The following is a 224,804-nucleotide window of genomic DNA, read 5'->3' as shown; positions in this document are numbered from 1 at the left end:
GTCGCTAGAACCTTGGTGAAGGAAAAATTCCGTCAGCTGCCAGGGTCAAACTTGCCCATAGCCGGCTCGGACTTGCGAATCCCGCCAAGCATCGAGTGCACTTCACGGGTTGGGGCACCGTGATTCGGATCAGGTTCGGCGGCCGTGGTGCTGGGTTGAGCGGCCGCTTCAACGACTGCCTTCTCGACCTTGGCGCCACTAGTTTTGCGCAGGTGCAGGTAGGTTTTGATGCCAAAACTGATCAGGACAGTCAGGAGAATGACTACACAGATCAAGGAAGAGGACAAGACTTCGCCCAAGGACAGATCACTGATTTCTTTGGTCACCAGCGAGGGGGCAGAGTTCGCGTCCATACCTGTTCCTGTCATCGAAAGTAACTGCAGCGCTATCCCCATAGGCTTCCACCCTAAGCCGTGATTGACGGGCGATTCATGGTTCTCAGCTAATTGATATGGGTTCGTTACGCAAAGCCCATGTGCCAAGTGCTGGATATGGCAAAGCTCCTCCCGATTCACGGCGTTATTCGTGAATCGGAAGGAGCATTGAACAGCAGAAGGCTAGTTCTCCTTGCGGATCGGCGCACCGCGCGGAGTCTGGAATTCAGCGGGATATCCGCCATCGACGGCCATCAATTGCGTGCCGGGCGGCACGAGATCAAAAAGTGCTGTCGCAGTTGGTGCCTCTGGTTGAAAGTACTATGCATCCGGCAGCTTGATGCCAGATGGCATGGTTATGGCGCGGGGCACACCCGAAATATGGTGAACCGGTGCCCCGCGCCAAAACAGTTGTGCGTGTCCAGGTAGTGACGACTAACCTTTAGGCACTCACGGTGACATTTGCGCCGAGCGGCACCAACGCGGTTGGTGCATCTTCGGCGGTCAATGCCAGATCTTCAAACTCGTTCACAGCATCCAGGGCTGCGCCCATGGCGATGTTGGTGACCTTCTCCAGGATGACCTCGACCACCACTGGCACCTGGAACTCTTCGGCCAGGCGCTGCGCCTCGGCGAAGCCATCGGCCAGCTTGGCAGGATCCTCGACGCGCACCGCCTTGCAGCCCAGGCCTTCGGCGACCTTGACGTGGTCCACGCCGTAGCCGTTGGTTTCCGGGGAGTTGATGTTATCGAAGCCCAGCTGCACGTGGTAATCCATCTCGAAGCCACGCTGCGACTGGCGGATCAGGCCCAGGTACGAGTTGTTCACCACGACGTGCACATAAGGCAGCTTGAACTGCGCGCCCACGGCCAGCTCTTCGATCATGAACTGGAAGTCGTAGTCTCCGGAGAGGGCGACAACCTTCTTCCCTGGCTTGCCGCGAACCACGCCCAGCGCAGCCGGACCGGTCCAGCCCAGCGGGCCGGCCTGTCCCGCGTTGATCCAGCGGCGCGGGCCGAAGACATGCAGCATCTGCGCGCCGGCAATCTGCGACAGGCCGATGGTGGACACGTAGGTGGTGTCGCGGTCGAAGGCCGCGTTCATTTCCTGGTACACGCGCTGCGGCTTGATCGGGATGTTATCGAAGTTGGTCTTGCGGTGCTCGGTGCCCTTGCGTGCGGCGGCCGAGTCGGCCCACGCGCTGTAGTCAGGCAGGGTGCCTGCGGCCTTGCGCTCGCGCACCACCTCCAGGATGGCGTCGATCGCGGCGGCCGCATCCGAGGTAATCCCCAGATCCGGCGAGAAGACGCGGCCGATCTGGGTCGGCTCGATGTCCACGTGGATGAACTTGCGTCCCGCGCGGTACACGTCCAGGGCGCCGGTGTGGCGGTTGGCCCAGCGGTTGCCCAGTCCCAGCACCACGTCGGATTCCAGGAAGGTGGCGTTGCCGTACTTGGTGTGGGTCTGGATGCCAACCATGCCGGCCTGCAGTCGGTGGTCATCGGGGATGACGCCCCAGCCCATCAGGGTCGGGGAAACCGGGATGTTCAGCTCTTCGGCCAGCTCAACGAGCTTGTCCGAGGCATTGGCGTTGATCACGCCGCCACCGGCGATGATCAGCGGCTTTGTGCCTGTCAGCAGCAGGTCGACGATCTTCTCCGCCTGGCCGCGGGTGGCCTTCGGCTTGTCCACCGGCAATGGCTCGTAGGCGTCGATGTCGAAGTCGATCTCTGCCATCTGCACGTTGATCGGCAAATCCAGCAGCACCGGGCCGGGACGCGAGGAGCGCATGATCTGGAAGGCCTTGGCGAAGGTGCCCGGCACCAGCCCTGGCTCCAGGATGGTCGAGGCGTACTTGGTGACCGGCTTGGCGATGGACTCGATGTCCACGGCCTGGAAGTCCTCCTTGTGCAGCACGCTGGTCGGTGCCTGCCCGGTGATGCACAGCATCGGGATGGAATCGGCGATCGCGGCATACAGGCCGGTGATCATGTCGGTGCCGGCCGGGCCCGAGGTGCCCAGGCACAAGCCGATCTTTCCGGTGGCCCGCGAGTAGCCGTCGGCCGCATGCGATGCCCCTTCGACGTGGCGGTGCAGGGTGTGGCGGATTCCGCCGTGGTCCTTCATCGCCGAGTACAGCGGATTGATGGCTGCTCCTGGCAGGCCGAAGGCCTCGGTGGCACCCTCTTTTTCCAGGATCTGTACGATGGCATCTACTGCGCGCATCTTTGGCATGGCAAACACGTCCTTTAGGAAGAACAATCAAGCTGTTCGTGGATAGCTGGGAAGAAAAGATAGAAACCTACGGCAGGCAGCGCGGCCCATGAGTCACCACAACGCCTGCTCCTTGAGCACCAGATCTCGGTAACGGACCGGAACGAAGTCCTCGCGCCCCACCTGCGGTGCCTGCTGCAGCGAACCGTGTACTGAAGCCGCAACGGGTATCCGCGCTCATGGTGGAACGTGCCGTGATCTGAGGTGCAGGCGCTACCAGCGCCGCCCGCCGTAGGAAGATGTGTGGGCCCTAGGCAGGGACCGGGGCTTCGACCTTGCCGGAAAGGCGCTGCACGCCGCGGAAGAGGCCCGAGTGGTCAAGCGCTCCGTCGCCGGAGGCCACGGTGGAGGTGACCAGCTGGGCTACGAGTGCGCCCAGCGGCAGGACCACTCCGGCTTCGCGGGCGGCCGAGGTCACGATGCCCATGTCCTTGTTGTGCAAGGCCAGGCGGAAGCCCGGGGCGAATTCTCGGTCCAGGATCTTCTGGGCCTTCTGGTCAAGGACCTTGGAGCCGGCCAGGCCGCCGCCGAGGACCTTGATGGCTGCATCGGTATCAACGCCATAGGCTTCCAGGAAGACGACGGCTTCGCTCAGCGCCTGGATGTTGGCGGCAACGATCAGCTGGTTGGCGGCCTTTACGGTCTGGCCCGAGCCCGATGGGCCCACCAGCACGATGGTCTTGCCCACGGCGTTGAGCACGCCCTGCGCGGCCTCGAAGTCTGCTGGCTCGCCGCCGACCATGATGGACAGCACGCCGTCGATGGCTCCTGCTTCGCCGCCGGAAACCGGGGCATCGAGCGGGCGCAGCCCGGCGGCGCGGGCCGCCTCGGCTAGATGCACCGAGACATCCGGGCGGATCGAGGAGTTGTCGACCCACAGGGCGCCGGCCTTCGCGTTGGCGAAGACGCCTTCCTCGCCGGTGACCACGGCTTCGACATCCGGGGAGTCCGGAACCATGGTGATCACGATGTCGGCGTCCTTGACGGCGTCGGCGACCGAGCTGGCGCCCTGCCCGCCGGCGGCGACCAGGTCGTCGATGGCCTTCTGGCTGCGGTTGAAACCGGTGACGGTGAAGCCGGCGTTGACCAGGTTCTTCGCCATCGGCAGGCCCATGATGCCAAGGCCGATGAATGCAACGTTCTGCGACATGTCTTTCTCCAAAATCTTAGGTATGAGGGTGCTTTAGGCGTTGGCGGAGGCGGTCTTGAGCCACTCGAAGGCGGTGGCCTGATCCTGCTTGTACTCCAGGGCGACCTTGCCGGTATAGCCCAGCTCGCGTGAGCGGTTGATCCAGTCGAATAGCGGCAGGTCCCCGGTGCCCGGGGCTCCGCGGCCCGGTGCATCGGCGATCTGGATGTGGCCGAAGTCCTTGGCGTGGGCCTCGATCATGGCGGCGACATCGTCGCCATTGACGGCCATGTGGTAGAAATCGGCCAGCAAGGCGATATTGCTCTTGCCTTCTGCCTTGACGGCGTCGACGATCTTCAGCGCATCGGCGGCGGTCTTCAGCGGGTAGGCCTCGGTGCCGGAGACCGGCTCGATCAGCACGGTGCCGCCGATCTTGGCGATGCCTTCGGTGGCCACGAGCAGGTTCTTCAGGCCCAGCTCATCCTGTTCCTCGGGGGTGTAGTCCGCAAGGCGGTTGCCGTACAGGGCGTTGAAGGAGGTGCAGCCGGTGGCTTCGCCGATGGCGGCTACGACGGCGACATTGTCCTTGAACTCGCCGCAGCGTCCCTTCCAGGACACCAGGCCGCGGTCGCCGGCGGGCATATTGCCTGCGAAGAAGTTCAGTCCGTCGAGCTGGACGCCTGCGTTCTTGATCGAGGCGATAAATTTGTCGACTTCCTGATCCGCTGGCACCGCTTCGGCAAATGGCCACCAGAATTCGACACTGTCGAACCCTGCCTGGCGTGCTGCTTCAGCGCGCTCCAGCAGTGGCAATTCAGTAAGAAGAATCGAGCAATTCAGAGTGTAGGACACCGGATTTCCCTCCAAGACCAAGTTCTAAGTTTCCGCTTTATGGAAATTAGGTTTTGCTTTATGAAAACACTAAGTCCCCGAGCGAAGGGCTGTCAACCCTTGCGGGCGACTTCTTGGCCCGCCCGGCGCATCGCACCAATGCCCGCATGGTTCCGCTGTCGATCGAGTAACTTTTGCTTAATATGCGAAACGCAATCGTCAGAAACGGATCCATGGGGAATCTGGCAAGGCCTTGACGTGGCAAATGGGTTTCACCGGCATTTCCGCTATATGAAATCAGGATTTTCTATTGCGGTAGACGCTCTGGAGACTTACAGTTGTTGTGCAGGTGATGTGGCACACATCTCGGAGTGAATTTTTCTAGCTCAGGAGCAGCCATGAGCGCACGACACATAGGCAGTCCAGCAGGACGCCCAAACTGGCAACAGCCGTTTGCCATTCAGCCAGTTGTTGGCACCCCTTCGGAGTTCTACCGGAACTTCGGCCAGCCGATCTATCCGTAGCGCGTGCTCCGGTCCCCTTGAAGCGGACCCACGCATTCCACCGACTACGAATAGACCAGCATGCCGCGAGCATGCGCGCTGACGGCGCACGATACCCCGCCAAATAACACCGGGCCGCATCGTCCTGCCCTCAGCATGCTTCTGAGAAGAGGACCTCACCATGAGGCAAGAAATTTCGGAGCCCAGCTCCGCCGAACCAATCATCGTTTCATCTGCCAGCCAGGGCATTGACCGCTCGAACCCCCACGAGCTCAGCCCCAGCCTGTACAACCAGGACCTGGCGCCCACCACCCGCAAGGGCCGTTCGTGGAACGCCTACAGCATCTTCACGCTGTGGGCCAACGACGTGCACTCGCTGGGCAATTACGCTTTCGCCATCGGGCTCTTCGCCTTGGGCATGAGCGCCGGGCAAATCCTCGGCGCGCTGGCCATCGGCGCCATCCTGCTCTTCGCCCTGCTGAATTTCTCGGGGTTCATGGGCGAAAAGACCGGAGTCCCCTTCCCTGTAATGAGCCGCATTGCCTTCGGCATCAACGGCGCCCAAATCCCGGCCCTCATACGTGGCGCAGTGGCCATCGCCTGGTTCGGAATCCAGACGTACCTGGCCTCGCAGGTGCTCTCGGTCATGGTGATCGCCGTGGCCCCGGGCGCTGCCGGCCTGCAAGATTCCAGCTTCCTGGGGCTGAACACCCTGGGCTGGATCTGTTTCGTGGCGCTTTGGGCCATCCAGCTGGTCATCGTCAGCTACGGCATGGAGATGATCCGCAAATACGAGGCCTTCGCCGGCCCGGTGATTCTGGCGACCTTCTTGGCCCTGGCCATTTGGATGCTCATCGAATCGGGATTCAGCATCTCGCTGAGCACCGGTGAAACCAAGACCGGCGGCGCCATGTGGGCCGCGATGTTCGGCGCCGCCGCGCTGTGGGTCTCCATCTATGGCACCTTCGTCTTGAACTTCTGCGATTTCACCCGCGGGGCCGTCTCCAAGAAATCCATCGTCAAGGGCAATTTCTTCGGCATCCCGTTGAACATGCTGTTCTTCGGCGCCATCGTCGTGGTCCTGACCGGGACCCAGTTCTCCATCAACGGCAAGGTCATCACCTCGCCATCGGATGTTGTCGGAGCAATCCCCAACACCTTCCTGCTGCTGCTGGCCTCGGCCGCGCTGCTGGTGCTGACCATTGCCGTGAACCTGATGGCCAACTTCGTGGCTCCCACCTACGCGCTGACCAACCTGCTCCCGAAGAAGCTGAACTTCCGCAGCGCCGCCATGATCTCCGGCGTCATCGGACTGGTGATCCTGCCGTGGAACCTCTACAACTCCCCGGAAATCATCAACTACTTCCTCGGGGGCCTGGGCGCCTTGCTCGGCCCGCTCTTCGGCATCATCATGGCCGACTACTGGTTGATCCGCAAAGCCCGGATCAACGTCATGGATCTCTACCGGGAGAACCCCGAAGGCACCTACTACTTCACCCGCGGCGTGAACTTCCGTGCCGTTGGCGCGTTGGTGATCAGCTCGGTGATCGCCCTGGTGCTGGCCTTCGTCCCCGCATTGAGCGGCGTCGGCCCGTTTGCCTGGTTCCTTGGATCCGGCGCCGGCGCCCTCGCGTACCTGGCCCTGGCCAAGCGCCAGCACGACCTGGCAGACATCGACGGCGAGCCGATCGCCGTGACCCCAACCCACTAGGAGCGTCATGCGAATCCTTGTTTTGAATGTGAATACCACTGCTTCCATGACCCAGGCCATCGGCGATTCGGCACGGCAGGTCGCGTCGCCGGGCACGGAAATCGTCGAGCTCACCCCGGATTTCGGCGCCGACTCCTGCGAAGGCAACTTCGAGAGCTACCTCGCCGCCATTGCCGTTATGGACAAGGTGGTCCGCTACCCGGAGCCCTTCGACGCAGTGATCCAGGCCGGCTACGGCGAGCACGGGCGCGAAGGCCTGCAGGAACTGCTGGATGTTCCGGTCGTGGACATCACCGAAGCCGCTGCCTCCACCGCGCAATTCCTCGGGCACAAGTACTCCGTGGTGACCACCTTGGACCGTGCTGTGCCCCTGATTGAAGACCGCTTGAAACTCGCGGGCTTGACCGACCGCCTGGCTTCGGTACGGGCCAGCGGCCTGGGCGTCTTGGAATTGGAATCAGATCCCCAGCGTGCCGTGGCCGCCATCGTCGAGCAGTCGCGAATCGCCGTCGAGCAGGACAAGGCCGAAGTCATCTGCCTTGGCTGCGGCGGCATGGCCGAGCTGGAAGAACAGGTCCGCGAAGCCACCGGGGTGCCGATTGTCGATGGTGTCCGCGCGGCGGTGACCATCGCCGAATCGCTGGTGCGGATGGGTCTGAGCACCTCCAAGGTGCGCACCTACGCTCCCCCGCGGCCAAAGACCGTGACCGGCTGGCCGCTGGCCCAGGCAGCTAGCGCAATATAACGCTGTGCCGCCAACGCTGAAGGTCCGCTCCATCAATCAGCATCAAGATGGAGCGGACCTTCTTTCTGCTTGGCCTCGGACATCTCCCGGCGTTCGCCACGGTCGGTGAAGGGGTTCATTCCGTGGGATTGGTAATTGTCCACCAGAACCATGGCATTCCCAGCGGCCACCTCATCCAGAAATACCTGCAGGGCTTCGCTGGGCAGATCGTGAGCCTCACCGGGCTGGGCGGTCAGACGCACCCCATGCGGCAGGCAGCAAATCGCGTAAAAATTCCCTCGCCATCCGTTGGCTGGAGAGCATACTCGGAAATCACGCTGCCTCTGGAACCAAGTCGCCTGTGGTGTAACAAGTGCTGCGGGTGTACCAACGAGCTCCATGTCAGCCTCAAGCACGGTCAGCACCCTTGCCTGCACCAGACTGACGATGCCCCCGGTCGATCAGCACATGAGCATCTCGGTCTCCCCCCGTTGCGGGTACTGGAGAAAACAACCGTTCCCGGGCGCCTGGCCAAGATCGATGTCGCCGCACCTGTACGCGAGCCTGCGATGGGCCACGTCGCCAAGCCCAGGCAGGCCACCGGAATACCGAGGTAGTGGTAGCCCGCAACGACTTTGGCTTCGTCGTTGGGCAGTGGTTTGTTCCTGGTTTTGAACCATTCTTGGTAACTTCGCAGGCTCAGTGGATGGATTTCCCCGCGTCGGCTCCAAGAAACATATCGACACCTGCGCTGATCACGATAAGTGCTACTTAGAACGAAGTTCTGCTCAAGGTCAGCCAAACGCCGGTAGCGAAACTTTGCAACCACGTCATGGCAGGCATCCAGGTTCTTGGTGCCGGGCACCATCAGCAATCACCCCGCCTCTGTCCCTACCTCGGCGGCGAATAACGAATCGTCCAGGCAACTAACGAGTCCCCCGCAACCGCGGGCCTTGGAAGGCCGCCTGAGCCAGGGGCTGGTCTTCATCATCCAACGAGCGAAGCTCGAGCTGCGCGGCCAAGGCGTGGACTTTCTCGCTGATCAGCTTCCGATATCCCAGGGGCGTGTTTGCTCCGGTGCCAAAGAGTTTGCTGTAGCGCATTCCGAGCTCGGGACGGTTCTGTCGAACCCATGCCTGGAACGATTCGAGCGCGCCGGGACGAAGGTGCATGACCCCGTGCCGCACGGTCGATGCCCCGGCGTCCTTGATGCGTTGGAGCGCAGCGCCAAGTTGCTCGTCGGAATCTGTGAGAAACGGAATCACTGGCATGAGGAATACGGTGACGTCGAACCCTGCATCTGCGAGTTGGCGCACCGTTTCCAGGCGTGCGGTGGCGGCGGGCGCCCCCGGTTCGAGGAGCCGACGGAGCGGTTCGTCGAGGATCGCGATGGACATGCTTATTTCAACCTTGACGATCCGACGGGCTGCGACGAGCGCGGGGATGTCTCGGCGGATCAGAGTGCCTTTTGTCAGGATGGAGAACGGGGTGTGATGCGCGGCGAGTGCCTGGATGACGCCCGGCATGAGCTGGTATCTGCCTTCAGCGCGCTGGTATGGATCGGTATTGGTACCCAGGGCGACCAGTTCGCGCTGCCAATTCCGCTTCCGGGTGAGTTCGCGGTCGAGGACATCGACGATGTTCGTCTTGACGATGATCTGCTGGTCGAAGTCGGGGCCGCTGTTCAATCCGAGGTAGGTGTGCGACCCGCGGGCGAAGCAGTAGCGGCAACCCATCGTGCATCCGCGATACGGATTGATGGTCCAGCGGAACGGCATGCGCGAGGATTCCGGTACTTTCGTGAGCGCAGACTTGGCCTCGACCTCGTGGAAAACTATGCCGGCGAATTCCGGCGTGCGGACAGTGCGCGTCGCCCCGGCCAGCTTAAGGATCGGGGCTCCTGTGATTGCCTCCCGATTAACATCCCGCTTCTGGGCATCCCAGCGCGTTGGCTTGGGGATCAGTGCTTCGAGCTGCTCGCCGTTCATCGTTCGGTCACGACGACGAGCTTGCCGGCCGCAGCCCCGGATTCCATCTTGCGGTGGGCATCATGGATGCGCTCGAAGGAGAAGACCTCGTCGACGGGGATCGAGAGTAGACCGCGCTGCGCATCGTCGAGATACGCCTGCAAGACTCCAGCAGGAAGGTCCTCTGGCCCCCCGGAGTACGCGGTGAGGCGCACGCCCTTGGGCAGATAATCGATCGGATAGAAGTCTTTCACAGTCCACTGATTCGAGAGCATCCCGGAGAAGCACACGGTGCCGTGCACCCGCACCGCGCGGAGCGTGTCCTGCAGGGTCGGTGTCCCTACGAGCTCGAGGGCTGAATCCACCCCGCCGGGCAGGATCGCGCGGATCTGGGCGGCAATGCCACCGTCATCGATAAGTACGTGATCGGCGCCGAGGCGGCGCAGCGCATCTGCCTTTTCGGGGTTCCGCGTAGTGGCGAAGACGGCAGCGGCGCCCTGGCGTTTGGCCAGTGCTGCGGCAGCCATCCCGATCGAGGATGTGCCACCCCGGATGAGGATGCTCTGGCCGGCCTGGAGGTCCATGCCCACCGTGAGCGATCCGTAGGCGGTTTGGAGCATCTCGGGAACCGCGCCGAGCAAATCCCAGCTGAGTGCCGAGGTGAACGGGATGACCTGCCCGAGAGGCACGCAGGTGTATTCGGCATAGCCGCCGTCGAAGCTTCGCCCCATGCCTCCCATCATGGTCACGACCTGCTGCCCAGGGGCCATGGTGCCGCTGGGATCGAAATCGATGACACCGGTGGCCTCGATGCCAAGCACGCGTGGGTAGGTGACCGCGTCACCGGCGAAGCCGAGCCGCGTGTGCAGCTCCGAGCGGTTGATGCCGAACGCCTTCACCTTGATGCGCACCCATCCGGGCTTCGGCAACGGGAGCGGGAGGTCGCGGATCATGAGGGCTTCGACCGGGCCTGGGCCGTCGAGGACGATCGCGCGCATCGTGTGTTCCATCGTGGTCACTCCGATTCCGCCTCGAGCAGCTCACGCAACCAGGCGCGTTGCGCTTTGCTCGCGGCCTTGGCGGTCACGAAAATTCCCCGCCGGTAGGGGTCGGTGATCTCGGTGCTCTTCAGTGCCCGGCCGTCCGATGCGAAAAAGCTCGCAGGTTGTTCAAGGAAATCAAGGCGGCGTTGCAAGACGGCCCGGCGCCCTGCCGGATCGGGCAGGTGCGTGAGGAACGCAAGCACGACGAAGAAGCTGTTCAGGTCGGTGAGGTCCTGCCCCTCGACTTCACGCAACAGCGATTCCAGCCGCTCGCGACCGGTGGCCGTGAGGCTCAGGGTCTTCCGGGGAACGCTGCCCACGCCGGATTCGACCTGCTCACCCAGGTACCCGGCCTTCGCCAAGCGCTTGATCGCCGGATACAAGGTACCGTCGCTAATCTTGCGGGCATGGCCATGCAACTGTTCCATCTTGCGGCGCAACTCGTAGCCGTGCAGGGGCCCATCGGCGAGGAAGCCGAGAATCATCAACTCGATCATGGTTCAATAATACACAACGATTCGATGTACAACGTTTCGATGCATAGTATTCAGCATGATCGAGTTCGAATACGTCACCAAGGCCTACCCGGATGGCACCCTGGCGGTTGCCGGCTTCTCCTTGCGGAACGAACCCCACCGCACGATCGCCCTTCTCGGCTCATCGGGTAGGGGATAGGACAACGCTGCTGCGCATGGTGAACCGGATAGTGGAGCCTACCTCAGGCCGGATCCTCATCGACGGCGAAGATGCCACTATGGGCGGCCCGGTTCGCCTGCGGCGTTCAACCGCCTACGCACTGCAGTCCGGAGGGCTCATGCCGCATCGTATCGCTCTCGGCAACATTGCCGCAGCCCTGCGCCAGAACGGTGCCGGCAAGGCGCAGGCTCGCGAGCCGTCGCTGGAGCTGATGGATCGCGTTGGCCTCGACCGGATACTGGCCCAGCGGTACCCGGGGCAGCTCTCCGGTGGCCAGCAGCAGCGCGCAGACGTGGCCCGGGCGCTCGCGCCCAAGCCGGAGATTCTCATCATGGACGAGCCGTTCGGCGCTGTCGACCCTATCGTGCTCCGCGAACTCCAAGACGAACTTCGTGCCGAACTTTTGCCATTGGCAAGATCCATCACCATGCGCTCCATTTGAGCTTGGATCAGCAGAAAGAGGACTGCATATCTTCCGGGCTTCGTGGCGCGCTACATCTTTCCCTACCGAGCGCACTGAGACACGGTAGCTAGAGTGCATCGCTTCGGTCCGGGCAGCCCGCACCGTGCCGCCGTCGGGGAAGCACGCTCCCCGGCCATGGTTCAAGATCCAGACGCACCTACGGGCACCGCGCACTCCGGATTCCTCCAAGGCACGCGGCACCCGCAGGCACCCGATTCACATGCTTTTAGAACATTCAAGGACTCACGCCCCGGTTCAGCGCGCTGCGTTCTCCGGGTGGTGCTTTTCATGCCAGTGGCGGGCGATGTCCACGCGGCGGGTGACCCAAATGTCCTCGTGCGACTTCACGTACTCGAGGAAGCGGCGCAGCGCCGCGGCTCGGCCGGGACGGCCGACCAAGCGGCAATGCAGGCCGATGGACATCATTTTCGGAGCACCTTCCTGGCCCTCCCGGTACAGGGTGTCGAAGGTGTCCTTGAGGTAGGAGAAGAACTGGTCGCCGGAGTTGAAGCCCTGGGCGCTGGCGAACCGCATGTCGTTGGCTTCGAGGGTGTAGGGGATCATCAAGAAGGGCTTGCCCTCGTCGGTGGCGACCCAATACGGCAGGTCGTCAGCGTAGGTATCCGCCGAGTAGAGGAAGCCGCCCTCTTCCTGCACCAGGCGCAGGGTATTGTCCGAGGGCTTGCCCTGGTATATGCCATAAGGGCGTTCACCGGCGACTTCGGTGTGCAGGCGCACGGCCTCGCGGATGTGGGTGCGCTCGACTTCCTCGGGGACGTCCTTGTATTCCAGCCAGCGATAGCCGTGGCTGGCGATTTCCCAGCCGGCTTCATTCATCGCCGCAACGGCTTCGGGGTTGCGGGCCATGGCGGTGGTGACACCGTAGACGGTTACCGGCAACTGCATCTGCGTGAACATGCGGTGCAGGCGCCAGAAGCCGGCGCGTGAACCGTACTCGTAGATGGACTCGATGTTCAAGTTTCGCTGGCCCTGCCAGGGCGCAGCCCCGACGATTTCCGAGAGCAGGCATTCCGAGGCGTCATCGCCGTCGAGGATGTTGCTTTCGCCGCCTTCTTCGTAGTTCACCACGAACTGGACGGCGAGCTTTGCGCCGCCAGGCCACTGCGGATCCGGAGTATGGCGGCCGTAGCCGATGAGGTCACGGGGGCTGTCCAGGTCGATGACATCCTTCATGGGCATTAGATTCCTTTCAAACGATGAAACTTTAATTCCGCCAGTCGGAATAGTGCTCTACATCATAGGATATGCCTTCGCTGCCCGGGAGTCTACATTTTGCCCCGCGGAGTCGTATTGCGCTTCGGTCGATGGGCTGCTCCCGGCTTCAAGCCAGTGGCCGCACCAATGCGGGATGCAGACTTGCCGGGGATCCGGTCCGGTTGGCCGATGGGACCCTGGCCGCAGTGCCAAGTGAATGCGCAGGCTCATCCCAGTCGGCGCACAGGCTGTGCGATTAGAGTCGTTATTACCTCATGAAGGTGCGAGTGATGACAAAAGTTTGGTCCCGATGCTTCGGCATCGGGACCAAACTTTTTTGCGCAGCTTCTAGCTCGTCTCGACCAGCGTCCGCGCTGAGGCAATCTTCTTTCGCGAGCGTTCCCCGGCCACGGCAACACCTATGGCAAGCACACCGGTAAACAGAACGCCGACGCCGATATGCACCTGCAAGAAGGCGGCGCCGGCGGCAGCTCCGACCAGGATGAGCGCCACCGCAAGCAATCGCCGTTCCCAGTATTTGCCGCTGCCTCCGCCGAGTGGCGAGTCCGCGGCGAGGCCGGTCAGCGTCGACGTGACCACCACGGTGGTCACATCCTTAACGGCCAGATGACGGGCGGTTGCGGCCTGCAGGCCCATGGCCCCCGCGATGAATCCAGTCACAGAGAGGGCTGCGCCTGCAGAAACCTGATGGAGGTCGGCAAAGAGCGCTAGAGCGGTCAGAACCAGGAAGAAGCCAACCACTCCAATCAATACGGTAGTCCGCTGGCTCCATCCCGCATCTTCTTTTTTCAGCACCCTGCCGGCAATGGCCGCGCCCAATACGAAACCCACGAGCGCCACGGAAGGACCCAGCACAGGAAGTCCATCGGCGCCCATGAGCGCCATGCCGAGAATCACCACATTTCCGGTCATGTTTCCAGTGAAGACCCGGTCCAGGCCCAGATAGCCGACGGCGTCGATAATCCCTGTCGAAAAGGTCAGCACAAGCATCAGGACCAGGTGCATTCTCGCTGGGTCATGGGAGTTGGGAACGTTAGGCATAATTGGTTCATCTTTCACTACGGTCGGATCAGTGCCTAGCGTAGGTCACCGCCTGATGATCCCCTATGCATGTTGCGAACCCGCTTCACATCATCGCTTTCGTTACGAGCGGCGCATGCAACGCAGGCACAAAAAATCCCTGCAACCACAAGGATGCAGGGATCAATTGCAATTGAATTGTTTAGCGGATTGCTTCGGCAATCGGGGTCTGGCCGTCGTAGAAGTTCACCGTCGCGCGGACCGCAGCTCCGGCATCCACCACGTGCGCAATGACTTCTGCGACATTTTCCCGGGAAACTTTGCCGGTCTCCGGGCTGGGAGCTTCCCCATCGATGTTGCCGGCGCCGTCGGCAATCAAGATCTCCTTGGTGCCTGGCTCCAAGGTCAGCGCGCCCGGACCAAGAATGGTGTAGTCCAAGCCGGTGCCTCGCAGCACAGCGTCCGCATCGTGCTTTGCCTTCGCGTAGGTGTAGAAGGAATTCTCGGGGTCCAGGTTTTCGACATCCACCAGGGCACGCGAATAGGAGACCATCACATAACGGCTGACGCCGGCCCGCTCGGCGGCTTCCATGGAACGCGTGGCGGCCTCGAAGTCCACAGCGCGGGTGCGCTGCGGGTTTCCGCCTCCGGCACCTGCGGAAAAGACAATGGCATGGGCACCGCGGAAAGCCTCGGCAAGCTGATCGACATCGGCGCTTTCGATATCGAGTACTACCGGAGTGGCCCCGATCCCCGAGATTTCCCCGGAGTGTTCCGGGTTGCGGATCAAGGAGTCGACAGCGAAACCTCGCTCGGCCAATTTGGGTGCCGCCAGCAAGGCTATCTTCCCGTGGCCGCCTACGAGTACAACTCGACGATCTTCAGACATGCACTACTCCTTCTGATCATTGTTCACATCGCTACAGTCGGCATAACCGCCATCGCCAGCGGGATATTCCATGATCACCAATAAATAGGCTCAAGCTGGCAATCCGCTCCGAATCACTTTTCATTCCAGGCAACCCGGGCGTAATCTTTTGCGCATAGACCCACACCCGACACAGGACAAACGCTCATGAATCAGAAAACGTTGACCCTGGAATTGAGCAACGATCAATTTGCCGACCTTGCCAACGCTCTGGAAGACCACCGGGACTACTTCAAGAAACGTGCCGATGAAGCCATGCTCGGCTTCGGGCTGGATACCGGCTATTGGACTTCGCGCTCCCAAGACGTGCAAGAACTACTGGATTTAGTCCTGCACAATGCCCGGCAAGACCACTAGGGTTTTGCCACCCACTCGTCCCTGAGCATCGCGTAGGAATTGCTGTCCATCCATTCACCGCTGCGATGCAGGCTATTGGATTTCTCAAAGGCTTCCCTTCGCATGCCCACACGTTCCATCAGCCTGGCCGAGGGTTCGTTGGCCGCGAAACATCCCGCAACGATCCTGCGGAGACCTAATTCTTCAAAGCACAGCTTCATAGCCCGGCGTACCGCTTCAGTCGCATATCCCTGACCCGTGAATTGCGGGTCAAAGCTCCACCCGAGTTCCGCTTCCACCGCTTGGGTCCGATCCAGAATTTCGCGTTGGCCCCAGGCATCCTTGATGAAGACCATGATCGTTCCAATCAATTGGGATTCGCCACCCGGTCCACTGATCTCGACTGCGATATCGCGATTGATTTTCCCCGACTCGATAAATTGCGCGCGGTACGTTTCAAAGTCTTGGGGAGCCGAGGTGATCTATTGGGTCACTTCTGGCAATTTTCGGTATTTCCATGTCCTTGCCAAGTCGTCTTCGGTCAAGCGGCGCAGGGAAACCCTGTCAGCAGTGGCCGGCCAAGTGACTTGGCCCAGGGAAGCAGTCATAAGCGCATCCTACCGAATCTTCGACATGAACGTGGGCCAGGCTGGCGCCGCTCATGCACCGCCCGAAGCTCAAATAAAGAACTGTTTTGATTGCTAATTTTTTGCGATGATCGGCCAGTTCAAAGGCGAACTGTCGAAAAATTTGTATTATTCGCGAATATTTTGGTGTGGAAATACTACCTAAAGTGACATAGTCAACACCAATAAGATTTGGCTTAATTTGATCAGATAAGGCTAAGCTAATTACCAGAACATTCACACGCGCAACCAATGAAGGTTGCCATAAGAAAAGGACGTCATGGCCTCCATGAAGCTGCGTGCCGCTGCCCTTCTGAGCATTGCTGCACTGTCTCTCACCGCTTGCGGTTCCAATACCAGCACGGCCGCTGACGCAAACGCCGCCGACACCAAGACAGTGACTTTCACCGACAACGACGGCGAAAAGAGCGTAGCGGTACCGGCCAAGTCTGTTGTCGCCACCGACAACCGCACCTTCGAGACGCTCGAGGCCTGGGGCATCAAGCTCACCGCCGGCGCAGTCTCCCTGATGCCAGACACGATCTCCTACACCGAGGACGAGGAAATCCTCGACCTCGGCAGCCACAAGGAGCCAAACTTGGAATCCGTGGTCACGGTTGATCCGGACCTGATCATCAACGGGCAGCGCTACACGCAATATGCCGAGAAGTTCCAGGAGCTGGCTCCCGACGCCACCATCGTTTCGCTGGATCCGCGCGATGGCGAAGCCTTCGATTCCGAGCTGGAACGCCAGGTCACCACCCTGGGCGAAATCTTTGAAAAGCAGGACGAAGCCAAGAAACTGGTTGACGACTTCCAAGCTGCCGAGCAGCGGGTCAAGGATGCCTACAACACCGACGACACTGTCATGGGATTGATCGCCTCGGGCGGCGAGCTGGGCTACTCCGCTCCAACCACCGGCCGTACCGTGGGCCCGATGTTCGACTTCCTGGGCCTGACCCCGGCGCTGGAGCTGGACGAGTCCTCCACCGATCATGAAGGCGACGATGTCTCGGTTGAGGCCATCGCCAAGTCCAACCCGGACTGGATCATCGTCATGGACCGCGATGCCGCAGTGGGTGCCGACGGGGAGGATTACAAGCCCGCCAAGGATCTGCTGGAGAATTCCGAGGCATTGCAGAATGTGACCGCTGCCAAGGAAGGCCACGTCGTGGTCATGCCGGCGGACACCTACACCAACGAGAGCATCCAGACCTACACCGAATTCCTCAACGAATTCGCCGATGCCCTGGAAACTGCCAAGTAGCAGCCATGCATTTCCACCAGCTTTAGTGGCGACGCCGGATTCGGGCGCCGCCACTAAAGCTGTTTTCCCACCACACTTTTCCACGGCGGCAACATGACAAGCACCACTGCGCCCGCGCGGACCAAATCCAAGGTCTTCACCGGCAAACTCGCACTAGGAATTCTCGGGGTTCTCCTGCTCCTGGCCCTCTCGCTGTTCACCGGCGTCTACGACATCTTCGGCAAGGACGATGGCGCTCAGATGTTCGCCATCACCCGCATCCCCCGCACCATCGCGCTGGTGCTCGCCGGGGCAGCCATGGCCATGAGCGGATTGGTCATGCAGCTGCTGACCCAGAACCGCTTCGTGGAACCCACCACCACCGGCACCACAGAGTGGGCTGGCCTCGGCTTGTTGACCATGCTGGTGTTCTTCCCCACCGCGGGCCTGCTGGCCAAAATGGGCATAGCCATCGTCTTTGCCTTTATCGGCACCATGGTCTTTTTCCTGTTCCTGCAGCGCGTGTCCCTCAAGGCCTCGCTGACCGTCCCGATCGTGGGCATCATGCTCGGATCCGTTGTCGGCGCCTTTTCCACTTTCTTCGCGCTGTCTACCGACAAGCTCCAGTCGCTGGGCATCTGGATGGCCGGGTCCTTCACCTCGGTGATCCGCGGCCAATACGAAGTGCTGTGGATTGTCGCCCTGGTCGCCGTGGCCATCTACATCGTGGCCGACCGCTTCACCGTGGCAGGCCTGGGCGAAGAGATCGCCACCAACGTGGGCCTGAACTACCGCCGCGTGATGCTGCTTGGCACCGCGCTGATCGCCGTCGCCACCGGCGTGGTCACCGTGGTGATTGGCAACCTGCCGTTTTTGGGCCTGATCGTGCCAAATATCGTCTCGCTCATCCGCGGCGACGACTTGCGCAGCAACCTGCCCTGGGTGTGCCTGCTGGGCATCGCGATCACCACGCTGTGCGATTTGATCGGGCGCACCATCATCATGCCCTTCGAAGTGCCGGTCTCCCTGATCCTGGGCGTACTCGGCGCGATCGTCTTCATTTTCCTTCTGCTCAGGCAGCGCAAAGTTGGCTAATACCATGACTATTCCTGCCCTCGGAACACATCGTCCCAGCCGGTCCTCAGGACCGCTGCCCAGTGCCAAGGTCCGCAAGCGCTACTGGATTACCCTTGGTGTCCTGATCGCGATGGCCGTGCTCTTCGCTGCTGGGTTGCTGGCCTGGGACAACCCCATGCCGGTAGGCTCCACCGGCTTCTGGGTGATCGCGAAACTGCGTGCCAGCAACGTCTTGACCATGGTGATCGTGGCTCTGTGCCAGTCCATCGCCACCGTCGCCTTCCAAACCGTGACCAACAACCGCATCATCACCCCATCCATCATGGGCTTCGAGGCCCTGTACCGGGTGGTGCAAACCGGGGCGGTCTTCTTCTTGGGCGCCGCCGGCATCACCTTCTTCACCGGGCTCAGCCAGTTCCTCTTGCAGGTGGCCATCATGGTGGGCCTCTCGGTGGCGTTGTATGGCTGGCTGCTGTCGGGAAGGCTCGGCAATATCCAGATCATGTTGCTGGTGGGCATCATCATCGGCACAGGATTGGGGTCGATTTCCACCTTCATGCAAAGGCTGCTGACCCCGAGCGAGTTCGATGTGCTCACCGCCCGGCTTTTCGGCTCCATGGCCAATGCGGATATGGGCTACATGCCTGTGGCCATTCCGCTGGTGGTGATTGCCGGCGGCTATCTGGTGCTGGCTTCCAAGAAGATGAACGTCCTGGCCCTGGGCAAGGAAACCACCATCAACTTGGGGCTGAACCACCGCCGCGAGGTCATGAAGGTCCTGCTCTTCGTATCCATCCTGATGGCTGTGACCACGGCGCTGGTCGGCCCGCTGACCTTCTTGGGCTTCCTCGTGGCAACCTTGGCCTACCAATTGGCCGACACCTACGACCACCGCTACATCTACCCGATGTCATTCCTCATCGGCTTTGTGGTTCTGGCCGGCGCGTACTTCATCATGAAGAACCTGTTCTATGCCCAGGGCGTGGTGGGCATCATCATCGAAGCCGTCGGCGGCATCACCTTCTTGATTTTCATCCTGCGAAAGGGACGGCTGTGATAACGCTCAAAGACGTCAGCAAAAAGTACAGTTCCAGCGTGGCCATCGGCCCGGTCACCCTGGAAATCCCCACCGGCGGGCTGACCGCGCTGGTCGGCCCGAACGGCGCCGGCAAGTCCACCATGCTCACCATGGTGGGACGGCTGATGGGCATCGATGAAGGGAACATCGAGGTCTCGGGCTACGACGTCGCCACAACCAATTCGAAAGACCTGGCCAAGATCGTTTCGATCCTGCGCCAGGAAAACCACTTTGTCACCCGGCTGACCGTGCGCCAGCTGGTGGGCTTTGGACGCTACCCGCACTCCAAGGGCCGGCTGAACCACGCCGATGAGGAGATCATCTCGCGGTCCATCGATTTCCTGGATCTGGGCGAGCTGGAAGGCCGCTACCTTGATGAGCTCTCCGGCGGCCAGCGCCAGCGCGCGTATGTGGCCATGGTGCTGGCCCAGGACACCGATACCGTATTGCTCGATGAACCGCTGAACAATCTGGACATGAAGCATTCGGTGGTCATGATGCAGCATCTGCAGCGTGCTGCGGCGGAACTGAACCGCACCATCGTGATCGTGCTGCACGACATCAATTTCGCCGGCCACTATGCTGACTACATTTGCGCCATGAAGCACGGCAAGGTGGTGCAGTTCGGCACCCCGGAGCAGATCATGCAGGACGAGATCCTCACCGAAGTTTTCGAAACACCTGTGAGCGTGGTTCCTGGTCCCAATGGCCCGTTGGCTGTGTATTACTAAGCAATGACAAATTGCGCCCAAATAGATACCTGTTACAGTTTGTCTCTTCTCCAGCGCATACTCGGCAATGAGTACGCACTCGTGGTTAGTTGCAAGCTATCAGTGGCCCTAGCGACAGCTTAACAGCCCTTGCGTCAGCAAAATATTTGGGTTAGGCAATCACGTGCGTTGGCATCCTAATTACCTGACCTCGCAACGCCTATCGGTGCCGGCAGCTAACCGACAAGGCTCACCACCAAGTTGATGGTAGTGGCTAGCAGTCCTGTGCCAAAGACAAATGCGAGCAAGCTGTGGCGAAGGACTACAGAACGCATGGCATGTGTCGTGATGTTCGTGTCCGCAACTTGATAGGTCATTCCCACGCTGAAAGCCATGTACGCAATATCCGTGTACCGAGGTAGACCCACTTGGTTGAATTCAATACCGCCAGGTTCTCCATTGAAGTAGACCTTAGCGTAGCGCAAAGTAAATAAGGTGTGAACCAATAGCCACGACATAGCCGTGCAACTCAGAGCCAGAAAAGCCAAAAAGAATCGGCTCGCTCCTTCCACGTTGTTGCTGCCTACAATGACCAGCATGACAGCAGCCAGAGAACCGACCGCTGCCAGTAAAATTAATAGCTCAGACGCGCGAAGCCCCGGATCTTCTGCCCTTGCATGGGATGCTGTGCGTTTTGAATCCATGGGCGCGATAGCCAGCCAGATGGTGGCGATGTAAATGAACGCCGCAACCGTCCACCCAACGGCCGGGGCGTAGCTCCACGACCCCATCACCCCCGTTAGAACCGTGGCGAGCAAACCACAGACGATCATGCTCAAAGAGCGGAACTGACGATGCCTTCTACGAGTGCCTCCCAAATGATCCATGGTGCAAGTATGCCACCGGTTGGACTGCTTTGAGCGGTCCACCAACTATGCGATAGGCAACCCAGAATTTTTAGAGTCAAACGGTACCAAAGCGAGTCTAAATGACTATCAACCGGTCTGAACTGCCTGATCCTTCGACTTGTTAATCCAGATAGCTCCAGGCATCACCAAGATCTTCGCATCCCGTGTTGAGCCGTAACGTTCAGATGTTGCGCAGCCGTGCTGGCGTGGCGATAAGGTGATGGGTGGTCATGAAATCAGTGGGCAAAGAAAACTGGCCAGGTGCGGGCAATTCTGCTGTCCGTGAGTGGGAGGTTTTCACGTCCGCTTGCAACCTGGCAACCGGCTCCGCGCTCGCTCCGCGGGAATCCCGGGTTCACCACCTCGGACACAATCGTCAATCGCGCTAGGCATCAGCACGGAGTGGCAGTAGGGACTACGCTCTTCCGCATCTGACAGATCTGCCCGACCATCACCTGCAACCCAGCCGTGGGAATCAGCACCGACGGTACTCGCGTTGGACCCACCGACTCTTCATCAGGCCCTTCGACATAATCCGAGACGGGCATTCCATGATGGTCCGGAGCTGAACGCCTATTGACTGTCCATGTGGAAACACCCCAGTACAAGGCACCACCACATGCGCGTACGCTCCCTTCCTCAACAGACGATGTCGGGTTACCCAGATAAGTAGGAGACGCTTATCCGCCCATGTAAAGAGGGGCCCGTCAAAATCAATTTCTCAATACAGAAACTTGATATCGCATTATAAAAATAATGTGACCTGAATCGCAGTGGTGTTCGTTATCATTACCGGCACCTCTCTCAGAGAGATCCTCCTAAGGAGCAGCCATGAATATCAAGTCTGCCGACGACTTCAGAGTCGCCGACCCAGCACCCAAAAAACCTTTCGACAACTCCCTGTTCTTCCAACTGGGAGTGGCGATCGTAGCTGGTGTGTCAATTGGGCATTTCCTCCCAGACATGGGGTCGCAGCTTCGACCGCTCGGCGACGGCTTCATCATGTGGATCAAGATGATCATCGCTCCCCTGATCTTCTTGGTTATCGTCACGGGAATCTCTGCTGTCGGCGATGTCAAAGCTGTGGGCCGCGTGGGGGTCAAAACTCTTCTCTACTTCACTGGCGCTACCATCTTCGCCCTAGTCTTCGGGTTGATCGTCGCCAACGTTTTCCAACCAGGCGCGGGGCTCAACATTGATCCAGATACATTGGATGCCACCTCACTTGAGAAAAGACGGGTGAAGCCAAGGTAGCCGCAGACTTCATTCTAGGTATCATTCCCGTCAGCGTGATCGGAGCTTTTACTGATAACAATCTATTGCAGGTTCTGTTCTTCTCCGTCTTCTTCGGAGCCCCATCGTGGTCGTAGGACAAGAACGTTGCGCCCCGCTGCTGGCAGTCTTTGAAAACGTGTTGGAATCGATCTTCAAGGTCATGAGCTGGGTCATACGAGTGGCTCCCCTGGGTGCCTTTGGGGCCATGGTCTTTATCATCGGTCAATACGGAATCGATGCCCTCGCTATATACGCAAAACTTATTTTGGCTTGCTACGCCGCAGCGCTGTTCTTCGTATGCGTCCTCTTCATCATTGCCTGGAGCATCGCCCGCGAAGAGTTCCTATTGGCATTAGGCACGGCATCCACGGAATCAGTAATGCCTCGTATCATGACGAAGCTGACCAACGCAGGTTGTTCTAGGGCGACCACAGGTCTGGTCATTCCCACTGGTTATTCGTTCAACCTCGATGGTGCCGCGATCTACCTGTCAATCTCACTGCTGTTCCTTACCCAGGCTTTCGGGCATGACCTTAGATTTGGCCAGCAGCTTGCGGCGTTAGGCATCCTCTTGTTGACTTCTAAAGGCATGGCCGGTGTTCCAGGGTCGTCCTTCCTTGCTTTGTCGGCAACAGCTGCTGCGCTGGGGATCTTCCCGGCAGCCGGCGTGGCCTTGCTTCTGGGGGCAGACCACGTCATGGACTCGATGCGCGTAGTCGTGAACCTGCTGGGTAACTGCGTGGCCACATTCGTCGTCGCAAAGTCGTCGCAAAATGGGAAGGACAATTCGACCATAACGTCATAAAGCGAGCCTTCGCCAGAGAAACTACCAACGAAGATACCACTCGCATGTTGGGACGCGATGAGGAATGGGAAGCCCTGGAAGCGGAACGCCTTGCTAAAGGCTAGCCGCCGTCACCAAAGTTCGGAGGCGGTCCAACCCCGGATGCACTGCCTCAAATTGACATAAAGGCAACGGCTAGACAAGAAGCACCTGATATCCAATAGGTGATAGCCACGAGCCTAAGCCAGTGAAAATGCTCTGCAACAACCCACTCGCGATTAACTTCAGCACAGGATTCCGGTAGAGCATTTTCCTGACTCGCCGCCTGTTGAACGCCTGTTGAAACCGTGCAAGGCCGGCGTCATTAATACCCAACAACCAGTGAGCTGCGCCCCGACGAGCGCATAAAGCCACAACGACGCGAACATCGTTCGTTCAGCAGCAGTCGGACGTGATGTCTAGGCAGCGGCCACGGTGATACTCCGCGGGTGACGCGTAACTCCTGGAATCCTGGAAGCCTGGAAGCCTGGAACCGATGCTTCCGAACAACTCGCCGCAGTGGGATTCAACAATCGCATCCGCACTGTCGCGCCACTGCTCTCTCTTCTCCTCTCGATTCTGCTTCACGACGTCCACATCTGGAGCAAAAGGCTAAGACTCCCGTATTCCAGCCCGGACCACCTTGCGATCGGCCGCGGGAAACGGCGATACACTCTGACAAAGCCAATCACGCCGGATCCGGGTCCCTCACTTGGGACTCCCGATACTTATGAGGTTGCCCATAGCCAGGGAATCTTCGATTCCGGCACAACACTTCTCTTCTGCTCAAGAGATCAAAAACTACAATTGCCCCATCGGCAAGCATCTTGTCACTGGTTAGCACTAGGAAACTCAATATCCGCCTAGAGCCGATGGGACGGCTACGGGATGCGCGAGCAACTTATTGACCGGTTCCATCCAATCCGTCAAGCAAAGTCAAAGATGGTACAAAAAACACCGAACCTGTTCTAGGCGTTGAGAAGTCAAGCAAGCGGTCATGCATTCCAGGCGGATCTCCGATAAACATGCGTTCCAGCATTTTTTCGATAACCCACAGGTGTCTCGAATAACCAATGAAGTAGGTCCCGAATTCTTTGTTCCCCGGACGCCCGAACGGCATGTTGTCCCGCAGAATGTCGTGTTCGCCTTGTTCGTCCTCAATGGTCGCCAAGGTCTTGTGTGCTTTCTGCCCTCGAGGCACATCATCAAGCTCTACGCCTTCCGCTTTGGTACGACCGATAATCGCTTCTTGATCTTCTGTCGACAGCTCATGCCATGCGGATATTGAATGGAGGTATTTCTGGACCACAACATAAGAACCTCCGACGAACTGCGGATCTTCATCGCCGATAAATACGGTTTCCAGCAAATCAAGGCCGACTGGGTTCGCGGTTCCATCAACAAATCCGAGTAGATCTCTGGAGTCGAAATAGCGAAATCCGCAGACCTCATCCTCGACCGTGACAAGATCTCCCAGCGTATCCAAGATCAGGCGCTCCAGTTCGAAACATAGGTCCTGACGTTCCGAACGTATGTGGAAAAGCAGATCACCCGGTGTTGAAACTGCGGTATGAGTGGTACCTGAGATCTCTTGAAATGGATGAAGCTCTCTGGGCTGCTTCTCGCCCATGAGCTCAGTCCATCGTCGACTACCGATGCCTACTGTGCACGACAATCTGCTTTGGAGATCCCTGAAACCCACAGTCTTCACAACGTCCTGCACTCCTTTGAGTACGTCGCGAACTGCAGGTATTGGTGCAGAATCCTTGAGCGTGCAAACAAGGAATATCGCCGATCCAGTCAATGGGCCAACGAGATCTTGCGGCCGGGCTTGTCTGGATGCAGACCATTGAGGGATATATGGATCGCTTGGGTATGCTTGCATCGTTGAACCTCTCGGTAGTGGATCTCTATGGAGAGGCTTTCACCCTGAACGACCGGATGCAAGTACGTTTTGCAGTAACAAACGCTGGGATACCGCGAAGGAACCACTTTGAATCCTTGGTGGCCTAATATTTTCTCATCATGTTCCATCCAGTCCCAAAAGCCAGGACAGAAAGTCCCCAATGGTTCTACTAAGACAAGCCAGACGCTTAATTCTGCCCGACTTGCCTGGGCGTAATGACTACTGGGTGGCATGGCGCCTCACCCTAGGTGTCAGCATTCCAGCATTTCTACTGTTAAGTTGGGGGCATCCCAACTTGATTATCTATGCCGTTTTCGGAGCATTCCTCGGAATGTATGGACGTGATGACCCAGCTCAGCAACGGCTGCTTCACCAAGCGCAGGCTGCGGTACTCCTTCTTAGCGGGGCCATTCTCGGGATCAGCTTGTCCTATGGCAATCTCGGCCCATGGGAACTCATCGGCATTGAGTCATGCTTCGCAGCACTAGCTTCAATCTACTCGGACAGATACAACCTCAAACCCGCTGGCCCGTTCTTTTCGATCTTTGCCCTGGGAGCCTGCGCATCGCTGGCTCCGGCGGTGCCATGGATCACCGCAGTCGGAATATGCCTTGCTTCAGCAATTCTCTCGATGCTGATTGGGTTAACTGGCTGGGTGAATACCCGTGAATGGCAACCCAGTATCTTCCGCAATGTAGCGCATGCTCCTTTCAAAGCAACGTTCGTTCATGCCACGAGATACCTGCTCGCTATGGCAATTGCGGGTTCCGGAGGTCTGATATTAGGCATAGGACATCCATATTGGGCCATGGCCGCGGCAGCAGTCCCACTTGCTGCTGACACGCTTTCGGGAAGAATCCGACGCGGCATACACCGAATGCTCGGCACTCTCCTAGGCGTCGCAGTCACTGCCGTAGTTCTGTTGCCTCACCCTTCCACGGCCATACTGGTAGTAGTTGTTGTCATCGCGCAATACCCGAGCGAATTATTCATGACCCGTAATTACGCGCTCGCGCTCATGTTCTTCACACCAATGATCTTGCTGATGACGTTACTCGCAAGCCCTGCGAACATTGAAAAACTCATCGGAGATCGAGTGCTTGAAACGGTTATCGGCGCGGCCTCCGGCATTCTTGTGGCTGTTTTCATTCGGGAACCACGCTGGGCAATGCGCAATAAAGTGACCTAGTCGTCTTTGGGGACCATCCGTTTCGTCCTTGTGAGACGGCCCCGTAGCGAGGATAGTTGGAACTGACTGTGACGCTCCTTCGCAAAAGTGTTGCAGCTAAAGACAGCCAAGATCGGAGCATCTCGTGGAAAAGAACAATGACGCTGGTATCAGTACGCTTCTAGGACTGCTTTCCGACACTCCGCGCCAGGGCGGGTTCGGCCCGCTAAGCGATGGATCATGGTCGCAGAATGATTACCACCATCCGGCAGCAGGCTGGGGAGCCAGCAAATCTGTGCTTGAAGTACTCGTGAAAGAACGACAAGTAGTCAGCGGCACCAAAGCGATGCTGTCGATGAACCACGGCGTTAAAGGTTTTGACTGTCCCGGGTGCGCATGGCCAGATGACCAAAAAGGTTTGAAACTCGACATCTGCGAAAACGGCATCAAACACGTTACGTGGGAAATGACTGCCAAGCGAGTCCGGGCTGATTTCTTTGCCCAGCACACCGTAGCGGAATTGTCTCAATGGACCGATTATGAGCTGGAGGCTGCGGGGCGGCTGACAGAACCCATGGTCTACGATGCCTCAAGTGACAAATACGTTCCCATCTCCTGGCAGGAAGCTTTCGACCTAGTTGGCGAGCAGCTGCGCGCCCTGGCTTCTCCCAACGAAGCAAGCTTCTATACATCGGGCCGTCTGAGCAACGAAGCAACGTTCCTCTACCAGCTCATGGCCCGCGAACTGGGAACTAATAACCTGCCAGACTGCTCCAATATGTGCCACGAAGCCTCGGGACGAGCCTTGCAGGCATCCATCGGCACAGGCAAAGGTACTGCCGACCTTGAGGACTGGGAAAAATGCGATGCCCTGTTCATCTTCGGAGTCAACGCTGCCTCCAACGCACCGCGCATGCTCACCTCGCTGTCGGAAGCCACCAAACGCGGAGCGAAGGTAGTACATGTCAATCCACTGAACGAAGCCGGTTCCACCCGCACCATCGTGCCGCACGATTTCGTGGACATGGCATTGTTCAAAACGTCCTCCACCAGCGATGGCAATCTCCAAGTCCGTCCCGGCGGTGACCTGGCGCTGATACGGGGCATGGCTAAAGCTGTCTTCGAAGCAGCAGAAACTGACCCGAAGGTGCTGGATCTCGGCTTCCTAGAATCCCACACCAACGGCATGGAAGAATACCGAACCCTAGTCGAAGCTACTGAATGGGCCGAGCTGGTTGAACAGTCCGGTCTCTCAGAGGAAAAGATCCGCTGGGCCACCGATATTTACATCAAATCCGATCGCACCATTATCAGTTGGTGCCTTGGCGTAACCCAACACGAACATGGCGTAGACACCGTACGCGAAATCATGAACCTCCTGCTGTTGCGCGGTAATATCGGACGTCCCGGCACCGGTCCTTCACCGGTCCGCGGGCACAGCAATGTCCAGGGCAATCGTACCTGCGGGATCGACCACCGACCTAGCGAAGACTTCCTCAACCGGCTAGCTACGGAATGCAAGATCAACCCGCCATTTGAGCACGGGCTGGACACGGTAGAAACGATCAAAGCCATGCACGAAGGACGAGTCAAAGTCTTTGTCGGCATGGGAGGAAATTTCGTCCTAGCGGCTCCGGACACTCGGTTCACTGCTGAAGCGTTAAGCAGGACGGAACTCACTGTCCAGGTGAGCACTAAGCTCAACCGCAGCCACCTGGTGCACGGACAGCAAGCGCTCATCTTGCCATGTCTCGGCAGAACCGAGCGTGATCTTCAGGCGACGGGCGCCCAAGGTGTCACGGTCGAAGACGCCATGAGCATGGTCCACCTATCCAAAGGCGCCACGAAACCGGCTGATGATCAGCTCAAGAGCGAGCCAGCCATCATTGCAGGCATCGCGGCGGCAGCACTGCCAAAGAGCGAAACACCGTGGGCTTGGTACGTCGAAGATTACGACCGGATTCGCGACGTGATGGCTCGTGTCCTGCCTGGTTTCGAGAACTTCAACGAACTGATTCGAAACCCCCTAGGCTTCCGTATCCCTCAACCTGCCCGCCAACGTACTTTCAACACTATCTCGGAACGTGCCGAATTTTCCCAGGCCAGATTGCCTGATGTCTTACCGGCTGACGAACAGACACTAATCTTGCAGACCATGCGTTCGCACGACCAATGGAACACCACCATCTACTCGAGCAACGACCGCTACCGTGGAGTCAAGAACCTTCGTGAACTAGTTTTCCTGAACAGCCAAGATATGGAGGACCGCGACATCGCACAGGGTGACTTCGTCGATATCGTCGCGCTGTCCAAAGACGGATCGGAGCGCAGACTCAATCGCTACCGCGCCCTCGCCTACGATCTGCCCCGAGGAAGCGCAGCTGGCTACATGCCAGAAATGAACGCACTCATCGGCATCGCCGATTACAGTACTCAGAGCGATCAGCCACTCATGAAGAATATCCAAGTACGGATCTTCCCCTCGAAATAATCCGCGCTGACGTGAGAGATATCCGGAGAAAAGCCACTAGCATTCCAATAAAATTTCAGTTCAGAGCAGACTGCAGTCGTTGGGCTTTGGGGAAGTTAATGATCATCGTTCTGCCGCATGTAGCCCGGCGAATCACAATTGAGAAGCCCGCTAAGAGACCAATCCAGCTATGGCTTTGACGATTTAGGCCGTCAGATGATGAAGGAACGCTAAGAACACCTCGGGCGAAGTGCTGATTGCCAATCCGCGGTAACTGCAGATTGTCCAATGCTACTTTCCTAGGCCAGGCTACGAAGTTTGTGAGACTGTGCCCTGAGGAAAGAGCAGAGACCTCGTTCTCCTGTCTATTCTGGCCCAATCATCAACTTTCCGCTTGCCTTGGTTCGCGTTGCTTCATCAGGTCATACACCTCATCCACACGATGCTGGGTCGGTATAGAATTACGCAATTCAGATTGAAATGTGATAAAAATCAGCCTTTGGCCTCCACTGTTATTGAAGTAGGAACAACTCCGCCGTCCTCAGCCCTTTCGCTCCGCTAGGCAGCGGAAGGGTTCTTCGGACATGCACACCCAGCGGAATCTCAAAATTCTCCTTCAGCAGACTTTGCATATAGGTTAGGGCATCTTTAATCTGCCCCTCGAGAGTGGAGCGCAGCTCTTTCTCTCGTACCCCAATGATCCGTTCTTGACATCCCACGGAAACAGTTGCGAACCTTTGAACGTCAATCGGCATACACCGAACCACCATAATCGTTACTCATCTGAGCATTGGCGGTTCTGCAATCCACACTAGGCCGACTATTTCTTCCTTCGTGCGAGGAATGCTTACGCCGTCGTGGAATCCTAGCGGATTTCGCCATCTTCCCTGATCAACTGTTCCTCGGACCTGAACCGCCGCATCTCTTGCATTCTGAGGGAGTGCTGTGGTTGCAGGATCGTTAGGACACAGTTGAATGAGCAAATCACCGGTTGCGTATCGATCGTTTTGCAAAACATCACTGGAACAACGGGGATGGTCTAAGAGACCGCTTGCGTGCGGCCGGGTCCGCTGCAGCAAGCCTGTCTGACGGTATGTTCCCCACCGCCCCGCAACGCTCCAGGAGAGAAACGAGAAACTCACCGCATGCGCCGCTACCCTGCCTCCCGCGATCTTTTTCCAGGTCCGGTTTCTTCGGTTCCGCGACTCGTGCTTCCGCCAATGGAAGGTCACCCAGCTGCACCTCACCCACCATTTCGGGGCTCAAAGCCGAGAATGATTGCCATGGCATCGTTCCCAGCGGGACGGACGCTGCCATGGTGGTGGCCTCAACGTAGTGAGCCAGAGTTGTCGCCCATTGGAAAAACGTCCGCTGTTTGAATACTCGGTACAATTCCTGCCAAGAATATCGTTTTGCGAACCGATAGAGATTCCGAACTGAGCTTTGGCTTGAGATCCCTGCCGTACCCACATCACCCAGAGATTTATTCACCGATTTCAGCCCGATCAAAGCCGTCGCGTGCAAGCTCAATCTCCGGTAGATGACGTTCTGCCCATTGCAGCAAAACGTCGATAGGACCTCGCAGAGTTTTTCCCAGAACCGTGATGCTGTAGGTGACCGCTAGAGGGCGAGTCGCGGTCACGGTTCGAGAAACGATGCCGTTACGCTCAAGTCGTTTCAAAGTCCCTGTCAACGACTTCTGACTTACCACGGGGATCGCCCGGCGAAGCTCGTTAAAGCGACAAGGTCGCTCGCACAACTCGTTTAGTATGGCTAGCGACCATTTGTCCAGTACTTGGTCGAGCAACTCCCGATGAGTAGTGTCGAGGTGAAATTCAGCGGAGGTATCCATGGCGAAACCTAGTCTCATTGCGGTGCCTTTTGGCATGTACGTATCCTAAGGATACCTACCCTGGTTCAGAAAGGGATCGCCATGACTGTCCACTACATTTCTCCCAAGGGACTGCTGCAGCCAGCGCCCTACCACCATGTTGCCGTCGCAACCGGCACCCGGCAAGTCTTCGTTGCAGGACAGGTTGCGCACCAACCCGATGGGGATCCAGTCCCAGAGAACCTCGAGGCACAGGTCTCTCAGGCACTGCGTAATATTTCAATTGGGCTCGCCGGTGCCGGGGCCACATTTGCCAATGTGGTGAGGCTGACGGTTTATGTCACCGACTGGCATACGGAGAAAATTTCAGAGTTCATGGGCGGTGTAGAGTCCGTTGCCGAGGAAATCGGCTTGAGCCTCCCGATGCCGCCCGCAACGCTCATTGGCGTCCAAGCGCTCTATGACGATGAAGTGCTGGTGGAAATAGAAGCCACCGCCGTCATCGACTAGACGATTAGTTTTGCTTCCCGAGCAGGTCGTCTTCCCTTCGAGCTCCTCCCCTCCTAACGTTGTGCTACCGATCCCTCCCACTGAGACGCAAACTTTAGGGCTTATCAGTGGTTTGCCCCGTTGGATGGGTTCAGCCCCTTTCAGCCGCGCAGGACGCGGTACGCCCCACCAGGACTCAGCAAGAAAGCTAATGCAAGACCGAAACGCCGAGAACCGGAGGCAATGGATCCCCCTAGCCTCAGGAAAACGCTGCCCAGGCAGGCGAAGACATACCATCACGGGTCTGCGCGGTCCCCGGCAAGGATGCGAAGAAGCTCCGCATCGCAGGATTCTGTAAGGCAAGAAACAACTAAGCAGCTAAGTGATTTCCGCGACCAAACTATGAACGCACCCTGTCTGAGCCCTACACCTATGTAGGAAATTATCAGTACGGGACCGTTCATATTTATAGGGATCGGACAAGTTTACGGTACGCCCACCAGGAAACCCGTGCCGCAGCGTCAGCGGAGGCGGGCGTTGGCAAGGACAGGAACGCGTTCCCGGATCTTAACCACGTCATCGGGGTTGATCTCGACAATCCGCAGTGCAGGAGCCAGCTGCAAATCTTCCACCACGGATCCGTCCGGGGCAATCAGGGCGCTATGGCCTACTCCCAGCGGATCACCGGCGGGGACCTCATCCAATACCGTGTGCGGATCAGCCTGATCGACGGCGACCACGAACGTAGTGCTGTCCATCGCCCGGGCTCGTGTGGCAAGCTGCCATTGCTCCACCTTCCCCGGTCCCATGGCCCACGACGCGCAGACGATGTTGACCAGTGCCCCGGCAGCCGCGTTGGCGAAGAAGATCTCCGGGAATCGCACGTCGTAGCAAGTAGCCACGCCACAGGTCAAGCCATTGACGGCGAAGGTCACCGGATGCTCGCCAGGAGTCACCGACTCCGATTCCTGGTAGCCGAAGGCATCATAGAGATGGATCTTGTCATAGGAGGTATCTACCTCGGGCCCGGTGATCAGCAGGGTGTTGCGCACCCGGCTCCCCACCCCAGGGGTGAACATCCCGGCAACTATGGTGACGCCCAGTTCGCTGGCCAGCGTACGCACGTTCGCGGCCCATGGGCCGTCAAGGGATTCTGCGATGCGGGCCAGGTCGTTGCCGAAGGCACACATGGTGGCCTCGGGGAAGACCACCAGCTCGGCGCCCTGTCCGGCTGCTTCAGTCGCCCGGGCGCGGATAAGCTCCAGATTGGCTTGCGGATCGGCCGAGCTGAGGATCTGGGCCAGTGCGATTTTCATAGAATTCTCCTGAAATTGGGATTGGTGAGGCATGGAAAGTGGAAAGCAGCCCCCTGCAGTCGACCGGGATTCCCGGCCGGCCGCAGAGGGCTGCGATCAGCTCAGTGCCGGGCCGCTAGAACAGCCACGGAGCCCGTTCATGGTGGAAATCATCGAAGCTTCCGAACTTGCCGGCGTTGAAGGCTAGTCCGCTGCCGTCGCGGTCGCGGCTGGCCACAACCTGGCCGAAGAATACCTGGTGGTCTCCGATGTCGTACTGGTGCACGACCTTGCATTCCAGCTGGCTCAGCGCCTCGGCAACCACCGGCAGGCCGCCCGGGGTCGTGTCGAAGCTGCCGGCCTCGAAACGCGACCCGCCACGGGTGGCGAACTGGCGGGCCACCGCTTCCTGCTTGGCGCCGAGGATGGAGATCGCAAAGCGCCCACCGTCACGGATGGCGTCCCCAGTGCGGGTGTTGAAGTTCAGCGACACCATCAGGATCGGCGGCTCCAGCGAAATGGAGGTCAGTGAATTGATGGTCATGCCCGAACCCTCTCCCTCATGTTCGGTGGTCACCACGGCGACACCGGTCAGGAAGCGGCCCATCGCCTGGCGCATGGCCAGCGGGTCCGGTGTGGAGAAAGTCTGCGGCAGTGCCATGGCTCAGTCCTCCTTGGAGTAGTAGCGCACTTCGAACATCTTGGCGCCGTTTTCCGAGATCCATGGCCCGTGCTCCATTCCCGGCGGGCGGGTCGCCCAGTCGCCGGCCTTGAAGGTCTGGCCCAGGCGCTGGTCGACGAAGGAGCCTTCGAAGATGTAGACCTCTTCCCAGAAGTCGTGCTTGAGCGGACCGTTGGGGCTGGTATCGGTGCCTGGCTCGAACTTCAGGATGCGGGTCACCGCATCGGATGAGTCGTCGCGGGCCAGGATGGCCTCGGACAGGCCGTCGATATGGGGGTTGCAATCAGCGAATTCGACGCGGGAGACCGGACCGAATTCGTACTCTGGTTTCGCCATTGCGGATATTCCTTCTTGGGTCGTTCGTTTACTTGGCGGCCGCTACCGCGGCAGATGAGCTGTAGCTGGCCAGGAATTCATCCAGTTCGGCAACGTGCTTCTCGTAGCCGTAGTTGCGGAAGGTGTAGGCGCCCTTCACCACGAACGGTGCCCCGGCATAGAACATCTCGTACTGCTGGTGGCGTCCGGCGAACTCGGTGCCGATGATGTCCCAAGCCAGGCGGAAGAGCTTGATCCGTTCCTCGCTGTCCACGTTCGGGGAGGCGATGTAGCGTTCCACATCAGGTCCGGTGACAGGGCTGTGCATGTCCTTGACGCCCGATGGCATCTGCAGCACGCCGCCGCCGACCAGGTCGCGCAGGATCTCGATGACCTTCGGGTAGGTCTCGGACTGCAGGCCCATAGCGCCATACAGCGCGCGCTTGCCAGGGATCATCATGCCCTGGGCATCGGCCTCGGCGGTATATTCGGCAGCCAGCAGCGCCGATTCAACCGACGAGATCGTGGCTGCCAGCTCGCCGAGCTTTTCCTGCACCCCGGGGATGCGCTCGGTGCCGTTGACCTGGGTGATCTTGCGAGCGACGGCGCCGATGAACTGCAGCTTCGTGTTCAGTCGGGTCTGTGCTTGCCAGTTGCCCAGGGCGTGGGCGCCGGTGTCGAAGAACTGCCGGCGCAGCTTTTCCACCTCGCGGTCAATGAACACGCGGTCCCACGGAACCAGCACGTCATCGAAGATCACCAAGGAATCCGGCTCGTCATAGTGGCTCGTGAGCGGGTAGTCGTATTCGCTGGAGGCCTGCGGCGCGAAGGGACGGCGGCACAGCAGCTTCAGGCCCTCGGTGTCCACCGGCAAGGCAAAGGAGATGGCGAAGTCGACATCGTCCGGTCCCAGCGGCTTGATGCAGGTGATGAAGATTTCATCGGCGATGGCCGCACCGGTGGCGAGCATCTGCGAGCCGCGCACGATCAAGCCCTCTTCGGTTTCCTTGACCACACCGACCTGCAAGAAGTCGCCTTCCCAGCCAGAGGCAGTGGTGGCGCGGGAGTACTGCGGCGGGATGATGGCGTAGGAGAGGTACAGGTTCTCGCGCAGGATCCGTTCGTAGTAGCGGCGGATATTCCCCGCGAAGTCCCGCTCGGGGTGCTCGAAGACTTCCGAGTGGCTGCCGAAGGCGGCGAAGAAGGTGCCCACGTGGTCCGGGCTGCGGCCGACCCAGCCGTGGGTGTGCTTGGCCCAGCGCTCCACCGCGGCACGGCGGGCGCGCATTCCCTCGGTGGTGCGCGGGGCGCTGAACACGAGGTTGGCCGGGCCGTCGATTTCCTCGGCGTGATACTGCATGCCGTTGGCTGGATCTGCGGCGATGTCGAAGAGCTCCGCGACGGTCTTGGCCACATTGGCGAAAGCCGGATGGCTCGCCACATCGCTGACCACCTCTCCATCAAGCAGGATTCGGCGGTTGTCTTTCAGTGCATTCAGGTAGTCGTTTCCGGTGCGCATGTTCTTACTTTCCTTGCTGGATGGTATAGGTGTGGATCAGGGTTTCGCCATTTTCGAGCTCCAGGTCGAGCCGCCAGTGCGAACCGTAGGTGAAATTCCCGCCGATGACCGGAAGCGTGCCGCCTAGGCAGATGAAGTCCCCGTCACCGACGTCATGGCGTTCCAGGAACAGCTTGACCACATTGGCCGGGGTTCGCAGGTTATCCAGGGTTCCGTCCTGGTACAGCACGCCATCGACCCAGCTGCGGGCCCGGGCCTTGTCCAGGCTGAAGGCCGCAAGGTCATCGATGGCCACCACCTGGTGGGCTACCGGCTTGGAGCAAGCCCGCTTGGAGTCGGGGATGTCCACGGCTTCGAGCTCGCGATCGGTGTGATCTGAAGCCAAGCCAAGGTAGTAGCGTCCGCGGTGGCGGATATACAGCGGCTCAACTTCCCCGCTGGTGGCTTTCCCCGCAGTCTGCAGCGACTCGGCGCTGGTGAAGGTGTCCGCTTCGACCGGGTAGAACATCGGTACCGCAGGCGGCGGGGCGATGCCGATGGCGGCCAGCTCATCGATGTGCTCTTGCACCGCGTGTGCGTCGCGTCCGGTATAGCCGGCGACCATGCCGGTGAAGTTCGAGATCGTCAGGCGTTCGCCGCTGCCGAGGACCTCGAACTCCAGCAGGGATGGGGTATTGCTGCTCATGGGTTGCTCCTGGAAGTAGTTGGGGTGAGGGTGAGCGAGGGGTCCAAGCTGGCGAGCATCAGCAGGCCGAAGTCTGCGTACTGAACGGTGCTTTGCGGCTCGGATCCGCTGAGGTGGACAAGGTTGAAATCCATGGCTTTCTGCCTCCAATGGACGGTTTTTGGGTGCACGGGACCAAGGCCGGGCGCACTGGGCACCTGGCCGAAGCCGGTCAGGCTGGTTTTCTAGTGGACTTTCCGGGTGCTAATCGCATCCCGGGTCGAATGGATATGGCGCCGTGCCGCGAGTTGCGCCTGCTCTGCATCCCCGGCGCTGATCGCCTGGAGCATTGCTTCATGTTCGGCGAGCACCGAGGTATATCTGTCAGCCGTGGCGAGCACGGCCTGGATGCCCACGCGTTCCTGCTTGATGCGCTGGGAGTCATAGACTTGGGCCAGCGTGGCATTGCCCGCCGCTTCCACGATGGACTTGTGGAAGGCGATGTCGAGTTCGATGAACTTGACTGCATCGTCCAGGCATTGGCGCTGCTCGTCCAGCAGGCCCTGCAGCCGCAGGACGGTTTCGGGCCGGCGCTGGGCGACCTGATGGGTTGCCCATTCGCCGATCACCTGGCGGACCTCCATCATTTCCTGGATATCCGCTTCGGTCATCGCCGGGATATAGATGCCTTTATGCGGGATGCGGCGCACGAGCCCTTCGGCTTCGAGCCGTAGCAGCGCTTCACGGACCGGGGTCCGGGACACCTGCGCGGCGCCGGCGATGGAGTTCTCGCTCAAGAACATCTCTTGGTTCCATGGAAGCTCGGCAATTTGCTGGCGCAGCCACTGGTAGGCACGTTCGGGTGCGGTGGCTGGCGGTGTCTGAAATACGCTCATGGTCCATGTCCTGATGTAATGTTCTTGAGTCAACGATGCACGTCCTTGTCTAAGCTTAGGCGTCGAGGTCGGTGAGTTTGATATTTTTCGTCTCCTTGGCGAAAGCTACCGAGACGATCGATATCAAGCCCATGGCGGCCAAGTACAGTCCGATGGCCATGCCCGTGCCGAATGCGTGGTAGAGCGACAGGGCAATCAGCGGGGAGAGCGATCCGGCGATCAGCGAGGCGATGTTGTAGGCCACCGAGGTGCCGCTGTAGCGGACTTCGGTGGGGAACAGTTCCGAGAAGAATGCCCCGATGACCGAGCTGTAGGCCGCGAAGATCAGCAGCCCGCCGACGGCCGCGATGATGATCAGGTTGGTCGACTTGGTATCCAGCAGTGCGAAGAAGGCGAATCCCCAGAGGACGGTTGCCGCCGAGGCGGCAAACAATATGGGTTTGCGGCCCAGCTTGTCGGCGACGATCGCCATCAGCGGGATGGCGACAACCGCCACGCCCTGGCCGATCATCACCGCGGTCAGCCCGACGCCGCGTTCCAGCTTCAGGATCTCGGTGACGTAGGTGATGATGAACAGGGAGTAGATGTAGAATCCCGCATTTTCGCCCATGCGGCTTCCGGCGGCAATCAGGATTTGGCGCCAATTCCCGCGCAGCAGCCGTGCCAGCGGAAGCTTCTGCTTGGCGTGGCCGGTGGCGGCTTTCTTCTGCTGGGCCTTGAACAGCGGGGTTTCTTCCACGTAGAGGCGAAGCACCAGCCCGATGATCACCAGCAGGGCCGATAGCCCGAAGGCGATGCGCCAGCCCCAGGAAAGGAACGACTCGGGGGTCATGGTGGCGGAGAGCAGTGCGAGCACGCCGGCGGCCATCAGGTTGCCCAGTGGCGGGCCCACATTCGGCCATGAGGCCCAGAATGCGCGGCGGCGCGAGTCATTGCTGTACTCGGAGACCAGCAGGACGGCACCGCCCCATTCGCCGCCCAGCGCGAATCCCTGGATCAGGCGGAGAAGAAGCAGCAGGAGCGGCGCGGCGATGCCGATGGCCTCATAGGTGGGGATCAGTGCGATGAGCGTGGTGGATACGCCCATGAGCATCAGGCTGGCGACCAGCGTGGCTTTGCGCCCCTTGCGGTCGCCGAGATGGCCGAGGACGATGGCGCCCAGCGGGCGTGCCAAGAAGCCCGCGGCAAAAGTTCCCATGGCGAGCATAGTGCTCACGAAAGGGTCGTTGCTTGGAAAGAACAGCTTGTTGAAGACCAGTGCGGCGGCGGTGCCGTACAGGAAGAAGTCGTACCACTCCACCGCGGTGCCGGCGAGGCTCGATGCGGCGACGGTCGGAAGCGAAGTGTGCTTGCGGGTTTTTGGAGTAGATGCAGTCTTAGTCATCTAGCTCTCCTCTGTTTCACTGTGGGGGGGGACGGCTTCTAGGGCCGCAGTTTCGGGGTGATGTAATGCACATTAGGTACTGTAGACTAGTTGTATACAACTTGTCTACAGGCGCGGTTTCTTTGGCATCCACCATTGCTCGGGAGTCCGATCCGCCCGCAATGGGAGCGGATCAGGAACGCAACAGAGTCAAACCCAGAGGGGTGATGGGGAAAATTTTCCGCAATCACCCAACCCACGCCAGCTTTCGAGGGCGAAGGCCCCACTTCCATGGATTGTGAGGCTTGACACTGTCGGAGTCAGGGCGTTGTAATTGATCCTTGAAAGTTAATTGGTCATGGGACCAATAACCGCGAGCACTGAGGGTGATGCCTCAATGACGCGGCCACACCCAGCAGGAAGGATTGCGAGCCATGAGTAGCGCGCACCTTGATCCCGAAGTCACGGATTCCGCCAAGCATCCAGAAAAACGCGGGATCGAATTCATCGCCGCCGCAGAACGCCACGGCACGGCACGGGCCTTGTTCGCAGTATGGGCCGCACCCAATGTGAGCGTCCTGAGCTTCACCATGGGCGCCACGCTCACCCTCGTGCTGGGCCTCGAGCTCTGGCAGGCGATGCTCGTGATCATCGCCAGCAACCTGCTCTGGATCCTTCCGGGAATCGTCGCGGCCAGCGGCCCGTCGGCAGGCACTTCGGGTTCGGTGATCACCCGTGCCATCTACGGCATCCGCGGAAACCGCATCGTGATTGCCTTCTACGGCTGGTTCGTGTCGGGCATCTTCCTCGCCTTGAACTGGGTGGCTTCCACCTTCATGGGCGCAGAACTGCTGCGGCGCCTCGGCATGGGCAACGACACTCTGGCCAAGGCACTGGTGACCATTGCGGTGTCGGGAATCACCGTGCTGGTCGCCGTCTACGGCCACGGGCTGATCCTGCGCAGCTACTCGGTGGTCACCGCCGCTTTGCTCGCGATTTTCGTGGTAGTGACGGTGTTCATCCTGTCGAAGGCCGATTTCGGTTTCGTTCAGCCTGAGCCGCTGGGCGGCCTCGATCTGTGGATCTCCCTGAGCATCGGATTCGCCATCCTGGCATCCACCCCGTTGTCCTATTCCAACAGCGCGGATATGGCGCGCTACCTGCCCAGCGAAACCAGGACATCGCGCGTGATCGCAGCTACCGCGCTCGGCGGCGCGGTACCGGGCGTGATCTTCCTGAGCGTCGGCGCCCTGCTGGGAACCCTCGTTTCCTTCGATGCTCTGGAGATCGGCATCGACTTCGCGCTCATGGACATGCTGCCGGGCTGGCTCGGCGTGCTGCTGGTCGTGGGAGTGGTGCTGAACACTGTGGCGCTGAACGGCATGACCACCTACACGGCGAGCATGGTATTCCAATCCATCGGCGTGCCGATCAAGCGCATCCCCTCGGCCGTGCTGATCGGCGTGCTGGGCACAATCTTCACCTTTGTGCTTGCGGTCTCCACCTCGCTGATCGATGCAGTGAACCTGATGCTGCAGTTCCTGCTGATCATTTCGGTGCCGACGATCACCATCTACGCCACCGACATCCTGCTGCGCGGCAACCGCTACGATTCCCTGCAGCTGTTCGAGCAGTTCCCTTCGGGCAAGTACTGGTACCGCTCGGGCTACAGCGTCGCCGGGATCGTGGCGCTCGTGGCCGGCGGGCTGGCGTCGGCGCTGTTCCTCTCCACCGATGTCTGGGCTGGCCCCCTGGCGCTGCTGCTGGGCGGGATCGACCTTTCGGTGCCGGCAGGCATGGCCGTATCGGCCCTGGTCTACACGCTGCTGTTCAAGAAATCGGCGCGAAAGCAGGAGGTCGCCTGATGCCATCCTCGTCCCCGGCCCAGCGCGCCGCGGCGCATCCAGCGCGCTACCCGTTCGACGCCCCCGACAACCAACTGCTCGCCACCTGGCAGGAGGCCGGGCATAATCGCTGGGCTTTCACGCACATGGAGGAGGTAACCGCCCACGCGAGGATCACCAGGTCTGCACTGCCGGCAGTTCCCACGGTTCGCCTCGACGCCTTAGCGCAGTCCATGCCGGATCTGCAGCGCCGGCTCGAAGAAACCTGCACCGACTCCCTGGTGGTCCTGCGGGGCAATGACATCCTGGCCGAGTACTACCACGGCGGCAGCGATGCGGATCAGCCGCACCTGCTGATGAGCGTATCGAAATCCCTGTGCGCGCTCGTGGCCGGCGCCCTGGAAATGGAGGGGCTGCTGGACGTATCCCTTCCGGTGAGCCACTACGTCCCTGAATTGGCGCCATCGGCCTACGGCGATGCCAGCGTGCGCCAGGTGCTGGACATGCTGGTGGCAGTGGACTACGACGAAAACTACCAGGACCCGGCCTCCGAGGTGCAACGCCATGACCGTTCCTCCGGGTGGCGCCCGCGGCTGGACGGCGACCCGCGCAGTACCGGCGATTTCCTGGCCACGCTGCGCGGCAGCGGAAAGCACGGCGAGAAGTTCCAGTACTGTTCGGCGGGCACCGACGTGCTGGCCTGGGTGATCGAGCGCGCCAGCTCGCTGCGCTACGCGCAGGCGCTGGGCCGCTTCCTGTGGCAGAAGCTCGGTGCCGATCACGATGCCATGATCACCGTGGACGATCGCGGCTTCGGCTTCGCCAACGGCGGGATCAGCTGCACCGCCCGCGATCTGGCCAAGGTCGGCCGCCTCATGGTCGACGGCGGAATGGCCGCCGGAGGCCGCGTGGTCGAAGAAAGCTGGGTGGCCGAGGTCTTCGCCGGGGGCCTGCCAGAGCACATGGCCGGCGAGGGCTTCGCCCAGCTCTTCCCGCGGGGATCCTATGCCCGGCAATGGTGGTGCACCGGAAATGAGCGCGGCATCATCTCCGGCATCGGCATCCACGGGCAGAACCTCTGGATCGACCCCTCTCAGGACCTGGTGATCGTCAAGCTCTCAAGCTGGCCCGAGCCAGATACTGCCCAATGGCATGAGGTGCAGACCAACCTGCTGCTGGAGCTGAGCGAAGCGACCGCGCAGCTCGGCTAGATTCGGCGCCATCCCTTGCAAAACCCGTGCGGCCCATCGATCATTTCGATGAGCCGCACGGGTTTTCTGCCATCTGCGACACGCTCACTGGCCAGTGCCAATAATCAAGGCTGGCGAAGGGGGCAAAGAAATGGTTGGTGCGCCGAGGCATTCCCGGACCCCAAGGCGCTCGCTGCCTGGGTCAAGCATAGGAAGCCGATGCCAGCTTCTGCAGTGTCTTCTTCAGTAAAAGACGATGGCTCCCCGCTCTGTAGACGAACGCAGCCTGCCGCTGAGGGTGTGGTTGACCCGAATTGAGATCTGCAGTCATAGACGGCTCCGCGAGTGCGCTCACGGAGCTGGCCGTGGCCGGAGCATTTGGCTAAACCAGAGCATCTAGATACCGCTGTCCCGAAATGTCACGGAATACCCCTTGGCTGGTGATACGCCCCGGTGCTTCCCCATGCAAGGCTTCAGAGCAGATACTGGTCATTCGTTCGGGCTGCTTGCACCTCTCGATCTGGGACGCTCTATGCGCAGGCAGGCCTGCTGGGTTGCCGGAGAATCCGTGTGATCAGTGCGAACTGGTGGTCATTGCGGATACGGCACCAGCAGCTGTGGCTAGCGCGTCGGTGATGGGCCGGTCGAGTAGCTGTTCAAGATCAGGGCTGGCGTTGCTGAGGAGCCCGTGCCGAATGCTGCTGGCAATCGAAGTCAGCATCGGAGGTTGGAACGGGAGCAAAGTTCCATCGTGAAGGAGCTGCGCACGATATTCGCTAAGGCTGATCTTCTGGTGACGGGCGCCGAGACGATCCGCAACATCTTTGACCGTGATCGGTGCTCCCACCAAATCGTAGGTCTTACCTGCGTGTGAGGCAGGGTCGCTCGCGACTATTGCTGCCACGGTAGCTAAATCTGCCCTGGCAACGGCAGAAAGCGCCCCGTCGCCAAAGGCTGATTCCAAACCATCAGACGTCCAGGTCAGCAATGCTCCGAAAAGTTCGGCATACAAGCCATTGCGCAGAATCGTCCAGCCAAGGCCGCTTGCTTTGACCAGTTTTTCAGTGGCGCGGTGGGCCAGCGCAAAACCGAGATGATCACCTGCGCTGGTCAGGCTCGTGTAAATCACATGATGAACTCCGTCGCGAACGGCAGATTCGAGGACAGATTGATGACGTGCGATGACTTGATCGTCCTCGGCATACCCGGCCGAAACTAGGACAAGAATTGAAATACCCATGAAATCTAGACTCGTGGAATTGTCGAAATCAAGATAACGCTGGCCATCGCCGGCAGCGCGGCTGCCACCTATGGCTGGGATGTCCCGATCGGAGAGCTTCTGGAGTATGAGTGTTGCGAGCTGACCTTTTGCGCCTGTCACCATGATCATGTTGTTTGATTCTCCCAAGTGGTTCTTACCAGTAACTACAATCAGTCTCAACCGTTCCAAACAGCTCCACAAGAAGGCAGTTTGATGTCAGTGACGAACACCGAAGTAACCACTCAGCCAGCAGAGCTTGATCCCTGCGGGCAACAGAACCACCCTGATTGCGGGATTCGGGACGTACTAGATCGGGTGGGTGATAAGTGGTCAGTTCTCGTGATCGTAGAGCTTGCGAACGGTGTGAGGCGCTTTAGACAGCTGCAACTCGCCATCGATGGCATCTCCCAGCGGATGCTGACACTGACCGTACGGCGGCTGGAACGTGATGGTTTGGTTCTTCGTACGGCCTATCCGACAGTGCCTGCTCAAGTGGATTATCGGCTCACTGAGACAGGGGCGAGCTTGACCCACCTTGTAAAGGCGCTCGCTGATTGGTCGCTTGCGCATCAAGAAGAAATCAGTCATTCCCGTGAAATCTATGATGCCCAACATCCAGGGAACGAAATCCGGTAGCCGGCTCAGCGCAAGCCGCAGGTCTCAAGCCAGCGGCCCAAAGGCAAAGTAACCACACTCACCCCAAGCAGTAACCTCACCAGGCGTCCCTTGTTAAGTTGGCTGGCTTGCTTTCCTGACGATACCTAAACACCTAAACGCCAGTCGCGCATCTTGCTTCGATCCATACTGTCCACCTAGCCCGGTCGTCAGCTGCTCGCCCTCAAGGCCCTTAGCCCTCGGCAAGCGCACGAGGGAATGGGGGATCTGGCAAGAGGACGTGCAGGACGTACTTGCCCTGGGAAAAGTGACAGCGCTGAGAACCTGTTGCAGGCCCGCCTCCATGGCGGTACGTCCGCGGGTGGTCTGCAACGAAGCCGCGCCTTGCACTTGAGCCTTCTGGATTAGACAGCCTCGTCGATAGCCCCTCCGCCAGAAGTTCGGAGGCCGTGCGCCCATACATCCACGGCACGCGACAGTTCCGCCAAAAGCCGGTGCGGTTTTTCCTAGCTTCCGCTCCCCGGGGCGTCACACCGGTGGTCTTCCAGCTTGCCATCGACGATGGTGGCCAGCACCGGGTTCGCGGCTTGGGCCTGCGGTTCCAGACTGAGCGGGTCACGGGCGAAGATCGTCAGGTCGGCGCAGGCCCCGGGGGCAAGGATCCCCCCGCCTTCTTGGCCCGCAGCCAGGGCCGGGACGCTGGTCATCGCGTGATAGGCCTCGGCGGCGGTAAGCGCCTGCTCCAGGTGCAGCGGCATGGCCCATGGCTGTTCCACCGGACGGCGCAACTGCGCATCGGCCAGGGCGATCCGTGGATCGGCGGCACCGATGGGCCAGTCGGAGCCCAGCGCCAGCGGCGCCTTGGCCCGGAGCAGGTCGCGGGTGCGCCAGCCATGCGCGCTGCGCTCGCTTCCCAGCCGGACAGACCAGTTATCGCTGCCGTCGGGGCTGGTCAACCGGATTCCATGCACGGGTTGCACGCTGGCAATGACGCCGAGCTGCGCGAAGCGCGGCAGCAACTGGTCGCCGATGGATTCCAGGTGCTCGATCCGATGCGCCCCACCTGCGACGGGTCCGGCGGCCTCGATGGCGTCCAGCGCATAGGCCACGGCCGCATCGCCAATGGCATGCGTGGCGGTGGGGATGCCCCGGGCGCTGAAATAGGCGATGGCCCGGCGGTAGGCCTCGGGATTGCGCCAGAGGCTATCGGTGTTCTGGCCGTAGCAGTCCGGGTGGGCGAACCAAGCCGAGCCGTTATCCGCCGTCCCGTCCAGCATGAATTTCACCCCGGCGACTTGCCAGCGCCTCCCGCCCAGGGCCTGCTGTTCGACGGCGCGTTCCCAGGCCTCGGGCCCCGAATCGGCGGGGATCAGCGGGGAGCAGCGTACCTTCAGCGGCAACAGGCCGCGGTCGTCCAAATACTTATATACGGCCTCGGAGGGCTCTGCGAAGTCCAGAGCATGCACCCCGGTGAGCCCGCAGGCCGCCATCTGGCTCAGCTCGGCGAGCACATGGTCCGCTGCCTGCTCGATGGGCAGGTCCGGGTAGTGCGCCATCACCAGATCCATGGCCTGAAGCTCCACGATGTAGCCGGTAGGGGCGCCTTGAGCATCCGTGTGGATCCGGGAGGCATCGGCGAACTGCTCGCGGCCGGTGATGCCCAGGTGGGCAATGACCGCCGGGCTGACCACCAGGGCGTGGGCGTCCGCGGTCATGTAGCTGATCTTTACCCCGGGGAAGCGTTCGCCGAGGATCTGGCCGCTGGGCTGGCCATCGAAGAGGTTGACATCGAGGTTGAAGCCGGTGATCCAGTCCCGCGTACCGAGCTGATCAATGCGCTCGCCGGTTGCGGCCAGCAGTTCGCCCAGCGTGCCGATGCGGTCCAGGTCGAGGGAAGTGCCGCGTTCGATGGAGCCCCAGACCGGGTGAGTGTGGATATCCACCAGACCAGGGAGGATCACGCCGTCGATCATTTCGATGCGCGTGTGCGCTGCGGCGTGTTCGCGCAGGATCTCGTCTCCGCCCATGGCCACGATGCGATCGCCGCGGATGGCCAGCGTCGTCGCTGCCAGCGGATCTCCGCCCGGGTTCCGAAGTCCCCGCGCACGGACAATCAAGTCTGCGTTCACTAGCCCCACCATTCCGATTTATTGGTGCTTACACCAATAGACTGTAGGTTCCAAATCTATTAGGGTAAACGCATGACGTCAAGCACTCCCCGGCCGCGGATACGCAAGAATCCGGAAGACCGTCGCGCCCAGATCCTGGACACCTCCGCCGCACTGGCGTTGCAGCTCGGCCTGGAGAAGGTCACCATGCGGCTGGTCGCTGAGAAGCTGGATGTGCGTCCGGGGTTGATCAGCCACTACTTCAAGAGCATCGACGAACTGACCTGCGCCGCCTTCGAGCTGGCGGCCTCGCGGGAACGCGAAGCGATTTTCTCGCAGGGGATGCTGGAAGGCGATGAACTGGGGAACATCTCGCAGTTCCTGTCCAACGTGTCCGCTCCGGACTTTGAGAATCTCGGCAAGCTCTGGCTCAATGCCCGCCACCTCGCCCGCTATCGTCCCTCCTTGCGCAGCCTGGTCAGCACGCAGGAAGCCCTCTCGCTCGCGGAACTGACCAAGCTGGTCACCCGCGCTCAGGAAGCAGGACGGGTCACCGCGGCCGACGCCAAGCGGGCAGCCACTGGAATCTTCGTGATCATCGACGGAGCCGGCAGCTACGTCAACACCACCGATCCGCTGGCCTTGTCCGAGTTGACCCCGGTGATCCGCACCGCCGCAGAATTATTCCTGGAACTGCCCCCGGGCGGCCTGCCGCAGCGCTGAGCCGCGCCCGCCGGGCGCCGCGTATTCGGAGCATCCCGCGGGATAGAACTTCCCAATCCCCAGCCCGGCCTGCTCCATGGCCAGCAGGTTGCGGCATGCGGTGATCCCGGAACCACAGCAGGACACCGCGCCGGGGATATGGCCGCGTCGATAGCCCTGCTCGCCGGAGGCTCCGTCGAGGCACCAGCGGACGTCGGCAACCACCACCTCATCATGGTGGGCCAGCGGCCAGTCCCGGTCCACGAATGGCTCGATCGCCCCAGTCCCTGCAGATGCGTTCACCATGCTCCGAAGATAGCGCCATGTCCGCATTCCAAGAAAGTTCACCTCGAATAGCGGAAAGCTGCTGGCTGGCGGGCAGTGCGGCCAGCAGCCCATAGACCGCGCCCGCAGCGCCCGTTACTATAGGAATAATTAATGCCATTCATTTAGGAGTCCACGATGCCTACCCTCGACACGATCATCCTCGCTGACACTATCCACAGCCTTGGCGAAACCGAGAACCACTCGGCCATCGGCATTGCCGATGGCATCATCCAGAAGCTGGGCACCCGGGAAGAGGCGCAGCAGTGGATCAAGCCAGGCGTAGCGGTCATCGATCATGGCTCGGCGACGATCACTCCGGGGCTCGTTGACGCGCACGTCCACCCGATCTACGGGCAGAGCATCGCCCGCGGCATCTTCATGGGCGATGTGAAGGACGTCGACGAGGCAATCACGGTCTTCGGGGAGTACGCCGCGGCGCAGCCGGAAGATTCGCCAGTCCTCGGCTACGGGCTCAACGTGGCCATCTTCGGCACCGGAAAACCCAGCGGGTCTTTCCTGGATATCGCGGCGCCCGGACGCGAATCGTACATCACCTGCTTCGACGCGCATTCGGCCCTGGCCTCCCAGCCCATGCTGGAGGCTGCCGGGATCACCGGCACCGAAAAGTTCGCCGACGGCTCCAGCTTCGCCACCGACGAGCAGGGCAAGCCCAACGGCTTCATCCTGGAATTCGCCGCCATGGCCCTGGTGGAGAAGGCCTTGCCCACGCTCACCGCGCAGGACAAGGCCGAAGGCACCTATCAGCTGCTGCGCGACATGGCGGCCAAGGGCCTCACCGGCGCCGAAATGCTGGATCTGGGAGACCCGGATTCGCTCCAGGTGCTGCGCCTGATGGAGGAAATCGGGGACCTGCCGCTGAAATTGCGGGTTGCCCCCTGGGTCATGGCCAGCGACGGACCGCAGGCGGTGGACAAAGTCATCGAGCTGCAGGGAGTCCATGGGCGCCGCTGGAACATCCGCGGCGCCAAGCTGATGATCGATGGCACCATCGACAACGGCACGGCCTGGCTCTACGAGCCGGACGCCGAAGGCGAGTCGACCGAATCCCTGTACCTCGACCCGCAGCAGTACCTGGCCAATCTGGGCCGGCTGGCCCAGGCAGGAGTCACCACCACGACCCATGCCATCGGCGACCAGGGTATCGGCTATGTCATCAAGGCGATCAGCGGCCTGCCGGAGAACGGGGTGCAGCACCGCATCGAGCATCTGGAAGAGATGACCGATGAGGATTTCGAGGCCCTGAAGGCCAGCGGCGCGACGGTGAGCATGCAGCCGACCCACTGCACGCACTTCGTACGCGCGGACGGCTCGGATCCGTGGTCGCGCCGCCTCGGCGGAAACCGGGCGTCCTTCGCCTTCCGGCTGCGCGATGTCGCCGATGCGGGCATCACCCTCGCACTGGGTTCGGACTGGCCGGTGGCCCCCTACGATCCGCGCCTAATCATGGCCGATGCCCAGACCCGCCGGCGCACGGAAGTCGAAGGCAGCGATTCAACCGGCCCCCGGCATAAGCTCAGCGCACGCGAGGCCCTGGAAGGCTACACGGTCAACGTGCACGCCAGCACCGGTGCCACCGGCGGGCAGCTGGCCATGGGCGCCGCCGCGGACCTGACGGTATTCGGAGCCGACCCGCTGCTGATCACCCCGGAAGAGTTGTGCACCGTCGACATCGTGGCCACCTATGTCAATGGAAAGCGGACCAACGCCCGGTAGCACTTCCACGGGCCGACCGGCCGCCGGCGCTACGGCGCTGGCGGCATTTGCCCGTCCCAGTCCTGGGGCTGGCCGTTGAGATCCTGCCTGCTTTCGGGCACGTCCAGGCGCTGTGCCGTCAAGTCGCGCGGCACCAGATTGAACCCCTGCCAGTGCACCTCCATCGGAGACTGCTCCTCATCCCGGGGGACGTGGTGATAGCCCACGGCCACCCAGGAAATCAGGTCGTCGAGCTTCTCATCTTGCTGCTTCTGGACGTAATCCAGCACTCCGCGACCGCAGCCGCCGCGGTTATAGGTGGCGAATATCTGGCATTCATCCGCATTGGTAAAGGCGACGTCGTAGCCGATACTGTCATCGCCGCCATCCGAGTGCTCATGGTTACGCTTGTCGTCGATGAAGGTGAAACTGTCGGTTTTCCCCATGCTGATTTCGTAGGACATCTCATGCCCATCCTCGTTGAGCAACTTTGGAGCCGAGATCTTCCACCAGCGCTTGTCGGTCCACTGGGCTGTGGACGGGCTGGAAATCGTCGAATACTCGCCTTCAACGATCGGGGAATGCTCCCCTTCCTTGCCGGTTGGCTTGGCATCGTACTGCTGGATCTTCTGCCCGGTATCCCCGCCCAGGGCCCAGTCGATTTTCCAGACGGCATTGTGCGAGTGGCTGGAGGCATGGTCGTGCTCGCCGCTGCCGACAGCGCTGCCGTGCTCTGCATCGCTGTAGTCCGCAGGGGAAAGGTCGCCGGTTGCGCCCAGCGAGGGGCGGATGGTGCCATCGGCGCCGAAGGTGATCTGGTTGATGTATTCGTACCAGCCGACCTTTGAAATGGTTGACAGCTGCCAGTCGTCCTTGCGCTTGGCCAGCAATTCGCCGACCTCAGCCGAGCGATATGACAAGCCCGCATCGACCATGTCGCTGCAGAGCACCGGGCGCTCCTCGATGGACCCGAACTTCGTGCCATCGCCGATCGTCGGAATCGGATGCTTCTTCAGCTCTCCTGCGCATTCGATCTCCGTCAGCGAATGCATATTCGGTCCCCCGAATCCGGCGGTGGTGATATCAGAAGTCGAACGCCCTCCGTCGTCATAGGGCACTTCAAGCTGGGCCAGCGACATCGAGCTGATCAGCTTGATCGGCTCGCTGGCCGGTGGAGCGAAGGCGATGTCGCTCAAGACCATGCCGAGCTTGGGATCAACGGAGAAGCACATCGACCAGTTGGCGCCACTGGTCATGTCCTTGGCCAGCGATTGGCTTCCTTCCGGGCAGCTCGCCTGCCCCTGGGGCGAGGCGGAAGCCGAGGGCTGGGTTGCTGCAGGCGGGGCGGCGTTCTGGCAGCCGGCAAGCAGCGTGACGGCCACGGCGAGTCCCAGGCCGGTCAATGATTTCGAAACTAAGTTGCTGAGCACAGTCATGAGTCTAGTAAAAAGCTGGCTTTCTCTTGCGTTCCTGGATTCGCGTGCCTTAACGCGCCAAGATGGGGAACCCACAACCAGGTTCCCCATCTTGGTGTTATTTACAACAGATCACGGGCATCTGTCGTTGCCTTGATTAGCTGCGCTGCGAGCGGCGGCGAGCCATTACCGTCAGGGCGACACCGCCGGCTGCAACCAGCAGGCCGAGCACCGAGTATCCGATAACTTCAGCACCGGTGTTGGCCAGGCCGTCATTGTCGTTGTCGCTGTCGTTGTCACCGTTGTTGTCGGTTCCATTGTTGTCACCGTCATTGTCGGTGCCGTTGTTGTCGTTAGAACCGACTACCTCGAACTCGCCGGAGTCAATGGTCTTGCCGTCTTCGTCGTTGACGTCTACGGTGTATGGCCCCTCCTTGATGTCCTCAGGCAGCTGGATCTTGAACTCGAAGCCACAGCTTTCATCGATGGTGATCAGTTGAGCGGATGCGGCTTCGGCAATGGATACCTCGACTTGCTTGCCGTCCTCACCGGTAACCGTGATTTCAACAATCTGGCCTTCGGTGAATCCTTGGCCCTTCACGGTCACGGTTTCTCCGGCCTTGACCTTCGAAGGAGTAACCGTGATGGACTCGTCAGCGGCGCAAGTGTTGGCGTCCTTGTCGGTGACTCGCAGGTCGCGGGTCAGCTCGACACCCTTTGGATCAACGGTGGCGACCTTGTAATCGCCTTCTTCCGCGTCCTCAGGGACGGTCATGTTGGTCGTGAACTTGCCTTCGTCGTCAGTCATGACGTCGATGGTCTCGATCACGTTACCGTCCTTGTCGCGCAACTCGATGGTGATGTTGGTGTTCGGCTCGTAGCCTTCGCCATCGATGGTGATTTCCTCGCCCGGTGCTACCTCGTCAGGGGTGACGGTGAAGGTCGGGGTCTCGGCGTTCTCATCGATGATCAGACCGGCATCAACACTCTGGTTGCTGGCCGAGGCGGTCGAGAGCTGAACTGCAGCGCTGCGTCCGTCCTGGTTTGCATCCGAGTCTTTGGAGCGGTCATCCCCAGCGCCGGAGGTGGTGAAGGTGGCGTTGGATGGGGCGTTGAACTGTACGGTGTATTCGCCGTAGTTCAGGTCGCCGAAGCCGTACTTGCCATCTTCGCCGGTGGTCGTGACCACTGCGTTGCCGTCGGCATCGAGTACCGCGTTGCCTTCGGAATCGAGCAGGCTAACACCGACACCTGGTACTCCGGCCTCATCGGCGGACTGGATTCCGTCCTTGTTGGAGTCGTTCCAGACGAAGTCACCGATCGAAGCGCCGTCGTTGCCGTTGCCATCCGAATCGACGACCTTCAGGAGCGTGGTGTCCTTGTTGCCTTCGGTATCCTCGGCAGCAACCGTGTAGTCGCCTTCCTCGGCATCTTCGGGAACAGTAACCTCGGTGCTGAAGTGCCCGTTCTCGTCGGTGGTGACCTTGACAGGATCACCCAGCGGGTTGCCGTCCTTGTCAGTCAACGTGATGGTTACTTCGCTGTTCGGTGCGTAGCCATCGCCGGTGACCATGGTCTTCTCACCCGGTGCAACGGTTTCCGGATTCACCGTAACGGTAGCTTCCTCCACAGCCGGTGCATCGGTGATACCGGCATCCACGCCCTGGTTCACCGGAGCCTGGCTAGTCAAGGTGACAACCTCAGTGCGGCCATTCTCTCCGGCATCGGAGTCGATGCCGCGATCATTGCCCACGCCAGCCGGTGCGAACGCTGCGCCCTCTGGTGCTTCGAATTCAACAATGTACTGCTGGATCTTCAGGCCAGCGAAGGTGTACGTGCCGTTTTCGTTGGTGGTGGTGGTCACCGGATCGCCGGATTCATCTGCTACCGGGTTGCCTTCGGCATCCAGCAAGTTGACCGTGACACCGCCCAGGCCGGACTCGCCATCGTCCTGCAGGCCGTTGCCGTTGCCGTCGCGCCAGACGCGGTCGCCCAGCTCGCCGTTGTCCTCACCGGAGTTGCCGTCAGGATCGGTGACGGTCAGTGGCGCGTCATCCGAGTTGCCTTCCTCATCGGTGGCTTCCACGGTGTGATCGCCCGGAACCGCATCTTCTGGAACCGTGATTTCGGTGCTGAAGCTGCCGTTCTCGTCGGTCATGACCTCTGCTGGCTCGCCTACAGGATTGCCATCCTTGTCCTTGAGCTGGACCGTGACCTTGGAGTTCGGAGCATAGCCCTCGCCGTTGACCGTGGTGCTCTCGCCCGGAGCCACTTCGTCAGGGTTGACCGTGACCGTTGCTTCCTCGACTGCAGGAGCATCGACGATACCAGCGTCAATGGTCCGGTCAGCTGGAGCCGCGGCGGTCAGGGTCACGGTGCTGGTGCGCCCGTTCTCGCCGGCGTTGGAGTCCACTGCCGTATCGTCGCCAGCTTCTGCTGGCGAGAAGGAAGCGCCCTCAGGTGCCGCGAATTCAACGATGTACTCGCCCAGTGCCAAGCCGGTGAAGGCGTAGTTGCCGTTTTCATCCGTGGTGGTGGTGATCGGGTTTCCGTCGGCGTCGGTGTAGGCGTTGCCTTCGGCATCCAGCAGGTTCACCACGGCGCCGGCCAGGCCGGATTCGTTGGAGTCCTGGATGCCGTCGCTGTTGGCATCGCGCCATACGCGGTCGCCGAGCTCGCCTTCGCCACCTGGAGCCGCGACAGTCAAGTCCACGGTGTCCTTGTTGCCCTCGGTGTCCTCTGCGCTCACGCTGTAGTCGCCTGGTTCCACGTCCTCGCCGATTGGCAGCGGGGTGGTGAAGTGGCCATTCTCATCCGTGGTGACAGTGATCGGGTCGCCGATCGGGTTGCCCTCTGGGTCAACCAGCTGCACGGTCACGTCCGAGTTCGGAGCGTAGCCATCGCCGGTCACCTGGGTTTCCTCGCCTGGCTTCACCTCGGTCGGGTTCACCGTCACGGTGGCCTCGTCCACAGCTGGAGCGTCGACAATACCGGCATCAACCGTCATGTTCGCAGGAGCCGTGGAGGTCAGGGCCACCACTTCGGTGCGTCCATTCTCGGCAGCGTCGGAGTCAACAGCATCGTCATCGCCGGCGTTGGCCTGGGTGAAGGATGCGCCTTCCGGAGCAACGAATTCCACGGTGTACTCGCCCAGCGCAAGCCCGGCGAAGGTGTAGTTTCCGTTGTCATCGGTGGTTGCGGTGACAGGGTTGCCATCAGCGTCGTTGACCGGGTTGCCTTCGGCATCCAGCAGGTTGACGGTGACGCCTGATACGCCAGCTTCACCATCATCCTGAACGCCGTCGGCATCCAGGTCATTCCAGACCCGGTCGCCGAGCTCGCCGTTGCCTGGCTGCACGCCGCCGTCGGTGACGGTCAGCGGGCTCTCGACCGGGGTATCGGTGGTGACGTCGGTTGCCACAACCTTGTAGTCGCCTGGTGCGGCGTCCTCAGGAACTGGAATCTCAGTAGCTGGAACGTTGCCCTCGGCGTCGGCTGGCACGGTGATCGGGTCACCGACCGGGTTGCCCTCTGGATCGGTCAGCTGCAAGGTGACATCACCCTCAGGGGTGAAGCCGGTACCGGTCAGGCTGGTGGACTCGCCTGGAGCAACCGAAGTTGGGTCCAGGGTGACTGCAGGATCGACAACAGCGTCATCGTCAACCAGGCCGGCATCCACCTGATCGGTGGTTGGCGCTTCCTCGGTCAGCGTGTAGACGTTGGTGACACCCTCGGCGTTCGGATCCGAGTCAACAGCACCGTCATCGTTGGTTCCCTGAGGCGAGAAAGCCTTGCCCTCAGGAGCAACGAACTGCACGGTGTAGCCGCCAAGCGCCAGCTCGCCGAACGAGTAGTTGCCGTTCTCGTCGGTGGTGGTGGTGACAGGGTTGCCATCAGCATCGTTGACCGGGTTGCCATCGGCATCCAGCAGGTTCACGACAACACCTGGAACACCAGGCTCGCCCTCATCCTGCAGGCCATCGCTGTTGCTGTCTTCGAAGACGAAGTCACCCAGCGAACCTGGACCTGGCTGCGCGCCGCCGTCGGTGACGGTCAGGTTGCTGACAACCGGGGTATCGGTGGTGACGTCGGTAGCCACGACAGTGTAGTCGCCTGGTGCGGCGTCCTCAGGAACTGGAATCTCAGTAGCTGGAACGTTGCCCTCGGCGTCGGCTGGCACGGTGATCGGGTCACCGACCGGGTTGCCCTCTGGATCGGTCAGCTGCAAGGTGACATCACCCTCAGGGGTGAAGCCGTCACCGGTGGCGTTGGTGGATTCGCCAGGAGCGACCGAGGTCGGATCCAGCGACAGCACCGGGTTGATCTCGCCATCAGCGTCGACCAGACCGGCGTCAACCGTGTCATTGGCCGGTGCTGCCGAGGTCAGGGCCACCGCTGGGGTGCGTCCATCGCTGCCAGCGTCCGAATCGATCGAGTCGTCATCGCCCTGGTCTGCAGGCGAGAATGCCTTGCCTTCAGGAGCAACGAACTGCACGGTGTAGCCGCCAAGCGCCAGCTCGCCGAACGAGTAGTTGCCGTTCTCGTCGGTGGTGGTGGTGCGAGGGTTGCCATCGGCGTCGTTGACTGGGTTGCCATCGGCATCCAGCAGGTTCACGACGGTGCCTGGAACGCCGGCTTCGCCTTCGTCCTGCAGTCCGTCGCCGTTGTCATCCGAGAACACGGTGTCGCCGATGGAGCCGTTGCCTGGCAGCACGCCGCCGTCGGTGACGGTCAGCGGGCTCTCTACCGGGGTATCGGTGGTGACATCGGTAGCCACAACGGTGTAATCGCCTGGCTGAGCGTCAGCTGGAACCGGCACTTCGGTGGCTGGAACGTTGCCCTCTGGGTCAGCTGGCACCGTGATTGGATCGCCAACCGGGTTGCCATCAGGGTCGGTCAGCTGCAGGGTGACATCGCCTTCAGGGGTGAATCCGGTACCGGTCAGGTTGGTGGATTCGCCTGGAGCAACCGAGGTTGGGTCCAAGGTGATGGCCGGGTCGATGGCCGCGTCGTCGTCAACCAGACCAGCATCCACTGCGTCGGTGGTTGGAGTCTCGGCGGTGACCGAAATAACCGGGGTAACACCCTCAGCGTTTGGATCCGAGTCGAGAGCGTCGTCGCCGCCCTGATCTGCAGGCGAGAATGCCTTGCCTTCAGGAGCAACGAACTGCACGGTGTAGTCACCCTCTGGCAATTCGCCGAAGGAGTAGTTGCCGTTCTCGTCGGTGGTGGTGGTGCGAGGGTTGCCATCGGCGTCGTTGACTGGGTTGCCATCGGCATCCAGCAGGTTCACGACGGTGCCTGGAACGCCGGCTTCGCCCTCGTCCTGCACGCCGTCCATGTCGGCATCGTCGAAGACCAGGTCTCCGATGGAGCCGTTGCCTGGCAGCACGCCGCCGTCGGTGACGGTCAGCGGGCTCTCTACCGGGGTATCGGTGGTGACATCGGTAGCCACAACGGTGTAATCGCCTGGTGCGGAACCTTCAGGCACTGGAATGGCGGTCGAAGGAACGTTGCCCTCAGGGTCAGCTGGCACCGTGATTGGATCGCCCACTGGGTTGCCATCAGGGTCGGTCAGCTGCAGGGTGACATCGCCATCCGGGGTGAATCCCGTACCGGTCAGGTTGGTGGATTCGCCTGGAGCAACCGAGGTTGGGTCCAAGGTGATGGCCGGGTTGATGACTGCCGCGTCGTCACATGCGCCGATGCGGACACCGGCGGTGCCGAGGTTCAGGCGGCCTGCGTCAGCAGCCTGCAGGAGGCCGATGCTCAGTGCGGAGACTTCGAGGCTGTCGGTCAGGGTGCCGTCTGGTCCTTCGCAGGTCGTGGTGACCTGGCGGTTCAGCTGCACCGAAACGATCTGCGCCATCAGGGTGAAGACTGGCTCCAGTACCTGGCGGATCGGCAGGGTGATGGCGTTGGTCTTGATGTCGGTGATCAGCAGGTCGTAGATTGCGTGTCCGCCGTCGCCGACCAGGAAGTCGCGGATCGGCACCACTGCGGTGTTGATCAGCGGGATCAGCGTAGCGTTGATCAGCGGCTCAACGACGGCACAGGCTGGACCGGAGCAGTCCACCGGCGCCACGTTCTCGGCGCCGAGGTTGACGCTCCAGTTTGCAACGGTGTCGCCAACAAGTGGCGTGGTCTGGGTCAATTCGAAGTTCAGCGTGATGCTGGAAATCGCGCCTTCGATGGCGTTGGTGGCAACCTTGATGACCTCTTCGATGAGGTCGTGGATCGTCTCGGCAATGATCGGGTAGATCTCATTGCTGATCAGCTCGGTGTTCGGTGCCTGGTTGTTGATGCCGTCCGGGAGATCGACGCCCTCAGGACGCTCGCCCGAGTAGGCCTTGTCCAGGTCGACGTAGAGCTTGCCCGTCGAAAGATCGATGCTGAGCACTTCATTCTTGGAGGTGATCGGCTGCGCCAAAAGCTCCTGGAAGACTTCTTCCTGGATGTTGGACTCGGCAGAGACGTCAATTGTGGCACCGACAGGAAGTGCCGACGTGATGGTGTTGAGCAAGTCAGTGAGCTGGCTCGCTCCATCGACGGCATCTTCCAACGCCTGGTCGACCGTTGCCAGCTGGTCGTAGATTCCGCTGGCGATCTGGCTGACGATTGGCGATTCGAGCTCGAGGTTCGCCTCTGCGACGCGGTATTGGCCGTCGCCACCCACGCCATCAGGATCCTGGAATGCGCCATCTACGGCTTCGACGTGTGCGCCGCCAACGCCGGCGGTCAGTTCCGCCTTGCTGACGATGTCGTCGGTCAGTCCGTCAGTTCCGGTTGCACGGAACAAAGAAAGTAGGTCTAGTTTTGCGGTACCAAATCCACCGGCCTCGCCATCGAGGCTGACGGAACCATCGGCGCCGGCGATACCAGAAATCGCTTCGCCATTCTTGGCGTCGGTGGCAGTCGACTGCGACAGCAGTGCGCCAAGCTCGCCGTAGTCGATGATCTGGTCGATCGGCAGGTTCAAGCCGCCCAGATCGAGCATCTGTCCGCCGAGGAGGGATGCGTTCAGTGCACCATCATCGGTTGCTGGTCCCCCAGGGAACAGAGCCCGGCTCTGCCCGCCACCGGCAAGTTCCTGGCCAATCAGGCTCAGGTCGATATTGCTGGCTGCTGCCTCAGTGGTTTCATCTGGCTGGGTGTCTACGTCGGCCATCGCAGGGAGGCCGAAAGTCGTGACAGCAACCGAGGAGACCATTCCCAGTGCTACTGGCCGTCTCCACCATCCGGCAGTTACTGCAGGTGCTGTCTTGCGTTCTGAGCGTCGCATACGGACACCCTCCTTGCTTTGAAGTGCTTGTGATTTGTGTCCCAAGGTTTCCCCAAGGTTTATCCAAGCCTGTTTGCAGGGGAAAGCACAAGAGATTGACGTAAGTTTCTTAAAATTAATCTGATCGATGGTTCGCGTTTGACTACTCAAAAAAGGCATGCGAAAGCGATTAATGCTTCTGACTAAAGATTTGTCCGTCAGATGGTGAAAGGATGGATGGTCGAATCATCCAGCTACAAAGTGCGTGGCGACTCGTCTTGGCGGCGTTTTTACCCGTCGCCAAATGCCCCCATCCGAGGGTTCTCGGTGATGGGAGTGCTGGGTTTTTCGGTGGAACGCCTATCCCGCACGCGGTTTCGGCTGAACTTTCGTCCAAATCCTCGGCGTAAGAGAAGATAGCGCGGATTGATCCATAATTGAGGCTGGTCTAATCGGCAAGGAAAGTGCCGAATCCTCTTTTAGTAGCAACGCCAAGCAGCTGGTTTCACCTGGAATGGCGCCGTGGGGTCTGCAGTTAGCTCCACAGACCGTTCATATGCTCCTTGCGGAAATCAAAGAGAGCAGTGATTGTATTCATTTCTCGTCCTCCGTTGCTTGCAATGACTAACATCTGGGCAGTTTCGGTTGATACATGTGTACCGTAAAACTAGCAAGCAATTTCCTGAGAGTTACCTATGTGCGTGAATATTACGTGCTAATTCATCAAAAGTTCGTTAAATCGACAGGTCACCACAAGAATCTAGCAGCGTCAATACTACTTTTGGAGGATGGCACGGTTTATCGATTCATCGTATATTCAGCTTTCTATCAGGTTGCTGACAGTGATTTATCAAGGTGCAATACCGGAGATTTTGCACGGTCCACGTGGGGTTAAAACCGCATATCCCCTTTTCCTGGATCTGCCCATCGGGCCAACTCGCATCGAATCCTGCGCCAGCTTCGCCACCGAGCAGCCGGCAGTCCGTGGCCCGGGATAAAACTGCTCGCGCCGGCTCGCATTTTTCAGGCCTGCACGATGGAACGCAGAGCCTTGCCTATTCGGACAGGGCAAAAGCAGGGCCATCGACCGCGTCGTCTGGACGCGGAGGATGGCCCTGCCTTGGACACACTAAGCTTTCCGAGCCAATTGCTCAGGTGCAGCCTGTTTCGTTTCAGGCTCGCCGTGCTTGAAATTTCCCAACCATCAGATCCACGGCCAGGAAGGCTGTCAGGCTGATGCCAAGCAACGGCAAGAGCGTTCCTATTGCCGCGGCTGCCAGCAGTAACAGCGCTGATCCCCACCACGGTGCACGCGACAAGGCACCGCGCCTCGGTGGCTTGCCCATCAACTGTGCAGAATTTCGCGTAGGGCGGCGTTTCCACCACATCGCGTATCCAAGGACCACCATGGCGGCGATCGCCGAGGCGAGTAGGAACAGCAGCACTTGATTCGGAAGTCCGAACATGGTGCCCATATGGATATCGATGCCCCAGCGTGAAAGTTTCGCAACTAGGCCGAACTCCTTGAAATCAACGCGATCGACAACTTCCAGGCTCTGGCCATTAATCGATACCGCGTCGACTTCGGTCGGGAATGAACGCTGGATTTCCTGCACTACCCAGGCTTTGCCTTCCGCTGCGGGAGGCTTGATTTCCACCAGTTGAGTATTAATGTTGATTTCCTTGCCGATCGACAGCATTGTGTCGAAGGCGGCCGGATTCACCATCTTCCCGGATTGTGCTGAGTCCACCCCGTGATGATGGGCATGCTCGTCGCCGGAGGAATCGGATAAGTCGGTGTTCACCGACGGGGTTCCCCAGTTCAATGCCGAGCGGAGTTCGCCCACATTCGCCCCGCCAAAGGTTGACCAGGTGATGCCCGTGGCAGAGAGGAAGAATGCACCGATGAGAATCCACAGTCCCAGCGAACCGTGCCAGCTAGCCAGCTTTCGATAGCCCTTGGCGCTGATGCTAGGGCGCAGCAGATCCTTCTTGCGTTTCGTTTTCCTGATCCGCTGGACCCACAAGCCGATTCCGGCCAGGGCGATAATCCCCAGCCACGATGCCGCCAGCTCGCTGTAAAGCCGTCCTGGTTCGCCGAGGTGCAGATTCCGGTGCAGCTGGTCGACCCAGGTCCGCAGCGGGAGGGAGCCGCTGGTTCCGTAGGTTGTCAGGTCTCCGCGGATTTCTGCGGTGGCAGGATCCACGAAAACAGCTCTCATTTCGCTGGCGCCCAACCCGGGTTCGGAGTACATCACCCGGGTGGTGTCGCCCGGGTTCGGGGCCGGGCGAACAGCAGCAGGCGTATCCTGGTCCCCGAGGTAGGCATTGGCTGCCTCGATCTGTTGTGCCAGTGGCAAATAGGCATCTGCAACGGGGGCCTGCAGTTCCCGGGCGTAGACCGCTTGCTCGACTTGGGGCATCACGGAGTACAGCGCACCGCTGAGCGCCGCAACCAGGATGAAGGGGCCAACGAAAATTCCTGCGTAGAAATGCAGGCGCAGCAACAGCTGCCCAAACCAGCCCTTGCCCGCCGGGCGGGACCGCTGGGGTGAAGATGATTCTGGTGAAGTTTCCAGAAGAGTCATGATGGTTCCTTGAAAAAGTGAAAAGTCGGGGATCTCAGGCGGTGAAGAACGTATCGCCGATAAAGCCGTGCTCATGGCAGCCCGGAGGGATCAGGAAAACGGCAGACCCGATGGGAGTTGTCCATTGGTTCATTGCGTCTAGCTGATCCAGCCGCTGCTGCAATGGCACGTACTGCTTGGCAACGCTCTTCTGATAGGACACGAAGATGAGCCCGGAATCAGAGATGTTCTCGCCGGTGGGCGGTTCGTCGTAGTTGTAGGCCCTGCGATAAATCCGTTCTTCCGGATTCTCCGAGCGGGCGCGCCGAATATGGGCCTGGTCGCCAATCACGGCGAAGCCATTAACCGTGAGCCGGCGGAAATCCGGTTCATCATGTTCAAGGGCACCGGTCAAGGGCGCACCGTTGTCCAGGGTGCGGCCTACGCTGAATTCCCGCGCGGGCCGATCCAGCTCATCCCAGGTTTCCAGATTCATGCGGATCCTGCGCAGCACCATGGTGGTGCTTGAATCCTTGTTCCAGACAAGCTGGTTGAACTCCTGGGTGCCAGGTGCCAAGTTGGAAGTCCCATCGACCTGGCCGAAGAGATTGCGCATTGTCGTTGAGCTGGCCTCTGACCCGCGGGCTCTGCGGAAACCTGCCTGCGTCCACTTCACCGTGGCGAAGCTGCGCGCATCCTTAAGCAGCATGCGTTGTGCGTGGGACACGGTGAGCCGGTCATCCGCAGCGATGTGCAGCAATAGATCGCCGTCGCACCAGCGCTGTTCCAGCCGGTCGATGCCAAATTCCGGCAACGGCTTGACTTCCGAGGTGGCCGCACCTGCCAGCTTGGCCATTCTGCTCCCGAATCCGAAGGTCACGGTGAGCCGTGCCGGCAGGTGCGCCAGCTCAGGTTCGGTATCGGCCAGCGCTTCACGGCCCTGCGTCAGCCTGGCAGCGTCATCGGTGAGTATGCGAAGCAGCCGCTGAACGCTGTCCCGGTCCACCTCGTCGCGCAGCGTCAAGGCAATATACGCTGCGTAGGCTTGGGGCGCTGTGGCGATCCCGGCCTGATGCGATCCATAAAAGGGAATGGTCTCCTGCCCGTGCAAAGGCTCGGACGCACCGGCAGGAGAAGCCGAATTTGCCAGTGATTCAATACCCAGCGCGGCGACTGCTCCAAGGCCTGACGCGGCACCTGCAATCAGCAGTCCCCGGCGGCTTGGCCGCATGGCGGTCCCGGAGCGTTCCGATCCCATCAGTGCCCATGTCCGCTCTGCGACGACGATTCATCGTAGCTTTCCTTGGCCCCGGCGAAATCCTTGACCGGCGCTGTGAAATCGAAGCTGCTCTCATCGGAGAATTCCAAGGTGAGCGCCACTTCATCACCGGCCTTGAGCGGTTTCTTCGGATCCATGATCATCAGGTGGTTCGCGCCGGGAGCAAGCTCCAGCTTCCCGTGGGCTTCAATGGTGAAACCGCCGGTTTTCTCGCGCATGACCATAGCCCCGGACTCATTGGCCACGGTCTCATGCAATCCGGTATCACCCGATACCGCGCTGGAGACCCGCGTAATGGTCACCGCGTGGTCCCCGGTGTTTTCGATGGTGCCGAAGGCCGAGGACATATCGTCTTGTGTTGCCTTGAGCCAGAGGTCTTTTACCTCAATGGTGGTTCCTGCCGGGGAAGGCGATGCAGCGCCTGGTTCAGGAGCGGCGCAGCCGGCAAGGAGGATCAGGGAACTCGCGCCAAGCGCGGTGGCACGAAGGCCAAATGATTTTTTCAAGGGTCATCCTGTGAAGTTTGCGCGAAGCGCTGAGAAGGCTTCGCGAGAGCGCAAGGCGGGCCGTGTGCCCGTCTGGCATGGCTGGAATCCGGCAGCGTGAAATGGCGCCACCAGCGTGCTGATACCCCGTGATGCGGGGATGAGAATGCGCAGAAAATTGCGGTTAGAACATGCGGCAGTGTGCCCGATGCGGGGACATGAAGCGAAAGGCTGGCCTCACGGGATCCGCTGGATCAGCGCTCATTGGCGCTCGCCAATCAGCCCTGGGCAGCGCAAAGCCCGGCAGGGAAAGTTCCGGGCGCACCGGATAAGACCGCCATCAGGTCCTGTGCAGGGGTCAAAACTGCGGTAGCGAAGCCAAGCTTCGATTAATGGGCGGTGTTCTGCGCTGTTGCCACCAGCGGGGGTCCGCGCCGGATAACGCTTGTCGAGTACACTGCCAAGGTGCAGGCCCGCGGCTCTTCCCATCCCGGAGGAGCAGTTAGGGGTGCGGGCGGCTGGTGCGAATAGGCCAGGAGAACCCAGAACCGGGTCCAGCGGCAAAGGGCCATGAGGCCGGCGAGGCTGGTCATGAGCTCGTCCCCGCGATGCACGAAGAGCACCGTGGCAATCCCGGCAATGACGTGGGCGATAATCATGGAAGCATCACCGTGTCCAGGCATCGGCAATGCCGAGTCCCGTGGGATCTCGAGGATCATCTTCATGCCATGCGCGCCGAAATCCCCGGGTCGCGGCTGAGCCATCGACGCATGGCCCGACCCCATGGAGAACATCAGGTGGAACAGCATCTGGCTGATGGCCACCATGATGGCCAGCCGAAGCAGCGTGAAATGGCGTCCGCTGAGCCCTGTGCAGACCAGCAATGACAACGACAGCGGCAGGGCGATATTCAGAACGCCCGGCACTGCCCCTCCGGCCAGCACGTGGGACAGCAGCGATACGAAAGTCACGCAGAACGCGACCGCCATGCCTCTGAGCACACGTGTTGAACGGGAGGTTTTTTCCACAGGCAACAGTATGTCAGATACAGGATTCACTATCCGGCAGGGCCGGCCGGACGCGGGCTCAGCCTTTGAGCGACGCGCCGCCGCAGATGGTCATCACCTGGCCGGTGATGGACTTGCCATGCTCCCCGCCCAGGAACAGCACCAGGGCGGCCACATCGGCGGGATCCACGAGCGCGCCCAGGGGCGGCGTGACCGGAGGGACGCCCGCCCTGCGCGGATCAACCATCATCGGAGTATCAGTGGGCCCCGGCGCCACGACATTGCAGGTGATGCCACGGGGCGCCAGCTCCATGGCCCAGCTGCGCGACAGCCCGGCGAGCGCTGACTTGGTAGCGGCATATTGGCTCTTGCCAGCGACACCGCTCATGGTCCGGCTGCCAATCAAGATGATCCGGGAGCCATCCTCCATCTTCGGTGCCAGGGTGTTGAGCAGCACCATTGGCGCCTGCACATGAACCGCGTGCATCCCCGCCAGATCCTCCGCCTTGAGCTCGCCCAACGGCCCTGTCGCCATATAGCCCGCGGCATGGACAAAAAGATCGGGCGCCGACAGCTGCTGTGCGGCATCCTGGACCTGGCCCAGGTCTCCCAGGTCGGTGCTCCGCCAGGAGAAGCGCTTATTGGCGATGGCCGGTGCCCTGCGGCTCAGGCCCGTGACTTCATAGCCGGCTTCCAGCAGGGCGCGGGCGATCGCTTCGCCAATGCCGGAGCTGACCCCGGTGACCAGAGCGCTAGGCATGATCGCTTGCCTCCGGCGCGCTGACCCACGAAGGGTCGATGCGCACGTACTTGATGGCCTGGCGGAAATAGGTGTAGGCCAGGTGCAGGGCCCCATCCTGGCCTTCATGGATGGAAGGATAGGAGAATTCCCGGTTCAGCCCCTCGCGGGAATTATTGGAAAGGCAGTACCCATCCCCCACTTCGAGGTTCCTTCGTGCTGGCCAGCTTCTGCCCTGGTCCGATGAGATCGCCACGGTCAGCGGCGCGCGGGGCGTGCCCCAGAAGGCCTTTTGCACCCCGGGTTCCCCGGTGGCCACCGGTTCGAACACCACCGGGCCATCGACGCTGGAATCCAATCCCTCATCGTCGATCTCGTCGTAGAGCGACAGGCGGCGTTCGGTCTGCTCAGTGGCCTGGGAGTGGTTGTAGATCAAGGCCAAGCGGCCATCATTCATGGAGACGAACTGGATGGATGAATTGTTATTCGGCAATTCGGTGGCTTCCGGCACGCTCCACGTCAGCCCGCCGTCCTCGGAACGCGAGGCATAGATCCAGTCGGCCCAGCGGCTGCGATACAGCGCCAGCAGGCTGCCATCGGCCAGCGCCGCGACATTCATGTGCACGCAGCCGGTGGACCCCTCGATAATCTGCTCGGTCCATGTGGCTCCGCCATCGGTGGAGACCATCAGCGCGGAATCGTCGAAGTCCCCCACCCATTTTTGCCCTGGCACGGTAGCGCAGCGGAAGACCGGAACATATAGCCGTTCGCCGACCTGCACCGGTGGCTGGCGCACGAAGACCCCGCCGTGCTCGGTGGCGGCAAAGAGGGTTTCGGGGTCGGACCAGGTGCTTCCGTGGTCGCTGGAGATGCGGCGGCGCACCTCGGAGGTGTCCTGGTTTCCCGCGTGCTGGGCCGTGTACAACAGCCAGAGTTCCTCACCGTGGCGGTACAGGATCGGGTTCTGCTCGGAACGGGTCGAGTCGCTGGACAGCTGCTGTGCCGGCGACCATTTTTCCGCCCATTGCCCCTCGGGCAGACGCTGCAGGGTGGAGAAGTAGATGCTGATATCCGCCACCCCTTCCTGTGTTCCGCCGAACCAGACGCAGCCCAGATCCCCGTTGCCCAGGGTCATCAGGTTGGCTGCGTGGGATTGCACGGCGGGTGCCGGCAGGTAGGCGTAGGCCAGCGGCCCATCCTCGTGGATCTGCCCGTCGGGGTTGATGGTGGAAAAATCGGTCAACGACATTGTCTGATTCCTTGCTGTCTATTCGGTGCTAGGAGCGGGCCTGCTGCAGGTGGGCCGCGGCCGTTGCTTCCAGGTGGGTCAGGTCCGAGGCCACCGTGGCGAAGGTATATCCTTCGCCGAGGCGCTGCTGGGCCAGCTCTCCGTTGGCGTTGTGGATGCCGGCGGCAATGCCAGACTGCTGTGCTGCCGCGCTGACCCGCTTGAGCGCGGCCTCGAATTCCTCCTTGATCGCCGGATCCCCTGGGAACGCGGCGCCGATGGCCAGGGCCAGGTCGCTGGGCCCGACGTACAGCCCGTCCAGGCCCTGGACGGCGGCGATTTCTTCGACGTTCTCCAATCCGCCCGGAGTCTCGATCATGGCGAAGACCATGGTGGTGGCATCCGATTCCGCTGGCACCGGGCCAACGCGCAGGGCCGAACGCATGGGTCCGTAGGAGCGGATGCCATGCGGCGGGTACTTGGCGTATTTGACCGCATCGGCGGCGTCTTGCGCGTTGTCGACCAGCGGCACGATGACTGCCACGGCGCCAGCGTCCAGGGCCTTGCCAATGGCGGTCGCGTTATTGGCTTCCACGCGGACAACACCGGCGGCCTGGCCGGAGGCGTCGATGGCCATCAGCCCGGTGAGCATTCCGTTGTAGCCGATCAGCCCGTGCTGCGCGTCGAGGGCAACGTAGTCATAGCCCAGGCGTGCGATGCGTTCGGTGGATACCGGCGAGTCGAGCACCACCCAGTACCCGACGGCTGGTTCGCGGTCACGGATCTTGCGGGCGAATTCGGTGGCAACTGCTGAGGTCATGGCGTTGGTGTCTCTTTCTTGTTAGCGGTTGTAGGCAGGCATCGGGCCGTGCAGCGAGGCGGTGGCCGCAGCGGCTGCCTCAGCCAGGTTCTGCTCCAATGGCCCCTTGGCGATGGCGGCAATGTTGGATTCGAGCTGGCTCGCCTTGGATCCACCCAGCAGCAGCGAGTCAACGCCCTGGTGGTAGGCCAGCCAGCGCAGGGACAGCTCGATCAGGCTGATGCCGGCGTCCTCGGCCAGTGCGGTGAGCGCTTCAATGCCCTTGAAGAGGTCCTCATCCCAATAGCGCTCGGTGTACATGCTGGCCAGCCGGGAGCTGCCGAAGCGCCCTTCCTGCGGCTGTTGCGCGAAGCTATGGCGCCCAGTGAGCAGTCCGCCGCCGAGCGGGTTGTACACCATGGTCTGCACCCCGCTGGCTTGGGCAAAGGGCAGGTACTCGGTTTCGATGCGCCGCGCCACCAGGTTGTACAGCTGCTGGGCCACCACAGGTGGCGGCGCGCCGACCGACTCGGCCACATGGCTTGCCTGCGCAATCTGCCAGGCGGCAAAGTTGGAAACGCCCAGGGACAGGATCTTGCCTTCCTGGTGCAGCTTCGCGACTTCGCCCAAGGTCGCTTCCAGCGAGGTGGCGTAGTCGGGCTGGTGCAGGTAGAACAGGTCCAGGCGGTCGGTGTTCAGCCGCCGCAGCGAGGCCTCCACGCTTCGGCGCAATGCCGCTGGGGACAAGGGCGAATCCTCGCCGGCGTCCGCATGGGGCATTCCCGCCTTGGACGCCAGGAATACCGAGTCGCGCTTGCCTTCCAGCAAGGTGGCCAGCAGCTCTTCGGTGGCCCCGCCGACATAGGCGTTGGCGGTATCAATATGGGTGATTCCCGCGTCCAGTGCCGTATTGAGCATCTGCTCGCTGGCTTGGGCATCGGCGGTGTCGCCGAAGGTCATGGTTCCCAGGACCAATGCTGCCGGGGTGTTCTTGGGCATTATCTTTGCTTCCTTGTTCGTCTCTTGCGGTTCTAGCTGGCCAGCCCGGCCAGGATGTGGCGCGGCTTCACGCCTTCCATCTGGCTCGGGTCCAGGGCCGCGCGGCGCAGCTTGCGGGTGTACGGCTGGGCCGGCGAGGTGAGCACCTGCTCGGTGCTGCCCAGTTCGACCAGCTTTCCCTTCTGCATCACCATGACCTGATCGCTGATTTCCTGCACCACGCCCAGGTTGTGTGAAATGAACACATAGGAGATCCCGGTGTCTTCCTGGATCTCGGCGAGCAGCTTGAGCACCTGTGCCTGCACCGAGACATCCAGCGCGCTGGTCGCCTCGTCACAGACCAGGAGCTCCGGCTTGGAAGCCAGTGCCCGGGCAATGCCGATGCGCTGGCGCTGGCCGCCGGAGAATTCATTGGCCCGCTTATCCAGTGCTCCCTCGGGCAGGCCCACGCGATCGAGCAGCCTCAAGGCCTCCTTGCGGCGTTCGGCAGGCGTCCCGCTTTTCTGGATTTTCAGCGGCTCGGTGATGATCTGCTCGGCGCTGTGGCTGGGGTCCAGCGAGCCGTAGGGGTCTTGGAAGACCATCTGGAATTTGCGGCGCAACGGGCGCAGCTGCTTTTCATTCAGAGCCACCAGGTCGGTTCCATCCAGCAGGATCTGCCCCTTGGCCGGCTTGAGCAGGCGCATGATGGATTTGGCGATGGTCGACTTTCCGCATCCTGATTCACCGACCACGGCCAAGGTCGTGCCGCGTTCCAGGTCAAAGGAAACGTCGTCGACCGCGCGGAAGATTCCGTTGTGCGTGTTGTACTCGACGCTCAGGTTCTTCACCGAGAGGAACGGTGCTTGCTGGTTCATGATGCTCCCTTTGGTGCCATTGGCGTTTCGTCCCAGGTTCCCAAGCGCGGAACCGCGGCGAGCAGCTTGCGGGTGTAGTCCTGTTCTGGTGCGTCGACAATCTGGGCGGCGGGGCCGGACTCGACGAACTTCCCCGAGTTCATCACATGGATTGTGTCGGAAACCAGGCGTGCAACGCCAATATCGTGCGTAATCATCAGTATCGAGATTCCGCTGCGCTGCTGCAGTTCCAGCAGCAGGTCGAGGATTCCGGCCTGCACCGTGACGTCCAGGGCGCTGGTGGGCTCATCGGCGACCAGCAGTTCTGGTTCGCTGGCCAGCGCAATGGCAATGAGGACGCGCTGCAGCATGCCGCCGGAGAGCTGATGCGGGAATTTCTTTAGTTGTTCCTCAACCAGTGGGATGCGCACCTGCTCGAGCAGCTGCACGGCCTTGCTGTGCAGCTCCTGCTTGCCGGTAATGCGTCCGGCCACCTTGATCGCCTCGCGCAGTTGCGAGCCGATCGTGGCTACGGGATTCAGCGCGGTCATCGGGTCCTGCGGGATCAACGCCAGGCCCCGTCCGCGGAACTTGGCGATGGCCTTGGGGTTGGCCAGCACATCCTCGCCCTTGATCCGCACCTGGCCGGACAAGGCCGCAAGCCCGCGGGGCAACAGCTGGAGCAGGCCCATGGCGGTCGTGGATTTGCCGGAACCCGATTCGCCAATGATGGTGACGGTTTCCCCGTGGCCGATGCGGAAGTTGACGTTTTTGACCGCCTTGAACACGCCGTTGTCGGTCATCAGTTCCACGCTGAAGTCGCTGACTTCCAGGACTGCGGTGTTTTGCTCGCTCATCACTTGCCTTCCTTCTTAGAGGTGCGGCGCAGGTTTCCATCGCGCAGGGCATCGCCGAGCAGATTGACCCCAACCACGAGAACGACGATGAACAGGCCTGGCAGCGTCACCATCCACCACGAGGTGGTGATGTAGTCCTGGCCGTCGGAGATCAGCCGGCCCCAGGTGGAGAAGGGGCGCTGCGGTCCGGCACCGAGGAAGGACAATGCGCTTTCCAGGAGCACCGCTTGGGCCAGCAATAGCAAGATCACCAGGCTGGCCTGCTTGAAGACATTGGGGATCACGTGCTTGGCGAGAATCTGCACTTTGGGAAGGCCCAGCGTCTTGGCCGCATCCACATAGGGCTTCTCGCGCTCGACCAGGACGAGGGACCGGGTCAGGCGCGCAACCTCGGGCCACTGGGCGATGGCGATGACACCGGTGATCACCGGGATGGATGGCCCGAAGAGGGCAACGACCAGCAGCAGCATCATCAGCAGCGGCAGGGACAGCTGGGCTTCGAGCACGCGGGAGATGATCACGTCGGCCCATTTGCCGTAGAACCCGGCAATGGATCCGAGGATCACTCCGACAGCCCCTGAAACGACGACCGCCAGCACGCCGATCATCAGCGAGGTCTGGCCTCCGAAGAGCACCCGGGAGAGCAGGTCGCGGCCCAGCTGGTCGGTGCCGAAGAGGTGCCCGTCGATCAACGGGGCCAAACGCCGGGCGCCGAGGTCCTGCATATTCGGGTCTGCGATCGGCAGCAGGTTGGCCAATGCGATCGGCAGGACCACCAGCAGGGTCAGGATGGTGCCCAGCCACAGCTTGATGCGGGTTGACCGGGCACGCCGGGCGGCCGCCGATTTCTTCAGCAGCTGCTTGGTCACTGCCGAGCCGCGGACCGGATCCGGAGCTTGCGCGAGGTTGCGGGTTGTGGTGCTCATGCCGAAGCTGCCTTTCCGAGGCGGACCCGTGGGTCCAGCAGTGGGTAGGCCAGATCGATCAGCAGCTGGACTGCGACGGCCAGCAGGGCGGTGATCAGCACGGTGGCCTGGATCAGGGGGTAATCGCGGGTTTCCAGGGCCCGCACGATCAGCGAGCCCACGCCGGGCCAGCCGAAGACGACTTCCACGACCACCACGCCGTTGAGCATCGCCGCGAAGCGGGTGCCCAGGGCGGTGAAGACGGGAATGCCCGCATTGCCCAGCGCATAGCGCCAGGTCAGCACCCGTTCGCTGACGCCGCGGGAACGGGCGATGCTCAGATAGGGGGCGTTGAAATTGGTGACCATTTCACGCTTGACCATGCGCGAAACCAGGGCGATCTGCAGGATCGCGACGGTGATGGTCGGCAGGACCAGCCCGCCCCAGGTCGTGAAGCCGGAAGCCGGGAACAGCGGGATGATCACCGAGAACCCGGTGAGCAGCATGATGCCGGTCCAGAAGTCGGGCATGGATTGCCCGGCGATGGTCAGCACGTTCACGCCGAGTTCCGCATCGGTATCGGTGCGGCGGGCCATCCACATTCCCAGCGGAATGGCGACCAGCGTGGCCAGCAGGATGGAGCTGGTGGCCAGGGTCAGCGTGTAGGGCAGCCGGTCCATCACCACCTGCACGGCGGGGGCCTGGAAGGAATAGGACTGCCCCAGATGGCCGGTGAACAGCTGTCCGATGAAAATCACGTACTGCTGGAGCAGCGGCTTGTCCAAGCCGAACTGCTCGCGCACGGCGGCCAGCTGCTCATTGGTGGCCAACGGCCCGGCGAACGAGGCAGCCGGGTCGCCCGGTGCCATGCGGATGAGCAGGAAGACGACGGATACGGTAAGGAATACCGTGAGCAGTCCCTGTCCGATGCGCTTGGGAAGATAGGTCAGCATGGCTTAGCTCTCCAATCCCACACGGGCCAGCGGGTAGGCGTTGGCGGCGGATAGTTCCAGGTTTTGCACGCGGTTGCGGCGGGCAAGAATTGATTTGGGGGTAAAGGCCCAGGCACAGGGCCACGAGTCCCAGACTGCTTGCTGGGCGACCTTGAGGTATGCGGTGCGCTTGGCTTCATCGACTTCAGAGGCCGCGCGGGCGATTTTGCGTTCGACATCGCTGTTGACGTAGCCCTGGTAGGTGTCGCGGGTCTTTTCCTTTTCCGCGGTGCCGGCGTACATGCCCTGCAGCATCGTGATGGCCAGACCCGTGGGGCTGGAGAAACCGTTGCCGAGCAGGTCCCAGTCGCCTTCCTTGCCTTGGCGCCACTGCAGGATATTGCCGCCGGGTTCAAACTGCTGGAGCTCGGTTTTCACTCCGATATCCCCCATCATCTGCACCAGAGCCTCCATGATGGCGGTATCCGAGGGGAATTCGCCGGTCTCCCAGATGATCTTGAGCTTCAGATTCTCCGCTCCGAGATCCGAGAGCAGCGACTTGGCTTTACCCGGGTCATACACATAATCACCGGTCTTGGCATATCCGGACAGGCTTGTCGGGGTCACGCCCTGCGCTTGTTCCACAGTGTCGATCAGGACATCGTGCACCAGGGCCTTGCCGTCGATGGCGAAGGACAGGGCCTGGCGGACTTTGGGATCGGCGAGCGGATGGGACTTCGGCTTGCGGAAGTTGTAGAAGATCTGGTTCAAGCGCAGCGAGGAGGCCGTGTCGATGGTGACGCCGGGCAGGCCCTGGAGCTGTTCCATGGAATTGGGCGAGATGGAATCGATGACATCTACTTCGCCACTGCGCAAGGCGATCACGCGGGAGGATTCTTCGGGCAGGAAGCGGACGTTGACCTGCCGGATTGGTGCCGGTTCGCCCCAGTACTTCTCATTGCGCACCAGCGTGTAGGTCCCGGCGCCGCGGTCATAGGACTGGACAACGTAGGGCCCGGTGCCCACACCGGTCTGTAGCTCTTCTGCCTTGTTATCCTCGGCAGGAGAAATCAGGATGAGCGCCATGAGCGCATCCAGGATCGGGATGGGCCCCTTGGAGTCCAAATGGAACGTCCGCTCATCCACTTCGGTCACTGTGGGGAATTCGGGGAAGAAGCTGGCGACAAAGGAACCTTGCACCTTTGCGTACATTTCCAGCGCGGTGGCCACGTCCTGCGGCTTGACCGGACGCCCGTCCGAATAGGTGATCCCTTCGCGCAGCTTGACGGTCCAGCGTGTTGGCGATGCCATCACCATTGATTCGGCGAGCACCGGAATCGGTGCGATGTCCGGGCCGATCGCGGTTAGGCCCTCGCGGACCGATCGCTGCACGGTAACGGCCGCATCGAACTGGTTCAGCTTGTTATCCAGTGAAACCAGGGACCGGTTCAGTGCCAGGGTCAGCGTGTCTTTGCCCGGCAATCCGGTGGGTCCTGCGCACGCGGTGGCGCTCACCCCCACTGCCGCAAAGAGCCCAGCGGCTCCGGCCAGCTTCAACAGCTGGCGCCGCGACACCCCAGGGGCTGAGAATCGTGCGGTCATCTTCGACCTCCCAATCGATGTTCTGGAGCGCTTTGCCCAATTGATTGAAGGGCCGTCCACTCGCTGTGATGTGTATCGCAATGTCACTTTGTCACGATTGCGCGAAATGCGCAATAGGCATAGCGCATTTCGCGCAACTGTGCCATGATGACTCCAGAAGCACGCGGATCTCCGGAGCTACCCGGAACTGCATTCAAGGAGGTGACAAGCACTCAAATGGCCAAGAAGCACCAGGAATTCCTGATTCTCGCCGACGATTTTTCCGGCTCCTGCGAAGTATCTTTGCCGTGGAGCGATCATGGATTTCCGACTCGGATCTCCCTCGGCTCCGCCCCAGGATCTCCAAGCGGCGCAAGCCGCGTCACCGTTATGGACACCGATAGCAGGTACCTGGAACCGGCAGACGCCCACCGGCGCATCCAGAAGCTGGTCCAGAGGCTGCCGCAAAGCACCATGATCTTCAAGAAGATCGATTCGCTGTGGCGCGGCAATCTCAATGCGGAGCTCGGCGCCCTGATCGATGCCGGCTACCGGCTCATTATTGCTGGCGCGCTGCCCCATATGGAACGAAGTGTCAAAAATGGCCGACCGCTGATTGCCGGCCGGCCCTTGTCTTCCACGGATGCCTGGCAAGTAGAATCCGCGAAGGCCCCAGAAACCATCACGGAGCTTCTCGGCGACCTCGACACAGCGGCAGCGAGCTTGTCCGACGGGAAACTGCTCCAAGACCAGCTGGACGCCGCGACGAATTCCGCGTCAGCGCTCATCGTGGACTGCGCGACCGAGGACGACCTGCTGGGCATTGCCGATGCCTGGCTCACCTTGCGCTCCACCAACCCGCAGCAATTCCAGCGCAGCATCCTGGTGGGCACCGGCGCGTTGAACACGCAGCTGGTCAGCAGCTTGTCCCGGCGCTCGGCACAACCCCAGGGCATGACCTTGCAAGCCGCTGCCCCGCTGGGCGGGCCAGCGCGCTGCATCCTCGGTGTCGTCGGTTCCGCCTCCGGCACCTCCGGGCAGCAGCTTGAACTTGCCCAGAAGGCCGGAATTCCCTGCAGCGAAACCATCAACGAATTGCCTTCGCCCACGCCGGGAGCCCCGGTGATTTTGCGCGCAACGCGCAGCCGGACCAATCCAACCGCGGTGCTCCGGCAGCTGAGGAAACAGGCAACAGGTTTCCTGGCCAAGCACCCCGGGGCGGACCTTTTCCTCACGGGAGGCGAAACAGCCCGAGCCGTCCTCGATGACCTCGGCGTCACCTCCCTGGCTCCGCTGAAACAACTGGAGCCCGGAGTTGTCATTTGCCAGGCCCCCGATGGACGACTGATTGGAACCAAACCCGGCTCCTTCGGCAGCCCCAGCATCCTCACTACAGCATTAACCACCCTGCGCGAGCTACGCGCCCCTCTATCACAGGAGCCAGAATCCATGAGCACAACCACCCTGGACACCCGCCCTCTTATCGCTGTCACCATGGGTGACGGTTCAGGCGTCGGTCCCGAAGTCACCGTCGGAGCCCTGCTGGATGCGAATGCCTACAAGATCAGCCGCCCCATCGTCATTGGCGACTGCCGCCGGCTTTCGCTCGGTGCCGCCGCTCTGGGCCTCAAGGCCGAGATCGTGGAGATCTCCGATGTCGCGCAAGCCCAGTTTGCCCCCGGACGCATCAATGTCATCGACCCCCACCTGCTGTCTGAGGACCTCGAATGGGGCAAGATTTCCAGCGAAGCCGGCAATGCCGCCTACCACTACATCCGCATCGCCTGTGAGCTGGCCATGCGCGGCGAAGTCCACGGCATCTGCACTGCTCCACTGAACAAGGCGGCACTGCATGAAGCCGGCCATATCTATCCCGGGCACACCGAATTGCTCGCCCACTTCATGGGCGTCGAGGAGGTATCGATGATGCTTTCCACTCCCAAGGTCAAGGTCATCCACGTGACCACGCATATCGGCCTGATTGATGCGATCAAGAAAATCGAACCCGGTCTGGTCGAGCGCACTGTCCGCCGCGGACATGAAGCGTTGGTCCGCGCCGGCAATCCGAATCCCAAGATCGGCGTCTGCGCCATCAATCCGCACGCCGGCGAGAATGGCCTGTTCGGCTACGGCGAAGAGGAAGAAAAGATCACCCCCGCACTTGAGAAACTGCAGGCCGACGGGGTCAACGCCATTGGCCCGCTGCCCGCCGATACCGCCTTCTTCCTGGCAGGCCGGGGCGACTACGACCTCATAGTCGCCATGTACCACGACCAGGGCCACGGCCCGGTGAAGGTTCTCGGCATTGAAGCCGGCGTGAATATCACCGTGGGCCTGCCAGTCATCCGCACCTCGGTGGACCACGGCACCGCATTTGATATCGCAGGCAAGGGCATTGTCGAGGTGGGAAGCATGATCGAGGCACTGGCGCAATCGGTGAACTTGGCATCGGTCCCGGTCAAGTAACCGAACCGGAGCAATGCCGATACACTCGGCGTAATAGATTCACCGACTCAGGAGGGAAAGGGTCCCATGTCAACCAGTGCCAAGGTGCGCCAAGGGCAAATCCTCGAACTGGCCAATACCAGCGGCCTGGCCAGTGTCGAGGAACTTTCCGAACGCTTCGGTGTCACTGCTTCCACGATCCGGCGCGACCTCTCGCGGCTGACCGGCGAAGGGAAGATCGCGCGCACCTACGGAGGCGCGATGCCCTTGACCGCCCCGGTGATCGAGTCCACGTTCCGCCAGCGGAACATGGAGAACGCCGCCGCCAAAAACGCCATCGGGCGCAAGGCGCGCTCGCTGGTGGCCGAGGGTCAAACCATCCTGCTTGACTCGGGATCAACAGTCGCATCATTGGCTCATGAACTGCGTGATGCCAGCGACCTCACCGTAGCCACCACCTCTCTGGTGGTGGTGGAGGAACTAGCCGAGGCGGAGTCGGTGCATGTGGAGTGCCTTGGCGGAACTTTGCGGCACCGCAGCGCGGCCTTTGTCGGGCCGCTGGCCGAATACTGCCTGGAGCGGATGAGCTTTGATTCCGTTTTCCTCGGTGCCGACGCGGTCACCCCTGACGCCATCTGCGAAGCGGACCTGGTGCAGACCCGCCTCAAGGAGAAAATGGCTTCGCGGGCACAACGAGTTTTTGTGCTGGCCGACAGCTCCAAGCTCAATCAGCACCCCTTCCACGCGTGGGCCAAATTGCCCGAAGGCTGGACGCTGATCACCGACGCACAGGCCAGCGCGAACCAGCTTGCGCCATTCAAGAAGGCCAACGTAGAGATCATCGTCGCGGGCTAATCCCGGAATAGCCACCACTCACCCCAAAGCACCCTATGCTTGCCCTGCCGTTGCATCGCGCGCCGCGTGATGCAACGGCATTTTTGCTCTACTGGCACAGGCCGCCACGTCGCTCTGCAGGTCGTCCCAAAATTCTTTTCGCCCGTAACAGCGAGAAGGCATAAGCAGTACTTCAAGGAACTGAATATCTTGTTCAATCTCTAAAATCAGTGGTTCTGATGTTGGACACCTACCTTTTTATAAGGAGCCAAGCTTTGAAAATCTTGGCCCACAGTCCTGAAATCAATACAAATTAAGCATTTCTACAATGCCTTGCATCTTATGTACGTAGACTTCAAATGTGATGCAGATTATGGTTTTTCCATAGCCGGATGACGATGGATCCGGACCGAGTGACCGGGAGCGAAACGCGCGGCACGACGAGATGCAGGAATGACTATGAACATACAAGCTGAATGGATGCGTGGAGGAACCAGCAAGTGCTGGGTCTTCGAATCCGAGCACCTGGAAGAAACTGGTGCCAACCTCGATGAATTGCTGCCGAAAGTATTCGGCAGCCCTGATTCGCGCCAGATCGACGGCGTCGGCGGAGCAACCTCGACCACCAGCAAGGCAGTCATCCTGCACCGTTCCGAAGACGCCGAAATTGACGTGGAATTCACCTTCGCCCAGGTAGGCATCGAAGAAGCCACCGTCGACTGGGGAAGCAACTGCGGCAACTGCTCGGCAGTTGTCGGACTCTACGCCATCGAGCAGGGATGGATCACGCCCTCCGGCGACATCACCCGGGTCATCACGCGCAATACGAATACCGGCCAGATCATCATCCAGCGTGTTGATACGCCCAATGGAGCACTGCCCATCGTTCCCCAATCCCAGATGCCGGGCGTCGCACGCGCCGGCTACAAGGTCGGGCTCGGTTTCCGCGACCCGGCAGGCAAGACCACCGGCAGCTTCCTGCCCACCGGGAATCCCTCGGACACCCTGGTTGCCGCAGGCCGCGCATGGACAGCATCCTTGCTGGATGCCGGAGCTCCGGTCGTAGTATTGCGGGCGGAAGAACTCGGCCTTGACACCGCCAACTATGATTCATGGATGGCTGCCATCGACCCGCAACTCGCCGCTTTGGATCAGGTGCGCCGCGAAGCCGCGGTGCGCATGGGTTTGGCCGCCACCCCCGGGCAGGCCGCCCGGGCCATCCCCAAGCTCGCCATTGCCGCGGCGCCACAGGATGAGAACAGCGATGCGAACGTCATGATGCTTTCCATGGGCAAGCCCCACCCGGCGCTGGCGATTACCGGAAGCGTCGCGCTGACCCTCGGTGCCCAGGCACCGGGCACGGTGCTGGGCGAAATCACCGGTGGCGCTCCCCGCCCCACGCTGCGCCTGCGCACCCCCGCCGGAGTGATCGAGACCTGGAGCGAAGAACGCGAGGGCTCCATGTACGTCGGAGTGGATCGCACCGCCCGCTCCATCGCCAGTTCCACTATCCACCTCCCGGAGTCCCTCGGCAGCGTTGCCGGGACCGACCTAGCAAGCGCCAGCCGCTGAGGAGAGCGACCATGACTAATACAGGGTTCAAAGCTACACCCCCAGCCGGACAAGAAAACCTCGACGTCGATACGGTGGACCCGCGCCGCCAGAACCGGCGCACCAAGCGCAACCTGCTCATCGTTGCCGCGCTCGCCTTCATAGCGGTGCTCATCGCCGTATTGGCAGGGCCGGCGCTATCCAGCGCCGAGCCTTCGGGCACCGGAGCCTCGCTGACCACCGAACAGGTCATCCCCCTGGTCGTCCTGGTGCTGATGTTCATCATCGCGACCAAGTGGCCAGTCAACATCGGCGTGATGGGCCTGGTCGCCTCCTTCGGCATCGGCTACTTCATGCTGGGCATGGATGACAAGGAGATCCTCGCGGACTTCCCTGCCAGCATCGTGCTGACCATCATCGGCGTCACCTACTTCTTCTCGATGGCGCAGCACAACGGCACCATCGATATCATCGTGCGCAACTGCGTGCGCATGGTTCGCGGCAAGACCATGCTGCTCCCCTGGGTCTTCTTCCTGGTCGCCGCGGCACTGACTTCGCTGGGCACCTTCTCCCCTGCAGCCGTCGCGTTGCTGGCACCAGCAGCCATCGGTTTTGCCTACGAGTCGCGCATCCACCCGCTGCTGATGGGCGCCTTCATCATCAATGGCGCCCACGCCGGCGGGTTCTCCCCGCTGTCGGTCTCCGGCGTCCTGGTCCATGACATCGCCATGGAAAACGGCTTCCCGATATCAGCCAACGCGCTGTTTGCCGCCAGCTTTGCGATCAACCTGATCCTGTCGATCCTGACTGTGATCGTCTTTGCCCTGATGGGCAAGCTGCGCACCGCCGAGGGCGAAGGCTATGCGGAAGTCGAAGAGATCCGCTCCACCTGTCCGCGAGGACAGCAGATCTACACCCTGGTGCTGATCGGCGTCATGCTCTTCTGCGCACTGGTCCTGCGCCTGCCCATCGGCTTTGTCGCCTTGAGCGCAGGCTTGCTGCTGGCCTTGCTGAATATCAAGGAGCAGCAGAAGTTCGTCGCCGGCATCTCCTGGTCCACCGTCTTGCTGGTGGCCGGCATGATCACTTACGTCTCGCTGCTGACCCACATTGGCGTGATCGATACCCTGGCCCATATGGCTTTGGCCCTGGGCGCACCGGTCTTGATCGCTTTGGTGCTGTGCTACGTGATCGGCATTGGATCGGCCTTCGCTTCATCCACTGCCTTGCTTGCCGCGTTCGTTCCACTGGCCGGACCGCTGCTGGCCGTCAGTTCGCTGAGCGTCTCCGGCACAGTGGCAGCCATCGCGATCTCGGCAACCGTGGTTGATGTTTCCCCGTTCTCCACCGCCGGCGCCCTGGTCGTGGCCAACGTGAAGGAAAGCGATCGCACCCGCACCTACAAGCAGCTGATGGTGTACGCAGGTGCCGTGGTACTGATTGCACCGGCACTGTCCTGGTTGCTGCTGGTGCCAACCGGCATCATGTAATTGCCCCGGCTACGCCAATGGGAGGGAACCGTGATGGTTCCCTCCCATTGGTTTGCGCACTCAGCGTCGCTTGCCGGTAACCAGTCCCCACACGATCAACACGATCAGGGAACCTCCGATGGCCAGCAGCCATGTGGACAATGACCAGAACTGGCTAATGCCGACACCGAAAATAGCCGATCCGATCCAGCCGCCAAGCAGCGCACCGGCGACGCCCAGCAAGAGCGTTGCCAGCCAGCCCCCGCCCTGCGTTCCCGGCTTGATCGCCTTGGCGATCGCACCGGCAATGAGGCCAAGGATGACCCAACCAATAATTCCCATTTGTTTCTACTCCCCAAGTGTTGTGGCACGATCAGCGTGCCGCTGGTGATGATTTCTTGATGCCCGGGGCCGGCTCAGATGAGCACAGCCTTCTGGGAATCCTGTTTTTCCGGCTTCTGGAAGCTGAATGACACGTGTTTGCTGGCGAATGGCACTCCCAGCACCATTTCGAGATCCGGTATCATCCGGTCATTGACCAGCTCGATACCGCGATTCGCCGGAGCATCGGCGCGCAAGGTGAACCGCGCATAGAGCACAGGCTCGGTTGCGTTGCCGCCGATCTGGACATTCGCATCCACGATTTCTGGTTGCGTCTGCGCGGCAGTCTCCGCGGCCTTTGCTATGACCGAAGTTTCGATCTCGCTCACCCCCTCGGTGCGTGATTCATATCTGAATTTGTGCGCCGCTGGGCGGCGCGGAATGGCGGTGATCAGCACCGCTAGCGACAGCACCATGCCCGCAATCCCTATCGCCAACCCCAATGGCACCAGGTACTGCTGATCGATCGGCAGGCTGCTGCCAATCTCGGCTTGGCCGAAATCATTGCCTGGAGGCAGCCCCCACCAGACGGAGGCCAGGCCCCATCCGCCGCCAGCCAGCAGCACCAGGCCGAGGATCACGAGAATGATTCGCTGTCGCACCACATGCGTTTTGAACATTTCAGTTCCCACCTCGTTGTTGCACCGAGACCTTGACCTTGGGAGCGCGTTGCAATGGCAAGCCATCGATCACTGACTGCACCCGCGCCTGCGCGTTGTCCTGCACGCGCTGGACCGAGTGGGCCGGAGTCTGCACTCTCACGTGCACCAGGGCCGGACTGGTTTTCACCCTTGCCCAGGTGACCGAATCCGTTCGCTCAACTTCATGCCCCACCAAGGTCGATATTCCCCGGCATGAGATTGCTTGTTCCGATCCAGCTGAAGGATCATCGCTGGTGAGCAGGATGCTCTGCCGGCGCCCGGGAATCAGTGCGCTGAGCATCAGCAGCAGGCCGAGCACCGCAAGGACCGCCATGGCGATAACTGCCAGGTTGTCGCTGAAGCGCAGGCCGCGCAACGCATTAACGCCCTGCTCGGCAATGCCGGGCCAACGCCCGTCGGCCAAACGCAAGATGCAGGACAGCGCCAGGATCATGCTTGCGGCCAACAGGATGGCAAAGCTGATCGCCAGGGTCAAAGTGCGAGCACTGCGAACGTGCCAGAACCTGTTCATCGCAGCCTCCTGTTTCTGGTTCCTTCATCCGGTGCCGACATCCAGCTCACCCGGATATCGGTTTGCACCTGTTCAACTCCAAGGTATGCGCGCAGATCCGCAGCGACCATGTTTCGCACGTCTTCGCAGGCTTGCTGGACATTGCTCGGATAGCTCAGGCCGAGATCCAGGTCGATAACAACCATGTTCCCGAGCACCTCGGCCTTGGCCTTGGGCCGGCTATCAAAATCCCGGTACTTGCCCAGCCCCAGGATCCCTCCGGCAGCCGAGCCGACCACCGGCACCTTATAGGCCGCCTGGGCAGCGACTTTTGAATAGACGCCCGTGTTCACCGTGGTGCTTCCACGGTGCGAGGACAGCTCTGCCATCTGCTTCACCGCCGACGTTTGCTGAACACTTGGCCGAGATCAACCCTGTCCTGCAAAAGCCAACCCACCCCGGCGCCGATGATGGTGAAGAACGCCACCACCACAAACTGGGTGAATGAGCCGAAGGCAATCAGCAGCCCGGCCAGGCAGCCGATGGCCAGCCCCCACTTGACGTGTAACATGTTCTGCTCCTTAGCTGGGGACAGTTATTTCAGTCCGTCACGGGTATCAGCGTCGTCATCATCGTCTTCTGGCAGGTGCACGTCGGTGACTTCCACGTTCACCTCGATGACTTCCAGTCCGGTGGCGCGCTCGACCTGGGCGATGATGTTCGAGCGGATCTCGCTGGAAACCTCGACGATGGAGAATCCGTAGGATACGACGATCGAGACGTCGATGGCGGTCTGCTGCTCGCCCTTTTCAACGCTCACGCCGCCAGCGGCGTTGGCCTGGGCACCGGGGATGCGCTCGGCCAGCGAATTGAAGGTCCGGCGGGCGGCGTTGCCCATTGCGTAGACGCCGGATACCTCGCGGGTGGCGATGCTGGCGATCTTCTGGACCACGCGGTCTTCGATGGTTGTCTTGCCCAGATCGGTGTGCAGCGGGCCGCGCAGCTTCTCGCTGGCTTGCGCTTCATTGGCTGACGCCGCCTTGGCCTGGCGCTCCAGTTCTTCGCCGGTTGGCTTGATGATCGGCCCTTGGGAATCTCGTTGCACCATGATGGTCTCCTTAGTCATTGAAGAGATAATTTTTGCCTTACACTCGTACAGACGAGAGCTGTACAGAAATCCTCACACATTTTGAATGTGATCTAGGTCACTCAAGGAGGGTGCTTGGAACCGACCCGGCTGGCCGTGCTTGTTGGCCGCTCAATGGAAGGCGACCCCGAAGCATTTGGCGAGCTCGTCACCGTGATGACCCCTGGCCTGCGTCAATATTGCAAGACTTTTTTCAGCAGCTGGCACGATGCAGAAGACGCCACCCAGGACGCCTGGATCCGCGCGTGGCAGTCCTTGGGCTCGCTGCGCGAACGAGCCGCCTTCAAGACATGGCTCTACCGGATGGCGCGAAATATTTGCCTCGATCGCATCCGCCAACGTGCCAATGACCAGCAAACCGTGGATGATGAAGTGCTAGAGCAAACCCCGGTGCCCGACCGGGAACTGCCCGAGAACGTGGCCGTGCAACGTGGTGAAGTGGCCGATGCCTGGCAGATCATCAATGGGTTGCCCTCGGCGCTTCGCCAGACGTTCGTGCTGGTCGCGCTCCAAGGCATGAGCTACAAGGAAGCAGCCCTGGTCACGAACGTTTCAGAATCAACGGTGCGAGGGCGACTCGCACGAGCACGCAATGCAATCAGCGAGGCGGTGTCATGACAACCCTCCCCTGCGGACGTACCTCCGAAGACGTCCTGCTGAATCTGGACGAATCCGCCGACCTGCACGAATTGCAGTGCCGCTGGTGCCATGCCGAACGCCAGCGGCTCAAGGACCAGAACGGGTTCATCACCCGGTTGCTGCAGTCCTCAACCCCCGAGCACGAGCCAGAAGCCTTCTCGAAGGGGATCCTCGGGAAAATTGCCAACCTCGGGCCTCGCCAGCGCATCTGGGATGTGCAGGATCCCGCTACTGGCCTGCCCCAGCGCCTGTCATCCCTCGAGCTGGTCAAGGCCATCCGCAAGGCGTTCGCCGACTCGGCAACCACGCAGTTGAACTACACCGAAATCAAGGCCACCGACGCGAAGGTCCCGCATCTTCGCTGGAAAATCCAGTGCCATGTGAGCATGTCCGATGACAGCACCGTGAACACCATCGAGCAGCAGGTCCTTGGCTTCGTTTGCGATGCCATCAGCCCGCTGATCAGTTGGGACGAGGTAGTCGTCGACCTTGTCATCGAGGACCTTCACGGCCAGGCCATCGAGTCTGTCACGCTGCGCGAGAAGAACTAGCAGAGCGTCTTTTCGCACACCGTTGCGCTGGACGGGGTCGCTTCCTGAATGCATTGCCAGCGCGAAGCCCCTGCTCAGCTGGGGCATAGGATGCTTGCGTAACGTAATAGCTACCTCATTGAAGGTGCGAGTGATGATCGTAGAAATCCCCGCCGGCATAGCCGGCGGGGATTTCTCTTTGTCTGCGGCTTTCCGGTTGAACCTAGCTCTCCAGCCAGCTCACTTCACCGGTTTCCAGATCATATACGGCCGGCACTACACGGGTGCGCTGCTCTTCGACCGCTTTGCGGATGATTGCCGAGCGCTCCACCAGCTGCTTGGCGACGGCGAGTGCATTGGCCTTCACCACCCGGTTCACCGCCTCGCTTCCGGATCCTGAAATCTTCTGGCTCCGGGCCACTGGCGCGATTTGATCTGCAAAGTCCTCCATTTCGCCGGGCAGCTGCGGGTCTTGGGGGGTGGCTTCCATGGCCTTGAGCGTGCCGGTCACTGCACCGCACGCACTGTGGCCGAGGATGACCAGCAGCGGGACCGAGTAGGGGGAGGAAACAGCAAATTCCATGCTGCCCACCAAGGTGTCATCCAATACCGCCCCTGCGGTCCTGGTGACAAAGAGGTCCCCGATGCCCTGGTCAAAGAGCATCTCCGGTGCCACCCTCGAATCCACGCAGCCGTGGACTAGCGCAAAGGGAGTTTGGTGCCCGGCTTGCTCGCCGCGTCGTTGCGAGTCCTGGTTCGGATGCTGCACCTGGCCGGACGTGTAGCGCTGGTTTCCTTCGGCCAGCGCCTTGAGCACGTCATCGGGCGTCTTCGGTGTTGTTGCGTGGTTGACGGCAGTGGCTTGCGGGGACTTTTCACTTGCACAGGCGCTCAGTCCAGCGAGAGCCAGTATTCCAGTCGCACCCGCAAGGAGTTTTCGACGGCTGGTTACGGTCGCGTTGACGACACTGTCAATGGGTTGTGGCATAGTGCTTTCCGCTCGTAATTCGTGGGCACCTGAATGTCATTAACTCAGATTTCGCAGTAAATATCATCATGAAGTGTAATCTTCTGCATTTGATTCATAAACAAATTTCCGAATATTTCGCCCCGCGCCCCGAGCCGCCGACTTTATGACGAAACACGGAAGGTGATTGACATCACCCTGCTTGTCGGATTGGATGGAACCTGTCAATCGATTGATTGGGAGCATAAGGCGGTGTCCTTTGGAACTCGGTACAGTCCAGCAAGCAGCGGTGTCCTGCTTTGCCCAACGCGGGTTTGCCGCCACCGGCATCCGTGAATTGGGTACGGCAGTCGGATTGAATTCGGCCACGCTCTACCACTATGTCGGCGGGAAGGAAGAGCTGCTCGTTGGCATCATCAAGAATTGCCTCAATTCGATGATCGACGGCGCCAGCCACGCCTCGGCTGCCGGGGCCGACCCCGCCCGGAAGCTGGCCTTGCTGGTGGCCTTCCATGTCGGATTCACCGCCACCAACCCCAAGACCTCTCGAGTCGCGGAACACGAGATGCGAGCGCTGTCCACCGAGAACGCGGCCCACATGCAGGCACTGCGCGATAGCTATGAACAGCTCTTCGCCCAGGTTCTCCAGGACGGTACCGCCCAGGGCGCTTTCAGCACCGGGGATCTGGGCATCGCCAGGCTGGCCATGATGGAAATGGGCACCGGGGTTTCCCACTGGTTCCGCCGTGATGGCCGGCTGTCCTTGCCCGAGGTGCAACTGAACTTCGTGGCGCTGGCCATGCGGATGCTCGCCGTCTCCAACGAGTCCCCGCTATCCCGCACCGAGCTCCCCGTCCCCCTGGTGATCGCCAGCGAACCCGAACCGAAGGACTGAAAAGTGAAGACGCTCTCTTCCCAAACGGATCCCGCAGAATTCGAGATCAATGCCAAAGCCAACGCACCGCTGCTGGCTGAACTGCACCAGCGTTTGGAACGCGCCGCCCGAGGCGGGTCGGAGAAGTCCCGCGCCCGCCACGTGGAGCGTGGCAAGCTGCTGCCCCGCGAGCGCGTGGACCAGCTGCTTGATCAGGGATCCCCGTTCCTGGAGATTGCCCCGCTGGCTGCCGAGGACATGTACGACGGCGCCAGCCCCGGCGCCGGAATGATCGCCGGTATCGGGCTGGTGCACGGCCGGCACGTGCTGGTCATCGCCAACGACGCCACCGTCAAGGGCGGCACCTACTTCCCGATGACGGTCAAGAAGCACCTGCGCGCCCAGGAAATCGCGCTGGAGAACCACCTGCCCTGCATCTACCTGGTCGATTCGGGCGGGGCCTTTTTGCCGATGCAGGATGAGGTCTTCCCGGACCGCGAGCACTTCGGGCGCATCTTCTACAACCAGGCGCAGCTCTCCGCGAAGAAAATCCCGCAGCTGGCCGCAGTGCTCGGCTCCTGCACCGCCGGCGGCGCCTATGTCCCGGCGATGAGCGACGAGAGCGTGATCGTGCGCAACCAGGGAACCATATTCCTGGGCGGCCCGCCGCTGGTGAAGGCAGCCATCGGCGAAATCGTCACCGCCGAGGAGCTGGGCGGCGGGGACCTGCACGCCAAGACCTCCGGGGTGGTGGATCACCTGGCCGAAAACGACGAGCACGCGCTGATGATCATCCGCGATATCGTCTCCACCCTGCCGTCCAACCCGGCTCCGGCGTGGAGCATCGAGAGCCAGGTGGCCGAGCCGCTCTACCCGGGCAGCGAGCTGGCCGGTGTGGTCCCGGTGGACGTCAACGCCCCCTACGACGTGCATGAGGTCATCGCCCGGCTGGTCGACGGCAGCAAGTTCCACGAGTTCAAGGCCGAGTACGGCACAACCCTGGTCACCGGCTTTGCGCAGGTCCACGGACACCAGGTGGGGATCATCGCCAACAACGGGGTGCTCTTCTCCGAGTCCGCCATGAAGGGCGCGCACTTCATCGAGCTGTGCGACCAGCGCGGCATCCCGCTGATCTTCCTGCAGAACCTGGCCGGCTTCATGGTGGGCCGCGACTACGAGGCCGGTGGTATCGCCAAGCACGGCGCGAAGATGGTCACCGCAGTGGCCACCGCCCGGGTCCCGAAGCTGACGGTGATCATCGGCGGCTCTTTCGGTGCCGGCAACTACTCCATGTGCGGGCGCGCCTATTCCCCGCGCTTCTTGTGGATGTGGCCCAACGCGCGCATCTCGGTGATGGGCGGCAACCAGGCGTCCTCGGTGCTGGCTACCGTGAAGCGCGACGGGCTGGAGGCCTCCGGCAGCAGCTTCAGCGCCGAGGAAGAGGAAGAGTTCAAGGCGCCGATCCGCGAGCAGTACGAAACCCAAGGCAACCCGTACTATTCCACCGCGCGCTTGTGGGATGACGGGGTCATCGACCCGGCGGACACCCGAAGGGTGCTGGGCCTTGCCCTGGATGTCTGCGCCCGCACCGCAGTGCCGGAGACCAGCTTCGGCCTGTTCCGGATGTAGCCAAGGAGATCATGATGAGCACAAACCTTTTTGATACGGTCCTGGTCGCCAATCGCGGGGAAATCGCGGTGCGCATTATCCGCACCCTGCGCGCCCTGGGCATTCGCTCGGTGGCCGTCTACTCCGACGCCGATGCCGGTGCGCTGCATGTTGCCCACGCAGATACCGCCATCCGCCTTGGCGGAGCACCAGCCAATGAGAGCTACCTGGATATCACCGCGGTCATCAATGCGTGCAAGGCCAGCGGCGCCCAGGCGGTCCACCCGGGCTACGGCTTCCTGTCCGAAAACGTGGACTTCGCCCGCGCCCTGGAGACTTCGGGGATTGCCTTCATCGGCCCACCGGTGAACTCCATCAACCTCATGGGCGACAAGATCCGCTCCAAAAACCATGTGCTCTCCCACCAGGTTCCGGTGGTTCCCGGCATCGCGGAACCCGCGTTGAGCGATGAGCAGCTCATCCAGGCCGCCTCCGGGGTCGGCTTCCCGCTGCTGATCAAGCCATCTGCCGGTGGCGGCGGCAAGGGCATGTTCGCTGTGGAATCCGCAGGCCAGCTTCCCGAAGCGCTGGCCAGTGCCCGGCGCACCGCACGCAATGCCTTTGGCGACGACACCTTGTTCCTTGAACGGCTGGTGCGCAATCCACGGCACATCGAAGTGCAGATCCTGGCGGACGCCCACGGCAATACGGTGCACCTCGGCGAGCGCGAATGCTCGCTGCAGCGCCGCCACCAAAAGGTCATCGAGGAAGCCCCCGCCCCGCTGTTCGAGAACCTGGAGCACGGGGCGCAGATCCGCGAACGCATCGGAGCTGCCGCGATCGCGGCGGCGCAATCGGTGGGATATGTGGGGGCTGGCACCGTGGAGTTCCTGGCCAGCGACCAGAACCCCGACGAGTTCTTCTTCATGGAAATGAATACCCGCCTGCAGGTGGAACACCCGGTCACCGAAGAAGTGGTGCGGGTCAACGGGCAGAAGCTTGATCTGGTGGATTGGCAGGTGCGCATCGCCTCCGGGCAGCCGCTGGACTTCACCCAGAACCAGGTCAGCCTCGTTGGCCACGCCATCGAGGCACGCTTGTACGCCGAAGACCCTGCCGCCGGCTTCCTGCCCTCGACGGGCACGGTGCTGCAGGTGCGCGAGCCGGCTGGCGTGCGCGTGGACAGCTCGCTGCTCGACGGGCTGGAAATCAGCGCCCACTACGATCCGATGCTCGCCAAGGTGATCGCCTGGGGCACGCATCGCGCCGAAGCGGTGGCCCGCCTGGACCGCGCACTGGCCGAGACTGTCGTGCTGGGCGTGCTGACCAACAGCGAATACCTGCGCTTGCTCCTGGCCGACGAGGACGTCAGTGCCGGCAGGCTGGATACGAACCTGATCGAACGCAAGATGGAGCAGTTCAGCTTCCGCGAATCCGGCCCGCTCGAGCTGGCGCTGGCCGCGCATCTGGAATACCTGAGACGGCCCGCCAGCACCAGCCCCTGGGGCCTGCGCGATGGCTGGCGGGCACAACACCACCACCCGGTCACCCGGCACTTCGACACCGGGCAGACCCAGGCCGCAACCTCCCTGCTCGTCATGCCCGAGGGCAACAAGATCAGCGTTGGCGGCCAGGAGCACTTCATCCGGGAGCTCGGCTCGGGCCTTGAGATCAACGGCGTGCGCTGCGGAATCCAGCACGCCTGGGACGCCGACGGCACACTGTGGCTGAGCGATCGCGGCTGGAATGCGTCGCTGCGCGCGCTACCTCGCGAAGAGGTGTTGGAGCGGCAGCTGTCCAGCCTCGCCAAGGAATCGGGCGACTACCGCCCCGAGGTGCTTTCCCCGATGCCCGGCACCGTCATCTCGGTGCAGGCCGCCGACGGCCAGCAGGTAGCCGCCGGCCAGCTGCTGGCCATTGTGGAAGCGATGAAAATGGAGCATCAGCTGCTGGCCCCGGCCGATGGAATCGTGCGCCTGCCGGCGTTGAAGACCGGTGACCTCGTCAAGGCCAAGCAGGTCATCGCCACCGTGGAACCACTGCACGTCGAGGACAAGGAGCGCTTGGCATGAGCGGGCAAAGGATCGAACAGCGCGGGCTGTATTTCGACGAGCTGGTCCTGGGCGCCATCTACGCCCACAAGCCGGGGCGCACATTGAGCGAAGCAGATAACATCGTCTTCACCACGATGACCATGAACAACCAGGGGCTGCACCTGGATGCCGCCTGGGCGGCCACCCAGCCCTTTGGCAAGCCCCTGGTGAATTCGCTGCTGACGCTGAGCACCATGATCGGCCAGTCGGTGGCGCAGTTGACCGAGGGCACCATCATCGGCCAGCTGGGGATCAATGACGTGCGCTTCCCGCATCCGATGTTCCACGGCGACACCCTGTACACCGAAACCGAGATCACCGAACTGCGCCCCTCGAAATCCCGGCCCGGCCAAGGCCTGGCATCGATGACCCACACCGGGCGCAACCAGCACGGCGAAGTAGTCGCTACCGCCACGCGCACCTGCCTGATGTGGACCAAACAGGCCCATGAAGATTCCAAGAAAGCGGCGAATGATGAGTGAATTCCTGATGGGCCCGGCCATCCTGTTCTGCCCCGCCGACCGGCCCGAACGCTATGCCAAGGCGGCTGGCCGCGCCGATGCGGTGATCATCGACCTCGAAGATGCCGTTGCCCAGGAGAACAAGGGGGCCGCCCGGCTCGCCCTGCGCGAAAGCTGCCTGGATCCTGCCCGCACCATCGTGCGCGTGAACCCCGTGGATACCGGGCACTTTCTGAAGGACCTCGAAGCGCTGCAGCACACCAGCTACACCACCGTGATGCTGCCCAAGGTCCAGTCCGGTGCGGAACCGGCCCGGCTCGCGGACTATGACGTCGTGGCACTGTGCGAATCGGCCCCCGGCATTGCCCATGCGGCGCAGATTGCGGCGGCGGCGAATGTGGTGGCCTTGATGTGGGGTGCCGAGGATCTGATCGCTTCGCTGGGTGGGACCTCGTCGCGCCATGATGATGGCAGCTACCGCCAGGTGGCCAGCTTCGCCCGGTCCCAGGTGCTGATCCATGCGGCCGCGCAGGGCAAGGCGGCCATCGACTCGGTGTATCTGGATATCCCGGATAGCGAAGGACTGTTCCTGGAATCCCAGGATGCCAAGGCTTCGGGATTCGTGGCCAAAGCATCGATCCACCCGAGCCAGATGCAGATCATCCGCCAGGCCTATGCGCCGACCGCTGCCGAAGTGCAATTGGCCAAGCGAATCCTTGTCGAGGCAGAACTGCACCCGGGGGTCTTTTCCCTGGACGGGAAAATGGTGGATGAGCCACTGCTGCGACAGGCGCGAGCCACGCTCGCCAGTGCTGCGAAGCTGGATTAGGTGTCGCGCAATGGTCACGAACTAGGCACCTGACCTGCACCGGGGCGATGCTGGTTCCATGAGCTTTCAGCCTCCATCTGCAGCATCACCAGATTCCGGTCGCCGACCACGAGTGCACCGCGCCTGGCTGGTCGCCATCGTCACCACCCTGGCTCTGGTGGCGGCCGCGGCCTTCCGCTCCACCACCGGCGCATTTTTTGAACCGATGGAATCCGAATTCGGCTGGCAGCGCTCCCAGCTCTCCACCGCGGTGACCATCAACCTGGTGGTCTACGGCCTGGCCGCGCCGTTCGCCGCCACCCTGCTCGAACGCTATTCGATGCGCAAGGTGGCCATGGCGGCTTTGGGCCTGGTGGCCGCCGGCGCCGGGCTTTCGGTGTTCATCAGCCATTACTGGCAACTGTGGTTGCTCTGGGGCCTGTTCGTGGGTCTGGGAACCGGAGCCATGGCATTGGTTTTCGGATCAGTGGTGGCCAACCGCTGGTTCAGCAAACGCCGCGGCCTGGTGATGGGACTGTTCTCCGGTGCCAATGCCGCCGGCCAACTGGTCTTTTTGCCCTCCATTGTTGCCATCATTGAGAACGCGTCATGGCGGATTGCCGCCCTGGTCGTGACGGCCTTTGCGCTGTTGATCATCCCGCTGCTGCGCTGGCCCTTTGCCAATTCCCCCGCCGAGGTCGGGATGCTCCCCTACGGCGGAACCGAAGCGGCGGGCCCAGCACCGAAGCCCCAGGGATCCATGGCGGCTGCGACCTTGCGGGTGCTGTTCACCTCGGCACGCACCCCGGCGTTCTGGGTGCTGGCCATGACCTTCTGGATCTGCGGATGGTCCACCAACGGGCTGGTCCAGACGCACTTCATCCCGGCCGCGCACGACCATGGGATGCCCGCCACCACGGCCTCGGGCCTGCTGGCACTGATCGGCGTCTTCGATATTCTCGGCACGGTGTTCTCGGGTTGGCTCACCGACCGCGTGCGTCCGTGGCTGCTGCTGGCTGTGTACTATTTCCTGCGCGGATTGTCCTTGCTGTTCCTGCACACCCTCATGGGCCCAGCCATCCAGCCGATGCTCTGGATCTTCATCATCTTCTACGGCTTGGATTGGGTGGCCACGGTTCCGCCCACGGTGGTGCTGTGCCGCCAATACTTCGGACCGGTCAAGGCGACCGTGGTCTTCGGCTGGGTTTTCGCCTTCCACATGGTGGGCGCTGGCGCAGGTTCGCTCACTGCCGGCTTGTCCCGGGAAAGCACCGGCAGCTACCTGGCCGCATGGGTTACCGCTGCGGTGTTGTGCTTTGCGGCAGCAGCCAGCTTGCTATTGATGCCGCGACTGCGCCAGCCGGCGCATTCACCGGACATCGAGCCGGTGCGCTCCTAGCCCACCAGCTGCCAGCACGAGGCCGAAATGCCCTGCCAGGGCTTCTAGAAAGGCGCTGCGGTGCGCGCCAGCTGCACGCCGAGGTCAATTGCTCCTCGCATCGCCACTTCGGCGCCCAAGGTGGACGTGGTCAGCTGGACACAGGTCAGGGCCGGCTCCTGGGCGAGCTCGCGCTGAGCGATAGCAACCACCGGCTGAAGGATTTCTGCCATCGCGCCGGAGAGCACCACGCGCTCCAACCCGGCAAAACCGGAAATGACGGCGCTGATCCGCGCCAGCCTGGCCCCCAGGGATTCCAGGATTTCCTGGGCCAGCTGGTCGTTCTGCGCCGCCGCATGGAATACGTCTTCCGCGCGCAAGGAGTCCGCGTCCAGCACGGCCAAGCTGCTGCTGGCACCGTGGGACAAGGCCGCCTTAGCTTGTTCGCGAGCCAGGTAGCCCAATCCGTGGGCATCCCCCACGCCGGCAACATGCGTAAGGAAGCGCATTTCTCCGGCTAGCCCTTTGGCCCCGCGCAGCAGGTGGTTGTCGACCACCACACCGGCACCGATGCGCTCGCCAACCATCAATGAGGCAAAGGAACCAACGGTGCCGTCTGCCAGTTCGGCGATGGCGGCCAGATTCGCGTCGTTTTCAATCCTCAACAGGTGCGTGTATTTGCCGAGCGCGGCTTTCCACTCCGGGTTCATGCTGGCCCAGAAGCCATTCTCGTCATCCGGAGAGGCACCGTTCGAGTCAACCGGCGCTGGAACACCGATCACCACGGCCGCTAGCTTGTCCACCTTGAATTCGGCCAGCACGCCGGCCAGCAGCTTTTCAGTAATTTCCGCTCGATGGCGCCCTGAGGCCAGCGGGTCGAGAATTGCCTCGGTACGGGTTTGCGCAGTTCCCCGCAGATCGCTGAGCGTCAGGCTGATGCGATGCTGGCCTGCGTCGATCCCTGCAATGAAGCGATGTGTCCGGTTCAGTTCATAGCGCAGCGCCGGTCGCCCCTTGGAATAGGCTCCGGCAGCCCGGGTGTCCTTGGCCTCGATGAGCCAACCGGATTCAACCAGCTCTTTTGCCTGGTTGAGAACTGTTGCACGGGTCAAACCGGTCAGTGAAATGAGTTCACTGGCGGTCACGGCCTCGCGGTCCCATGCGGCGTCCAGAACGCGCTGGGTGTTTAGGCGGCGCAACGCGCTGGCGCTTTCTGCGGACTGGGGTCCCTGCGCATCAAAATTTTTCACTGAACTCACGTTCAAAGTATAGACGGCATTTTATTTAGATGCTAAATTTACTTCGAAAATAAAGTCCCCTACCTCACGTCACCAATGGAGATGCCGATGAACTTTGGATCAAGTGCCTTGTCTCGACCCCTGAAACGGCGGTCGTTCATTGCATCGATGATGGCTGCCGGAACACTGGCAATGACCGGTTGCAGCAGCAGCGAGACCCGAGTGACCCTGCGCTTCAACCAGTCCAAGCCGGAAGTGGTTCCCTACTTCAGGGATCTGCTGGCGCAGTTCAATGCGTCCCAGGGAACGGTGAACGCAACCCATGAAGTCACCGCAGGGCTCTCGGCAGCATTTGCCCGCAACGACCCGCCGGATTTAGGCTGCCTCAACTACAACTTTGAAATGGCGCGATTCCAGGAGCGCGGTGCGCTTTCAGATCTCTCTGATCTGCCACAGCAGAAGATGAATGCAACGTTCATCAAGCAATTGCTGGATCTCTACCCGGACTACCCCGGGCGGACATCGGTGTTGCCCTATTCGATGATGGGCGCCGCAGTGCTCTACAACAAGGACATTTTTGAGAAGCACGATCTTGCCATCCCGACTCGATATTCCGAGCTGCTGGAGCTTTGCGGGGAACTGGAGGACCTGGGCATCACGCCCATCTACTCCACCTTCAAGGACGCGTGGACGGTGTCACAGGGATTAGCTGACTACACCTTGGGCGGGGCCATTGACATCAACCAGCATTTTGCCGAGCTGCGCGAAATCGGCTCCGACTTCACACCCGGTTCCGCCGCATCATTTTCAAAAGCCTTCGCCGAACCGCTGCTCAAGATGCAAGAACTGGCCAAGTTCTCCAACCCGGATGCCGTCAATCGCGGCTACGGCGACGGCAACCTTGCCTTCGCAAATGGCCAGGCCGCCATGTACATGCAAGGCCCGTGGGCACTGCCCGAAATCGCCAAGACCAATCGCGATGCCAATATCGGCACCTTCCCCTTGCCAATGACCGAGGACCCCAACGACCTGAAAATCAGGGTCAACCTCGACTTGGCGCTATGGATCCCCGAACAATCCGACCACCAGGCAGAAGCGCGTGAACTTCTCGCCTTCCTTTGCCAACCCGAAATCCAAGATGCCTACAACGAATCAGCCCTCGGTTTTGGTGTTCGTTCCGACTCGCCACCCACTAAAGACCCGCGCCTGAAGCAGTTGCAGCCGTATATCGATGCCGGGCGCCTCTATCAGGGCGTCTCGACCGCGATTCCGCGCACCATCCCCTTCGAAAACTACATGCAGGGACTGGTCACCGGCGGCAGCGTGGAGCAAACCCTAACAACCCTCGACGCGGACTGGGCCCGGCTGGCCCAACGCAGCTAGCCAGCCCAGGAGGAAACAATGACACTCACCGCTCCAGCCAAACCCAGCAACGGCAAAAATCACGCTGCTCCTGCCCAACCCGTGAAACGGCAACGAATCGATGCTACCTATTTCGGTTTCCTTGTCCCTGCCCTGATCTGTTTTACGATCGCCATTGCCGTTCCCGCGTTCGTGGGCATTTTCTTCAGCTTCACCGACTCCGTGGGGTTCGGGGACTACAACATCATCGGCCTGGCCAATTACGCCGCGCTGTTTACCGATCCCGCCATTATCGGCGCCTACAGCTTCACCATCGGTTTCGCTTTGGTGACCGTGGTGCTGGCCAATGCCCTGGCATTCCTCTTGGCAGTCGGACTTACAGCGCAGATCCGAGCACGCGTCGCTTTGCGAACCATCTTTGTGATGCCCATGGTCATTTCAGGAATTGTCATCGCCTATGTTTTCAACTTCTTGTTCTCCAACACCTTGCCCACCGTGGGCGAGCATCTGGGCATAGAGGTCCTCAAATCGTCGTTGCTCTCGAACCCGGATCTCGCCTGGCTATCGATCGTCATCGTCACCGCCTGGCAGGCCATCCCCTCGGCAATGCTGATCTACATTGCAGGTCTCATGGCGATCCCCTACGACTTATACGAAGCCTCATCCCTGGACGGCGCCAGCGCTATCGGACAGCTCATGCATGTCACGCTCCCGCTGATGGTTGGCTACATCGGGATCAACATCATTATCGGTTTCAAGAATTTCCTGGGTGCCTACGACATTATTGTCGGCCTGACCAATGGCGGCCCGGGAGTGAAAACCCGGTCCATTGCCATGACCATTTTCACCGGATTCGAGCGCGGAGACTACGCCTACCAGATGGCCAATGCCACGGTCTTCTTCGTCATTTCGCTGATTATCGCGCTCTTGCAGTTGCGCCTGACCAACAAGGGACAAGCAAAATGAACCTCAGTTTGCAACAACGACTCAACAAGCGCTCTCGCTCGCGTGCCGGACGGGAACGCACCAATTGGTGGGCTACTGGAATATTGGGGATCTGCGCGCTGGCGGTTCTGGCACCCCTCTTCATCACCGTCTCGATGGCTTTCAAATCAGCCAAGCAGGCCGTGGACGGCAAGGCCTTCTCGCTGCCAAAGCCCTTCTCGATTGAAGGATTCACGGCGGCATGGGACCTGGTCAACTTTCCGCGCGCCTTCACCATCTCGCTGGTGATTACCCTCGTAGCAGTCCTTGGCGCGGTACTCGTCGCTTCCATGGCTTCATATGCGATCCACCGCAACTGGAGCAAGCGCTTCTACCGCTTCAGCTTCTACTACCTCCTGGGTGCGATGTTCCTCCCGTTCCCAGTCTTGGCGCTATCCCAGGTCAAGCTCACCGGGCTCTTCGGGCTGGACAATCCGGCAGGTGTTGCCATCCTTCACGTCATGTTCGGGCTGTCATTCAACGTCCTGCTCTTCACGTCCTTCCTGCGGGGCCTGCCCGGAGAACTGGAAGAAAGCGCGCGGATCGACGGAGCCAGCAACTGGACAACCTATTGGCGGATCATCTTCCCGCTCTTGGCTCCAATGAGTGCCACGGTGGCAATCTTCGCTTTCCTCTCGTCGTGGAACGACTTCATGATGCCATCGCTGATTATCGCCGAGCAGGCGGACCAGACCCTGCCCGTAGTGCAACAGCTGTTCCAAACCCAGTTCTCGAATAACTACCACGTGTCCTTTGCCTCCTACCTGATGGCCATGGCCCCCAGCGTAGTGGCCTACCTGTTCACTCAACGCTGGGTGATGTCAGGACTGACCCAAGGCGCCGTTAAATCCTGAAACCGCACTATCCGATTCAGCCAGCCACTTCTAGGCTGGAAACACCACCGAAAGGAAGCACCGTGACCCTGCAAGACACCACCCACAGCACCGGCTTATCCAAGGACGCCACCTGGTGGCGCCAAGCTGCCGTGTACCAGATCTACCCTCGCAGCTTCGCCGATTCCAATGCCGATGGCCTCGGCGACCTGGCGGGCATCAGCTCGCGGGTCGGCTACTTGAAGGAGCTGGGCATCGATGCAGTCTGGCTGTCCCCTTTCTACCCTTCCGCGCTGGCAGACGGTGGATACGACGTGGATGACTACCGCAATGTGGACCCGCGGCTGGGCACCTTGGAAGACTTCGACCAGATGACGGCCCGGCTTCATGAAGCGGGCATCAAGGTCATCGTGGATATCGTTCCCAACCACTCATCGAATCTCCACGAATGGTTCCAGGCCGCTCTGGCCGCGCCCAAGGGCTCGGCCGAGCGTGATCGCTACATCTTCCGCGACGGATCAGGAACCAATGGCGAATTGCCCCCGGCCGACTGGGAATCCGTCTTCGGGGGTCCTGCCTGGGAACCAGTCGGCGATGGCCAGTGGTACCTGCACCTCTTTGCCAAGGAACAGCCGGATTTCAACTGGTCCAACAATGAGGTGCGCGAAGACTTCCTCAAGACCCTGCGTTTCTGGTCCGACCGTGGCGTCGACGGCTTCCGCGTTGATGTGGCCCACGCCCTGACCAAAGACATTCCGCTGGCCAATTTGCCGACCAAGGCCGAGCTCGACGCCCACCCATGGGATGGCACCCACCCCATCTGGGACCGCGACGAAGTCCATGATGTCTATGTGCAATGGCGCCAGGTCTTTGACGAGTACGACCCTCCCCGCATTGCGGTGGCCGAGGCCTGGACCGAATCCGATCGCCGTCCTGCCTACGCGCGTTCCACCGGACTAGGCCAAGCCTTCAATTTTGACCTGCTGCAGGCAGACTTCGACGCGGCGGCCTTCAAGAAGATCATTTCCTTCAATCTTGAGCAGGCAGGCATCGCCGGCTCCTCGACCACCTGGGTCTATTCCAACCATGACGTCGTGCGCCATGCCACCCGCTATGGCCTGCCACTGGCCGGGGATCCGGACTATGCCAAGAAATGGCTGCTGCATGGTGCCGATCAATCGGAGCTGGACGTTGAACTGGGCCTCCGGCGTGCGCGTGCCGCAACGCTGCTGGAACTGGCTTTGCCAGGCTGCGCCTACTTGTACCAGGGCGAAGAGCTGGGCCTGCCGGAGGTCAGTGAGATCTCTGACGAGCAGCGCCAGGACCCCGCCTTCTTCAAGAACAAGGGCGTTGAAGTGGGACGCGACGGTTGCCGCGTGCCGATCCCTTGGGAAACTGGCGGAGTTTCTTTCGGCTTCGGCGAGGCCGCGCCTCACCTGCCACAGCCACAGGCTTTCGGCCCGCTGAGCGTCGCGGCACAGGACGGAGTGGAAGGAAGCACGCTGGAGCTCTACCGCGAAGCACTGCGCCTGCGCCGGGAACTGCAAAGCGAAGAGTCCTTCCAATGGATCGACTCGAATGAGGGAGTGCTCGCTTTCAGCCGCCCGAGCGGCTGGATCAGCATCACCAACTTCAGCGCCGAGCCGCAAGCGCTTCCCGAGGGCACATTGCTGCTTTCCAGCGCGCCGTTGGATGCCGATGGCCTTCTGCCTTCGGCGACGACCGCATGGCTGCGCCGCGGCTAGGAAATAGCTGGTGAAAACACTTTGGCACCGCAGATGGATATCTGCGGTGCCAAAGTGCTCAGTTCAAGAGCCCCTAGACGAGGACGACGTCCTTGGATGGAACGTGCAGTTTCTTGTTGCCGTAATGCACGGCGAAGAACCAGGCAGCGCCGGTGACCACGTGGATCACGCTCAGGGTCAAGCCGGTAGCCACATCGACTGCGTTCATGATCGGGGAAATCACCGAAAGAACGGCAACAACCAGCCCGATCCACTGCGCGACCTTGACGAAGCCCTTGCTTGCGCGTCCGATCAGGAAGACCACGAAGCCCAGTACCACCAATGGAAGCCAGGTGAACTGCAGGATGTGGTCAAAGCCGACAATCTTCTCAGGGTTGGAGCCAACCTTCATCGAGGCGCCCGAGGCGATGCCGATGAAAAAGATGATGGCGTTAAGGTAGCCGGCGCCCAGCGCGGCGATGACGACCTGAATGAAGTTGAACGGGCTATTTGGTTGTCCCTGAGCAGTCATAGTGTTCCTCAAAATTGTTGAAAGTCCTCATCAATTCTAATTTCGAACACCGGTGATGCACCCCTCATTCGCGCGTGAGATCGACGACACTTAGCCTCGCTATCTATTAAAGATCGACTGGACAATCAGGCGCTCAGAGAGAACTCCCAGTTCCGCTAGGCGAAATCGGAGTACACTGGAATTGGAGTCCACTTCCACTTTTGCACCTCCTTGGAGGTTTCCTCCTTCCGGCATTAAGCTCTTGTGCTGCCCTTGGAATCCCAGGACGGCGTTCAGATTAACGCAGCAGTGTTGAACCGGAAAGCATACTTCTGGGCGGCTGGCACCGTTGTCGTTTTCTCCCTCACAGTTCGGGTCGCAAATCCTTGTCCGCGCATCTCCGACGTCTCCGCACCGCTGGCAGCGTGGCACCTTCCATCCGTATCGGTTCTTCCTGGCTACCAGCGCAGTCACCTGCGCCGGGCACCTTGGGGGCAGCTTACCGTCGCCGTGACATGGCATCCACAGTAATTCAATAAGCCTGCGACCCTCGCAGCAATAATGGCCACGACGCAACGGAGGACCAGTCATGGACAAGCCGATCAGTTGCCCAAGGTGTTATCGAAACACCTTGGTCGAAACCGAAACCCGTCGATACATCGATGATCAAAGCCAGCTGAAGAGATGGGACAACGAAGGCGGCCACGACGCTGGCCTGAGGCAAGATATCCAAATGACCATGCGCGAGGTGGTCTGGACTTGCACGTCCTGCGGTTGGAACAAGATAGCCTACAGCTCCCAAGAACCAATTCTTGGGCCCGAACGACGCATTGAAAAATTCACCCAAGCCAAACAGCGACTGATTTCCACGCCCACACAACGTGGGCAGGACACCGGCCAGCACTCGTGAACCATGAAAGGCATCAATCATGAACTCCTCGGCAAACACCCCCAACTCGGAACGAGAAACGCTGAAACTTGGGACCGTACTGCTGGACGGCCTTCCAGGCAGCTTGCTTACCGATCAGGCACCAGAAAAATACCTGGTTGCTGTGGTCTTTAACCGACGTGCTGAGCCAGAGGAAGCCGATTTCCTCACCGGTACCGCGGTCAAAGAGCGGCTGCGCTCCGCAGGGTATCCCGATGTTGAACTGAATGTGGTCAACCGGAGACTTGAAATTTCCAATACATCGCTCGAAGAACTCCGCGATGGCCTATCCGTGGCCATCGCCCGTGAACTAGCTGGCGTTGAACAGAAATTTGAACGTGAACGCGTCGCTCGAAACGCGCAATTCCGAAAAGAAGTCGATGCAGAGAGCAAACGTTCTGAAGCAGTTCAACTGCTGGCCCAATCCATTACTTTTGATCCTGCCAGAATCGAAGCGCTGCACTAAGCACCGTGGGCCCAGCATCGGCAAAGGATGCTGGGCCTGCACGCTCAGTGGCGGCTACTTCGACGCTCCGATGGCCCACACGCGCGGCAGCTCGGTGCCGTTGACCGCCAGGTCCCCGATCAGCCGGGCCTTGAAAACCCACGGGTTGTGGTTGCCCGCGGTGCGCGCATTGCGCCAGTGCCGGTCCAGGTTCTTCGACACGCGGGTGGCCGAGGCCGCCAACGCATCAAAGGCGTGGGTGATGGCGTTGAGCACCAGCGGAGTGAGCACCACCTGCGCCTGCGCGCTGGCCAGTTCGGCAGCATCATTGGCCGCTTCATCTTCTTCCACCGTGATCTGCCCGGCCTGCAAGGCCAGCGCGGTTTCATAGGCGCGCTTGATCATCGCGGCGATCTTCTGTTTCACGCAGAATTTCACCGTAGCCTTTGCGCTGACCGCGATCGGCTTTGCCCTGGGCGTCGCCATGATGCTGGTTGCCGGATCCAAGGGAAACAAGGTCGCCAAGGAGTTCTGCCCTTGAGCTCCCTTTAAAACAGAGCACCGCGCCATCAAGGATGAGCTCGATGATGGCGCGGTGCCCGGGGTGTATTCAGCAGTGCCCTAGAGCAGAACCGCCCCCAGAATCCAGACCGTCGCAAAGGCCGCCGTGCCCTGGATTGCCGTAGCCACGCTGAGGGTCTTGTATGCAGTGATCACCGGAATCCGGCTGAGTTGCGAGACCACCCAGAAGTACGAGTCATTCGCGTGCGAGACAACCATCGCACCGGCACCCACCGCCAGGACGCTGAGCACCATTCCCAATTCGGAATCCAGCCCCAGCGAACCGAGCATCGGCGCCACCAGCGCGGAGGTGGTCACCATCGATACCGTGGACGATCCCTGCGCCGACTTCAAGGCGGCGGCAATCAGGAACGGCACAGCCAAGCCCAGGCCGAGCCCGCTGAGCGAGTCGGAGAGAATCGTGGTCAGCTCCGAGGCGGCCAGCACCGCGCCCAATGCGGCACCGGCCCCGGTGATCAGCAAGATCGGGGCAGCGGTGCGAACCGATTCGTGCATCTGCTCATTAAAATCGCCCAGCTTGTTCTCGCCGCGCAACAGCAAAGTGGCCGAGAGCAGGCCGAAAATCAGGGCGATCACCGGCGTGCCGAGGAACGAGAGGACTTCAACCAGCGATCCCCCGCCCAGCGGCTGGGATGGCAGCTTGGCGATGGATGAGGCACAGATCAAAATCAGCGGCACCAGGATCGGCAGGAAGGCCAAGGCCGGATGCGGCAGCTTGCCGAAGCTTGCGCGCAGCTGCTCGTAGTCCAGGTCTGCCAGATCATTCTCGTCTTCCGACGGCAGGGCGGTCCATTGGGACTTGTTGAAGCGGCTGGCATAAAACAGGCCGGCCAACGCGGAGATGGCTGCCACCGGAAGGCCAACGGCAATGATCAGCCCGAGGTTATCGGCAATGCCGATGCTCTCGGCCGCCGCCAGCGGGCCGGGGGTTGGCGGAACCATGGTGTGCGTGGCGTACAGGCCGGTCATCAGCGCCACCGAAGTAGCCAGCCCCGATACGCCGGTGCGAAGGGTGATGGCCTTGCGCAGCGAGTTCAGCACCACGTAGCCCGAATCGCAGAAGACCGGAATCGAGACGATGTAGCCAATGATTGTCAGGGTCAGATTGGGGAACCTGGTTCCCAGGACCTTGATCAGCGCGTCGGCCATGGAGATTGCGGCGCCCGATCGTTCCAGGATGATGCCGATCATCGTGCCGAAGAGGATGACCAGGCCGATATTGCCCATGGTGGTGCCGAAGGCGGTGGTGACGGTGCCCGCCACTTCGGCCAGGGGAATGCTGTAGGCGAAGGCGGCAAGGATTGCGGCGCCAATCAATGCGAGGAAGGGGCTGATTTTCCAGCGTGCTGTCACCAGCACAATGGCGACCACGAGGATCAAGAGAACAATGAGTTCGTACACGGCAGGTTGGCTCCTTTGCCACGATGAGTGGATCGCTGTCCAGCAAAGCGGCTCAAGCTCTGGGGGTTGGATCAGCCAGGTCCGGATTTCTTCGGTTTCGCTGACCCTGGACAGCGGGTGATGTGCCAATATTAGGAAACCGGTGCCGGATTGCCTATGGGCATGCGACCGGGTTTCCCGGCATGGTCCTGCGAGAATATGTGCACGGCCCCGGCAGACGGAATTTATCGAGGCTGGCCTGGTGCTGCTGGTGCCGCTAGAAAATCTGCATCTCGTCAAGTGCTATGCGCGCGTACACGGCATGCTGCAGCCGCAGCGATTCATTGGCTTGGCGAATATCGGCGCCGGTGACCTGGCCGATCCTTTCCAGCCGCTGCACCAGGGTATTGCGGTGAATGTGCAAGGCTTCGGCGGCCTGGGACATGGCGGATGCCGCGGCGACCACCAGCAGGGTTTTTGCTTGTTCTTGATTCAGCTCCCGGGCAGGTGCCGCCAGATAGGCCAGGCTCCGCACCGGAGTTCGCGCAACGGCCACCGCGATGTCCTGATTCCAGAACTCCCGGTGTGCTCGTTGCGGAAGCAGCGCGGGACGCGCCACCAGGGTGCGCATCATTTCGGCCTGCGCCAACAGCGCTCCGGCATCAAAAGCATCCGCTCCGCCAAGAAAACGATCGCTGGATTCAGGATCCTGGCCTGGTGCATCATCGGCGCTCGTCCGCAGCCGCCAGTGCGCGCCGAACAGGTTGACCCATGAAGTGCGCACGCCTTCGACAGCAGGCAATCCCAATAAGGGGTCTTGGCCATCGCGCGGCAGCCACAGCTCAAGTTGCATCGGTCCGCGCAGCCCGTGCGCTTCCAGATTCCGGTCGATGACTTCTGCGTCAACCCGCCCGGCCAGCAAGGCCGAAATAAGGTCCCTGGCCTCGGCCGCCCGGCGAGCGCTGCGCGAGTGCTCGCGTTCCTGGGCAATCAGCAGCTGGACGGTGAGCGCAATCAGATCCGCAATGGGCTCGACCTCGTGGGGCGCGCCGGTCACCCCGACAACACCGCACAACCGCTCGTTCAGCGCCAGCGGGAGGTTCACTCCCGGCTGGGTTCCAGCCGTTTCATCGGCCTGGGTGACCCTGATGACCTCATTGCGCCGGATGGCTTCGACGCTTCCTTCGTGCAGCGTGCCCACGCGCGTAGCATCGCTGGAGGCGATGATGATTCCATGGGCGTTCATGATGTTCACATGGCGATTAATCGTTGGCGCAATGGTGTCGACAACCTTTTGCGCCAAGGCGCCGGACAGTCGAGGTTGCTCCTTTTCGCTCATGGAATCATCCTAGCTTCCCCGGGCCTCCTTCACCTTGCCGCCCGGTGATGCTAGGCTCACCCCAGTCAAGCATCGCGATGAAAGGTCCACCATGAGTTCGGTGATCAGCTACTTCACCGGAGGCTTCCTCGTCAGCCTGCTGGTAGTGCTCAACATGACATGGAACCAGCGCTTGCCCGGGCTGCTGGGCCCGGCGCTGATTGTGCTGAGCCTGGCCGGGTTGGCCGCATGCCGGCTCTACACCGCGCGGAACCAGCCCCGCCAGCAAGATCCTCAAGAAGCCTAGGAAGCCTCGCGCTCCTGCAGCACTGCCGTGGCGGTGCTCGTGCTGTCAGGCGCAAAAGCATAGAGCTTGCCATCGGCGAGGTGGACCCAGAATCGGCCGCAGAGCTGCGTGGTCTTCTCTTCGGCGCCTTGCGGCCACCATTGTGCTTCAAGGGTCCTGGTCGAGGAGATCTCCTTGGCCTCAAAATCCTTGGTGCGCGGATCCGAGGCGTAGGCCTTTTTCAGTTCCGCCTCGGACGGGTGTCCGGCAGATTTAATCGGCAGGCATTTTTCACCGGGCAAGTCCCCGCTGTAGTCCATGGCGAAAATTCGTTCCATCCCGGTATTGCGCTGCACGAGCTTCACGTCGGTGCCTCCGGCGGGGACCCAATCGGGCAGCAGCCCGCTCGAAACGCCCTCTTCCGAGGTCTTGGCAGATTTTTCGGTGGACTCGTCGTATTTATCCACCATCAGGTCTGAAACGGAACATCCGCTGAGCAGCAGGGCCAGGGGCGCAGCCAGCAAGGCGCTGGCGGCATACTTTTTCTTCATCATGATTCCATCGTAGAAACCGGCCGCCGCTAGGCACATCGTCTTCCTGGCGGAAAAACGGATGCGCCGTTTCATCCCCTCGGTGGAGCCAGCGGCAGGTAAGTCCTGGCCACGCTGAACGCCGTGCGCTCGATTAATGCGAGGGTATCGGCGGACAATTGGGCCAGGCTCGCCGGGCCGGGCGCGATGGAATAGGCCGCCAGGATCCCGGCCTGGTCCAACTGCTCGTCGCCCAGGTCCACGGACCCGGCCACCACGATCACCTCGGCATGCTCCCCGGCCGCTTCCAGCACCCCACACACCACCTTGCCGTTCAGCGACTGGCTATCGAGCCGCCCCTCGCCGGTGATAACCAGGTCCGCGGCACCCAGGATCCGGTGGGCGTCGAGCACCTCGGCTACCAGTTGCCATCCGGGGACCAGGTCCACCGGGAAGTACGAGGCCAGGCACACCGCCATGCCACCGGCCGCTCCCATGCCCGGCCGCTCGCGCAGCTTCCGGCCGGTATCAGCTTCAAGAACATCGGCCAGCCGTTCAAGTCCGCGATCCAGCAGGCGCACGTCCTGCTCGGAAGCCCCCTTCTGCGGGCCGAAGATCGCTGCCGCGCCCTGGGCGCCGAGCAGCGGGTTGGTGACATCGCAGGCGATTTGCCATTGCACCGCGGCGGCCCGCGGATCCAGTTCGGACATGTCGATCTTCGCCAGCTTCGACAGTGCGCCGCCGCCTGCTGGCAGCTGCTGCCCGTGCTCGTCAAGGAACTTGGCGCCCAGCGCGCCCAGCAGGCCGGTGCCGCCGTCGGTGGTGGCGGACCCGCCCAGGCACAGGATGATCTGCTGCACCCCGAGATCCAAGGCGCGCGACACCAGCGGGCCCAGACCCCGGGTCGTGGCCTGAAGCGGCTTGCGCGGCACGTCGCTGACCTGCGGCAGACCGGCAGCTTCGGCGGCTTCCACGACGGCGATCTTCTTGTCCGCGGACAGCCCGAGCCGGGAAGCGACCGCGCGGCCCAGCGCGTCGGTGGTGTCCACCGTGATCGCTTCGGTGCCCCAGGCATCGATCAGCGCCTCCAGTGTTCCTTCGCCGCCGTCGGCAAAGGGCACCGCGGTGATCTCGATCTGGCGCTGGCGGCTCGCGGCCCCCTTGGAGAATCCTTGTGCGAGCGCGGTGGCCACTTCGCTGGCCCGGGCGCTTCCTTTGAAGGAGTCGGGAACAATTGCCACCTGCAGCACGCCATTGGCTGCGGGGACTGGTTTCTGCTGAGGAGTCATGTTCCCAGCTTAGGCAGCTTCCCTGCCTTGAACTATGGGCCCATGACTGTATTTGCCGCGACCGCACCGGGCTGGCTATGTGCACAGCGCCCACTCTTCGGCAATGATCATCGGCAACGCGAAGCTGGGCCAAAGGGACGGCACAGAAAGCGCCGCTACTGTTGAAAACACCTCCTTGAAGGTGCGAGTGATGATCGTGAGAATTCCCGCTGGATATTGCCCAGCGGGAATTCTTCTTTAACCGGGCCCCGCACGCAGGTGCGAGCGGATCCATGGGCAGCATGCAGTGCACGCTTATTTCATCCACAGGCGCCGCCCCTAGGCTGGTAAGTACCTCATTGAAGGTGCGAGTGATGACGAAAAATTGGCCCTGCCGGTCTTGCGGCAGGGCCAATTTTTTTGCGCTCTGGCACCGGCGGCGCCACGGCCGGCGAACACCAGCAGGCAATGCGCAGACCCTGCTAATTGGACGCACAGCCAGCGGCCCTAGAGTAGAAAGCACCTCATGAAGGTGCGAGTGATGATCGAGAAGCCCCAGCCCCCGGAGCAATCCGGGCCGGCTGGGGCTTCGAATTTAACCGCCGCCAGCGCCCGGTGCAATACCGTAGATAGGTCCCCGCTCCAACTTGTCCCGGGGCACTTTTTTGAATGGAGTCCCGGTGAGCACCGCGATCGCAGAACTGACCCCGATGCAGCGCCAATCGGTGTGGCGCACCCTCAGATCCCCCCGGCTGCTCAAGACCGAGCTGCTCGCCGGGCTGGTGGTGTCCCTGGCGCTGATTCCCGAGGTCATCGCCTTCACCGTGATCGCCGGCGTGGATCCGCGCGTGGGCATCTTCGCCTCTTTCACCATGTCCGTGGTCATCGCGATCACCGGCGGGCGCCCGGCCATGATTTCCGCGGCGGCCGGCGCGGTGGCCCTGGTGGTGGCCCCGCTGGTGCGCAGCTACGGAGTGGAGTACCTCTTTGCCACGGTGGTTTTGGCTGGCGTCATCCAGGTGGCCCTGGCGCTGCTGGGCGTGGCCAAGCTGCTGCGCTTCATTCCCCGGCAGGTGATGATCGGCTTCGTCAATGGCCTGGCCATCTCGATCTTCTGGGCGCAAATGCCCGAACTGCGCCATGTTCCCTGGCAGGTCTACCCGCTGGTGATCCTCGGCGTGGGGATCGTCTGCTACTTCCCGAAGATCACCAAGGCGGTGCCGGCGCCGCTGATCGCCATCGTGGTGCTCACCGCGATCACGATCTTCGCGAAGGTCGCCGTCCCGCTCGTAGGCGACAAGGGCGAGCTGCCCGATTCGCTGCCCATCTTCCACCTGCCCGGGGTGCCGCTGGATCTGGCGACCCTGAAGATCATCGCGCCCTATGCGATCGCGGTGGCCTTTGTGGGCCTGCTCGAATCCCTGCTCACCGCCAAGCTGGTTGATGACATCACCGATACCCCTTCGAGCAAAACCCGCGAGTCCTGGGCGCAGGGCACCGCGAATATCGTCACCGGGTTCTTCGGCGGCATCTGCGGCTGCGCGATGATCGGCCAGACCATGGTGGGGGTGAAGGTCTCGGGCGGGCGCACCCGCATCTCCACCGCCTTTGCCGGCATTTTCATGCTGCTGCTGGCGCTGCTGCTCGGGGATGTGGTGGCGCAGATTCCGATGGCCGCGCTGGTCGCGGTGATGATCGTGGTCTCGGCAACCACCTTCGACTGGCACTCCATCCGCCCGAGCACCCTGAAGATGATGCCCAAGAGCGAAACCTTCGTCATGGCCATCACCGTGGTGCTCACCGTGGCCACCCACAACCTCGCCATCGGCGTGGGCGTGGGCATCCTCTCGGCGATGGTGCTCTTCGCCAACCGCGTGGCCCACATGGTCACGGTTACCCGCACGGTGTCCGGCGAGCAGGCGCTCTATGCGGTCAACGGCGAGCTGTTCTTCGCCTCATCCAACGACCTGTACACCCAGTTCCGCTACGCCGAGGACCCCGAGCGCATCGTCATCGACATGTCCGATTCGCACCTCTGGGATGCCTCCACCATCGCGGCGGTGGATTCGATTCGCGCCAAATACCAGAACTACGGCAAAACCGTCCAGATCCGCGGGCTGAATGAGGCCAGCAGGAAGATGCAGGAGCGGCTGGGCGGGAAGCTGAGCTAGCCGGACGCTAGCCGATGGCCCGCCGGTAGTACACGCTGTTCTCATCGAGCTGGTAGCCGCCAAAAGGCGGGCACGGGGTGAAGCCGGCGGCCTGGTACATGGCCCGGGCGGCGGTGAAGTACTCATGGGTTCCGGTTTCCAGGCAGAGCTGGGTGAAACCGCGCCGCGCAGCGGCGCCGATCAGCTCGTCCAGCAGCCGCCGGCCCAGTCCGCGGCCACGGAATTCCGGGGACACGCGCATGCTTTTCAGCTCCGCCACCTGCCTGCCCAGGTCCTTGAACGCGCCCATGCCGATCACCGTTTCACCGACGCAGACCTGGAACATCGTGATGCCTTCTTCGGCCAGCGCGCTGGAATCCATGGCGTGCCGGCTCTCCCGCGGCGCAGTAGGCGCCATATCGGCCAAATGCTCTTGCACCATGCGCTGCATCGATTCGGCGAGCGGATCGGCTTCGATCATCCTGATATCCATGGCTCAAGCCTGCCACGGTTTTATTTCGCGCCGATGTCCCCCGGATTTCGGCCTTCGCGCGAGGCCCGATCGCGCTTCGAGGCATACATGTCTCGATCCGCACGCAGGATCATCGTGCTCAGGTTGTCGTCCGTGCGCGCCTGCGCAACACCGAAGCTCCACGCCTGCGACGACGAGCCCTGCACGCGATCCATCAGGAGCTGGGCTTGGGTGCGCGTGGTGCCTGGAAACAGGATCACGAATTCATCGCCGCCCAACCGGGCTACCAGGTCGTTCTTGCGCGTGCTCGTCTCCAGATGCGCCACCAGGTCCTTCAGGGCCCGGTCGCCCGCCTCGTGGCCGCCTTCATCATTGATTTCCTTGAACTTGTCCATATCCAGCAGGGCCGCCGCCAGCGGCCGCCGGTAGCGCTGTGACGACGCAAGCATGAGTTCTCCGCGCAGCTGCAGCCCGCGGCGATTGACCGCCCCGGTGAGTTCGTCGACCTCGGATTGGTAGTGGAAGCGGGCTTTCACATAGCTGCCGATCACGGAGGCGCCGATGGTCAGCAGCAGCAGGCTGAGCACATTGAGCCATCCGCTGTGCAGCGCCATGCCTGACTGCGGCCCGTAGAAGTAGGCCAGGTACAGGGTGCACGCCAGCACCGGGTAGATGGTCCCTCGCACCAGCCTGGGGTTGAAGAGCCAGGCGAGGTACAGGGTGATCAACGGGAATTCCTGGAGCCGGAAGGCGATCTGCTCGAAATCCGAGGAGAGTCCCACGAAGCAGACGAAGGCGACGAGCTCGGTCAGCACCCAGAAGTAGCTGATCCACAGCGGGAAGCGGTCCAGCTTGATGTAGATCAGCAAGAGCACCAGGATCGCGCCGGCAAAGCGGATATAGCCCAGGGACTGCCTGAGCGCCGATTCGAAGTCGTAGGTCAAATTGATCAGGTAGAAAACTATGAAGAAGCAGGCGATGAACCCGGTTACCGCTACTTCAGGGCGCTTGATTGCGCGAGCCCTGGGCGGCACCAGCCGGTACCACCAGCTGCTGCCGACCTGTGCTCGTCGGTCCTTTTTCCCCAGAAACCGCGTATCCATATCCAGTCCATTGTAAGATTTCCACTAGCGAGCCGCGCAATGCAGCGACGGCAAAGTCCTTCAATTTCGGCCTGATCGGCGGATGATGAAATTTGTATTCCAGCCACTCATAGACTTGCAGCGCCATGCCCTCGCGGGCTTCGAAGCGCTGGCCAGGTTCCGTGATGGCCGCACTCCAGAGGCGCATTTCAATGAAGCCCGCCTTGCAGGCAGTCTAGTTGAACTGGAACTGCGCGCTCTAGAGCAGGTCCTTGCCGCCAGCCATGCCATTCCCGATGGCCTGCTGCTCACCATGAATGCTTCGGGGCCGGCCATCGATGCTTTCGCCAAGCAACGCCCGGAACTGGACCGCCGGCTGGCCTGGGGATTGGAATTGCATGAGCTCTCCGCACCGGAACTGTGCGGCAGGGCCCGGATCAGCGCCGATGAGCTCGGCTGCCTCTTGCTGGTTGACGATGCTGGAATCGGCTACGCAACCCGCGAGCGCATCACCATGCTCAAGCCCCATATCGTGAAGCTGGACCGTTCGCTGTTCGTCCACTACCAGTCATCGGCCGCAGCGCACGAGCATGTGGATCTGCTGCTGGCCGCGGCCCGGGCGATCAATGCGCAGACCCTGGTCGAAGGCGTGGAAACCGCACAGCATCTGGCTCTGGCCCTGGACCTGGGCTTCGACTACGCCCAGGGCTTCTACTTCAGCCCCGGCCTCGAAGCACAGCATCTGCCTGAAGCGATGGCCGGGCTACGCGGACGCCTCGGGATCGATATTCCGGGTTTCTGAACGCCGCTCCCGCCCCTGCGTGCCCTTCAGGCGGATCACCGGCAGCAGCTTCACCAGCCCGAGCACCAGGTACAGCACGGTGTTGATCGCGACGAATGAGGCCAGCACCGCGAACCAGTCGCTGAGCAGCACGCTCTCGGGCAGGATGATCCCGCGCGGCACGTGCACCAGAAGTTCCACCATCAGCCCAATTCCTTCCGTGCGGCACCTGCGTGCTCGACATGCTTCCAGTCCGCGCTGCGGGCGAAGGCGATATCCGCCACGCCCTTGAGGAAGGCCAGGTCCAGGAAGGCATCGTAGACGAGCTCCGGGATGACCAGGGCCGCGACGATCCGCGCGCGCCATCCGCCATGCCAGACGGTGACGATGCGTTCCACCGCGAAGAGCGCTCCGAGCAGCATCCAGAACGGGAACCAGACCCAGGTGTCCATCGATACCAGCATGATGAGCATCAGCGCGAAGTAGCTGAACAGGGCGATCACCCCGTAGCCGATGCCGATCTGCTGTGCCCAGTAGCGCGAGGTCTGCGCGCTCACCCCGTAGGCGCCCAGGTTCTCCAGCGCACCGCGCTGCCAGCGCAGGCGCTGGGCCCAGAGCATCTTCCAGCTGGGCATCAGCTCGGTGACCACCGTGCAGCGCTTCGGCGAGGTGGTCAGCGCGCCGAGGGTCTTCAGCGCAATGGTCAACTCGTTGTCCTCGGTCAGCGCGGCGGTGTCGTAGACCTCGCCCGGGTTGCCCGGCAGCATGGTGCCGCGGGCAGCGGCCACTTCGCGCAGGGCTGCTGCGCGGAAGACCGAGGCGGTGCCGGTGAGCACAAAGACCCGGCCATTGCGGCGCTCGATCTCGCGCTGGTAGCGGGTGTATTCGTTGCGCTGGAACTGGCCGAGCAGCCCATGGCCCTCTTCGCCGTGGAAGAGCCCTCCCACCGCCATCAGCGCGCGGTCCCAGGTGAACCGGTCTTTGGCGGTTTCCAGGAAGCCGGCGCCGATCTGCGAATCCGCATCCATCACCATCACGCAGTCGTTATCGCCCATCGCCGGCAGAATCGCCTGCAGCGCCTGGTTCAGCGCCCCGCCCTTCTTGTGCTTGTTCTCCACCGATTCGAAGACCTCGACACCGTGCTCGCGGGCCACCGCAACGGTGGCGTCGGTGCAGTTGTCGGCCACCACGATGATCCGCGATGGCTTGAAGCTCTGCTCCTCGAGGGCCTTGAGCGTAAAGGGCAGGGAAGCTTCCTCGTTATGCGCCGGAATCAGCACGGTCACGGTGACTTCGCCTGCGTGGACACCGCGGGTGCGTGCCATGACTGCTTTCGGCGCCAGCGGACGGCTCGATTTCTGGATTGGCGTACGCCGATAGCGCCAGGTGACGAAGCGCTCGCCAAGCACCACGAGCAGCACCAGCATAACCGCGGCCGACACGGCGAACACCAGGATGGACAGATCAGGCAGCTCGGTGCTGTAGAACGTGGTCCAGAGCGCGCCGATCCGAAGCTCCACTGGGTTCCACATCGCCACCGGCTTGCCACTGAGGCTGATTGACCACAGCAGCAGCGCGGCCGCGGCCACGACAATCAGGACTACTGCGATGCCCACCCATCGGCTGAAATGCTTTCGCACGTACGCGCTCCATTCACGTTGCGGGATCACCGTCCGGCACCGCACGGCCCGGGCGGAAGCGTGCCTCCGGGCGGTTAGGCCAAGAAAGTTATTTACCTAAACTAGCATCCGGCGAGCAGCCGGGCACCGCGCGGAGATGCAAATCACCCCCCAGCAAAAGCACCCCTTTTCCTCAGCACCGGACGGACGGAGCGCACCCTAGAGCTGCAGCAATTTCGCAGCGTCCTCGCGCAGCTGGTTTTTGCGGATCTTCCCGGTGACCGTGACGGGGAAATCATCAAGAATCTGCACGTAGGCCGGGATCTTGAAATGCGCGAGCTGGCCGCTGCAGTATTCGCGCACCGCCTCGATGCCCAGCGGCTCGCGCCCTGCTTTCATGCGCACGCAGGCGCAGACCGCCTCGCCGTACTTCTCGTCGGGCACGCCCACCACCTGGACATCCTCGATATCCGGGTGCCGATAGAGGAATTCCTCGATTTCGGCCGGGTAGATATTTTCGCCGCCGCGGATGATCATGTCCTTGATCCGGCCCACGATGGTGCAGTAGCCGTCCTCGCGCATCACCGCCAGGTCTCCGGTATGCATCCAGCCATCGGGATCGATGGCGGCCCGGGTTTTCTCCTCGTCCTGCCAGTAGCCGAGCATCACCGAGTAGCCACGGGTGCAGTATTCGCCGGTTTCCCCGCGCTGCAGGGTAGTGCCGGTGGCCGGATCGACCACCTTGATTTCCACGTGCGGGTGCACCCGGCCGATGGTGGCGGTGCGGCGCTCAACGTCGTCGTCGCTGCGGGTCTGGCAGGAGACCGGGGAGGTTTCGGTCATCCCGTAGGCGATGGAGACCGCGCTCATCCCCATGTCCTCGACGCAGTGGCGCATCACCTGAACCGGGCAGATGGAACCAGCCATGATGCCGGTGCGCAGCGTCGAGAGGTCGAACTCCTTGAAATTGGGCAGGTTCTGCATGGCGATGAACATCGTGGGCACCCCGTACAGGCCCGTGCATCGCTCCTCGGCCACCACCCGCAGGGTGGTTTCGGCGTCGAATCCCGGGGCGGGGATGACCATGGTGGCACCGCGCGAGGTGCAGCCAAGGTTGCCCATGACCATGCCGAAGCAGTGGTAGAACGGCACCGGGATGCACAGCCGGTCCTGCTCGCCCAGGTCGATCATTCCGGTGACCTGGTGGCCGTTGTTCAGGATATTGCGGTGGCTGAGCACCGCGCCCTTGGGATATCCGGTAGTCCCCGAGGTGTACTGGATGTTGATCGGGTCTTCTGCCCTGGTTGCCGCCAGCCGGGCGGCCAGTTCGGCATCGCCGATCGATGACCCCTCGTCCAGCAGCTGCTGCCAATCATCGGTGCCCAGGAACACCGCGCGCTCCAGCCCCGGCGTCTCGGCGCGCGTTTGCTCCACCATGGCCCGATAGTTGCTGGTCTTGAATTCGGAAGCCGCCACCAGCATCCGCAGTCCGCTGTGGTTGGCCGCGTAGGCATATTCATGGGTGCGGTAGGCCGGGTTCACATTGACCAGGATGACGCCGATCTTGGCTGTCGCATACTGGGTGAAGACCCACTCGGCGCAGTTCGGCGCCCAGATCCCCACCCGGTCCCCCGGATTCAGCCCGGCGGCGATCATGCCCTTGGCCAGCCGGTTGATCTCCCCATCCAACTGACGCCAGGTCCAGCGGCGTTGCGTGCTGGCCTCCACCAAGGCCTCGGCGTCGCCCAGCCGGGCCACCGTCCGCTCGAAGTTGGCTCCAATGGTCTCATCGAGCAGCTTCGGTTCGCTCTCGCCCTTGGCATAAGCCTTCATCGACTGCTCCTTCGACCCACTTCAAATAGTGCCCTGCATCACATTCAAACAATAGTCCGGGGTCTCCCGCCTGCCAAGCATGCCCCCATGCCGCGCTACACTGCACTTATGAAAAAGGCACTGGCCATCGCAGGTTTCATTATGATTTCCGGATACGCCTTCACGGGCCTGATGCTGATGAACAGCTGGGCTGTGACCGCGGCCAGCCACCGACCCCTGGATGAGACAATCGCAGCCATGGGCGTAGCGAATCAGGATTACAGCCCCCTTGGCGGAGTCGTATTTGCGGCTTTGGGGTTGTTCCTTGCCAGCACGTGGGTCTGGATCGCATTGTCCGAAAAATTCGCGTCTGCCCCCTGGCTAACCGGCGCGCTTTGCAGCCTCATCCTGATGCTGGGAGCACCCGCGTACTTTTTCGCGTCCTTCGCAAATATGAACTCCGTGGGCGATACCTTTGCGGATTGGGACGCCGACGCGGCCGCTGCCCTAGAGCTACCGCTCTACCTGCTAAGCATCGGAGCAATGGTCTTGCTTTGCATGCTTCTCGCTATGCCGCTGTTTCGGGCAATCATCCGCGGCCGTTCTCGACCACGTCCCGCTTCCAGCTAGGTGATCAGCTGGCAGCCTTCTGCACCAGGGCGCGAATTTTCTGTTCGGTTGCTTCATCCAGCGCGGTGATCGTCCACGCGACCGGATGCATCAGCGCGCCTTCTTCAAAGGCCGGATTCACTACTTCGCCAAACCCGAATGCGAGGTAAGCCTTGTCGGGCTTGATGTAGCAGACGTCCTTGCCGTCCTTGACGTAGAACGCGAGGCCCCAGCGAACCACAGGCTCCAGCGACGGCGCGCTTTCACGAATAATCTCATGCAAGCGAAGGGCGATCTCCTGGTACGGGGCCGGTGTGGATGCCAACTTGTTGCGTACTGCTTCGTCGCCCTTTTTGCCAAAAATCATGCTTTTCTCTCCCTCGGATCGCCCGTCCGCCATCGCGGACTTCGGCTGTATTTAATGTGGCCCAATTGTGACCGCAACTTCTTTGCCTAACAATTCAATAACCTACCCGATGAAGCCCCCAAAACCTGTGGATAACCAGCGAAACTGTCCGGAATCCGCGGGAAAATTAGGCATGACAAACCTTTATTTTGCCCCCGGCGATGACGACGAGCATCGCCTGCCATTAGATCCGCCGGGCACCCGCGGCGAATCCCAATCCGACTCGTTCTTCGCCGACCACATCGAGCACCAGATGTTCTACGGGCCGATGAAGAAACTTGCTGACGAGCTGTTCAACGCCGGCCCGCTCACGGACCCCGGCGAAGGCCTGGTTCGGCTGCAGAAGATCCAGAAGTTGTACAGCATGCTTGATGCTGCGTCCTCGGTCATCATGGCTGACAGTGTTGAGCTGGTCGCCCAAGTTTTTGCCGAAGACGCGATCGCCAAGCCCTACCTTGAATCCGAGCAGGAACGTCGTGAACGGCTCAGCGCCAACTACTACGCCGTGGACCGCGCGAGCGACCAGATCATCACGTCCAACTTCATTGCCGAAGCGGCGATTGCCCTGCGCATGACAAGCGAAAAGGCTCGCGCTCGGATGTTCACGGCCAAGGGCTTGCGCCACGTCTGCCCGCAGACCCTGTTGGCCCTGGCCGCCGGACAGATTACGCCGTCGGCGGCACGCTCCATCGTGAAGAATTCGCAGGACCTCTCCACAGAGCAGATTGAATTGATGGAGCACCAGCTTTTGCCTGTTGCCGCTACCGCCAGCGATGACACGATCAGTCAGCGGGCCCGCCGTTTCCACGACCGATCGAGTCCCGAAGCGGCCTCCGCCCGGCATGAAAAGGCGGCCGATGCGAGGAAGGTGACCAGCTGGGACATGGACGACGGGATGGGCGCCATCAAGCTCGTCGCGCCCATCGTCAACGTGCGTTCCATCCTGAACACCCTGGACTACGAGGCGTCCCAGCACAAGGATCCGGAGGACACCCGCACCAAGGCCCAGCTGATGGCCGATATATTCTGCGATGCCCTGATCAATGGCTGGCCAACCACCAACGGCACCCCGCTGAAACCCCGGGTGGTCGTGACGATCCCGGCTCTGCAGATGCTGGCCAATCCAAAGTACGCCATGGCGGACCTGGAGGGCTACGGGCCAATCCCTATGGGCACAGCCATGCAGGTGGCCAAGGATGCCCCATCAATCATCCCGATGCTCACCGATCCCTTTAGCGGCGCCGTGATGGATGTCGGGCGCAAGCGCTACAAGCCAACGCGGGTGCTCAAGGAATTCCTGCGGGCCCGGGATCAGCATTGCTGCTACCCCGGATGCCGGCGCACCGCGGATAACTCCGAGGTTGATCACGTTGAAGCGTGGGAAACCGGCGGTCACACCAACCGCGAGAACACCGAGCTATTGTGCAAGCAGCATCAGATGTTCAAGCACGCGCTGGGCTGGCGAGTGACCAACCGCCCGGACGGATCCAAGTGCTGGCGCACTCCCCACGGACTGAATTCACTGGTCATTCCGGGCAGCGTAGAGAACGTCGAACGCTTTGAACACGTGCACAACCGGTGTCCTGAGCGCAGGGTGGCTTCACCTGCCGACCTTCGACGAGTTCTGGGCATTCCCGATCTTGGCGATGGCGATCTCAGCATTCGGGTTGAGCGGCCAGGTGGACTGCAAGGATCCTGAGTGACGGAATTTATCCGTCACGTCGCACGAACCAGATCTCCCATAAGCTCCGATCCCAAAACGGCCAGCCCTTCAAGGCAGTGGCTCAACTTGGCTCGCCTTCCATCCCTAGTGTGCCTCACTCCTATATACAGCACCCGGCGGTTGACCTGGTGGTGGCTTCAGCACCGAGCCATGCGGCGGACAGCAGGTTGCTTGCTGACGGATTAAAGCCTTCGGCTCGAGGCCACCGAGGGATCCGGGATAACAAGCCACTGGACACCTGCCGGCCCGCCTGTTCGCAGAGTATTCTGTTCCTACAACCACCGGCACCATTTAAAGCAGGTCGCCCCATGAGTGAAGAGCACACCGAAAACACCGCGCCGTCCACGCCCAAAGACCGCGTGGCACCTCCTGATGGGCAACGCAGCTTTGTGCATGTTCTCATCAATACCGCCGTCGCGAACTTCACCACCAGCTTCCTGTGGTTCGCACTGACCTTCTGGGTGTACCTGGAAACGCAAAACGTGATGGCCACCGGCATCATCGGCGGTGCTTTCATGCTGCTGATCGCGGTGTTCTCCATGATTTTCGGAACCATCGTGGACAACCACCGCAAGAAGTCGGTGTTCATGTTTTCCGCGATGATCACCGCGGTCGCCTTCAGCTTGGCCGGGCTGATCTATCTGTGGCTGCCCACCGAGGACATCCTGAACGTTGGCGGCTGGCAGTTCTGGCTCTTCTGCCTGGTGATTCTCTTTGGCTCGATCGTTGAACAGATGCGCGGCATCGCCCTGTCCACCACGGTCACCCTGCTGATTCCGCAAGAGCGCCACGCCAATGCCAATGGCCTGGTGGGCACGGTGCAGGGCATCGCCTTCATCATTACCAGCGTTTTCAGCGGCTTGGCCATCGGCTGGCTGGGCATGGGATGGACCCTGGCGATTTCGATCGTGATGGTGGTGCTGACCATGCTGCATTTGCTGCAAATCAGGATTCCAGAGGAAGAGCCAGTCAAGGAGGAAGGGCGCACCAAGACCAGCGATCTGCGCCTGGGCTTCAGCACCGTGATGGCCATACCGGGGTTGTTCGCGCTGATCATCTTCTCGATGTTCAACAACTTCATCGGCGGAACCTATATGGCGCTGATGGACCCCTACGGACTGACCATCATGTCCGTGCAAGCCTGGGGGCTGACCTTCGGATTGGCATCCACCGGCTTCATCGTGGGCGGCCTGCTGATCGCCAAATTCGGGCTGGGCAAAAACCCGATCCGCACGATGCTGTGGCTGGTGGCGGCCATGGGCCTGCTCGGCGCGATCTTCACCATCCGCGAATGGACATGGCTGTATATCGCTGGCATCTGGCTGTACATGACGCTGATTCCGGCGGTTGAGGCCTCGGAGCAAACCGTCATCCAGAAGGTGGTGCCCTTCCGCCGCCAGGGCAGGGTCTTTGGCTTTGCGCAAATGATGGAGGCCGCGGCGGCGCCGATCACCGCGTTCTTGATTGCGCCGATCGCCCAGTACTGGATCATCCCCTTCATGCGCAGCGAGCAGGGCGATGACCAGTTTGGCTGGCTGCTGGGGTCTGGACAGGCCCGCGGCATCGCGCTGATCTTCCTGGTGGGCGGGCTGATCATGATCCTGGTGGCGCTGCTGGCCATGAGCAGCAAGCAGTACCGCAAGCTCTCAACGATTTTCCAAGCAGAAGAACCCGCAACACCACAGGAGCAAGCCCTTGGCAGCAACCCAGAAGACCCTACCCACCAACGTTGATCCACATGCGTTCATCGCGGCCGCCACGCCAGAAAAGCGCCGAGTGGATGGCGAGGCGCTGGAAAAGATTTTCAGCGAGGCCACCGGCGAAAAGCCGGTGATGTGGGGGCCGAGCATCGTCGGCTACGGAACCTATGCCTACGCATCGCCGACCAACCCGAAAAACACCGGAACCTGGCCCAAAACCGGATTTTCACCGCGCAAGGCCCAGCTGTCCCTCTATGGGCTGAAGGATCTTCCCGAGGGGGCGGCGCTGCTGCCTCAACTGGGCAAGTACACCGAGGGGGCCGGTTGCGTGTACGTGAAGAAACTGGAGGACATCAACGTCCAGGTCCTGAAGAAGCTGATCGAAATTGCCGCTGCGCGCCCGGATCAAGGAGCAAGCTAGGCGGATCCGGGCGCAGTGGCGCTATTCTGCTTCTTCGAAGAAGGTCTCGACCTCGGTGATGCCCGCGGAGATGACCGGCACCAGGCGTTCGTCGATGCTGTAGGTTTCCCCGTCCTTGGCGAGCAGGCCGTAGTGGACCAGCGATTCCATGGCGGCCTGGGCCTCGGGCAGCACGGCGTCGTAGTTCTTCGGCCCGACATTGCGACGCAGTCCTTCAAGATCGCCATCGCGTCCGGTGGAGGCGGTGACCAGCAGGTTGCGCAGCACCAGGTAGTGGGCTTCATCGCGCAGGGTGACGTCAAAGGCCGGATTCAGGTGGGCTTGGACGCAGCCGACAGCCATTTCGAAGAGGATCTGGGCACTGGCAGCCTGGTCGCCATCCACCATGAGGTCGTAGGATTCTTCGTCCAGGTACATGGTCGGGCCATCGAAGTCCACCACGGACAGCCTGGCGGCACCCCAGATATAGGTGAAAACCAGTGGGGCAGGGCCCTCGGTGTCGAAGGCCTGCGGATCCAGGCCCAGTGCGCCAAGCACCCGGGTGCGCGCCTCCTTTCCGGTCTCGCTGTCATCGGACATGTCCACGCCGTCGCCCAGGGCCAGGGCGAAGGCCTGGACCTTGGTGAACAGCTCGGTGCCGCGCAGCAGTTCGCAGATTTCCGCGTCGCCCTCGGCAAAGCCGTCGAGGGTGTCCTCAAGCATTTCGCGCAGCGCCTCGAAGTTCTCCGGCGCACCCTCCCAGAGCTTGTTCTCCTCCAGGAAGCTGAGGTAGTCCAGCCATGAGCTGAAGATCGGTTCCGGAGCCATGGTCTCGGGAATGCTCATCAGGTGCTCGGCCAGGGCTTCGCCGAAGAGGTCGATGTCGATATCGCGCAGGTTGGAACTGCTGGCCTTTTGCGCGTATTCGGTGCCGACTGCCCCGATCACAAACAGCTGCATATTCGCCGCTGCGGCGGCATCTTCCGGGGAGAAGGCCGGGACCGTGGTGGCGACCCAGGCGGCGTAGTCCTCGCGCAGCGAATCAACATGCTGCTCCACCTGGATGCGGTACACGCTGCGTCCGCGCTGGGCGGATTTTGCTGGATTTCCCGCGCCGGAGTTCTTCTTGCTTTGACGCTTTTTGCTGGCCATGGGCGATCCTTTGGGTTCTCGATGGTGCGCTGTGCTTCAAGCCTACGGTGTCCGGGGATAATCCATTGACCTATCGGTGCGAATCGGACAAGATGAGCAACAGAGGAACTTGGAAGTCCTAGCACCTGCGGTACGAGGGAGAACCGAATGAAGATCGCCGTTCTAATCAAGGAGGTCCCGGATACCGGGGCGGACCGTGCGCTGGATCAACAGACCGGCCTGGCCGATCGGGCCGCCTCGGAAGCGGTGCTTGATGAAATCGGCGAGCGCACGCTGGAAGTTGCGCTGAAGGTGCTGGACGCAGATCCGGAAACCCAGATCACGGTGCTGAGCATGGGACCGGATTCCATCCAGCCCACCCTCCGAAAGGCCCTGGCCATGGGGGCCGCCGACGCCGTGCAGATCACCGACGAACAGCTGCTCGGCGCCGATCTGGTGCTCACCGCGCAGGTGCTGGCGGCAGCCCTGCGCCGCCACGAGTACGATCTGGTCCTTGCCGGGAACATGTCCACCGATGGCTCGGCGGGAATGCTGCCGGTGATGCTGGCCGAGCTGCTGTCCCTGCCCGCCGCCACCTCGCTGTCCGAGATCTCCATCGCCGGCGGGGTGCTCTCCGGCACCCGGGAGCTGGAGGGAGCCACCGCCAAGGTCAGCACCCCGCTGCCGGCGATCGCCTCGATCACCGAGGCCCTGCCCGATGCCCGCTTCCCGAACTTCAAGGGCATCATGGCCGCCAAGAAGAAGCCGATCGAGGTCCTATCCCTGGCCGATCTGGGAGTTGAAGCGCTGCCGGCGGATACCGCCCGGTCGATCATGCTCTCGGTGAGCCAAAGGCCGCCCCGCGAGGCCGGCACCATCATGAATGATGACGGACAGGCCGGTGCGGCACTGGTCGAATTCCTGGCGAAGAACAATCTGGTGTGAACGGAAAGATGACCATGACGAGTTTTGCCCCGGATTCCATCCTGGTATTCCTGGAAACCACTTCCGCTGGCGAGCTGGCGAAAAATAGCGCCGAGCTGCTTGGCGCGGCCGGCGGCGTTGGCACCCCGGTGGCGGTCATTGCCGCGGCCGGAGAGAATCTCGATGCCCTTGCCGCCCAGGCCGCCGACGCCGGCGCCGCAGCTGTGCTGACCGCGAGCGTCGAATCCGCGGTGCCCACTTCCCCGCTGGCCGATGTTTTGCAGCAGGCCTACGAAGTGGTGCAGCCCCAAGCGGTGCTCCTCGGGCATAGCCTAGCTTCGCGCGAGGTGGCGGCCCGTTTCGCGGTGCGCCATAAATTGGCCTTGAGCGTGGATGCGCTCGGAGTCCAGCGTGATGACCAGGGTGTTATCGCCAGCCACTCAATCTATGGCGGGGCCTACTCGACGAGCAGCGCCCCGACCTTCGGCGCCCCGGTGATCACTGTGCGCGTGGGCAGCATCGAGGCCCGGGCCCAAGCCCAGGATCTGGCGCTCACCGCCTTGCAGGTGCCCGGGAGCAATAGCCCGGAGATCCAGGTGCAGGAGGTCAGCAAGGCCGAGGCCGATTCCGCTCGCCCCGAATTGCGCACGGCCACCCGGGTGGTTTCCGGCGGACGCGGGCTGGGCAGCGCCGAGCAGTTTGAGCTGGTGTACCAGCTGGCCGATGCCCTGGGAGCCGGCGTGGGCGCCTCGCGCGCCGCAGTGGATGCCGGGTTCATCGAGCATGGAGCGCAGGTTGGCCAGACCGGCGTTGCGGTTTCCCCGCAGCTCTACGTGGCGCTGGGCATCTCCGGAGCCATCCAGCATAAGGCCGGAATGCAGACCGCCAAGACCATTGTTGCCATCAACAAGGATGGTGATGCGCCCATCTTTGAAATCGCCGACTTTGGCATTGTTGGCGACGTCTTCAAGGTGGTTCCCCAGATGATTTCCGCGCTGGAAGCACGCAAGGCGCAGTAACCATGAGCCCTGCATCCAAGATCCTGAGACAGGGGCTGCCCCGGATTCCCGGCGGCGATCCGTGGCCACCGCTGGCGGTTCAGAGCACAGCTGCCCCGGAGGTCGCAGAAGTTATTGCCGCTCCGGCACTAGCTGCGGCGGCACCCAAGCAAGCGCTGCGCCAGGGACTGCCGCGAGTTGCTGGAGCAGATCCTTGGCCGCCGTCCGGCACACCGGCGAGTACCGCAGCGAGCGCGCCTAAGGCCCAGCCTTCACCGTCAGCAACACCAGCACCGATGCCAGAACCAACCCCGGCGGCGGCGCCTGAACCCGCCGCAGAACCTGCCCGACCCGAAGTTTCCAGCGCGGTTGCGGCCAGCCCGGATTCCCCCGTGATTCGGCGGGGCCTGCCCCGGGTGGCCGATGGCCAGCCCTGGCCGCCAAGCAGCTTCATCGCAGCGCCGCTAACCACGCCTGCCCCTCCAGAAGCCGAGGAAGCTCCAGCCGCGGCCCGGGTTGTTGCAGAGCCTGCGGCCATGACGCAGCAGGAGGCAGCGCCGCCTGTTGCGCCTGCGGCAGTTCAGCCTCCTGCCACGGCGCCGACCCAGGCACCCGCCCCCGCACCCGCGTCGGCCAAGCCAGAGCCGAAACGCCATGGCCCGCTGACCAGCAAACAGTGGGTGCTCGCAGGTGTTCTCGGTGCATTCTGCGCCCTGGGCATGGCTACCGCGGTGGTTCTGGTGGCTCGCGGCATCACCAGCATCGACTCGGTCGCGGCCTTTATCCAGCGCTACCCCGGCGAATATCATTTGCCCGAGTCGGCGCCCGTGGGAGTGCCTGCATGGCTCGCGTGGAACCACTTCTTCAACTTTTTCCTGATGGTCCTGATCATCCGTTCCGGATTGCTGGTGCGGCACCAGAAAAAGCCGCCGGCCTACTGGTCTTCCAAGCGCAGCCCCAAGATCAGCATCAATCTCTGGCTGCACCTGAGCCTGGATCTGCTGTGGATTATCAACGGCCTGGTGTTCATTGTCGTGCTCTTCGCCTCGGGACACTGGATGAGAATCGTACCGACGTCTTGGGAGGTGTTCCCGAACGCGCTTTCGGCAGCCCTGCAGTATCTGACGCTGGATTGGCCCACGGAAAACGGCTGGGTGAACTACAACTCGCTGCAGCAACTGGCCTACTTCATCACCGTATTCATTGCCGCACCGCTGGCAGCGGTCACCGGATTCCGCTTAAGCGCTTTCTGGCCCAAAAACCCGGCGCTGGGCAAGAGATTCCCCATCGAGGCAGCACGCGCCTTGCACTTCCCCACCATGCTCTACTTCGTCGTGTTCATCCTTGTCCATGTGATTCTGGTGTTCTCCACCGGTGCCTTGCGCAACCTGAACCATATGTACGCCGCTCAGGGTTCTGCAGATCCCACGCAGTACGCGGGCAACTGGGCAGGATTGCTCTACTTTGCCCTCTCGCTGCTGGTCATCACCGGTGCATGGATTGCTTGCAAGCCGGTGGTTCTTGCCTCCATTGCGCGCTTCTTCGGAAAGGTCAGTTCCCGATAGGCAAACCCAAACTTGCTTCTGGCGCAAATTCCCTCGCGCGAGGAGCTAGTAGGCGGATAAGGTCGCTTCAGAACACTTGCCACGCAACCGGAGGAGCAAAACCATGGGCCACCACCACAGCGCCGAAGAACTAGACGGCGTTGCTTTCTGGGAAAACCACTACGGGCAATCCGAGCGCATATGGTCCGGCAAGGTCAACCAGGTCATTGAAAATCTCGTGTCGCCACTGACTCCGGGAACCTCATTGGACATTGGCTGCGGAGAAGGCGGCGATGTCCTGTGGCTCGCTACGCACGGGTGGCAGGCCACGGGGCTGGACATCTCGCCCACCGCCATCAGCCGCGCTCGCGAAGAAGCCAAGAAACACGGGATTGCCGAACCTGCCGCACAGTTTGTCGCTTCCGACCTTGGCCAATGGGACACCGACAAGGCTTTTGATCTGGTCACCCTGAGCTTCTTCCAGGCACCTTTCGAGTTCCCCCGCGCAGATTCCCTGCGCAAGGCCGCCAGCTTCGTGGCCCCCGGCGGCCACCTGCTTGCGCTTTCGCACGCTGCCCGCCCTTCATGGGCTCCGCCGGTGGAGCACGAGCTTCCAGCCTTCCCGACTCCGGCCGAAGAACTCGAAGCGCTATCGCTGGATCTGGACCAGTGGAACATCGTGCAGGCCGAGGTCGTACAGCGCAGCATCATCGCTCCGACCGGCGAACCGGCGGATATGGAAGATTCGGTGGTGTTCGTCCAGCGCAAGGCCTGAAAAGAAGTGATCCCCCAGCCTGCGCAGCTGGAGGATCACTGGTGGCATAGATTCCCACACGGATCTATGCCTGCTTGAGCGCGCTAACTGGTTGATAGTCACGCAAAACTACAGACCTGCGAACCATCGCACGCAAATCTTCGACCTTCTCGCCACCCTGTGGCATCGCTCGCAGCTGCACCAGCACATTGCCCAACGCAGTGCATTCCACAGGCCCGGCAATGACCGGCACCCGAGCGAGGTCAGCGGTGCGCTGGCAGAGCAGTTCACCTTGCGACCCGCCGCCGACAATATGGATCTCTTCCAGCTCGAATCCCCCCAGCCGGGCCGCTTCATGGGCTTGGGCGGCAAAGCTGGCGGCCAACGACTCAAGAACCACGCGGATCAGCTCGGCAGGAGTTTCTGGCGCTGATCCGCCAGCAAGGGCGATCGCGTCGCTGATGCGTGCCGGCATCTGCCCCGGGGCAAGAAACTGCTCATTTTGCGGATCGATCAGCACCTGCGGCACAGGTAGCGTCGCGGCCTGGCTGAGCAGGTCGGCCAGGTGAATCTCCGGCCGACCGGCAAGCTCGGCTTGCTGGTTCCAGTAGCTCACCGATTCGCTGAGCAAGAAGGTTCCGGTGACGTTCTTGAGGAACCGCACCGAACCATCCAGGCCCAGTTCGTTGGTGAAACCGGCTGCCTGGGCTTGGGCCGTGAGCACCGGATCGGCCAGTTCCACACCGACTAGCCCCCAGGTTCCGCAGGAGATGTACGCTGACTTTTCTCCCGTTAACGGGGTCGCCGCGACGGCACTGGCGGTGTCATGCGAAGCAACGGCCACCACCTGCACAGAGCCTGCGGCACCGAATTCCCGTGCCAGCTGGGGGCGCAAGGCCCCGACTTCCTCTCCCGGATGCACCATCTGGGCAAGCTTGCCGGTAACCCCGAGCGCCTGCGCCAGTGGCTCATCCCAGGAACCGGTGCGCTGGTTAAGCAGCCCCGTAGTGGAAGCATTGGTCCACTCGCAGCGAGCCTGGCCGGTCAGCAGCCAGTTGACGTAGTCGGGCACGAGAAGCAGCTGGTCTGCCGATTCCAACCGGCTGTCCTGCTGTTCAGCCTGCAGCTGGTACACGGTGTTGAACGGCAGGAATTGCAGCCCGTTGCGTTCGAAAAGCTCGACCCGGCTGAACTTGTGTTCCAGGTCTGGAACGGCGAGCTCATTGCGCGGATCCCGGTAGTGGCGCACTTGCCCCAGGCGCTGCCCATCCTTGAGCAGCGCATAGTCCACAGCCCAGGAGTCGACCCCGATGCTGGAAATGTCCGGGCGCAGTTCAAAGGCCTTCTTGACCCCTTGGCGGATCTGCGACCACAACTCATCGATATCCCAGGCCAAGGCCTGCGCCGGGGCATCGGCCTGCAGCCGGGCCAGCGGCACCGGCCCGTTGGCGAATCGGTGGACGAGGGTCAACTGGACCTTCCCGTCCACCAGCTCGCCAATCATGACCCGGCCGCTGGTGGCGCCCAGGTCAATGGCTGCGACCGGGGTTCCCGTTTCTTTCTGGCTCATCGCAGGAACGCTGCAGCAACCCCAGAATCCACTGGAATGTGCAACCCTGTGGTGCGGGTTAATTCGGGTCCGGTCAGTACATATACCGCATCGGCAATATTTTCCGGGATGACCTCGCGCTTGAGGATCGTGCGGTTTGCGTAGAACTGGCCCAGGTCTTCTTCGGCTACGCCATAGGTCGCGGCGCGCTGGGCGCCCCATCCCGAGGAGAAGATCCCTGAACCGCGAACGACGCCATCTGGATTGATGCCATTCACCCGGACACCATGCTCGCCCAGTTCAACGGCCAGCAATCGCACCTGGTGGGCCTGGTCGGCCTTGGTGGCGGAGTACGCGATATTGTTCGGGCCGGCAAAAACTGAATTCTTGGACGAGATGTAGATGATGTCCCCGCCGAGCTTCTGCTCAATCAGCACCTTGGCGGCGGCCTTGGAGACGAGGAACGAGCCCTTGGCCATCACGTCATGCTGCAAATCCCAGTCAGCTTCCGTGGTCTCCAGCAGCGACTTCGACAGTGACAGGCCGGCGTTGTTGACCACCAGATCCAGCCCGCCAAAGGCCAAGACGGATTCGTCGATGGCCGCCTGCACGGCGCCGGCATCGGCCACATTGGCGGCCACGCCGACGGCAACATCCGCATCGCCCAATTCAGCGGCGGCAGCTTGTGCCTTGGCCAGGTCGAGATCGGCGATCACCACGCAGGCGCCTTCGGCAGCAAGCCGCTGGGCCACGGCCTTGCCGATCCCCGAGGCGGCCCCGGTCACCAGTGCGATGCGCCCGGCATGGGACTTGGGCCGGGGCATGCGCTGCAGCTTGGCCTCTTCCAGCGCCCAGTATTCAATGCGGAATTTTTCCGCATCCGAAATCGGGGTGTAGCTCGACAGAGCTTCGGCGCCGCGCATGACGTTGATGGCGTTGAGGTAGAACTCGCCGGCCACCCGCGCGGTTTGCTTGTTAGCACCGTAGGAGAACATGCCCACGCCGGGAACCAGAACGATCAACGGGTCCGCGCCGCGCATGGCCGGGGAGTTCTCGTCCTTGTGGGTCTCGTAGTAGCGCCGGTAGTCCTCGTGGTACTCCAGGTGCAATTCGTTGAGCCGCTCCAGCTGCTCTTCGATGCTGGCCGAAGCTGGCAGGTCCAGGACCAATGGCTTGATTTTGGTCCGCAGGAAATGATCTGGGCAGCTGGTGCCCAGTGCCGCGAGCTGCGCCAGCTTCTGGCGGGAAAGGAAGTCCAGGACCCGCTCGTCATCGCAATAATGGCCGACCATCGGCTTGTCTGCGCTGGCCAGGGAGCGGATGGTCGGGGCCAGTGCCGCGGCGCGGGTTCGGCGCTCGGAGTCAGGCAGGGCCTCGAAGCCTGGAACGACTGCGCCAAATGGCTCAGGCGCCCCATGTTCCTGGATGTATGCGGCAGCGGTGTCGATGATCCACAGCGAATTGGCCTCGGACTCGTCGCTGGTATCGCCCCAGGCCGTGATTCCGTGGCCGCCCAGAATGCAGCCGATAGCTTGTGGATTCTCTTCCTTGATCCGCGCGATATCCAACCCGAGCTGGAAGCCAGGACGCCGCCAATCCACCCAAGCCACCTTGCCGCCGAAAATCTTGGCTGTGAGTTCCCGGCCGTCCTTGGCGGTGGCGATGGCAATGCCGGAGTCGGGATGCAGGTGGTCGACGTGGTTGGCTTTGACCAGTCCGTGCATGGCGGTGTCGATGGAGGGTGCTGCGCCGCCCTTGCCGTGCAGGCAGTAGTCGAATGCCGCTACCATTTCGTCTTCGCGATCCACGCCGGGGTAAACCTCAACCAGCGAACGCATCCGGTCCAAGCGCAGCGTGGACAGGCCCTTTTCGGTCAGTGTTCCCAGATCGCCACCGGATCCCTTGACCCACAGCAATTCGACGCTCTCCCCGGTGACCGGGTCGATGGCGCTGCCCTTGGCCGAGGTGTTGCCACCGGCGTAATTGGTGTTCTTCTTGTCTTGGCCCAGGCGGTTGGAGCGCTCGATGAGCTGAGCTGCCGTGCTGGTGTCCATTGATGCGATGCTTTGTGTCATGATTCTCTCGGTAGTTCTTCTCGGGGATCCACGCAGGCGCTTACGCGTCGACCTTGTGGGGTGCGACCAGCTTGCCGTAGCGTGCTACTTCAATTTCTTCCAGGGACTTGCCGCGGGTTTCGGGAGCCCAGATGGTTCCGATCAGCAGGGCCGCGGCCAGCAGGCCCAGGATCAGCAGGCCGAGCTTTTCCAGGCCCATGCTGGTGAGCAGCACCGGGAAGACCAGCGAGAGCAGGCCAACCATGACGCGGGCGAGCATGAACAACATGCCCTGGGCGCTGGCGCGGTACGTGGTGGCGAACAGCTCCGCGGTCCACAGGCCATAGAAGGCCTGCGCGCCGATGCCGGCTGAAATACCCCAGGCCACCGCGTAGAACAGCAGCGAGAACGCTCCGGGCGGAACGAAGATCAGCACCGCCCAGGCGACGATGCCCAGCAGGGCCCCGGCGAAGTACAGCCAGCGGCGCGAAACCCGGTCGCCATATTTCATGAAGCCGAAGTAGGTGGCCGCGGCGGTCAGCATCCAGACCAGGACCTGGAGCAAGTTCTGCTGGGTGGCCGATTCAACGCCGGCAGCTTCATAGACACGCGGCTGGAAGATTCCGGCCTGGCCTGCCACGGTATTCCACAGGCCGTAAACACCGATCAGGAACAGCAGTGCCGACCAGTTCTTGCGTTCGGCCAGCAATCCGCGGATGCCAGAGAAGAAGGACAATTTGGTTCCATTGGCCAGCTCGGTGGCCCGCTGCTCTTTCCAGCGGGTGGATTCCGGCAGGCCTCGGCGGACCCACCAGGTTACCGCGGCGACGATGAACAGGTGGAAGAAGATCAGCCGCGATCCGCTCACGCCCATCGGCTCGACCATGATGGCCAGGGCAAAGCCCACGGCCGGGCCAAAGGACCAGGCCAGCTGTGCGGTGCCCACATGGGCGGCGCGTGATTCCTCGGGCGCCTCTTCGGCGATGTAGGTCCAGGAAGCCGGCACGCCAGCGCCCACGGCAATACCCATGAGCACCACTCCCACCACCAGCAGCGTGGTGTTGAAGGTGAAGGTGATCAGCAAGGCACCGATCATGAAGAGAATCAGGTCATAGGTGTAGATGAATTTGCGGCCCAGGCGGTCGCACAATGGGCCGCCGATCATGGCGCCCAGCGCCGCGCCAAAGGCATTGGCGGACACAGCGGCAATCACGCCGACCAGCGCGTCGTCAAAGCCGAATGTCGACTGCCACAAGCTCAGGCTGGTGGCCAGGGCGATAATGGCGCCAGCCTCGATGTAGTTGCTCATCGCCACCGCGATGGTGGCTTTCCATCCAGAGATGCCGCGCTTCGTTGCTGCGGTACGCATTTATGCTCCCCATCCTGCTTGAACCCCGCCGACGCGTTCGGCTTCAATGCGGTTTTGGTAGTCCGATGAGCGGAAGGCCTGCATCGGATCTGCCGGCAGGCCGCGTTCGGCGCGCCAGGCTTCAAGTTCCGAACGGATATCGGTGTAGAACGCGTTCATGAAGATCTCGTTGGCGGCCAGCACGTCCCCGGAAATCTGCGCCTCGGTCAAAGCGACGCGATCGATCAGCAGGGCGCGGGCGGTCATTTCCTGGACGTTGAGCACGCTGCGGATCTGGCCCTGGATCTTGTTCTCGACATTGTGGCACTGGTCAAGCATGAAGGAAATAGTGCTCTGCTCCTCCAGCCCGCCACCGCGAATCACCTCGGCCATAATGCGGAAGAGCTGATATGGATCCGCGGATCCGACGATCAGGTCATCGTCGGCGTAGAAGCGCGAGTTGAAGTCGAAGGAGCCCAGCTTGCCCAGGCGCAGCAGCTGCATCACGATGAACTCGATGTTGGTGCCCGGTGCGTGGTGACCGGTGTCGAGGCAGACCATCGCGCGCTCCCCCAAGGCCGCGACCTGGGCGTAGGAGGTGCCCCAGTCTGGAACATCGGTGTGGTAGAAAGCCGGCTCGAAGAACTTGTACTCCAGCACCAGGCGCTGCTCGCCGGTGAGCCGGGCGTAGATTTCTGCCAGCGAATCCGCGAGGCGGTCCTGGCGTCCGCGCATATCGGCCTGCCCGGGGTAGTTGGATCCTTCGGCCAGCCAGATCTTCAGGTCCTGGCTGCCCGTTGCATCCATGACGTCAATGCATTCGAGGTGGTGGTCGATGGCTTTGCGGCGGATCTTTGGATCCTCGTGGGTCAGCGCACCGAACTTGTAGTCATCATCCTGGAAGGTGTTGGAGTTGATCGTTCCCAGGCGCACGCCCAGATTTTCGGCATGGGTGCGCAGCGCGGTGAAGTCCTCGACCTTGTCCCATGGAATATGCAGGGCCACCGAGGGTGCCAGGCTGGTGAGCCGGTGCACTTCGGCGGCATCGGCAATCTTTTCAAAGGGATCTCGTGGCGTGCCCGCGGTGGAGTAGACCTTGAAGCGGGTACCGGAGTTGCCGTAGGCCCACGAAGGGACCTCGATAGCCAGCCGGTTGAGGGTTTGCAGGTTCTCGGGGCTCAGCGTTGCGCCCATAGACCTCTCCATTTCTGTCAATGCGGTGAACTAGTTCTTGGTTGCTGGAAGGCTTGCCAGCTGGTCTTCGAGGTTGAACACTTCAGTGAGCCGTTGGGCCCGCTGGTCTGCGCGGCCGTCGAGGCTGACGAAGAATTGCGACATCTGCGCTTCCCATGTCGCGGTGCGCGGATCGGCGTCGAGGGCCGCTTGGGCAGCGTCGTCATCGTCGGTTTCGTAGTAGCCGATGAGCAGCCCGTCGCCACGAAGGAAGAGCGAGTAGTTCCGCCGCCCGGCCTCCTCGATTGCCTGGAGCATCTGCGGCCAGACTTCTCGGTGGCGTTCGATGTATTGATCCATGAGCTCGGGGAGAACTTGTAGCTGGAAGCAAACTCGCACGGGTTTTCCTTATCTGCGCCAAACGTCGATGCTAGTGGTGCCGGCGATTCCCTATTTCAAAAAATGAATCGTTTCAATCACTCGGTTTATTGAGTGTAAGACACTTCACTCCGGAAGATCAAGCGGGATTTGCATTATCGACGAAAACTTTTGAAACCTTTCAATTAAGGACTGCATTGAGCTGGTTACCGCAGCCCGGGATATACTCGCAAGATCAGCACCTTCGATCAGAACAGGAATTCTCTGTGGCCGTCAGCGTTAAGGAAGTCGCCGCCGAAGCCGGAGTTTCCGTGGGCACCGTTTCCAATGTGCTCAACCGCCCCGAGGTAGTCTCAGAACGCACCGTGACCAAGGTGACCGCAGCCATTGAAAGGCTCGGTTTTGTCCGCAACGATGCCGCCCGGCAATTGCGCGCGGGACACAGCCGGAACTTTGGGCTCGTGGTCCTCGACGGGCGCAACCCCTTCTTCATGGATGTCACCCAGGGCGCACAGCACCGAGCCCTGGAAAACGGCTACACGGTACTGATGGGTTCCAGCGACAACTCGCTCACCACCGAACAGCAGCTGCTGGATCTCTTTGACGAGCAGCGCGTGGCCGGGGTGCTCATCTCCCCCATGCACAGCGACCTGAGCCGCCTCTGGAAAATTCGCGAGGCTGGCACCCCAGTGGTATTGGTTGACCGCGGCAGCGGAGACCGCAGTTTCTCCTCCGTGTCGGTCAACGACGTTGAAGGCGGCCGCATCGCGGTGCAGCATCTGGTTGATCTTGGCCGCAAGAACATCGCGTTTGTCGGCGGACCGCAAAGCATCGTGCAGGTCCAGCACCGTCTTGAAGGAGCCCAGTCGGTCATCGCAGGCACCGCCGACACTGTGCTCCAGCACATGCCAACCAGGCAATTGACAGTTCTGGAAGGCCGGGCCGCCGGCGAGCGCATCTTGGCCATGGACCCAGCTGAACGCCCCGATGGCATTTTTGCCGCCAACGACCTGCTGGCCCTGGGCATCCTGCAAGCGCTCGTGATGTCCGGATCGCTCCGTGTCCCCCAGGACATCGCTCTGGTGGGCTACGACAACATCGACTTCGCCGAATCAGCGGTTGTCCCCATCACCACGGTGCGCCAGCCGGCGGAGGAAATCGGGCGCACCGCCGTCGACGTGCTGCTGCGCGAGGCGGAGGCAGGCGCTGACGCAGTGCGCGAACAGTTCGTTTTCACTCCGAAGCTTGTCATCCGCGAATCGACTGCGGGTGCAGGCACCGCGGGCTGATGGCTTGCTGATTGCTTCCTCAAAGCGGGCTCGGTGAAGATGCATCCACCGCGCATCTGATGCTAGGTTGGCCGTCCAGCCAACGAAAGGAATGGAAGCATGACTGCAAATAATCCAGAAGCCTTCCTGGACAAGGACGAAGCCGAAGTGCCGGACGCCATCTCCGACCCTGCGCGCAATGATGAGGTCGGCCAGGACTGGACCGACGAGGGCGGGGCAACTCCCGATGGCGCTGCCATCGACGGCATCGACGACTGAATACCCGCTAGCCCCATTGCCGCGGCGGGAGGCCCTTGGCACAGTGTCCCGCCGCGGCGCACGCCAGCCGGTGGCCACAGGCGGCCATGCTAGCGTTTTCCGTTAGTACTGCTGCTGCCGCATCTTCCAGGGGACCTTCACGTTATGGCTAAACAACCAGACCTCAGTGCTGTCTCCCTGCCTCAGATCGCAGCTGTGATCACCGTGGTCGACTACGGATCGTTCACCGCGGCCGCAGACATCCTCGGAATCTCGCAGCCCTCGCTCTCCCGCCGGATCCAGTCCCTCGAACAGGGCCTGGGCCTGCCAATTTTCCGGGCCGCGGGGCGCACCATGCAGTTGACCGAGGCCGGCCGCGCCATCGTGCCGGCGGCGCGTCGAATCCTCGACGAGCTGGCCTCGATCAACGCCATGGGTGCTTCGACCAGGGAGCTGAAAACCGGTTCCCTGCGCATCGCAGGCCTGCCGTCGCTCATTGGCAGTGTGCTGCCGGAGTATGCAGGCAAATTCCATCAAAAGCATCCCGGCGTTCACTTGGAAATACTCAGCGTCCAGGACCACGATGAACTGGTGGAGGCGATTCGCCTGGGCGGCGCCGATGCGGCCTTCGGTGTCAGCCACGCAGTCCCGGCAGACCTGGAAACCCAACTGGTCTGCCACCAGGAATTCTCGGCAGTGCTCCCCGCGAACCTGGACGCCGCCAACGAGCTCAACGCGCTGCTGCTAAGTGATTTGACCTTGATCAGCCTGCCCCAGCCCACCTCCATCCGCAAGGTGACCGATGAGGTTTACCGTTCGCTTGGCTGCACCCCGCCGCGGGTCATCACCACGGTCCAGCGCGATGCCCTGGTGCCGCTGAGCATTGCCAGCGGCGGGATCACGATGATCCCCCGCACCATGGCCAGCACGGCGGAAGTCTTTGGGGGAAAGCAGCTGGCGCTGCCAGCTGGAACCGGCCGGGCCATCGGCGTGATCTACCGGCGCGACCCGTTCCAGAATCCTGCGTTGGCAGAGTTCTTGCACTTCTTGTGAGCCATTGCACCGGCACGAGGGTTTGCCATGCAGTGATTGGCCTGCGCGACCTGCCATAGCTTCGGCGCATGGATCCGATCGCCAATTCTATTGGTGCAGTGCATGGCTCTCGTGATCGTCTGGAGGTTGACCCATGACCAGATGAAGAACGCAGGAGGCCCCTAGATGACCGAGCTTCGAATCCGACCTCACCGCCGGCGCATCACGCTTCTGCTCGTCTTTGCACTGGTCATTGCCCTGGTTATTGCTGCAGGCGGGCTCTGGTTCAAGCTGCAGGGCAACATCTCCACAGCATCCATGCGCAGCTCCGAATCGGCCGCTCCCGATTCGAGCCACGGGCTGAATCTGCTGCTGCTCGGCTCCGATACCCGCGACCTTGAAGCCTCGGGGTTTGGCAAGGGCAGCGGTGCCCGCAGCGACTCCATGGTGCTGGTCCATGTGGCCGCGGGCAACAAGCGCATCGACGCGGTGCAGATTCCGCGTGACACCCTGGTTGACATGCCGGCCTGCGAAGACACCGGGCATGGGTCCTTTTCCGGCGGCGTGGCCATGATCAACTCGGCGCTGAACTACGGTCCGGCCTGCTCGGTGGCCGCCGTTGAGGCACTGACCGGGGTGCAGCTGAACCACTTCATCGAGATCAATTTCGAAGGCTTCATCTCCATTGTCGATGCCCTGGGCGGAGTCAATGTCTGCCTGCCGCAGCCCATGAAGGACCCCAAGGCCAAGCTCGATCTGCCAGCCGGCGACCAGAAGGTTAATGGCACCGATGCCCTGGCTCTGGCCCGAACCCGCCACGCTGTGGGCGATGGCAGCGACATCGCCCGGCTGGGCCACCAGCAAATGGTCATGTCTGCCATCGTCCAGCAGGCTACCAGCCGTGAAACGCTGGCCCGTCCGGACCGGTTGTACTCGTTCCTGGACGCTGCGACCTCGTCCTTGACGGTTGACCCCGGCTTGAGCTCGCTCTCGGATCTCACGGCTCTGGCAGCCCGGGCCCAAGCGGTCCCTTCAGATGACATCACCTTCATGACCATGCCCTGGTCGCCGGCACCGCAGAACCGCAATCGCGTAGTCCCCTCCGTAGACGCAGAATCACTTTTTGCCAGCCTCCGGGAAGACGCGCCGGTCGCCCTCGCAGGCACACAGCCCGGCAAGAACTCCGATGCTGGCACGTCCGCCGCAGGCAATGGCCGCGAAGCGAGCGTGCACATCATCAATGCTGCCCGGGTAGCGAATCTCGCCGGCGACTACGCCAAGAAGGCCAGCGAACAAGGGTTCACGATTTCCAGCATCGGAAACGCCGCCAGCGTGCAGGGCGCTACCACCTTGCTGGCAGCCGACACAGATCAGGCGCAGCAAACCGCCGTGGCCCTGGCCAAGGAGCTCAATCTGGATCTCAAGCCGGAAACCGCCGCCGTCGACGGAGTCCAGCTGCACCTGGGCCAGGACTATCAGAGCGTAGAGAAGCCGGAAAAGTCACCGGTGAAAACCACCAATCGCAAAGCCAGCCAAAGCCTGTGCGGCTAATCGTTCGGTTCTAGAACTCCGCGTCCAGGTTCTCGTTGATTTCCTCGATGCTGAACACTGCCGGGTCAAAATCGTCGCCTGGGTATAGTGACGCGTCTTCAGGAATTACGTCCTGCATCATGGTCAGCGGCTGCTCATCCTTCAGCTCTTCGACCATCTCGTTCCAGTTCAGCGCTCCACCGCTATCTTCCAGCGGCCCCATACGGCGTCCACCGATGCACCGCGGCAGCTGGCCGTCATCGGCCTTGAGAACATCCTCGACCTCGATGCCGATCCGCCAATCATCTCCGAAGTCATACGCGTAGGCCAGGCGGTCCTTGGGCTGTTTGAACAGCTTGGAGAGCAGTACCGTCGACTCGTCGATATCGCTCTTCATATGCGGGTTCTGTGGACCATAACTGACCTTGTAGTTCTTCCCGTAGAACTGGTGCAGGTGCGTATCGGACCAGTCGAAGCTGATCTGGATGATGTCGTGCAGGTCGGCCAGATTCAGGTCGGCGGGCACCATCACGCGGCGCCAGATGGGCGGCTTGGCTTCGCGCAGGGTGAGCTTGAGCTGCAGCACTTTGCCCTTATACGGTTCGGTGCGCTTCAGGCGCTTGGGCTCTTCCTGGAGCTCTTCGGATTCCGCAAAAAGGTCTGCCATGTCCGGTTCCAAGGGTGCATCGTCTCCTGGTTCTTCGCTGTCGAGGTCGGTCAATGCCAGGCGGACAATGCCCGGAATGCCGTAGGTGCTTCCTTCGTTCACCAGGCCGAGGGAACGCAACAGCTCCATGCGCTGATGCGCACCGGCCCAAGCAGCTTCCGGGAACAACTCGTCGCGGGCTGCAGCAACCGAATGCGCTTCTCCGTCAACCGCCTCCAGCAACCAGAGGTTCGCGAGGCCCCACGACTCAAGTCCCGACTCATCGCTGCGCTCTGGCTGCTCCAGAAGCAGGTCAAGGACGGTTTTGAGATAGGCGTAATTGCTCTCGAAGGAGGTCGCAGTGTCCGCTGCGATGAAGTCACGCGCGTTGTTGCCGTATTCCGGGACAGCAGCGGTTTTGGTGTCCAGCGCTCCAGCCATTTCGAGGGCAGAAAGCAGCACCGCGGCAACGTTGTTCCGGCTCGGAGCATCTAGATCCTTCGGGAACAGCCCGCGTACAGCGTGAGCGGCTTGGGGAATGAATTCCGGGCCGGGACCAGCCGCCCAGTAGCCATGGCCGGTGGTGGTGGCCCAGGCAAGGAGCACGCGGCCCATTTTGGAGACCTGCATTTGAGCGATTTCAGCCACCGCGGCCTCCGCCGATTCCGGGACATCCAACGGCTTTTTTGCGCTTGGCTCGTTGAACGGGTCATCGGAATTGATCGATTCCAGCAGCCATTCAAGACCCGCTGGGTCACCATCCCATAGTCCGTTTTCGCGCAAGAAGTCCAGGTAGACGGTCCACGCGGTGAACACGAGATCGCGCAGTTCCCCGGAGTCATCATCCGGGTCCTCGGCTTCTTCAAATTCGATGGTCGCGGTCAACACGGTGAAGAGCTGCGGCGGATCAAAATCGGTGACGCTGCGCAGTTCTATTGCCTCGGCGTAGAAGCCCAGCGTTTCGCCCACTGCGGCCAACACCATGGGAGCCAGCTCGCTATCCCCATGCTGGGCTTCGAGCCACCGGGTGAACTGCACCGCGAGGGCGTCCAAACCGCGCTTCACTTTCGCCCGCTCTATGGAGATGACATCCCCTTGCAGGCGTGCCGGGTGCCCTTGCTTGGGCTTCTGCTTCTTCTTTTTCTTGGCCACCGAGCTGCTCCCCTGATCACTTTTCTCTTACCTCTAGGCTACGTGCCAACTGGCCCATGCGAGGGGGAACGAACCGCGTTGCTTCAACAGCGAACAGCCATGAGCCATCTGCCTGCATCACTGCTTCCACATGATTCGAGAGACAAAGTTTCTTCGGTCCCGGCGACGCGTTGGAGCCTCCGGCCAATGGCGCCTAGGATTTGAAGGAGCGCTGCATCTCCCCTTCGGCACTCAGGCGGGTTTGCTCGGCAACTTTGATGACTCGGTCAATGACGGTTCGCGTACTTACCCTGGTCCGGGCTTCGGGCCGGGTCAGAATATCAATCTGGCGCCCAAGCGAGAGGTCCGCCAGCGGGCGGAGCACTATCTGTTCCCGGAAGTTCGGCGTCAGCCCGGTATATCGAGGCAGCAACCCGACTATTCGGGTTTCGGCAATAATCGCGGCGACCAGGTTGAACTCGTTCACGCGATGCGCGATCTGGATTGGGTTGCCGGCACTGGCAAACATCGCTTGCACGAGCAGCGGCTCCAGAGCGAACCCCTCATGCGCCGCGACCCAGGTTTCACCTGCTAGGTCAGCCAGGCGCACGGTATCCTGCTGCGCCAAGGGATGCTCGCGGTGCAGTGCCACATCGATTGGCTCTTGCAGGACAGGCGTAACGTGCACCCTGTTGCCCGGCCAGGATTCTGAGGCCAGCGGACGGTGCGCAATGACCACATCATGGTCGGAGACCAGATTGGCGAACTCGTTGATCGAAACGTCTTCATCCCGGCAGCGGACCATGGGCCCATCCGGATCGTTCAAGCCGCTGGCGATCAGCGCCGGAAACCAGGCAAGACCGGCACTGTGGAAGGCGGTAACAGAAACGGTCTCCCTGGAGCCCGTCAGATACTCCGAGACGGAATTCTCGGCACGGGCAAGGGCCTCCAGCACTTCGCCACCGGCATCCGCAAGCCGTTCTCCGGCCGGAGTGAGCACCAGTACGCGGCCCCGTTGTTCGGTCAGCGGGATGGGCACGCTTCGTTGCAACGCAGCCAACTGCTGCGATACGGCAGATGGGGACAAATGCAATGCTTGGGATACCGCGGTAACAGAACCCCTGTCTCTTAGTTCGCGCAGGGTTCGAAGATGATGCACTTCCATGAAGTTCAGCTTACTGGATGTTGAAGATAATGGCCGTTGTTCTTAATGGTTGAGCTTTCTACAGTAATAACATGCCTAGTGTTCCACCGACAGTCCGCCGTGTCCTTCCCGATGTCCTCCTGCTGCTCATTGCAATAATGTGGGGCGGCAGCTACTTGGCAGCCCAGGATCTTGCGGTCGCCTCATCTGCCGCAGCCGTAATGTGCATCAGGTTCCTTCCCTCAGCGGCGATCCTGCTTTGCATCAATTTCGCCCGGCCCGCTGTTCGGCTCCGGGATTCAACCCTGCCCGGCATCCTTCTGGGTATCTTGCGTACCGCGACCATTGCGCTGGAAACCATTGGCGTCACGCTCACCAGTGCCACCAATGCCGGACTCATCATCGCCGTTTCCATTCTCCTTACCCCAATCCTCGAATCCCTGCACGCCAAGAGGCGGCTTTCAACATCCTTGATCGCCAGCGTCCTGCTTGCCCTGCTCGGGATTACGCTGCTCGTGGGCGGCAACGGATTCTCCGGGATCAATCCCGGAGATGGATTGATGCTCGCCGCTGCGGCCACCCGGGCCCTGCTCGGTGTTGCCGAGGCACGGTTCACCGTTGGCCGGAGAACCGATGTACTGGGGCTGACCACAGTTGAGATCGCTTTCGGAGCGGTAATTTTCACCGTATGGGGCAGCAATTCGTTGATGGAACATTTGCCGGTGTTCAGCATCGCGAACTGGTTGACCGTTGTTTACCTCTGCTTGGGCTGCACCATCTTTTCCTTCTTGGGCCAGCTGTGGGCCACAAAGCACACGTCGGCTTCACGCGCCGGCATGCTTCTTGGCACAGAACCAGGATGGGCGCTATTCGCCGGAGTGCTTTTGGCTGGCAACAAGATCAGCGCGCTGGGATACGTAGGTGCACTGGTGCTTCTTGTTGCCACTTGGTGGGGTGCACGGGCCGAACAGAGATGGCGGGAAGGAGCCCCAGCCATCAACAAGAACCTCGCCCGGGCAACAGCACAAGCTGGCGGAACCTGAGCCGGCGCGCAGAAGTTATCAATCCAGACCGCGCTGGTACCCATGACGAAATCTTTATTGCGCTAAGGCCCGCGTTGGTAGGGTGGCAACATGATCAATACTGCGCAATTGCACTCGGATCTCTCCCGGCTTGCTCGCGAAACTGCGATGATGTCCGCTACGGTGCAGGCCTTGTCCACCGAAGAATTAGCTGCCGGATCCTTGTGCGAGGGCTGGAGCCGCGCCCACGTCATCGCGCACCTGGCTTCCAACGGCCGCACCCTGGTGAAGCTTGTCGACTGGGCCACCAGCGGAGAGCCGCAAAAACTCTATGCGTCGCAGGAAGCTCGCAACGCCGAAATCAACCAGCTGGCCGCGCTGCCCCGCGAGGAACTGATTGCTGCTTTTGACGAATCTGCCAAGTACTTTGCGCAGCAGTGCGAGCGCCTGGCTGGTGAGCTAGCGGTGGAAGAAGTCGACCTGCACGGCAAGATCATCCCGGCCGCTGACATCGTGGCCCTGCGAATCACTGAAGTGGCCATCCACCATCACGATCTCGATACCGCCTGGACCATTGGGGAAGCCGATCCGGCTTCCCAAAAAGATGCCATCCAGGCTGCGGTGCGCACCATGCGCGCCAAAAATGCTCCAGGCATGACACTTCTCAGCGAAGAAGGCGACACTTGGGTCGTCGGTGATGGCTCGCTGACCGTCCGCGCCAACCGCGCAGGCTTGGTTGAATGGCTGGCCCGGGGCAATACCCGCAACATCAAAGCCGACGGACCGATTCCCGGCCTTCCAACCTGGTAGCCGCCTCGCCCACGTGTGCCCACCCGTGATTTTGCCTTGGCTAACCGGGAGAATGGGCATGGCCCGCTCGTCCAGCTGAAAAGGAACCGGTCTTGATCCCCGTTATTGTGCTCACCGGATATCTCGGCGCGGGCAAAACCAGTCTGCTCAATGGCTTGTTGACCCGTCCGGGAACCCGAGTTGGCGTGATCATCAACGATATCGGCAAGATCAATGTTGATACCGGCCTGATCACCGGGCAGATTGATGCCGCCGAATCCATTGCCGGCGGCTGTGTGTGCTGCCTTCCGGACAGTGGCGGGCTGGACGAGCTGCTGGAAAAGCTGGCCCAGCCAAAGCTCCGCTTGGACGCAATCATCGTTGAAGCCAGCGGCGCCGCCGATCCGATCAATGTGGATCGGCTCCTGCGCTACGGAAACGCGCCCGGGGTGCGCCCTGGAGGCATCATCGATGTCATCGACGCGGTGCAGCACGAACATACGGTGGACACCGCGGCCATGGCGCCTGCCCGCTTCACCGCGGCCAGCCTCGTGGTGGTCAACAAGCTGGATATGCTCCCGGAAAAGGCAAGGGACGCGACCTTCGCGCGGATCAGCGACAGGGTCCGCGAGACGAACCCGCAGGTGGCCATCGTTCCCGCTTCGCACGCCGCCATAGATCCTCAGCTGGTCTTTGATATCGCCATGAATGAAGATCCGTCGGATGAGCTTCCGCTGGCCGCTGCTTCACGGGCCGAACATGACCACAGCCATGCGCCGCATGCCCACGCAGTCACCGTGCTCTGCCCCGAGCCAGCAGATCCGGGAGCTCTGCTGGATCTTCTCGAGAACCCGCCGGCAGACGCTTACCGGCTCAAGGGCCACGTAAAATTGCGGACCGGTCGCGGCACGCAACGCTTTCTGGTCAACATGGTCGGAAGGCAACCACATCTTCAGTTGGCCACACCAGGTTCTGACCCTCCCGATGACGCTCTAGTCGCAGTTGGAGTCGAGCTGGATGAGCAACGGGTCGGTGATCGCTTGCGCACTTCGTTGCAACCAGCCCTCGCAGAACCGACCTCGCAAAGTCTCACGCGTCTTGAGCGTCGCTTGATCCTCAGTTCACCCGCTGAACAGCGTCAAGACGTGCTGATCGACGACGACGAATCTGTGACTAGTTGAGCGCGGAATTGTAGTTGATGAGCAGCCGGCGATTTCAGAAACCGAGTGCTTACCGGCATTAATTCGGACTGATTGTAATTGTGGTCAAATAAAACCGGGGCCAGCACCTGCGCAAATCCCGTTGCACCGGCCCGCCATGTCCTGGTAAAGATGAAACATCACTCGGACAGTGAATCGGATAAGGCGTGCCGGCAATGCGGCGGGTTGCGCGGGTACTGGCCCCGGAAGATTATTGTCGCGCCAGCTTACAACGCGATCTGGCGGTTCTGGTCCTTGTAGAGCAGGTAGCGGAAGTTGTCCGGGCCGCCGGCGTAGCAAGCCTGCGGGCAGAAGGCGCGCAGGGACATGTAGTCCCCGGCCTCAACCTCAACCCAGTCGCCGTTCAGGCGGTACACGCCCTTGCCCTCAAGCACGTACAGGCCGTGCTCCATGACGTGGGTTTCGGCGAATGGGATGGATGCGCCCGGCTCGAAGGTCACGATGTTCACGCCGAAGTCGAAGGCCACATCGTTCGGGTCGAGCATGCGGGTGGTGCGCCATTTGCCATCGGTGCCTGGCATGGCACCGGGCTCGACGTCCCGCTCGTTGCCAACCACTGGGCCCGGGGCATCCACGCCGGCCAGTGGCTCGTAGCGCTTGCGCAGCCAGTGGAAGCTGGTGAGCTCGGTGCCGTCATTGCGTGCCGACCAGGTGGCCCCTGCTGGCAGGTAGGCGAAGCCGCCGTCTTCGAGCACATGCTCGGTGCCTTCGATGACCACGGTCAGCTGGCCGGCGAGCACGAAGATGAAGCCCTGGACTTCTGCCTGCGGCTCCGGCTTGGTGGATCCGCCGCCTGGGGCAACTTCAACAATGGACTGGGCGAAGGTGGTGGCACCGCCGGCGACCGGGCGGTTCAGAACCCAGGCGCGGGTGTTGGTCCACTCGGGGAAGACGCTGGTGACGATGTCGCGCAGCACGCCCTTGGGGATGACCGTGTAGGCCTCGGTGACGATGGCGCGGTCGGTGAGCAGATCGCTCTGCGGCGGGTGCCCGCCGAAGTTCGCGAAATAGGATGAGGAGTTCTGGATTGCTGGAACAGTCATGACAGGATCCTTAGGCGTGGGAGCGATTCAGCGCGATCGCTTCGAGTTCGGACAGGGTGATCTGGGCTAGTTCGGCGACTTCCTCGGCGCTCACCGCACCACAGGTGACCCCGCGGTGGATGTAGCGGGCAAGGGCCCGGGCGGTGGCGGGCTCATCCATGATCGTGGAGCTGATCTGGTGGACGTAGTTGCGCAGTCGGGTGCCGGCCGCTTGCAAGCCCTCGCGGAAGAATGCGAAGGTGGCCAGATAGCGGGTGGGCAACTGGTTTTCGTGCAGGTCCCAGCCCTGGTAGATGCCGCGGGCCAGGTGGCGGGAGACCAGCCGGGCGTGCAGCGCCCAGGCCTCGGCCATATTTTCCGGGTCGCCAGCGGGGATGATATTGGTCGAGCCATCGGATAGCTCAACTCCGGTGCCGGCAACAGCTACCTGCATGACGTCCTTGGCGTAGTCAGCCACCGGGTGTTCCATGGACTGATAGCCGGCGGCCACACCCAGCGAGGCGGAGTAGTCGTAGGTCCCGTAGTGCAGGGAAGATACCCGGCCTTGGCCTGCGTGGATCAGCTGGGCCACGGGATGGGTGCCGTCGGCGGCGATGATCACCTGCGGGGTCTCGACCTGGACTTCGAAGCGGATCTTGCCCGTTTCAAGTCCGTGCGCCTGCTCCAGCTCTTCGGCGAGCAGCACCATGGCCTTGACCTGGTCCACGGTGGTGACCTTGGGCAGGGTCAGGCGCAAGCCAGCAGGCAGTTGCCCATGGGAAAGTAGCTGCGAAATAAACAGCCCCAGGGTGCGGATGCCACGGGCCCTGGTCGGTGCTTCGAAGCATTTGAAGCGGATGCCGATGAAGGAGGGAGCCTTGTTGGCGGCCACGGCCGCAGCGAGCGAGTCGGCCGCGGCCAGCACGGCTGCGTCCTCCTCGGCATCGCTGCGATTGCCGAAGCCGTCTTCAAAGTCGATGCGCAAGTCTTCGATGGGTTCGCTGGCCAGCTTGTCGGCCACCAGCTCGGCCAGGCGCTGCGGCTCGGCCAGGTTCAGCTTGGCCGCCAAGGCGGACAAGCCCATGAGGCCGCCGGCAGCCGCAATGGCGTTCCGGCCCCAGGCCGCAGGCAGGTCGGGGGTGTACTTGTCGCCCGGAACATACACGGTATGGATGGGCTGGCGTGCCCCGGAATCGCCCGGGTAGGACTGTTCCAGCAACTGGTCTGTGCCGGCCAGCAGCGTTTCTACGCTGTCCAGCGTGGACTCATCGAAGGGGTTGATCATGGCTTGCTCACGTACTCCTTTTCCAACAGTTCATATGCGCCAGTGGTGAGGAAGTCCGCGAAGTCCTCATCCTTGCCGCTGGTCAGGGTGGCGATCAGCTGTGCAGCTGGCTCGTAGTAGGCCTTGAAGTGTTCGTCATTGTCGACCTCGCCGCGCAGGCGTTCCACCTCTTCGCCCAGAATGGTGGACACCAATTCTGCGGTGATGGTGTTGCCCGTGTCGGCAGCCACCACCTCATTGCGGATCTGCTGCCAGATCTGCGAACGGGAGATCTCGGCGGTGGCAGCATCTTCCATCAGGTTGTGGATGGCCACCGCGCCGTTGCCCGAAAGCCAAACAGCGGTGTAGGCCACGGCCACGTAGAGGTTGGCACGCACGCCGGCTTCGGTGACATCGCCCGGGGCACTGGAGACGTCGAGCAGCTGGGCTGCGGTGACCTCGACCTCTGGACGCTGGCGGTCGATCTGGTTGGGCTTCTCGCCCAGCTTGGCGTCGAAGACTTCCTTGCAGATGCCCACCAGATCCGGGTGGGCCACCCAGGAGCCGTCGAACCCGTCGTTGGCTTCACGGGTCTTGTCATCGCGGACCTTCCCGAAGGCAGCCGCGGTGACTTCTGGTTCGCGGCGGTTCGGGATGACTGCGGCCATGCCGCCCATCGCGAAGGCTCCACGCTTGTGGCAGGTCTTCACCAGCAGTTCGGTGTAGGCACGCATCATCGGTGCGGTCATCGAGACTGCGGAGCGGTCCGGCATGATGAACCCCTCGCCGGCTTCGCGGAAGGTCTTGATGATGGAGAACAGGTAATCCCAGCGGCCGGCGTTCAGGCCCGAGGCGTGTTCGCGCAGCTCGTAGAGGAATTCTTCCATCTGGAATGCAGCTGGAATAGTTTCAATGAGCATGGTGGCGCGCACGGTGCCGTGCGCGATGCCCAGCTCGGCCTGGGCGAAGGTGAAGATCTCGTTCCACAGGCGGGCTTCGAGGTAGTGCTCCATCTTCGGCAGGTAGTAGAACGGTCCCTGCCCGGACTCGGCGAGCAGCTTCGCATTGTGGAAGAAGTGCAGGCCGAAGTCCACCAAGGCGCCGACGGCAGGCTTGCCGTCCACCAGCACGTTGTTTTCCGTCATGTGCCAGCCGCGTGGGCGAACCACGACCACTGCGCGTGGCGCATCAGTGCGCAGCTCATAGGACTTGCCGGTCTTGGCATCGGTGAAGGCCAAGGTTCCGCGGGCGGCAGCCGAGAGGTTGGAGATGGCGTCAATGACGTTGAACCAGCTCGGGGTGGAAGCGTCTTCCAGGTCGGCCAGCCAGACCTTGGCGCCGGAGTTCAGGGCGTTGATGGCCATCTTGGCCGGAGAGGCCGGACCGGTGATTTCTACCCGGCGGTCGCGCAGAGCTTCTGGAGCTTCAGCGACTTTCCAGTCGCCGGTGCGCACCGATTCGGTTTGCGGGTCGAAGTCGATGGCCTTGGCATCGGAGAATTCCTTGCGGCGCACCGACCGGGCGGCCAGCAGCTCGTCGCGAGTTCCGGCGAACTTCTGGTGCAGCTTCTGGATGAAAGCTAGGGCGTCATCGGAGAGGATCTGCTGGGCATCAGCGACATCAGGGATGCTGGTAATTGAAATACTCATGAGTTGTTCCTTAACCTCTTGTGCTCTTTTGCACTGCTCTGTTCCATGTATGGATGCTTTGACATGCACCCAATTGACTTGCTGCAACCTGCTCTGCCGTGACGGCATTGGCTGCCAGTTCATGATCTCGGCGATCCAAAAGATTTCCGTATAGTGGATACTATTATCCTCAAAATGAAAATGCAAGGGGTGTTTGCAACCTCATACACGGATTTTTGTCGATGAATTATCGGATCGTGGAAGAAATGCCGGTTTTTAGGCTATTGTTGAGACGAGGATTTCGCATCGTAGAACTTACACGTAAGCTACTTCCAAAATGAGTGCCTTAACTAAGGAGCAAAAGATGACGCAGACTTCCAGCAAGTCCACTACTGGCGGCGTGCAGTCCGTTGAACGCGCATTTGAGCTCCTGGAAGTCATCGCCCGCGCCGGCGGCGAGGCGGCGCTGAGTGAACTGGCCGCCGACACTCCCCTGCCGTTGCCGACGATCCACCGCCTGCTACGCACCTTGGTAGGAGTCGGCTATGTCCGCCAGCTGCCCAACCGCCGCTATTCCCTGGGTCCGCGCTTGATTCGCCTGGGTGAAGTCGCCAACCGACAGCTCGGCGCATTGGCTTCCCCGGTACTCAAGGATCTGGTCGCCAAGCTTGGCGAATCAGCCAACATCGCCGTACTGGATGGCGATATGGTCACCTACATCGCCCAGGTGCAGTCTGCGCACTCGATGCGCATGATCACCGAAGTCGGACGCCGCGCCATGCTGCACAACTCCGGGGTCGGCAAGGCCGTGCTCTCGGTGCTTGACGATGAGCGCGTGCAGCGCCTGGTTTCCCAGGCCGGCATGCCGCCGAAGACCGCCAACACCATCACCACGCTGGGCAAGCTGTTCACCGATGTCGAGGCCACCCGCGAACGCGGCTACTCCATCGACGAGGAAGAGCAGGAATTGGGCGTGCGGTGCATCGCCGTCCCGGTTCCCGGGGCCCCGACCCCGATGGCCATCTCGGTCTCCGGGCCGGTCACCCGCGTAGATGAGGCTTTCATCAAGTCTGCGGTGCCGGTGCTGCAAGAAGCAGCCAAGGAACTCGGCGTGCAACTGGTTGCCGCTGCCGACTAGTTTTTCACGGCAGCAACTTTTGGTGCCACCGCTGTCATCAGCGCCAGGGGAATCAGCACGATGCCCGCGATGGCGGCCAGTGTCGAAAAGGAACTCAGCGCCATCAAAGGGCCGGCTGCAAAAGCAGCTGTAGCGCCGCAGAGGTTGGAGAGCGCATCGACACCGCCCTGCACCGAGGCGCGGTCGTGCTTGCTGATCACCGTGGCAAACAAGGCGGATCCGGCAACGTTGATAAAGGACCAGCCCACACCAAGCAGAATCAGGCTGGCCATGATCCATCCCATGTTTTGCGGGTGCAACCCTCCGGCCAGAAGCGAGCCGGCAAGAATCGCCAGTCCTACGGCAATGGAGAGGCGATAGCCCCAGCGGTCTGCCACGTAGCCGACCAAAGGCGCCAGCGCATACATGCCAAGAATATGCAGCGAGATGGTCACCCCGACCAGCGAAACCGAGCCGCCATGATGGGTGACGTGAATCGGCGTCATCGTCATGATGGCCACCATCACCACCTGCGCGCTGAGGATCGCCACCACGGCATAGCGTGCGCGCTGGTTGTTGCGCAGCTCGGCGGCAAAGCGCTTGAGGCCGCCTCGATGGCGAACAGGCAGCGCCGCGCCTGCCAATTGGTCAGTCTCGCGGTTGAGCAATAGGGGGTCCGGGCGCATGAGGAGGAATACCAACAGGCCAGCAACCAGCATGGCGACACCTGCAATGAGAAACGCCCCGGCGTAGACGTGCAGTCCGGTCGCGTCGCTGATCCGCTGCGCAGGAATGCCTAGATTTGGGCCCAAGACTGTGCCGATGGTTCCCACCCATACGATCAGGGCCAGGCTGCGCCCCTTCTGGTCATCAGCAGCCAGATCCGTCGCGGCAAAGCGTGCCTGCAAGCTGATGGCCGACCCCGAACCAATCAACAGCAAACCAGCAAAGAGCGGAATCACCAGCTGGTACTGGGCCGCGGGAACCAGCAGCAAGGCGCCGAGGGCCGCCAGCCACCAACCGCTAGCCAGGGCAATGCGACGGCCGAATCGCGCTGCCAGGTTGCCTAGAGGCAGTCCCAGCAGAGCCGCGCCAAGGGTGCTGGCTGTGCGGGCAAGGCCCGCCCAGGCTTCGCTGGAGGTGGCCTCTTCAGCTAGCAGGATACCGATGGACGGGGCGACGCCCACTCCGATGGTCCCAAAGATCTGGGAGACTGCAAGGATCCACAATGTTCTTTTCTGAACCGTTCTGCGAGTCAGCTCGATCATTTCTCTCGCCCTTCCTTACACCCTCTAGGCAGCCGACGTTTTTGCTGCCGTCGCCAGAGTACGCGAGCGCAGTGGGCCAACGACCGCGCTACTGGGCGAACTGGGTTTCATATAGTTGGGTGTAGCGTCCCCCGAGGTCAAGCAGTTCGGCGTGCGTTCCACGTTCAATGATTCGGCCGGCCTCCACCACGAGGATCTGATCAGCCGAACGGATGGTGGAGAGCCGGTGGGCAATGATCAGTGCGGTGCGGTTTTCCAGAGCCTCAGCCAAGGCGGCCTGCACAGCAGCTTCGTTGGCTGAATCCAAGGCAGCGGTTGCCTCATCGAGAATGACCACCTGGGGAGCAGCCAGCAGCAAGCGAGCGATGGTCATGCGCTGTCGCTCGCCACCGGAGAGCCGATAGCCGCGCTCGCCCACCACGGTTTCCAGGCCATCAGGCAGTGATTGAATGACCGGCTTAAGCCGGGCGCGTTCTAAAGCTTCCCAGATTTGTTCGTCCGTGGCCTCGGGCCGCGCCAAAGTCAGGTTGGAACGGATGGTTTCATGGAAGAGATGGCCGTCCTGGGTCACCATCGAAACTGAGGTGCGCAGTGAATCCAGCTTGAGCTGGCGGATATCCTCGCCCGCTAATTGAACGCTTCCCGAGTCCACGTCATAGAGTCGGGACAGCAGCGAAGCTACCGTGGACTTACCCGCGCCCGAGGAACCCACGAGAGCAAAAGTCTGCCCTGCTGGGATTTCGAAATTGATATCATGCAGGACTTCTTCGCCACCACGAGTATCCAGAACGGCAACTTCCTCCAGCGAGGCCAGCGAAACCTTCTCCGCGCTCGGGTAGGAGAAATGCACATGATCGAACTTCACCGGAATGGGTGCTCCGGCCTCCAGGCGACGTGCCTCGGGAGCATCAGTAATGAGCGGCTCCAAGTCCAGGACCTCAAAGACGCGGTCAAAGCTGACCAGGGCGCTGGTGATTTCCACCCGGGCGTTAGCCAGTGCAGTCAGCGGAGTGTAGAGCCGGGTCAGCAGCATGCCGAGGGTGACCACGTCACCGGCAGCCAGTTCGCCGCGAACCGCATACATTCCGCCCAGCCCGTAGACCAGCGCGAGGGCCAGAGCGGCAACCAAGGTCAGTGCGGTGACGAAGTAGAACTGGCGCATGGTCATCTTCACGCCAATATCCCGGACCCTGCCAGCATGCATGGCGAATTGCCTTGACTCATCCTTGGGGCTGCCAAAGAGCTTGATCAGCGTAGCGCCCGGTGCCGAAAAGCGCTCTGTCATCTGATTGCCCATGCTTGCGTTCAATTCCGCGGACTCACGGCGCATCAATGCTACAGACTTGCCGAAGTGGCGGGCAGGCAGAAGGAAAATAGGCAGAAGCACCAGCGCAATGAGGGTCACCTGCCATGAGGTGGTGAACATGACGGCCGCGGTGAGGATCAAGGCCACCGTGTTGGAGACCAATCCAGAAAGCGTACCCGCGAAAGCCGATTGGGCGCCGATGACATCGTTGTTCAGCCGGCTGACCAGGGCGCCGGTTCTGGTACGCGCAAAGAAGGCGACAGGCATTTTCTGGACATGGTCGAAGACCGCAGTGCGCAAGTCGTAGATGATGCCTTCGCCAAGCCGAGAGGAGAACCAGCGAACAATCACGGAAGTAATGGCATCCAACACCGCAATCACTGCCATGATGATGGCCAGATTGGCAATGGCGCGCACTCCGGACTGCGCCACGATCTCGTCAACAACCCGCCCAGCGAGCACCGGAGTCACGACAGCAAGCACGGCGGCGACCACCGAGAAGAGAACAAAGATCAGGAGCCGGGTTTTATACTCCGCTGCAAATTTCAGGACCCGCTTGGGCGTGGTTGCGGCGTAGGCTTTGCCTTTGTCGCCAGATAATTTCCATAGCGAATGCCAAGCGGCGCTTTCCATGCTCATGAATATTTGCTCGCAATCCTGCTCGGGGATTCGGTGGGTTCCACCTTGCCTAGTTTCCCAGCAACTCTTCTGCAACTTCTAGGTAGGGTGAGCTTATTTTTGCAAGGCAGACCAAGAAGGGCCTTGCCAGCGCCTCACTCTGGCTCGTTCGATGCATGTCCGGCCTCATTCCGCCTCCTTCACTTCCACGATCCAGAAGCTATTCATTCCGAATTGCGGAATTTCAATTTTTCATTGCGGAATCTTGTGATCTGACTTACAGTTGACAGCATCCACCACTCAGGCACATACCTCGGAGTGAGACTTCCCTCAGGAGCAGCCATGAAAATGAAATCGCCCGACGACTTGAACTTCCAAGAAACGTCAGCTAAAAAACCCTTCTACACGTCGTTGTTTTTCCAACTCGGCATTGCTATTGCAGCTGGCGTATTGATTGGGCATTTCCTTCCAAAAGTAGGATCAGAACTTCGCCCATTGGGTGATGGGTTCATCATGTTGATCAAGATGATCATCGCCCCGCTGATCTTCCTCGTGATCGTGACCGGCATCGCGGCCGTAGGCGACGTGAAAGCTGTTGGCCGAGTCGGGGTCAAAGCCCTGTTGTACTTCACCTGCGCCACCGTCTTCGCATTGATCTTCGGACTGATCGTTGCCAACCTCACCCAGCCCGGGGCTGGACTTAACATCGACCCTTCCACTTTGGATACGACTGCCCTAGAAGAAAAATCCGGGGAACCCAAGGGCGCAGCGGACTTCATTCTGGGGATCATTCCGGTGAGCGTCATAGGCGCCTTCGCCGAGAACAACCTGCTGCAGGTCCTGTTCTTCTCGGTCTTCTTCGGTGCAGCCATTGTCGTGGTCGGCCAAGAACGCTGTGCGCCATTGCTGGCAGTATTCGAAAATATCCTGGAACTGATCTTCAAGGTGATGAGCTGGGTAATGCGCGTCGCTCCCTTGGGCGCGTTCGGCGCCATGGGATTCATCATCGGCCAGTACGGCATTGAAACCCTGGGTACCTACGCAAAGCTGATTCTCGCCTGCTACGCGGCTGCCATTTTGTTCATCGGCATCTTGTTCCTGGTGGCATGGATCTTTGTCCGAGTCCCGCTGTGGCAATTCATCAAATACACCCGCGAAGAATTCCTTCTCGCGCTGGGCACCGCGTCGACTGAATCCGTGATGCCTCGCATCATGACCAAGCTGACCAACGCAGGTTGCTCCCGCGCCACAACCGGGCTGGTTGTACCTACCGGGTATTCCTTCAACCTTGATGGCGCAGCAATCTACCTGTCGATTTCCCTGCTCTTCTTGGCCCAGGCTTTTGGACATGACCTGAGCTTCGGCCAGCAGCTGGCAGCACTCGGTGTCCTCCTGCTGACCTCCAAGGGCATGGCAGGCGTTCCGGGCTCATCCTTCCTGGCACTGTCGGCCACCGCAGCTGCCTTGGGCATCTTCCCGGTCGCAGGCGTGGCATTGCTGCTGGGAGCGGACCGCATCATGGATTCCATGCGCGTTGCCGTAAACCTGCTCGGCAACTGCGTGGCAACTTTTGTGGTTGCCAAATGGGAAGGGCAGTTCGACCGCGAAACAATGAAGCGTGCCTTCGCAGGCGAGATCACCAATGAAGATACCGCCCGCATGCTGGGACGCGATGCGGAATGGGAGGCGATGGAAGCCGAACGCCTGGCCGGAGGAAACGCTCCATCGCCGAAGTTCGGCGGAGGGCCGACTCCGGATGCCTTGCCACGAATCGACATGCAACCGGCAACCGAAGCGGCTTCGGCAACACCGGACGAAGATTCATCACAGGTCGCAGCGCAGTCGAAGCCATGATCCTCAACCGGTTGTGACAAGACTTCATAAAAGAAGAGAGGCTGGTCGGCCAGCGGCGAAAGGTTATCCCTTTCCGCTGGCCGGCCAGCCTTTTAACGCAACTTCGACCTGACTGTTTTCAGTGGCCGCAGTTGCCGCGAGTGCGCCTAGATTGCGCTCCACCCGCCATCGGAAGCCACCACCACGCCATTAATGTTGGTGCTGTCCTCGCTGAGCAGGAAGGTTATGGACGCGGCCAGCTGGCTAGCGGTGGCCAGCCCCGGAATGATGCTCATGAGCGGGCCAATGGCTTCTTGGGCGAATACCGAATCCATCGGCGCCTCGATACTTGTCTGCACTGCGCCCGGGGCAACAGCGTTGAACCGCATCCCCTTCTTGGCATACATAACTGCCGAGTTCTTCGTCATTCCGATCACCGCGTGCTTGGATGCCGTGTAGGCGACTCCCGCAGCCGAGCCGCGCAGTCCAGCCTCGGAGGCAACGTTGACTACAGCTCCATGACCCGCGTCTAGCATCAGCGGCAGAACACTGCGAGTTAGCTTCAAGATGGAATTGACGTTCACGTTGAAGACCCGCTCCCAGGTCGCATCCTCAACTTCATGGATAGGCTCGAACTTGTCCATGATGCCCGCGACGTTTGCCAAGCCGTCGATTTTTCCTTCGCCAGCGGCAACAACGCGGTCAGCGACCTCTTGCTCGGTGATATCGCCAGTCACAACAACCAAGTCCAACCCGGGATTCTCAGCCACCAGCTGTTCCAGCCTGCCAGCGCTGATGTCAGCGGCAATAACTTTGCCGCCTTCTTTGGCCACGCGCAGTGCCGTGGCCTTGCCAATTCCAGATCCAGCTCCGGTAACGACGATCGTTTTGCCGGCGAACCGTCCTGCTGCGATCCGTTCCTGCCAAGTATTTTCCGTGCTCATCCCACGCCCCCATCTGCTACGCAACTGTCACGAACAGCTTATGACTCACAGTGTCATAATTCAATGGCCCATACTTGAGATATGCCGGACAGCAAAACTTCCACTTCCCCGCGCCTCTCCGGGCGGCCCCAATCCATCGACCCGGATGGCGTGGCCAGGATTGCCTTGGAATTGTTTGATCAACATGGCTATGCCCAGGTTTCAATGGCCCAGATCGCGGAAGCCTCTGGAATTGGGCGCAAGAGCCTGTACCGGTATTTCTCGTCCAAGGCCGATCTCGTGTGGGGTGGGGCGCTGGAGGCAATTTCGGTTTCCGAAGCCGCCCTGAACACCGGGCGGCAAACCGGGCTGGGCCTGATCGAGTCCCTGTACAAGGCCACGCTGACTGCCTTGAAGTCCTTGCCTGACTTGGAAGTTGCGCGTGGACGGCTGCGCTTGATCGCAGAGCAGCCTGAACTGCTCTCGCAAGCGTCACTGCGCATGTCTCCGGATCGGGAACGAACCAAACGGTTCTTCATGGAACATGGAGTGAACGAAGAGCAAGCCGAATACCTGACCATAGCTTTCGGCTCAGTTCTTTTCACTGCATGCGTCCGCTGGGCACAGTCCACCCAGCCAGATCCATCTCCTTTTCTGGCCAACGCCGTACAGGTTCTCCGGATGCCACAGGGGTGCGACTAGGAGGTGCCGGCGGTCCAGCGGTCATCAATCATGGCCGCAAAGTCGAAAACCTCATCGAGGATTTCGCGCAGGGTTTCATCCTGCGATTCGATCCATCTGACCAGGGCGTGGTCATAGAGGGTCAGCGCCAGCAACGCGGAGGTATCGGCCAATCGGGGGTTGGCACAAAAGGGATGCAGCGCGTGCGCCAACGCAGCCTGTTGCTCCCTGCGCGAATCCTGCCAGCTGGCCCGCAGCGCAGGGGTGCTCCAAACCAATTGAACTCGCGAGCGCATAGTGCCAGGGTCCTGGTCAGCAGCCACAACGGTTGGCTCTAAACTTCGGCGCAACAGCTCGAGCAAACTCTCGCTGGGATTCGATGCCATGGATTCGAGCATCTGGGAGAAGTGCATATTCATGGACCGCAATGCGGTCACCACGGCGTCTTCTTTTGAAGAGAAATACCTGAAGAATGTCGCACGGGAAATGCCAACAGCCTGGGCCGCCTGCTGGGCCGTGACGTTCTCCAACCCGCGCTCGGCAAAAACGGCATACACCTGCTGCGCCAGCTCGGTTTTCATCTTCTCGCGCACCCGATCGCGCACTACGCTGCCCATGGCAAGAATTTTACTCTGAGATCACCATCCAATAATGCGACTCCGTCTCTTTGACCTGATCAAACGATAAAACCGGCAGGCGTGTCGCATCGTTGCCGATTCACGATACTCAATAATTGCCCGATATTGATGCCCACCACCCACCACTTCGGTAGGCTCAAGAGCGGGCAGCAAATTCGATACGAAGGACGGGCATGGGACAGCAAGGAAGCATAAACAGCATCAAACTTGGCCAGGGGTTAAAGGTCACCAAACAGGGGTTTGGATGCATGTCCTTGAGCAGCGCCTATGGAGCTGCTGATGATGCAGAATCCCTGCGCACCGTGAACCATGTGATCGATTCCGGCGTCACCTTCTTGGATACCGCGAACATCTACGGCGCCGGGCACAACGAAAGCCTGCTCGCCGAGGTGCTCAAGACCCGCCGCAACGAAGTCACCCTGGCAACCAAAGCCGGGATTGTCCGACCCAAGAATTCGGGTGACCCGCGCGCCAATGGCTCCCCCGCTTTCATCAAAGAATGCCTCGACGAAAGCCTGAATCGCCTGGGCGTGGAACATATCGACCTGTACTACTACCACCGAGTCGATAGCAGGGTGCCAATTGAAGATACCGTCGGCGCCTACAAGGAACTGGTCGACGCCGGCAAAGTAAGCCATATCGGATTGTCCGAAGTGACCGCCGATGAATTGCGCCGCGCGCACAAGGTGCACCCGATCACCGCCATTCAAATGGAGTACTCCATTTTCAGCCGCGACATCGAACGCTGGTTGCTACCGGTAGCCAGCGAGCTCGGCGTGGGACTGGTCAGCTACGCATCCCTGGGCCGCGGTTACTTCACCGGAGAGGTTGATTCACTGGATCAGCTGGATGCGACCGACGTCCGCCGGAACTTCCCGCGTTTCGAAGATGCCCGAATGCAGAATAATCGTCCGCTGCGCGCAATCATCGAGGAAACTGCGCGGCGTGAAGGTATTACCACCGCCCAGCTCTCGCTGGCTTGGGTTTATGAGCAGGCCCGAATCCAGAACGTCGAGGTCTCGCCGATCCCGGGAACCCGCTTCCGCGCCCACTTCGATGACAATCTGAGGTCCTTGGATGTCCGGCTTTCGGCGGACTCAATGGCCACGCTGAACGCGTTGGCTGATCGAGTCGACGGCGAACGCCAAGCCGACATCTTGTCTGTATCCAAGGGACGCGAAGAACTACAGATGGTTGAAGAAGGGCGCGCCTCATGAAAATTGCCCTGGCCCAAGTGCTGAGCACCTCGGATCCGCAACGCAATCTGGTGATCGTGAGAGATCATGCCAAGCAGGCCAAAGAGTCGGGCGCCTCACTCGTGATCTTCCCGGAAGCCATGCAGATAGCCTTTGGACATGATCTAGCTCAGGCAGCTCAGACTTTAGATGGGCCGTGGGCTTCGCTGGTCCGCCAGCAAGCACGGGACATCGGCATCACCATCATCGCCGGAATGTTCACTCCGGGAGAAGAGGGAAAGGTTCGCAATACGCTGCTGATCGCGGGGCCTGAGGCCGATGCCCACTACGACAAGATCCACCTGTACGACGCTTTCGGCTATGCCGAATCCGACTCGGTGACCCCGGGAGATGCTCCGGTACAGTTTTCGCATCAGGGACAGGCTCTCGGCGTGGCCACCTGCTACGACCTCCGTTTTCCACAGCTCTTTATCCACCATGCCAATTCCGGTGCAATCGTGAACATCGTCTGCGCATCATGGGGTGCAGGCGAAGGCAAAGTTGAACAGTGGACTACCCTGGCCAAGGCTCGCGCCTTGGATTCGACCACCTTTGTTTTGGCAGTGGGCCAGGCTGATCCGGAAAGCATTGGACAGCAAGTGTCAGGCACCGCCCCATTGGGAATAGGGCATTCTGTCGCAGTGGATCCACTAGGCCGAATCCTTGCCCAGGCCGGCTCTGAGCCCGAATTGCTCGTGGTGGACCTAGATTTGGCCTTGGTTGAAAAAGCACGACAGCAACTGCCGGTGCTAGCTAATACCGTGGACCTTTAACGAGTCAGCCAATTCAGAATGTCGTTCCACACCGGTTCTCCAACACCGCGTCGCATCAAGCCATGGTGGCCAATGCTCGTGGCCCCGATCTCTTGAGGCGTGTAGGTGCGGCGTTCCACCGGTGCCCCGGTAACATGTTCGGCCAGCAAGTCCATCTGCTTCTCAGATGCCCACAAATCGTCACTGGCACCGACCGCAAGCATGGGCACTCGCAGATCTTCGGCCTTTCGCCTGGCTTGCATGCTGGGGTCATCGAAAAAGTAACTCTTTCGTAGTGTCCAGCTGCTCCAATCCAACATCGCCGCGCGCGGAATGTCCTCACCAAGCCCCAACTTCTGTCCAGGCATATAACCGCAAAGGCGGCTAAGAATTGGGCCCAGAATGTTCAGGACAGCGATCACTCGCAGACGCTCGGTCCATGGGGAGATACTGCGTAATGCTGCGACATGGCTGGCCGCGATGGCAAGAGCTTTGAGGTTGGCCGTTCCGTAATTGAGCACCAGCCCGTGCCCACCAACGCTGTGCCCAATGGCGTAGTGCGGCAGATCTGGATAGCGTTCAGCCGCCCACTGGGCGACCGCGGGAATGTCGCGCTGAATCCAGTCGCGCATCTTGATCTCATGATGAGATTTTGGCGAACCCGAGAGCCCGGTTCCCCGGTAGTCGTAGGTGATAGCCACAAGTCCTCTGTCCGCTGCATTCTGAGCAAAGGCACGATAGAAACCTTGCGGTGTTGCTGTTGCCGAATGAACCACCAAGACGCCAGTAATGTCGCCGCCAGGCTTGAACACTGTAGCTTGCACGCTATCTCGTGCAGTCACAAGGACACTGACAACTTCACTGGTGATGTTCTGGGTCAACATAGGGCCGTCCTATGCGGATGTTACTGACCAGTAAATAGTCCTCGGGGGCGATTGTCCAGTTATTCAGCGAGGTCGAGCATTGGCGCGCTTCGCCTGAAGCCACCGGTGACATATGCGAGATATGCCAGACCAATAACAATCCAAACAATCCCTATGACAAGCGACAGCGCGCTCAAGCTTGTCCACAGCCAGATAGTCAGAACCAGGCCAATCAATGGTAGAACCAAGTAATTGAATGCTGCCGCTGCTCCACGTTGGCGGTGAGCAAGGAAGAAGTACTTGATCACCGCAAGATTGACCGCCGAGAAAGCGACAAGCGCGCCGAAGCTGATCATAGCGGAAACCATTTCAAGGCTGGCAAATAGCGACGTCAGGGAAATGATGGAGACGATGATAATCGCGAAGGTGGGCGTCTTGAACCGGGGATGCAAATAGCCGAAGACCCTCTTCGGCAGCACGCCGTCACGGCCCATGCTAAAGAGGATTCTCGAAACCGAAGCCTGCGATACCAGCGCTGACCCAATGGCCCCGCAGATGAAGCCCGCAGTGAAGAAGATTGATAGGAACTGCCCGCCTGCAGTAAACACCACTTGAATAGATGCAGAATCGGCATTCTCAAATTGGTGCGACGGGTAGACCAAGTGCGAGATATAGGCCAGGGCAATGAACAAGAGTCCGCAGATCAGCGTTGTCAGAAGAATGGCACGCGGCAGATCCCGCTTGGGGTTGCGTGCTTCTTCAGCGAATGTGGTGATCGAATCGAAACCCAGGAATGAAAGACAGAGAATGGCTGCCCCCGCAGCAAGTGGTGCGAACCCCGATACATCACCAGTGCCGCGCAGCGGGGCCATCAGGTCAACACTGCCTTGTCCTCGCAAGTACGCAATCGAGAATCCGATGAACAGGATGATGAATAGGAACTGGAAGCCAATGATTACGATGTTTGTTCTAGCCACGGAGACAATGCCTATTACATTCAGGATCGTAACCAGCAGCATCCCTGCAAGCATGAACACCCATGGTGGAACCGCGGGGAAGAATTCGTTGAGATAGATCCCCAAAAGCAAGTAGTTGATCATTGGCAGGAAAAGATAGTCCAGCAGCAAGGCCCAGCCTGCCATGAAGCCGACATTCGCCCCGAACGACCTCTGGGTGTAGACGTACGCGGAACCGCCAACAGGAAACGCCCGGGACATCAAACCATAGGACCTCGCGGTGAAAAGCATCGCCAACAAGGTAATCGCGTAGGCCACCGGCAGGCGTCCGCCGGTAATTTCTGTAACGATCCCGTAGGTACTGAAGATCGTCAGTGGAACCATGTACACCATGCCAAAGAGCACAAGATTCGGCAGTCCTAGAACTCGGTGCATTTGCGTAGAACCATCGGGACTAGTCTCAGGCTTCTGTTGTAGTTGATTCATGGCAACCCTCCCTGCCAGTGCGTAGCCACGGAAAATCGAGCGAGACGCATTGCCAAGTCGAAGTAGGGCTACTAAATAATGAAGATCGTTCACTTAATGTAGTGACCATCATCACCGATAACAAGGGGCGGGGTGCGCTGGTCAACAGCATTTCGAGCACATGAACGGGTTTGAGCAAGGCGCGGAAAGCCCGTTATTCCGCTTGCTGAACGAGATTGACTAGGGCATTCAGCTTACTCACGCACAATGATTGCAGTGGCGGCTAGGGCGCCAAACCAGCGTGAATAAATTTATAAGATTAATTTGAAGGAAACATTGAGCAAGGAATGTTTCGTTGGCCTAGGCCTGGGCCACTTCACGCTCAACGGCCGAAATAATCGCTCGCAGCCCAAATTCAAACGACTGATCGCTAACTGTAGTTCTCGCTTGCCGGGCGTATTTTTCACCCAGATCCATGACTTCCCCGTGACTACTCTGCACAGCGCCTTCGCCATCTCCTGGCACTGTAGTCACATGTGCGCCTGGCGCGACAATGTCGAGCACGGCGCCAACAACCAGCGACTCGATAGCAACCATCATCATGAGAATGCGTGGTATGGCCACCCCCGCACGTCGCAAGATCCGGCCCATCTCGTCATAAACGACGCCCGACTCCGATTCCTCGGAAATCGGAGTTGCCACGATAAGTTCCGCCGCTGCGGGCACTTTCAGGAGCGCTTCCCTGAAAAGAACCGAGAAGTGGAATAGCGCCTCTGTCCACGGCAGATCCGCCAGCATGCTTCGGTCAATGGACCGCACGATGTCGCGCCTCATGAGATTAACCAAGTGTTGCCGATTATCAACGTGGTTGTAGAGCGCTGGCGTGCGCACGCCTAACGAGCGCGCCAATCGGCCCATGGAAAACTCTTCTGACCCAACCTCATCGAGCAAGGCAAAAGCCGCCGCGACAATTGCCCGCTGGGTAAGTATCGGCGTTACGGGACGTCCTGCGACTCTTTGCGACATGCGATTCTTCCTGCTTCGTTGGGTCCAATCAACCTCCATCAAACCATGGACAGCAAATTGAACCGCCGTTAGTCTCAATAATAATTAACATCATTAATATTTATTGGTAAGCCGATACATGCCCCTCACACCGCGCCCTGCGCACGAACAATACACGCGCTCGGCTCAGCGAAAGACGTATTAGCCAAGACCTTTGTTCCCTTGAAGCGCTCGGCACATACGTGGACGGCAAATTCGTCGACCTTGCGCCAAACCGGCCGAGGCCAACGTTATTTGAGCTCAGCATCCCCCAAAGCGCGGCGGCGGATGTCCTGCCGGTTGGTTATTGACCGGCGTCTTCCAGCGCGTCTGTTGGCGTCGCCGTCTTGCCTCGGCATCGCGGCCGCAGCTCGCTGGCTAGCGATCCGGCCACGATGAGCAGCGCGCCGGCGATGGCCACCGGTGGCAGCCGGTCTCCGGCGATACGCCCGATGATCGCTGCCCATACAGGTTCTCCGGCATAGATAATTGTGGCCCTCGTCGGAGAGACCGACTTCTGCGCCCAGTTCATCGCGAGCTGGATCATGCAGCTAGCCACGCCGAGGGCAACGGAAGCAATGACCCACACCCACGAGAACTCGGGGACCTGCTCACCGACGACAGGAACCGCCAGAAACCCGAGTGCCCCAGCCACCAATAGCTGGACTACGGTGACGCGCCCAAGATGCACCTTGCCGGCGAACCAGCCAATAAGAATGATCTCCAGGGCTATTGGCAATGTGCTGATAATCGTGACGAGCTCGCCCGTGCCGAAGGTGAAACCGACACTGCCGGGGTCGGCGAGGAGAACAAGCCCAATGAAAGCCAGTGACACGCCAATCCAGGTGAGCAGCCCTGGCCTCTTGTGGAAGACAACCCATTGCAGCAACGGCACCAGAGGAACATAAAGCGCAGAGATGAAGGCCGAGGTGCTGCTGTTGAGCGTCTGCAAGCCGGCGGTTTGCAGGCCGTAGCCGAAGAAGATCATGACTCCGATGGCCGAGCCGGCGCCTATTTCCCTCAGAGTCAGACCCTTGAGTACTCGCGCGAATAGCAGGGCGCTGATAAGGCCGGCAGTAATAAACCGCATTCCGACGAAGAACCATGGGCCGCTGTGCTGCACAGCAATGTGGATGATCAAAAAGGTTGCACCCCAGACAACTGTGGCAAGAACCAATACGGCTTCCTGGCGGGAAAACACGCGCCAGCGGTACTCATTGTGCAACATAATGCACAATCCTATGGTGAATAATAGTGCACATGCAAATGAGCGACAGCACAGATGTTCTGGCCCACGTCAGTAGAAACGTTCGTCGGCTACGACAGGCCACAGGCCTGAGCCAGGCAACGCTTGCGGACCAGTCGGGAGTAAGCCGACGCACAGTCATCAAGCTTGAAGCAGGCGAAGCTAACATCAGTCTCACCGGCCTCGATCGGCTTGCTGAATCCCTAGGCGTGACATTTGTCGATTTGGTTGCAGAGCCCACGGCTCCACGCTCCTCGATCAACGAGGTCGTATGGAGGGGGCAGCATCCCCGAAGCGTCGCGACGCTGATGGCTTCCGTCCCAGCCAATAAAGAAGCGCAGCTTCTGAGCTGGTCACTGGAACCAACAGAACGCTATGTCGGTGAGCCGGATCCCGCAGGCTGGTCCGAAATGATTCTGGTTTTTGAAGGCAAGCTCTGCATCGAAACCACAGAAGAGAAGGTGTTGAGGGCGGCCGGTGAGCATTACGCATTCGCCACGTCCCAGGACTTTTCGTACATCAACGAAAGCCAGCAATTGACGCGCTTCGCCCGAATTGTTGTGAGCTGATTTATCCAAAAAACCATCAGCGCGGCTCCGCTCTTCCGCAAAATGATTCCGGCCACTAGGGTAATTACCAGTCACCCGAACGCTTCTCGATGGAGTCCCTGTGCCCTTAGCCTTGCCCAAGCCGGCTCTGCCGCAACCATTAACGGCGCCAGCGTTGAATTGGGGAATCCTGGGCCCGGGTTGGATTGCCGAACAATTCGCTACCTCGCTAAACACCTTGACCCGGAGCCGCATTGCCGCAGTTGGTTCGCGCAGCCAGGAGCGCTCGGCACAGTTTGCCCAGAGGCATGGTGACAGCAAGACGCGGGCCTATGATTCCTATGACCAGGTGCTTAACGACCCATCGGTAGATGTTGTCTACATTGCGGTCCCCCATAGCGGCCACGCTGAACTAGCCATCAGGGCCGTCAACGCCGGGAAACATGTCCTGGTGGAAAAGCCGATGACCCTGGACGCCGGGCAAACCCAGCAGGTGATCACCGCGGCCAGGGCTGCCGGCGTTTTTGCCATGGAAGCCATGTGGTCGCGTCTTTTGCCCGTGGGCAACGTGATCGCCCAGGTCATCGAGTCTGGGCTGCTCGGGCGGGTCATCTCCATTAACGCCGATTTCGGAGCGAAATTTGCAGTTGATCCCGCTTCGCGGATCTACGATCCTGCCCTGGGTGGCGGCGCCTTGCTTGATGTTGGCATTTACCCGATTGCATTCAGTGGCATGGTCTCCCCGGTTCGGCAGCTGCTTCACGCTTCGGGGCGAATGACCGAGACGGGTGTCGACGCATCGTTCACGGCAGTGCTTGCCAACCAGGACGGATCCACGACCAGCGTGTTCAGCAGCATTGAAACTGATTCACCGCAGAGCGCCTGGATTGCCGGCACCGACGCGACCCTCGAAGTGCAGCGCCCCATTTTTGCCGGTTCACGGCTCGTGCTGCGCAACTGCGATGGCAGCATCGCCGACAGCCAGGAATTCAGCGAGCGCTCTGCTGCCACTGGCCTTGGTTGGGAAGCCGCCCATGTTGCCCAGTGCATCGGCGAAGGCCTGCTCGAATCCCCTGTCATGCCGCTGGATGAATCGCTGGCCATCGCGCAGACCATGGACCGCATCGCGGCCGAGCTTCGCAGCGGCTAGTGGATCGGCTCCGCGGGATGCGGGGCACCATGCTTGGCCACATCATCCATCAAGATCTGCGGCCAGGCATTCACTTCGCCGCGCGTGCTCGCAACTTGCAGCCTCGCCTGGGGCAACGCATACAACAGGGCTTGTGCGGTAGCCACCGGATGGGAGGGGTCCTCGGTCCACGCAAGAATATGCGTTGGAACGGTGACACGTGCCAGATCCGCAAGCTGGGGCAAATCGCTGGCGGCAGCTCCTCGGAAAATGGCGGGCAGCAGCTCCGGAGGATTATCCGGCACAGTCACGGGATTTCCGATGGTGGCTGGAGGGACCGGCTGATTGAGATCCGCCTGGATGAAGGCATCCCAGCCCTCGGTTTCCAGCACCCGGGCGTGGTTCGCATAAGCTTGGGACTTCGCCTTGCGGGACTCCCACGCCGTGGGCGGAAGCAGAAGCGTCAACCCGCAAAAGCGCTCGGGTTCCTTGATCGCTGCGTACAGCAGGGTGGCGCAACCCATCGACGGGCCTACCCCGTAGACTTTTTCGCCAGGGAAGTACTCGTGCAGCAGATCCAGCAGGTCATCGGCGAGGTGCTTCCACTCGTAGTCTTCAGCCACTGCACGCCCAGTTGATTCACCGTGCCCGCGCGCATCATAGCGAAGCAGCCGAGTGCCGCTGAGCCCTCGGCCTAAATCCAAATTCAGCAGGCGGTCGCGTGCCCGGCTTGAGGTCAAGCCATGTAGCTGGACTACCGGATGCCCGCCTTCATCACTGAGTTCTACTCCAAGATCAGCGCCTTGAACACTAAATTTCGCCATAATCCAAGTTCGCTTCCGTCATAGTCAATCTTGGGTAATAGGATAACGCCATGAGACTGACGAACGTCGCACAGTTACGGTTGCCTTTTGGAAAGTTGCACGGGTACGACGTCGCTGTCCAGCGCACCGGAATTGAGCTGCCGATTTCCTTTGACCAGCGACGTCATGTCTCGCTTGGCCAGCGCCCGGGATCATGGATGGCCATCAGCTTCCGATTGCCCGCCAAGGTGGCGCTGGATGAGCTAGCCGCCGCGTGGCTGGAAGTCGTCAACCGCCATGGAACCTTGTGCTCTGCCTTCAGCCACGATGAGCAGGGCGAGCTGCGTCTTGAAGAGATCAAGGTGTCGCCCGGGGCTTGGACACAGCACCCGGTAGCCAGCGGGCAGTCGATGAACGATGCGCTTCGGGACGTTTTTGACCAGGCTTGCTCGCCGTTTAATGCCCCGTCCCATCGGTTGTGCCTGCTGGAGACCGCGTTGGAGTCGACGGTCGTCATCGCCTCGGACCATTCGCATGTGGACATGTGGTCGATGCTGGTCATCGTGCGTGACCTGCTGCGGGCATTGGGGCTCTCCGATGATGATGTGGTGCCGCAGCCACTGGCCGCGGCAAGCTTCACCGAGCACACCCGGGCCCTGGCCGAACGCGAACGCGCCCCACGCGAGGTCCACCAGCGGTGGGCAGAGGTGCTGGATGCCAGTGGTTCGGTCATGCCCCGCTTCCCGCTGCCGCTAGGCGAACCAGTGCCCCACGCAGAACGGGTAGAGGTCCGCGATGTTTTGGATGTGGATGACAGCGCCGCCTTTGCGGCCCAGGCCAAAGAGGATTCTGTCTCCACGCTGACCGCTGTCATCTCTGCGATGACCTCGGTGACCCTGGATCTCGCCCAGGCCCCGCTGCGGGCAGTCTTCCCCGTGCACAGCCGCTACGATCACCAATGGGACGACTCCGTGGGCTGGTTCATCACCAACTCGGTCATCGAATCTTCAGATCCGTCCCCGCTCGCCTGCGCGGCCGCAGTCAAGGAAGCGGTACGGCTTGGCTCATGGCCATTGGAGGAAATACTCGAACCGTGGGGAGGGATGCCCGAGGCGCCTGGCATGTTCGCCATTTCCTGGTTGGACCTGCGCAGGCTTCCGGTTCGAGTTGATTCCATCGGCCTAGAAGCCCAGTACATTGGCGCCAGCATCCGCACTGACGGGGTGATGCTGTGGTTCATCCTCGATGACGCCGGGCTGCACCTGCGGTGCCGCTACCCGGATACTCCCGAAGGCCGTGAGCATGTGGGCGGATGGCTGGATGCGCTGATCCTCAAGCTTCGTTCCCAGGCCCGGGCATCGGTGGGCGGATTGCTCCGCCTCGGCGAGCGCAGCTACCGAGTGCAGCGTGCCGAGCGCTCCGATGTACCAGCCATTGTCGCATTGCTTTCGGATGACGAGTTGGGAGCCGCCCGCGAAGGCGAGGAACTGGTGGCCTACGAACGGGCCTTCGACAAGATCAGCCGCGACTGGTCAAACTATCTAGCGGTGGTGCGCGATGAAAAAGACACCGTCGTCGGAACGATGCAGCTATCGATCATCCCTGGGCTGTCCCGCAAGGGCACCACGCGCTTGCAGATCGAAGGCGTGCGCGTAGCTGCCAGCGATAGGTCCCAGGGCGTCGGGCGGGCGATGCTCGAATGGGCTCATGCGCATGGCCGGGCTCGCGGAGCGCGGCTTGCACAGCTGACTACCGATTCGTCAAGGCTCAAGGCCCATGCGTTTTATGCACGCCTGGGCTACGAGCAGAGCCATGTAGGGCTCAAGCTGCAGCTCTGAGGTGCTGGCCGAGGACGCAGCCGGCCTAAGCTCGTCCTGCGCCCTCGTCGGCAACCACGGTGAAGATATTCGGCTGCACATAACCTGCCTGTTCAAAGGCGGCCAGCACCGCTTGGCTGACCGGTTCCACCTGTTCACGGCGAATCAGGGCAATAGCGCTTCCGCCAAAACCACCGCCGGTCATCCGGGCTCCAATCGCCCCAGCACCCATCGATGCTTCCACCGCGGCATCAAGTTCTTCGCTGGAGATCTCGTAGTCATCACGCATGGATACGTGGGACTGGTACAGGAGCTCGCCGACCGCTTCAAGGTCTCCCTCGCCCAGGACTTTCACGGTCTGAAGAACGCGTTGGTTCTCGGTGACAATGTGCTTTGCGCGGCGCTTGATCACCGGGTCTTCGATGGCTTCAAGCCCTTCAACACTGTCCACATCCCGAAGCGCTTCCACCCCCAAGAATTCACAGGCCTGCTCACAGCTGCGCCGGCGGGCCGCGTACCCGCCATCAACATGCGAATGCTCCACCCGGGTATCAATCACCAAGACCACATCATCATTCTGGGCCAACGGCAATGGCACCGTCTGTGCTTCCATGGAACGGCAATCCAGGAACAATGCATGCTGCGCATGGGACATCAGTGAAGCGCTCTGATCCATAATCCCGGTCGGAGCACCCACAAATTCATTCTCGGCCCGCTGTGTCAGCTGGGCCATTTGCGTGAGCGACAGCCCGAGCTCATAGAGGTCGTTGAGGGCAACAATGGTTCCGACTTCCAGCGCGTGGGAAGAGGACAAGCCCGAACCCACCGGAACATCCGAGTCCACCAACAACTCAAGACCGGCCAGTTCGACACCTTCCAGCTGGTTCAATGCCCACACCACCGCCGCCGGATAAGCAGCCCAGCCAGGCACGGCCTTGGGCACCAGCTCGTCGATGGTAATCGAGGTGACGGGTATGGATTCTCCGCCGCCATAGGTCGAGGCGAAGTCCAGAGAGGTGTTTTCCGGTTCCAACTGGGACTTGCGGCGAATGGCCACCAGGGCATTCTTGTCGATGGCAAAGGGCAGGACGTAGCCCATGTTGTAGTCGGTGTGCTCCCCAATCAGGTTCACACGTCCCGGCGCACGCCAGATGCCTTCCGGGTGATGCCCAAAGGTCTTGGTGAACTTGTCGCGCAGTGCGCTGACGCGCGCTGCGTGGTCTTTGCTGTCGCTAATGCTCACAGGGTCACCTCGCGCAATCGTGCAGCCGTTGCTTCGGCCGGAATGTCATTGATGAAAGCGCCCATGGCTGCCTCGGATCCAGCCAAGAATTTCAACTTGTCTTCGGCTCGCCGCGGGCTGGTCAGCTGCAGGTGCAACCGGGATGCAGCGCGTTCCCTGGCGGCCAGTGGCGCCTGGTGCCAGGCTGCGATATATGGGGTTGGCGAGTCATAGAGTGCATCAAAACGGCGCAGCAGATCCCGATACATGATCGCCAATTCGTCTTTTTCCTCTTCGCTCAAGGCCGCAAAATCCGGCACATGGCGGTGTGGGACAAGGTGGGCTTCCAACGGCCAGCGTGACGCGTAGGGGACAAAGACCGAGAAGTGCTCGCCCTGTACGACCATGCGCGTGCCTTCCGCCTGTTCAAATTCGAGGATGTCGCCCATCAGCGTTCGGCCGGTGGATTCAAGATGCTGGACCGCTTGATCAGCCATCTTGCGGGCCGTGGGCGTCAGGTACGGATAGGCATAGATCTGCCCGTGGGGGTGATGCAGGGTCACGCCAATATCCTGCCCGCGGTTCTCAAATGGGAAGACCTGGGCGATGCCTTCCATGGCGGAAAGCTCTTCGGTGCGCTGGGCCCATGCTTGCACGACGGTGCGGGCGCGCTCGTCATTCAGCGAGGCAAAGGATCCGGCATGGTCAGGGGTGAACACCACGACTTCGCAGCGGCCATAGGCCGGCAGCGGAGCCTGTTCCTTGGCATGCTCCGGAATCTTCCCCAGTACCGGGCCGAGGGAAGGGAAGCGGTTCTCGAAAACCACAACATCAAAATCTTCGGCCGGGATTTCACTCAGACGCCCGTCAACGCTCGGGCACAGCGGGCACTGGTCCTTGGGCGGAAGGTAGGTGCGTGACTGGCGGTGTGCCGCCACCGCCACCCAGTCGCCGGTCAATCTGTCGTAGCGCAGTTCCCCGGGGTCACCGCGCGGGTCCAAGGCCCGGGTGTCATGCACCGCCTCAGGCACTGCGCCCGATGCATCCGCGAAGAAGATGGCCTGGCGCCCGTCGGCGAGGTGGTGAACCCGGTGGGTTGCTTCATGTGCTGCGTTGCCCTGCGGCATGGCAATGTCTCCAGATGCTTCTTGAGTTCAGTGGTCTAGAACAGGTTAGCCAGCCCAGTTGGCCTGTACCGGGCCAATCAGCCAGCTGGCCTGGTGGGTGGCGGCCGGTTCCAGCCGGATCACGTCCTGGCCGGAATTAAAGGCCCCCGGCGGACAGGTCATGGGTTCGATGGCCAAGCCGGTACGGTTCAAGGCCGGCTCATCGCGGTCGGCGGTGTGCACCTGCACCCAGCCGCAGGCCTCATCCCAGATGATCTGCGAGCCCACGCCGTGCTCATCGGTAAGAACCGCCCGGGCCAGCTTCTCGCCGTCGAATTCCAGGCCGGTGTAGGCATGGTCAATGAAGGTGGTGCCCAGCGTCCGCGGGGCACGGAAATCCAGTTCGGTGCCGGCCACCGCGACGACCTGCCTGGGCAGCAGGCGCGCACCCTCGGTCAGCTGGACCTCGTGCGCCGGCAGGCTCAGCGTCCAGGCATCGGCCTTTCCGCCCGGGGCCACCAGGTAGGCGTGCGACCCCCAGCCGAAAGGCGCCGCTTCGGCCCCGAGGTTGGTGGCGGTGGCGGTGGTGCGCAGCCCCTCTGGCTCCAGCTGGTAGCTGATCACCAGCTGCACCTCGAAGGGGTAGCCTTCGCTCGGCGTGATGGTGGTGCGGAATTCCGCAGAATCATGACCGTGCTGGGCCAAGGTGAAGCCGGTGTCGACCACCAGCCCGTGCAGGGCATGCCCCCGTACCGGTTCGGTGATCGGCAACTGCAGTTGCGCCGAATCCCAGGTGTAGCGTCCATCGGTTACGCGGTTGGGCCAGGGAGCAAGAATCGCCCCGGAGAAGACTGGACGGGGCTGCTGCGGATCAAAGGCCCGGACCAGCGGCCTGCCCTGGTGCTCCAGGCTGACCAGGGTGGCGCCAACGCTGGCTAATTCTGCGATGAAGCCGTGGGCGGCCAAAGCCACCACCTGGCCATTGGCGCTGGTCAGCTGGGGTTCGCTCATGCTGGGCATGGTTCCTCTTTCTGTGCTGGTCCGGTTTTTGGAGCTCGTGGCACACGCTGGGCCCTCCCACACATCGGTGCGGAAGGGCCCAGCCATGCTCTGCGCGGGCCTCGGCCTAGTTGCCGGCGCCTGCGCGTCGCTTGTTGTAGATGTCGAAGGCCACTGCCAGCAGCAGCACGATGCCCTTGACGATCTGCTGGGTGGAAGCGCCCACGCCCATCAGCTGCATGCCGTTGGAGAGCACCGCCATGACCAGGCCACCGACGATGGCTCCGGTCACCCGGCCAACGCCACCGGTGGTCGAGGCGCCGCCGATGAAGCAGGCCGCGATGGCATCCAGCTCGAACATGTTGCCGGCACCGGGCTGGGCGCCGTTGGAGCGCGAGGAGAAGACCACGCCGGCGATGCCCGAAAGCAGGCCCATGTTGATGAAGATCCACAGGTTGATCTTCTTGACGTTCACGCCCGAGAGCTTGGCTGCCGACAGGTTGCCGCCGATGGCGTAGACATGGCGGCCGAAGACGGTGCGGGTGGTCAGTACGTGGTACCCCAGGATCAGCACGGCCAGGATGATCAGCACGATCGGCATGCCCCGGCTGGTGGCGATCTGCCAGAAGAACCAGAGGATGATGATGGCCGAGAGGACGTTCTTGCCCAGGAACATGGCCAGGGATTCAACGCTCTGCCCGTACTTCACACGGCCCTGGCGGGTGCGCCACTGCGAGTAGATCAGTCCGGCCACCGCGATGACGCCGATCACCAGGGTGAAGGTGTCAAAACCGTAGCCTCCGAGCAGGCCGTTGAGGAATCCGCCGGCGATCTGGCCGTATTCGCCAGGGAATGGCGAGAGCGAAACGTTGTTCAGCACTTCGTAGGTCAGGCCGCGGAAGAGCAGCATGCCCGCCAGGGTCACGATGAAGGCCGGGATGCCCACATACGCCACCCAGAAGCCCTGCCACAGGCCGCACAGCGCGCCGACGGCGATGCCGGCAAGCATGCCGGCCCACCATGGCATGTCGTGCTTGATGATCAGCACCGCGGACACGGCGCCGGTCAAGGCGACCAGCGAGCCGACGGACAGATCGATGTGGCCGGCGACGATCACGATGATCATGCCCAGGGCCAGCACCAGCACGTAGGAGTACTGCAGGACGATGTTGGTGATATTGGTCGGGCTGAGCAGCAGCCCGTTGGTCAGGATGGCAAACAGCACCACGATGAGCACAAAGGCAATGTAAATGCCCGAGGTGCGCAGGTTCTTGGTGAAGATATCCTTCAGCTCGCTTGTGATGGTCATCGGGTGCTTTCCTTCTCGATGGTCATGAGTTCCATGAGGCGTTCCTGGTTGGCTTCGTGCCGTGGCAGTTCACCGGTCAGCCGGCCGTAGGCCAGCGTGTAGATGCGGTCGCAGATGCCCAGCAGCTCGGGCAGCTCGGAGGAGATCACCAGCACTGCCTTGCCGGCCGCGGCCAGCTCGTTGATGATCGTGTAGATCTCGTACTTGGCGCCGACATCGATGCCGCGGGTTGGCTCGTCGAGGATCAGCAGCTCGGGTGCGGTGTGCAGCCATTTGCCCAGCACCACCTTCTGCTGGTTGCCGCCCGAGAGGTTGCCGACCTTGGCCATGACGTTGGGGGTCTTGATGCGCATGGACTTGCGGTAGTGCTCGGCGATCTGGATTTCGCGGTTGGAGTTGACGAACCCGTTGGAGGAGATCTTCCCCAAACCGGCCGCAGTGGTGTTCACACGGATATCCTCGATGAGGTTCAGCCCGAACTTCTTGCGGTCCTCGGAGACGTAGGCGATGCCGGCCTTGATGGCCTTGCCCACGGTGGAGGTATCCACGACCTTTCCGTCCATCAGCACGCTGCCGGTGATATTCCGGCCGTAGCTGTGGCCGAAGACGCTCATCGCCAGCTCGGTGCGCCCGGCGCCCATGAGCCCTGCGATGCCGACGATTTCTCCGGCGCGCACGTTCAGCGAGGCGTGATCCACCACGGTGCGCTCCTGCTGCACCGGGTGCTGCACCGACCAGTCGCGCACTTCGAAGACCACATCGCCGATCTTCGGCTCGCGTTCCGGGTAGCGCGAGGACAGCTCGCGGCCGACCATGCCGCGGATGATTCGGTTCTGGTTGGAGGCCGGGTCGGCCATATCCAGCGCTTCGATGGACTGGCCATCGCGGATGATGGTGGTGGTATTGGCGATGTCCTCGATTTCACCGAGCTTGTGCGAAATGATGATCGAGGTGATGCCCTGCTCGCGCAGTCCGCGCAGCAGGTTCAGCAGGTGCTCGGAGTCATCGTCGTTCAGTGCCGCGGTGGGTTCGTCCAGGATCAGCAGCTTCACGTTCTTGCTCAACGCCTTGGCGATTTCCACCAGCTGCTGCTTGCCGACGCCCAGCTGGCCTACCGGGGTGACCGGAAGTTCATCCAGGCCGACACGGGAGAGCAGTTCGGCGGCACGGTGGTTGGTTTCGTTCCAGTCGATGAAGCCGCTGCGGGCGGTCTCATTGCCAAGGAAGATGTTCTCGGCCACCGACAGGTAGGGCACCAAGGCCAGTTCCTGGTGGATGATCACAATGCCCTGGGCTTCGGAATCCTTGATATTCGAGGCTTTGAGTTCCTCGCCTTCGAAAATGATCTGGCCCTCGTAGCTGCCGTGCGGGTAGACCCCGGAGAGCACCTTCATGAGGGTGGATTTGCCGGCGCCGTTTTCGCCACAGATGGCGTGGATTTCGCCCTTGCGAACCGAAAGGTTGACGCCGTCCAGCGCCTTGACCCCGGGGAAAGTCTTGGTGATCTCCTGCATTTGCAGGATGGTGGTGTCCATAGTGCAGACGTCCTTGGTATGTGCGATGAGCACCCGGCCCGCGGCCGGCCGCAACATCGTGATGCTGCGGCCGGCGCTGGGTGCGGGAGGCTACTTGCTGCGGCCGGCCTTTACTTCTTCTGCCGTGTAGTACTCGGAGTCAACGAGCAGGGACTTGATGTTGTCCTTGACCACGATGTCCGAATCCAGCAGGAAGGAAGGGACGACCTTCTTGCCGTTGTCGTAGGTCTCGGTGTCGTTGGCTTCCGGCTCGCCGCCACCGGCGTAGGCCTTGACGGCTTCAACGGCCTGGGTGGCCAGCTTGCGGGTGTCCTTGAAGATGGTGGAGTACTGGACCCCGTCATCAATCAGCTTCACCGAGGCGATTTCGGCGTCCTGTCCGGTGACAACCGGCAGGCCTGCCTTCATCGACTTGCCGTAGCCGGCGTTGGACAGGGCGGTGATCACGCCGCGGGAGATGCCGTCAAATGGCGAGAGGATGCCATCGATCTTGGTCTTGCCGCCGGCATAGTGTGCGGTGATCAGGTCTTCCATGCGCGACTGGGCTTCTTCCTGGCTCCAGCGCAGGGTGGCTGCCTGCTCGATGTCGGTCTGGCCGGACTTCACCACGAGGGTCTTGTCATCCAGGAATGGCTTGAGCGTGTCCATGGCGCCCTTCCAGAAGAAGTGCGCGTTGTTGTCGTCGATGGAACCGGCGAAGAGCTCGACGTTCAGCGGGCCCTTCTTATCGGTCTTCTTGCCCTCTGCATCCAGCAAGCCAAGCCCGGTCAGCAGCGAGGTGGCCTGCTGCACGCCGACGTTGTAGTTGTCGAAGGTGACGTAGAAGTCGACATTCTCGGTGCCGTTGATCAAGCGGTCGTAGGAGATGATCGGGATTCCGGCATCTGCCGCGGCTTGCAGCTGGGTCGACAGCGCGGTGCCGTCAATCGAGGCCACCACCAGGATGTCGTCGCCCTTGGTGATCATCTGGTCGATCTGCTGCTGCTGGGTTGGGATGTCGTCATTGGCGAACTGCAGGTCGACGCTGTAGCCAGCTTCTTCCAGCTGCTTCTTGACGGCTGCGCCATCGGCGATCCAGCGCTCCGAGGTTTCGGTAGGCATTGCCACTCCAACCTGGATATCCTCCGGTGCCTTCGATTCTCCGTCGCCGGCGCCTGCACCGCCACCTGCGCCGCTGCCGCCACAGGCTGCCATTGCGGTAACCAGCGCGAGGGAACCAACAGTCGCCGCAGCCTTGCGGGTCCAGTTATTCCATGCCATCTTTTCCTCCTTGAAAATTTGCCACACTCTGCGAGTGAGATGGGGCTCACACCATGTTAGCGCTAACAAAGTAAGTTGCGCCACCCCTAATTGAAGATAAATTAAGATTCCTTACTCATTGCGCTGGCTGAGCCCTGTCAGCGGGCCCCGCCAGCGCAAAAAACCGCGGGACAACGGCCGACAGCTAAAAACCCTGAGCCAAGCGGTAGTAGCTCTGGTTCACGCGGATCTGCTGGGCAAAGTTCCGGCGAGTGGTCTCCTCGTCGATGACCAGCAATTCGGTCCCAGCGATTTCAGCGAAGATCTCAAAGGCCTCGATGCCCGCGGCGGTGGACATCACCGTGTGGTGCGCCCCGCCGGCAGCAAGCCAGGATTCGGCCGACACGTTGAAGTTCGGGCGCGGGCTCCACACGGCGCGGGCTACCGGCAAGTTCGGCAGATCGGCCGGCGGGACCACCACGTCAACCACGTTGGCGGTCAGGCGGAAACGCTCGCGCATATCGGCCATGGACACCACGACGGCACCCTCGGTGGCGTCGGCGTTGAAGACCATGCGCACCGGATCTTCGCGGCCGCCAATGCCAAGCGGGTGGATTTCCACGCGTGGCTTGGCGGTGGTCAGCGAGGGACAGACCTCCAGCATATGCGCGCCGAGAATCAGCTCCTTGCCCTCGGTCAGGTCATAGGTGTAGTCCTCCATCAACGAGGCGCCGCCTGGCAGCCCCTGGCCCATGACCTTGGCCGCGCGCACCAGCACCGCGGTCTTCCAATCGCCCTCCGCGCCAAAGCCGTAGCCCTTGCCCATCAAGCGCTGCACTGCCAGCCCTGGCAGCTGGCGCAACCCGCCAAGATCCTCGAAATTGGTGGTGAAGGCCATGGCGTTGGCCTCGCGCAGGAAGGTTTCCAGCGCGATTTCCTGGCGGGCCGCGTAGCGCAGCGACTCGTGGCGGGCGCCGGAAGCGCGCAGTTCTTCCACGACGTCGTAGTCGCGCTCGTACTCGGCCACCAGAGCGTCGATATCGGTCTCGGCTACAGCTTCCACCGCCTCGACCAGATCATTGACCGCCCAGGTGTTCACCGAGACGCCGAAGCGGATCTCGGCCTCGGTCTTGTCCCCCTCGGTCACGGCAACATTGCGCATGTTGTCGCCGAAGCGGACCAGGTTCAGGTTCTGCACGGCGTTGAAGCCGGCGGCCCCGCGGATCCAGGTGCCCACGCGGCGGGCTACCGCCGGGTTGGATACGTGGCCCACCACGGTGGTGCGCGATGCCCCCAAGCGGGTAGCCAGGTAGGCGTATTCGCGGTCGCCGTGCGCGGCCTGGTTCAGGTTCATGAAATCGAAGTCGATGGAATCCCACGGCAGTTCCACGTTGGCCTGGGTATGCAGGTGCAGCAGCGGCTTTTGCAGGGCCTTCAGTCCGTTGATCCACATCTTGGCCGGGCTGAAGGTGTGCATCCAGGTGATGACGCCCAGGACGTTGTCATCCGAATTCGCTTCGAGCATTGCGCGGCGGATGGAGTCGGAGTCCTTGAGCACCGGCTTCCAAACGATCCTCGCCGCGACCTCGGTGGAGGCGTCCAATGCCTGCGCTACCTCGGTGGATTGCTGGGCCACCTGGCGCAGGGTCTCCTCGCCGTAGAGGTCCTGGCTTCCGGTGAAGAACCAGATTTCCTTGTCGTTGTATGCCTTGGCCATGATGTCCTTACTGTCCGTAAACGTTCTGGTAGCGCTCGTAGAGCGAGTCGATCTTTGCGGGGTCGATTGGCTGCGGGTCCCCGAGCTGCTGGGCGATATGCACGGTGCGGGCCACTTCCTCGCACATCACCGCTGCTTTGACGGCGGCACGCGCGTCCTTGCCGATGGTGAAGGGTCCGTGGCTGGCCATGAGCACCGCGGGGCTGCGCGAGTCGCGCAGCGTGGAGACAATTCCGCGGCCTATGGAGTCATCGCCGATGATCGCAAAGGGGCCAACGGGGATGGGGCCGCCAAACTCGTCGGCCATCATGGTCAGCACGCAGGGAATTTCTTCGCCGCGGGCCGCCCATGCGGTGGCGTAGGTGGAGTGGGTGTGGACCACGCCGCCGACTTCTGGCATGTGCTCGTAGGTGTAGGCGTGGGCCGCAGTATCCGAGGAGGGCGCGTGCCCGCCTTCCAGCAGTTGCCCATCGAGGGTGCAAACCACCATGGATTCGGGGGTCAGGTCATCATAGGAGACCCCGGAAGGCTTGATCACGAAGAGGTCGGCACTGCCATCGGCCACCTCGGGGTGGCGCACCCGCTGGGAGACGTTGCCAGCGGTCCAGACCACCAGTTCATAGCGCGGAAGTTCCGCATGCAGGTCGGCGACGACTTGGCGCACCCGCTGGATCTCATCGCGCATCGACTGCGGGTAGCTGTCCAAGGTTCGTTGTTGATTCATCGGTATCTCTTTTCGTCCAAAGCTGCGTGGTGCCTAGATGGCGGTAATTGCGGTGCGTTGGATGGCCAGGCCGGCTTCGTAGGTTTTCAGGTAGGCCTCGAATCCTGCACGGTCTTCCTCCACTGGCTCGGCCAGGCTCAGTTCGGCACCGGCAAAGACCTCGGAGTCCAGGAATTCGGGTAGCGCGGCCTGCAGGCCTTCGAGCACCCGCTGGCGATAGGCCGCCAAGACTGCGATGCCCCACGCTCCCCCGTGTCCGGCGCTGTCGCCGACGAGGATGGGGGTGTTGGTCGCCGCGGCCAGCAGCCGCTGGGCTACCCCTGCGGTGCGGAAGATACCGCCATGGGCAAACATCTGCTTGACCTCAACACCTTCGGCGGCCAGCACCCGGAGCCCGAGGCTCAGGGTGGCGAACATGGCATAGACCTGCACTCGCATGAGATTGGGCAAATTCAGCACGGAGTCCGGGGTGCGCAGGATCGCCGGGCGTCCTTCAGCCAAATTCGCCACCGGTTCACCTGAAAGATTGTTGTAGGCCAGGAGCCCCGCGCCGTCGGCAGCACCATGGAGGGCGGAACGCAGCAGGGTTTCGAAAACCGCATTGTCGTCGGCCTCGCTGCCCAGCGCTTGCGCAAACTGCCCGAAGACCTGGGCCCAGGCGGCAAATTCGCTGGCGCCGTTATTGCAGTGGACCATGGCTACCGGATGGCCATCGGGCGTGGTGACCACGTCGATTTCATGGTGAACTTCGGCCAGCGGCGCGTCGAGGACCACCATGGCAAAAATGGAGGTTCCTGCGGAGATGTTGCCAGTGCGCTGGGCGACCGAATTGGTGGCTACCATGCCGGTTCCGGCGTCCCCTTCTGGCGGGCACAGCGGGCTGCCGGCTTGCAGTTGGCCGGTGGGATCAAGTAGCAATGCGCCTGCTTCGGTGAGCGTGCCGGCGTCGGCTCCGGCAGGCAGCGCAGCGGGCAGCAACGAGGCCAGTTCGGCGGTGGCGCCGTGTTGCGCTGCCAGCGCATCGAAGGCCGAGAGCATCGTAGCGTCGTAGCTGCCGGTCGCCGGGTCAACGGGGAACATTCCGGCCGCGTCGCCGACGCCGAGCACAAATTTGCCACAGAGCAGCTCGTGGACAAACCCGGCCAGGGTGTTCAGCCGGGCCACTGCAGGCACATGCTCTTCGCCATTGAGCAAAGCTTGGAAGTAATGCGCCACGGACCAGCGCTGCGGGATATTGAAGTGCAGCTCTTCGCTGAGCAACGCCGCCGCTTCTGCGGTGGAGGTGTTGCGCCAGGTCCGGAACGGAACGAGCAGTTCGCCGTCGGCGTCGAAGGCCAGGTAGCCGTGCATCATCGCGGAAATCCCGATGGCGCCAAGCCGTGTTGGGCGCACCCCGTGGCGTTCCTGGGCGTCTGCAAGCACCTGGGCCATGCAGTCCTGCAGACCGGCGATGATGGCTTCGCGGGAGTAGGTCCAGCTCTTGTCCTGGTATTGGTTTTCCCAGGCATGGCTGCCACTGGCAAGCTGCTGGTGATCGGGTCCGATCAGGCTGGCTTTGATATTCGTTGAACCGAATTCGATGCCCAGCACGGCCTGGCCGTTGCTGATGACCTCGCGGGCGGCTGTCCCGTTGAGCTGTGTTGCCATGAATTCTCCGTTCGCACAGCTCGGTGAGCAGCGCCTCTGCCATCGTTGCCTGCTCCACTCGCGAAAATGCGCGGACAGAACAAAACCTCGATGTAATGTTAGCGCTAACAATTTGTGATGCGCAACACCGGATCCCAGGTTCGGGAAATGAAGAGCTGGCCTAGCGGGGCTTTGGCGGTGCGGTGCTCGCCCTGATTACCAGCGTTGGAGCAATCACCTTCGGGGCCTTGTCCGTCATGGCGCCTTCCAGCAATTCCGTCAGCGCCGCATGGCCCACATCGCGGAACGGCTGGCGCACGGTAGTCAGGGACGGGATGAGGAAGTTCGAGATTTGCAGGTCGTCAAACCCGACCACCGAAACATCACTGGGCACTTCGAGCCCGGCTTCCCAGAAGGCTCGCAGAACGCCGGTGGCCAGGTAGTCATTGGCGGCGAATACTGCGGTGACTTCGCCAGCTCGCACCGAATCGACCAATCGCTTGCCCGCCTCGTAGCCACTGGGCGCCAGCCAGGATTCGGCGGGCACCTCGATGACCGGAGCTTTGGCTTCCAGCATTTTTTCTTGCCAGCCAACCTGGCGTTCGGTCGCATCGAACCAGCCGCTCGGACCGGAAATGTGTGCGATCTTTCGGTGGCCCAAGGCCAGAAGGTGACCGGTGGCCATTCGCGCGCCTTCGCGCTGGTCGATGTACACGTAATGTGCCGGATCCGAGGCGGGCACCAAAGTGCGGGCGGCTACGACCACCACCGGAATTGTCAGCGCAGCATCATCCAGCGCGTCGATCACTTTCTCGAAAGGCGCAACCATCACCACGCCATCAACACCCTGGTCCACCAGATGGCTGAGCGCTTCGCTCGCGCTGTGCGCGTCATAGCGGTCCAGCGCGGTGACAGTCACGAAGTATCCCTGCGCGCGGGCAGCGGCCTCGATGGCCAGCACGGTGGATTGGGGCCCGAAAAATTCGCTGCCGACGGTGAGGATGCCAATGGTGCTGGAATGCGATGTGGCCAGTGCACGCGCGGCTCGATTGCGGCGATAGCCGAGCTGGCGGATGGCTTCCATCACCTGGTCGCGGGTTCCCTCTCTGACATTTGGATGGTCGTTGAGCACGCGGGAGACCGTCTGATGGGACACCCCTGCCATGGCCGCCACATCCGCCATCGACGGGGGTCGGTTTCCTGGGCGCCCTTCACCGGGCTGAGCAATGTTCACAACGGTCATTATTGCAAAGATCGCTGACCGCACCAGCAAGAACCCGCATCTCCGCCCTCGCACCACCGGAAGGTCGCAAAGATATGGATCCTGGCGGCCCTTTAACGATTAGCCGTGTCTCGCTTCAGCATGCCGCCATTGGAAACTACGCAAAATCCACTGTCCCAGCATCACAAAATCCTCATGAATCGCACGTAAGATTAATTATTAACTTAGATTACTACTTTTATAGGTTGTGCCGAAATCATCGATTTGACATGACCTTATACGTACAAGAAAGTTCAATAAAAAGCGATAAATTTACTTCAAAATTTCGATCGTACGACAGGAACTTGATACGGGATCGTAGCGGATCCAACACCCCGCGAACACTTTAAGAAAGTCATGGCTGGATGCCTGGGGATTCAGCCAGCAACGTTCACCGTATGGGGTGTATTGGAAGCAACTTTCTCGAGCTGGGACAAAGCGATCAAATTCTTGGTTCGCCGAATCGGCATTCTTGCCGTAGTCACTTGCCTCGGCGGCATCGTGTATCAATACCTTTAAACCCTGAAGGAGTAGAACCATGTTCAGTTGGCACGGAATCAAAAACGCAGGCAAGCGAAACCCGAATACACAATTTTTCGGACTTGCCTCGCGCCGTAGCATCACGATTGTGTTGCTGACGTCCATCGCCGTGTTTTCTGTTGTAAAGTTTGCTGTCGCTTACCTTATGCCCTCGGGATATGATGAGGACATCGTCCTTTCGGTGCTACCTTCGACCTTCGGTTTAATCGTGGCATTGCTATACATCACTGTCCTAGAACGTATTATTCAAGGAAGAAATCTGCGCCAAAAGTGACTCCTCTTGCGTGTGCGGTCAGGTGACGATTCCTAAGAAACACGTTCCACGAATTTCAGGCGAATGTTAGTGACTCGGCCTTTCCAATTGCGGTAGCCGTGAGCACCAAATTCAACAAGCCGATGAGATGTGCGGATATCTCTTCAACGAGCATTCAGCCTCTTGCTATTGTCCCTGGAACACTTTGACTTGAGCGGCAAAAAAGTCCATCACCTCACGAAGCGTGAAATACCTGACCGCGTCATTCGGTGCCCGATAAGCATCAGAGGTGGTGTGCTTCTATCGCTGGGCGATTTCCGCGGACTTGGCCTGGAAAATTGCTCCGCTAGAAACAGCTTCTTCGATTACTTCCAAGGGCCACCCACGAGTTTCTGGAACTTGGGTAACTACGAAGTACAGGGCCGCTGCTCCAACACCGGCAAAGATAAAGAAGGAGCCAGTGATTCCAACGCCAGAGACCAACGAAGGGAAGAAGAGTGTCAGTACACCGTTGGTTCCCCACCCAAAGAACACCGAGATGCCAATACCCAAGCCGCGCATGTGCAAGGGGAAAATTTCAGCTAACCAAACCCAAACAGCAACGCTCAAAAAAGTCTGCATCGAAGCCACAAAAGCCACTACCAAAATCAGGATGACAATAGGGCGCAGCGCACTTCCTACCGGCAACAGCAGGCTGGCGAAGGCCACTAACAAATGACAAGTGGTGGTCAGAGACAGACCGATCATAAATGTTGTTCGGCGATCAAGCCGGTCCATATTGCGCAAAGCAATCACGCCACCAATCACAGCAACTACGCCAAAAGCGATGTTGGCCAAGACCGCCTGCTGCGTTGTCATGCCGGCCTCTTCCAGTACCCGTGTTCCGTAGTACATGATTGAGTTAATCCCGGTGAGCTGCTGCATGGTCGCCACGCCGATGCCAACGCCAACAATGCGCAATAACCACTTGTTAGCCAACACCGCTTTGATGCCTATGGGCGTGTTCTTCCGTTGTTCACTATCGGTGACAGCCTGGATTTCGCGGGCCTCGGCGAGCGCCCGTGCAGGTGACCGCACAGTCTTCAGCACATCAAGCGCCTTGTCGTAGTCGCCCTTCTCCACGAGCCAACGAGGAGATTCGGGCATGCGCAACATCCCGAAGAACAGAGCCAAAGATGGCAACGCACAAATGGAGAACATGATGCGCCAGACACCGTCCATGCTTTCACCAAGCCAGGTGTCTAAAACTGCGTTCATCACGAAAGCAGCTAGCTGGCCAGAAACAATGGCTAACTCGTTGCGGCCGGTGATGGAGCCGCGTATCTCGTACGGCGCCATTTCGGCCAGGTAAACCGGAGTCACGGTGGATGCACCACCCACGGCCAGCCCGAGCATGATTCTTCCGGCGATCAGAACGCTGAACCCTGCTGGAGAGAACGTTCCCGCTTCCGGGCTCGCGGGAGAGAACACTACAAACAGGGTTCCGACAAAGAACAGCACGGCCAGCGCAATGATGGTTTTGCGTCTGCCCCATGAATCAGCGATTTGTCCCGCAACGAGCGCACCAACCGCTGCCGCAAAAACCAAAGAACTGATCACGACGCCAACTTGCAAGAGATTCAGTCCCAGCTCCATTGCCATCGGGCCTTCAGCACCATTTGCAACACCGGTGTCGTATCCAAAGAGCAGGCCGCCAAAGCAGGCGATAGTAGAGATCAAGCCAAGTCGTTTAGAGTGCGGTCCAGTGGTCAGGGGCGGCAGGATCGAGTCGGCAGCAAGATTCCGCGCGTTGGGCATAGATACTCCTCTGGTCTACCGGTAAAAAGCTCTTTGGCCCGGAGCCGTGGCTAATTCCCCTGCGCACCGCTCGCTTTCACTCGGTGCAGCACGGTCGGGACAGAGTGGCCATTTGTGCCTGAACCCCAAATTCCACGTTATTCGTCATGGTCTTGATGTTCTCTCGGCGGCCGGTTGCACCGCCTTGCCCACCTAATAGTTTCATCCAATGCGCGCTCATCCAAGCTCGCTGCTCCGTCTCCTTGGAGTCCTGTTCAACAGCGCTTTCTGTGATTCCAAGAATTGCGCCCATCCCAGCAAAAATTGGACATCAACGCCTATCTTTCCAGTGGGATACGGGCCTATGATTTCTAATAGTCTTTGTACTGACAACTGTACATATGAACTTGATTTCAGCCCTGCCAAACCCAAGGAGGACCCGTGGCAAAACTCTCCATGAATGTCACAACAAGTTTTTACGGAAACGTGGCAACCGACATTGCTGCTGCCCGGTCGGCAGGATTCGGCGGCATCGAACTGCAAAGCCCGAAACTCTATCGCTATCTTGACGCCGGCTACTCGGTATACACACTTCCAGAAATGCTCACCGGACTCGAAGTAACAGGAATCGGCGCGGTCCTCGACCTTGAACGCCAGGGCACAGCTCGCGATCAGATGCTCCGCGAAGTCCAGCGGATGGCCGAAATCGCCACAGTGGTCGGCGCGCCGATCCTTCAAATGTGCACCGGGCCGGTGGACTGGAACGTGGTCAAGGATTTCAAGGCCGGACGCCTTGCCGATTCCGATGGCCGCTACCGCGGAACCCTTGGTCTTCCAGAGTCGGAAGCACTTGCCGTTGCAGCAGACAACGTCGGTGCTGCAGCCGATATCGCCGCTGATCACGGGTTGGAGATCTACCTGGAGCCCCTGGCATGGTCCAACATCAACCGTTGCCGCCAGGCTCTGGAAATCATTGAACGCTGCGGCCGCGAGAACGTTGGAATCGCCTTGGACACCTGGCATTTTTGGACTGTCGGCGACACCTTGGAAGAGGTCGCTGCCCTGCCCAAGGAACTCATCAAGGCCGCGCATATTTCCGACGGCCTGGATCTGGACCGCGAACGCGAAGTTCCCGCCCAAGACGTGCACCGCAATGTCGTGATCGGCGGTGGCGCCATTCCACTGCAGCAGTGGGTGGATGCCATCAAATCCACCGGCTACGACGGATGGTGGGTGTCCGAGATGTTCTCCGACCGCGCCAATGAACACGACTTCCACAAGGTTGCCAGCACCATGCGCAACCTTCTGGACATCATGATTTCCTAACTGCCAGCTACTTCTTACGGATCCCAAAAATGCAAAAATTTGCCTTGATCGGCGCTGGCTTCATTGGCTCAGTGCACGCACACAACCTGGCTTCGCACCCAGATGTTGAATTCAAGCTGGTCTACGACATCGACTTCCAACGCGCCACCATGCTGGCCGAACAACATGGCGCCAACGCGGCAGCATCACTTGATCAAGTCTTCGAGAACAATGACCTTGATGCGGTTTTCATCGCCTCATCCACCGATTCCCACGCGCAGAACCTCCGTCATGCCGCCGACGCAGGCCTGGCAGCACTGGTTGAAAAGCCAATCGACCTGGACCTGGAAACCGCCAAATCAACGGTGGCCTGCGTGGAACGCGCTGGAATCAAGGCCATGGTGAACTTCAATCGGCGTTTTGATCGCGCCCATGCAGAGCTGAAAGAGCTCGTGCACACCGGAAGAATCGGAGATGTCGCGCTGCTCCAGCTCACCTCGCGCGGGCCAGCGCTGCCGCCGGTGGACTACCTGAAAAGCTCCGGCGGCCAATTCCGCGACCAGGCCGTCCATTTTTATGATTTGGCCCGCTGGATCACCGGGCAGGACCCGGTGAAGATCCATGCCTACGGCTCGGCCTTGGCCGCTCCCGAGATCGCAGATTTCGGGGACGTGGATACTTCGATCAGCTCGCTGCTCTTTCCCGATGGGGCGCTGGCGCAAATCGATTGCGTGCGCCACACAAATTACGGCTACGACGAACGCATCGAGGCATTGGGGTCGGAGGGCATGGCGGAATCCGAGCGGCAGCGTTCGGGCCACGTCACCTTGTTCCAAGGACAGCAAGCGCAGTCTCACGGCCTGCACGGAAACTGGTTCGACAGGGTCCAGCCAACGTACGCTGCGAGCCTGGGCGCCTTTGTCCAGGCCCTGGAGGACGATCGCGAAGTGCCCATTACTCTTCGCGAAGGCCTCAAGTCCCAGGCCATCGCCCAGGCGGCGGTTCGTTCCGCAGCTTCGGGACGCAGCGAAATGATCGACTACTCGCTATAGGTGCCGCAGCAGCCAAATGGCCCGGTCCCTTTCACCATGGTGAAAGGGACCGGGCCATTTGGGCATTGATTGCCTCAGGCTGCTAGTTGGGGGCTGCGCCTGCCTCGGCTTCAGCCAGTTCCTCGGCGTGCCCGCCAAGTTGTTCGAGCTCGTGAGCCAGCTCGGCCAATTCGGCGCCACCGGCCATCTGGGCGGTCAGCTCTTCGACGGTGATTTCCGACTTGGAGTAGTACCCAATGGAGCGTCCGCGCTTGAGCAGCAGGAACGAGTCGCCCACCGGATATGCGTGGTGGGGGTTGTGCGTAATGAAGATGACGCCCAGCCCGCGGTCGCGCGCCTGCAGGATGTAGCGGAGCACCACACCCGACTGCTTGACGCCCAAGGCGGCCGTTGGCTCATCGAGGATCAAGACCTTGGCCCCGAAATACACTGCACGGGCGATGGCAACACACTGGCGTTCACCACCTGAGAGCTGGCCGATCGGCTGTTCCACGTCGCGCAGGTCGATCCCCATGTCGGAGAGCTCCTGCTTGGTGATGTCCTTCATCTTCTGCACATCAAGCTTCTTGAATGGACCTGCACCGGTGGTGAGCTCCGAGCCAAGGAAGAAGTTGCGCCAGATCGGCATCAGCGGAACAACAGCTAGATCCTGGTATACCGCGGCGATGCCGGCATCCAGTGCGACGCGCGGGCTCTTGAGCTTGATGGCAGAGCCATGCAGGTTGAACTCGCCCTCGTCATGCTGGTGCAGTCCGGCGATGATCTTGATCAGCGTGGACTTTCCGGCGCCGTTGTCGCCGAGCACGCAGGTCACCTTGCCCGGGTCAACCACCATGTCCACACCTCGCAGGGCGATGATGCTGCCATAGTGCTTGCCGACGCCCTTGAGTGTCAGCAGGTTGTCGCTGGTTTTGGGCTCGAGCTTTTCGAGCAGCTCTTCGGCCTTCTTGTTCTGTCGATTTTTCATGATCATGTCCTTGGCTTCCTACTTGCTGGATTCCGCGCGCTTTTTCACCACGATGTTCACAACCGTGGCCAGCAGCAGCATCAGGCCCAGGAAGAACTTGAACCAGTCCGGGTTCCAATCGGCGTAGACGATGCCCTTATTGGCCATGCCGAAGATGAAGGCGCCGATGGCACCACCGATGGCTGAACCGTAGCCACCGGTGAGCAGGCAGCCGCCGATCACCGCGGCAATGATGTAGAGGAATTCGTTGCCGATGCCTTCACCTGACTGCACTGCGTCGAAGGCGAACAGGTTGTGCATGCCCAAGACCCAGCCGCAGAAGCCGACGGCCATGAACAGGCCAATCTTGGTGCGAACTACCGGAACACCGACGGCACGAGCGGCCTTTTCATCTCCGCCGATGGCGAAGATCCAGTTGCCGACTTTGGTGCGGAGCAAGATCCACGAGGCCACGATGACCAGGGCGATCCAGATGAAGACAGTCACCTTCACATCGATTCCGGCAATATTCACCGATGAGGCGAAGACTGCCTTGGCACTTTGGAAACCGTCCATGTCCGCAATGGAAGGAGAGGAGACCGAGCCGCCGATGGCTCGGGTCAGGCCCAGGTTCAGGCCGGTAAGCATCAGGAAGCTGGCCAGAGTCACGATGAAGGATGGCAGCTTGGTCTTGATCAGGATGATTCCGTTGATGAATCCGATCAGCAGCGAAACGACCAGCGCCAAGACAACACCGACCCAGACATTCATGCCGAAATACCAGGAAATCAGCGAGGCGCTCAGGGCCGAGGAGATCACCGCGACACCGGTGGACAGGTCGAATTCGCCACCGATCATCAGCAATGACACGCCCACTGCCATGATTCCGATGGTTGACGCGCCGTACAGGACGGTGGCCAGGGAGGCCGGGGACAAGAAGACCGGGGCGACGATGGCAAAGAAGACGAACAGTGCCACGGCGCCTACAAGGGCGCCGATCTCCGGGCGGCCCAGGAGAATGGATAGCGTGCTTTTCTTGCCGACTCGCTCGTCTTGCTCAGCGGCGCTTTTCTTGTGCGAGGGTGAGGCTGTTAGTGATGACATGAGTTTTCCTCCGTGTCCAAGATGCGTGCCTGCAGGTTGTTGCAACCTGCAGGACACGCGCTGGGGACGTGGCTAGCGGACGCCTTCTTCGGCGAAACTGGTGATTTTCTCTGCCACGGCCTTATCGACAATGGCAGGGCCGGTCAACGTTGCCTGTCCGCCGCCAATAGTGAATCCGCCACGGTAGTTCTGCCACAGGGCATCAACCGCCATGTAGCCCTGCAACCATGGCTGCTGGTCCACGGTGAACAGCACGTTGCCCTTGGTGATTTCCTGGACAAGCTGGGCGTTCATGTCGAAGGATGCGACTTCAACCTTCGAATTGGCCGTCGCCTTGGCTTTGAGCAGGGTCATGGTGAAAGGAGCGCCCAAGCCGATGATGGCATCAGCCTGCTTGTCGGATTGGAGCTTGGCCGTGGCAGTGGATTCAACCTGCGTCATATCGGTGCCTTGGACGTAGAGCACCTCGGTGCCCGGGATAACCTTCTTCACACCGGCGCAGCGGGCTTCAAGGCCAACGTGTCCTTGTTCCTGGATCACGCAGATAGGCTTCTTGAGACCGGCTTCCTTGAGCTTTTCACCGGCCGCTTCGCCGGCGAGCTGCTCATTGGATCCGAAGTGGGCGAAGACGCCTAGGTCTTTGAACCGGTCTTCACCGGCATTCAGGCTGACGATGGGGATCCCGGCGTCGGTGGCCTTTTTCAGCGCGCCCTTCATGGCATCCGGCTTGGCCAGGGTTACTGCAATGCCGTCTACTCCCTGGTCAATCGCCTGCTCGATGAGCTGGGACTGGCGTCCGCCATCGGGGTCGCTGAGGTACTGAAGTTCAACATTGTCCTTGGCAGCTGCCTCTTCGGCTCCCTTGCGGATAATGTCCCAGAAAGTATCGCCGGGTGCGGCGTGGGTGATGACTGCAACTTTGATGCGTTCGGTGGTTGCTACGGAGCCACCGCCACCGTTGGCCTCAGGTTCTGGTGCCCGCCCTCCAGTGGACGAGCAGGCCGCCAAGCCCAGAGCCGGGACGATGGCCAGTGTTATTGCGAGTTTGCGCCAAGTTGGCTTTCCCATTATTTTTCCCCTTCAGGAATCCGCCGGCACACCCCGATTCTCCCCAGGAGCGAGCCGAATGATCTAGTTATCGTGACCTGAATCACAAGATGTCTAAAGTGTGCGTCACGGAAGGCAATCCGTCAAGACTTTGTAAAGACATAAGGATGTGAAGACGAGGAGTCGGATTCTCGCAATAGGTGGAAGATCCACCGAACCCTCATAGGGATCGCGGGGGCACTTCGGATGATGCGCGCACGATGATCCGTGGCAAAATCTTTATTTGACGTGCGAATTTTCCTTCTGGGTTGCGCATTAAATGAAGCAGGAGCCGCGCGCTTCCGCGGCCCAGATCTTGGGAATCAGAGTCGACACTGGTCAACGAGATCCTCCCCAAAGATGACAAGGAAATATTGTCGTAACCCGTCACCGCAGCGCTGGCCCCGACCTCGTCCAGGGCCTGCATCGCGCCGAAGGCGCACAGGTCATTGAAGCAGGCCAGCGCTTGTGGCCGCTTACCGGATGCCAGCAACTGAGCCACGGCCTCATATCCGGCTTTAAGGCTTGGGCCAGCTTCCACCACCTGCACCTGCTCGCGCAGGCCGTGCCGCTGCATGGCCCGGTGATAAGCGGCTTCACGCAGTGCGGCCACTGGACCAGAACCACCTGATATATGGGTAATTTGCGCATTGCCGCCACTGACCAGATGGTCGATCACCAAACCAAACCCCTGCTCGTCATCAATGGACGCTACTGCGGTATTCGCTTGCGGCTCACGCCCGCTGCCAACGAATACCGCGGGGGTCTCACCCAGCGCAGATTCAAAGCTGGCCGCGTCATCAGCTGAGCCCACGACCAGGATCCCGCTGACCCGCAGATCACGCAGGGCTTGCAGCTCCGCCGTGCCAATGCCCTGTCCATCATGGATGGCCGCGGCACTGAACAGCACGTCGAACCCTGCCACTTGCAGCTGCTCGCGCACCACCTCGGCAACTTCGAGCACCCACGGATTGTGCAGTTCGCCCAAGACCACGCCAATCGCGTGGCGGTTCTCCGCCACCAAGGATCGGGCCGCCAAGTTGGGCTGGTAGCCGAGCTCTCGGATTGAATCCTCGACCCGCGAACGCCGCAGCGAACTGACCTTGCTGGGATCCGAGAGCACCAAGGACACGAGGGACTTGGAGACCCCCGCGTGCTTGGCGACATCGCGGATAGTGGGGCGGCGATTTGGCATCGGCAACATGGCAGTCAGTATTGCATCTTCTGGCCCTGGGCTGGCTTGCCTGTTTGCTGCCAGTCTCCAGTGGCCGCGGATTTTTCGGCGGCTTCGACGAGGGCGGCAGCGGCCACCGCGTCAGCGATGGTGGAGTTGGTTTTCTCGCCCCCGCAAACGGCCAGCAGGAACTTTTTGGCTTCGATGATTTTAAGGTCGTCGAAACCCATGGCATTGCCCGGCCCGGGCTGGAAGCGCGAGTACTCCCCATGCCTTGGTGAGCCAATCACCGTGGTGAACCCTTGTTCTTCGTTATTCCGGCCAAGGACTACTTCGAGTTCGTTCAGGCTCTCGTAATCCCACTTGACCGAGCCGTCGGTGCCATAGATTTCCAGGCGGTAGCCGCATTGCGGGCCGATGGCTACGCGCGAAGCCTCGATGGTACCGATGGCGCGCTGGGCGAGGCCCTCCGGACTGAACCGAACCAGCGCAGCAGCATAGTCCTCGTTTTCCACCTCGCCCATTTCACCGCCTTCAATCAAATCAAAATGCGTTCCCTGGCCCATGGACAGCTTGGGCCTGGCGGGAATCATGACATTGGTTGCAGCGCTGATGCTCTGGATGGAACCCACCACGTGGCTGCACAGGTCTACGGCATGGCTGAACAGATCGGCAAGCGCGCCGCTGCCCGCAAGTTCCCGATTGAAGCGCCAGGATAGCGCCGCCCGCGGATCAGCAGCATAGCCAGCGAGGAAACTGGCACGCACGTTGGTGATTTCTCCCAGCCGGCCATCGCCAACCAGCTGCCGAGCCCGTTCTATGGCTGGCGCATGGCGGTAGTTGAATCCAACAGAGGTCTCGACCCCGTTGCGGGCCACGGCCTGCTCGATGGACTGCGTTTCTGCCAGGCTGCGGCCGGCAGGCTTTTCGATCCAGAAGTGCTTTCCGGCTTCAGCTGCGGCAATCGCCATCTCGGCGTGAAGGAAGTTGGGCGCGCAGATGGAGACGACATCAACCTCGGGATCCGCAAGGACTTCGTGGTAGTCCAGGGTCCCGCGCTCAAAGCCCAGGGTGGAAATGGCGTAGTCCACCCGGGACTGCTCGGTATCCGCGGCGACAACCAGTCGCGGCTTGATTCCGAGCTCCGGATAAACGTAGGGCACGGAACTATACGCGCGGGCATGCAGCTTGCCCATCCATCCCACTGAAATCAGCCCAACTCCAACGGTGCGCTGTTGATTCATGATGCTCTCCCTGTCTGCGGCGATGCGGGCCGCGTGCCCTTCTTGGCTCTCCGGATCCCCAATTGTTGGACCGTTCCAAAAAACCCTATGCGCCTCCCGGACCTGCAGGCAATGAATTTCGTTCGATTTTTTGTTAGGACAATTGGACAAGGTGACGTTTCCGTCCAAACTCCCTAGTAAAACAGGGATTATCAACCGCATCGGAGCGGCTGCACGCGGCCTATCCGACAACGCCCACAGCGGCCAACTGCTCTGGATCACGCTGATTTTCACCCAGGGGATGCCCAAAGCGTCAACTTTCCTATATAGTTTGTCCTGTCAAAGCGACATATGACTACGAAGTCGCCGGCAAGGAGCAATTGTGAGCACACCACTGAGCATCAAGATCGACAGATCTTCACCGATCCCCCTCTACCACCAGGTAGTGCAAGGCATCGAAGGCGCCATCCGCGACGGTTCTCTCGCTTCGGGCACCCGGCTGGAAAACGAAATCGAGCTGGCCCAGCGACTGCGGCTATCCCGCCCCACCATCCGCAAGGCCATGGATGATCTCGTCCAGTCAGGGCTCCTGGTGCGCAAGCGCGGAGTGGGTACGCAGGTCGTGTCCAGTCAAATCCGCCGGCACCTTGAACTCTCCAGCCTGAACGACGACCTTGAGCGTGCCGGAAAGAAGCCCTCCACTACGCTGCTCAGCTTCGAGCACATTCCAGCTCCGTCGGAAATCCAGGAACTTCTCTCGTTGCCCAATGGCGTTTCGGTCTACCACTTCACCCGTCTGCGTTCTGCCGGCGGCAGCCCGCTGGCGCTGATGGAGAACTGGGTGCGCGACGACATTGTCGAGCTCGATGAAAAGTCCTTGCGCGCCCATGGCCTCTACGAGCTCTTGCGCGACGCGGGCGTCAATTTCCGGCTCGCACAGCAGCGCATCGGTGCAACCATCGCCGATGACGCCCAGGCGCACGCCCTTGATACCAGCGCGGGTTCGGCCCTGGTCACCATGCAGCGCACCGCTGTCGATGACACCGGTCGCAATGTTGAGACGGGGTCTCACGTCTACCGCGCCGACTCTTACAGCTTTGAAATGACCTTGGTGCAACGCTAGGCACCTGGCACCGCCATCGAAAGGACTGACCGATGACCGATTGGATCTACCCTGCTGGTTCCGCAGCTGACGGTAACTGGAGCGTCTCGCTTGGTGCCCATGATTCCGCCACCGCTGTCGACGGCTGGGCCCATACCGGGCTCAAGGTGGCCGAGCTGGCTCCCGGACAAACGATCCAGTTGGATGCCGCCAGCGAGGAACGGATCGTCATTCCGCTGGGCGGAGAGTCATTCACCGTCAACATCGGCGGCGACGATTACCTGCTCACCGGCCGCGATTCGGTCTTTGCCGGTCCTGCAGATGTCCTCTACTCGGGCATCAATACGGCACTGAGCATCAGCGCTGAGCAGGGAGGCCGCGTGGCCATCGCACTGGCGCCGGCCAAGCAGTCCTACCCCACCCGCTTGATCAAGGCCAAAGAGACGCCGGTGGAGCTGCGCGGAGCCGGCAACTGTTCCCGACAGGTCCACAATTTCGGCACCCCGGCCGCGCTGGAGGCGGACCGATTTATCGTCTGCGAAGTGATCACCCCGGCCGGCAACTGGTCTTCCTACCCTCCGCACAAGCATGATGAGGAGAAAGAAGGCGAGACCAGCCTCGAGGAGATCTACTACTTCGAAACCCAGCTGGCCCGGGATATGCCGGCCCCTGAAGCCTCCGATCCCATTGGCTACGCCCGCGTCTACGCCTCGGATGAGCGTCCCATCGACGTCACTGCCGAAGTCCGCACCGGCGATGTCGTCCTGGTTCCCTATGGCTGGCATGGTCCGGCCATGGCAGCGCCGGGCTATGACCTCTACTACCTGAATGTCATGGCTGGCCCTGGCCGAGTGCGTGATTGGCTAATCAGCGATGACCCGCACCACGGCTGGATCCGCCAGACCTGGGATGCGCAGAGCATGGATCCGCGCTTGCCCTTCGGGCCCTCGGCCTAGTTCACGATGGCACAAAGCGAAGCGGTGGCAACAGGAATTCCTGTTGCCACCGCTTCGCTTTATCGGTTTCTGCCCGCTAGCTGGGCCAGTGGTTCGAAGGCCTGGGCAAAGGCCGCGATGGCACCTTCAGAATCCGCGCTGGCATAGGCTTCCATGCCAATGGGACCCGAGTATCCGAGCTGGGCCAGCGCCTGGGCTACCGCACGATAATTGATCTCTCCGGTTCCCGGCTCGCAACGCCCCGGAACGTCGGCCACCTGGATTTCTCCGATATGCGGCAGCGCCGCACGCACCAGCTCGATCAGGTTTCCTTCGCCGATTTGGGCATGGTAGAGGTCAAGCATCATTTTCACGTTGGGGTGGCCAACGGCTTTGACCAGGGCCAGGGTGTCCTTCGCCCGGCCCAGCGGGATGCCCGGGTGGTCAAGGATCGTATTCAGGTTCTCCAGCATGAACGTCACCTCGTGCTCTTCACCGAGGCGCCCCAGTTCTTCCAGGGTCCTTGCAGCGGTCAGCCACATTTGGCCGGTGGCCCTGAAACGCGGGGTGGCGGCCTGGCCGTCAATGAGCTGGGCCGGGTGCACTACCAGGCGGCTAATGCCCAGCTCCTTGGCGGCGGGAATCAGTTCCCTGGCCGTGCGCACTACTTCATGCGCACTGTCTGCATCGCACAGGCTGCCTTCGCTGTAGCCAGTCATGGAGCCGAAGCTCGCACCCGTGTCCGCGAGCGCTGAAAGGTCCTTGCCCCGGATGTCCCATAGCTCGATTTCAACTCCGGCCTGGTCGAGCTTCTTGACTCGATCGATCAGCGGAAGATCCAGGAAGACCATCTCGGCGCAGACCGCTAGTTGCGCGCTCATGCGTTGACCGCGAGTCGAGTTGCCGACTGAAGCTTGACCGGCAGGCCGGTTTCGGAGGATTCCAGGGCGGCCAGTGCCACGCGCAGGGCTGCCCGTGCATCGGCACCGGTCGGCACAGCCAGCACCGCGTCGGCGGTGCCTTCGCGCAAGCCGCGGATCTTGCGGGTGAAGATCGAAAGCTGATCGCGGTAGCCCTGGGCAAACAGTTCGATGTTCAGGCGTTCGGTCGGCGCATGCGCCCCCTGCGCGTCGAAGCTGGAAGCTGCCAGCTGCACCGGGTTGCCGGCCTGGACCATGCCGGAAGATCCAAAGAATTCTCCGCGCACGTCATAGCCGTAGCTGGCCGAGAAGTTCGCCTCGGCCACCGCGATGGCTCCGTTGGAGTAGCGCAGCGTGACCACCGCGGTATCCAGGAGGCCGGTTTTCTTGTGCTCGGGTGCCACCAATGCATCGGACATGGTGTAGACCTCGGTTACTTCGGCCTCGGAATTCAGCCAGTTCAGGGTGTCGAAGTCGTGAATCAGCGTTTCGGTGAAGATGACGTGGGAGCGAACCTTGTCGCCGTTGGGCAGGCCGCCTTCGACCTGCGGGTCGCGGGTCAGCGAGCGCATGAGCTGCGGTGTTCCAATTGCACCGGAAGCGATTTGCTCGGACACCAGCGCGAAGTCCTTGGCGAAGCGGCGATTGAAGCCGATCTGCAGCAGGACCCCAGCATCTTCAACAGCCTGCAGCGCCCGATCGAGGTCTGCCAGCGCGTGGGCTGCTGGCTTCTCGCAGAAGATGTGCTTCCCTGCGGCGGCAGCCTGGGCGATCAGGCTCGCGTGGAATGCCGAAGGGGCGCCAATGACCACGGCGTCCACGGTGTCGTCCGCGAAGACATCGGCAATGTCTTCGGTGTAGCTGGTGCATCCAAGTTCAGCGGCCAGCTCTGCAGCACGCCCTGGTGCCGGATCAGCAACCACATGAAGTACTGCATCGGGCAGGTATTGGGCCACGGTGCGTGCATGGAATGCACCGATCCAGCCGGTGCCAATGACAGCAATGCGCAATGGCTGCGTGGTGATTTCCGGCAATGCTTGGTAAGCCATGGAGTCTCTCCTAGAACGTTCTAGATTTGGTGTTCAGCAAAATCATGGCACACTGGATAGCATGTGTCTATAACGTTCTAGGAGAAAGTTCGGCAAATGCCCCAGCATTCTGCGCAGCGCCCCGCAAAACGCCCCACGCTCGCCGATGTTGCCCGCGCCTCCGGGGTTTCCGTTGCGCTGGCATCCATCGTGTTGCGAGAGGCCGAAGGGGCGAGCGAAGAGTCCAGGGCGCGGGTCAAGCAAGCCGCTGCGGATTTAGGCTACCGCCCTGATTCGCGCGCCCGCTCATTGCGCAGCAGCCGCAGCAGGACCCTGGGCCTGGCCCTGGCGCTCGGCGAACCGCTGCACGCCGAACTGGCAGATGCCCTCTATGCGCAAGCTGATAGCCAGGGCTTCGAAATCATCCTGGGCGCCACCGGCAAGCACCGCGATGAGCTCCGAGTGCTCAATACCCTCATTGATGCGGGAGTTGAAGCAGTCATCGGCGTCTTCCCTGAACTGCCGGCCACCCAACTGGCCCAGGCAGCCAAACAGCTTCCGGTCATCAGCTTGCTGCGCCAGGCCGAGGCAGTGCCCTCGATCATCACTGACGAGGCCGCGGGCATTGAGCAGCTGGTCAGCCACTTGGCCCGGCTTGGGCACAAGCGGATGCTGCACCTGGATGGCGGGACGGCCGTCTCGGCGCAACAACGCCGCGAAGCCTTCCTGGCCTCGGTTGAACGCACCAAGGCTTCGGGCCAGGTTCTGCACGCAGGTGCCGATGAGGCCGCGGCCTTCAAGGCCCTCCAGCACTACTTCGAGGCAACACCTCCAGGCGAGCGCGCCACGGCAATTCTGGCCTTCAACGACCGTGCCGCTCTGGGCGCCCGGCAGGCGATCGACCTTGCTGGCATAAGAGTTCCCGAGCAGATCAGCTTGACTGGCTACGACGACAGCGAGTTTTCACGGCTGGCGCATGCGGATTTGACCAGTGTCCGCCAGGACGTCGCGGCGTTGGCGAAGTCAGCGATGCAGGCAGCTCTGAATTCGCCTGGCCAGTCGAGCACGCACGCACCAGAACTCGTGGTGCGCGGCAGCACCGGCAAGCACACCGCTTAACGGGATCCGGCCCCACCCTAGGGGTGGGGACGGACCTCTTGGCTGGTGCCGGGATTTTGAATTATGCGCTGACCGAAGCTCTGACCTGGTAGATGGCTCCAGTGGAAACATCCTCTTCGAGGGCTTCGAGGGAGCGGCCGCGGGTTTCGGGCACCTGGGTTGCAACAAAGATCAGGGCCAGTACGCCGATTCCAGCGAAGATGAAGAAGCATCCGGTAATGCCGACCCCGGAGACCAGGGAGGGGAAGAACAGCGCCAGCACGCCATTGGTTCCCCAGCCGAAGAACACCGAGATGCCGATGCCCAGCCCACGCATATGCAGCGGGAAGATTTCTGCCAGCCAGACCCACACGGCAACGTTGAGGAAGGTCTGCATGGACATCACGAAGGCGACCACGAGAATCATGATGACAAGCGGGCGGATCGGGTTGCCCACAGGCAACAGCATGCCGGCGAAAGCCACCAGCATGTGACAGATGGTGGTCAGCGACAAGCCGATCAGGAACGTCTTGCGGCGATCCATGCGGTCCATATTGCGCAGCGCGATAATCCCGCCGATCACGGCAACTACGCCAAAGGCGATGTTGGCCAAGACCGCTTGCTGCTCCGACATCCCCGACTCTTCGAGCACTCTGGTTCCGTAGTACATGATCGAGTTGATGCCGGTGAGCTGCTGGGTCATCGAAACACCGATGCCGATGGCGATAATGCGCAACAGCCATTTGTTGGTCAGAATGGCCTTGATGCCTACCGGCTTGTTGTTCCGCTTTTCCTCTTCGGCCACGATTTCAATCTCATGGACTTCAGCCAGTGCGCGTTCGGCAGAACGCACGGTTTTGAGTATGCGCAGCGCTTCCGCGTAACGGCGCTTTTCCACGAGCCAGCGAGGGGATTCAGGCATGCGCAGCATGCCGAAGAACAGGGCCAAGGCCGGCAGGGCGCAAATGGCGAACATGATGCGCCAGACTCCGTCCACACTGCCGCCCAATACGGTGCCGATGATGGCATTCATGACAAACGCTGCCAGCTGGCCGGAAACGATGGCCAGCTCATTGCGCCCGGTGATGGATCCGCGGATCTCATAGGGTGCCAGTTCGGCCAGGTAAACCGGCACCACGGTCGATGCCCCGCCGACGGCCAGCCCGAGCATGATGCGTCCGGCGACAAGAACAGAGAAGCCCAATGGAGAGAAGGTTCCTGGTTCTGGGCCCGCTGGGGAGAAGACCACGAGCAGGGTACCGGCGAAGAACAGGACGGCAAGCATGATGATGGTTTTGCGCCGGCCCCAGGCATCGGAGATCTGCCCGCCGACCAGTGCGCCAATGGCAGCCGCGAAGACCAGGGAGCTGATCACCACGCCGACCTGCAGGAGATTCAGGCCAAGTTCGGCGGCCATCGGCCCCTCTGCGCCGTTGGCGACTCCGGTGTCGTAGCCGAAGAGCAGCCCTCCGAAGCAAGCGATGATGGAAATCAAACCGAGACGCTTGGAATGCGGTCCCGCGGTCAGTGGCGGGAGGCTCGGTTTGGCAGAGAGATTCTGCGCACTGGACATGGGAACTCCTTTGGTTTGCCCGGGTGAAAGCTTTGCTGGCCGTCGGCCATCCATCGGATCTTCTGCGATCCGGCTTCCTTCACACGGTGCGGCGGGGTGCTGCTTCGCATCATCCTGGCCCTGCCACATAAACTGAAAGTGATTGGCTTCACAGCCCTTATGTAAGGACAATACGTCATCAGTGTTTCTAGATCAAGAGTTGTGGACTAATTTGTCCTGACAAACACCACTTCGATGCCCGGTCTGAGAATCGACGCGGGCCTGCACGCGGATCCACCAAGACCCTGTCCACCCAAGTCATTACGGTAATTCAGCGAAATGGACGGGGTAGGCAAGGCCTCGATGAGCGCTCCCCGCAAAGTCCGCCAGAAGCAGGCCGAGGCCGGAACCACTGACTGGTTCCGGCCTCGAACACCTCCTGTCATGGCTGTCTTATACCTGGGCAGGCTTCCAATCCGCCTCGCCTTGCAGGGCCACCCTGCGCAGCAGCCCGGCCGCACGGCGAACTCCTTCTTCCGAATTGACCAGCACGTCCTCGTGCTCGATATTGAGCGTGCCGTCATAGCCGGCAGCGCGCAGCTCATAGACAAAATCAGCCCAGAAGGCTTCGCCTGCCGGGTGCCCCAAACCCAGGGTCACATAGTTCCAGGCCCGCTGCTGCCACTGCGTCATGGCGGTGCCATCGGGCAAGCCATTCGCGGCTACAAGCGGTGCGTTCAATCGCACGTCCTTGGCATGCACGTGCATGATGGTGCCAGCCAAGGCACGGATCACGCTAGGGATATCCGCCCCCATCGCCATCAGGTGCGAAGGATCCAGGTTGATGCCAACCCAGTCGCTGCCCACCGCATCGATCAACCGCTTGGCGGTCGCCGCGTTGTACACCAGCTGCGTAAAGCATGGTTCAATCGCCAGCTTGACGCGGTGCTCCTGGGCGAAAGCAGCAAGCTCCCGCCAATAGGGAAGGGCCACCTGCTCCCACTGGTGCTCCAGGATCGCCAGGTTTTCCGGCGGCCACGAGCTGGTCACCCAGTTCGGGGTGCTGTCCCCCGCAGCTCCGGGCAATCCGGACATGCACACGACCGTGGGGACGTCCATGAGCCGGGCCAGGCGGATCGTCTTGCGCAGCACCAAGTCCTGTTCCGGTCCCGATACCGGATGCAATTGGTTTCCGTTCGCGTTCAGCGCGCTGATGCGCAGCCCGGCCTGGGCAATCTTGCCCAGGTAGGCCAGGCGCTCCGCTTCATTATCCAGCAGGGCGTCAAGTTCCAGGTGCGGGGCCTCGGACCAATTGCCGGTAGGCAATTCGATGGAACCCAGACCCAGGTCAGCGGCAATGCCCAGGACCTCGTCGAAGCTTCGCGATGACAGCGAATCGGTGATCAATCCGATTTCCATGGTTGATTCCTTCCTTTAAAGATCGATGCCCGGCCCTTTGCGGACCGGGCATCTGTGCTTGCGCCTAGACGCGTGCGGCCTGGGCTGCAGCCACGCGGCTGCGCATCTGCTCCAACTGGAACTTGGAGACCTCAATGGCGTTCTCGTTCTCCGCGAAAACGCTCGAGACCATCACGCTCTCCTCGCGGTCGGCAAAGCCATTGGCCACCAAGCCGGAGAAGAACTCATCCCAGTTCACATCGCCGTCGCCAACCTTCAGGTGCTGATGCACGCGCACCGGATTGCCTGGCGGGTTGGTGATGTAGCGCAGGCCATGCGAGGCATGGTGGTTCATGGTGTCGGCCACGTGGACCACGCGAAGCCGCTCCCCCACCGTCTGCATGATCTCCAACGGCTGGTCCTTCATGTGGAAGGAATGCGAGGCAACATACACGAAGGAAAGATTCGGCGAATTCACTCCGCGGATCACCCGCCAGGCAGCCAGGCCCTCTTCCACAAAATCGTCCGGATGCGGGTCGATGGCCACGTTGATGCCCTCGCGCTCGATGATCGGCACCAGTTCTTCCATGGACCGGTAGAACGCGGCCTCGGATTCCTCGGCGCGTTCGGGACGTCCCGAGAACTCCGTATTCATCTGGGTCACCCCCAGATCCACGGCAATCTGGATGGCGCGCTTCCAATAGCGCACCGCTGCCTGGCGCAGGTTCTCGTCGGGCGAGGACCAGCGCAGCACCGGCAGCACCGAGGCGATGCCTACGCCGGCGCCCTTGCACTCAGCGGCCAGCCTTGCCACCAGATCATCGTCGGCTTTCGGATGGGTGAAGAACGGGATGATGTCCGCATGCGGAGTCAGCTGGATATGGTCATAGCCCAGCTCTGCGGCCAGCTTCGGGAACTCCAGCACCGAGTGCGTGGAATGGAATGGGGTGGGATCCAATGCGTATTTCATGATGCCCTAGCTGTAGAGATCCGGCTTGCTGTTCAGCTGCACGTCCACCTTGGCGCCGGTGCGCTGGGCTTCGACGCCGGCCTCGCAGCACGCTGCGGTGGCATAGCCGTCCCAGGCGCTCGGACCGCCCAGCTCGCCGCGCAATGCAGCATCCACCCACGACTGGATTTCGGTGTCATAAGCGGCGCCAAAACGTTCTTCGAAGCCCGGGGTGACCTTGCCGCCCCACTGGCCTGCGGTGCGCACATAGGGTCCCGCGTCATTGCCGATGGACACGATGCCATCCTCGAAGGAGGCCTGGGTGGCCACTTCGTAGCCGAACTTCGCGTTGACGTAGATCTCCACGTCAGCCAGCACGCCCGAGGTGGTTTCCACCAGCACATGCTGCGGGTCGTGCTGCCCATTAGGCGCATTGCGGGTGGCCTTGCCCAGGCGCACCTGCACGCTGGTGATTTCCTCGCCGGTGAAGTAGCGGATGGCATCGAATTCGTGCACCACCGAGTCATTGATCAGCATCTGATTGGTGAACCCCTCAGGGGTGCTCGGGTTGCGGTGCTGGTGGTGGAGCACCAGCAATTCGCCCAGGCCCTGGTTCTCGATCAGCTGGCGAAGCTGCTGGTACTCGGCATCAAAGCGGCGCATGAAGCCCACTTGGATGCGCTTGCGGCCCAGCTTCGCCTCGGCCTCGACGATTTCCCAGGATGAGGCGGCATCCGGGGTCAGCGGCTTCTCGCACAATACCGGAATATCTGCCTCGAGCACCTTGAGCAGTGCATCATGATGCAGGAAGCCCGGGGTGGCCAGCAGGACCGCATTCACCTCCCCGCTGGAAAGCGCGGCGTCCAGATCGGTGTAGCCCTTGGCTCCGGGAATGCCGTCAATCGCGGCGTTGACCCGGTCAAGGTCGATGTCGACCACGGCAGCCACCTCGGCTCCGGAGATGCGGTGGTGGATCCGCTGAATATGGTCGGCGCCCATGCGTCCGGCTCCAACGACGGCGACGCGCAGGATATCTGGCACGATATGTCCTTTCAAGAGTTCTTGGCTAGGTTCAGTCTGGCTTAAACGTGGCTGCGCGAGATGCAGCTGTGCAGATAATTACGGGTGCGGGTGGCAATCGGCAGCGGCACCGAGAAGTCCGCGACCGGGTACATGTCCTGCTCCACAATGCCGAAGATCGGGCGGCCCAGTTTCTCGACTTCCTGCAATACCTCGTTGAGGTCCGGCAGTCCCGCAGGCGGTTCGCACATGACCCCGGCGAGGTTGGCCGCGGCCCAGGTCATGTCCTGCTCGCGCACCGTGGCCAGGATGTCCGGGTTGATCTGCTTCAGGTGCAGGTAGCCGATGCGCTCAGGGAAGCGGCGGATCAGATCCACGCTGGACGCCCCGCCGTATTCGGCGTGGCCGGTGTCCAAGCACAGGGTGGTGTACTGCGGGTCGGTGACCTGAAGGAACTTCTCGATGTCGCTCTGGCCGCAGACATGGGAGTCGGCGTGGGAGTGGAACTGCTGCTTGAGGCCGAATTCCTCCTGCAGGATCTTGCCCAGCCGGTCATGGCCCTTGGCCAGCGAGTCCCAGCCGGCAGCATCCAGGGTGCCTGGTTCCAGCGCCTGGCCGGTGACATCGTCGCGCCACATCGCCGGGATCACCACAATATGCTCGCCGCCCATGGCGGCGGTCAGCTCAGCCACCTTGCGTGCTGGCTCCCATGCTTCCTCCCACGCATTGGCACTGCCATCGATCCCGCGGTGGAAGGCGGTGAAGACGGTGCCGGCGCAGACGTTCAGGTCTCGGGCGGCCAGCTCATCAGCGAGCTGGGATGGGTCGGTCGGCAGGTACCCGTAGGGGCCCAGCTCGATGGTTTTGTACCCGGCTTCGGCCACCTCGTCGAGGAAGCGCTGCCACGGGGTCTGCTTGGGGTCGTCGGCAAACCACACGCCCCAGGAGTCAGGAGCAGTTCCGATGGTGATGTTCTGTGCCATGATGCGTACCGTTTCTCTGGCTCAAAAGGCTAGTTGGAAGGGAAGTTGAAGGTCGCAGCCGTGCCCTTGGCTGGTTCTGGCCAGCGCTGGGTGATGGCCTTGCCACGGGTGTAGAAGCGCACGCCATCCGGGCCGTAGATGTGGTGCTCACCGAACAGCGAGTCCTTCCATCCGCCGAAGGAGTGCCAAGCCACCGGAACCGGCAGCGGCACGTTGACCCCGACCATGCCCACCTGGATGCGGCGGGTGTAGGTGCGGGCGTGGGCGCCGGAGGAGGTGAAGATGGCGGTGCCGTTGCCGTAGGGGTTGGCGTTGACCACTTCGATGGCCTCGCCCAGGGAATCCACGCGCAGGACCACCAGGACCGGGCCGAAGATCTCCTCGGTGTAGGCGCTCATCTCGCGGCTGACCTTGTCCAGGATGGTCGGGCCGACGAAGAAGCCGTTCTCGTGGTCCTTGACCACCAGGTCGCGGCCGTCGATGACCAGGGCGGCGCCGGCCTGTTCGGCCTCGCCGACGATCTTCTGCAGGCGGGACTTGGAGGCCGGGGTAATGACCGGACCCATGTCAGCCTTCTCATCCAGGCCGTTGGAGACGTTGACCTTGCGGGCGTGGTCGGCGAGCTTGTCCACCAGCGCGTCGGCGGCATCGCCCACGGCGACGGCCACGGAAATGGCCATGCAGCGCTGGCCGGCGGAGCCGAAAGCGGCGGCGTTGATGTGGTCGGCGGCCAGATCCATGTCGGCATCGGGCATGACCACGGCGTGGTTCTTCGCACCGCCCAGCGCCTGGACGCGCTTGCCGTGCTTGGAGGCGGTTTCGTGCACGTACTTGGCGATCGGGGTGGAGCCGACGAAGGAGATGCCGTCGACATCCGGGTGGGTCAGCAGGCCGTCGACAATCTCCTTGCCGCCGTGCAAAACCTGGAAGACGCCGTCGGGCAGTCCGGCCTGCTTGAACAGCTCGGCGATCAGCAGCGAGGCGGAAGGGTCGCGCTCGGAAGGCTTGAGGATGAAGGCGTTGCCGGTGGCGATGGCTACCGGGGCCATCCACAGCGGCACCATGACCGGGAAGTTGAACGGGGTGATGCCGGCGACCACGCCCAGCGGCTGGCGGAAGGAGAAGACGTCGATGCCGGTGGACACCTGGTCGGAGTACTCGCCCTTCAGCGACTGCGAAATGCCGCAGGCGTACTCCACCACTTCGATGCCTCGGCTGATTTCGCCGGCGGCGTCGGAGAGCACCTTGCCGTGCTCGCTGGTCACGATGCGGGCCAGCTCGTCGGTGTGCTCGGTGAGCAGCTGCTGGAAGCGGAAGAGGATCTTGCTGCGCTTGGCGATCGATACTTCGCCCCAGGTTTCGGAGGCGGCCTTGGCCACGGCCACGGCCTGCGCCAGGTCCTCATCGCTGGCCAGGCGCAGCTGGCCGGTGATTTCGCCGGTGGCGGGGTTGTAGACCGGCTGGGTGCCGGTGCCGGTGCCCGCGGAAGGGGCGCCGTTGATGAAGTGCAAGATTTCTTCGACGTCGGTGGCGGTGGTAGTCATTGCCGTATTTCCTTTGCTGTTTAAGAGTGTTCTGTTGCCGGCCCTAGCCCAAGAGGGGCTTCTGGCGCGCTTTGTTCTTGGTGTAGTTCTGGTAGGCCGCCGTGGTGCTCTCAAGCTCGGCGACTTCGCTGACCGGGACATCCCACCAGGATTCGCTGGAGGGAGCATCGGCGTAGAGGTCGGATTCGATGTGGATCAGGATCGGGCCGGAGCCTTCCTCGGCGGCCTTGGCCATGGCGATGGCTGCCGACAGGTCCTCGATGGCCTGCGGGCCCGGGGCAATCCGGATGACCTTCACGCCCAGGGATTCGGCGTTGGTGGCCAGGTCGATCGGCAGGGTGGAACCGTCATCGAAGCTGTGGCTTTCGGCATTCAGGGTGCGGTATTTGGTGCCGAAGCGCTGGGAGCCCAGGGACTCGGAGAGCGCGCCGATGGAGGCGTAGCCGTGGTTCTGGATCAGCACGGTGATCAGCTTCAGGCCTTCGGCCACCGCGGTGACCAGCTCGGTGTGCATCATCAGGTAGGAGCCGTCGCCCACCATGACCACCACATCGCGGTTCTCCTGGTCCCCGCGCTCAGCCTCGTCGATGGCTGCGCGCTTGATGCCCAGTCCACCGGCGATCTCATAGCCCATGCAGGAGAACCCGTATTCCACGTGGTAGCCGTAGGGGTCCGAAACCCGCCACATCTTGTGCAGGTCCCCGGGCAGCGAACCGGCGGCGCAAACCACCACGTCGCGGGGATCCATGGCCTGGTTCACCGCGCCGATAATGGCGTTCTGGCTGACCAGGGGGCTCAGGCGCTCGGCAAAAGCCTCGTCCACGGTGGCATCCCAGCGCTGCTTTTCGCTGGCGGCCTGCACTTCGAGGGCACCGTCGACGCGGTAGCCGGTCAATGCCTCGCGCAGCGCGATCAGCGCCTTGCGGGCATCGGCCACCACCGGAAGCACACTGCCGTGCTTGTAGGCGTCCAGTGCCGCGACGTTGATGTTCACGAACTTCACGTCCGGGTTCTGGAAGGCGGTGCGGCTTGCGGTGGTGAAGTCCTCGTAGCGGGTGCCGATGCCGATGACCAGATCCGCCTGCTCGGCCAGCGCGTTGGCGGCGGTGGTTCCGGTGGATCCGATGGCGCCGAGCGAGTACTTGGAGTCCCAGGGCAGCACGCCCACGCCGGCTTGGGTATTGCCCACCGGGATGCCGGTGGCTTCGCAGAATTCAGCCAGTTCCCCGGTGGCGAAGGCGTAGAGCACCCCGCCGCCGGCGACGATCAGCGGGCGCTTGGCGGCCCGGATCATCTTGGCTGCTTCGGCGATGTCCTGCGCCTCTGGCTCGGGACGGCGGATCTTCCACTCGCGCTCGGCAAAGAATTCTTCCGGGAAATCGAAGGCCTCGGCCTGCACGTCCTGGGGCAGGGAGATGGTCACCGCACCGGTTTCCGCCGGGTCGGTGAGCACCCGCAGCCCGTGGTGCAAGGCGCTGGCCAGCTGCTCCGGGCGGGTGACGCGGTCGAAGTACTTGGACAGCGGGCGGAAGGCGTCGTTGACGGTGATGTCATAGCCGTGGGGCATTTCCAGCTGCTGCAGCACCGGGTCCGCGGCGCGGGTGGCGAAGGTATCCGAAGGCAGCAGCAGCACCGGAAGGCGGTTTGCGGTGGCCAGGGCGGCACCGGTGAGCAGGTTGGAGGAGCCCGGGCCGATGGAGGTGGACACCGCGTAGGTGGCACGGCGGCGGGTATGCCGCGCATAGGCGACGGCCTGGTGCGACTGGGCCTGCTCGTTGCGGCCCTGGTAGTACGGCATCAGGCTCGGGTCCTTGGCCTGCCACTGCTTTAGCGCCTGGCCCACGCCGGCGACATTGCCGTGGCCGAAAATGCCGAACATGCCCGGGATCAGCCGTTCGCGGTACTGGGTTCCGCCGATGGAATCCACCGTGTACTGGCGGCCCAGGAATTCCACAACCGCCTGGGCGACGGTCATTGTGCGTGTAGTCATCGAGCTTTGTCCTTCTCAGCTGCGTACTGGTGCGGTGGTGTTCAGAAGCGATGCGGCGGTGGCCACGGCGGCGGCCACGTCCCCGTCCTCGGGGTAGAGCAGGGTCCGCCCCACGGTCAGCCCCTGGACCGAAGGCAAGGCCAGCGCGGCTTGCCAGGAGGCGAAGACCTCATCGGGATCTCCGGCAGGATCCCCGCCGAGCAGCACCGTGGGCAAGGTGGTGGCGGCCATGACCCGCTCCATGTCCTGGACTACCGGAATCTTCAGCCAGGTGTAGGCGCTGGACTCCCCCAGGCCGGAGGCGATGCCCATGGACTTGATCACGGCGTCCGGGCGCAGGTCGTTGACGACCTTGCCCTCGACCCTCTTGGAGATGAAGGGCTCGACCATGGCGACCAGCTGGTGCCGGGCCAAATCGGAGACCGCGTCGGCGGTGGCTTCCAGGGTCTTGACGGTGTCCGGGTCCTCATAGCTGATCCGGGTGAGCATCTTGCCGCCGTCCGCGCCCAGGGCGGCCAGGGCGGCCGCGGTGTGCCCGGTGAAGCGGTCGTCGATCTCGTTGACCAGGCCGGTCAGCCCGCCGCGGTTCATCGAGCCGAAGACCAGCTTGCCTTCCAGCGCACCGAGCAGCAGCAGGTCATCGAGGATATCGGGCGAGGCGAGCACGCCGTCGCAGGCCGGGTTCTGCAAGGCGATCTGCAGGCGGTCCAGCAATTGGCGGCGGTCGGCCATGGCGGTGGCCCGCTTGCCGACCGACAGCGCGCCGCGGGCCGGGTGGTCGGCGGCGATGATGAAGTTCTGGCGTCCCAGTACCGGGCCGGCGTGCTTCCGGCGGGCGGCCGCGGCGCGTTGCACCGATGCCGGATCTTCTAGCCGTTGGCGGGTGATGGATTCGTAGCGGCGGGGATCTTCGCGATCCACGCTCAGCTCGGTTGCCTGTTTCATGGCTAGACCAGGTCTTTCTGGGAGGCGGGGACGGTGCGGCCGCGCTCGGCCAGCAGGGCGTTGACTTCTTGCGGGGTAGGCATTGCGTCGGAGCATGCGACCTTGGAGGCGACGATGGCTCCGGCGGCGTTGGCGTAATCCAGAACCTGTTCCAGCGGCCATCCGGAGAGCAATCCGTGGCAGAAGGCCCCGCCGAAGGAGTCTCCGGCGCCCAGACCGTTGGCGGTCTGCACCGGAACCGGGGCGGAGACCACGCGTTCGGTGCGGGTCTTGGCCATGACGCCTTCGGGGCCGAGCTTGACCACGGCGATCTGCACTCCGGCCTCCAGCAGGCGGTCCGCCTGCTCATCCGGGGTTCCCTCGCCGACCGCGACGGTGCATTCGGTGTCGTTGCCGATGGCGACCGTGGCCGAGGCCAGCGCCTGGGTGACCTGTTCGCGGGCCTGTTCCACCGAGTCCCAGAACATCGGCCGGTAATCCAGATCCAGGATGGTGAACTGCCCTTCAGCCAGCGAGCTGGACGGGCGGGCCTCATAGGCTGCCAGCTGGGCGCTGCGCGAAGGCTCGCGGCTCAGACCGGTGACGGTGCTCCAGAAAATTTTCGATTTTTTCACTGCGTCGAGATCAATCTCGCTGGTATTGATGTTCCAGTCCGGGGCCATCGGGAATCGGCCGTAGAAGTACAGCGGGAAGTCATCTGGCGGCAGAATGGCGCAGAAGGTGACCGGTGTCTGCAAGCTGGCGTCGCGGGTGACCTGCGAGCGGTCTACGTTGTAGCGGTCCAGTTCGCGTTCCAGGAAAGTGCCGAAGTCGTCGTCGCCGACCTTGGTGATCACTGCCGCTTCGCGTCCATGCTGGGCTGCCGCCACCGCGACGTTGGTGGCGGAGCCGCCGAGGTACTTGCCGAAGGAGGTCACGTCGGCCAGGGATACGCCGATGTCGTTCGGGTAGACATCAACGCTGATGCGTCCGAGGGTGAGTACGTCGTAAGTCACGCAGATCGACGTCCTTTCGAGTCAGGAGTTCAGGGATCGGCCAGCTGCCGACAATGTGAACGGTGCCACAGGAAATACTTTGCACCATGAATCCAGCGCTGTCAAAGGTTTGTACTGACATATTTACAACATGAGTAACATAGTTAGTGCAGAACCCCGGAAATTCGGGGTTTTCACTCCGCTTCGGACGACGAAAAATAAAAATTTTCCGAATACTATGTCCTGACTTTATGACTTGATCGAGGTCGACTCAGGAGCCAAAACCACCCAGCGCGGCTCGGCGCCCGCCGAGCCATCGAGCACCTGATCCCCCTGGCACACCGGACCGCCGACCGCATTGCCCGGGAGCCGGATAACAGCCTCGGCAAACCGCGCAGCGATGAGCGCCGAACCAATCCAGGTGGTGGCGCATGGGCCAATAAGTGGCCGAAGAACTCTGCCTGGGACTTCGCGGCCTTGGGCAAGGGGCACGACACCGCATTCTGGACCGCATTCCTGGGGCCCTGCACGAGATGGATCCGCAGGTGCTCGTCGACATCGAGCATGAGGATGCCGAATTGCGTGCGGTTGAGGGCCTGGGAGTGGCACCCAAGGTACTGATTGTTGCCGACGCGGCCCCGGCCTCCTCGCTGGCCGCGAACTGGCCAACTGGCCCAACAACGAGGAAAGCCCGGAATTCACGGCTGTGAATTCCGGGCTTCCCCTATGAATTGTTCGAGTTCAGCAAACTGCCTCTAGACGGTGTGGACCACTGCTTCATAGTCGAAGCGCGCCTTGGGTGCACCGAGCTCGCTTTCAGCTGGCTGCCCGATGTTGATCACCAGGAAGCTCTTCTGCTCGCCTTCAGGGAAGAACGAGGCATCGATGGCCGAGAAGTCAGCGCCGGTCATCGGGCCAACGGCGAAGCCGAGGCTGCGTGCTGCCAGCATGAAGTAGCCAGCCTGCAAGTGTGCGTTGTTGTTGCCGGTGGCCGCAGTGAAGTCGGCATCAGCATCGTACATGGCCTTTGGCGCGTTGTAGCCTGGCAGGAAGTTGTCCCACTGTTCGTGCCATGCGGTGTCGTAGCTGAGGATGGCCACGAGCGGAGCTGCGGCAGTCTTGGCCTGGTTGCCATGGGCCATTGCATCAACCAGGGTGGCGCGGGCTTCATCCGAACGCACGTAGGTCACGCGCAGTGGCTGGGAGTTGAAAGCGGTCGGGCCGAATTTTGCCAGCTCGTAGATTCGCTGGGCCTGCTCCTCGGTCACCTCGCCGGTGAAAGCGTTAGCGGTGCGGGCCTCGCCAAAAATGGCGTTGAGCGCTGCGGTGTCGACCTGGTTTTCCTGGGTTGCAACAGTCATTGATTGCCTTTCGGATCAGCCCGGGGCCTGCATGCTGGCCATATTCGGACACTAATTTGTTCTACTCGTGTTCCAACCGCCTGGTTCTGAACATCATTCCAAGAATTAATGTGCTATGCACCACAAGGAGCCGCTGGCGTCCTTGGCACAGCGGGATCCCGGGGCCCGGATTGATAACTCCGCTTCCAGTTCAGAGCGCGCTTGGGACGCCTTCCGCCGATGGCTTGGACCAGCGCCGGTGCAGCAGCAAGCAACCGGCAGCACACAGCGCAATGGTGATGCCAAAGCAGGTCACCGCCATTGATTCACCGATGAGCTGTCCAACCCAGCCAAGCCCCAAGGCACCCAGCGCGGTCAGCGCATAGCCCAGCACCCAGAAGGCGGAACTGGCACTGCCCCGATGCCGCAGTTCAATGCGGCGCAATACTATGCCGAGGCCTACCGGGAACAGCGCTCCATGGCTCAGCCCAGCAACCAGCAGCCCAATGAGATAGACAGCCACCGCCGCTGCCCCATGCAACCTTGGGGCCAAGGCGATCAATGCCGTACCCGCCGTGAGCCCGGCGAAGCCCAGGTGGGCTTTTTCGCTCACCAGCTTCCCGCCAGCCTTCTGCCCCACGGTGGTGGCAACAAAAATCAGCGAGCCAATCAGCCCTAATAGCCGCAGGTCGGTAATGCCGAAGGCGCGGACCACGAGGATGGATGTCATGGCAGTGCAGCCGCCCATTACGGCGAATCCCAGGGTCATCAGGCCACCCACGCAGTAATCGCGGAGGGCGAAGCGGGGTATCAAAGGCAGGCTGAGCTTGAGCCCGAGCCCGCGGTGGGCGACGGTATCAGGGATCATGGCCAGCAGTGCCATGCACAGGCCGGAGAGTACTGCGTGGACACTAAACGCGATCATCGGCACGGAGGGGACAAAATAGGTCAGGAAGGCCGCCAGCGCTGGCCCGCTGCCCAGACCGGCCATATTAGCCACACTGGAAATGCTGGCACCGCGCGCGGAACTGGCGACCAAATCGGTGAGGTAGGCCGTAGCCGTCCCGGTCACCAGCCCGGCGCATACCCCAGAGAGCGTGCGGGCAATGAACAGCATCGGGGCATCTTCGGCCACGGCGTAGAGTATGCCGCTGGCAGCCGAGGCCAGCAGCCCAAGGATCATCACGGGCTTGCGACCGATGGCGTCAGACAGGGATCCGAAGATGCATAAGACCGCGAGCACCACGATGGCGTAGATGGCAAAAAGCTGTGTTGAGGAGGCGGTGCTCAGCCCGTATTCATCTTGCAGGGTTGGATAGAGGGCGGTGGGCATGGTGGTGCCGCACATGGCGATCGCATACGTCGCCAAAACGATGCCCAGGGATGCGCTTTGAGCTTGCTTTGGCTTGGCCCGCAACTTCACGCCAGGACCTCGCTCTCATGTTGAATAACAACCCGAGCCTAGATAAGTACTAATGTCCTGTCAATCTTTTTCTATTGCTGCAGGTTGAAGCGGGCCAGATCCGCGGCACCAATCAGCCCCGCGGCCGGACCCAATTCGGCCTGGCAGATCTTCGCAAAAGGACGGTAGCCTCGGCCAGAGAGCGTGCGGCGGTAGGTCTCTTCGGCGGTGGCCACCAGTTGCTTTGATGCGGTGCCCAAGCCGCCGCCAATCACAATGGTGCCCGGATCCAGCACCGAGACCAGATTCGAGATGCCCAAGCCGAGCCAGCCACCCATATCTGCAATCAGGTCTTCGCAGGCCGGGTCGCCCTGGGCCGCCAGGCGGGTTACTTCCGCTCCGGTGACGGCTTCGGGGTTATCTCCGACGGCTTCGCGCAGGCGGAAAGCCACGGGCGACTTGCTGCGCACGAGTTCTGCGCCTTCACGGCCCAAGGCATTTCCAGAAGCGTATTGTTCCCAGCAGCCCCGGTTACCGCAGGCGCACCGATGGCCACCGGGAACAATGACCTGATGCCCGAATTCCCCAGCGATGCCTGACTTGCCGCGATGGATCTGGCCTCCGAGGATCACTGCCCCGCCAATGCCGGTACCCAGGGTCAGGCAGACCATGTCGCTTTCGCCGCGTCCGGCGCCAAAACGGTGTTCGGCCCAGCCGGCGGCGTCAGCATCATTGACGAGCGTGACTTCGTGCCCCACCAGTTGCATCAGGCGATCACGCACCGGCTCATTGCGCCATGAAAGGTGCGGGCTGAACAGGACATTCTTGCCCTTGCGGTCCATCCAGCCTGCGGCGCCGATGCCCACCGGCATCTTGTCGTTGCCCTCGGAGAGCTCGCGGATCATCCCCGCCAGGGCCCGTTCTGTCCCGGCCACATCGTGGTTGGGTGTCTCGCGGTGGATCTGCCCGTAGACATTTCCCTCTTCATCCACGAGAGCTGCAAGGATTTTGGTGCCACCGATGTCAACGCCGATGGAAAGATTAGCTGGATTCACAGTTCCCTATCTTATGAGCAAGCAAGCCTATCTTTTCAAGAAAGCCATCTTGCGCCCGGACTCGGCACCCCAGAGCATGAACGAGTCTTGGCAGTGGCAGGTGGTGTTGCCGGAGGTGGAATCATTGAACAGCAGTCTGGAAGTGCTGGCATGGCGAACTGAGCTTTCCTAGGCCAATTCAACCCACAGATTTCCGCTGTCGACCTAGAAAAACACATCCCCAAGAGGAAGTGCCCGCAAACTAATGTTTGCGGGCACCTCCTAGGTGTTACTCCTTCTCGTCGTCGGGTCCTTCGACGGCGTCAGCTTCGCGCACAGCCGTCGGTTCAGTGCTCTGGCGACTGGGCAAGCCTGGGTACAGGCATCTGGATAGCTCCGGTCTGGATCTGCTCGAATTCATCGGGCGTAACCACCGGGATTTCATATCCGTCCTTGTCGATGAGCTTGCCTCCCTCGTAGTGGTCTCCGTCGAGCAATCCGCAGATCTCCTCGGTCTTGACCATGCGCGGCGGCGCCGCCGAAAAGACCGACGCATTCTTCGTGTTGCCGAATTTGAACTCGTTGAACAGCAGATTCAGTAGAACCGCCATGATTGCTGCTGAAGAGATTCCAGAGTGGAAGATGGTCTCAAACCAAGTCGGGAATCCTGCGTAGAAGTCAGTTTTCACGATTGGGATGCAGCCGAAGGCAATCGAAGCCGCGACAATCACCAAGTTCATGCCGTCGTACTTCACCTTGGACAAGGTTCGGATCCCCGAGGCCGCTACCGTGCCGAAGAGCACGATGCCTGCGCCACCAAGCACCGGAGTCGGGATGGCCGCGACCACGCGTCCGAGGACCGGCAACAGGCCGAGCACCACCAGGATCCCACCACCAGCTGCCACCACGAAACGACTGGTGATGCCGGTGATGGCCACCAGCCCGACATTCTGGGCGAAGGCCGACTGGGTGAAGGTATTGAAGATCGGTGCCACAGCGGAGGAAGCCATGTCGGCGCGAAGGCCGTTGGCGATGCGCTTGGAATCAATCTTTGACCCGGCAATCTCGCCCACTGCGAGGATATCCGCGGTCGTTTCCGTCAAAATCACCAGCACCACGATGGTCATGGAAATGATGCCGCCGATTTCAAACACCGGCATGCCAAAGGCCAGCGGTTGCGGGAAGGCGAAAATCGCGCCGTTTCCGACCTGGGAGAAATCCGCCATGCCCAGCAACGCTGCACCTACCGTGCCCAGCACGATGGCCAGCAAGATCGACATCCGGGAGATCGCGGCATTGCCGACCTTGGACAGCAGCAGGACTACCAGGAGCGTTCCAGCGGCCAGCCCGATGTTTGACAACGAACCATAGTCATCGGCCTTGGCGTCCCCGCCCATGGCCCAGTTAGCGGCCACCGGTGTCAGCGAGATGCCGATCATCGTGATGACTACGCCCGTGACTACAGGCGGGAAGAAACGGATAATTCGTGCGAAAAACGGGGCAATGAGGAAGCCGATGAGCGCTGCGACCAGCACGGCGCCGAAGACCGCCTGGATACCCCCGCCACCATTGACGATGGCTACCATGGTGGCCACGGAAGCAAAGGACGTGCCCTGAACCAGTGGCAGCTGCGCGCCAAAGAACGGGATGCCGACAGTTTGCAGGATGGTGGCCAGTCCGCCGACGAAGAGGCAACATGCTACCAAGAGGCCGATCTCCTCCGGTGAGACGCCAGCTGCGTTGCCAATGATCAGTGGTGGGGCGATGATGCCGCCGTACATGGTCAAAACATGCTGCAAGCCATAGGCAAAACTCTTCCCGATGGAAAGTTTTGCGTCCTCAGGCCGGATGGCTTTGGTAGATTCATCAGGTGTAGCGCTCAAGGCTGACCTCCTACGTCAGTCGCTGCCAAGGGTGTGCCGGTGTGTCCGCACCGGCACACCCTCAACGCTGTCAGGTTAGATAAATGCCGGGATGTTGGCCCAGATTGGGTGATTCGCCTCGGTGCCTTCACGGGTGATGGTCGCTTCGATCAAGCCGTAGGGACGATCGGCAGCGAAGAAGACCTCGTTGGGGTTGTCCTGTCCGAAGGCTTCCAGATCCACGAGGAAGTGGTGCTTGTTCGGCAGGGACATCTTGACTTCGGCTATTTCCGGATGGGCCTCGAGGACTGCCTGGCCCATCTGAAACATGGTCTGCTGCAGTGCGTAGGAGTGAGTCTGCGCGAAGTGGGTCAGCAGCAGGTTGCGCACCGAGGCATATACCCCGTCGAAGTCGATGCCTTCGGCGATGGCTTCCTCGGTGTAGCGCCAGCGTGCAGTCACGTCGGTGGCAAGGATGCGGTCGGTGGTTTCCTTCAGGGTGGTGTACTTGTCCCGCGGGAAGCCGTGGAACTCGCTGCCGGTGGACTTCAAGACCGTGAGATCTTCCAGGCCGGCGACGATGGACTTTTTGCCCTGTGCATCGATTTCCAGCACTGCGGTGCGGACCTCGGACTTGTTCTGCGAAAAGGCGTGGTCGTGGTCGTTGATGCGGTCCCAGAAGAACTGCTGTGCTGCCCAGCGTCCGCCGGTGATCCATTCAAATTCACCGGTGAAGTGGTCTCCGAGTTTCACGAGGAATTCCTCTACGGAGCCCACGCCATTGCGGGCCAGTCCGTACACGGTGTTCTTCTGGGTGTCGGTGGCGACAACTCGCGAGTTGTCCCCATCCTGGTGGGCAGCGCTGAAGTCACCGTGCAGCTGGCTGGTGACGTTCAGGTCCTGGATCTGATGGCGTGCGGTGTCCCGGGTGATCTTGACCAGGCGCACTTCGGCCTTGCCGTACTGGTTGGATCCGAGCACGATCTTGGTCTGGGTTGGGGCGGTGATTTCGGTAGTCATTTTTCTAACTCCCTCGGTACGTGGAATATGCAAACGGGCTGATAAGAAGAGGTACGTGGTAATGCTCATTGACGTTGTTCACGAAAAAGTCGATGCTTACCGCGGGGAAGAAGCTTTCCGTTCCCTGCTTCCCGAAGTAGTCCCCGGTTTCAAAAGAAATCCGATAGCGGCCTTCTTCAACCTGTATCGGTCCAAGGTTCTTGATGCGTCCATCGGCATCGGTTGAACCTGTTCCGATTTCTTGCCAGCCGGATGCCCTCTTGGCTTCCAGCGTGGCCTTGACACCGGAGGCAGGCCTCCCGGTCCCGGTGTCGAGTATGTGGGTGGTGATGTGACTGCGTTCTGCGCTGCCATCTGCCATGGTCATCTCCTAATAGTCGGAGTGAATTATTTGGTAAGGAGGTCGTTGAGCCGAAGGACCGCGATTTCACGCAGCTGCGTGGCGACTTCGGCAAGTTCGGTTGCTTCGTCGTTGTTCAGTCGGCGTTCGCATTCGGCCAGGATTTCTTCGGTGCTGCGACCCGCGGCACGGATGAGGAACACGCGGTCAAATCGCTGTTCGTAGTTCCGGTTTGCCACTTTCAAGCGCGCGGCGGCATCGCCGTCCAGGTTCAGCGAGGCCTGCTCACCACGAGAAAGATCTGCTTCTTTGCTTTGGCCCTCGGCACGTTCACCGATGCGGGGGTGCTGCGCCAAAGCGGCGTCCAGCTCCTGCGGATCAAAGGGGGCGATGCCATTCATGGCATAAGAAGTTAGCTCGTCCCGAGTTGCGAAGGGACGGGCCGAGATCAGTTCGTGGATCCAACGGTCTGCATCAACGCAGGGCCGAAGAAGAGCTTCGGCTTCAGCTGCGGAGAGTTCGTTGAATGCGTCGAGGTGCATCGGGTGATCAGCTCTTTTCATCGGTCGACATTCCACGGACCTTGGCTGAACACCCTTACCACCGAAAATATTGATTTCGGTTTCGACTCGATGCTGGTTTCGTGGAACCTTGTTGCTCAACTGTAATCCATTTCACAGCGGGTGCGTCAAGAGCAAAACCAAAAAATTTACAGGCCCTTATTTTGTTTCGAGGCTTTCACACCGCCAGGAAACTATTTGCTCAGACCCCTTGCCAACAGCACCTCGAAGCTCGCATACTAGTTTCACTAGATAAAATATAGATTTCACAATGCGGAAGTATTGCAACACGAAGGAGGGAACGATGGCCACCATCAACCAGACAAAGATTACCTGCCCAACCGAAGGGAATCGCCCACTGGGCGGCACCGCGGCTTTGCGCACGGGACTGTTCCAATCCATCGACAACCTGGATCCCGACATTGTCCGGCAGCCGAAAATCACCAGCTCGGCACCGTCGCTGTGGAACAAGATTTTCGGGTCAGCCACCGACCGCTAGTGCCGGCAGCCCGGGTCACGCTCGCTTAGGAATGCGCCAGCAATTGCAGCAAGATGACCACCACGCCAACCGCGGCCAGCAGCAGCATGAGCACCGCAGTGCGCCATAAGCCCAGGCGCATGCGTCGCATCGCCAGGAAAGCAAAAAAGGCCAGCGCGGCAACGAGCCACCATTGGCCCAGATGCAGTGCCAGCGGAACCTCAAGAACATTGAGCGCGCTGAGCCCAAGCAAAGCCAAGGGGCCAAAAACAGCACCGGCCGCACCCCACACCACCTTGAGCAGATGCTTCAGCTCCGCTCGCGTAACCAACGCGGCGTGAATAGCGGAGTGCGCAATGACGTCTGCAACGAGGCTCGCCATCAGCACTGCCGCCACCGTAACCGCCAGGCTCAGCGCGGCACCGCCAGCGGTGGGAGCACTACCGTGGGAACCGGTAGCAATCATCACGGCGAGCGCGGTGAAGGTGACATACACGCGCTCCTTGAGCATCGCGGCTCGCTCGTCCGCAGTCGCCGCCGAATCATTGAATTCCTTTTGCACTGCCGCCACCTCGCCATGGGCCATCAGGTTTAGAATGCCAGTTTATCGCCCGGTGCAGTCCAAAAATCAGACGGCACAGTACCTGGCGCGGACAGCATTCCCACCACTGCGTCTACTGGGAGGCACCCCATCGACGCCCTCGTTCCCTGCTGCTTTCCAACATTCACGTTGGCCTCATGTTCAGAGCAAAGCACCAAGGCCATCGGCCCCAGAATCTTGACCCGTGAAGCAATGACTACCTCTGGGATGCCTTCAAGCTCTTCCGGGAAATGGTTCTTGGCACCCCGCGCTTGGAGTTCTTCGCCTTTGAGGCTGTGCAGGGCACCGGCCAGATTAATGCCTGCGCACTATCGGCCGATAGCCAGGGAGATGTGGCGGGTGTTCAACGGACATCATTATGCGCAGTCAGGTGCGAGTCGTTCGCAATCGGCCCGCAGCTGTTTACTTTAAGACCAGCTGCGCCAGCACCGGCAGGGCAATCACGGAGAGCAAACAGGTGATCACAATGGCCACCGTGGTCGGTTCGCCGTCCCCGGTGTCGTTGTGCGCCATGATGTAGGCGGTGGCACTGACCGGCATGGCGGCCATGAGCACCGCCGCATTGAACCAGATGCGATCAAGCTGCGGGGCGAAAAGCTGCAGCAGCAGCACCGTCAAGAGCGGAAGGGCCACCATCTTGCCGATGACCATGGCGAGCAAAGAGGCCTTGGCCCGTAGTATTGGCGCGTCCCCTGCCTTCATGCCCGGCTTCCGGGTGCTGCGGGGACGATCGATGGTTCGCTTCAGGGACATGCCAATCACGAATAGAGCTCCGGGCGCCGCCGCGGCGGAGAGCAGATCAATGGTGTCGTCAATCGGCCTGGGCACATGGACTCCCGAAAGCACCACGCCACCGCCTATGACCATGGCCCAGGTGACCGGGCTGTTCAGCGGGGCATTGCGGATGGTTCGCAGCAGCCGGGACCCGCTGGCCGGATGCTGCCCGTCATCGATACCGGCAGGCAGCATGATCTGGGCCAGGATAGGGAACCCGACCATGAAGATGATGTTGTGCACCAGCTGGCCCATCCCTGCGGCGAAGCCTGCCTGCGGACCCATGACGCCCAGGATCACCGGAATGCCCAGGTACGAGACGTTGCCAAAGCTCGTGGTGAGCATTCCGGCAAGAGCGCGGGCTTGCCCCACACGCAGGAGATATCTGAAGATAATCCAGCTGATCCCCGCAAAGAGCAATGTCGCGGCAATGCTGATCCAGAGGAACGAGAGGGGCACTCCCTGGCTGATGTCGGCGCGCGCCACCACTTTGTAGAGCAAGGCCGGCAACGCCACATAGAACACAAAGGCGTTCAGCGCTGGTTCCACGGGCGCCGGAAATTTGGGTGCGTAGCTGGTGCCGTAGCCGATGAGCATGATGAAGAACAGCGGCAGGACACCGTAGAGCACGTCAAGGAACACAAGACTCCTTGGAAGGTCGACCAGCCAAAATCTCGGGGCCGGACACATCAACCTTAGTAGCTTCGGATGCCATCGCCCTATAGGCATCTGATGGGCACGCAACATCTTGTACTTCGACTGGGCATTGCAGCCGCGGATTCCTAGGATGGGAGCACGCACGTTAACACCGATGTTGATGGATTCCCGCAAGGAGAAATGATGCCCCAGTCCTCTCGCCCAGTTGAGCCAGGCCGAACAATCGTGATCACTGGCGCTGGCACGGGCATCGGCCGTGCCACGGCTCGTCTGCTCCTATCCCAGAGCTGGAATGTCGTTCTGGCCGGACGCACCAAGACCACCCTGGAAGAAACCGCACAGTCCCATCCTTCGGCTTTGGTTCATCCCGCCGATGTCACCGATCCCGGAGCCGTCGATGAGCTGTTCTCGGCAGCACAACACCGTTTTGGAACTGTCGACGTGCTCTTTAATAACGCTGGCATCTTTGGCCCCTCGGTTTCCATAGACGAGTTGAGTCCAGAACAGTGGGATCAGGTGTGCCAGATCAATCTGACCGGAGCCATCAACGCCGCACGCAGCGCCTTTGCACACTTCAAGGCCAACGGCGGTGGCCGCATCATCAACAACGGGTCGATTTCTGCACAGGTTCCACGGGTGAACTCGGTGGCCTACACGGTGACCAAGCACGGGATCGCGGGGCTAACGAAGGCCTTGGAACTTGACGGCCGCCCATATCGGATCCGTGCCACTCAAGTGGATATCGGCAACACGGCCAGCGACTTGCTTGATGATTTCGGGGCGAATAACGGCGCCCTGCAGCCAAGCGGGCAACGGATTGTTGAACCGACATTCCCGTTGGAACAAGCCGCCGAAGCCATCGCTTATATCGCCGGCGTACCCCTGGGCACCTCAATCAACCAATTCACCATCACGGCAGGTGGCATGCCGTATATCGGACGAGGCTAGGAGGAAACCAATGCATGTCGAGATTCCGGCAACTTGCGGCAATGCTCCACGCCATCGGATCATTACCGACGTCCTGACTGCGGCTTATGGCAAAGACCTGCTCCTGCTTGAACAGTGGTTTTCAGTGGATATCCAGTGGAACATCGCGGACAAAGGGTCCTTGGACGGCTTCGATGCGGTGCGGCAGTGGATACTCGAAGCACCGGCCACCGGGTCTGTGCAGTTTTTCAGCGTGCTGACCCACGGTTCAGAAGGAAGCGCCGACGGCCGGTCCTGCGACAGTGAACATTCAGTGGTCCACTTCAGCCATGTGCTGAAATTCGCGTCTGCCGGCAAAGCCGCAAAAATCAAGGAAATCCGCAGCTACTTCGTGCAGCAGCCGGCCATCGGGTAGAGGTCTAGAAGTACTCGGCCAGCAGCGCTTCAAGCTTGCCCAGGGCGGAATGCCAGGCCTTGGTGCTGGAATCCACGACTTCAAAGGGCAGCGGCCCCTGGGTCAGGGTCAGCATGGTCTGTCCCGCAAACTCCTTGAATTCGATGCGAGTCTCAATGACCAGGTCAAGAGTCATCTCGTGCGGGCCATCGGCACTGACCAGGCACTCGTATTCATCGAATGAAGTCAGTACGGCCTTGAGCGGAACCCTGGCCTCTGGATTCTCGATGTGAACCATTTCCAGTTCATGGCGGCCGCCAACCTTTGCTTCAAAAACAACCGATTCCTCGTTGACGGCCCACCCCTGTGGTCCCCACCATTGGGCAATGATTTCGGGTTCTACGAAGGCTGCCCAGACAGCGGTTTTCGGGGCGGAAAACTGTCGTGCAATCACCAGTTCAGTCATCGATTCCATGAGTTAAATGGTATCGCGGCATTCTTGCCGCACCCTGCGAAGCTGTTCCCGGATCAGCACTGGGAGACGTGGCCTTGCTCATGGCGATGGTGTGTCTGGCTACTGCTGGCGGCGACGCGGCTCCAGTCGGCTGGCCGTGTACAGCGTCTGCTCATCAGGCTGGGTCCCCGCGGCCTCATGGGCCGCCTTGACCTTCACGGCCCGGTCCCACTTGATCCTCTCGCGAGGGCTGGCTTCCACGCGGCGTTCTGCAGGACCGAAAATGCTCAGTCCCAAATACTTCAGTCGCCAGAAAATGCGATAGCCAATGCTCAAACCGGTGGTATCGGTGATGATTGGCAGCGGAGATTCATCCATGCGAGTGGTCCTCTGCAGTATGCGTGGGTGTTGGTGCTTTTGCCCCAGCATACCTCATTAGTTGGTGCACCAACTAAATGGCTGGCTACTCCTTCGGCGCAGTGACTCCGGCGGCGATCAGGCGGTCCAGAATGTCCCTTAGCTCAACAACGTCCTTCTCTGAGAGCTCGAGTCGAGACATCATCTCAAGCGGAATTTTCAGCGCCTCCTTGCGAAGTTCAGCGCCCTTGTCAGTGGGCTGGAGGATGACTGCGCGCTCGTCCTGCGGATTTTTGGATTTGTCCACCAGGCCGGCAGCCTCCAACCGCTTGACCAGCGGAGACAGTGTTCCAGGGTCCAGGTGCAACTGCTCGCTCAGTTCACGAGCGCTCATCGGTCCAGAATCCCACAGCGCCAGCATCACCAGGTACTGCGGGTGGGTCAGGCCCAGTGGATCCAGCACGGGCTTATAGGCAGAGATCACCGTTCGAGAGGCAACCGCCAAACCAAAGCACACCTGCTTTTCCAGCTTGAGAAGATCATCCTCCGGAAGAATAGCGCTGTCCACGTTGCTGCAAACTCCTTGAAATCGGGGCAATACCGGTGCCTTGATCGTACCCCGGCCTAACCGCCAGTCGATTGTAGCCAAAGCCCGATGCAGTGAATAACCTTGGCTTATGAGCAACCTCGAGCACAGCCCGGCAGAAGTCAACTGCAGTGAAGTCACATCCCATGCCGAGGTTGAAATCTTGACGCCTCGAGAGGTTCCGCTGGGCGGGCCCCGGGCCATGACTGTATTCCGCACCTTGCCGCAAAAGCAGCGCAGCCTCATCGGCGCCTGGTGTTTCCTGGACCACTACGGTCCCGACGACGTCAAAGCCACCGGCGGCATGAACGTTCCACGCCACCCCCACACCGGGCTGCAAACAGTCTCCTGGCTATTCACCGGAGAAATCAACCACATGGATTCGGCAGGCTTCAAAGCCACCGTGCGCCCAGGCGAGGTCAACCTCATGACCGCCGGGCACGGCATTAGCCACTCCGAAATCCTCACCGATGGCACCACCATTCTGCACGGCGCCCAGCTGTGGACTGCATTGCCCGAGCACGCCCGGGACATGGAACACACCTTTGAAAATTATCGGCCAGAACCGCTCTCTGGGCCAGGCTGGTCCATGTCGGTTTTCATGGGCAGCTACGAAATCTCCGGGCAGCGCTCCGCCTCCCCGATCGTGACCCATTCGGAGCTGAGCGGTGCTGAATTGCGCCTGGAGCCGAACACCCAGATCGAGATCCTGGTCCCGGAGCATCATGAGCACGGAATCCTCCTGGATTCAGGCGCCCTGCAGCTCAACGGGCACCAGCTGGACCCACGCGATCTCGGGTTCGTGCGCACTGGTTCCACCACCCTGCGCCTGGCTTCCGGCGACGAACCGGTGCTGGCCCTGCTCATCGGCGGAGAACCATTGAAGGAAGACATCTTGATGTGGTGGAACTTTGTGGGCCGCACCCACGAGGAAGTCCTCGCCTTCCGCGCGCAGTGGCAAGCCGAGATCGGAGCAGAACCAGGAGACGCGTCCGAGGATCGATTCGGACCATTCCCTCCTGGCACCCCGGCGGCCCTGCCCGCCCCAGCCCTTCCCACGGTTCGCCTGCGTCCGCGCGTGAACCCCTCCTGACCAAAAGGACACCAAACATGAGTGAAATCCAGCCAGTCTTCCTTCCCGAGCGCCAGCGCTTCGCCCTTGACGATAACGGCAAGATCATCGGCGCGGCACACTATCGGGATTTTGATGGAGCCGAAGGAACCGAGCGGATCTTCTTCCACACCACCGTGGATGAGGATTACGCCGGACAGGGACTAGCCAGCGTCCTGGTGAAGTTCGCGCTGCAGAACACCATCGCCAGCGGAGCGAAAATCGTGGCGGTCTGCCCCTATGTCAAGGGCTACGTGGCCAAGCACAAGGAGTACGACCAGCATCTTGTGAAGCCAACTAGGGCGCACCTGGAGATCTTGCCGCGCGGCTAGCGCGCTGCCAGGCCCGGGGAACCCTTGGTGCGCGGCGAAATGGCGATCAGAACCAGGACCAGAACCAGGCTGAAGCTGAAGACCGCAACGAAGCCCGTGCCGGCAGCGGCCAGCGCAAAGATGACGCCGCCGATGGCTGTGGCCCCGGCATTGCCCAGCGAGTCCGCCACGGACATGGCCGAGGAGTTGAAGCCCTGTTCTTCCTTGGAGGACAGGGCCAGCATGTTGACGTTTTGGCGGGGGAAAATCATCCCCATGCCAAAGCCCCCGACCGCCCAGCCGCACACCAGCACGAGCACCGGCGGGTGGAAGAGCGCGGTGGCCAATGCGGTGGCTATGGCCACGCTCCCGGCCACTGCGCCCACGGTGATGCAGGTTGAGGAAGCGACCTTCTCCCCCAGCCTTCCCTGGAGCCATGAACCCATCGACCAGCACAGGGCCGAGGCTGTCAGGATCAAACCGGCCCGGTCCGGAGCGAGCTGGTAGTCCTCGCGAAGCAGATAGGGCAGATAAACCTCCACCCCGAAGAAGGCGCCGGTAATGAATATCCTGGTGGTGATGGTGGCAGGCAGTCCGCGGCGCACCAGGAACGTCCCACGCGGCAGCAGCGGGCGAATCGCCACCAATGCGACCACCAGCGCCAGCGCTAATCCGGCCAACGACCAGCGGCTGTTCGAATTGCCCAGCAGATTCATGGAGATCACGGCAAGCCCGGTCAGCCCGGCAAGCCCCAGGCGCTTCACCGATACCGGACCAAGTTCCTGGTTGCGCACGGAATCCAGGGATTTGAGCACCGGAACCATTGCGCAGAAGGCGACGATCACCAAGACGGCCACGCCGGAAAAGACCCAGCGCCAGCCGAGGTGCACCGCCATCAGGCCGGCCAGCCATGGGCCAACCATCGCTGGCAGCACCCAGGCGGTGGCAAAGAGCGCAAAGATTTTTGAATGCAGCTGGCCTGGATAGGCACGGGCAATCAGCACGTAGATTGCCACGGTGATGGCACCGCCCCCGACGCCCTGCAGGATGCGCCCGCCAATAAGCATCGGCATATTCGCCGCGGAACCGCAGATCAGCAAGCCCACGCAGAAAATCGCGACGCTGATGAACAAGGGATGCTTCGGTCCCCATCGGTCGGTGACTTCACCGGCGGCAACCATGCCGAGCATGCCACTGGCAATCGGGGCGGCAAACGCCAGCGCAAAATAGCGTTCGCCGTTGAGCAATTCGCTGACCATCGGCATCACGGTGGTGACCGCCATGGATTCAAAGGCAACAAGGAACACCAGAACAAACATGCCCATGGTGGTGGCCAAGAATTGCGGTGCGTAAATGGTTTCTGTAGCTGGCGCAGGGTTGTGGCTACTACGTCTTAGGGGCATGCCCTAATCATGCCAGTTTTCTGCTAGCCGCCCAGAACATGCAGAGCGAATGCCGACAGGAAGCCACCGGTGACCAGCAGCCCGGTGTAGTCATGTTCAACAGAATAGGCTTCGGGAATCATCGAGTCGGCAATCATGGTCAGGATGCCGCCTGCGGCAACTGCCGTGGCGAAGGCCAGGGCTTCTTCAGGCATGGATTGCATGGCCAGTGCCCCGGCAAAGGCAGCCAGCCCACAGGAAATCGCAATGGAACCCCACAGAAGGGCAATCGAGGAACCTTTGCGGCTGGCGCTCTTCATTTGAGCCGTGCTGGCCAGCCCTTCAGGAATGTTGGAAATGAAGATGGCAATGAGCATTGCGGGGTTGATGCTCGCGCTAGCCACAACGCTCAGGCCCAGTGCCACGGATTCGGGAATGCCGTCGATCAAGGCTCCCACTGCCAAAGCGGTGCCCGCAGGTTCGCCGCCCTGAGCGCTGCCCGAGGCTTTTTGACGCCTTGTGGTGCGCCAGGCCAGTACCCGGTTGGCCGAGAAATACAGCGCGGCGCCCACCAGCACACCGGCCGCCGTTGCCAGGAGCCCGCCGGTTTCGAAGGCCTCGAGTACAAGCTCAAAGCTCAGTGCGCTGACCAGCACTCCTGCGCCGAAGGCCATGATCGCGCAAACCCAAACCTTCGGAATTTTCAGCCACCAGGCGGCGCCAGATCCCAGCAAAAGCGCCGAGCCGGCTACCGTGCCCCAAAGCAAGGCCTGCAAAGAAGCGAACATGGCACCCACTATAGCCAGCAAGCCGCCGGCTTAGTAGCTGCCATGTTGGTTCTGACTGGGATTAACCCTCAGAGGACATATTGCTGAAGCGCGAGTAGTGGCCTTGGAATGCCACGGTGATGGTTTTGGTGGGACCGGCACGGTGCTTGGCGATGATCACGTCGGCCTCGCCTGGACGGTTTTCCTTGTCATACACATCATCACGATGCAGCAGGATCACCATATCGGCGTCCTGCTCAATGGAACCGGATTCACGAAGATCCGAAACCATTGGCCGCTTATCGGTTCGCTGTTCGGAACCACGGTTCAGCTGCGACAGTGCGATCAGCGGAACATCGAGCTCCTTGGCCAGCAGCTTGAGGTTACGCGAGAACTCGGAAACTTCCTGCTGGCGTGATTCCACGCGCTTGCCCGAACTCATCAGCTGCAGGTAGTCGAGGATGATCATGCGCAGCTCATTGCGCTGCTTCAGGCGGCGGCACTTGGCGCGGATTTCCATCATGGACATATTCGGCGAATCGTCGATGAACAGCGGCGCTTCATTCAACCGGCCCATGGTGGTGGCAATCTTGGTCCACTGCGCGTCCTCCACCGAACCCTTGCGCAGGTCTTGGAGCTGGATGGAGGCTTCTGCCGAAAGCAGGCGCATCGCAATTTCATTGCGGCCCATTTCCAGGGAGAAGAAGACTGTGGCCATGTTGTTCTTGATGGCGGCGGACCGGGCGAAGTCCAGCGCGAAAGTCGACTTACCCACTGCAGGACGGGCCGCGATGATGATCATCTGGCCGCCCTTCAGGCCCTGGGTCAGCTCGTCGAATTCGTAGAACCCGGTGGGCACGCCGGTGATGCCGTCACCGGCGTTCGCGGCGTTTTCGATTTCGTCTACGGTGCCTTCGATGATGTCCGAGAGGCGCACGTAGTCTTCGCTGCTGCGGTTTTCCGCAACCTTGTAGACCTCGGCTTGCGCTTCGTTGACGATGGCATCGACTTCTCCATCGGGCGAGTAGCCCATCTGGACGATGCGGGTTCCGGCGTCCACCAGGCGGCGCAAGACGGCGCGCTCGCGCACGATTTCTGCATAGTAGCCGGCGTTAGCGGCGGTGGGCACCTGCTGAATGAGGTTGTGAAGGTAGGCAGCGCCACCCACGCGGGAAATTTCGCCGCGCTTGGTCAGCAAGTCGGCCACGGTCACGGCATCGGCAGGTTCGCCTCGGCCGTACAAATCGATAATGGCTTCGTAGATGGATTCGTGAGCCGGACGGTAGAAGTCGGTTCCGCGCAGCGCCTCAACGACGTCGGCGATGGCGTCCTTGGATAGCATCATGCCACCGAGCACGGACATCTCGGCTTCGACGTCCTGTGGCGGCTTGCGCCCTGCGTCGGATTCTCGTCCTTCGTAAACCGGCTCAGCACTCATTGCAGACACTTCCATCCCCTATTGACCCCAGGGGGAAAAATCTTCCTTGCCAGATGGCAACGTTCCAACCTGCTAGTTGATGCCAACAGGTCAATGGATTACGTCTGTGGATATTTCTGCCCCAAAGCCAACAGTAGGGCCGATGTTTACCCACGTAAACCCCATTATCCACAGGTCTTGTGCATAACATACCCTCAGCTGTGGACTAGCCTGTTCACTGTCTGGGGAGAACCCTGTGGATTATTGTCAAGTACCCAACAGTAATAGTTATTGACTAGGTATTTTGTATTTTCACATCTGTGGACAGGGAAATTTTTTATTGAAGGTAGCGATATGTTCCCAGTAGTTATCAACACCCAAAAACGCCCGCAATACAGGGTTTATTGCAGTTTTTACACAGTTCTGCACATCTTGCCCACAGTCGTGTGGATAACCATGTGGATATCCACAGAATCACAAAAGGCTTAGTCACCGCCCTTTATCACGGCCAACTCGGCAGGCTATGGCCAATAGTCCACATTTTCGCGAAGCGGCCGCCATCCATACCGTGGATAACTATTTGCCTCGCGTTGAACGCGTCCCTAGACGCGACAAGGCCCGGTGCAGATCACCATCAGGAAATCCGCGCCGGGCCTTCGGGAAACTACTCCTCGGAAGCTTTAGACGAGCTCAGGAACTGGGATTGAATGAAATCGGGAATCGTGGAAGATCTGCGGCGAGTGCTGTGATGCGTGATGCCCATGCACCTCCAAAAGCACAACCCAGTGGTCACCAGCTTCGACTTCGTTGTAAATCGACGTTTCCAGCCAGAGGGTGGACTCTTCAATGAACAGAGCGCCCTGTTCAGAAACCACGGTATCCACGCCGAGGAATCGATCGCCCTTCTTTGAAGCGATCTGCGTGCAGATCCCTCCATTAAGATCGCTGAGAACCGAAACACCAATGTGGCTGGCCTCGCGCAGTTTCGGCCAGGTGTTGGAGGTCTTCTGGACTGCAAACATCACCAATGCCGGCTCCAGCGAAACCCCCACAGTAAATGAGGATGCAACGATGCCGGTTTTTACGCCGTCCACTTCTGCGCACAGAGCGGCCACGCCTGAGGGATGTTGGGCGAAAACCTTGCGTAGGGTTAGCGGGTCAAGTTCACGATTCAATGACATGGCTCGATTCCTTCGGTTCTTGCCCACCGCGTCAGACCCAGCGGGAACAGCCGTTCGGGATGTTCCGAATCCGGTTGCCACTGAGGTTTCACGCCGTGCGCGGTACTTGTTCTGACACCATTTGGCGCAAAACCGAATCCTCACCTGGAGCACCCCACTACCGTTGAGAGGGTTGCCGACCAGCAAGCCAGGGCTTTTAGCTGATGCTCTTGATTCTGCTTAAAACAATATGACTCATGACGAAGCACCGTCAAACAATTCACTTCTCAAATCGCAATATTCAATAAAATATTCGACTGTGGATCAGTTTTAGGGTCATGAAACAGTCTTTTATTCACCTATTTGGCCCGTTGCGGCCACTTCAGCGGGCCATGAAGGTGTGATCTTCGTCGTAACGCATTAACTTATGGCAGGGCTAAATATCTTCCGGCATCTGCGCTTCGTGGAAAAGCGGCGCCAGGGTTCGCCATGGCGTACACCGAATGTAAAGATCCGATGCCGAGGATCTTCCCGCAAGGATTGCCGCGTACTTCAGCAGGTAAAGTGCAAATAATTGAACCGCAAGCCCCACCGCTCGAACAGGCGCACAGCGCCCCAACACTTTTGGAGTCACCCGTGAGTTCCCCAGAACAGCGAATCCCCGACAAGACCAGCCGCTTCACTGACAGCATTGGCCTGGTCTTTGATGACATCACCGCCACTTCCGTGCGAGGCCATGCCGACCTCAATGAAGAGCACCACACCCCGTGGGGCGTCGTTCATGGAGGTGTCTATGCCTCCATGATTGAAAGCGCCGGCAGCGTGGGCGCCAGCTACGCGGTCTCAGAGCGCAATCAATTTGCCGTGGGCGTTCACAATGCCACCGACTTCCTGCGTCCCTCCACCGGTGCGCGCGTGCAGGTTGCGGCCAAGGCGCTGTTCCAAGGCAAGTCCCAGCAGTTGTGGGAAGTTGTCATCAGCGATCAGGCCAGCGGAAAGGAACTCTCGCGCGGACAATTGCGCACCCAAAACGTAGATATGCCCAACGCCTGAGCGTATCCTAGGTGGCACCTAGCGGATCAGCTTCGGAGGCTTGCCATGAGTGCCACCTATACCTTTGACGTGTTCAGCAGCCTTGATGGCTTCGGCAGTGCAGGCAGCGATTGGGGTGGCTACTGGGGAAAACAGGGGCCAGAGCTGTTGGCCCACCGCCTCGGGCTCTACACTCCCCCATGCCGCATGGTTTTCGGAGCAAACACCTTCCGCTTATTTAGTCTCTTCTGGGCAGAAATCGAGATGAATCCCGAGGTTGAAGACCCGTGGGGCGTGGCTTTGCACGACAAGCCCGCCACCGTCATCTCCACCACCTTGGAAGAGCCGCTGTCTTGGCCTAATGCGGCGCTGGAGCGCGCTGATGCCTTGGAAGTCGTCGCCCGACTCAAGGAAACCTCAGATGTCCCGCTGCGCTCTCACGGTTCCCTGGCCATGAACCATTCGCTGCTGGCGGCAGGTCTAGTGGACTTCATTCAGGTGAGCATCTTCCCGGTGCTTACCGGGCATAGCGGCTCGGCTCCGGTACTCGGCGGGGTCGACGACTATGACCTGGAACTTGTCGATTCAAAGCTTTTGGACGGCCGGATCCAGGAACTGACGTATCGCCCAACGCGCCACCAGCCGGCGCACGCATAGCCGCTCGATGAAGCACATCCGGGAGGCTTGCCTGCTGCTCGGCGCAGTCTTCCTCGCCGGATGCTCCACGCCAACACCACCTCCAAGTCCAGCTGCCGAATCGCAAACCGCTCCAGAACTACTGGCCACCGGCTTGGAAGCTCCGTGGTCCATGGTCTACGTCCAGGACAGCTTGCTGGTCAGCGAACGCGATTCCGGGAAGATCCTGGAGGTTTCGGAGTCCGGACAGAGCCGCGAAGTGGCCCGGATCGAGGATCTCGCAGCGATAGGCGAAGGCGGGCTGCTGGGCCTGGCCTTCCTCGCGCCGGACCAGCTCTACGCTTTTTCCACCGCTGAATCCGGTAACCGCATTCAGCAATTCACGGTGCAAGGCAGCGCCGGAAACTTGTCATTGTCGGCTCCGCGGACCCTGCTGGATTCCTTGCCCTCGGCCAATATCCACAACGGCGGGCGGCTGGCCATCGGACCGGATGGAATGCTCTACGCGAGCGTGGGCGATGCGTCCAACCCTGGGCAAGCCCAGGACCTGCAGGCGCTGGGCGGCAAGATCCTGCGCATGGCACCCGATGGAAGCGCCCCGGAAGACAACCCCTTCGAGAATTCCCTCGTCTACAGTTATGGGCACCGCAATGTGCAGGGCCTGGCGTGGAGCGATGACGGCACCATGTATGCCAGCGAATTCGGGCAAAACACCTTCGACGAACTGAACATCATCAAGGCCGGCGGGAACTATGGCTGGCCCGAAGTCGAGGGGAAGGGCGGTGCAGATCGGTCGTACACCGACCCGATTGCGCAGTGGTCCCCCTCCGAGGCCAGCCCCAGCGGCATCGCGATCCTCGATGGCACCGCCTACCTGGCGAATCTGCGCGGCGAAGTGCTGCGCGCGGTGGAACTGGACGCGCCGGCCACCGGGCATGAGCTGCTTGATGGCCGGCTCGGCCGGCTGCGCGATGTGCTGGTGGATCCTGGCGGCTCGCTGCTGGTGCTGACGAACAACACCGACGGGCGTGGCCAGCCCGGTGCTGGCGATGACCGCATCGTGCGCCTGATGCCCCGCCAGACCGGCGGCTAGCTGGCCGGGCGCATATCCCCGGTCTGCTCGAAGCGCTGGTGCCAGGATAGGGCCTCGCCCAGCAGGTGCGGGGTGTGTTTGCCGTAGCTTTCCCTGCAAGCCCGGTCGAAGTAGTCCTGCAGCAGCCCACGGTAGTCCGGATGCGCGCAGTTCTTGATGACCAGCTGGGCGCGCTGCTTGGGCGAAAGGCCGCGCAGGTCGGCCAGGCCCTGTTCGGTAATCAGGATCATGGTGTCGTGCTCGGTGTGGTCCACATGCGATGCGAAGGGCACGATGCCCGAGATCTTGCCGCCCTTGGCGGTGGACGGGGACATGAACACCGACAGGTAGCCGTTGCGGGCGAAGTCGCCCGAGCCCCCGATGCCATTCATGACATGGGAGCCCAGGACGTTGGTGGAGTTCACATTGCCGTAGATGTCGGCCTCGATCATCCCGTTCAGGGCGATGCAGCCCAGGCGCCGGATGATCTCCGGATGGTTGGAGATCTCCTGGGCGCGCAGCAGGATGCGCTCGCGGTAGTGCTCCACATTGCGGTTGAATTCCTCGATGCCCTCGGCGGACAGCGAGAAGCTGGTGGCCGAGGCGAACTCGATGGTGCCGTCCTTGATCAGCTGGAGCATGCCATCCTGGATGACCTCGGTGTAGGCGGCCAAGGACTTGTAGCCGCCGCGGGACAGGCCCGCCAGCACGGCGTTGGCGATGTTGCCGACGCCCGACTGCAGCGGCAGCAGCTTCTCGGTCAACCGGCCGGCGCGGATCTCCGAGTCCAGGAAGCCCAGCAGGTGATCGGCGATCCTCTCGCTGGTCTCGTCCACCGGGGCGAAGGGGCTCAGCCGGTCTGGCGCGTCGGTTTGGACCACCGCGGCGATCTTGCTGACGTCGACGTCCAGGTACTTCTGGCCGATCCGATCGCGCACCGTGGTCAACTCGATGGGCTTGCGGTGCGGAGGCAAGGCGGTGCCGTAGTAGACATCGTGCATGCCCTCCATGGCGGCGGATTGCTGCGCGTTGACCTCGATGATGACCTTGTCGGCCATCTCCAGCCAGGTTTTGTTGTTGCCCACGGAGCTGGAGGGGATCAGGTCGCCTTCGGCGGTTACGCCGACCACCTCGATGATGGCCACGTCGATCTTGCCGTAGAAGCCGAACCAGGCGTGCTGGGCGACATGGGACAGGTGGATGTCCATGTACTCCATGTTGCCCTCGTTGATGCGCCGGCGCAGCTCGGGATCGGACATGTAGGGAAGGCGAAGGTTCATGCCCTCGGCCTTGGCCAGCACCCCATCGAGCTCGGGGGCGGTGGAGGCGCCGGTGAGCACGTTGATCTTGAACTCCTCGCCGGCAGCGTGCTGGCGTTCCATCTGGGCGGCCAGGGCGCCGGGCACTGCCTTCGGGTATCCGGCACCGGTGAAGCCGCTCATGGCCACCGTCATTCCCGGCTTGATGATGGTTGCCGCCTGTTCGGCGCTCATCAGGCGATCGGCAAAGGCCCGGTGGTGAATACGCTCGTGCAAAATAACCCCTTCGAAGCTCGGCTGTGACGCAGGTCTATAACCCGCATCTCACCGGAACACTTTAGCCGCTAGAGATGCCGAGCCGGAGGGCAGATGGTCGGATCCAGCGGTGGGTGGCGCTTTTCTCGATGAGCTGCCCGCTATTTGCGGTGGCCGGTCGGCCATTCGCGCCGCGGGGCCGGGCTAGCCCAGCTGGGCGAAGGCCTCGCCGCGGGTCGCCGTGATCTCGATCCGGGCGTCCATGGCCGAGGCATATCGGCGCAAGGTGGCTAGCTGGACCCGGTCCAGGTCGCCGGTTTCCATGCGGGCAATGCGGTCCGCCGGCAGCTTGAGCCGCGCAGCCATTTCGGCCTGGCTCAGGCTGGCTTCTTCGCGCAGGGCGCGCAATGAGAGCTTGCGCAGGCCGCTGCGGACGGTGCGCTGATGCTCGGCCACTGCCTCGCGTTGCTCCTTGGTCAATGCTTCAGGATCGGCAAACGCAAAACCCATGTATTCCGCCATTTCTCTCGATCGTGTTGGCCTGGCCAGTCCCATCTTCGAGGCTACGAGCCTGCGGCTCCAATGCCAACGGTTAAGCGGCAGCGGGCGCAAGGCGATCTGGTGAATTATGCGCGAACCTGCGGTGTCCCCACAAGAACCAGGTGCCCTCCGGTGCCGCAGCTGGGACGTATCCAGGGCCAAGGATTTACCAAAATGCTCCCAAAAGTAGATTGTGCATCGGCAACCGCGAACCTACCCTTAAAGCGACTCCCGCTAAGGAGCCCTCTGCAATGGATGTTGGAGGTTTTCACAATGAAGAAATGGACTCGGTGGCAAGACTGGGTCGGCGTCGCGGCCGGTATTCTGGCCGCAGTTTCAACCATGTGGCTTGAGGGAACCAGCACCTCGATGAGACTGATGGCGGCCTTCGGCCTGCTCATGGTGATCACCGGCGTCTGGAGCGTCATGATGCCACGCTTGGTTTCCATGGAATGGGCACTTGCCATCGCCAGCGCCCTGCTCTTCGCCTCGCCTTGGATGGGATCGTTTACCGATTTCGCCGGCGTTGCCTGGATGTCCTGGATCTGCGGTGGCGCCGGCGTCGTTGCCGGACTGCTTGCACTCGCTCCTGCTATTCAAATGCGCCATGCAACTGGTGGATCCCGGATGGCGCACTAAGAATCCGCGATTCCGATAGCCTGCCATCTGGGCGGGCTGGACGGCGGGTTAACGCCAAGAGGTGGCGTGCGCTCCTTGCGGAGCGCACGCCACCTCTTGAACAGAAGCCGAGTCTAGAAGACTTACTTCTTGGCAGCAGCTACAACCTGCAGGCGCAGGTTTGCAACGACGTCCTCGTGTACGCGAACGGTTGCGTTGTAGTTGCCAGTCGACTTGATGTGGTCGTTGACCTCGATGTTGCGCTTGTCGATCTTGCCCAGACCGGCAGCCTCTACGGCGTTAGCGATATCGGTGGTCTTGACGGTGCCGAACAGGCGGCCGTTGGAACCAGCCTTGATGGTGATCTTCACCGGCTGGGACTTCAGCTTGGCTGCAAGTGCCTGAGCTTCCTCAAGGTTTGCAACAGCGCGAGCGGCACGTGCAGCCTTGATCGACTCCACCTGCTTCTCACCGCCCAGGGTCCAGACGATTGCGAAGCCGCGTGGCAGCAGGTAGTTACGGGCGTAGCCGTTCTTTACCTCGACAATATCGCCAGCAGCACCGAGACCGGATACTTCGTGAGTCAGAATGATCTTTGCCATTTTGCTATCCCTTCTTCCTTAGCCGCGGCCAGCGCCGGAGTAAGGCAGCAGGGCTACTTCACGTGCGTTCTTGATAGCCTGTGCGATCTTGCGCTGTTCCTGAACGGAAACGCCGGTCACTCGACGAGCGCGGATCTTTCCGCGGTCAGAGATGAACTTGCGCAGCAATGCGGTGTCCTTGTAGTCGATGACGGTGATGTCAGCGGCCTTCAATGGGTTGGACTTTGGTTTGGGCTTACGGATTTCAGCCTTAGCCATCGTGGAGCTCCTTTAGCTTTGGAGCCCGCAGAGTGATCTGCGGGATGGTGAATAAATATTGTTTAGAAAGGTGGTTCGTCTGCGCCTGGGTTGCCCCAGCCGCCACCGTTGTTTCCGCCGGTGCTCCATGGGTCTGCGGCTGGAGCATTCCATCCGCCACCCTGCTGCGGCTGCTGCTGACGCGGCGCCTGGGCTGGAGCACCTTGC

General features: G+C 61.2%; 211 protein-coding genes, 2 pseudogenes and 1 riboswitch (1 of these 214 only partly in view). Of the genes and pseudogenes, 81 read left to right on the top strand and 132 right to left on the bottom strand.

The window, feature by feature from the left end; all coding sequences use genetic code 11:
- Positions 1 to 32: 32 nt before the first annotated feature.
- From AC6CHO_RS07575 to AC6CHO_RS07560, 4 genes are all read right to left on the bottom strand, one after another.
- Complete coding sequence (locus tag AC6CHO_RS07575; RefSeq protein WP_498214423.1) at positions 33 to 353, bottom strand: hypothetical protein; 321 nt, start codon at positions 351 to 353, stop codon at positions 33 to 35.
- A gap of 463 nt (positions 354 to 816) precedes the next feature.
- A complete protein-coding gene (gene gcl, locus AC6CHO_RS07570; protein ID WP_498214422.1) occupies positions 817 to 2,610 on the bottom strand; it encodes a glyoxylate carboligase in 1,794 nt (597 codons plus the stop codon).
- 289 nt (positions 2,611 to 2,899) lie between these two features.
- Complete coding sequence (locus AC6CHO_RS07565) at positions 2,900 to 3,799, bottom strand: 2-hydroxy-3-oxopropionate reductase (RefSeq protein ID WP_498214421.1); 900 nt, start codon at positions 3,797 to 3,799, stop codon at positions 2,900 to 2,902.
- 33 nt (positions 3,800 to 3,832) lie between these two features.
- On the bottom strand, positions 3,833 to 4,630 hold the full coding sequence (locus AC6CHO_RS07560) for a hydroxypyruvate isomerase family protein (protein WP_498214419.1): 798 nt from the start codon (positions 4,628 to 4,630) through the stop codon (positions 3,833 to 3,835).
- 377 nt (positions 4,631 to 5,007) lie between these two features.
- On the opposite strand from AC6CHO_RS07560, the gene AC6CHO_RS07555 reads away from it, so the two are divergent.
- The 3 genes from AC6CHO_RS07555 to AC6CHO_RS07545 all read left to right on the top strand — a co-directional run bounded on the left by AC6CHO_RS07555 (position 5,008) and on the right by AC6CHO_RS07545 (position 7,568).
- Entirely contained in the window at positions 5,008 to 5,133 is a 126-nt protein-coding gene (locus AC6CHO_RS07555; RefSeq protein WP_444661564.1) for a hypothetical protein, read from the top strand.
- A 160-nt stretch (positions 5,134 to 5,293) separates the two neighbouring features.
- Positions 5,294 to 6,823 carry an NCS1 family nucleobase:cation symporter-1 gene (locus tag AC6CHO_RS07550; protein ID WP_444661563.1) on the top strand — a complete coding sequence of 510 codons (1,530 nt, stop codon included), beginning with the start codon at positions 5,294 to 5,296 and terminating at the stop codon, positions 6,821 to 6,823.
- A 7-nt stretch (positions 6,824 to 6,830) separates the two neighbouring features.
- Positions 6,831 to 7,568: an aspartate/glutamate racemase family protein gene (locus tag AC6CHO_RS07545; protein ID WP_444661562.1), complete on the top strand. Its 738-nt coding sequence runs from the start codon at positions 6,831 to 6,833 to the stop codon at positions 7,566 to 7,568.
- A 32-nt stretch (positions 7,569 to 7,600) separates the two neighbouring features.
- On the opposite strand, the gene AC6CHO_RS07540 is transcribed toward AC6CHO_RS07545, so the two are convergent.
- The 4 genes from AC6CHO_RS07540 to AC6CHO_RS07525 form a co-directional block, all read right to left on the bottom strand.
- Complete coding sequence (locus AC6CHO_RS07540) at positions 7,601 to 7,963, bottom strand: hypothetical protein (protein ID WP_498214418.1); 363 nt, start codon at positions 7,961 to 7,963, stop codon at positions 7,601 to 7,603.
- 510 nt (positions 7,964 to 8,473) lie between these two features.
- The gene (locus AC6CHO_RS07535) at positions 8,474 to 9,535 is read right to left on the bottom strand and encodes an Rv2578c family radical SAM protein (protein WP_498214417.1); all 1,062 of its coding nucleotides are present in this window, start codon (positions 9,533 to 9,535) and stop codon (positions 8,474 to 8,476) included.
- Positions 9,532 to 10,467: a zinc-binding alcohol dehydrogenase family protein gene (locus tag AC6CHO_RS07530; protein ID WP_498214416.1), complete on the bottom strand. Its 936-nt coding sequence runs from the start codon at positions 10,465 to 10,467 to the stop codon at positions 9,532 to 9,534. The genes AC6CHO_RS07535 and AC6CHO_RS07530 overlap by 4 nt, the downstream gene beginning before the upstream one ends.
- 62 nt (positions 10,468 to 10,529) lie before the next feature.
- The gene (locus tag AC6CHO_RS07525) at positions 10,530 to 11,054 is read right to left on the bottom strand and encodes a PadR family transcriptional regulator (protein WP_498214415.1); all 525 of its coding nucleotides are present in this window, start codon (positions 11,052 to 11,054) and stop codon (positions 10,530 to 10,532) included.
- Between the two features lie 55 nt (positions 11,055 to 11,109).
- On the opposite strand from AC6CHO_RS07525, the gene AC6CHO_RS07520 reads away from it, so the two are divergent.
- Both AC6CHO_RS07520 and AC6CHO_RS07515 read left to right on the top strand, forming a co-directional pair.
- A complete protein-coding gene (locus tag AC6CHO_RS07520; protein WP_498214414.1) occupies positions 11,110 to 11,232 on the top strand; it encodes a hypothetical protein in 123 nt (40 codons plus the stop codon).
- A 31-nt stretch (positions 11,233 to 11,263) separates the two neighbouring features.
- On the top strand, positions 11,264 to 11,695 hold the full coding sequence (locus AC6CHO_RS07515; protein ID WP_498214413.1) for an ATP-binding cassette domain-containing protein: 432 nt from the start codon (positions 11,264 to 11,266) through the stop codon (positions 11,693 to 11,695).
- 276 nt (positions 11,696 to 11,971) lie between these two features.
- Here AC6CHO_RS07515 and puuE read toward each other — a convergent pair whose 3' ends face one another.
- From puuE to AC6CHO_RS07500, 3 genes are all read right to left on the bottom strand, one after another.
- Positions 11,972 to 12,916: an allantoinase PuuE gene (gene puuE, locus AC6CHO_RS07510; RefSeq protein WP_498214412.1), complete on the bottom strand. Its 945-nt coding sequence runs from the start codon at positions 12,914 to 12,916 to the stop codon at positions 11,972 to 11,974.
- 363 nt (positions 12,917 to 13,279) lie between these two features.
- Positions 13,280 to 13,993 (bottom strand): YoaK family protein, encoded by a 714-nt coding sequence (locus AC6CHO_RS07505; RefSeq protein ID WP_498214411.1) that lies wholly within the window; start codon positions 13,991 to 13,993, stop codon positions 13,280 to 13,282.
- A 181-nt stretch (positions 13,994 to 14,174) separates the two neighbouring features.
- Positions 14,175 to 14,861 carry an SDR family oxidoreductase gene (locus AC6CHO_RS07500; RefSeq protein WP_498214410.1) on the bottom strand — a complete coding sequence of 229 codons (687 nt, stop codon included), beginning with the start codon at positions 14,859 to 14,861 and terminating at the stop codon, positions 14,175 to 14,177.
- 186 nt (positions 14,862 to 15,047) lie between these two features.
- Here AC6CHO_RS07500 and AC6CHO_RS07495 point away from each other — a divergent pair, with 186 nt between their 5' ends.
- Positions 15,048 to 15,257 (top strand): hypothetical protein, encoded by a 210-nt coding sequence (locus AC6CHO_RS07495; protein WP_498214409.1) that lies wholly within the window; start codon positions 15,048 to 15,050, stop codon positions 15,255 to 15,257.
- Here AC6CHO_RS07495 and AC6CHO_RS07490 read toward each other — a convergent pair.
- Together AC6CHO_RS07490 and AC6CHO_RS07485 are read right to left on the bottom strand one after the other, a co-directional pair.
- Positions 15,254 to 15,718 carry a GNAT family N-acetyltransferase gene (locus AC6CHO_RS07490; protein WP_498214458.1) on the bottom strand — a complete coding sequence of 155 codons (465 nt, stop codon included), beginning with the start codon at positions 15,716 to 15,718 and terminating at the stop codon, positions 15,254 to 15,256. The genes AC6CHO_RS07495 and AC6CHO_RS07490 overlap by 4 nt on opposite strands.
- Complete coding sequence (locus AC6CHO_RS07485) at positions 15,719 to 15,844, bottom strand: hypothetical protein (RefSeq protein WP_498214408.1); 126 nt, start codon at positions 15,842 to 15,844, stop codon at positions 15,719 to 15,721.
- Positions 15,845 to 16,142: 298 nt separating this feature from the next.
- Here AC6CHO_RS07485 and AC6CHO_RS07480 point away from each other — a divergent pair, with 298 nt between their 5' ends.
- From AC6CHO_RS07480 to AC6CHO_RS07465, 4 genes are all read left to right on the top strand, one after another.
- The gene (locus tag AC6CHO_RS07480; RefSeq protein ID WP_498214407.1) at positions 16,143 to 17,129 is read left to right on the top strand and encodes a siderophore ABC transporter substrate-binding protein; all 987 of its coding nucleotides are present in this window, start codon (positions 16,143 to 16,145) and stop codon (positions 17,127 to 17,129) included.
- 93 nt (positions 17,130 to 17,222) lie between these two features.
- Entirely contained in the window at positions 17,223 to 18,203 is a 981-nt protein-coding gene (locus AC6CHO_RS07475; protein ID WP_498214405.1) for an ABC transporter permease, read from the top strand.
- A 4-nt stretch (positions 18,204 to 18,207) separates the two neighbouring features.
- A complete protein-coding gene (locus AC6CHO_RS07470) occupies positions 18,208 to 19,242 on the top strand; it encodes an iron chelate uptake ABC transporter family permease subunit (RefSeq protein ID WP_498214404.1) in 1,035 nt (344 codons plus the stop codon).
- Positions 19,239 to 19,994 (top strand): iron ABC transporter ATP-binding protein, encoded by a 756-nt coding sequence (locus tag AC6CHO_RS07465; protein WP_498214403.1) that lies wholly within the window; start codon positions 19,239 to 19,241, stop codon positions 19,992 to 19,994. The genes AC6CHO_RS07470 and AC6CHO_RS07465 overlap by 4 nt, the downstream gene beginning before the upstream one ends.
- Before the next feature lie 215 nt (positions 19,995 to 20,209).
- Here AC6CHO_RS07465 and AC6CHO_RS07460 read toward each other — a convergent pair whose 3' ends face one another.
- Entirely contained in the window at positions 20,210 to 20,860 is a 651-nt protein-coding gene (locus tag AC6CHO_RS07460; RefSeq protein WP_498214401.1) for a DUF1345 domain-containing protein, read from the bottom strand.
- A gap of 852 nt (positions 20,861 to 21,712) precedes the next feature.
- On the opposite strand from AC6CHO_RS07460, the gene AC6CHO_RS07455 reads away from it, so the two are divergent.
- The 3 genes from AC6CHO_RS07455 to AC6CHO_RS07445 are packed head-to-tail and all read left to right on the top strand — an operon-like array spanning position 21,713 to position 22,961.
- The gene (locus AC6CHO_RS07455) at positions 21,713 to 22,135 is read left to right on the top strand and encodes a cation:dicarboxylate symporter family transporter (RefSeq protein ID WP_498214400.1); all 423 of its coding nucleotides are present in this window, start codon (positions 21,713 to 21,715) and stop codon (positions 22,133 to 22,135) included.
- A 35-nt stretch (positions 22,136 to 22,170) separates the two neighbouring features.
- Positions 22,171 to 22,251 carry a hypothetical protein gene (locus AC6CHO_RS07450; RefSeq protein ID WP_498214457.1) on the top strand — a complete coding sequence of 27 codons (81 nt, stop codon included), beginning with the start codon at positions 22,171 to 22,173 and terminating at the stop codon, positions 22,249 to 22,251.
- Entirely contained in the window at positions 22,242 to 22,961 is a 720-nt protein-coding gene (locus AC6CHO_RS07445; RefSeq protein WP_498214399.1) for a cation:dicarboxylate symporter family transporter, read from the top strand. The genes AC6CHO_RS07450 and AC6CHO_RS07445 overlap by 10 nt, the downstream gene beginning before the upstream one ends.
- A gap of 919 nt (positions 22,962 to 23,880) precedes the next feature.
- Here the strand turns inward: AC6CHO_RS07445 and AC6CHO_RS07440 are convergent.
- A complete protein-coding gene (locus AC6CHO_RS07440) occupies positions 23,881 to 24,864 on the bottom strand; it encodes a Dyp-type peroxidase (RefSeq protein ID WP_498214398.1) in 984 nt (327 codons plus the stop codon).
- Between the two features lie 316 nt (positions 24,865 to 25,180).
- On the opposite strand from AC6CHO_RS07440, the gene AC6CHO_RS07435 reads away from it, so the two are divergent.
- Entirely contained in the window at positions 25,181 to 26,074 is an 894-nt protein-coding gene (locus AC6CHO_RS07435) for an FUSC family protein (RefSeq protein ID WP_498214397.1), read from the top strand.
- Between the two features lie 124 nt (positions 26,075 to 26,198).
- The gene (locus tag AC6CHO_RS07430; RefSeq protein WP_498214396.1) at positions 26,199 to 28,544 is read left to right on the top strand and encodes an FdhF/YdeP family oxidoreductase; all 2,346 of its coding nucleotides are present in this window, start codon (positions 26,199 to 26,201) and stop codon (positions 28,542 to 28,544) included.
- Positions 28,545 to 30,006: 1,462 nt separating this feature from the next.
- Here the strand turns inward: AC6CHO_RS07430 and AC6CHO_RS07425 are convergent.
- Complete coding sequence (locus tag AC6CHO_RS07425; RefSeq protein WP_498214395.1) at positions 30,007 to 30,411, bottom strand: winged helix-turn-helix transcriptional regulator; 405 nt, start codon at positions 30,409 to 30,411, stop codon at positions 30,007 to 30,009.
- 45 nt (positions 30,412 to 30,456) lie between these two features.
- On the opposite strand from AC6CHO_RS07425, the gene AC6CHO_RS07420 reads away from it, so the two are divergent.
- Positions 30,457 to 30,864 carry a RidA family protein gene (locus AC6CHO_RS07420; RefSeq protein ID WP_498214394.1) on the top strand — a complete coding sequence of 136 codons (408 nt, stop codon included), beginning with the start codon at positions 30,457 to 30,459 and terminating at the stop codon, positions 30,862 to 30,864.
- Positions 30,865 to 31,364: 500 nt separating this feature from the next.
- Here the strand turns inward: AC6CHO_RS07420 and AC6CHO_RS07415 are convergent, their stop codons facing one another.
- From AC6CHO_RS07415 to AC6CHO_RS07380, 8 genes are all read right to left on the bottom strand, one after another.
- Positions 31,365 to 32,159 (bottom strand): carbon-nitrogen hydrolase family protein, encoded by a 795-nt coding sequence (locus tag AC6CHO_RS07415; RefSeq protein ID WP_498214393.1) that lies wholly within the window; start codon positions 32,157 to 32,159, stop codon positions 31,365 to 31,367.
- 115 nt (positions 32,160 to 32,274) lie between these two features.
- Entirely contained in the window at positions 32,275 to 32,799 is a 525-nt protein-coding gene (locus AC6CHO_RS07410) for a flavin reductase family protein (RefSeq protein WP_498214392.1), read from the bottom strand.
- Between the two features lie 3 nt (positions 32,800 to 32,802).
- A complete protein-coding gene (locus AC6CHO_RS07405) occupies positions 32,803 to 33,156 on the bottom strand; it encodes a cupin domain-containing protein (RefSeq protein WP_498214391.1) in 354 nt (117 codons plus the stop codon).
- 28 nt (positions 33,157 to 33,184) lie between these two features.
- On the bottom strand, positions 33,185 to 34,654 hold the full coding sequence (locus tag AC6CHO_RS07400; protein WP_498214390.1) for a 4-hydroxyphenylacetate 3-hydroxylase family protein: 1,470 nt from the start codon (positions 34,652 to 34,654) through the stop codon (positions 33,185 to 33,187).
- 4 nt (positions 34,655 to 34,658) lie between these two features.
- Positions 34,659 to 35,339: a DUF2848 family protein gene (locus AC6CHO_RS07395; RefSeq protein ID WP_498214389.1), complete on the bottom strand. Its 681-nt coding sequence runs from the start codon at positions 35,337 to 35,339 to the stop codon at positions 34,659 to 34,661.
- Positions 35,336 to 35,473 carry a hypothetical protein gene (locus AC6CHO_RS07390; protein WP_498214387.1) on the bottom strand — a complete coding sequence of 46 codons (138 nt, stop codon included), beginning with the start codon at positions 35,471 to 35,473 and terminating at the stop codon, positions 35,336 to 35,338. The genes AC6CHO_RS07395 and AC6CHO_RS07390 overlap by 4 nt, the downstream gene beginning before the upstream one ends.
- A gap of 90 nt (positions 35,474 to 35,563) precedes the next feature.
- Entirely contained in the window at positions 35,564 to 36,214 is a 651-nt protein-coding gene (locus tag AC6CHO_RS07385) for a GntR family transcriptional regulator (RefSeq protein WP_498214386.1), read from the bottom strand.
- A gap of 55 nt (positions 36,215 to 36,269) precedes the next feature.
- Positions 36,270 to 37,598 carry an MFS transporter gene (locus AC6CHO_RS07380; protein ID WP_498214385.1) on the bottom strand — a complete coding sequence of 443 codons (1,329 nt, stop codon included), beginning with the start codon at positions 37,596 to 37,598 and terminating at the stop codon, positions 36,270 to 36,272.
- 413 nt (positions 37,599 to 38,011) lie between these two features.
- Between AC6CHO_RS07380 and AC6CHO_RS07375 the strand changes: the two genes are divergently transcribed.
- Both AC6CHO_RS07375 and AC6CHO_RS07370 read left to right on the top strand, forming a co-directional pair.
- Complete coding sequence (locus AC6CHO_RS07375) at positions 38,012 to 39,442, top strand: purine-cytosine permease family protein (protein WP_498214384.1); 1,431 nt, start codon at positions 38,012 to 38,014, stop codon at positions 39,440 to 39,442.
- Entirely contained in the window at positions 39,442 to 40,632 is a 1,191-nt protein-coding gene (locus AC6CHO_RS07370) for a serine hydrolase domain-containing protein (protein ID WP_498214383.1), read from the top strand. Before AC6CHO_RS07375 ends, AC6CHO_RS07370 begins: the two co-directional genes overlap by 1 nt.
- Positions 40,633 to 41,185: 553 nt before the next feature.
- On the opposite strand, the gene AC6CHO_RS07365 is transcribed toward AC6CHO_RS07370, so the two are convergent.
- Entirely contained in the window at positions 41,186 to 42,001 is an 816-nt protein-coding gene (locus tag AC6CHO_RS07365) for a Rossmann-fold NAD(P)-binding domain-containing protein (RefSeq protein ID WP_498214382.1), read from the bottom strand.
- A gap of 84 nt (positions 42,002 to 42,085) precedes the next feature.
- Here AC6CHO_RS07365 and AC6CHO_RS07360 point away from each other — a divergent pair, with 84 nt between their 5' ends.
- Positions 42,086 to 42,508, top strand: coding sequence for a winged helix-turn-helix transcriptional regulator (locus AC6CHO_RS07360; protein ID WP_498214456.1), 423 nt, complete (start codon positions 42,086 to 42,088; stop codon positions 42,506 to 42,508).
- 485 nt (positions 42,509 to 42,993) lie between these two features.
- Here AC6CHO_RS07360 and AC6CHO_RS07355 read toward each other — a convergent pair whose 3' ends face one another.
- A complete protein-coding gene (locus AC6CHO_RS07355; RefSeq protein WP_498214381.1) occupies positions 42,994 to 44,616 on the bottom strand; it encodes an amidohydrolase in 1,623 nt (540 codons plus the stop codon).
- A 72-nt stretch (positions 44,617 to 44,688) separates the two neighbouring features.
- On the opposite strand from AC6CHO_RS07355, the gene AC6CHO_RS07350 reads away from it, so the two are divergent.
- On the top strand, positions 44,689 to 45,318 hold the full coding sequence (locus tag AC6CHO_RS07350; RefSeq protein ID WP_498214380.1) for a TetR/AcrR family transcriptional regulator: 630 nt from the start codon (positions 44,689 to 44,691) through the stop codon (positions 45,316 to 45,318).
- Here AC6CHO_RS07350 and AC6CHO_RS07345 read toward each other — a convergent pair.
- Positions 45,277 to 45,603, bottom strand: coding sequence for a hypothetical protein (locus tag AC6CHO_RS07345; protein ID WP_498214379.1), 327 nt, complete (start codon positions 45,601 to 45,603; stop codon positions 45,277 to 45,279). The two genes, AC6CHO_RS07350 and AC6CHO_RS07345, sit on opposite strands and share 42 nt — an antisense overlap.
- A 156-nt stretch (positions 45,604 to 45,759) precedes the next feature.
- On the opposite strand from AC6CHO_RS07345, the gene AC6CHO_RS07340 reads away from it, so the two are divergent.
- Positions 45,760 to 47,358: an amidohydrolase gene (locus AC6CHO_RS07340; RefSeq protein WP_498214377.1), complete on the top strand. Its 1,599-nt coding sequence runs from the start codon at positions 45,760 to 45,762 to the stop codon at positions 47,356 to 47,358.
- A 29-nt stretch (positions 47,359 to 47,387) separates the two neighbouring features.
- Here the strand turns inward: AC6CHO_RS07340 and AC6CHO_RS07335 are convergent, their stop codons facing one another.
- The 15 genes from AC6CHO_RS07335 to AC6CHO_RS07265 all read right to left on the bottom strand — a co-directional run bounded on the left by AC6CHO_RS07335 (position 47,388) and on the right by AC6CHO_RS07265 (position 70,248).
- A complete protein-coding gene (locus AC6CHO_RS07335) occupies positions 47,388 to 48,767 on the bottom strand; it encodes a copper amine oxidase (RefSeq protein WP_498214376.1) in 1,380 nt (459 codons plus the stop codon).
- A gap of 142 nt (positions 48,768 to 48,909) precedes the next feature.
- On the bottom strand, positions 48,910 to 56,034 hold the full coding sequence (locus AC6CHO_RS07330) for an SdrD B-like domain-containing protein (protein WP_498214375.1): 7,125 nt from the start codon (positions 56,032 to 56,034) through the stop codon (positions 48,910 to 48,912).
- 1,151 nt (positions 56,035 to 57,185) lie between these two features.
- The gene (locus tag AC6CHO_RS07325) at positions 57,186 to 58,601 is read right to left on the bottom strand and encodes a PepSY-associated TM helix domain-containing protein (protein ID WP_498214374.1); all 1,416 of its coding nucleotides are present in this window, start codon (positions 58,599 to 58,601) and stop codon (positions 57,186 to 57,188) included.
- Positions 58,602 to 58,635: 34 nt separating this feature from the next.
- The gene (locus AC6CHO_RS07320; protein ID WP_498214373.1) at positions 58,636 to 59,838 is read right to left on the bottom strand and encodes a Dyp-type peroxidase; all 1,203 of its coding nucleotides are present in this window, start codon (positions 59,836 to 59,838) and stop codon (positions 58,636 to 58,638) included.
- Positions 59,838 to 60,365 (bottom strand): copper chaperone PCu(A)C, encoded by a 528-nt coding sequence (locus tag AC6CHO_RS07315; RefSeq protein WP_498214372.1) that lies wholly within the window; start codon positions 60,363 to 60,365, stop codon positions 59,838 to 59,840. The genes AC6CHO_RS07320 and AC6CHO_RS07315 overlap by 1 nt, the downstream gene beginning before the upstream one ends.
- Positions 60,366 to 60,733: 368 nt before the next feature.
- The gene (locus tag AC6CHO_RS07310) at positions 60,734 to 61,315 is read right to left on the bottom strand and encodes a hypothetical protein (RefSeq protein WP_498214371.1); all 582 of its coding nucleotides are present in this window, start codon (positions 61,313 to 61,315) and stop codon (positions 60,734 to 60,736) included.
- Between the two features lie 115 nt (positions 61,316 to 61,430).
- Positions 61,431 to 62,111 (bottom strand): SDR family NAD(P)-dependent oxidoreductase, encoded by a 681-nt coding sequence (locus AC6CHO_RS07305; protein WP_498214370.1) that lies wholly within the window; start codon positions 62,109 to 62,111, stop codon positions 61,431 to 61,433.
- Positions 62,104 to 63,339 carry a sialidase family protein gene (locus tag AC6CHO_RS07300; RefSeq protein WP_498214369.1) on the bottom strand — a complete coding sequence of 412 codons (1,236 nt, stop codon included), beginning with the start codon at positions 63,337 to 63,339 and terminating at the stop codon, positions 62,104 to 62,106. The genes AC6CHO_RS07305 and AC6CHO_RS07300 overlap by 8 nt, the downstream gene beginning before the upstream one ends.
- A 28-nt stretch (positions 63,340 to 63,367) precedes the next feature.
- Entirely contained in the window at positions 63,368 to 64,138 is a 771-nt protein-coding gene (locus AC6CHO_RS07295) for an HpcH/HpaI aldolase family protein (protein WP_498214368.1), read from the bottom strand.
- A 21-nt stretch (positions 64,139 to 64,159) separates the two neighbouring features.
- The gene (locus AC6CHO_RS07290) at positions 64,160 to 65,116 is read right to left on the bottom strand and encodes an aldo/keto reductase (protein ID WP_498214367.1); all 957 of its coding nucleotides are present in this window, start codon (positions 65,114 to 65,116) and stop codon (positions 64,160 to 64,162) included.
- Positions 65,117 to 65,148: 32 nt separating this feature from the next.
- A complete protein-coding gene (locus AC6CHO_RS07285; protein ID WP_498214366.1) occupies positions 65,149 to 65,973 on the bottom strand; it encodes an ATP-binding cassette domain-containing protein in 825 nt (274 codons plus the stop codon).
- The gene (locus AC6CHO_RS07280) at positions 65,970 to 66,809 is read right to left on the bottom strand and encodes an ABC transporter ATP-binding protein (RefSeq protein ID WP_498214365.1); all 840 of its coding nucleotides are present in this window, start codon (positions 66,807 to 66,809) and stop codon (positions 65,970 to 65,972) included. Before AC6CHO_RS07280 ends, AC6CHO_RS07285 begins: the two co-directional genes overlap by 4 nt.
- Positions 66,809 to 67,735, bottom strand: a complete 927-nt coding sequence (locus AC6CHO_RS07275) for an ABC transporter permease (protein WP_146276909.1) — start codon at positions 67,733 to 67,735, stop codon at positions 66,809 to 66,811. Before AC6CHO_RS07275 ends, AC6CHO_RS07280 begins: the two co-directional genes overlap by 1 nt.
- Positions 67,732 to 68,667 (bottom strand): ABC transporter permease, encoded by a 936-nt coding sequence (locus AC6CHO_RS07270; RefSeq protein WP_498214364.1) that lies wholly within the window; start codon positions 68,665 to 68,667, stop codon positions 67,732 to 67,734. The genes AC6CHO_RS07275 and AC6CHO_RS07270 overlap by 4 nt, the downstream gene beginning before the upstream one ends.
- 3 nt (positions 68,668 to 68,670) lie before the next feature.
- Complete coding sequence (locus tag AC6CHO_RS07265) at positions 68,671 to 70,248, bottom strand: ABC transporter substrate-binding protein (RefSeq protein WP_498214363.1); 1,578 nt, start codon at positions 70,246 to 70,248, stop codon at positions 68,671 to 68,673.
- A 201-nt stretch (positions 70,249 to 70,449) separates the two neighbouring features.
- Between AC6CHO_RS07265 and pdxA the strand changes: the two genes are divergently transcribed.
- From pdxA to AC6CHO_RS07245, 4 genes are all read left to right on the top strand, one after another.
- The gene (pdxA, locus tag AC6CHO_RS07260; RefSeq protein ID WP_498214362.1) at positions 70,450 to 72,693 is read left to right on the top strand and encodes a 4-hydroxythreonine-4-phosphate dehydrogenase PdxA; all 2,244 of its coding nucleotides are present in this window, start codon (positions 70,450 to 70,452) and stop codon (positions 72,691 to 72,693) included.
- Positions 72,694 to 72,759: 66 nt separating this feature from the next.
- The gene (locus AC6CHO_RS07255; protein ID WP_498214360.1) at positions 72,760 to 73,527 is read left to right on the top strand and encodes a DeoR/GlpR family DNA-binding transcription regulator; all 768 of its coding nucleotides are present in this window, start codon (positions 72,760 to 72,762) and stop codon (positions 73,525 to 73,527) included.
- Positions 73,528 to 73,965: 438 nt separating this feature from the next.
- Positions 73,966 to 75,078, top strand: coding sequence for a PrpF domain-containing protein (locus tag AC6CHO_RS07250; protein ID WP_498214358.1), 1,113 nt, complete (start codon positions 73,966 to 73,968; stop codon positions 75,076 to 75,078).
- A 212-nt stretch (positions 75,079 to 75,290) separates the two neighbouring features.
- Positions 75,291 to 76,547, top strand: coding sequence for an SLC13 family permease (locus AC6CHO_RS07245; RefSeq protein WP_498214455.1), 1,257 nt, complete (start codon positions 75,291 to 75,293; stop codon positions 76,545 to 76,547).
- Between the two features lie 60 nt (positions 76,548 to 76,607).
- On the opposite strand, the gene AC6CHO_RS07240 is transcribed toward AC6CHO_RS07245, so the two are convergent.
- The 6 genes from AC6CHO_RS07240 to AC6CHO_RS07215 all read right to left on the bottom strand — a co-directional run bounded on the left by AC6CHO_RS07240 (position 76,608) and on the right by AC6CHO_RS07215 (position 79,185).
- Positions 76,608 to 76,868, bottom strand: coding sequence for a GlsB/YeaQ/YmgE family stress response membrane protein (locus tag AC6CHO_RS07240; protein WP_060703033.1), 261 nt, complete (start codon positions 76,866 to 76,868; stop codon positions 76,608 to 76,610).
- Positions 76,869 to 76,942: 74 nt separating this feature from the next.
- Positions 76,943 to 77,527 (bottom strand): hypothetical protein, encoded by a 585-nt coding sequence (locus tag AC6CHO_RS07235; protein ID WP_498214357.1) that lies wholly within the window; start codon positions 77,525 to 77,527, stop codon positions 76,943 to 76,945.
- A 1-nt stretch (position 77,528) separates the two neighbouring features.
- Positions 77,529 to 78,080: a DUF6286 domain-containing protein gene (locus tag AC6CHO_RS07230; RefSeq protein WP_498214356.1), complete on the bottom strand. Its 552-nt coding sequence runs from the start codon at positions 78,078 to 78,080 to the stop codon at positions 77,529 to 77,531.
- Positions 78,077 to 78,457 (bottom strand): Asp23/Gls24 family envelope stress response protein, encoded by a 381-nt coding sequence (locus AC6CHO_RS07225; protein WP_498214355.1) that lies wholly within the window; start codon positions 78,455 to 78,457, stop codon positions 78,077 to 78,079. Before AC6CHO_RS07225 ends, AC6CHO_RS07230 begins: the two co-directional genes overlap by 4 nt.
- Complete coding sequence (locus AC6CHO_RS07220) at positions 78,454 to 78,630, bottom strand: hypothetical protein (protein ID WP_098945523.1); 177 nt, start codon at positions 78,628 to 78,630, stop codon at positions 78,454 to 78,456. Before AC6CHO_RS07220 ends, AC6CHO_RS07225 begins: the two co-directional genes overlap by 4 nt.
- A 24-nt stretch (positions 78,631 to 78,654) precedes the next feature.
- On the bottom strand, positions 78,655 to 79,185 hold the full coding sequence (locus AC6CHO_RS07215; protein ID WP_498214354.1) for an Asp23/Gls24 family envelope stress response protein: 531 nt from the start codon (positions 79,183 to 79,185) through the stop codon (positions 78,655 to 78,657).
- A 96-nt stretch (positions 79,186 to 79,281) separates the two neighbouring features.
- Here AC6CHO_RS07215 and AC6CHO_RS07210 point away from each other — a divergent pair, with 96 nt between their 5' ends.
- Positions 79,282 to 79,824: an RNA polymerase sigma factor gene (locus AC6CHO_RS07210; RefSeq protein WP_146276925.1), complete on the top strand. Its 543-nt coding sequence runs from the start codon at positions 79,282 to 79,284 to the stop codon at positions 79,822 to 79,824.
- Entirely contained in the window at positions 79,821 to 80,396 is a 576-nt protein-coding gene (locus tag AC6CHO_RS07205) for a hypothetical protein (RefSeq protein WP_498214353.1), read from the top strand. Before AC6CHO_RS07210 ends, AC6CHO_RS07205 begins: the two co-directional genes overlap by 4 nt.
- A gap of 202 nt (positions 80,397 to 80,598) precedes the next feature.
- Here AC6CHO_RS07205 and AC6CHO_RS07200 read toward each other — a convergent pair whose 3' ends face one another.
- Positions 80,599 to 81,363, bottom strand: a complete 765-nt coding sequence (locus AC6CHO_RS07200; RefSeq protein ID WP_498214352.1) for a carbonic anhydrase — start codon at positions 81,361 to 81,363, stop codon at positions 80,599 to 80,601.
- Between the two features lie 238 nt (positions 81,364 to 81,601).
- Between AC6CHO_RS07200 and AC6CHO_RS07195 the strand changes: the two genes are divergently transcribed.
- From AC6CHO_RS07195 to AC6CHO_RS07170, 6 genes are read left to right on the top strand one after another with little or no spacing between them, the layout of a single operon-like run.
- Positions 81,602 to 82,237 carry a TetR/AcrR family transcriptional regulator gene (locus AC6CHO_RS07195; RefSeq protein ID WP_498214351.1) on the top strand — a complete coding sequence of 212 codons (636 nt, stop codon included), beginning with the start codon at positions 81,602 to 81,604 and terminating at the stop codon, positions 82,235 to 82,237.
- A gap of 3 nt (positions 82,238 to 82,240) precedes the next feature.
- Positions 82,241 to 83,845 (top strand): carboxyl transferase domain-containing protein, encoded by a 1,605-nt coding sequence (locus AC6CHO_RS07190; protein ID WP_498214349.1) that lies wholly within the window; start codon positions 82,241 to 82,243, stop codon positions 83,843 to 83,845.
- Between the two features lie 11 nt (positions 83,846 to 83,856).
- Positions 83,857 to 85,896, top strand: a complete 2,040-nt coding sequence (locus tag AC6CHO_RS07185) for an acetyl/propionyl/methylcrotonyl-CoA carboxylase subunit alpha (RefSeq protein ID WP_498214348.1) — start codon at positions 83,857 to 83,859, stop codon at positions 85,894 to 85,896.
- Positions 85,893 to 86,399 carry a MaoC family dehydratase gene (locus AC6CHO_RS07180; protein ID WP_498214347.1) on the top strand — a complete coding sequence of 169 codons (507 nt, stop codon included), beginning with the start codon at positions 85,893 to 85,895 and terminating at the stop codon, positions 86,397 to 86,399. Before AC6CHO_RS07185 ends, AC6CHO_RS07180 begins: the two co-directional genes overlap by 4 nt.
- Entirely contained in the window at positions 86,389 to 87,207 is an 819-nt protein-coding gene (locus AC6CHO_RS07175; RefSeq protein ID WP_498214346.1) for an HpcH/HpaI aldolase/citrate lyase family protein, read from the top strand. The genes AC6CHO_RS07180 and AC6CHO_RS07175 overlap by 11 nt, the downstream gene beginning before the upstream one ends.
- Before the next feature lie 58 nt (positions 87,208 to 87,265).
- Complete coding sequence (locus AC6CHO_RS07170; protein ID WP_498214345.1) at positions 87,266 to 88,585, top strand: MFS transporter; 1,320 nt, start codon at positions 87,266 to 87,268, stop codon at positions 88,583 to 88,585.
- A gap of 44 nt (positions 88,586 to 88,629) precedes the next feature.
- Here the strand turns inward: AC6CHO_RS07170 and AC6CHO_RS07165 are convergent, their stop codons facing one another.
- Positions 88,630 to 89,823, bottom strand: a complete 1,194-nt coding sequence (locus tag AC6CHO_RS07165; RefSeq protein ID WP_498214344.1) for an ROK family protein — start codon at positions 89,821 to 89,823, stop codon at positions 88,630 to 88,632.
- 87 nt (positions 89,824 to 89,910) lie between these two features.
- Here AC6CHO_RS07165 and AC6CHO_RS07160 point away from each other — a divergent pair, with 87 nt between their 5' ends.
- From AC6CHO_RS07160 to AC6CHO_RS07145, 4 genes are all read left to right on the top strand, one after another.
- Positions 89,911 to 91,185, top strand: a complete 1,275-nt coding sequence (locus tag AC6CHO_RS07160; protein WP_498214343.1) for an ABC transporter substrate-binding protein — start codon at positions 89,911 to 89,913, stop codon at positions 91,183 to 91,185.
- A gap of 18 nt (positions 91,186 to 91,203) precedes the next feature.
- Positions 91,204 to 92,130: a carbohydrate ABC transporter permease gene (locus tag AC6CHO_RS07155; protein ID WP_498214342.1), complete on the top strand. Its 927-nt coding sequence runs from the start codon at positions 91,204 to 91,206 to the stop codon at positions 92,128 to 92,130.
- Positions 92,127 to 93,002 carry a carbohydrate ABC transporter permease gene (locus AC6CHO_RS07150; protein WP_498214341.1) on the top strand — a complete coding sequence of 292 codons (876 nt, stop codon included), beginning with the start codon at positions 92,127 to 92,129 and terminating at the stop codon, positions 93,000 to 93,002. Before AC6CHO_RS07155 ends, AC6CHO_RS07150 begins: the two co-directional genes overlap by 4 nt.
- 62 nt (positions 93,003 to 93,064) lie before the next feature.
- A complete protein-coding gene (locus AC6CHO_RS07145; RefSeq protein ID WP_498214340.1) occupies positions 93,065 to 94,726 on the top strand; it encodes a glycoside hydrolase family 13 protein in 1,662 nt (553 codons plus the stop codon).
- 73 nt (positions 94,727 to 94,799) lie between these two features.
- Here the strand turns inward: AC6CHO_RS07145 and AC6CHO_RS07140 are convergent, their stop codons facing one another.
- Positions 94,800 to 95,237 carry a DUF6069 family protein gene (locus tag AC6CHO_RS07140; protein WP_498214339.1) on the bottom strand — a complete coding sequence of 146 codons (438 nt, stop codon included), beginning with the start codon at positions 95,235 to 95,237 and terminating at the stop codon, positions 94,800 to 94,802.
- Between the two features lie 511 nt (positions 95,238 to 95,748).
- Positions 95,749 to 96,147, bottom strand: a complete 399-nt coding sequence (locus AC6CHO_RS07135; RefSeq protein ID WP_498214338.1) for a hypothetical protein — start codon at positions 96,145 to 96,147, stop codon at positions 95,749 to 95,751.
- Between AC6CHO_RS07135 and AC6CHO_RS07130 the strand changes: the two genes are divergently transcribed.
- Positions 96,146 to 96,610, top strand: a complete 465-nt coding sequence (locus AC6CHO_RS07130; protein WP_195180830.1) for a hypothetical protein — start codon at positions 96,146 to 96,148, stop codon at positions 96,608 to 96,610. The two genes, AC6CHO_RS07135 and AC6CHO_RS07130, sit on opposite strands and share 2 nt — an antisense overlap.
- A gap of 54 nt (positions 96,611 to 96,664) precedes the next feature.
- Here AC6CHO_RS07130 and AC6CHO_RS07125 read toward each other — a convergent pair whose 3' ends face one another.
- The 3 genes from AC6CHO_RS07125 to AC6CHO_RS07115 all read right to left on the bottom strand — a co-directional run bounded on the left by AC6CHO_RS07125 (position 96,665) and on the right by AC6CHO_RS07115 (position 99,890).
- Entirely contained in the window at positions 96,665 to 97,114 is a 450-nt protein-coding gene (locus tag AC6CHO_RS07125; RefSeq protein ID WP_498214337.1) for a hypothetical protein, read from the bottom strand.
- A gap of 96 nt (positions 97,115 to 97,210) precedes the next feature.
- Positions 97,211 to 98,572 (bottom strand): GntP family permease, encoded by a 1,362-nt coding sequence (locus AC6CHO_RS07120; RefSeq protein ID WP_498214336.1) that lies wholly within the window; start codon positions 98,570 to 98,572, stop codon positions 97,211 to 97,213.
- 256 nt (positions 98,573 to 98,828) lie between these two features.
- A complete protein-coding gene (locus AC6CHO_RS07115; RefSeq protein ID WP_498214335.1) occupies positions 98,829 to 99,890 on the bottom strand; it encodes a sugar diacid recognition domain-containing protein in 1,062 nt (353 codons plus the stop codon).
- Positions 99,891 to 99,981: 91 nt separating this feature from the next.
- Here AC6CHO_RS07115 and AC6CHO_RS07110 point away from each other — a divergent pair, with 91 nt between their 5' ends.
- A complete protein-coding gene (locus AC6CHO_RS07110; protein ID WP_498214334.1) occupies positions 99,982 to 100,176 on the top strand; it encodes a hypothetical protein in 195 nt (64 codons plus the stop codon).
- Here AC6CHO_RS07110 and AC6CHO_RS07105 read toward each other — a convergent pair.
- Together AC6CHO_RS07105 and AC6CHO_RS07100 are read right to left on the bottom strand one after the other, a co-directional pair.
- Positions 100,173 to 100,709 (bottom strand): hypothetical protein, encoded by a 537-nt coding sequence (locus tag AC6CHO_RS07105; protein WP_498214333.1) that lies wholly within the window; start codon positions 100,707 to 100,709, stop codon positions 100,173 to 100,175. The two genes, AC6CHO_RS07110 and AC6CHO_RS07105, sit on opposite strands and share 4 nt — an antisense overlap.
- Positions 100,710 to 100,777: 68 nt before the next feature.
- Positions 100,778 to 101,974 carry a glycerate kinase gene (locus AC6CHO_RS07100; RefSeq protein WP_498214332.1) on the bottom strand — a complete coding sequence of 399 codons (1,197 nt, stop codon included), beginning with the start codon at positions 101,972 to 101,974 and terminating at the stop codon, positions 100,778 to 100,780.
- Between the two features lie 689 nt (positions 101,975 to 102,663).
- Between AC6CHO_RS07100 and AC6CHO_RS07095 the strand changes: the two genes are divergently transcribed.
- Complete coding sequence (locus tag AC6CHO_RS07095; RefSeq protein WP_498214453.1) at positions 102,664 to 104,124, top strand: SulP family inorganic anion transporter; 1,461 nt, start codon at positions 102,664 to 102,666, stop codon at positions 104,122 to 104,124.
- Positions 104,125 to 104,131: 7 nt separating this feature from the next.
- Here the strand turns inward: AC6CHO_RS07095 and AC6CHO_RS07090 are convergent, their stop codons facing one another.
- Positions 104,132 to 104,596, bottom strand: coding sequence for a GNAT family N-acetyltransferase (locus tag AC6CHO_RS07090; RefSeq protein WP_498214331.1), 465 nt, complete (start codon positions 104,594 to 104,596; stop codon positions 104,132 to 104,134).
- A 20-nt stretch (positions 104,597 to 104,616) separates the two neighbouring features.
- Positions 104,617 to 105,678, bottom strand: a complete 1,062-nt coding sequence (locus AC6CHO_RS07085; protein WP_498214329.1) for a GGDEF domain-containing protein — start codon at positions 105,676 to 105,678, stop codon at positions 104,617 to 104,619.
- Between the two features lie 82 nt (positions 105,679 to 105,760).
- Here AC6CHO_RS07085 and AC6CHO_RS07080 point away from each other — a divergent pair, with 82 nt between their 5' ends.
- On the top strand, positions 105,761 to 106,459 hold the full coding sequence (locus tag AC6CHO_RS07080; RefSeq protein ID WP_498214328.1) for an EAL domain-containing protein: 699 nt from the start codon (positions 105,761 to 105,763) through the stop codon (positions 106,457 to 106,459).
- Here AC6CHO_RS07080 and AC6CHO_RS07075 read toward each other — a convergent pair.
- From AC6CHO_RS07075 to AC6CHO_RS07065, 3 genes are all read right to left on the bottom strand, one after another.
- Positions 106,421 to 106,642 carry a hypothetical protein gene (locus tag AC6CHO_RS07075; RefSeq protein WP_498214327.1) on the bottom strand — a complete coding sequence of 74 codons (222 nt, stop codon included), beginning with the start codon at positions 106,640 to 106,642 and terminating at the stop codon, positions 106,421 to 106,423. The two genes, AC6CHO_RS07080 and AC6CHO_RS07075, sit on opposite strands and share 39 nt — an antisense overlap.
- Positions 106,642 to 108,078 (bottom strand): glycosyltransferase family 2 protein, encoded by a 1,437-nt coding sequence (locus tag AC6CHO_RS07070; protein WP_498214326.1) that lies wholly within the window; start codon positions 108,076 to 108,078, stop codon positions 106,642 to 106,644. The genes AC6CHO_RS07075 and AC6CHO_RS07070 overlap by 1 nt, the downstream gene beginning before the upstream one ends.
- A 198-nt stretch (positions 108,079 to 108,276) precedes the next feature.
- Positions 108,277 to 109,890 (bottom strand): AMP-binding protein, encoded by a 1,614-nt coding sequence (locus AC6CHO_RS07065; protein ID WP_498214325.1) that lies wholly within the window; start codon positions 109,888 to 109,890, stop codon positions 108,277 to 108,279.
- 108 nt (positions 109,891 to 109,998) lie between these two features.
- On the opposite strand from AC6CHO_RS07065, the gene AC6CHO_RS07060 reads away from it, so the two are divergent.
- Positions 109,999 to 110,499 carry a hypothetical protein gene (locus AC6CHO_RS07060; protein WP_498214324.1) on the top strand — a complete coding sequence of 167 codons (501 nt, stop codon included), beginning with the start codon at positions 109,999 to 110,001 and terminating at the stop codon, positions 110,497 to 110,499.
- Positions 110,500 to 110,503: 4 nt separating this feature from the next.
- Here the strand turns inward: AC6CHO_RS07060 and AC6CHO_RS07055 are convergent, their stop codons facing one another.
- Complete coding sequence (locus AC6CHO_RS07055; RefSeq protein WP_498214323.1) at positions 110,504 to 110,845, bottom strand: DUF1801 domain-containing protein; 342 nt, start codon at positions 110,843 to 110,845, stop codon at positions 110,504 to 110,506.
- Positions 110,846 to 111,017: 172 nt separating this feature from the next.
- Between AC6CHO_RS07055 and AC6CHO_RS07050 the strand changes: the two genes are divergently transcribed.
- The 3 genes from AC6CHO_RS07050 to AC6CHO_RS07040 all read left to right on the top strand — a co-directional run bounded on the left by AC6CHO_RS07050 (position 111,018) and on the right by AC6CHO_RS07040 (position 114,728).
- A complete protein-coding gene (locus AC6CHO_RS07050; RefSeq protein WP_498214322.1) occupies positions 111,018 to 112,583 on the top strand; it encodes an HNH endonuclease in 1,566 nt (521 codons plus the stop codon).
- 332 nt (positions 112,584 to 112,915) lie between these two features.
- Positions 112,916 to 114,340: an MFS transporter gene (locus tag AC6CHO_RS07045; RefSeq protein ID WP_498214321.1), complete on the top strand. Its 1,425-nt coding sequence runs from the start codon at positions 112,916 to 112,918 to the stop codon at positions 114,338 to 114,340.
- On the top strand, positions 114,303 to 114,728 hold the full coding sequence (locus AC6CHO_RS07040) for a DUF1801 domain-containing protein (RefSeq protein ID WP_498214320.1): 426 nt from the start codon (positions 114,303 to 114,305) through the stop codon (positions 114,726 to 114,728). The genes AC6CHO_RS07045 and AC6CHO_RS07040 overlap by 38 nt, the downstream gene beginning before the upstream one ends.
- Positions 114,729 to 114,749: 21 nt before the next feature.
- Here the strand turns inward: AC6CHO_RS07040 and AC6CHO_RS07035 are convergent, their stop codons facing one another.
- Positions 114,750 to 115,859, bottom strand: a complete 1,110-nt coding sequence (locus AC6CHO_RS07035) for a hypothetical protein (RefSeq protein ID WP_498214319.1) — start codon at positions 115,857 to 115,859, stop codon at positions 114,750 to 114,752.
- Between the two features lie 147 nt (positions 115,860 to 116,006).
- Between AC6CHO_RS07035 and AC6CHO_RS07030 the strand changes: the two genes are divergently transcribed.
- The 4 genes from AC6CHO_RS07030 (at position 116,007) to AC6CHO_RS07015 (ending at position 120,079) form a co-directional block, all read left to right on the top strand.
- The gene (locus AC6CHO_RS07030; RefSeq protein ID WP_498214318.1) at positions 116,007 to 116,783 is read left to right on the top strand and encodes an electron transfer flavoprotein subunit beta/FixA family protein; all 777 of its coding nucleotides are present in this window, start codon (positions 116,007 to 116,009) and stop codon (positions 116,781 to 116,783) included.
- 14 nt (positions 116,784 to 116,797) lie between these two features.
- Positions 116,798 to 117,781 carry an electron transfer flavoprotein subunit alpha/FixB family protein gene (locus AC6CHO_RS07025; protein WP_498214317.1) on the top strand — a complete coding sequence of 328 codons (984 nt, stop codon included), beginning with the start codon at positions 116,798 to 116,800 and terminating at the stop codon, positions 117,779 to 117,781.
- Between the two features lie 2 nt (positions 117,782 to 117,783).
- Complete coding sequence (locus tag AC6CHO_RS07020; protein WP_498214315.1) at positions 117,784 to 119,325, top strand: cytochrome b/b6 domain-containing protein; 1,542 nt, start codon at positions 117,784 to 117,786, stop codon at positions 119,323 to 119,325.
- Between the two features lie 103 nt (positions 119,326 to 119,428).
- Positions 119,429 to 120,079, top strand: coding sequence for a class I SAM-dependent methyltransferase (locus AC6CHO_RS07015; protein ID WP_498214314.1), 651 nt, complete (start codon positions 119,429 to 119,431; stop codon positions 120,077 to 120,079).
- A gap of 64 nt (positions 120,080 to 120,143) precedes the next feature.
- Here AC6CHO_RS07015 and AC6CHO_RS07010 read toward each other — a convergent pair whose 3' ends face one another.
- The 5 genes from AC6CHO_RS07010 to AC6CHO_RS06990 form a co-directional block, all read right to left on the bottom strand.
- Positions 120,144 to 121,628, bottom strand: a complete 1,485-nt coding sequence (locus AC6CHO_RS07010; RefSeq protein ID WP_498214313.1) for a rhamnulokinase — start codon at positions 121,626 to 121,628, stop codon at positions 120,144 to 120,146.
- Positions 121,625 to 123,661 (bottom strand): bifunctional aldolase/short-chain dehydrogenase, encoded by a 2,037-nt coding sequence (locus AC6CHO_RS07005; protein WP_498214312.1) that lies wholly within the window; start codon positions 123,659 to 123,661, stop codon positions 121,625 to 121,627. The genes AC6CHO_RS07010 and AC6CHO_RS07005 overlap by 4 nt, the downstream gene beginning before the upstream one ends.
- A 61-nt stretch (positions 123,662 to 123,722) precedes the next feature.
- Positions 123,723 to 125,030 carry an MFS transporter gene (locus AC6CHO_RS07000; protein ID WP_444661421.1) on the bottom strand — a complete coding sequence of 436 codons (1,308 nt, stop codon included), beginning with the start codon at positions 125,028 to 125,030 and terminating at the stop codon, positions 123,723 to 123,725.
- Complete coding sequence (gene rhaI / locus AC6CHO_RS06995; protein ID WP_498214311.1) at positions 125,031 to 126,203, bottom strand: L-rhamnose isomerase; 1,173 nt, start codon at positions 126,201 to 126,203, stop codon at positions 125,031 to 125,033.
- 30 nt (positions 126,204 to 126,233) lie between these two features.
- Positions 126,234 to 126,581 carry an L-rhamnose mutarotase gene (locus AC6CHO_RS06990; protein ID WP_498214310.1) on the bottom strand — a complete coding sequence of 116 codons (348 nt, stop codon included), beginning with the start codon at positions 126,579 to 126,581 and terminating at the stop codon, positions 126,234 to 126,236.
- A gap of 245 nt (positions 126,582 to 126,826) precedes the next feature.
- On the opposite strand from AC6CHO_RS06990, the gene AC6CHO_RS06985 reads away from it, so the two are divergent.
- The 4 genes from AC6CHO_RS06985 to AC6CHO_RS06970 all read left to right on the top strand — a co-directional run bounded on the left by AC6CHO_RS06985 (position 126,827) and on the right by AC6CHO_RS06970 (position 130,669).
- The gene (locus tag AC6CHO_RS06985; RefSeq protein WP_498214309.1) at positions 126,827 to 127,849 is read left to right on the top strand and encodes a LacI family DNA-binding transcriptional regulator; all 1,023 of its coding nucleotides are present in this window, start codon (positions 126,827 to 126,829) and stop codon (positions 127,847 to 127,849) included.
- A gap of 99 nt (positions 127,850 to 127,948) precedes the next feature.
- Complete coding sequence (locus tag AC6CHO_RS06980; protein WP_498214308.1) at positions 127,949 to 128,107, top strand: hypothetical protein; 159 nt, start codon at positions 127,949 to 127,951, stop codon at positions 128,105 to 128,107.
- A gap of 144 nt (positions 128,108 to 128,251) precedes the next feature.
- Complete coding sequence (locus AC6CHO_RS06975; RefSeq protein WP_498214307.1) at positions 128,252 to 129,139, top strand: LysR family transcriptional regulator; 888 nt, start codon at positions 128,252 to 128,254, stop codon at positions 129,137 to 129,139.
- 165 nt (positions 129,140 to 129,304) lie between these two features.
- The gene (locus AC6CHO_RS06970; protein ID WP_498214306.1) at positions 129,305 to 130,669 is read left to right on the top strand and encodes an LCP family protein; all 1,365 of its coding nucleotides are present in this window, start codon (positions 129,305 to 129,307) and stop codon (positions 130,667 to 130,669) included.
- A gap of 10 nt (positions 130,670 to 130,679) precedes the next feature.
- Here the strand turns inward: AC6CHO_RS06970 and AC6CHO_RS06965 are convergent, their stop codons facing one another.
- A complete protein-coding gene (locus tag AC6CHO_RS06965; RefSeq protein WP_498214305.1) occupies positions 130,680 to 132,446 on the bottom strand; it encodes a plasmid pRiA4b ORF-3 family protein in 1,767 nt (588 codons plus the stop codon).
- Positions 132,447 to 132,639: 193 nt separating this feature from the next.
- On the bottom strand, positions 132,640 to 133,590 hold the full coding sequence (locus tag AC6CHO_RS06960) for a LysR family transcriptional regulator (protein WP_498214304.1): 951 nt from the start codon (positions 133,588 to 133,590) through the stop codon (positions 132,640 to 132,642).
- Positions 133,591 to 133,661: 71 nt separating this feature from the next.
- Here AC6CHO_RS06960 and AC6CHO_RS06955 point away from each other — a divergent pair, with 71 nt between their 5' ends.
- The 3 genes from AC6CHO_RS06955 (at position 133,662) to AC6CHO_RS06945 (ending at position 136,561) form a co-directional block, all read left to right on the top strand.
- Positions 133,662 to 134,612 (top strand): DMT family transporter, encoded by a 951-nt coding sequence (locus AC6CHO_RS06955; RefSeq protein WP_498214303.1) that lies wholly within the window; start codon positions 133,662 to 133,664, stop codon positions 134,610 to 134,612.
- 90 nt (positions 134,613 to 134,702) lie between these two features.
- On the top strand, positions 134,703 to 135,401 hold the full coding sequence (locus AC6CHO_RS06950) for a maleylpyruvate isomerase family mycothiol-dependent enzyme (protein WP_498214302.1): 699 nt from the start codon (positions 134,703 to 134,705) through the stop codon (positions 135,399 to 135,401).
- Positions 135,402 to 135,493: 92 nt separating this feature from the next.
- Positions 135,494 to 136,561, top strand: coding sequence for a CobW family GTP-binding protein (locus AC6CHO_RS06945; RefSeq protein WP_498214301.1), 1,068 nt, complete (start codon positions 135,494 to 135,496; stop codon positions 136,559 to 136,561).
- A 245-nt stretch (positions 136,562 to 136,806) separates the two neighbouring features.
- Here AC6CHO_RS06945 and AC6CHO_RS06940 read toward each other — a convergent pair whose 3' ends face one another.
- From AC6CHO_RS06940 to aceB, 3 genes are read right to left on the bottom strand one after another with little or no spacing between them, the layout of a single operon-like run.
- Complete coding sequence (locus tag AC6CHO_RS06940; protein WP_498214300.1) at positions 136,807 to 137,643, bottom strand: bifunctional allantoicase/(S)-ureidoglycine aminohydrolase; 837 nt, start codon at positions 137,641 to 137,643, stop codon at positions 136,807 to 136,809.
- Between the two features lie 10 nt (positions 137,644 to 137,653).
- On the bottom strand, positions 137,654 to 138,907 hold the full coding sequence (locus AC6CHO_RS06935; protein ID WP_498214299.1) for a DUF6986 family protein: 1,254 nt from the start codon (positions 138,905 to 138,907) through the stop codon (positions 137,654 to 137,656).
- Entirely contained in the window at positions 138,904 to 140,535 is a 1,632-nt protein-coding gene (gene aceB, locus AC6CHO_RS06930) for a malate synthase A (protein WP_498214298.1), read from the bottom strand. The genes AC6CHO_RS06935 and aceB overlap by 4 nt, the downstream gene beginning before the upstream one ends.
- A gap of 343 nt (positions 140,536 to 140,878) precedes the next feature.
- Here aceB and AC6CHO_RS06925 point away from each other — a divergent pair, with 343 nt between their 5' ends.
- The gene (locus tag AC6CHO_RS06925; RefSeq protein ID WP_444661407.1) at positions 140,879 to 141,652 is read left to right on the top strand and encodes an IclR family transcriptional regulator; all 774 of its coding nucleotides are present in this window, start codon (positions 140,879 to 140,881) and stop codon (positions 141,650 to 141,652) included.
- Here AC6CHO_RS06925 and AC6CHO_RS06920 read toward each other — a convergent pair.
- Both AC6CHO_RS06920 and AC6CHO_RS06915 read right to left on the bottom strand, forming a co-directional pair.
- Complete coding sequence (locus AC6CHO_RS06920; protein WP_498214297.1) at positions 141,649 to 142,899, bottom strand: MFS transporter; 1,251 nt, start codon at positions 142,897 to 142,899, stop codon at positions 141,649 to 141,651. The two genes, AC6CHO_RS06925 and AC6CHO_RS06920, sit on opposite strands and share 4 nt — an antisense overlap.
- A gap of 88 nt (positions 142,900 to 142,987) precedes the next feature.
- Positions 142,988 to 144,844 carry an ABC transporter ATP-binding protein gene (locus tag AC6CHO_RS06915; protein WP_498214296.1) on the bottom strand — a complete coding sequence of 619 codons (1,857 nt, stop codon included), beginning with the start codon at positions 144,842 to 144,844 and terminating at the stop codon, positions 142,988 to 142,990.
- A 327-nt stretch (positions 144,845 to 145,171) separates the two neighbouring features.
- On the opposite strand from AC6CHO_RS06915, the gene AC6CHO_RS06910 reads away from it, so the two are divergent.
- The gene (locus AC6CHO_RS06910; protein ID WP_498214451.1) at positions 145,172 to 146,677 is read left to right on the top strand and encodes a cation:dicarboxylate symporter family transporter; all 1,506 of its coding nucleotides are present in this window, start codon (positions 145,172 to 145,174) and stop codon (positions 146,675 to 146,677) included.
- A 146-nt stretch (positions 146,678 to 146,823) separates the two neighbouring features.
- On the opposite strand, the gene AC6CHO_RS06905 is transcribed toward AC6CHO_RS06910, so the two are convergent.
- Positions 146,824 to 147,600 carry an SDR family NAD(P)-dependent oxidoreductase gene (locus tag AC6CHO_RS06905; RefSeq protein WP_498214295.1) on the bottom strand — a complete coding sequence of 259 codons (777 nt, stop codon included), beginning with the start codon at positions 147,598 to 147,600 and terminating at the stop codon, positions 146,824 to 146,826.
- 81 nt (positions 147,601 to 147,681) lie between these two features.
- Between AC6CHO_RS06905 and AC6CHO_RS06900 the strand changes: the two genes are divergently transcribed.
- Entirely contained in the window at positions 147,682 to 148,281 is a 600-nt protein-coding gene (locus AC6CHO_RS06900) for a TetR family transcriptional regulator (RefSeq protein WP_498214294.1), read from the top strand.
- A 473-nt stretch (positions 148,282 to 148,754) separates the two neighbouring features.
- Here the strand turns inward: AC6CHO_RS06900 and AC6CHO_RS06895 are convergent.
- Positions 148,755 to 148,841, bottom strand: a pseudogene (locus AC6CHO_RS06895) (hypothetical protein); the annotation flags it as partial.
- A gap of 305 nt (positions 148,842 to 149,146) precedes the next feature.
- On the opposite strand from AC6CHO_RS06895, the gene AC6CHO_RS06890 reads away from it, so the two are divergent.
- Both AC6CHO_RS06890 and AC6CHO_RS06885 read left to right on the top strand, forming a co-directional pair.
- On the top strand, positions 149,147 to 150,115 hold the full coding sequence (locus AC6CHO_RS06890; protein WP_498214293.1) for an aldo/keto reductase: 969 nt from the start codon (positions 149,147 to 149,149) through the stop codon (positions 150,113 to 150,115).
- Positions 150,112 to 150,906 carry a carbon-nitrogen hydrolase family protein gene (locus AC6CHO_RS06885; RefSeq protein WP_498214292.1) on the top strand — a complete coding sequence of 265 codons (795 nt, stop codon included), beginning with the start codon at positions 150,112 to 150,114 and terminating at the stop codon, positions 150,904 to 150,906. Before AC6CHO_RS06890 ends, AC6CHO_RS06885 begins: the two co-directional genes overlap by 4 nt.
- Here AC6CHO_RS06885 and AC6CHO_RS06880 read toward each other — a convergent pair.
- The 4 genes from AC6CHO_RS06880 to AC6CHO_RS06865 all read right to left on the bottom strand — a co-directional run bounded on the left by AC6CHO_RS06880 (position 150,903) and on the right by AC6CHO_RS06865 (position 155,441).
- Positions 150,903 to 151,769: an alpha/beta hydrolase family protein gene (locus AC6CHO_RS06880; RefSeq protein WP_498214291.1), complete on the bottom strand. Its 867-nt coding sequence runs from the start codon at positions 151,767 to 151,769 to the stop codon at positions 150,903 to 150,905. The genes AC6CHO_RS06885 and AC6CHO_RS06880 overlap by 4 nt on opposite strands.
- A gap of 59 nt (positions 151,770 to 151,828) precedes the next feature.
- The gene (locus AC6CHO_RS06875) at positions 151,829 to 153,190 is read right to left on the bottom strand and encodes an APC family permease (protein ID WP_498214290.1); all 1,362 of its coding nucleotides are present in this window, start codon (positions 153,188 to 153,190) and stop codon (positions 151,829 to 151,831) included.
- 339 nt (positions 153,191 to 153,529) lie between these two features.
- Positions 153,530 to 154,195: a TetR family transcriptional regulator gene (locus AC6CHO_RS06870; protein WP_498214289.1), complete on the bottom strand. Its 666-nt coding sequence runs from the start codon at positions 154,193 to 154,195 to the stop codon at positions 153,530 to 153,532.
- A gap of 322 nt (positions 154,196 to 154,517) precedes the next feature.
- Positions 154,518 to 155,441 carry a DMT family transporter gene (locus AC6CHO_RS06865; protein WP_498214288.1) on the bottom strand — a complete coding sequence of 308 codons (924 nt, stop codon included), beginning with the start codon at positions 155,439 to 155,441 and terminating at the stop codon, positions 154,518 to 154,520.
- Between the two features lie 32 nt (positions 155,442 to 155,473).
- Here AC6CHO_RS06865 and AC6CHO_RS06860 point away from each other — a divergent pair, with 32 nt between their 5' ends.
- Positions 155,474 to 156,028, top strand: a complete 555-nt coding sequence (locus tag AC6CHO_RS06860) for a helix-turn-helix domain-containing protein (protein WP_498214287.1) — start codon at positions 155,474 to 155,476, stop codon at positions 156,026 to 156,028.
- A gap of 100 nt (positions 156,029 to 156,128) precedes the next feature.
- Complete coding sequence (locus AC6CHO_RS06855) at positions 156,129 to 157,157, top strand: Gfo/Idh/MocA family protein (RefSeq protein WP_498214286.1); 1,029 nt, start codon at positions 156,129 to 156,131, stop codon at positions 157,155 to 157,157.
- On the opposite strand, the gene AC6CHO_RS06850 is transcribed toward AC6CHO_RS06855, so the two are convergent.
- Positions 157,154 to 157,960, bottom strand: a complete 807-nt coding sequence (locus AC6CHO_RS06850; RefSeq protein ID WP_498214285.1) for an alpha/beta fold hydrolase — start codon at positions 157,958 to 157,960, stop codon at positions 157,154 to 157,156. The two genes, AC6CHO_RS06855 and AC6CHO_RS06850, sit on opposite strands and share 4 nt — an antisense overlap.
- 50 nt (positions 157,961 to 158,010) lie before the next feature.
- On the opposite strand from AC6CHO_RS06850, the gene AC6CHO_RS06845 reads away from it, so the two are divergent.
- Positions 158,011 to 159,777, top strand: a complete 1,767-nt coding sequence (locus tag AC6CHO_RS06845; protein ID WP_498214284.1) for a GNAT family N-acetyltransferase — start codon at positions 158,011 to 158,013, stop codon at positions 159,775 to 159,777.
- A gap of 25 nt (positions 159,778 to 159,802) precedes the next feature.
- Here the strand turns inward: AC6CHO_RS06845 and galK are convergent, their stop codons facing one another.
- The 10 genes from galK to AC6CHO_RS06795 form a co-directional block, all read right to left on the bottom strand.
- On the bottom strand, positions 159,803 to 160,999 hold the full coding sequence (gene galK, locus AC6CHO_RS06840) for a galactokinase (protein WP_498214283.1): 1,197 nt from the start codon (positions 160,997 to 160,999) through the stop codon (positions 159,803 to 159,805).
- Positions 160,996 to 162,105, bottom strand: a complete 1,110-nt coding sequence (gene galT, locus AC6CHO_RS06835; protein ID WP_498214282.1) for a galactose-1-phosphate uridylyltransferase — start codon at positions 162,103 to 162,105, stop codon at positions 160,996 to 160,998. The genes galK and galT overlap by 4 nt, the downstream gene beginning before the upstream one ends.
- A gap of 45 nt (positions 162,106 to 162,150) precedes the next feature.
- Entirely contained in the window at positions 162,151 to 163,095 is a 945-nt protein-coding gene (locus tag AC6CHO_RS06830) for an aldose 1-epimerase family protein (protein ID WP_498214281.1), read from the bottom strand.
- 115 nt (positions 163,096 to 163,210) lie between these two features.
- Positions 163,211 to 164,392 carry a multiple monosaccharide ABC transporter permease gene (gene mmsB, locus AC6CHO_RS06825; protein WP_444661386.1) on the bottom strand — a complete coding sequence of 394 codons (1,182 nt, stop codon included), beginning with the start codon at positions 164,390 to 164,392 and terminating at the stop codon, positions 163,211 to 163,213.
- Positions 164,389 to 165,927 (bottom strand): multiple monosaccharide ABC transporter ATP-binding protein, encoded by a 1,539-nt coding sequence (gene mmsA / locus AC6CHO_RS06820; RefSeq protein WP_498214279.1) that lies wholly within the window; start codon positions 165,925 to 165,927, stop codon positions 164,389 to 164,391. Before mmsA ends, mmsB begins: the two co-directional genes overlap by 4 nt.
- Positions 165,928 to 166,017: 90 nt before the next feature.
- Positions 166,018 to 167,187, bottom strand: coding sequence for a multiple monosaccharide ABC transporter substrate-binding protein (gene chvE, locus AC6CHO_RS06815; RefSeq protein WP_498214278.1), 1,170 nt, complete (start codon positions 167,185 to 167,187; stop codon positions 166,018 to 166,020).
- A 184-nt stretch (positions 167,188 to 167,371) separates the two neighbouring features.
- On the bottom strand, positions 167,372 to 168,883 hold the full coding sequence (araA, locus tag AC6CHO_RS06810; RefSeq protein ID WP_498214277.1) for an L-arabinose isomerase: 1,512 nt from the start codon (positions 168,881 to 168,883) through the stop codon (positions 167,372 to 167,374).
- A gap of 7 nt (positions 168,884 to 168,890) precedes the next feature.
- Entirely contained in the window at positions 168,891 to 169,568 is a 678-nt protein-coding gene (locus AC6CHO_RS06805) for an L-ribulose-5-phosphate 4-epimerase (RefSeq protein WP_498214450.1), read from the bottom strand.
- A gap of 72 nt (positions 169,569 to 169,640) precedes the next feature.
- Entirely contained in the window at positions 169,641 to 171,254 is a 1,614-nt protein-coding gene (locus tag AC6CHO_RS06800; RefSeq protein WP_498214276.1) for a xylulokinase, read from the bottom strand.
- Positions 171,255 to 171,414: 160 nt separating this feature from the next.
- Positions 171,415 to 172,476, bottom strand: a complete 1,062-nt coding sequence (locus AC6CHO_RS06795) for a LacI family DNA-binding transcriptional regulator (protein WP_498214275.1) — start codon at positions 172,474 to 172,476, stop codon at positions 171,415 to 171,417.
- Positions 172,477 to 173,032: 556 nt separating this feature from the next.
- On the opposite strand from AC6CHO_RS06795, the gene AC6CHO_RS06790 reads away from it, so the two are divergent.
- Positions 173,033 to 173,308, top strand: coding sequence for a hypothetical protein (locus AC6CHO_RS06790; protein ID WP_498214274.1), 276 nt, complete (start codon positions 173,033 to 173,035; stop codon positions 173,306 to 173,308).
- Positions 173,309 to 173,587: 279 nt separating this feature from the next.
- Here the strand turns inward: AC6CHO_RS06790 and AC6CHO_RS06785 are convergent, their stop codons facing one another.
- Complete coding sequence (locus tag AC6CHO_RS06785) at positions 173,588 to 175,084, bottom strand: sugar porter family MFS transporter (protein ID WP_498214273.1); 1,497 nt, start codon at positions 175,082 to 175,084, stop codon at positions 173,588 to 173,590.
- Between the two features lie 420 nt (positions 175,085 to 175,504).
- Here AC6CHO_RS06785 and AC6CHO_RS06780 point away from each other — a divergent pair, with 420 nt between their 5' ends.
- Both AC6CHO_RS06780 and AC6CHO_RS06775 read left to right on the top strand, forming a co-directional pair.
- Entirely contained in the window at positions 175,505 to 176,389 is an 885-nt protein-coding gene (locus AC6CHO_RS06780; protein ID WP_498214272.1) for a sugar phosphate isomerase/epimerase family protein, read from the top strand.
- 29 nt (positions 176,390 to 176,418) lie between these two features.
- The gene (locus tag AC6CHO_RS06775) at positions 176,419 to 177,420 is read left to right on the top strand and encodes a Gfo/Idh/MocA family protein (protein ID WP_498214271.1); all 1,002 of its coding nucleotides are present in this window, start codon (positions 176,419 to 176,421) and stop codon (positions 177,418 to 177,420) included.
- A gap of 82 nt (positions 177,421 to 177,502) precedes the next feature.
- Here the strand turns inward: AC6CHO_RS06775 and AC6CHO_RS06770 are convergent, their stop codons facing one another.
- The 5 genes from AC6CHO_RS06770 to AC6CHO_RS06750 all read right to left on the bottom strand — a co-directional run bounded on the left by AC6CHO_RS06770 (position 177,503) and on the right by AC6CHO_RS06750 (position 182,974).
- Complete coding sequence (locus tag AC6CHO_RS06770) at positions 177,503 to 178,387, bottom strand: ATP-binding cassette domain-containing protein (RefSeq protein ID WP_444661378.1); 885 nt, start codon at positions 178,385 to 178,387, stop codon at positions 177,503 to 177,505.
- An 18-nt stretch (positions 178,388 to 178,405) separates the two neighbouring features.
- Complete coding sequence (locus AC6CHO_RS06765; RefSeq protein WP_498214270.1) at positions 178,406 to 179,470, bottom strand: ABC transporter permease; 1,065 nt, start codon at positions 179,468 to 179,470, stop codon at positions 178,406 to 178,408.
- A gap of 72 nt (positions 179,471 to 179,542) precedes the next feature.
- Positions 179,543 to 180,538, bottom strand: coding sequence for a substrate-binding domain-containing protein (locus tag AC6CHO_RS06760; protein ID WP_498214269.1), 996 nt, complete (start codon positions 180,536 to 180,538; stop codon positions 179,543 to 179,545).
- A 199-nt stretch (positions 180,539 to 180,737) separates the two neighbouring features.
- Positions 180,738 to 181,760 (bottom strand): LacI family DNA-binding transcriptional regulator, encoded by a 1,023-nt coding sequence (locus AC6CHO_RS06755; RefSeq protein WP_498214268.1) that lies wholly within the window; start codon positions 181,758 to 181,760, stop codon positions 180,738 to 180,740.
- A 5-nt stretch (positions 181,761 to 181,765) separates the two neighbouring features.
- Positions 181,766 to 182,974 carry a Gfo/Idh/MocA family protein gene (locus AC6CHO_RS06750; RefSeq protein WP_498214267.1) on the bottom strand — a complete coding sequence of 403 codons (1,209 nt, stop codon included), beginning with the start codon at positions 182,972 to 182,974 and terminating at the stop codon, positions 181,766 to 181,768.
- A gap of 361 nt (positions 182,975 to 183,335) precedes the next feature.
- Here AC6CHO_RS06750 and AC6CHO_RS06745 point away from each other — a divergent pair, with 361 nt between their 5' ends.
- On the top strand, positions 183,336 to 184,076 hold the full coding sequence (locus tag AC6CHO_RS06745; protein ID WP_498214266.1) for a GntR family transcriptional regulator: 741 nt from the start codon (positions 183,336 to 183,338) through the stop codon (positions 184,074 to 184,076).
- Positions 184,077 to 184,108: 32 nt separating this feature from the next.
- Positions 184,109 to 185,011: a 5-deoxy-glucuronate isomerase gene (iolB, locus tag AC6CHO_RS06740; protein WP_498214265.1), complete on the top strand. Its 903-nt coding sequence runs from the start codon at positions 184,109 to 184,111 to the stop codon at positions 185,009 to 185,011.
- Positions 185,012 to 185,070: 59 nt separating this feature from the next.
- On the opposite strand, the gene AC6CHO_RS06735 is transcribed toward iolB, so the two are convergent.
- Together AC6CHO_RS06735 and AC6CHO_RS06730 are read right to left on the bottom strand one after the other, a co-directional pair.
- Positions 185,071 to 185,871 (bottom strand): TIM barrel protein, encoded by an 801-nt coding sequence (locus AC6CHO_RS06735; protein WP_498214263.1) that lies wholly within the window; start codon positions 185,869 to 185,871, stop codon positions 185,071 to 185,073.
- Positions 185,868 to 186,959 (bottom strand): Gfo/Idh/MocA family oxidoreductase, encoded by a 1,092-nt coding sequence (locus AC6CHO_RS06730; RefSeq protein ID WP_498214262.1) that lies wholly within the window; start codon positions 186,957 to 186,959, stop codon positions 185,868 to 185,870. Before AC6CHO_RS06730 ends, AC6CHO_RS06735 begins: the two co-directional genes overlap by 4 nt.
- Before the next feature lie 96 nt (positions 186,960 to 187,055).
- On the opposite strand from AC6CHO_RS06730, the gene AC6CHO_RS06725 reads away from it, so the two are divergent.
- Complete coding sequence (locus AC6CHO_RS06725; RefSeq protein WP_498214261.1) at positions 187,056 to 188,057, top strand: LacI family DNA-binding transcriptional regulator; 1,002 nt, start codon at positions 187,056 to 187,058, stop codon at positions 188,055 to 188,057.
- A 61-nt stretch (positions 188,058 to 188,118) separates the two neighbouring features.
- Here AC6CHO_RS06725 and AC6CHO_RS06720 read toward each other — a convergent pair whose 3' ends face one another.
- From AC6CHO_RS06720 to AC6CHO_RS06675, 10 genes are all read right to left on the bottom strand, one after another.
- Positions 188,119 to 189,609, bottom strand: coding sequence for a sugar porter family MFS transporter (locus AC6CHO_RS06720; RefSeq protein ID WP_498214260.1), 1,491 nt, complete (start codon positions 189,607 to 189,609; stop codon positions 188,119 to 188,121).
- A 432-nt stretch (positions 189,610 to 190,041) separates the two neighbouring features.
- Positions 190,042 to 191,007 (bottom strand): sugar phosphate isomerase/epimerase family protein, encoded by a 966-nt coding sequence (locus AC6CHO_RS06715; protein WP_498214259.1) that lies wholly within the window; start codon positions 191,005 to 191,007, stop codon positions 190,042 to 190,044.
- Between the two features lie 64 nt (positions 191,008 to 191,071).
- Positions 191,072 to 191,956, bottom strand: coding sequence for a sugar phosphate isomerase/epimerase family protein (locus AC6CHO_RS06710; protein ID WP_498214258.1), 885 nt, complete (start codon positions 191,954 to 191,956; stop codon positions 191,072 to 191,074).
- Positions 191,957 to 191,962: 6 nt separating this feature from the next.
- Entirely contained in the window at positions 191,963 to 192,976 is a 1,014-nt protein-coding gene (locus tag AC6CHO_RS06705; RefSeq protein WP_498214257.1) for a Gfo/Idh/MocA family protein, read from the bottom strand.
- 41 nt (positions 192,977 to 193,017) lie between these two features.
- The gene (locus AC6CHO_RS06700; RefSeq protein WP_146277067.1) at positions 193,018 to 193,938 is read right to left on the bottom strand and encodes a sugar phosphate isomerase/epimerase family protein; all 921 of its coding nucleotides are present in this window, start codon (positions 193,936 to 193,938) and stop codon (positions 193,018 to 193,020) included.
- A gap of 29 nt (positions 193,939 to 193,967) precedes the next feature.
- Positions 193,968 to 195,482, bottom strand: coding sequence for a CoA-acylating methylmalonate-semialdehyde dehydrogenase (locus AC6CHO_RS06695; protein ID WP_498214256.1), 1,515 nt, complete (start codon positions 195,480 to 195,482; stop codon positions 193,968 to 193,970).
- Positions 195,483 to 195,525: 43 nt separating this feature from the next.
- Positions 195,526 to 197,457 carry a 3D-(3,5/4)-trihydroxycyclohexane-1,2-dione acylhydrolase (decyclizing) gene (iolD, locus tag AC6CHO_RS06690; RefSeq protein WP_498214448.1) on the bottom strand — a complete coding sequence of 644 codons (1,932 nt, stop codon included), beginning with the start codon at positions 197,455 to 197,457 and terminating at the stop codon, positions 195,526 to 195,528.
- Between the two features lie 30 nt (positions 197,458 to 197,487).
- Positions 197,488 to 198,417: a Cgl0159 family (beta/alpha)8-fold protein gene (locus tag AC6CHO_RS06685; protein WP_498214255.1), complete on the bottom strand. Its 930-nt coding sequence runs from the start codon at positions 198,415 to 198,417 to the stop codon at positions 197,488 to 197,490.
- A 2-nt stretch (positions 198,418 to 198,419) separates the two neighbouring features.
- Entirely contained in the window at positions 198,420 to 199,412 is a 993-nt protein-coding gene (gene iolC, locus AC6CHO_RS06680) for a 5-dehydro-2-deoxygluconokinase (RefSeq protein ID WP_498214254.1), read from the bottom strand.
- 228 nt (positions 199,413 to 199,640) lie between these two features.
- Positions 199,641 to 199,883 (bottom strand): hypothetical protein, encoded by a 243-nt coding sequence (locus AC6CHO_RS06675; protein WP_498214253.1) that lies wholly within the window; start codon positions 199,881 to 199,883, stop codon positions 199,641 to 199,643.
- On the opposite strand from AC6CHO_RS06675, the pseudogene AC6CHO_RS06670 reads away from it, so the two are divergent.
- Positions 199,764 to 200,101 (top strand): annotated as a pseudogene (locus AC6CHO_RS06670) (hypothetical protein); the annotation flags it as partial. The gene AC6CHO_RS06675 and the pseudogene AC6CHO_RS06670 overlap by 120 nt on opposite strands.
- A gap of 45 nt (positions 200,102 to 200,146) precedes the next feature.
- Here AC6CHO_RS06670 and AC6CHO_RS06665 read toward each other — a convergent pair.
- The 3 genes from AC6CHO_RS06665 to AC6CHO_RS06655 form a co-directional block, all read right to left on the bottom strand.
- Positions 200,147 to 200,752 carry a malonic semialdehyde reductase gene (locus AC6CHO_RS06665; protein WP_498214252.1) on the bottom strand — a complete coding sequence of 202 codons (606 nt, stop codon included), beginning with the start codon at positions 200,750 to 200,752 and terminating at the stop codon, positions 200,147 to 200,149.
- A gap of 190 nt (positions 200,753 to 200,942) precedes the next feature.
- Complete coding sequence (locus AC6CHO_RS06660; RefSeq protein WP_498214251.1) at positions 200,943 to 202,154, bottom strand: MFS transporter; 1,212 nt, start codon at positions 202,152 to 202,154, stop codon at positions 200,943 to 200,945.
- A 71-nt stretch (positions 202,155 to 202,225) separates the two neighbouring features.
- Positions 202,226 to 203,188 carry an ROK family protein gene (locus tag AC6CHO_RS06655; protein ID WP_498214250.1) on the bottom strand — a complete coding sequence of 321 codons (963 nt, stop codon included), beginning with the start codon at positions 203,186 to 203,188 and terminating at the stop codon, positions 202,226 to 202,228.
- A 13-nt stretch (positions 203,189 to 203,201) separates the two neighbouring features.
- Here AC6CHO_RS06655 and AC6CHO_RS06650 point away from each other — a divergent pair, with 13 nt between their 5' ends.
- Positions 203,202 to 203,360 carry a hypothetical protein gene (locus tag AC6CHO_RS06650; protein WP_498214248.1) on the top strand — a complete coding sequence of 53 codons (159 nt, stop codon included), beginning with the start codon at positions 203,202 to 203,204 and terminating at the stop codon, positions 203,358 to 203,360.
- Positions 203,361 to 203,514: 154 nt separating this feature from the next.
- Here the strand turns inward: AC6CHO_RS06650 and AC6CHO_RS06645 are convergent, their stop codons facing one another.
- The 4 genes from AC6CHO_RS06645 to uraD form a co-directional block, all read right to left on the bottom strand.
- A complete protein-coding gene (locus AC6CHO_RS06645; protein ID WP_498214247.1) occupies positions 203,515 to 205,050 on the bottom strand; it encodes a nucleobase:cation symporter-2 family protein in 1,536 nt (511 codons plus the stop codon).
- Positions 205,051 to 205,125: 75 nt separating this feature from the next.
- Complete coding sequence (gene pucL, locus AC6CHO_RS06640) at positions 205,126 to 206,049, bottom strand: factor-independent urate hydroxylase (RefSeq protein ID WP_498214246.1); 924 nt, start codon at positions 206,047 to 206,049, stop codon at positions 205,126 to 205,128.
- 4 nt (positions 206,050 to 206,053) lie between these two features.
- The gene (uraH, locus tag AC6CHO_RS06635; protein ID WP_498214245.1) at positions 206,054 to 206,410 is read right to left on the bottom strand and encodes a hydroxyisourate hydrolase; all 357 of its coding nucleotides are present in this window, start codon (positions 206,408 to 206,410) and stop codon (positions 206,054 to 206,056) included.
- Between the two features lie 26 nt (positions 206,411 to 206,436).
- Positions 206,437 to 206,952 carry a 2-oxo-4-hydroxy-4-carboxy-5-ureidoimidazoline decarboxylase gene (uraD, locus tag AC6CHO_RS06630; protein WP_498214244.1) on the bottom strand — a complete coding sequence of 172 codons (516 nt, stop codon included), beginning with the start codon at positions 206,950 to 206,952 and terminating at the stop codon, positions 206,437 to 206,439.
- Between the two features lie 301 nt (positions 206,953 to 207,253).
- Here uraD and AC6CHO_RS06625 point away from each other — a divergent pair, with 301 nt between their 5' ends.
- On the top strand, positions 207,254 to 207,448 hold the full coding sequence (locus AC6CHO_RS06625) for a hypothetical protein (RefSeq protein WP_146277111.1): 195 nt from the start codon (positions 207,254 to 207,256) through the stop codon (positions 207,446 to 207,448).
- A 25-nt stretch (positions 207,449 to 207,473) separates the two neighbouring features.
- Here the strand turns inward: AC6CHO_RS06625 and AC6CHO_RS06620 are convergent, their stop codons facing one another.
- Positions 207,474 to 208,013 carry a hypothetical protein gene (locus tag AC6CHO_RS06620; RefSeq protein WP_498214242.1) on the bottom strand — a complete coding sequence of 180 codons (540 nt, stop codon included), beginning with the start codon at positions 208,011 to 208,013 and terminating at the stop codon, positions 207,474 to 207,476.
- 417 nt (positions 208,014 to 208,430) lie between these two features.
- Positions 208,431 to 209,444, bottom strand: a complete 1,014-nt coding sequence (locus AC6CHO_RS06615; protein WP_498214241.1) for an AEC family transporter — start codon at positions 209,442 to 209,444, stop codon at positions 208,431 to 208,433.
- A 198-nt stretch (positions 209,445 to 209,642) separates the two neighbouring features.
- On the opposite strand from AC6CHO_RS06615, the gene AC6CHO_RS06610 reads away from it, so the two are divergent.
- Together AC6CHO_RS06610 and AC6CHO_RS06605 are read left to right on the top strand one after the other, a co-directional pair.
- On the top strand, positions 209,643 to 210,407 hold the full coding sequence (locus tag AC6CHO_RS06610) for an SDR family oxidoreductase (RefSeq protein ID WP_498214240.1): 765 nt from the start codon (positions 209,643 to 209,645) through the stop codon (positions 210,405 to 210,407).
- 10 nt (positions 210,408 to 210,417) lie between these two features.
- Positions 210,418 to 210,801, top strand: coding sequence for a hypothetical protein (locus tag AC6CHO_RS06605; RefSeq protein ID WP_498214239.1), 384 nt, complete (start codon positions 210,418 to 210,420; stop codon positions 210,799 to 210,801).
- Positions 210,802 to 210,805: 4 nt separating this feature from the next.
- On the opposite strand, the gene AC6CHO_RS06600 is transcribed toward AC6CHO_RS06605, so the two are convergent.
- The 3 genes from AC6CHO_RS06600 to AC6CHO_RS06590 form a co-directional block, all read right to left on the bottom strand.
- On the bottom strand, positions 210,806 to 211,255 hold the full coding sequence (locus tag AC6CHO_RS06600) for an SRPBCC family protein (protein ID WP_498214238.1): 450 nt from the start codon (positions 211,253 to 211,255) through the stop codon (positions 210,806 to 210,808).
- 99 nt (positions 211,256 to 211,354) lie between these two features.
- The gene (locus AC6CHO_RS06595; RefSeq protein WP_498214237.1) at positions 211,355 to 211,612 is read right to left on the bottom strand and encodes a hypothetical protein; all 258 of its coding nucleotides are present in this window, start codon (positions 211,610 to 211,612) and stop codon (positions 211,355 to 211,357) included.
- 85 nt (positions 211,613 to 211,697) lie between these two features.
- Positions 211,698 to 212,159: a MarR family winged helix-turn-helix transcriptional regulator gene (locus AC6CHO_RS06590; protein ID WP_498214235.1), complete on the bottom strand. Its 462-nt coding sequence runs from the start codon at positions 212,157 to 212,159 to the stop codon at positions 211,698 to 211,700.
- Between the two features lie 109 nt (positions 212,160 to 212,268).
- Between AC6CHO_RS06590 and AC6CHO_RS06585 the strand changes: the two genes are divergently transcribed.
- Together AC6CHO_RS06585 and AC6CHO_RS06580 are read left to right on the top strand one after the other, a co-directional pair.
- Positions 212,269 to 213,270 (top strand): pirin family protein, encoded by a 1,002-nt coding sequence (locus tag AC6CHO_RS06585; RefSeq protein ID WP_498214234.1) that lies wholly within the window; start codon positions 212,269 to 212,271, stop codon positions 213,268 to 213,270.
- A gap of 17 nt (positions 213,271 to 213,287) precedes the next feature.
- Positions 213,288 to 213,620 carry a GNAT family N-acetyltransferase gene (locus AC6CHO_RS06580; RefSeq protein WP_498214233.1) on the top strand — a complete coding sequence of 111 codons (333 nt, stop codon included), beginning with the start codon at positions 213,288 to 213,290 and terminating at the stop codon, positions 213,618 to 213,620.
- Here AC6CHO_RS06580 and AC6CHO_RS06575 read toward each other — a convergent pair.
- The 4 genes from AC6CHO_RS06575 to AC6CHO_RS06560 all read right to left on the bottom strand — a co-directional run bounded on the left by AC6CHO_RS06575 (position 213,617) and on the right by AC6CHO_RS06560 (position 218,346).
- Positions 213,617 to 215,002 (bottom strand): MFS transporter, encoded by a 1,386-nt coding sequence (locus AC6CHO_RS06575; RefSeq protein ID WP_498214232.1) that lies wholly within the window; start codon positions 215,000 to 215,002, stop codon positions 213,617 to 213,619. The two genes, AC6CHO_RS06580 and AC6CHO_RS06575, sit on opposite strands and share 4 nt — an antisense overlap.
- A gap of 23 nt (positions 215,003 to 215,025) precedes the next feature.
- Positions 215,026 to 215,769 carry a ZIP family metal transporter gene (locus AC6CHO_RS06570; RefSeq protein ID WP_498214231.1) on the bottom strand — a complete coding sequence of 248 codons (744 nt, stop codon included), beginning with the start codon at positions 215,767 to 215,769 and terminating at the stop codon, positions 215,026 to 215,028.
- A 61-nt stretch (positions 215,770 to 215,830) separates the two neighbouring features.
- Positions 215,831 to 217,186, bottom strand: a complete 1,356-nt coding sequence (gene dnaB, locus AC6CHO_RS06565) for a replicative DNA helicase (protein ID WP_060703562.1) — start codon at positions 217,184 to 217,186, stop codon at positions 215,831 to 215,833.
- 659 nt (positions 217,187 to 217,845) lie between these two features.
- Positions 217,846 to 218,346, bottom strand: coding sequence for a flavin reductase family protein (locus AC6CHO_RS06560; protein ID WP_498214229.1), 501 nt, complete (start codon positions 218,344 to 218,346; stop codon positions 217,846 to 217,848).
- Positions 218,347 to 218,443: 97 nt separating this feature from the next.
- Positions 218,444 to 218,561, bottom strand: a riboswitch (SAM riboswitch).
- 400 nt (positions 218,562 to 218,961) lie between these two features.
- Between AC6CHO_RS06560 and AC6CHO_RS06555 the strand changes: the two genes are divergently transcribed.
- The 3 genes from AC6CHO_RS06555 to AC6CHO_RS06545 are packed head-to-tail and all read left to right on the top strand — an operon-like array spanning position 218,962 to position 221,086.
- Entirely contained in the window at positions 218,962 to 219,378 is a 417-nt protein-coding gene (locus AC6CHO_RS06555; protein WP_498214228.1) for a PaaI family thioesterase, read from the top strand.
- A gap of 45 nt (positions 219,379 to 219,423) precedes the next feature.
- Positions 219,424 to 220,014 carry a dihydrofolate reductase family protein gene (locus tag AC6CHO_RS06550; RefSeq protein WP_498214227.1) on the top strand — a complete coding sequence of 197 codons (591 nt, stop codon included), beginning with the start codon at positions 219,424 to 219,426 and terminating at the stop codon, positions 220,012 to 220,014.
- 7 nt (positions 220,015 to 220,021) lie between these two features.
- The gene (locus AC6CHO_RS06545) at positions 220,022 to 221,086 is read left to right on the top strand and encodes a PQQ-dependent sugar dehydrogenase (RefSeq protein WP_498214226.1); all 1,065 of its coding nucleotides are present in this window, start codon (positions 220,022 to 220,024) and stop codon (positions 221,084 to 221,086) included.
- Here AC6CHO_RS06545 and scpC read toward each other — a convergent pair.
- Entirely contained in the window at positions 221,083 to 222,600 is a 1,518-nt protein-coding gene (gene scpC, locus AC6CHO_RS06540; protein ID WP_498214225.1) for a succinyl-CoA:acetate CoA-transferase ScpC, read from the bottom strand. The genes AC6CHO_RS06545 and scpC overlap by 4 nt on opposite strands.
- Before the next feature lie 183 nt (positions 222,601 to 222,783).
- A complete protein-coding gene (locus AC6CHO_RS06535; protein ID WP_498214224.1) occupies positions 222,784 to 223,089 on the bottom strand; it encodes a helix-turn-helix domain-containing protein in 306 nt (101 codons plus the stop codon).
- Between the two features lie 303 nt (positions 223,090 to 223,392).
- Between AC6CHO_RS06535 and AC6CHO_RS06530 the strand changes: the two genes are divergently transcribed.
- On the top strand, positions 223,393 to 223,758 hold the full coding sequence (locus tag AC6CHO_RS06530; RefSeq protein WP_075972645.1) for an SPW repeat domain-containing protein: 366 nt from the start codon (positions 223,393 to 223,395) through the stop codon (positions 223,756 to 223,758).
- 122 nt (positions 223,759 to 223,880) lie between these two features.
- Here AC6CHO_RS06530 and rplI read toward each other — a convergent pair whose 3' ends face one another.
- The 3 genes from rplI to AC6CHO_RS06515 all read right to left on the bottom strand — a co-directional run.
- Positions 223,881 to 224,339, bottom strand: a complete 459-nt coding sequence (gene rplI, locus AC6CHO_RS06525) for a 50S ribosomal protein L9 (RefSeq protein WP_060703201.1) — start codon at positions 224,337 to 224,339, stop codon at positions 223,881 to 223,883.
- A gap of 18 nt (positions 224,340 to 224,357) precedes the next feature.
- Positions 224,358 to 224,597 (bottom strand): 30S ribosomal protein S18, encoded by a 240-nt coding sequence (gene rpsR / locus AC6CHO_RS06520; RefSeq protein ID WP_013350683.1) that lies wholly within the window; start codon positions 224,595 to 224,597, stop codon positions 224,358 to 224,360.
- Positions 224,598 to 224,659: 62 nt separating this feature from the next.
- Positions 224,660 to 224,804, bottom strand: the end of a protein-coding gene (locus tag AC6CHO_RS06515; RefSeq protein ID WP_060703202.1) for a single-stranded DNA-binding protein. 428 nt of this gene lie beyond the right edge of the window; only the last 145 of its 573 coding nucleotides appear in the window; its start codon lies beyond the right edge, outside the window; it ends in the stop codon at positions 224,660 to 224,662.

The sequence above is a fragment of the Glutamicibacter sp. GQ173 genome (assembly GCF_059759215.1).
The sequence above is the reverse complement of the archived record's forward strand: the minus strand, read 5'-3'. Positions and strand labels throughout refer to the sequence as shown.

Excerpts from the sequence above, each read along its gene's own strand:
- AC6CHO_RS07035 (WP_498214319.1), bottom strand. The coding sequence starts at position 115,859 with ATGGCCAGCAAAAAGCGTCAAAGCAAGAAGAACTCCGGCGCGGGAAAT.
- AC6CHO_RS07150 (WP_498214341.1), top strand. The coding sequence starts at position 92,127 with ATGAACCTCAGTTTGCAACAACGACTCAACAAGCGCTCTCGCTCGCGT.
- AC6CHO_RS07010 (WP_498214313.1), bottom strand. The coding sequence starts at position 121,628 with ATGAGCCAGAAAGAAACGGGAACCCCGGTCGCAGCCATTGACCTGGGC.
- AC6CHO_RS07170 (WP_498214345.1), top strand. The coding sequence starts at position 87,266 with ATGAGCTTTCAGCCTCCATCTGCAGCATCACCAGATTCCGGTCGCCGA.
- AC6CHO_RS07505 (WP_498214411.1), bottom strand. The coding sequence starts at position 13,993 with ATGCCTAACGTTCCCAACTCCCATGACCCAGCGAGAATGCACCTGGTC.
- AC6CHO_RS07500 (WP_498214410.1), bottom strand. The coding sequence starts at position 14,861 with ATGTCTGAAGATCGTCGAGTTGTACTCGTAGGCGGCCACGGGAAGATA.
- AC6CHO_RS07475 (WP_498214405.1), top strand. The coding sequence starts at position 17,223 with ATGACAAGCACCACTGCGCCCGCGCGGACCAAATCCAAGGTCTTCACC.
- AC6CHO_RS07305 (WP_498214370.1), bottom strand. The coding sequence starts at position 62,111 with ATGCCTAGCGCTCTGGTCACCGGGGTCAGCTCCGGCATTGGCGAAGCG.
- AC6CHO_RS06530 (WP_075972645.1), top strand. The coding sequence starts at position 223,393 with ATGAAGAAATGGACTCGGTGGCAAGACTGGGTCGGCGTCGCGGCCGGT.
- mmsB (WP_444661386.1), bottom strand. The coding sequence starts at position 164,392 with ATGACCATCACAAGCGAGCTGAAGGATATCTTCACCAAGAACCTGCGC.
- AC6CHO_RS06685 (WP_498214255.1), bottom strand. The coding sequence starts at position 198,417 with ATGAAACAGGCAACCGAGCTGAGCGTGGATCGCGAAGATCCCCGCCGC.
- rhaI (WP_498214311.1), bottom strand. The coding sequence starts at position 126,203 with ATGGGCGCAACGCTGAGCCCCGAGAACCTGCAAACCCTCAACCGGCTG.
- AC6CHO_RS06545 (WP_498214226.1), top strand. The coding sequence starts at position 220,022 with ATGAAGCACATCCGGGAGGCTTGCCTGCTGCTCGGCGCAGTCTTCCTC.
- AC6CHO_RS06880 (WP_498214291.1), bottom strand. The coding sequence starts at position 151,769 with ATGTTGACCCAGAACATCACCAGTGAAGTTGTCAGTGTCCTTGTGACT.
- AC6CHO_RS06550 (WP_498214227.1), top strand. The coding sequence starts at position 219,424 with ATGAGTGCCACCTATACCTTTGACGTGTTCAGCAGCCTTGATGGCTTC.
- AC6CHO_RS07050 (WP_498214322.1), top strand. The coding sequence starts at position 111,018 with ATGACAAACCTTTATTTTGCCCCCGGCGATGACGACGAGCATCGCCTG.
- AC6CHO_RS07215 (WP_498214354.1), bottom strand. The coding sequence starts at position 79,185 with ATGACTAAGGAGACCATCATGGTGCAACGAGATTCCCAAGGGCCGATC.
- AC6CHO_RS06975 (WP_498214307.1), top strand. The coding sequence starts at position 128,252 with ATGGCTAAACAACCAGACCTCAGTGCTGTCTCCCTGCCTCAGATCGCA.
- AC6CHO_RS06580 (WP_498214233.1), top strand. The coding sequence starts at position 213,288 with ATGAGTGAAATCCAGCCAGTCTTCCTTCCCGAGCGCCAGCGCTTCGCC.
- AC6CHO_RS06625 (WP_146277111.1), top strand. The coding sequence starts at position 207,254 with ATGGCCACCATCAACCAGACAAAGATTACCTGCCCAACCGAAGGGAAT.
- AC6CHO_RS07420 (WP_498214394.1), top strand. The coding sequence starts at position 30,457 with ATGACTGTCCACTACATTTCTCCCAAGGGACTGCTGCAGCCAGCGCCC.
- AC6CHO_RS07525 (WP_498214415.1), bottom strand. The coding sequence starts at position 11,054 with ATGATCGAGTTGATGATTCTCGGCTTCCTCGCCGATGGGCCCCTGCAC.
- AC6CHO_RS06900 (WP_498214294.1), top strand. The coding sequence starts at position 147,682 with ATGCCGGACAGCAAAACTTCCACTTCCCCGCGCCTCTCCGGGCGGCCC.
- AC6CHO_RS06905 (WP_498214295.1), bottom strand. The coding sequence starts at position 147,600 with ATGAGCACGGAAAATACTTGGCAGGAACGGATCGCAGCAGGACGGTTC.
- aceB (WP_498214298.1), bottom strand. The coding sequence starts at position 140,535 with ATGAGTATTTCAATTACCAGCATCCCTGATGTCGCTGATGCCCAGCAG.
- AC6CHO_RS07340 (WP_498214377.1), top strand. The coding sequence starts at position 45,760 with ATGCCTACCCTCGACACGATCATCCTCGCTGACACTATCCACAGCCTT.
- AC6CHO_RS06925 (WP_444661407.1), top strand. The coding sequence starts at position 140,879 with ATGACGCAGACTTCCAGCAAGTCCACTACTGGCGGCGTGCAGTCCGTT.
- AC6CHO_RS07440 (WP_498214398.1), bottom strand. The coding sequence starts at position 24,864 with ATGCAAGCATACCCAAGCGATCCATATATCCCTCAATGGTCTGCATCC.
- AC6CHO_RS06600 (WP_498214238.1), bottom strand. The coding sequence starts at position 211,255 with ATGGAATCGATGACTGAACTGGTGATTGCACGACAGTTTTCCGCCCCG.
- AC6CHO_RS06845 (WP_498214284.1), top strand. The coding sequence starts at position 158,011 with ATGAGACTGACGAACGTCGCACAGTTACGGTTGCCTTTTGGAAAGTTG.
- AC6CHO_RS06950 (WP_498214302.1), top strand. The coding sequence starts at position 134,703 with ATGATCAATACTGCGCAATTGCACTCGGATCTCTCCCGGCTTGCTCGC.
- AC6CHO_RS07135 (WP_498214338.1), bottom strand. The coding sequence starts at position 96,147 with ATGATTGATGCCTTTCATGGTTCACGAGTGCTGGCCGGTGTCCTGCCC.
- AC6CHO_RS06970 (WP_498214306.1), top strand. The coding sequence starts at position 129,305 with ATGACCGAGCTTCGAATCCGACCTCACCGCCGGCGCATCACGCTTCTG.
- AC6CHO_RS06595 (WP_498214237.1), bottom strand. The coding sequence starts at position 211,612 with ATGGATGAATCTCCGCTGCCAATCATCACCGATACCACCGGTTTGAGC.
- AC6CHO_RS06785 (WP_498214273.1), bottom strand. The coding sequence starts at position 175,084 with ATGCCCAACGCGCGGAATCTTGCTGCCGACTCGATCCTGCCGCCCCTG.
- AC6CHO_RS07105 (WP_498214333.1), bottom strand. The coding sequence starts at position 100,709 with ATGATGAAGAAAAAGTATGCCGCCAGCGCCTTGCTGGCTGCGCCCCTG.
- AC6CHO_RS07175 (WP_498214346.1), top strand. The coding sequence starts at position 86,389 with ATGATGAGTGAATTCCTGATGGGCCCGGCCATCCTGTTCTGCCCCGCC.
- AC6CHO_RS06775 (WP_498214271.1), top strand. The coding sequence starts at position 176,419 with ATGCAAAAATTTGCCTTGATCGGCGCTGGCTTCATTGGCTCAGTGCAC.
- AC6CHO_RS07005 (WP_498214312.1), bottom strand. The coding sequence starts at position 123,661 with ATGGACACCAGCACGGCAGCTCAGCTCATCGAGCGCTCCAACCGCCTG.
- AC6CHO_RS07370 (WP_498214383.1), top strand. The coding sequence starts at position 39,442 with ATGCCATCCTCGTCCCCGGCCCAGCGCGCCGCGGCGCATCCAGCGCGC.
- iolB (WP_498214265.1), top strand. The coding sequence starts at position 184,109 with ATGACCGATTGGATCTACCCTGCTGGTTCCGCAGCTGACGGTAACTGG.
- AC6CHO_RS06535 (WP_498214224.1), bottom strand. The coding sequence starts at position 223,089 with ATGGGTTTTGCGTTTGCCGATCCTGAAGCATTGACCAAGGAGCAACGC.
- rplI (WP_060703201.1), bottom strand. The coding sequence starts at position 224,339 with ATGGCAAAGATCATTCTGACTCACGAAGTATCCGGTCTCGGTGCTGCT.
- AC6CHO_RS06720 (WP_498214260.1), bottom strand. The coding sequence starts at position 189,609 with ATGTCCAGTGCGCAGAATCTCTCTGCCAAACCGAGCCTCCCGCCACTG.
- AC6CHO_RS07280 (WP_498214365.1), bottom strand. The coding sequence starts at position 66,809 with ATGAGCGAGCAAAACACCGCAGTCCTGGAAGTCAGCGACTTCAGCGTG.
- mmsA (WP_498214279.1), bottom strand. The coding sequence starts at position 165,927 with ATGGACACCACCATCCTGCAAATGCAGGAGATCACCAAGACTTTCCCC.
- uraD (WP_498214244.1), bottom strand. The coding sequence starts at position 206,952 with ATGAAAAGAGCTGATCACCCGATGCACCTCGACGCATTCAACGAACTC.
- AC6CHO_RS06910 (WP_498214451.1), top strand. The coding sequence starts at position 145,172 with ATGAAATCGCCCGACGACTTGAACTTCCAAGAAACGTCAGCTAAAAAA.
- pucL (WP_498214246.1), bottom strand. The coding sequence starts at position 206,049 with ATGACTACCGAAATCACCGCCCCAACCCAGACCAAGATCGTGCTCGGA.
- AC6CHO_RS07345 (WP_498214379.1), bottom strand. The coding sequence starts at position 45,603 with ATGGTGAACGCATCTGCAGGGACTGGGGCGATCGAGCCATTCGTGGAC.
- AC6CHO_RS07290 (WP_498214367.1), bottom strand. The coding sequence starts at position 65,116 with ATGCCCAAGAACACCCCGGCAGCATTGGTCCTGGGAACCATGACCTTC.
- AC6CHO_RS07085 (WP_498214329.1), bottom strand. The coding sequence starts at position 105,678 with ATGGATACGCGGTTTCTGGGGAAAAAGGACCGACGAGCACAGGTCGGC.
- AC6CHO_RS06980 (WP_498214308.1), top strand. The coding sequence starts at position 127,949 with ATGACTGCAAATAATCCAGAAGCCTTCCTGGACAAGGACGAAGCCGAA.
- AC6CHO_RS07480 (WP_498214407.1), top strand. The coding sequence starts at position 16,143 with ATGGCCTCCATGAAGCTGCGTGCCGCTGCCCTTCTGAGCATTGCTGCA.
- AC6CHO_RS06570 (WP_498214231.1), bottom strand. The coding sequence starts at position 215,769 with ATGTTCGCTTCTTTGCAGGCCTTGCTTTGGGGCACGGTAGCCGGCTCG.
- AC6CHO_RS07380 (WP_498214385.1), bottom strand. The coding sequence starts at position 37,598 with ATGACTAAGACTGCATCTACTCCAAAAACCCGCAAGCACACTTCGCTT.
- AC6CHO_RS06665 (WP_498214252.1), bottom strand. The coding sequence starts at position 200,752 with ATGACTGTTGCAACCCAGGAAAACCAGGTCGACACCGCAGCGCTCAAC.
- AC6CHO_RS07240 (WP_060703033.1), bottom strand. The coding sequence starts at position 76,868 with ATGGGAATTATTGGTTGGGTCATCCTTGGCCTCATTGCCGGTGCGATC.
- AC6CHO_RS06715 (WP_498214259.1), bottom strand. The coding sequence starts at position 191,007 with ATGGAAATCGGATTGATCACCGATTCGCTGTCATCGCGAAGCTTCGAC.
- AC6CHO_RS07185 (WP_498214348.1), top strand. The coding sequence starts at position 83,857 with ATGATGAGCACAAACCTTTTTGATACGGTCCTGGTCGCCAATCGCGGG.
- AC6CHO_RS06730 (WP_498214262.1), bottom strand. The coding sequence starts at position 186,959 with ATGGCTTACCAAGCATTGCCGGAAATCACCACGCAGCCATTGCGCATT.
- AC6CHO_RS06805 (WP_498214450.1), bottom strand. The coding sequence starts at position 169,568 with ATGCGCGATGAGATCCAGCGGGTGCGCCAAGTCGTCGCCGACCTGCAT.
- AC6CHO_RS07285 (WP_498214366.1), bottom strand. The coding sequence starts at position 65,973 with ATGAACCAGCAAGCACCGTTCCTCTCGGTGAAGAACCTGAGCGTCGAG.
- AC6CHO_RS07520 (WP_498214414.1), top strand. The coding sequence starts at position 11,110 with ATGATCGAGTTCGAATACGTCACCAAGGCCTACCCGGATGGCACCCTG.
- AC6CHO_RS06865 (WP_498214288.1), bottom strand. The coding sequence starts at position 155,441 with ATGTTGCACAATGAGTACCGCTGGCGCGTGTTTTCCCGCCAGGAAGCC.
- AC6CHO_RS07030 (WP_498214318.1), top strand. The coding sequence starts at position 116,007 with ATGAAGATCGCCGTTCTAATCAAGGAGGTCCCGGATACCGGGGCGGAC.
- AC6CHO_RS07330 (WP_498214375.1), bottom strand. The coding sequence starts at position 56,034 with ATGCGACGCTCAGAACGCAAGACAGCACCTGCAGTAACTGCCGGATGG.
- AC6CHO_RS06850 (WP_498214285.1), bottom strand. The coding sequence starts at position 157,960 with ATGGCGAAATTTAGTGTTCAAGGCGCTGATCTTGGAGTAGAACTCAGT.
- AC6CHO_RS07045 (WP_498214321.1), top strand. The coding sequence starts at position 112,916 with ATGAGTGAAGAGCACACCGAAAACACCGCGCCGTCCACGCCCAAAGAC.
- AC6CHO_RS07300 (WP_498214369.1), bottom strand. The coding sequence starts at position 63,339 with ATGTCGTTGACCGATTTTTCCACCATCAACCCCGACGGGCAGATCCAC.
- AC6CHO_RS07000 (WP_444661421.1), bottom strand. The coding sequence starts at position 125,030 with ATGCGTACCGCAGCAACGAAGCGCGGCATCTCTGGATGGAAAGCCACC.
- AC6CHO_RS07015 (WP_498214314.1), top strand. The coding sequence starts at position 119,429 with ATGGGCCACCACCACAGCGCCGAAGAACTAGACGGCGTTGCTTTCTGG.
- AC6CHO_RS07275 (WP_146276909.1), bottom strand. The coding sequence starts at position 67,735 with ATGAGCACCACAACCCGCAACCTCGCGCAAGCTCCGGATCCGGTCCGC.
- AC6CHO_RS07390 (WP_498214387.1), bottom strand. The coding sequence starts at position 35,473 with ATGGATTTCAACCTTGTCCACCTCAGCGGATCCGAGCCGCAAAGCACC.
- AC6CHO_RS07020 (WP_498214315.1), top strand. The coding sequence starts at position 117,784 with ATGAGCCCTGCATCCAAGATCCTGAGACAGGGGCTGCCCCGGATTCCC.
- AC6CHO_RS06750 (WP_498214267.1), bottom strand. The coding sequence starts at position 182,974 with ATGAATCAACAGCGCACCGTTGGAGTTGGGCTGATTTCAGTGGGATGG.
- AC6CHO_RS06585 (WP_498214234.1), top strand. The coding sequence starts at position 212,269 with ATGAGCAACCTCGAGCACAGCCCGGCAGAAGTCAACTGCAGTGAAGTC.
- AC6CHO_RS07405 (WP_498214391.1), bottom strand. The coding sequence starts at position 33,156 with ATGGCGAAACCAGAGTACGAATTCGGTCCGGTCTCCCGCGTCGAATTC.
- AC6CHO_RS07550 (WP_444661563.1), top strand. The coding sequence starts at position 5,294 with ATGAGGCAAGAAATTTCGGAGCCCAGCTCCGCCGAACCAATCATCGTT.
- AC6CHO_RS06885 (WP_498214292.1), top strand. The coding sequence starts at position 150,112 with ATGAAAATTGCCCTGGCCCAAGTGCTGAGCACCTCGGATCCGCAACGC.
- chvE (WP_498214278.1), bottom strand. The coding sequence starts at position 167,187 with ATGGCATGGAATAACTGGACCCGCAAGGCTGCGGCGACTGTTGGTTCC.
- puuE (WP_498214412.1), bottom strand. The coding sequence starts at position 12,916 with ATGCCCATGAAGGATGTCATCGACCTGGACAGCCCCCGTGACCTCATC.
- AC6CHO_RS07485 (WP_498214408.1), bottom strand. The coding sequence starts at position 15,844 with ATGACTGCTTCCCTGGGCCAAGTCACTTGGCCGGCCACTGCTGACAGG.
- AC6CHO_RS06765 (WP_498214270.1), bottom strand. The coding sequence starts at position 179,470 with ATGTCATCACTAACAGCCTCACCCTCGCACAAGAAAAGCGCCGCTGAG.
- AC6CHO_RS06790 (WP_498214274.1), top strand. The coding sequence starts at position 173,033 with ATGTTCAGTTGGCACGGAATCAAAAACGCAGGCAAGCGAAACCCGAAT.
- AC6CHO_RS07270 (WP_498214364.1), bottom strand. The coding sequence starts at position 68,667 with ATGCTGACCTATCTTCCCAAGCGCATCGGACAGGGACTGCTCACGGTA.
- AC6CHO_RS07470 (WP_498214404.1), top strand. The coding sequence starts at position 18,208 with ATGACTATTCCTGCCCTCGGAACACATCGTCCCAGCCGGTCCTCAGGA.
- AC6CHO_RS06875 (WP_498214290.1), bottom strand. The coding sequence starts at position 153,190 with ATGAATCAACTACAACAGAAGCCTGAGACTAGTCCCGATGGTTCTACG.
- AC6CHO_RS07385 (WP_498214386.1), bottom strand. The coding sequence starts at position 36,214 with ATGAGCGTATTTCAGACACCGCCAGCCACCGCACCCGAACGTGCCTAC.
- AC6CHO_RS06940 (WP_498214300.1), bottom strand. The coding sequence starts at position 137,643 with ATGACTGTTCCAGCAATCCAGAACTCCTCATCCTATTTCGCGAACTTC.
- galT (WP_498214282.1), bottom strand. The coding sequence starts at position 162,105 with ATGCCGCAGGGCAACGCAGCACATGAAGCAACCCACCGGGTTCACCAC.
- AC6CHO_RS06955 (WP_498214303.1), top strand. The coding sequence starts at position 133,662 with ATGCCTAGTGTTCCACCGACAGTCCGCCGTGTCCTTCCCGATGTCCTC.
- AC6CHO_RS07425 (WP_498214395.1), bottom strand. The coding sequence starts at position 30,411 with ATGCCAAAAGGCACCGCAATGAGACTAGGTTTCGCCATGGATACCTCC.
- AC6CHO_RS06735 (WP_498214263.1), bottom strand. The coding sequence starts at position 185,871 with ATGAGCGCGCAACTAGCGGTCTGCGCCGAGATGGTCTTCCTGGATCTT.
- AC6CHO_RS07255 (WP_498214360.1), top strand. The coding sequence starts at position 72,760 with ATGTCAACCAGTGCCAAGGTGCGCCAAGGGCAAATCCTCGAACTGGCC.
- AC6CHO_RS07415 (WP_498214393.1), bottom strand. The coding sequence starts at position 32,159 with ATGAAAATCGCACTGGCCCAGATCCTCAGCTCGGCCGATCCGCAAGCC.
- AC6CHO_RS07410 (WP_498214392.1), bottom strand. The coding sequence starts at position 32,799 with ATGGCACTGCCGCAGACTTTCTCCACACCGGACCCGCTGGCCATGCGC.
- AC6CHO_RS07530 (WP_498214416.1), bottom strand. The coding sequence starts at position 10,467 with ATGATCCGCGACCTCCCGCTCCCGTTGCCGAAGCCCGGATGGGTGCGC.
- AC6CHO_RS07235 (WP_498214357.1), bottom strand. The coding sequence starts at position 77,527 with ATGTTCAAAACGCATGTGGTGCGACAGCGAATCATTCTCGTGATCCTC.
- AC6CHO_RS07090 (WP_498214331.1), bottom strand. The coding sequence starts at position 104,596 with ATGGATATCAGGATGATCGAAGCCGATCCGCTCGCCGAATCGATGCAG.
- AC6CHO_RS06575 (WP_498214232.1), bottom strand. The coding sequence starts at position 215,002 with ATGCCCCTAAGACGTAGTAGCCACAACCCTGCGCCAGCTACAGAAACC.
- rpsR (WP_013350683.1), bottom strand. The coding sequence starts at position 224,597 with ATGGCTAAGGCTGAAATCCGTAAGCCCAAACCAAAGTCCAACCCATTG.
- iolD (WP_498214448.1), bottom strand. The coding sequence starts at position 197,457 with ATGACCGTCGCCCAGGCGGTTGTGGAATTCCTGGGCCGCCAGTACACG.
- AC6CHO_RS06650 (WP_498214248.1), top strand. The coding sequence starts at position 203,202 with ATGAGCAAGCAAGCCTATCTTTTCAAGAAAGCCATCTTGCGCCCGGAC.
- dnaB (WP_060703562.1), bottom strand. The coding sequence starts at position 217,186 with ATGAGTGCTGAGCCGGTTTACGAAGGACGAGAATCCGACGCAGGGCGC.
- AC6CHO_RS07395 (WP_498214389.1), bottom strand. The coding sequence starts at position 35,339 with ATGAGCAGCAATACCCCATCCCTGCTGGAGTTCGAGGTCCTCGGCAGC.
- AC6CHO_RS07250 (WP_498214358.1), top strand. The coding sequence starts at position 73,966 with ATGAACATACAAGCTGAATGGATGCGTGGAGGAACCAGCAAGTGCTGG.
- AC6CHO_RS06610 (WP_498214240.1), top strand. The coding sequence starts at position 209,643 with ATGCCCCAGTCCTCTCGCCCAGTTGAGCCAGGCCGAACAATCGTGATC.
- gcl (WP_498214422.1), bottom strand. The coding sequence starts at position 2,610 with ATGCCAAAGATGCGCGCAGTAGATGCCATCGTACAGATCCTGGAAAAA.
- AC6CHO_RS06770 (WP_444661378.1), bottom strand. The coding sequence starts at position 178,387 with ATGAAAAATCGACAGAACAAGAAGGCCGAAGAGCTGCTCGAAAAGCTC.
- AC6CHO_RS07200 (WP_498214352.1), bottom strand. The coding sequence starts at position 81,363 with ATGCCACAACCCATTGACAGTGTCGTCAACGCGACCGTAACCAGCCGT.
- AC6CHO_RS07495 (WP_498214409.1), top strand. The coding sequence starts at position 15,048 with ATGAATCAGAAAACGTTGACCCTGGAATTGAGCAACGATCAATTTGCC.
- AC6CHO_RS06710 (WP_498214258.1), bottom strand. The coding sequence starts at position 191,956 with ATGAAATACGCATTGGATCCCACCCCATTCCATTCCACGCACTCGGTG.
- araA (WP_498214277.1), bottom strand. The coding sequence starts at position 168,883 with ATGGCCAAGGCATACAACGACAAGGAAATCTGGTTCTTCACCGGAAGC.
- AC6CHO_RS07055 (WP_498214323.1), bottom strand. The coding sequence starts at position 110,845 with ATGATTTTTGGCAAAAAGGGCGACGAAGCAGTACGCAACAAGTTGGCA.
- AC6CHO_RS07565 (WP_498214421.1), bottom strand. The coding sequence starts at position 3,799 with ATGTCGCAGAACGTTGCATTCATCGGCCTTGGCATCATGGGCCTGCCG.
- AC6CHO_RS06935 (WP_498214299.1), bottom strand. The coding sequence starts at position 138,907 with ATGATCAACCCCTTCGATGAGTCCACGCTGGACAGCGTAGAAACGCTG.
- AC6CHO_RS07555 (WP_444661564.1), top strand. The coding sequence starts at position 5,008 with ATGAGCGCACGACACATAGGCAGTCCAGCAGGACGCCCAAACTGGCAA.
- AC6CHO_RS06800 (WP_498214276.1), bottom strand. The coding sequence starts at position 171,254 with ATGGCAACACAGCTCAACGGGACAGCCGCCCGCGAGGTCATCAGCAAC.
- AC6CHO_RS07360 (WP_498214456.1), top strand. The coding sequence starts at position 42,086 with ATGTCAGTGACGAACACCGAAGTAACCACTCAGCCAGCAGAGCTTGAT.
- AC6CHO_RS06560 (WP_498214229.1), bottom strand. The coding sequence starts at position 218,346 with ATGTCATTGAATCGTGAACTTGACCCGCTAACCCTACGCAAGGTTTTC.
- AC6CHO_RS06700 (WP_146277067.1), bottom strand. The coding sequence starts at position 193,938 with ATGGCACAGAACATCACCATCGGAACTGCTCCTGACTCCTGGGGCGTG.
- AC6CHO_RS07115 (WP_498214335.1), bottom strand. The coding sequence starts at position 99,890 with ATGAGCGAAAAGGAGCAACCTCGACTGTCCGGCGCCTTGGCGCAAAAG.
- AC6CHO_RS06695 (WP_498214256.1), bottom strand. The coding sequence starts at position 195,482 with ATGACTACCACCGCCACCGACGTCGAAGAAATCTTGCACTTCATCAAC.
- AC6CHO_RS07265 (WP_498214363.1), bottom strand. The coding sequence starts at position 70,248 with ATGACCGCACGATTCTCAGCCCCTGGGGTGTCGCGGCGCCAGCTGTTG.
- AC6CHO_RS06795 (WP_498214275.1), bottom strand. The coding sequence starts at position 172,476 with ATGACCGTTGTGAACATTGCTCAGCCCGGTGAAGGGCGCCCAGGAAAC.
- AC6CHO_RS07065 (WP_498214325.1), bottom strand. The coding sequence starts at position 109,890 with ATGAAGGCTTATGCCAAGGGCGAGAGCGAACCGAAGCTGCTCGATGAG.
- AC6CHO_RS07535 (WP_498214417.1), bottom strand. The coding sequence starts at position 9,535 with ATGAACGGCGAGCAGCTCGAAGCACTGATCCCCAAGCCAACGCGCTGG.
- AC6CHO_RS07130 (WP_195180830.1), top strand. The coding sequence starts at position 96,146 with ATGAACTCCTCGGCAAACACCCCCAACTCGGAACGAGAAACGCTGAAA.
- AC6CHO_RS07575 (WP_498214423.1), bottom strand. The coding sequence starts at position 353 with ATGGACGCGAACTCTGCCCCCTCGCTGGTGACCAAAGAAATCAGTGAT.
- AC6CHO_RS07400 (WP_498214390.1), bottom strand. The coding sequence starts at position 34,654 with ATGCGCACCGGAAACGACTACCTGAATGCACTGAAAGACAACCGCCGA.
- AC6CHO_RS07060 (WP_498214324.1), top strand. The coding sequence starts at position 109,999 with ATGAAAAAGGCACTGGCCATCGCAGGTTTCATTATGATTTCCGGATAC.
- AC6CHO_RS07205 (WP_498214353.1), top strand. The coding sequence starts at position 79,821 with ATGACAACCCTCCCCTGCGGACGTACCTCCGAAGACGTCCTGCTGAAT.
- AC6CHO_RS06605 (WP_498214239.1), top strand. The coding sequence starts at position 210,418 with ATGCATGTCGAGATTCCGGCAACTTGCGGCAATGCTCCACGCCATCGG.
- AC6CHO_RS07100 (WP_498214332.1), bottom strand. The coding sequence starts at position 101,974 with ATGACTCCTCAGCAGAAACCAGTCCCCGCAGCCAATGGCGTGCTGCAG.
- AC6CHO_RS07025 (WP_498214317.1), top strand. The coding sequence starts at position 116,798 with ATGACGAGTTTTGCCCCGGATTCCATCCTGGTATTCCTGGAAACCACT.
- uraH (WP_498214245.1), bottom strand. The coding sequence starts at position 206,410 with ATGGCAGATGGCAGCGCAGAACGCAGTCACATCACCACCCACATACTC.
- AC6CHO_RS07180 (WP_498214347.1), top strand. The coding sequence starts at position 85,893 with ATGAGCGGGCAAAGGATCGAACAGCGCGGGCTGTATTTCGACGAGCTG.
- AC6CHO_RS07140 (WP_498214339.1), bottom strand. The coding sequence starts at position 95,237 with ATGACTGCTCAGGGACAACCAAATAGCCCGTTCAACTTCATTCAGGTC.
- AC6CHO_RS07350 (WP_498214380.1), top strand. The coding sequence starts at position 44,689 with ATGACGTCAAGCACTCCCCGGCCGCGGATACGCAAGAATCCGGAAGAC.
- AC6CHO_RS06725 (WP_498214261.1), top strand. The coding sequence starts at position 187,056 with ATGCCCCAGCATTCTGCGCAGCGCCCCGCAAAACGCCCCACGCTCGCC.
- AC6CHO_RS06920 (WP_498214297.1), bottom strand. The coding sequence starts at position 142,899 with ATGATCGAGCTGACTCGCAGAACGGTTCAGAAAAGAACATTGTGGATC.
- AC6CHO_RS07220 (WP_098945523.1), bottom strand. The coding sequence starts at position 78,630 with ATGTTACACGTCAAGTGGGGGCTGGCCATCGGCTGCCTGGCCGGGCTG.
- AC6CHO_RS07460 (WP_498214401.1), bottom strand. The coding sequence starts at position 20,860 with ATGGATCATTTGGGAGGCACTCGTAGAAGGCATCGTCAGTTCCGCTCT.
- AC6CHO_RS07375 (WP_498214384.1), top strand. The coding sequence starts at position 38,012 with ATGAGTAGCGCGCACCTTGATCCCGAAGTCACGGATTCCGCCAAGCAT.
- AC6CHO_RS07110 (WP_498214334.1), top strand. The coding sequence starts at position 99,982 with ATGAGTTCGGTGATCAGCTACTTCACCGGAGGCTTCCTCGTCAGCCTG.
- AC6CHO_RS07160 (WP_498214343.1), top strand. The coding sequence starts at position 89,911 with ATGAACTTTGGATCAAGTGCCTTGTCTCGACCCCTGAAACGGCGGTCG.
- AC6CHO_RS06890 (WP_498214293.1), top strand. The coding sequence starts at position 149,147 with ATGTCCTTGAGCAGCGCCTATGGAGCTGCTGATGATGCAGAATCCCTG.
- AC6CHO_RS06870 (WP_498214289.1), bottom strand. The coding sequence starts at position 154,195 with ATGTCGCAAAGAGTCGCAGGACGTCCCGTAACGCCGATACTTACCCAG.
- AC6CHO_RS06760 (WP_498214269.1), bottom strand. The coding sequence starts at position 180,538 with ATGGGAAAGCCAACTTGGCGCAAACTCGCAATAACACTGGCCATCGTC.
- AC6CHO_RS07320 (WP_498214373.1), bottom strand. The coding sequence starts at position 59,838 with ATGGGATCGGAACGCTCCGGGACCGCCATGCGGCCAAGCCGCCGGGGA.
- AC6CHO_RS07095 (WP_498214453.1), top strand. The coding sequence starts at position 102,664 with ATGCAGCGCCAATCGGTGTGGCGCACCCTCAGATCCCCCCGGCTGCTC.
- AC6CHO_RS07155 (WP_498214342.1), top strand. The coding sequence starts at position 91,204 with ATGACACTCACCGCTCCAGCCAAACCCAGCAACGGCAAAAATCACGCT.
- AC6CHO_RS07295 (WP_498214368.1), bottom strand. The coding sequence starts at position 64,138 with ATGACCTCAGCAGTTGCCACCGAATTCGCCCGCAAGATCCGTGACCGC.
- AC6CHO_RS06620 (WP_498214242.1), bottom strand. The coding sequence starts at position 208,013 with ATGGCCCATGGCGAGGTGGCGGCAGTGCAAAAGGAATTCAATGATTCG.
- AC6CHO_RS06960 (WP_498214304.1), bottom strand. The coding sequence starts at position 133,590 with ATGGAAGTGCATCATCTTCGAACCCTGCGCGAACTAAGAGACAGGGGT.
- AC6CHO_RS07325 (WP_498214374.1), bottom strand. The coding sequence starts at position 58,601 with ATGACTCTTCTGGAAACTTCACCAGAATCATCTTCACCCCAGCGGTCC.
- AC6CHO_RS07230 (WP_498214356.1), bottom strand. The coding sequence starts at position 78,080 with ATGAACAGGTTCTGGCACGTTCGCAGTGCTCGCACTTTGACCCTGGCG.
- AC6CHO_RS07365 (WP_498214382.1), bottom strand. The coding sequence starts at position 42,001 with ATGATCATGGTGACAGGCGCAAAAGGTCAGCTCGCAACACTCATACTC.
- AC6CHO_RS07455 (WP_498214400.1), top strand. The coding sequence starts at position 21,713 with ATGAATATCAAGTCTGCCGACGACTTCAGAGTCGCCGACCCAGCACCC.
- AC6CHO_RS06755 (WP_498214268.1), bottom strand. The coding sequence starts at position 181,760 with ATGTTGCCGATGCCAAATCGCCGCCCCACTATCCGCGATGTCGCCAAG.
- AC6CHO_RS06860 (WP_498214287.1), top strand. The coding sequence starts at position 155,474 with ATGCAAATGAGCGACAGCACAGATGTTCTGGCCCACGTCAGTAGAAAC.
- AC6CHO_RS07075 (WP_498214327.1), bottom strand. The coding sequence starts at position 106,642 with ATGGTGGAACTTCTGGTGCACGTGCCGCGCGGGATCATCCTGCCCGAG.
- AC6CHO_RS07080 (WP_498214328.1), top strand. The coding sequence starts at position 105,761 with ATGATGAAATTTGTATTCCAGCCACTCATAGACTTGCAGCGCCATGCC.
- AC6CHO_RS06915 (WP_498214296.1), bottom strand. The coding sequence starts at position 144,844 with ATGAGCATGGAAAGCGCCGCTTGGCATTCGCTATGGAAATTATCTGGC.
- AC6CHO_RS06830 (WP_498214281.1), bottom strand. The coding sequence starts at position 163,095 with ATGAGCGAACCCCAGCTGACCAGCGCCAATGGCCAGGTGGTGGCTTTG.
- AC6CHO_RS07545 (WP_444661562.1), top strand. The coding sequence starts at position 6,831 with ATGCGAATCCTTGTTTTGAATGTGAATACCACTGCTTCCATGACCCAG.